The 222,030-nt window shown below is 63.6% G+C and carries 212 protein-coding genes and 8 pseudogenes (2 of these 220 cut by a window edge); 116 read left to right on the forward strand and 104 right to left on the reverse strand.

Annotated features, from left to right (window positions below):
* Nucleotides 1-466, reverse strand: the 5' portion of a protein-coding gene (locus SA190iCDA_RS16730; RefSeq protein WP_070886490.1) for a class I SAM-dependent DNA methyltransferase. 278 nt of this gene lie to the left of the window's left edge; 466 of the gene's 744 nt are visible here — the first part of the coding sequence; it begins with the start codon at nt 464-466; its stop codon lies beyond the left edge, outside the window.
* Nucleotides 467-716: 250 nt separating this feature from the next.
* On the opposite strand from SA190iCDA_RS16730, the gene SA190iCDA_RS16735 reads away from it, so the two are divergent.
* Nucleotides 717-1,385: an ion channel gene (locus tag SA190iCDA_RS16735; RefSeq protein ID WP_070886491.1), complete on the forward strand. Its 669-nt coding sequence runs from the start codon at nt 717-719 to the stop codon at nt 1,383-1,385.
* Nucleotides 1,386-1,643: 258 nt separating this feature from the next.
* Nucleotides 1,644-2,006: pseudogene (locus SA190iCDA_RS16740) on the forward strand (GGDEF domain-containing protein); the annotation flags it as partial.
* Nucleotides 2,007-2,034: 28 nt separating this feature from the next.
* Here the strand turns inward: SA190iCDA_RS16740 and SA190iCDA_RS16745 are convergent.
* The gene (locus SA190iCDA_RS16745) at nt 2,035-2,703 is read right to left on the reverse strand and encodes a DUF2076 domain-containing protein (RefSeq protein ID WP_070886493.1); all 669 of its coding nucleotides are present in this window, start codon (nt 2,701-2,703) and stop codon (nt 2,035-2,037) included.
* A 257-nt stretch (nt 2,704-2,960) separates the two neighbouring features.
* Between SA190iCDA_RS16745 and SA190iCDA_RS16750 the strand changes: the two genes are divergently transcribed.
* The 4 genes from SA190iCDA_RS16750 (at nt 2,961) to SA190iCDA_RS16765 (ending at nt 6,667) form a co-directional block, all read left to right on the forward strand.
* Complete coding sequence (locus SA190iCDA_RS16750) at nt 2,961-3,818, forward strand: DMT family transporter (protein WP_070886494.1); 858 nt, start codon at nt 2,961-2,963, stop codon at nt 3,816-3,818.
* 125 nt (nt 3,819-3,943) lie between these two features.
* Nucleotides 3,944-4,291, forward strand: a complete 348-nt coding sequence (locus SA190iCDA_RS16755) for a cupin domain-containing protein (RefSeq protein ID WP_070886495.1) — start codon at nt 3,944-3,946, stop codon at nt 4,289-4,291.
* 236 nt (nt 4,292-4,527) lie between these two features.
* Entirely contained in the window at nt 4,528-5,616 is a 1,089-nt protein-coding gene (locus SA190iCDA_RS16760) for an SMP-30/gluconolactonase/LRE family protein (protein WP_070886496.1), read from the forward strand.
* Nucleotides 5,617-5,845: 229 nt separating this feature from the next.
* Nucleotides 5,846-6,667, forward strand: coding sequence for an HDOD domain-containing protein (locus SA190iCDA_RS16765; protein WP_070886497.1), 822 nt, complete (start codon nt 5,846-5,848; stop codon nt 6,665-6,667).
* 225 nt (nt 6,668-6,892) lie between these two features.
* Here SA190iCDA_RS16765 and SA190iCDA_RS16770 read toward each other — a convergent pair whose 3' ends face one another.
* Nucleotides 6,893-7,300, reverse strand: coding sequence for a transcriptional regulator (locus SA190iCDA_RS16770; protein WP_070886498.1), 408 nt, complete (start codon nt 7,298-7,300; stop codon nt 6,893-6,895).
* 113 nt (nt 7,301-7,413) lie between these two features.
* Here SA190iCDA_RS16770 and SA190iCDA_RS16775 point away from each other — a divergent pair, with 113 nt between their 5' ends.
* On the forward strand, nt 7,414-7,872 hold the full coding sequence (locus SA190iCDA_RS16775; RefSeq protein ID WP_070886499.1) for a Bro-N domain-containing protein: 459 nt from the start codon (nt 7,414-7,416) through the stop codon (nt 7,870-7,872).
* A 9-nt stretch (nt 7,873-7,881) separates the two neighbouring features.
* On the opposite strand, the gene SA190iCDA_RS16780 is transcribed toward SA190iCDA_RS16775, so the two are convergent.
* On the reverse strand, nt 7,882-8,526 hold the full coding sequence (locus tag SA190iCDA_RS16780; protein WP_070886500.1) for a UPF0149 family protein: 645 nt from the start codon (nt 8,524-8,526) through the stop codon (nt 7,882-7,884).
* A 184-nt stretch (nt 8,527-8,710) separates the two neighbouring features.
* Here SA190iCDA_RS16780 and SA190iCDA_RS16785 point away from each other — a divergent pair, with 184 nt between their 5' ends.
* Nucleotides 8,711-10,714, forward strand: coding sequence for a peptidase U32 family protein (locus SA190iCDA_RS16785; RefSeq protein WP_070886501.1), 2,004 nt, complete (start codon nt 8,711-8,713; stop codon nt 10,712-10,714).
* A 96-nt stretch (nt 10,715-10,810) separates the two neighbouring features.
* Nucleotides 10,811-11,869 carry a hypothetical protein gene (locus SA190iCDA_RS16790; RefSeq protein ID WP_236100874.1) on the forward strand — a complete coding sequence of 353 codons (1,059 nt, stop codon included), beginning with the start codon at nt 10,811-10,813 and terminating at the stop codon, nt 11,867-11,869.
* On the opposite strand, the gene SA190iCDA_RS16795 is transcribed toward SA190iCDA_RS16790, so the two are convergent.
* A complete protein-coding gene (locus SA190iCDA_RS16795) occupies nt 11,853-12,764 on the reverse strand; it encodes a DMT family transporter (RefSeq protein WP_070886503.1) in 912 nt (303 codons plus the stop codon). The genes SA190iCDA_RS16790 and SA190iCDA_RS16795 overlap by 17 nt on opposite strands.
* A 130-nt stretch (nt 12,765-12,894) precedes the next feature.
* Here SA190iCDA_RS16795 and SA190iCDA_RS16800 point away from each other — a divergent pair, with 130 nt between their 5' ends.
* Entirely contained in the window at nt 12,895-13,332 is a 438-nt protein-coding gene (locus tag SA190iCDA_RS16800; RefSeq protein WP_070886504.1) for an Lrp/AsnC family transcriptional regulator, read from the forward strand.
* Between the two features lie 34 nt (nt 13,333-13,366).
* On the opposite strand, the gene SA190iCDA_RS23525 is transcribed toward SA190iCDA_RS16800, so the two are convergent.
* Both SA190iCDA_RS23525 and SA190iCDA_RS23530 read right to left on the reverse strand, forming a co-directional pair.
* Nucleotides 13,367-13,972 (reverse strand): methyl-accepting chemotaxis protein, encoded by a 606-nt coding sequence (locus SA190iCDA_RS23525; RefSeq protein ID WP_419203949.1) that lies wholly within the window; start codon nt 13,970-13,972, stop codon nt 13,367-13,369.
* Nucleotides 13,955-14,716, reverse strand: a pseudogene (locus SA190iCDA_RS23530) (PAS domain-containing protein); the annotation flags it as partial. The gene SA190iCDA_RS23525 and the pseudogene SA190iCDA_RS23530, both read right to left, overlap by 18 nt.
* Nucleotides 14,717-15,031: 315 nt before the next feature.
* Between SA190iCDA_RS23530 and SA190iCDA_RS16810 the strand changes: the two are divergent.
* Together SA190iCDA_RS16810 and SA190iCDA_RS16815 are read left to right on the forward strand one after the other, a co-directional pair.
* Complete coding sequence (locus SA190iCDA_RS16810; RefSeq protein WP_070886506.1) at nt 15,032-15,457, forward strand: thiol-disulfide oxidoreductase DCC family protein; 426 nt, start codon at nt 15,032-15,034, stop codon at nt 15,455-15,457.
* Nucleotides 15,450-15,818 carry a DoxX-like family protein gene (locus SA190iCDA_RS16815; RefSeq protein WP_070886507.1) on the forward strand — a complete coding sequence of 123 codons (369 nt, stop codon included), beginning with the start codon at nt 15,450-15,452 and terminating at the stop codon, nt 15,816-15,818. The genes SA190iCDA_RS16810 and SA190iCDA_RS16815 overlap by 8 nt, the downstream gene beginning before the upstream one ends.
* Here the strand turns inward: SA190iCDA_RS16815 and SA190iCDA_RS16820 are convergent.
* The gene (locus tag SA190iCDA_RS16820) at nt 15,815-16,399 is read right to left on the reverse strand and encodes a DUF4157 domain-containing protein (protein ID WP_070886508.1); all 585 of its coding nucleotides are present in this window, start codon (nt 16,397-16,399) and stop codon (nt 15,815-15,817) included. The genes SA190iCDA_RS16815 and SA190iCDA_RS16820 overlap by 4 nt on opposite strands.
* An 84-nt stretch (nt 16,400-16,483) precedes the next feature.
* Entirely contained in the window at nt 16,484-16,789 is a 306-nt protein-coding gene (locus SA190iCDA_RS16825; protein WP_070886509.1) for a putative quinol monooxygenase, read from the reverse strand.
* Between the two features lie 152 nt (nt 16,790-16,941).
* On the opposite strand from SA190iCDA_RS16825, the gene SA190iCDA_RS16830 reads away from it, so the two are divergent.
* Complete coding sequence (locus SA190iCDA_RS16830; protein WP_070886510.1) at nt 16,942-17,529, forward strand: NAD(P)H-dependent oxidoreductase; 588 nt, start codon at nt 16,942-16,944, stop codon at nt 17,527-17,529.
* Between the two features lie 66 nt (nt 17,530-17,595).
* Nucleotides 17,596-18,141 (forward strand): GNAT family N-acetyltransferase, encoded by a 546-nt coding sequence (locus SA190iCDA_RS16835; protein WP_070886511.1) that lies wholly within the window; start codon nt 17,596-17,598, stop codon nt 18,139-18,141.
* An 18-nt stretch (nt 18,142-18,159) separates the two neighbouring features.
* On the opposite strand, the gene SA190iCDA_RS16840 is transcribed toward SA190iCDA_RS16835, so the two are convergent.
* On the reverse strand, nt 18,160-19,350 hold the full coding sequence (locus SA190iCDA_RS16840; RefSeq protein WP_070886512.1) for a sugar transporter: 1,191 nt from the start codon (nt 19,348-19,350) through the stop codon (nt 18,160-18,162).
* 462 nt (nt 19,351-19,812) lie between these two features.
* Complete coding sequence (locus SA190iCDA_RS16845) at nt 19,813-20,529, reverse strand: UTRA domain-containing protein (RefSeq protein ID WP_070886513.1); 717 nt, start codon at nt 20,527-20,529, stop codon at nt 19,813-19,815.
* A gap of 292 nt (nt 20,530-20,821) precedes the next feature.
* On the opposite strand from SA190iCDA_RS16845, the gene SA190iCDA_RS16850 reads away from it, so the two are divergent.
* From SA190iCDA_RS16850 to SA190iCDA_RS16875, 6 genes are all read left to right on the forward strand, one after another.
* Complete coding sequence (locus tag SA190iCDA_RS16850; RefSeq protein ID WP_070886514.1) at nt 20,822-21,880, forward strand: ABC transporter substrate-binding protein; 1,059 nt, start codon at nt 20,822-20,824, stop codon at nt 21,878-21,880.
* 138 nt (nt 21,881-22,018) lie between these two features.
* On the forward strand, nt 22,019-22,825 hold the full coding sequence (locus SA190iCDA_RS16855; RefSeq protein WP_070886515.1) for an alkaline phosphatase family protein: 807 nt from the start codon (nt 22,019-22,021) through the stop codon (nt 22,823-22,825).
* Entirely contained in the window at nt 22,822-23,670 is an 849-nt protein-coding gene (locus SA190iCDA_RS16860) for an ABC transporter permease (protein WP_070886516.1), read from the forward strand. Before SA190iCDA_RS16855 ends, SA190iCDA_RS16860 begins: the two co-directional genes overlap by 4 nt.
* A complete protein-coding gene (locus SA190iCDA_RS16865) occupies nt 23,657-24,454 on the forward strand; it encodes an ABC transporter permease (RefSeq protein ID WP_070886517.1) in 798 nt (265 codons plus the stop codon). Before SA190iCDA_RS16860 ends, SA190iCDA_RS16865 begins: the two co-directional genes overlap by 14 nt.
* Complete coding sequence (locus tag SA190iCDA_RS16870; RefSeq protein ID WP_070886518.1) at nt 24,451-25,437, forward strand: ABC transporter ATP-binding protein; 987 nt, start codon at nt 24,451-24,453, stop codon at nt 25,435-25,437. The genes SA190iCDA_RS16865 and SA190iCDA_RS16870 overlap by 4 nt, the downstream gene beginning before the upstream one ends.
* A complete protein-coding gene (locus SA190iCDA_RS16875; protein ID WP_070886519.1) occupies nt 25,437-26,090 on the forward strand; it encodes an HAD family hydrolase in 654 nt (217 codons plus the stop codon). The genes SA190iCDA_RS16870 and SA190iCDA_RS16875 overlap by 1 nt, the downstream gene beginning before the upstream one ends.
* A 306-nt stretch (nt 26,091-26,396) precedes the next feature.
* Here the strand turns inward: SA190iCDA_RS16875 and rbsD are convergent, their stop codons facing one another.
* Genes rbsD through SA190iCDA_RS16905 form a run of 6 tightly spaced genes read right to left on the reverse strand, consistent with a single transcriptional unit; the run spans nt 26,397 to nt 32,259 of the window.
* Entirely contained in the window at nt 26,397-26,801 is a 405-nt protein-coding gene (gene rbsD, locus SA190iCDA_RS16880) for a D-ribose pyranase (protein WP_070886520.1), read from the reverse strand.
* Nucleotides 26,798-27,706: a ribokinase gene (gene rbsK, locus SA190iCDA_RS16885; RefSeq protein ID WP_070886521.1), complete on the reverse strand. Its 909-nt coding sequence runs from the start codon at nt 27,704-27,706 to the stop codon at nt 26,798-26,800. The genes rbsD and rbsK overlap by 4 nt, the downstream gene beginning before the upstream one ends.
* A gap of 49 nt (nt 27,707-27,755) precedes the next feature.
* The gene (locus SA190iCDA_RS16890) at nt 27,756-28,754 is read right to left on the reverse strand and encodes a LacI family DNA-binding transcriptional regulator (RefSeq protein WP_070886522.1); all 999 of its coding nucleotides are present in this window, start codon (nt 28,752-28,754) and stop codon (nt 27,756-27,758) included.
* 6 nt (nt 28,755-28,760) lie between these two features.
* Nucleotides 28,761-29,741, reverse strand: coding sequence for an ABC transporter permease (locus SA190iCDA_RS16895; protein WP_070886523.1), 981 nt, complete (start codon nt 29,739-29,741; stop codon nt 28,761-28,763).
* Complete coding sequence (locus tag SA190iCDA_RS16900; RefSeq protein ID WP_170833960.1) at nt 29,738-31,291, reverse strand: sugar ABC transporter ATP-binding protein; 1,554 nt, start codon at nt 31,289-31,291, stop codon at nt 29,738-29,740. The genes SA190iCDA_RS16895 and SA190iCDA_RS16900 overlap by 4 nt, the downstream gene beginning before the upstream one ends.
* An 11-nt stretch (nt 31,292-31,302) precedes the next feature.
* The gene (locus tag SA190iCDA_RS16905) at nt 31,303-32,259 is read right to left on the reverse strand and encodes a sugar ABC transporter substrate-binding protein (RefSeq protein ID WP_070886525.1); all 957 of its coding nucleotides are present in this window, start codon (nt 32,257-32,259) and stop codon (nt 31,303-31,305) included.
* A 258-nt stretch (nt 32,260-32,517) separates the two neighbouring features.
* Between SA190iCDA_RS16905 and SA190iCDA_RS16910 the strand changes: the two genes are divergently transcribed.
* Nucleotides 32,518-32,928: a hypothetical protein gene (locus SA190iCDA_RS16910; protein WP_070886526.1), complete on the forward strand. Its 411-nt coding sequence runs from the start codon at nt 32,518-32,520 to the stop codon at nt 32,926-32,928.
* Between the two features lie 59 nt (nt 32,929-32,987).
* Nucleotides 32,988-33,242 (forward strand): hypothetical protein, encoded by a 255-nt coding sequence (locus SA190iCDA_RS16915; protein ID WP_070886527.1) that lies wholly within the window; start codon nt 32,988-32,990, stop codon nt 33,240-33,242.
* 16 nt (nt 33,243-33,258) lie between these two features.
* On the opposite strand, the gene SA190iCDA_RS16920 is transcribed toward SA190iCDA_RS16915, so the two are convergent.
* Both SA190iCDA_RS16920 and pdxY read right to left on the reverse strand, forming a co-directional pair.
* Entirely contained in the window at nt 33,259-33,660 is a 402-nt protein-coding gene (locus tag SA190iCDA_RS16920; RefSeq protein WP_070886528.1) for a hypothetical protein, read from the reverse strand.
* On the reverse strand, nt 33,657-34,535 hold the full coding sequence (gene pdxY, locus SA190iCDA_RS16925) for a pyridoxal kinase PdxY (protein WP_070886529.1): 879 nt from the start codon (nt 34,533-34,535) through the stop codon (nt 33,657-33,659). The genes SA190iCDA_RS16920 and pdxY overlap by 4 nt, the downstream gene beginning before the upstream one ends.
* A 116-nt stretch (nt 34,536-34,651) precedes the next feature.
* Here pdxY and SA190iCDA_RS16930 point away from each other — a divergent pair, with 116 nt between their 5' ends.
* Nucleotides 34,652-35,170: an O-acetyl-ADP-ribose deacetylase gene (locus SA190iCDA_RS16930; protein ID WP_070886530.1), complete on the forward strand. Its 519-nt coding sequence runs from the start codon at nt 34,652-34,654 to the stop codon at nt 35,168-35,170.
* A gap of 1 nt (nt 35,171) precedes the next feature.
* On the opposite strand, the gene SA190iCDA_RS16935 is transcribed toward SA190iCDA_RS16930, so the two are convergent.
* The 4 genes from SA190iCDA_RS16935 to SA190iCDA_RS16950 all read right to left on the reverse strand — a co-directional run bounded on the left by SA190iCDA_RS16935 (nt 35,172) and on the right by SA190iCDA_RS16950 (nt 38,806).
* Nucleotides 35,172-36,143 (reverse strand): aldo/keto reductase, encoded by a 972-nt coding sequence (locus SA190iCDA_RS16935; RefSeq protein WP_070886531.1) that lies wholly within the window; start codon nt 36,141-36,143, stop codon nt 35,172-35,174.
* Nucleotides 36,144-36,277: 134 nt separating this feature from the next.
* On the reverse strand, nt 36,278-37,063 hold the full coding sequence (locus tag SA190iCDA_RS16940) for a sulfite exporter TauE/SafE family protein (RefSeq protein WP_070886532.1): 786 nt from the start codon (nt 37,061-37,063) through the stop codon (nt 36,278-36,280).
* A gap of 203 nt (nt 37,064-37,266) precedes the next feature.
* Entirely contained in the window at nt 37,267-37,680 is a 414-nt protein-coding gene (locus SA190iCDA_RS16945; protein WP_070886533.1) for a RidA family protein, read from the reverse strand.
* Nucleotides 37,670-38,806, reverse strand: a complete 1,137-nt coding sequence (locus SA190iCDA_RS16950; protein WP_070886534.1) for a DSD1 family PLP-dependent enzyme — start codon at nt 38,804-38,806, stop codon at nt 37,670-37,672. The genes SA190iCDA_RS16945 and SA190iCDA_RS16950 overlap by 11 nt, the downstream gene beginning before the upstream one ends.
* A 95-nt stretch (nt 38,807-38,901) precedes the next feature.
* On the opposite strand from SA190iCDA_RS16950, the gene SA190iCDA_RS16955 reads away from it, so the two are divergent.
* The gene (locus SA190iCDA_RS16955) at nt 38,902-39,816 is read left to right on the forward strand and encodes a LysR family transcriptional regulator (protein WP_083329819.1); all 915 of its coding nucleotides are present in this window, start codon (nt 38,902-38,904) and stop codon (nt 39,814-39,816) included.
* Here the strand turns inward: SA190iCDA_RS16955 and SA190iCDA_RS16960 are convergent.
* Nucleotides 39,744-40,691 (reverse strand): LysR family transcriptional regulator, encoded by a 948-nt coding sequence (locus SA190iCDA_RS16960; RefSeq protein WP_070886536.1) that lies wholly within the window; start codon nt 40,689-40,691, stop codon nt 39,744-39,746. The genes SA190iCDA_RS16955 and SA190iCDA_RS16960 overlap by 73 nt on opposite strands.
* A 101-nt stretch (nt 40,692-40,792) precedes the next feature.
* Here SA190iCDA_RS16960 and SA190iCDA_RS16965 point away from each other — a divergent pair, with 101 nt between their 5' ends.
* The 4 genes from SA190iCDA_RS16965 (at nt 40,793) to SA190iCDA_RS16980 (ending at nt 43,253) form a co-directional block, all read left to right on the forward strand.
* Nucleotides 40,793-41,266 (forward strand): GFA family protein, encoded by a 474-nt coding sequence (locus tag SA190iCDA_RS16965; RefSeq protein ID WP_083329820.1) that lies wholly within the window; start codon nt 40,793-40,795, stop codon nt 41,264-41,266.
* A gap of 86 nt (nt 41,267-41,352) precedes the next feature.
* Entirely contained in the window at nt 41,353-41,811 is a 459-nt protein-coding gene (locus SA190iCDA_RS16970) for a nuclear transport factor 2 family protein (RefSeq protein ID WP_070886537.1), read from the forward strand.
* On the forward strand, nt 41,804-42,235 hold the full coding sequence (locus tag SA190iCDA_RS16975; RefSeq protein ID WP_070886538.1) for a PaaI family thioesterase: 432 nt from the start codon (nt 41,804-41,806) through the stop codon (nt 42,233-42,235). The genes SA190iCDA_RS16970 and SA190iCDA_RS16975 overlap by 8 nt, the downstream gene beginning before the upstream one ends.
* A 4-nt stretch (nt 42,236-42,239) precedes the next feature.
* Nucleotides 42,240-43,253 (forward strand): zinc-dependent alcohol dehydrogenase, encoded by a 1,014-nt coding sequence (locus tag SA190iCDA_RS16980; RefSeq protein ID WP_070886539.1) that lies wholly within the window; start codon nt 42,240-42,242, stop codon nt 43,251-43,253.
* 5 nt (nt 43,254-43,258) lie between these two features.
* On the opposite strand, the gene SA190iCDA_RS16985 is transcribed toward SA190iCDA_RS16980, so the two are convergent.
* Complete coding sequence (locus tag SA190iCDA_RS16985; RefSeq protein ID WP_070886540.1) at nt 43,259-43,726, reverse strand: MarR family winged helix-turn-helix transcriptional regulator; 468 nt, start codon at nt 43,724-43,726, stop codon at nt 43,259-43,261.
* Between the two features lie 86 nt (nt 43,727-43,812).
* Between SA190iCDA_RS16985 and SA190iCDA_RS16990 the strand changes: the two genes are divergently transcribed.
* The gene (locus tag SA190iCDA_RS16990) at nt 43,813-44,421 is read left to right on the forward strand and encodes a glutathione S-transferase N-terminal domain-containing protein (RefSeq protein ID WP_070886541.1); all 609 of its coding nucleotides are present in this window, start codon (nt 43,813-43,815) and stop codon (nt 44,419-44,421) included.
* A gap of 102 nt (nt 44,422-44,523) precedes the next feature.
* Here SA190iCDA_RS16990 and SA190iCDA_RS16995 read toward each other — a convergent pair whose 3' ends face one another.
* The gene (locus tag SA190iCDA_RS16995) at nt 44,524-45,051 is read right to left on the reverse strand and encodes an MFS transporter (protein ID WP_070886542.1); all 528 of its coding nucleotides are present in this window, start codon (nt 45,049-45,051) and stop codon (nt 44,524-44,526) included.
* Nucleotides 45,011-45,280, reverse strand: coding sequence for a hypothetical protein (locus SA190iCDA_RS17000; RefSeq protein WP_170833954.1), 270 nt, complete (start codon nt 45,278-45,280; stop codon nt 45,011-45,013). The genes SA190iCDA_RS16995 and SA190iCDA_RS17000 overlap by 41 nt, the downstream gene beginning before the upstream one ends.
* A gap of 79 nt (nt 45,281-45,359) precedes the next feature.
* On the opposite strand from SA190iCDA_RS17000, the gene SA190iCDA_RS17005 reads away from it, so the two are divergent.
* The 3 genes from SA190iCDA_RS17005 to zapE are packed head-to-tail and all read left to right on the forward strand — an operon-like array spanning nt 45,360 to nt 47,043.
* Nucleotides 45,360-45,737 carry a hypothetical protein gene (locus SA190iCDA_RS17005; protein WP_070886543.1) on the forward strand — a complete coding sequence of 126 codons (378 nt, stop codon included), beginning with the start codon at nt 45,360-45,362 and terminating at the stop codon, nt 45,735-45,737.
* Nucleotides 45,734-45,931: a helix-turn-helix transcriptional regulator gene (locus tag SA190iCDA_RS17010; protein WP_070886544.1), complete on the forward strand. Its 198-nt coding sequence runs from the start codon at nt 45,734-45,736 to the stop codon at nt 45,929-45,931. The genes SA190iCDA_RS17005 and SA190iCDA_RS17010 overlap by 4 nt, the downstream gene beginning before the upstream one ends.
* Nucleotides 45,928-47,043, forward strand: coding sequence for a cell division protein ZapE (gene zapE / locus SA190iCDA_RS17015; RefSeq protein WP_070886545.1), 1,116 nt, complete (start codon nt 45,928-45,930; stop codon nt 47,041-47,043). Before SA190iCDA_RS17010 ends, zapE begins: the two co-directional genes overlap by 4 nt.
* 21 nt (nt 47,044-47,064) lie before the next feature.
* On the opposite strand, the gene SA190iCDA_RS17020 is transcribed toward zapE, so the two are convergent.
* The 3 genes from SA190iCDA_RS17020 to SA190iCDA_RS17030 form a co-directional block, all read right to left on the reverse strand.
* Nucleotides 47,065-48,249 carry a patatin-like phospholipase family protein gene (locus tag SA190iCDA_RS17020; protein ID WP_070886546.1) on the reverse strand — a complete coding sequence of 395 codons (1,185 nt, stop codon included), beginning with the start codon at nt 48,247-48,249 and terminating at the stop codon, nt 47,065-47,067.
* Between the two features lie 22 nt (nt 48,250-48,271).
* Nucleotides 48,272-49,192 carry a lipid A biosynthesis lauroyl acyltransferase gene (locus SA190iCDA_RS17025; RefSeq protein WP_070886547.1) on the reverse strand — a complete coding sequence of 307 codons (921 nt, stop codon included), beginning with the start codon at nt 49,190-49,192 and terminating at the stop codon, nt 48,272-48,274.
* 78 nt (nt 49,193-49,270) lie between these two features.
* Nucleotides 49,271-49,552: a DUF2218 domain-containing protein gene (locus tag SA190iCDA_RS17030; protein ID WP_070886548.1), complete on the reverse strand. Its 282-nt coding sequence runs from the start codon at nt 49,550-49,552 to the stop codon at nt 49,271-49,273.
* A 174-nt stretch (nt 49,553-49,726) separates the two neighbouring features.
* Between SA190iCDA_RS17030 and SA190iCDA_RS17035 the strand changes: the two genes are divergently transcribed.
* A complete protein-coding gene (locus tag SA190iCDA_RS17035) occupies nt 49,727-50,908 on the forward strand; it encodes an acetyl-CoA C-acetyltransferase (protein WP_070886549.1) in 1,182 nt (393 codons plus the stop codon).
* A gap of 71 nt (nt 50,909-50,979) precedes the next feature.
* A complete protein-coding gene (locus SA190iCDA_RS17040; RefSeq protein ID WP_236100875.1) occupies nt 50,980-51,267 on the forward strand; it encodes a hypothetical protein in 288 nt (95 codons plus the stop codon).
* Between the two features lie 36 nt (nt 51,268-51,303).
* Here the strand turns inward: SA190iCDA_RS17040 and SA190iCDA_RS17045 are convergent, their stop codons facing one another.
* The 15 genes and pseudogenes from SA190iCDA_RS17045 to SA190iCDA_RS17115 form a co-directional block, all read right to left on the reverse strand.
* Nucleotides 51,304-51,735 (reverse strand): YkvA family protein, encoded by a 432-nt coding sequence (locus tag SA190iCDA_RS17045; RefSeq protein ID WP_070886551.1) that lies wholly within the window; start codon nt 51,733-51,735, stop codon nt 51,304-51,306.
* Nucleotides 51,736-52,077: 342 nt separating this feature from the next.
* Complete coding sequence (locus SA190iCDA_RS17050) at nt 52,078-52,815, reverse strand: FKBP-type peptidyl-prolyl cis-trans isomerase (RefSeq protein WP_070886552.1); 738 nt, start codon at nt 52,813-52,815, stop codon at nt 52,078-52,080.
* A gap of 250 nt (nt 52,816-53,065) precedes the next feature.
* Nucleotides 53,066-53,967, reverse strand: a pseudogene (locus tag SA190iCDA_RS17055) (hydroxymethylglutaryl-CoA lyase).
* The gene (locus SA190iCDA_RS17060; protein WP_070886554.1) at nt 53,964-55,862 is read right to left on the reverse strand and encodes an acetyl/propionyl/methylcrotonyl-CoA carboxylase subunit alpha; all 1,899 of its coding nucleotides are present in this window, start codon (nt 55,860-55,862) and stop codon (nt 53,964-53,966) included. The pseudogene SA190iCDA_RS17055 and the gene SA190iCDA_RS17060 overlap by 4 nt, the downstream one beginning before the upstream one ends.
* Nucleotides 55,859-56,656: a gamma-carboxygeranoyl-CoA hydratase gene (locus tag SA190iCDA_RS17065; RefSeq protein WP_070886555.1), complete on the reverse strand. Its 798-nt coding sequence runs from the start codon at nt 56,654-56,656 to the stop codon at nt 55,859-55,861. Before SA190iCDA_RS17065 ends, SA190iCDA_RS17060 begins: the two co-directional genes overlap by 4 nt.
* 13 nt (nt 56,657-56,669) lie before the next feature.
* Nucleotides 56,670-58,277 carry a carboxyl transferase domain-containing protein gene (locus tag SA190iCDA_RS17070; RefSeq protein ID WP_070886556.1) on the reverse strand — a complete coding sequence of 536 codons (1,608 nt, stop codon included), beginning with the start codon at nt 58,275-58,277 and terminating at the stop codon, nt 56,670-56,672.
* An 83-nt stretch (nt 58,278-58,360) separates the two neighbouring features.
* The gene (locus SA190iCDA_RS17075; RefSeq protein ID WP_070886557.1) at nt 58,361-59,542 is read right to left on the reverse strand and encodes an isovaleryl-CoA dehydrogenase; all 1,182 of its coding nucleotides are present in this window, start codon (nt 59,540-59,542) and stop codon (nt 58,361-58,363) included.
* A gap of 58 nt (nt 59,543-59,600) precedes the next feature.
* Entirely contained in the window at nt 59,601-59,987 is a 387-nt protein-coding gene (locus tag SA190iCDA_RS17080; protein WP_070886558.1) for a MerR family transcriptional regulator, read from the reverse strand.
* Nucleotides 59,988-60,117: 130 nt separating this feature from the next.
* Nucleotides 60,118-60,555: a phosphotransferase system, HPr-related protein gene (locus SA190iCDA_RS17085; protein WP_070886559.1), complete on the reverse strand. Its 438-nt coding sequence runs from the start codon at nt 60,553-60,555 to the stop codon at nt 60,118-60,120.
* A gap of 70 nt (nt 60,556-60,625) precedes the next feature.
* Complete coding sequence (locus SA190iCDA_RS17090; RefSeq protein WP_070886560.1) at nt 60,626-60,952, reverse strand: thioredoxin family protein; 327 nt, start codon at nt 60,950-60,952, stop codon at nt 60,626-60,628.
* A gap of 69 nt (nt 60,953-61,021) precedes the next feature.
* Nucleotides 61,022-61,333, reverse strand: a complete 312-nt coding sequence (locus SA190iCDA_RS17095) for a YgaP-like transmembrane domain (RefSeq protein ID WP_070886561.1) — start codon at nt 61,331-61,333, stop codon at nt 61,022-61,024.
* Between the two features lie 157 nt (nt 61,334-61,490).
* Nucleotides 61,491-62,795, reverse strand: a complete 1,305-nt coding sequence (locus SA190iCDA_RS17100) for a CitMHS family transporter (protein ID WP_070886562.1) — start codon at nt 62,793-62,795, stop codon at nt 61,491-61,493.
* Nucleotides 62,796-62,878: 83 nt separating this feature from the next.
* Nucleotides 62,879-64,195 (reverse strand): dicarboxylate/amino acid:cation symporter, encoded by a 1,317-nt coding sequence (locus SA190iCDA_RS17105; RefSeq protein ID WP_070886563.1) that lies wholly within the window; start codon nt 64,193-64,195, stop codon nt 62,879-62,881.
* 60 nt (nt 64,196-64,255) lie between these two features.
* Nucleotides 64,256-65,329: a 4-oxalomesaconate tautomerase gene (locus tag SA190iCDA_RS17110; protein WP_083329821.1), complete on the reverse strand. Its 1,074-nt coding sequence runs from the start codon at nt 65,327-65,329 to the stop codon at nt 64,256-64,258.
* Between the two features lie 391 nt (nt 65,330-65,720).
* A complete protein-coding gene (locus SA190iCDA_RS17115; protein ID WP_070886564.1) occupies nt 65,721-66,641 on the reverse strand; it encodes a LysR family transcriptional regulator in 921 nt (306 codons plus the stop codon).
* A gap of 212 nt (nt 66,642-66,853) precedes the next feature.
* On the opposite strand from SA190iCDA_RS17115, the gene SA190iCDA_RS17120 reads away from it, so the two are divergent.
* The 10 genes from SA190iCDA_RS17120 (at nt 66,854) to rfbC (ending at nt 77,412) form a co-directional block, all read left to right on the forward strand.
* Nucleotides 66,854-67,939 carry a 4-oxalomesaconate tautomerase gene (locus SA190iCDA_RS17120; protein ID WP_070886565.1) on the forward strand — a complete coding sequence of 362 codons (1,086 nt, stop codon included), beginning with the start codon at nt 66,854-66,856 and terminating at the stop codon, nt 67,937-67,939.
* 36 nt (nt 67,940-67,975) lie between these two features.
* Nucleotides 67,976-69,238 carry an OprD family porin gene (locus SA190iCDA_RS17125; RefSeq protein WP_070886566.1) on the forward strand — a complete coding sequence of 421 codons (1,263 nt, stop codon included), beginning with the start codon at nt 67,976-67,978 and terminating at the stop codon, nt 69,236-69,238.
* 44 nt (nt 69,239-69,282) lie between these two features.
* Complete coding sequence (locus tag SA190iCDA_RS17130) at nt 69,283-70,263, forward strand: Bug family tripartite tricarboxylate transporter substrate binding protein (RefSeq protein WP_070886567.1); 981 nt, start codon at nt 69,283-69,285, stop codon at nt 70,261-70,263.
* Nucleotides 70,264-70,308: 45 nt separating this feature from the next.
* Nucleotides 70,309-70,764, forward strand: a complete 456-nt coding sequence (locus SA190iCDA_RS17135; RefSeq protein WP_070886568.1) for a tripartite tricarboxylate transporter TctB family protein — start codon at nt 70,309-70,311, stop codon at nt 70,762-70,764.
* Between the two features lie 3 nt (nt 70,765-70,767).
* Complete coding sequence (locus tag SA190iCDA_RS17140) at nt 70,768-72,279, forward strand: tripartite tricarboxylate transporter permease (RefSeq protein WP_236100876.1); 1,512 nt, start codon at nt 70,768-70,770, stop codon at nt 72,277-72,279.
* Nucleotides 72,280-72,331: 52 nt separating this feature from the next.
* Entirely contained in the window at nt 72,332-73,306 is a 975-nt protein-coding gene (locus SA190iCDA_RS17145) for a D-2-hydroxyacid dehydrogenase family protein (RefSeq protein WP_070885274.1), read from the forward strand.
* A gap of 289 nt (nt 73,307-73,595) precedes the next feature.
* Nucleotides 73,596-74,642: an NAD-dependent epimerase/dehydratase family protein gene (locus SA190iCDA_RS17150; RefSeq protein WP_070885276.1), complete on the forward strand. Its 1,047-nt coding sequence runs from the start codon at nt 73,596-73,598 to the stop codon at nt 74,640-74,642.
* 73 nt (nt 74,643-74,715) lie between these two features.
* The gene (gene rfbF, locus SA190iCDA_RS17155; protein WP_070885277.1) at nt 74,716-75,492 is read left to right on the forward strand and encodes a glucose-1-phosphate cytidylyltransferase; all 777 of its coding nucleotides are present in this window, start codon (nt 74,716-74,718) and stop codon (nt 75,490-75,492) included.
* 13 nt (nt 75,493-75,505) lie between these two features.
* Nucleotides 75,506-76,867 carry an NAD(P)H-dependent oxidoreductase gene (locus tag SA190iCDA_RS17160; protein WP_070885278.1) on the forward strand — a complete coding sequence of 454 codons (1,362 nt, stop codon included), beginning with the start codon at nt 75,506-75,508 and terminating at the stop codon, nt 76,865-76,867.
* Nucleotides 76,864-77,412: a dTDP-4-dehydrorhamnose 3,5-epimerase gene (gene rfbC / locus SA190iCDA_RS17165; RefSeq protein ID WP_070885279.1), complete on the forward strand. Its 549-nt coding sequence runs from the start codon at nt 76,864-76,866 to the stop codon at nt 77,410-77,412. Before SA190iCDA_RS17160 ends, rfbC begins: the two co-directional genes overlap by 4 nt.
* Here rfbC and SA190iCDA_RS17170 read toward each other — a convergent pair.
* Entirely contained in the window at nt 77,404-78,447 is a 1,044-nt protein-coding gene (locus tag SA190iCDA_RS17170) for a glycosyltransferase family 2 protein (protein ID WP_070885280.1), read from the reverse strand. The genes rfbC and SA190iCDA_RS17170 overlap by 9 nt on opposite strands.
* Nucleotides 78,448-79,588: 1,141 nt before the next feature.
* On the opposite strand from SA190iCDA_RS17170, the gene SA190iCDA_RS17175 reads away from it, so the two are divergent.
* From SA190iCDA_RS17175 to SA190iCDA_RS17255, 17 genes are all read left to right on the forward strand, one after another.
* Nucleotides 79,589-80,749 carry an outer membrane beta-barrel protein gene (locus tag SA190iCDA_RS17175; RefSeq protein WP_070885281.1) on the forward strand — a complete coding sequence of 387 codons (1,161 nt, stop codon included), beginning with the start codon at nt 79,589-79,591 and terminating at the stop codon, nt 80,747-80,749.
* Between the two features lie 132 nt (nt 80,750-80,881).
* Complete coding sequence (locus SA190iCDA_RS17180) at nt 80,882-81,421, forward strand: polysaccharide biosynthesis/export family protein (protein WP_070885282.1); 540 nt, start codon at nt 80,882-80,884, stop codon at nt 81,419-81,421.
* A gap of 101 nt (nt 81,422-81,522) precedes the next feature.
* On the forward strand, nt 81,523-83,655 hold the full coding sequence (locus tag SA190iCDA_RS17185) for a GumC family protein (RefSeq protein WP_236100877.1): 2,133 nt from the start codon (nt 81,523-81,525) through the stop codon (nt 83,653-83,655).
* 43 nt (nt 83,656-83,698) lie between these two features.
* Nucleotides 83,699-84,424 (forward strand): tyrosine-protein phosphatase, encoded by a 726-nt coding sequence (locus SA190iCDA_RS17190; RefSeq protein ID WP_070885284.1) that lies wholly within the window; start codon nt 83,699-83,701, stop codon nt 84,422-84,424.
* Nucleotides 84,425-84,494: 70 nt separating this feature from the next.
* Complete coding sequence (locus tag SA190iCDA_RS17195) at nt 84,495-84,662, forward strand: hypothetical protein (RefSeq protein WP_170833931.1); 168 nt, start codon at nt 84,495-84,497, stop codon at nt 84,660-84,662.
* Nucleotides 84,659-86,050, forward strand: coding sequence for an undecaprenyl-phosphate glucose phosphotransferase (locus tag SA190iCDA_RS17200; protein ID WP_070885285.1), 1,392 nt, complete (start codon nt 84,659-84,661; stop codon nt 86,048-86,050). Before SA190iCDA_RS17195 ends, SA190iCDA_RS17200 begins: the two co-directional genes overlap by 4 nt.
* A gap of 54 nt (nt 86,051-86,104) precedes the next feature.
* On the forward strand, nt 86,105-87,451 hold the full coding sequence (locus SA190iCDA_RS17205; RefSeq protein ID WP_070885286.1) for a UDP-glucose dehydrogenase family protein: 1,347 nt from the start codon (nt 86,105-86,107) through the stop codon (nt 87,449-87,451).
* Between the two features lie 22 nt (nt 87,452-87,473).
* On the forward strand, nt 87,474-88,844 hold the full coding sequence (locus SA190iCDA_RS17210) for a lipopolysaccharide biosynthesis protein (protein ID WP_070885287.1): 1,371 nt from the start codon (nt 87,474-87,476) through the stop codon (nt 88,842-88,844).
* A 21-nt stretch (nt 88,845-88,865) separates the two neighbouring features.
* A complete protein-coding gene (locus SA190iCDA_RS17215) occupies nt 88,866-90,014 on the forward strand; it encodes a glycosyltransferase (RefSeq protein ID WP_070885288.1) in 1,149 nt (382 codons plus the stop codon).
* A gap of 65 nt (nt 90,015-90,079) precedes the next feature.
* Nucleotides 90,080-91,204, forward strand: coding sequence for a GDP-mannose 4,6-dehydratase (gmd, locus tag SA190iCDA_RS17220; protein WP_070885289.1), 1,125 nt, complete (start codon nt 90,080-90,082; stop codon nt 91,202-91,204).
* Between the two features lie 2 nt (nt 91,205-91,206).
* Nucleotides 91,207-92,181: a GDP-L-fucose synthase gene (gene fcl, locus SA190iCDA_RS17225; RefSeq protein WP_070885290.1), complete on the forward strand. Its 975-nt coding sequence runs from the start codon at nt 91,207-91,209 to the stop codon at nt 92,179-92,181.
* 1 nt (nt 92,182) lies between these two features.
* The gene (locus SA190iCDA_RS17230) at nt 92,183-92,644 is read left to right on the forward strand and encodes a GDP-mannose mannosyl hydrolase (protein ID WP_070885291.1); all 462 of its coding nucleotides are present in this window, start codon (nt 92,183-92,185) and stop codon (nt 92,642-92,644) included.
* Between the two features lie 69 nt (nt 92,645-92,713).
* Nucleotides 92,714-93,997: a hypothetical protein gene (locus SA190iCDA_RS17235; RefSeq protein WP_070885292.1), complete on the forward strand. Its 1,284-nt coding sequence runs from the start codon at nt 92,714-92,716 to the stop codon at nt 93,995-93,997.
* Nucleotides 93,960-94,724, forward strand: a complete 765-nt coding sequence (locus SA190iCDA_RS17240; protein WP_070885293.1) for a glycosyltransferase — start codon at nt 93,960-93,962, stop codon at nt 94,722-94,724. Before SA190iCDA_RS17235 ends, SA190iCDA_RS17240 begins: the two co-directional genes overlap by 38 nt.
* Nucleotides 94,725-94,786: 62 nt before the next feature.
* Nucleotides 94,787-95,539: a WecB/TagA/CpsF family glycosyltransferase gene (locus SA190iCDA_RS17245; RefSeq protein WP_070885294.1), complete on the forward strand. Its 753-nt coding sequence runs from the start codon at nt 94,787-94,789 to the stop codon at nt 95,537-95,539.
* Nucleotides 95,536-96,966 (forward strand): mannose-1-phosphate guanylyltransferase/mannose-6-phosphate isomerase, encoded by a 1,431-nt coding sequence (locus SA190iCDA_RS17250; RefSeq protein WP_070885295.1) that lies wholly within the window; start codon nt 95,536-95,538, stop codon nt 96,964-96,966. Before SA190iCDA_RS17245 ends, SA190iCDA_RS17250 begins: the two co-directional genes overlap by 4 nt.
* A gap of 228 nt (nt 96,967-97,194) precedes the next feature.
* Nucleotides 97,195-97,989, forward strand: a complete 795-nt coding sequence (locus SA190iCDA_RS17255; protein WP_070885297.1) for a WecB/TagA/CpsF family glycosyltransferase — start codon at nt 97,195-97,197, stop codon at nt 97,987-97,989.
* A gap of 974 nt (nt 97,990-98,963) precedes the next feature.
* On the opposite strand, the gene SA190iCDA_RS17260 is transcribed toward SA190iCDA_RS17255, so the two are convergent.
* The 6 genes from SA190iCDA_RS17260 to SA190iCDA_RS17285 all read right to left on the reverse strand — a co-directional run bounded on the left by SA190iCDA_RS17260 (nt 98,964) and on the right by SA190iCDA_RS17285 (nt 106,515).
* Nucleotides 98,964-100,157, reverse strand: a complete 1,194-nt coding sequence (locus SA190iCDA_RS17260) for a polysaccharide pyruvyl transferase family protein (protein WP_070885298.1) — start codon at nt 100,155-100,157, stop codon at nt 98,964-98,966.
* A gap of 1 nt (nt 100,158) precedes the next feature.
* Entirely contained in the window at nt 100,159-101,448 is a 1,290-nt protein-coding gene (locus tag SA190iCDA_RS17265; RefSeq protein ID WP_170833932.1) for a flippase, read from the reverse strand.
* Between the two features lie 23 nt (nt 101,449-101,471).
* Complete coding sequence (locus SA190iCDA_RS17270) at nt 101,472-102,581, reverse strand: nitroreductase family protein (protein WP_083329754.1); 1,110 nt, start codon at nt 102,579-102,581, stop codon at nt 101,472-101,474.
* An 829-nt stretch (nt 102,582-103,410) separates the two neighbouring features.
* Nucleotides 103,411-103,773: a response regulator gene (locus SA190iCDA_RS17275; protein ID WP_070885300.1), complete on the reverse strand. Its 363-nt coding sequence runs from the start codon at nt 103,771-103,773 to the stop codon at nt 103,411-103,413.
* Nucleotides 103,774-103,803: 30 nt separating this feature from the next.
* The gene (locus SA190iCDA_RS17280) at nt 103,804-105,249 is read right to left on the reverse strand and encodes an ATPase domain-containing protein (protein ID WP_083329788.1); all 1,446 of its coding nucleotides are present in this window, start codon (nt 105,247-105,249) and stop codon (nt 103,804-103,806) included.
* A 105-nt stretch (nt 105,250-105,354) separates the two neighbouring features.
* A complete protein-coding gene (locus tag SA190iCDA_RS17285; RefSeq protein ID WP_070885302.1) occupies nt 105,355-106,515 on the reverse strand; it encodes a two-component system sensor histidine kinase NtrB in 1,161 nt (386 codons plus the stop codon).
* Between the two features lie 150 nt (nt 106,516-106,665).
* Between SA190iCDA_RS17285 and SA190iCDA_RS17290 the strand changes: the two genes are divergently transcribed.
* The 3 genes from SA190iCDA_RS17290 to SA190iCDA_RS17300 all read left to right on the forward strand — a co-directional run bounded on the left by SA190iCDA_RS17290 (nt 106,666) and on the right by SA190iCDA_RS17300 (nt 111,365).
* Entirely contained in the window at nt 106,666-108,306 is a 1,641-nt protein-coding gene (locus SA190iCDA_RS17290) for a VRR-NUC domain-containing protein (RefSeq protein WP_070885303.1), read from the forward strand.
* Nucleotides 108,303-110,681: an ATP-dependent DNA helicase gene (locus tag SA190iCDA_RS17295; protein WP_070885304.1), complete on the forward strand. Its 2,379-nt coding sequence runs from the start codon at nt 108,303-108,305 to the stop codon at nt 110,679-110,681. Before SA190iCDA_RS17290 ends, SA190iCDA_RS17295 begins: the two co-directional genes overlap by 4 nt.
* Before the next feature lie 153 nt (nt 110,682-110,834).
* Nucleotides 110,835-111,365, forward strand: a complete 531-nt coding sequence (locus SA190iCDA_RS17300) for a hypothetical protein (RefSeq protein ID WP_070885305.1) — start codon at nt 110,835-110,837, stop codon at nt 111,363-111,365.
* On the opposite strand, the gene SA190iCDA_RS17305 is transcribed toward SA190iCDA_RS17300, so the two are convergent.
* The gene (locus SA190iCDA_RS17305; RefSeq protein WP_070885306.1) at nt 111,366-112,496 is read right to left on the reverse strand and encodes a M14 family metallopeptidase; all 1,131 of its coding nucleotides are present in this window, start codon (nt 112,494-112,496) and stop codon (nt 111,366-111,368) included.
* 138 nt (nt 112,497-112,634) lie between these two features.
* Between SA190iCDA_RS17305 and SA190iCDA_RS17310 the strand changes: the two genes are divergently transcribed.
* The gene (locus SA190iCDA_RS17310) at nt 112,635-113,030 is read left to right on the forward strand and encodes a hypothetical protein (RefSeq protein WP_083329755.1); all 396 of its coding nucleotides are present in this window, start codon (nt 112,635-112,637) and stop codon (nt 113,028-113,030) included.
* An 847-nt stretch (nt 113,031-113,877) separates the two neighbouring features.
* Here the strand turns inward: SA190iCDA_RS17310 and ahpF are convergent.
* Both ahpF and ahpC read right to left on the reverse strand, forming a co-directional pair.
* Entirely contained in the window at nt 113,878-115,431 is a 1,554-nt protein-coding gene (gene ahpF / locus SA190iCDA_RS17315) for an alkyl hydroperoxide reductase subunit F (protein WP_070885308.1), read from the reverse strand.
* 185 nt (nt 115,432-115,616) lie between these two features.
* Nucleotides 115,617-116,180 (reverse strand): alkyl hydroperoxide reductase subunit C, encoded by a 564-nt coding sequence (gene ahpC / locus SA190iCDA_RS17320; protein ID WP_070885309.1) that lies wholly within the window; start codon nt 116,178-116,180, stop codon nt 115,617-115,619.
* A gap of 191 nt (nt 116,181-116,371) precedes the next feature.
* Here ahpC and SA190iCDA_RS17325 point away from each other — a divergent pair, with 191 nt between their 5' ends.
* Both SA190iCDA_RS17325 and SA190iCDA_RS17330 read left to right on the forward strand, forming a co-directional pair.
* The gene (locus SA190iCDA_RS17325; protein WP_083329756.1) at nt 116,372-117,160 is read left to right on the forward strand and encodes a substrate-binding periplasmic protein; all 789 of its coding nucleotides are present in this window, start codon (nt 116,372-116,374) and stop codon (nt 117,158-117,160) included.
* 86 nt (nt 117,161-117,246) lie between these two features.
* Nucleotides 117,247-118,443: an MFS transporter gene (locus tag SA190iCDA_RS17330; RefSeq protein ID WP_070885310.1), complete on the forward strand. Its 1,197-nt coding sequence runs from the start codon at nt 117,247-117,249 to the stop codon at nt 118,441-118,443.
* Here the strand turns inward: SA190iCDA_RS17330 and SA190iCDA_RS17335 are convergent.
* On the reverse strand, nt 118,440-119,741 hold the full coding sequence (locus tag SA190iCDA_RS17335; protein ID WP_070885311.1) for an FAD-dependent oxidoreductase: 1,302 nt from the start codon (nt 119,739-119,741) through the stop codon (nt 118,440-118,442). The two genes, SA190iCDA_RS17330 and SA190iCDA_RS17335, sit on opposite strands and share 4 nt — an antisense overlap.
* Nucleotides 119,742-119,775: 34 nt before the next feature.
* Nucleotides 119,776-120,204, reverse strand: a complete 429-nt coding sequence (locus SA190iCDA_RS17340) for a 3-isopropylmalate dehydratase (RefSeq protein ID WP_070885312.1) — start codon at nt 120,202-120,204, stop codon at nt 119,776-119,778.
* Nucleotides 120,205-120,363: 159 nt separating this feature from the next.
* Here SA190iCDA_RS17340 and SA190iCDA_RS17345 point away from each other — a divergent pair, with 159 nt between their 5' ends.
* Nucleotides 120,364-121,290 (forward strand): DMT family transporter, encoded by a 927-nt coding sequence (locus SA190iCDA_RS17345; protein ID WP_070885313.1) that lies wholly within the window; start codon nt 120,364-120,366, stop codon nt 121,288-121,290.
* 282 nt (nt 121,291-121,572) lie between these two features.
* Here SA190iCDA_RS17345 and SA190iCDA_RS17350 read toward each other — a convergent pair whose 3' ends face one another.
* Nucleotides 121,573-122,013, reverse strand: a complete 441-nt coding sequence (locus SA190iCDA_RS17350) for an HIT family protein (RefSeq protein ID WP_070885314.1) — start codon at nt 122,011-122,013, stop codon at nt 121,573-121,575.
* A gap of 73 nt (nt 122,014-122,086) precedes the next feature.
* Nucleotides 122,087-123,370 (reverse strand): MFS transporter, encoded by a 1,284-nt coding sequence (locus SA190iCDA_RS17355; RefSeq protein WP_070885315.1) that lies wholly within the window; start codon nt 123,368-123,370, stop codon nt 122,087-122,089.
* A 228-nt stretch (nt 123,371-123,598) separates the two neighbouring features.
* On the opposite strand from SA190iCDA_RS17355, the gene SA190iCDA_RS17360 reads away from it, so the two are divergent.
* From SA190iCDA_RS17360 to SA190iCDA_RS23540, 10 genes and pseudogenes are all read left to right on the forward strand, one after another.
* Nucleotides 123,599-124,396, forward strand: a complete 798-nt coding sequence (locus tag SA190iCDA_RS17360) for an undecaprenyl-diphosphate phosphatase (RefSeq protein ID WP_070885316.1) — start codon at nt 123,599-123,601, stop codon at nt 124,394-124,396.
* 209 nt (nt 124,397-124,605) lie between these two features.
* Nucleotides 124,606-125,610: an AraC family transcriptional regulator gene (locus SA190iCDA_RS17365; protein ID WP_070885317.1), complete on the forward strand. Its 1,005-nt coding sequence runs from the start codon at nt 124,606-124,608 to the stop codon at nt 125,608-125,610.
* Between the two features lie 163 nt (nt 125,611-125,773).
* Nucleotides 125,774-126,802, forward strand: coding sequence for a histone deacetylase family protein (locus tag SA190iCDA_RS17370; RefSeq protein WP_070885318.1), 1,029 nt, complete (start codon nt 125,774-125,776; stop codon nt 126,800-126,802).
* Between the two features lie 185 nt (nt 126,803-126,987).
* Nucleotides 126,988-128,088, forward strand: a complete 1,101-nt coding sequence (locus SA190iCDA_RS17375; protein WP_070885319.1) for a polyamine ABC transporter substrate-binding protein — start codon at nt 126,988-126,990, stop codon at nt 128,086-128,088.
* Between the two features lie 282 nt (nt 128,089-128,370).
* The gene (locus SA190iCDA_RS17380) at nt 128,371-129,267 is read left to right on the forward strand and encodes a metal ABC transporter substrate-binding protein (RefSeq protein WP_070885320.1); all 897 of its coding nucleotides are present in this window, start codon (nt 128,371-128,373) and stop codon (nt 129,265-129,267) included.
* Complete coding sequence (locus tag SA190iCDA_RS17385; RefSeq protein WP_070885321.1) at nt 129,267-130,148, forward strand: manganese/iron ABC transporter ATP-binding protein; 882 nt, start codon at nt 129,267-129,269, stop codon at nt 130,146-130,148. The genes SA190iCDA_RS17380 and SA190iCDA_RS17385 overlap by 1 nt, the downstream gene beginning before the upstream one ends.
* Nucleotides 130,148-131,002 (forward strand): metal ABC transporter permease, encoded by an 855-nt coding sequence (locus SA190iCDA_RS17390; protein ID WP_170833933.1) that lies wholly within the window; start codon nt 130,148-130,150, stop codon nt 131,000-131,002. Before SA190iCDA_RS17385 ends, SA190iCDA_RS17390 begins: the two co-directional genes overlap by 1 nt.
* Before the next feature lie 2 nt (nt 131,003-131,004).
* On the forward strand, nt 131,005-131,835 hold the full coding sequence (locus SA190iCDA_RS17395; protein ID WP_329610168.1) for a metal ABC transporter permease: 831 nt from the start codon (nt 131,005-131,007) through the stop codon (nt 131,833-131,835).
* Nucleotides 131,836-132,241: 406 nt separating this feature from the next.
* Nucleotides 132,242-133,123 (forward strand): annotated as a pseudogene (locus tag SA190iCDA_RS23535) (cache domain-containing protein); the annotation flags it as partial.
* A 201-nt stretch (nt 133,124-133,324) separates the two neighbouring features.
* Nucleotides 133,325-134,029, forward strand: a complete 705-nt coding sequence (locus SA190iCDA_RS23540; protein WP_419203951.1) for a methyl-accepting chemotaxis protein — start codon at nt 133,325-133,327, stop codon at nt 134,027-134,029.
* Nucleotides 134,030-134,135: 106 nt separating this feature from the next.
* Here the strand turns inward: SA190iCDA_RS23540 and SA190iCDA_RS17405 are convergent, their stop codons facing one another.
* Nucleotides 134,136-134,513, reverse strand: a complete 378-nt coding sequence (locus SA190iCDA_RS17405; protein WP_070885324.1) for a DUF1090 domain-containing protein — start codon at nt 134,511-134,513, stop codon at nt 134,136-134,138.
* Between the two features lie 204 nt (nt 134,514-134,717).
* Between SA190iCDA_RS17405 and SA190iCDA_RS17410 the strand changes: the two genes are divergently transcribed.
* On the forward strand, nt 134,718-135,824 hold the full coding sequence (locus SA190iCDA_RS17410) for a Gfo/Idh/MocA family protein (protein WP_070885325.1): 1,107 nt from the start codon (nt 134,718-134,720) through the stop codon (nt 135,822-135,824).
* Nucleotides 135,825-135,893: 69 nt separating this feature from the next.
* Here the strand turns inward: SA190iCDA_RS17410 and fabV are convergent, their stop codons facing one another.
* Nucleotides 135,894-137,102, reverse strand: a complete 1,209-nt coding sequence (gene fabV / locus SA190iCDA_RS17415) for an enoyl-ACP reductase FabV (RefSeq protein ID WP_070885326.1) — start codon at nt 137,100-137,102, stop codon at nt 135,894-135,896.
* Nucleotides 137,103-137,423: 321 nt separating this feature from the next.
* Here fabV and SA190iCDA_RS17420 point away from each other — a divergent pair, with 321 nt between their 5' ends.
* Entirely contained in the window at nt 137,424-138,869 is a 1,446-nt protein-coding gene (locus tag SA190iCDA_RS17420) for a SulP family inorganic anion transporter (protein WP_070885327.1), read from the forward strand.
* Nucleotides 138,870-138,896: 27 nt separating this feature from the next.
* Here SA190iCDA_RS17420 and SA190iCDA_RS17425 read toward each other — a convergent pair whose 3' ends face one another.
* A complete protein-coding gene (locus SA190iCDA_RS17425; protein ID WP_070885328.1) occupies nt 138,897-139,793 on the reverse strand; it encodes a thaumatin family protein in 897 nt (298 codons plus the stop codon).
* Between the two features lie 316 nt (nt 139,794-140,109).
* Between SA190iCDA_RS17425 and SA190iCDA_RS17430 the strand changes: the two genes are divergently transcribed.
* Nucleotides 140,110-143,301 (forward strand): hypothetical protein, encoded by a 3,192-nt coding sequence (locus SA190iCDA_RS17430; protein ID WP_070885329.1) that lies wholly within the window; start codon nt 140,110-140,112, stop codon nt 143,299-143,301.
* A gap of 210 nt (nt 143,302-143,511) precedes the next feature.
* Here the strand turns inward: SA190iCDA_RS17430 and SA190iCDA_RS17435 are convergent, their stop codons facing one another.
* Nucleotides 143,512-143,892, reverse strand: coding sequence for a winged helix-turn-helix transcriptional regulator (locus SA190iCDA_RS17435; RefSeq protein WP_070885330.1), 381 nt, complete (start codon nt 143,890-143,892; stop codon nt 143,512-143,514).
* 86 nt (nt 143,893-143,978) lie between these two features.
* Between SA190iCDA_RS17435 and SA190iCDA_RS17440 the strand changes: the two genes are divergently transcribed.
* Nucleotides 143,979-145,040, forward strand: coding sequence for an SDR family oxidoreductase (locus SA190iCDA_RS17440; RefSeq protein WP_070885331.1), 1,062 nt, complete (start codon nt 143,979-143,981; stop codon nt 145,038-145,040).
* A gap of 257 nt (nt 145,041-145,297) precedes the next feature.
* Nucleotides 145,298-146,764: an alanine/glycine:cation symporter family protein gene (locus SA190iCDA_RS17445; RefSeq protein WP_070885332.1), complete on the forward strand. Its 1,467-nt coding sequence runs from the start codon at nt 145,298-145,300 to the stop codon at nt 146,762-146,764.
* 77 nt (nt 146,765-146,841) lie between these two features.
* Here the strand turns inward: SA190iCDA_RS17445 and SA190iCDA_RS23175 are convergent, their stop codons facing one another.
* From SA190iCDA_RS23175 to SA190iCDA_RS17455, 3 genes are all read right to left on the reverse strand, one after another.
* Entirely contained in the window at nt 146,842-147,111 is a 270-nt protein-coding gene (locus tag SA190iCDA_RS23175) for a LysE family translocator (protein ID WP_268963857.1), read from the reverse strand.
* The gene (locus SA190iCDA_RS23180) at nt 147,084-147,473 is read right to left on the reverse strand and encodes a LysE family translocator (RefSeq protein WP_268963858.1); all 390 of its coding nucleotides are present in this window, start codon (nt 147,471-147,473) and stop codon (nt 147,084-147,086) included. Before SA190iCDA_RS23180 ends, SA190iCDA_RS23175 begins: the two co-directional genes overlap by 28 nt.
* 70 nt (nt 147,474-147,543) lie before the next feature.
* Entirely contained in the window at nt 147,544-149,349 is a 1,806-nt protein-coding gene (locus SA190iCDA_RS17455; protein WP_070885333.1) for a sensor domain-containing phosphodiesterase, read from the reverse strand.
* A gap of 240 nt (nt 149,350-149,589) precedes the next feature.
* On the opposite strand from SA190iCDA_RS17455, the gene SA190iCDA_RS17460 reads away from it, so the two are divergent.
* The 3 genes from SA190iCDA_RS17460 to SA190iCDA_RS23545 all read left to right on the forward strand — a co-directional run bounded on the left by SA190iCDA_RS17460 (nt 149,590) and on the right by SA190iCDA_RS23545 (nt 153,041).
* A complete protein-coding gene (locus tag SA190iCDA_RS17460; protein WP_170833934.1) occupies nt 149,590-150,375 on the forward strand; it encodes a substrate-binding periplasmic protein in 786 nt (261 codons plus the stop codon).
* 148 nt (nt 150,376-150,523) lie between these two features.
* On the forward strand, nt 150,524-152,707 hold the full coding sequence (locus SA190iCDA_RS17465) for a PAS domain-containing protein (RefSeq protein WP_419203823.1): 2,184 nt from the start codon (nt 150,524-150,526) through the stop codon (nt 152,705-152,707).
* Nucleotides 152,673-153,041: a response regulator gene (locus tag SA190iCDA_RS23545; RefSeq protein ID WP_236100879.1), complete on the forward strand. Its 369-nt coding sequence runs from the start codon at nt 152,673-152,675 to the stop codon at nt 153,039-153,041. The genes SA190iCDA_RS17465 and SA190iCDA_RS23545 overlap by 35 nt, the downstream gene beginning before the upstream one ends.
* Before the next feature lie 12 nt (nt 153,042-153,053).
* Here SA190iCDA_RS23545 and SA190iCDA_RS17475 read toward each other — a convergent pair whose 3' ends face one another.
* Together SA190iCDA_RS17475 and SA190iCDA_RS17480 are read right to left on the reverse strand one after the other, a co-directional pair.
* Complete coding sequence (locus SA190iCDA_RS17475; protein WP_139159465.1) at nt 153,054-153,308, reverse strand: hypothetical protein; 255 nt, start codon at nt 153,306-153,308, stop codon at nt 153,054-153,056.
* A 45-nt stretch (nt 153,309-153,353) separates the two neighbouring features.
* Entirely contained in the window at nt 153,354-153,617 is a 264-nt protein-coding gene (locus SA190iCDA_RS17480) for a DUF1652 domain-containing protein (protein WP_070885336.1), read from the reverse strand.
* Between the two features lie 352 nt (nt 153,618-153,969).
* Between SA190iCDA_RS17480 and SA190iCDA_RS17485 the strand changes: the two are divergent.
* From SA190iCDA_RS17485 to SA190iCDA_RS17505, 5 genes and pseudogenes are all read left to right on the forward strand, one after another.
* Nucleotides 153,970-154,131 (forward strand): annotated as a pseudogene (locus tag SA190iCDA_RS17485) (general stress protein); the annotation flags it as partial.
* Nucleotides 154,132-154,584: 453 nt separating this feature from the next.
* Complete coding sequence (locus SA190iCDA_RS17490) at nt 154,585-154,992, forward strand: DoxX family protein (protein WP_070885338.1); 408 nt, start codon at nt 154,585-154,587, stop codon at nt 154,990-154,992.
* On the forward strand, nt 154,989-155,363 hold the full coding sequence (locus SA190iCDA_RS23550) for an OprD family outer membrane porin (protein ID WP_083329760.1): 375 nt from the start codon (nt 154,989-154,991) through the stop codon (nt 155,361-155,363). Before SA190iCDA_RS17490 ends, SA190iCDA_RS23550 begins: the two co-directional genes overlap by 4 nt.
* 206 nt (nt 155,364-155,569) lie before the next feature.
* Nucleotides 155,570-155,782 (forward strand): annotated as a pseudogene (locus tag SA190iCDA_RS17500) (OprD family outer membrane porin); the annotation flags it as partial.
* Between the two features lie 200 nt (nt 155,783-155,982).
* Nucleotides 155,983-156,369, forward strand: coding sequence for an NUDIX hydrolase (locus SA190iCDA_RS17505; RefSeq protein WP_070885340.1), 387 nt, complete (start codon nt 155,983-155,985; stop codon nt 156,367-156,369).
* A gap of 17 nt (nt 156,370-156,386) precedes the next feature.
* Here the strand turns inward: SA190iCDA_RS17505 and SA190iCDA_RS17510 are convergent, their stop codons facing one another.
* The 7 genes from SA190iCDA_RS17510 to SA190iCDA_RS17540 form a co-directional block, all read right to left on the reverse strand.
* Nucleotides 156,387-158,849, reverse strand: a complete 2,463-nt coding sequence (locus SA190iCDA_RS17510) for a PAS domain-containing protein (RefSeq protein ID WP_083329789.1) — start codon at nt 158,847-158,849, stop codon at nt 156,387-156,389.
* 275 nt (nt 158,850-159,124) lie between these two features.
* A complete protein-coding gene (locus SA190iCDA_RS17515; RefSeq protein ID WP_070885341.1) occupies nt 159,125-161,059 on the reverse strand; it encodes a response regulator in 1,935 nt (644 codons plus the stop codon).
* Entirely contained in the window at nt 161,049-161,924 is an 876-nt protein-coding gene (locus SA190iCDA_RS17520) for a sensor histidine kinase (RefSeq protein ID WP_070885342.1), read from the reverse strand. The genes SA190iCDA_RS17515 and SA190iCDA_RS17520 overlap by 11 nt, the downstream gene beginning before the upstream one ends.
* On the reverse strand, nt 161,917-162,927 hold the full coding sequence (locus SA190iCDA_RS17525; RefSeq protein ID WP_070885748.1) for an ATP-binding protein: 1,011 nt from the start codon (nt 162,925-162,927) through the stop codon (nt 161,917-161,919). Before SA190iCDA_RS17525 ends, SA190iCDA_RS17520 begins: the two co-directional genes overlap by 8 nt.
* Nucleotides 162,924-163,328: an anti-sigma regulatory factor gene (locus tag SA190iCDA_RS17530; protein WP_070885343.1), complete on the reverse strand. Its 405-nt coding sequence runs from the start codon at nt 163,326-163,328 to the stop codon at nt 162,924-162,926. The genes SA190iCDA_RS17525 and SA190iCDA_RS17530 overlap by 4 nt, the downstream gene beginning before the upstream one ends.
* Nucleotides 163,325-163,687 (reverse strand): STAS domain-containing protein, encoded by a 363-nt coding sequence (locus SA190iCDA_RS17535; RefSeq protein WP_070885344.1) that lies wholly within the window; start codon nt 163,685-163,687, stop codon nt 163,325-163,327. Before SA190iCDA_RS17535 ends, SA190iCDA_RS17530 begins: the two co-directional genes overlap by 4 nt.
* Before the next feature lie 4 nt (nt 163,688-163,691).
* A complete protein-coding gene (locus SA190iCDA_RS17540; RefSeq protein ID WP_070885345.1) occupies nt 163,692-164,543 on the reverse strand; it encodes an STAS domain-containing protein in 852 nt (283 codons plus the stop codon).
* A gap of 341 nt (nt 164,544-164,884) precedes the next feature.
* On the opposite strand from SA190iCDA_RS17540, the pseudogene SA190iCDA_RS23555 reads away from it, so the two are divergent.
* Nucleotides 164,885-165,628: pseudogene (locus tag SA190iCDA_RS23555) on the forward strand (MCP four helix bundle domain-containing protein); the annotation flags it as partial.
* A gap of 306 nt (nt 165,629-165,934) precedes the next feature.
* Nucleotides 165,935-166,531 (forward strand): annotated as a pseudogene (locus SA190iCDA_RS23560) (methyl-accepting chemotaxis protein); the annotation flags it as partial.
* Nucleotides 166,532-166,573: 42 nt separating this feature from the next.
* On the opposite strand, the gene SA190iCDA_RS17550 reads toward SA190iCDA_RS23560, so the two are convergent.
* The 6 genes from SA190iCDA_RS17550 to SA190iCDA_RS17575 form a co-directional block, all read right to left on the reverse strand.
* On the reverse strand, nt 166,574-167,206 hold the full coding sequence (locus tag SA190iCDA_RS17550; RefSeq protein WP_236100880.1) for a cytochrome c oxidase assembly protein: 633 nt from the start codon (nt 167,204-167,206) through the stop codon (nt 166,574-166,576).
* Nucleotides 167,207-167,228: 22 nt separating this feature from the next.
* A complete protein-coding gene (locus tag SA190iCDA_RS17555; protein ID WP_070885749.1) occupies nt 167,229-167,837 on the reverse strand; it encodes an SCO family protein in 609 nt (202 codons plus the stop codon).
* Nucleotides 167,838-167,957: 120 nt separating this feature from the next.
* Nucleotides 167,958-168,506 (reverse strand): hypothetical protein, encoded by a 549-nt coding sequence (locus SA190iCDA_RS17560; protein WP_070885348.1) that lies wholly within the window; start codon nt 168,504-168,506, stop codon nt 167,958-167,960.
* A gap of 75 nt (nt 168,507-168,581) precedes the next feature.
* Nucleotides 168,582-169,091 carry a ferritin-like domain-containing protein gene (locus tag SA190iCDA_RS17565; RefSeq protein WP_070885349.1) on the reverse strand — a complete coding sequence of 170 codons (510 nt, stop codon included), beginning with the start codon at nt 169,089-169,091 and terminating at the stop codon, nt 168,582-168,584.
* A 301-nt stretch (nt 169,092-169,392) separates the two neighbouring features.
* Nucleotides 169,393-169,746 carry a DUF3509 domain-containing protein gene (locus SA190iCDA_RS17570; RefSeq protein ID WP_070885350.1) on the reverse strand — a complete coding sequence of 118 codons (354 nt, stop codon included), beginning with the start codon at nt 169,744-169,746 and terminating at the stop codon, nt 169,393-169,395.
* A gap of 335 nt (nt 169,747-170,081) precedes the next feature.
* Nucleotides 170,082-171,248, reverse strand: a complete 1,167-nt coding sequence (locus SA190iCDA_RS17575; protein WP_070885351.1) for a zinc-dependent alcohol dehydrogenase — start codon at nt 171,246-171,248, stop codon at nt 170,082-170,084.
* A 214-nt stretch (nt 171,249-171,462) separates the two neighbouring features.
* Here SA190iCDA_RS17575 and SA190iCDA_RS17580 point away from each other — a divergent pair, with 214 nt between their 5' ends.
* The 3 genes from SA190iCDA_RS17580 to SA190iCDA_RS17590 all read left to right on the forward strand — a co-directional run bounded on the left by SA190iCDA_RS17580 (nt 171,463) and on the right by SA190iCDA_RS17590 (nt 176,000).
* A complete protein-coding gene (locus SA190iCDA_RS17580; RefSeq protein WP_070885352.1) occupies nt 171,463-172,500 on the forward strand; it encodes a LacI family DNA-binding transcriptional regulator in 1,038 nt (345 codons plus the stop codon).
* Nucleotides 172,501-172,782: 282 nt separating this feature from the next.
* Nucleotides 172,783-173,943 carry an L-talarate/galactarate dehydratase gene (locus SA190iCDA_RS17585; RefSeq protein WP_070885353.1) on the forward strand — a complete coding sequence of 387 codons (1,161 nt, stop codon included), beginning with the start codon at nt 172,783-172,785 and terminating at the stop codon, nt 173,941-173,943.
* A gap of 257 nt (nt 173,944-174,200) precedes the next feature.
* Nucleotides 174,201-176,000, forward strand: coding sequence for a methyl-accepting chemotaxis protein (locus tag SA190iCDA_RS17590; protein WP_070885354.1), 1,800 nt, complete (start codon nt 174,201-174,203; stop codon nt 175,998-176,000).
* Between the two features lie 211 nt (nt 176,001-176,211).
* Here SA190iCDA_RS17590 and SA190iCDA_RS17595 read toward each other — a convergent pair whose 3' ends face one another.
* Nucleotides 176,212-176,553: a hypothetical protein gene (locus SA190iCDA_RS17595; protein WP_070885355.1), complete on the reverse strand. Its 342-nt coding sequence runs from the start codon at nt 176,551-176,553 to the stop codon at nt 176,212-176,214.
* A gap of 414 nt (nt 176,554-176,967) precedes the next feature.
* Here SA190iCDA_RS17595 and SA190iCDA_RS17600 point away from each other — a divergent pair, with 414 nt between their 5' ends.
* Nucleotides 176,968-177,192 (forward strand): PLD nuclease N-terminal domain-containing protein, encoded by a 225-nt coding sequence (locus SA190iCDA_RS17600; protein WP_070885356.1) that lies wholly within the window; start codon nt 176,968-176,970, stop codon nt 177,190-177,192.
* A gap of 82 nt (nt 177,193-177,274) precedes the next feature.
* Nucleotides 177,275-177,550, forward strand: a complete 276-nt coding sequence (locus tag SA190iCDA_RS17605) for a DUF1652 domain-containing protein (RefSeq protein ID WP_070885357.1) — start codon at nt 177,275-177,277, stop codon at nt 177,548-177,550.
* Between the two features lie 3 nt (nt 177,551-177,553).
* Here SA190iCDA_RS17605 and SA190iCDA_RS17610 read toward each other — a convergent pair whose 3' ends face one another.
* Complete coding sequence (locus SA190iCDA_RS17610; protein ID WP_070885358.1) at nt 177,554-177,991, reverse strand: hypothetical protein; 438 nt, start codon at nt 177,989-177,991, stop codon at nt 177,554-177,556.
* A 217-nt stretch (nt 177,992-178,208) separates the two neighbouring features.
* Between SA190iCDA_RS17610 and SA190iCDA_RS17615 the strand changes: the two genes are divergently transcribed.
* Nucleotides 178,209-178,427, forward strand: coding sequence for a hypothetical protein (locus SA190iCDA_RS17615; RefSeq protein ID WP_070885359.1), 219 nt, complete (start codon nt 178,209-178,211; stop codon nt 178,425-178,427).
* 131 nt (nt 178,428-178,558) lie between these two features.
* On the opposite strand, the gene SA190iCDA_RS17620 is transcribed toward SA190iCDA_RS17615, so the two are convergent.
* The 4 genes from SA190iCDA_RS17620 to ycaC form a co-directional block, all read right to left on the reverse strand.
* On the reverse strand, nt 178,559-179,110 hold the full coding sequence (locus SA190iCDA_RS17620) for an ATP-dependent Clp protease proteolytic subunit (RefSeq protein ID WP_070885360.1): 552 nt from the start codon (nt 179,108-179,110) through the stop codon (nt 178,559-178,561).
* Between the two features lie 75 nt (nt 179,111-179,185).
* Nucleotides 179,186-180,091, reverse strand: coding sequence for an SDR family oxidoreductase (locus SA190iCDA_RS17625; RefSeq protein ID WP_070885361.1), 906 nt, complete (start codon nt 180,089-180,091; stop codon nt 179,186-179,188).
* Between the two features lie 199 nt (nt 180,092-180,290).
* Nucleotides 180,291-182,639 carry an FdhF/YdeP family oxidoreductase gene (locus tag SA190iCDA_RS17630; protein ID WP_070885362.1) on the reverse strand — a complete coding sequence of 783 codons (2,349 nt, stop codon included), beginning with the start codon at nt 182,637-182,639 and terminating at the stop codon, nt 180,291-180,293.
* 194 nt (nt 182,640-182,833) lie between these two features.
* Complete coding sequence (gene ycaC, locus SA190iCDA_RS17635; RefSeq protein ID WP_070885750.1) at nt 182,834-183,466, reverse strand: isochorismate family cysteine hydrolase YcaC; 633 nt, start codon at nt 183,464-183,466, stop codon at nt 182,834-182,836.
* A 159-nt stretch (nt 183,467-183,625) separates the two neighbouring features.
* Here ycaC and SA190iCDA_RS17640 point away from each other — a divergent pair, with 159 nt between their 5' ends.
* Together SA190iCDA_RS17640 and SA190iCDA_RS17645 are read left to right on the forward strand one after the other, a co-directional pair.
* Nucleotides 183,626-184,531, forward strand: coding sequence for a LysR substrate-binding domain-containing protein (locus SA190iCDA_RS17640; RefSeq protein WP_070885363.1), 906 nt, complete (start codon nt 183,626-183,628; stop codon nt 184,529-184,531).
* A gap of 31 nt (nt 184,532-184,562) precedes the next feature.
* Complete coding sequence (locus SA190iCDA_RS17645) at nt 184,563-185,117, forward strand: nucleotidyltransferase family protein (protein WP_070885364.1); 555 nt, start codon at nt 184,563-184,565, stop codon at nt 185,115-185,117.
* Nucleotides 185,118-185,494: 377 nt separating this feature from the next.
* Here SA190iCDA_RS17645 and hrpA read toward each other — a convergent pair whose 3' ends face one another.
* Nucleotides 185,495-189,562, reverse strand: coding sequence for an ATP-dependent RNA helicase HrpA (hrpA, locus tag SA190iCDA_RS17650; protein WP_070885365.1), 4,068 nt, complete (start codon nt 189,560-189,562; stop codon nt 185,495-185,497).
* Between the two features lie 261 nt (nt 189,563-189,823).
* On the opposite strand from hrpA, the gene SA190iCDA_RS17655 reads away from it, so the two are divergent.
* Nucleotides 189,824-191,578 (forward strand): restriction endonuclease, encoded by a 1,755-nt coding sequence (locus tag SA190iCDA_RS17655; protein ID WP_083329763.1) that lies wholly within the window; start codon nt 189,824-189,826, stop codon nt 191,576-191,578.
* Nucleotides 191,579-191,956: 378 nt separating this feature from the next.
* Here SA190iCDA_RS17655 and SA190iCDA_RS17660 read toward each other — a convergent pair whose 3' ends face one another.
* Nucleotides 191,957-193,219, reverse strand: a complete 1,263-nt coding sequence (locus SA190iCDA_RS17660; RefSeq protein WP_070885751.1) for an APC family permease — start codon at nt 193,217-193,219, stop codon at nt 191,957-191,959.
* Nucleotides 193,220-193,647: 428 nt separating this feature from the next.
* Nucleotides 193,648-194,463 (reverse strand): carbon-nitrogen hydrolase family protein, encoded by an 816-nt coding sequence (locus SA190iCDA_RS17665; protein WP_070885366.1) that lies wholly within the window; start codon nt 194,461-194,463, stop codon nt 193,648-193,650.
* A 139-nt stretch (nt 194,464-194,602) separates the two neighbouring features.
* Between SA190iCDA_RS17665 and SA190iCDA_RS17670 the strand changes: the two genes are divergently transcribed.
* Nucleotides 194,603-195,385: a response regulator transcription factor gene (locus SA190iCDA_RS17670; RefSeq protein ID WP_070885367.1), complete on the forward strand. Its 783-nt coding sequence runs from the start codon at nt 194,603-194,605 to the stop codon at nt 195,383-195,385.
* Nucleotides 195,386-195,409: 24 nt separating this feature from the next.
* Here the strand turns inward: SA190iCDA_RS17670 and SA190iCDA_RS17675 are convergent, their stop codons facing one another.
* Nucleotides 195,410-195,628 carry a hypothetical protein gene (locus SA190iCDA_RS17675; protein WP_070885368.1) on the reverse strand — a complete coding sequence of 73 codons (219 nt, stop codon included), beginning with the start codon at nt 195,626-195,628 and terminating at the stop codon, nt 195,410-195,412.
* Between the two features lie 195 nt (nt 195,629-195,823).
* Here SA190iCDA_RS17675 and SA190iCDA_RS17680 point away from each other — a divergent pair, with 195 nt between their 5' ends.
* Nucleotides 195,824-196,045: a hypothetical protein gene (locus tag SA190iCDA_RS17680; protein ID WP_070885369.1), complete on the forward strand. Its 222-nt coding sequence runs from the start codon at nt 195,824-195,826 to the stop codon at nt 196,043-196,045.
* Here the strand turns inward: SA190iCDA_RS17680 and SA190iCDA_RS17685 are convergent.
* From SA190iCDA_RS17685 to SA190iCDA_RS17695, 3 genes are all read right to left on the reverse strand, one after another.
* On the reverse strand, nt 196,042-196,326 hold the full coding sequence (locus tag SA190iCDA_RS17685) for a hypothetical protein (protein ID WP_236100885.1): 285 nt from the start codon (nt 196,324-196,326) through the stop codon (nt 196,042-196,044). The genes SA190iCDA_RS17680 and SA190iCDA_RS17685 overlap by 4 nt on opposite strands.
* A gap of 3 nt (nt 196,327-196,329) precedes the next feature.
* Nucleotides 196,330-196,497 carry a hypothetical protein gene (locus tag SA190iCDA_RS17690; RefSeq protein ID WP_236100888.1) on the reverse strand — a complete coding sequence of 56 codons (168 nt, stop codon included), beginning with the start codon at nt 196,495-196,497 and terminating at the stop codon, nt 196,330-196,332.
* A gap of 124 nt (nt 196,498-196,621) precedes the next feature.
* Nucleotides 196,622-197,110: a ProQ/FinO family protein gene (locus SA190iCDA_RS17695; protein WP_070885370.1), complete on the reverse strand. Its 489-nt coding sequence runs from the start codon at nt 197,108-197,110 to the stop codon at nt 196,622-196,624.
* Between the two features lie 657 nt (nt 197,111-197,767).
* Here SA190iCDA_RS17695 and SA190iCDA_RS17700 point away from each other — a divergent pair.
* Nucleotides 197,768-198,184: a VOC family protein gene (locus tag SA190iCDA_RS17700; RefSeq protein WP_070885372.1), complete on the forward strand. Its 417-nt coding sequence runs from the start codon at nt 197,768-197,770 to the stop codon at nt 198,182-198,184.
* 5 nt (nt 198,185-198,189) lie between these two features.
* Here SA190iCDA_RS17700 and SA190iCDA_RS17705 read toward each other — a convergent pair whose 3' ends face one another.
* Nucleotides 198,190-198,387 (reverse strand): methyl-accepting chemotaxis protein, encoded by a 198-nt coding sequence (locus SA190iCDA_RS17705; protein ID WP_083329766.1) that lies wholly within the window; start codon nt 198,385-198,387, stop codon nt 198,190-198,192.
* Here SA190iCDA_RS17705 and SA190iCDA_RS23565 point away from each other — a divergent pair.
* Entirely contained in the window at nt 198,356-198,529 is a 174-nt protein-coding gene (locus SA190iCDA_RS23565) for a hypothetical protein (protein WP_170833935.1), read from the forward strand. The genes SA190iCDA_RS17705 and SA190iCDA_RS23565 overlap by 32 nt on opposite strands.
* Here SA190iCDA_RS23565 and SA190iCDA_RS17710 read toward each other — a convergent pair.
* A complete protein-coding gene (locus tag SA190iCDA_RS17710; protein WP_083329767.1) occupies nt 198,505-200,424 on the reverse strand; it encodes an ATP-binding protein in 1,920 nt (639 codons plus the stop codon). The two genes, SA190iCDA_RS23565 and SA190iCDA_RS17710, sit on opposite strands and share 25 nt — an antisense overlap.
* 260 nt (nt 200,425-200,684) lie before the next feature.
* Here SA190iCDA_RS17710 and SA190iCDA_RS17715 point away from each other — a divergent pair, with 260 nt between their 5' ends.
* From SA190iCDA_RS17715 to SA190iCDA_RS17735, 4 genes are all read left to right on the forward strand, one after another.
* The gene (locus SA190iCDA_RS17715; protein WP_070885374.1) at nt 200,685-202,475 is read left to right on the forward strand and encodes a GGDEF and EAL domain-containing protein; all 1,791 of its coding nucleotides are present in this window, start codon (nt 200,685-200,687) and stop codon (nt 202,473-202,475) included.
* 262 nt (nt 202,476-202,737) lie between these two features.
* Complete coding sequence (locus SA190iCDA_RS23255) at nt 202,738-204,057, forward strand: methyl-accepting chemotaxis protein (RefSeq protein ID WP_070885375.1); 1,320 nt, start codon at nt 202,738-202,740, stop codon at nt 204,055-204,057.
* 43 nt (nt 204,058-204,100) lie between these two features.
* Entirely contained in the window at nt 204,101-204,406 is a 306-nt protein-coding gene (gene soxR / locus SA190iCDA_RS17730) for a redox-sensitive transcriptional activator SoxR (protein WP_170833936.1), read from the forward strand.
* Between the two features lie 228 nt (nt 204,407-204,634).
* Entirely contained in the window at nt 204,635-206,749 is a 2,115-nt protein-coding gene (locus SA190iCDA_RS17735) for a TonB-dependent siderophore receptor (RefSeq protein ID WP_070885377.1), read from the forward strand.
* 401 nt (nt 206,750-207,150) lie between these two features.
* Here the strand turns inward: SA190iCDA_RS17735 and SA190iCDA_RS17740 are convergent, their stop codons facing one another.
* The gene (locus SA190iCDA_RS17740) at nt 207,151-208,185 is read right to left on the reverse strand and encodes an NAD(P)/FAD-dependent oxidoreductase (RefSeq protein ID WP_329610169.1); all 1,035 of its coding nucleotides are present in this window, start codon (nt 208,183-208,185) and stop codon (nt 207,151-207,153) included.
* 870 nt (nt 208,186-209,055) lie between these two features.
* Here SA190iCDA_RS17740 and SA190iCDA_RS17745 point away from each other — a divergent pair.
* The 3 genes from SA190iCDA_RS17745 (at nt 209,056) to SA190iCDA_RS17755 (ending at nt 210,747) form a co-directional block, all read left to right on the forward strand.
* Entirely contained in the window at nt 209,056-209,298 is a 243-nt protein-coding gene (locus tag SA190iCDA_RS17745; protein WP_070885378.1) for a hypothetical protein, read from the forward strand.
* Nucleotides 209,291-209,593 carry a LasR-specific antiactivator QslA gene (locus SA190iCDA_RS17750; RefSeq protein WP_070885379.1) on the forward strand — a complete coding sequence of 101 codons (303 nt, stop codon included), beginning with the start codon at nt 209,291-209,293 and terminating at the stop codon, nt 209,591-209,593. The genes SA190iCDA_RS17745 and SA190iCDA_RS17750 overlap by 8 nt, the downstream gene beginning before the upstream one ends.
* Before the next feature lie 185 nt (nt 209,594-209,778).
* On the forward strand, nt 209,779-210,747 hold the full coding sequence (locus SA190iCDA_RS17755) for an alpha/beta fold hydrolase (protein ID WP_236100890.1): 969 nt from the start codon (nt 209,779-209,781) through the stop codon (nt 210,745-210,747).
* Nucleotides 210,748-211,087: 340 nt separating this feature from the next.
* Here SA190iCDA_RS17755 and SA190iCDA_RS17760 read toward each other — a convergent pair whose 3' ends face one another.
* Nucleotides 211,088-212,302: an aldose 1-epimerase family protein gene (locus SA190iCDA_RS17760; RefSeq protein ID WP_070885381.1), complete on the reverse strand. Its 1,215-nt coding sequence runs from the start codon at nt 212,300-212,302 to the stop codon at nt 211,088-211,090.
* 287 nt (nt 212,303-212,589) lie between these two features.
* On the reverse strand, nt 212,590-213,993 hold the full coding sequence (locus SA190iCDA_RS17765; RefSeq protein ID WP_070885382.1) for an MFS transporter: 1,404 nt from the start codon (nt 213,991-213,993) through the stop codon (nt 212,590-212,592).
* 67 nt (nt 213,994-214,060) lie between these two features.
* Between SA190iCDA_RS17765 and SA190iCDA_RS17770 the strand changes: the two genes are divergently transcribed.
* On the forward strand, nt 214,061-214,501 hold the full coding sequence (locus SA190iCDA_RS17770) for a helix-turn-helix domain-containing protein (protein WP_070885383.1): 441 nt from the start codon (nt 214,061-214,063) through the stop codon (nt 214,499-214,501).
* 121 nt (nt 214,502-214,622) lie between these two features.
* On the opposite strand, the gene SA190iCDA_RS17775 is transcribed toward SA190iCDA_RS17770, so the two are convergent.
* From SA190iCDA_RS17775 to SA190iCDA_RS17790, 4 genes are all read right to left on the reverse strand, one after another.
* Nucleotides 214,623-214,973 (reverse strand): antibiotic biosynthesis monooxygenase family protein, encoded by a 351-nt coding sequence (locus SA190iCDA_RS17775; RefSeq protein WP_070885384.1) that lies wholly within the window; start codon nt 214,971-214,973, stop codon nt 214,623-214,625.
* Nucleotides 214,974-214,984: 11 nt separating this feature from the next.
* Entirely contained in the window at nt 214,985-215,989 is a 1,005-nt protein-coding gene (locus tag SA190iCDA_RS17780; protein ID WP_070885385.1) for a zinc-dependent alcohol dehydrogenase family protein, read from the reverse strand.
* Nucleotides 215,990-216,145: 156 nt separating this feature from the next.
* Nucleotides 216,146-216,448, reverse strand: a complete 303-nt coding sequence (locus tag SA190iCDA_RS17785; RefSeq protein WP_070885386.1) for an ArsR/SmtB family transcription factor — start codon at nt 216,446-216,448, stop codon at nt 216,146-216,148.
* Between the two features lie 262 nt (nt 216,449-216,710).
* A complete protein-coding gene (locus tag SA190iCDA_RS17790; protein ID WP_070885387.1) occupies nt 216,711-217,880 on the reverse strand; it encodes an MFS transporter in 1,170 nt (389 codons plus the stop codon).
* Between the two features lie 94 nt (nt 217,881-217,974).
* On the opposite strand from SA190iCDA_RS17790, the gene SA190iCDA_RS17795 reads away from it, so the two are divergent.
* Together SA190iCDA_RS17795 and SA190iCDA_RS17800 are read left to right on the forward strand one after the other, a co-directional pair.
* The gene (locus SA190iCDA_RS17795) at nt 217,975-218,868 is read left to right on the forward strand and encodes a LysR family transcriptional regulator (RefSeq protein ID WP_070885388.1); all 894 of its coding nucleotides are present in this window, start codon (nt 217,975-217,977) and stop codon (nt 218,866-218,868) included.
* Between the two features lie 435 nt (nt 218,869-219,303).
* On the forward strand, nt 219,304-221,823 hold the full coding sequence (locus SA190iCDA_RS17800; RefSeq protein WP_170833937.1) for an EAL domain-containing protein: 2,520 nt from the start codon (nt 219,304-219,306) through the stop codon (nt 221,821-221,823).
* Between the two features lie 94 nt (nt 221,824-221,917).
* Here SA190iCDA_RS17800 and SA190iCDA_RS17805 read toward each other — a convergent pair whose 3' ends face one another.
* Nucleotides 221,918-222,030 carry the 3' portion of a hypothetical protein gene (locus SA190iCDA_RS17805; RefSeq protein WP_139159466.1) on the reverse strand. It continues 157 nt past the right edge of the window, so the window shows 113 of its 270 coding nt (coding positions 158-270); its start codon lies beyond the right edge, outside the window — the gene reads right to left on this strand; its stop codon occupies nt 221,918-221,920.

The raw sequence follows: 222,030 nt of genomic DNA on the forward strand, positions 1-222,030 counted from the left end.
TATGGGCGGCGAACAAGCGATTGTCGATTCGGGTTCTGTCGACCGCGTTGAAGCAGAACAGGCCGCCGGGCTGCAACGCACGGTGAACATCGGCGAGGCAGGCCGCCAGCCGCGCGGTGGTCGCGCTGTAGTGCAGCGAGTAGAGAAAACAGGTGATCAGGTCGACCGGCTCGGCGACGCTGAACGCGCACATGTCCTGCACGGCGAAGTTTGCCTCGGGGCAGCGGATGGCGGCCTTGTCGAGCATCGGCTGGTTGATGTCCAGCCCGCTGCTCCGAAAGCCCGTATCGAGAAAATGCCGGACGTGGGGCCCGGTGCCACAGGCCAGGTCCAGGTGCCGTGTGCCGCCGTTGCCGAACAACTGGTGCAGGCGTTGCACCGCCTGGCTTTGCGCCCGGTAGTCGATATCGGCGCACATCAGGTCGTAGTAGTCGGACAGGTCCGTATAGAGGGCGTTGACGGGCATCGGAACCTGACCATGGCGGGGTGTTTTCGAGGGTGGCGGATCATAGCCGAAATCCCGCGCGGCGCCGCGACTATTCGCTGCCGGCGAGCGCCCGCCTCCCCTGCAGATGAAGCCGGGTAATGGCCGCCCTAGGTGCAACATCCTGCCGGGTGCCCGGCGGCGAACGGCAGCTTACGCGGCGCTGGCGATCCATTAGACTGCCCGGCAAAATGCAGCCCCGCTGCATACCTCCCTCGCCCGGTCGACTCCGATGCCCAAGGCTCATACCTACCTGCTCCGCTACCCCTCCGCCAGCCTGCTGTTCGTGCAGTTGCTGGGCATCGTGCTCTACCCCTTCATGGAGCAGCTGTCCGAGGGGCGGGCCATCGTCGGCGCCTTTGGCATCGTGGTGCTGGCGATGTCGCTGCGCATGGTGCGCAGCAGCCCGACCATCCAGTGGATCGCCTTCACCCAGGCGGCGTGCATCCTGGCACTGACCGTGGCCGTGGAGTTCGAGAGCAACACCACACTGTCGATCCTGCTGGCGGCGCTGGAGTCGAGCTTCTATTTCTATGCCGCTGGCAGCCTGATCGCCTACATGATGGAAGACGAGCGCGCGAGTACCGACGAGCTGTTCGCGGTCGGCGCCACCTTTACCCTGCTGGCCTGGGCTTTCGCCCATGCCTTTTCGGTGTGCCAGCTGGTCAGCCCTGGCAGCTTCACCGCGGCGATCAATCCCGAGGCGCAGCGCACCTGGGTGGAGTTGCTGTACCTGAGCTTTACCGTCCTGTCGGGCGTCGGGCTGAGCGATATCATGCCGCTTCGGCCTTTCGCGCGTGCACTGGTGATGCTCGAACAGTTCGCCGGGGTGATGTATATCGGCCTGGTGGTCACGCGCATGATCAGCCTGACGGTCAGGCCGAAACACAGCGGCCCGTGAGGCACGCGGCGGGCATTGACGAACCGGCGCCAGCACCTGCACGTTCATAAAACCTGGCAATGCTCGAAGCCATAGCCGATTCGCTGCCGGCAAATCGGCAGCTCACATCTTCGACCCGTAAAGAAAGGCCGATTACCCCGTGGCGCTCGATCCCCTGATCCTGCTGACGATGACCATCGCCCTGGCGTTGGCGGCCTCTCTCTACCTGGCCATCGAATGGCCTGCTGGTGACCTCGCACTGGCTGTTCTTCGTCGGAGTCGGGTGACCAGTTGCCGGTCGCCCTGGGCGAGATGACCCGCCGCAGCTTGCCGGAGGGCTCCTTGGGGGCGCGGCTGGACGGCGACGAGTTCGTGATGCTGCTCAGGGATGCTTCCCCGGAGCGCATCGCCGGCGTGGGCGACCTGCTGCGCCAGCAGTTTCAGAGCACCGCCGCCCAGGCGCTCGCCACGCCTGACGCCGTGACCCTGAGCATCGGTGCCAGCCTGTTCGACCAGCCCCCGGCCAGCCTGGCGGCGCTGATCGAACAGGGTGACGCGGCGCTGTACCAGTCCAAGCGCGGCGGGCGTGACAGCCTGCGCCTGGTGGACCGCACCGCCAACGCCGCAGCGCTGACGGGCTAACCGCCCGGCGCTACCCAGGTCAACGGCCTCAACTGAACATGCTGTCGTCGTCGAAGAAGTCCGAACTGTCGAAGGCATCGGTGTCGATATCGTTGCTCATGTCGCTGCTGCCCGCGTAAGGGGTATCGTCCAGGCCACTGCCGAAACTGTCCTGCAGGGGCGCGTCCTCGCGAATGACTTCGACGATCTCCTGGGGCTGGTTGTGATGGAACATGCTGGTCAGCAGATCCGCCACCATCACCCCGCCGGCCACACCGGCTGCCGTCTGCAACGCGCCGCGCATGAAGCCGCCGCCCTGGGCAGCTGGTGCGGCGCCCGACATGCCGGCCGGTGCCACGGGTGCGGCATTGGCGTGCTGGGAAAAGCGCGTTTCGCCCCAGCCGGCCGGGCGCTGGCTCGGTGCATTGGCCGGCTGCCCGCCCCCGAACAACCCGGAAAGAAAGCCGCCACCACCTGAGCGCTGGCGCTGCGCATCCGCCGCCTGGGCTTCCAGTCCCCGCACGCGCTGGTCCAGACGCTTGATGGCGGCCTCCTGGATCAACAGCGCCTGGGCCATGTAATAGGGCGCGGCGGGCTGGCGGGCCAGGTGGTTTCTGATCTGCGCCTCGGCTTCGGTATCGCGCAGCCCACCCTCGTGCTCGGCTTCTTGCAGGCGGGTGAACAGGCCATCGATCAGGGTTTGCTCTTCGGAATTCATGGGTGCCTCGCTTGGGAGAAATGCACGTCCCTGTTCACGATGCCGCGCGGCGCCCGGCGCCGCTCGATCGTATATTGGAGTGAGCGACAAAATTACAAGTTCCGGGCTGGCCTGCTAAACCCAGCGGCGCGGTTATGCAGGCCGTGCCGGCCAGTGGCCAGGTCGCGAACGCCTCTCCCGGCGGCGTATCTGGGCAGGCCGACGCACCAAGATGGAGCGATGATCGGGCAGTACCCCATAACGACAAGGAAAGCCCCATGAAAGACTCGGCGCGCGGCCTGCTGCTGGTCACCAGCGGCATCGTGCTGCTCAGCTTCGATGGGCTGCTGGTGCGCCTGGTAGAGGCGGACGGCTGGAGCATCGTGTTCTGGCGCGGCTTGCTGATGTTCATCGCCCTGGGCGCCTTTTCGCTGTCGGCCAGCAGCCGCGCGAGCCTGCGCGCCAAGCCGCTGTCGGGGGCCGCGTCGGCGGTGCTGCTGGCGCTGATCTCGATCTTCTTCGTGCTGGCGATCGTGCACACCACGGTGGCCAATGTGGTGGTCATCCTCAGTACCGCGCCGCTGTTCGCCGCGCTGTTCACACGCTTGTTCCTGAACGAGGCGGTGGCACTGCGCACCTGGCTGGCGATCGGCGTGGCGACGCTGGGCATCGTGCTGGTGTTCGCCGGCTCCTTTGCCGCCAGCGACCTGCTGGGCAACGGCTATGCGCTGCTGTCTTCGGCGGCGTTGGGCGCCAACCTCACCTTGCTGCGCCGCCATTCCAGCCTGGCCCGCATGCCGCTGATCGCCCTCGGCGGGCTGGTCGCCGCGCTGATCGCCCTGCCCAAGGCGCAGCCCTTCGGCCTGGATTCGGCCAGCTATCTGGCGCTGGGCATCATGGGGCTGGTGCAGATGCCGGTGGCCACCTTGCTGATCAACAGCGCCACGCGCTACCTGCCATCCGCCGAGGTGGCGCTGTTCTACCTGCTGGAAAGCGTGCTGGGCACCCTGTGGGTCTGGTACGTCCTGCACGAGGTGCCGGCACACGCCACGCTATACGGCGGTGCGCTGGTGATCGCCACGCTGGTGGTGCATGCCGGCATCACCCTGCGCGCCCGCCCCGCCCTGCCGGCCTAGGGCGGCCGTGCGTGAAACGGCAGCAGACCCTAAGCGCAAATACGCACGCCCATGTCGACCCCAGACAACCGGAGGGTGTACGCGAGCCCTAAGGTGAACCACCTTCATCCCACCAGGAGCCCTTCATGGCCAACAAACCGATTACCGTACTGCGCGACACCCAGCCGATGCCCGTCGTCGACGCCTGCAAATGGGAGCGCATCGAGGGCGAGCCGCACACGGTCAACCTCAACGCCTATACCAGCGACGATGGCAGCAAGATCATGGGCACCTGGATCTGCACGCCAGGTAAATGGCGGGTCGAGTACGTGAAGTGGGAGTACTGCCACTTCCAGGAAGGCTACTGCATCATCACCCCGGACGGCATGGCGCCGATCCACCTCAAGGCCGGCGATATCTTCGTCGTCGAGCCGGGCATGAAAGGCACCTGGGAAGTGGTCGAGACGGTGCGCAAGTACTTCGTGTTCGCCTGACCCTTGCGGCTGCAAGGCCACCGCCAACGCGGTGGCCGATCAGCCTGTCATCGGATGACTCCTCCCAATACCCGCGTACCATTTCCAGCCAATGAATCCTTTTTATATCAATCAAATAGCAACCATAGCGAGCAGCGCTGTGATTCCGGCACGATAAGAGCTTTCATGGTTGTCGTACATCTTGTAGGTTGTTAACGCCGTTTCGGCCCGATGATAACGACAAGAAGGGACATGACATGAACGACATCCAGCCACCCGGCAGCTCGCGCCGCCGCTTCCTCAAGCAATCGCTGATCTGCTCCGCCGCTGCCGCCAGCGCCGGCTCGTTGCTGCCGCAACTGACCAGTGCCGCCCAGCCCCTCGGCCTGCGCTACCCCGACAGCGCCGTGCAGGTGCTCGATGACAGCTTCCTGCAGCTGCGCCTGTTCAACGCCAGCGTGGAGAAGCTCGCCGATGGCCTACGCTGGGCGGAAGGCCCGGTGTGGTTCGGCGACGGCCGCTACCTGCTGGTCAGCGATATTCCCAACAACCGCATCATGCGCTGGGACGAGATCAGCCAGACCCTGGGCGTCTACCGCCAACCCTCGAACTATGCCAACGGCCTGGTGCGCGACACCCAGGGCCGGCTGATCGCCTGTGAAGGCTCCACCACCCAGGAGCTGGGCCGGCGCATCACCCGCACCGAACACGACGGGCGCATCACCGTGCTGGCCGATCGATTCGACGGCAAGCGCTTCAACTCGCCGAACGACGTGGTGGCCAAGCGCGACGGCTCGGTGTGGTTCACCGATCCGCCCTTCCAGACCGGCAATTTCTACGAGGGCTACAAGATCGAGCCGGAGTTGCCTCACGGCGTCTACCGCATCGACGGCGAAACCGGGCAGGTCACTCGTGTGGCCGACGACCTGGGCGGCCCCAATGGCCTATGCTTCTCGCCGGACGAGAAGATCCTGTACATCGTCGAAGGGCGCGCCAAACCCAACCGCCTGGTCTGGGCCTACCCGGTGAACGACGACGGCACCCTCGGCCAGCGCCGCAAGCACATCGAGGCCACCGACACCGGCGCCCTGGACGGCATCAAATGCGATGAATTCGGCAACCTGTGGTGCGGCTGGGGCAGCAACGGCTCGCCGGAGAGCGAGCCGGAGAAACTCGACGGCGTACGGGTGTTCAACAGCGAAGGCCAGGCCATCGGCCATATAGCACTGCCGGAGCGCTGCGCCAACCTGTGCTTTGGCGGCGAGAAAGGCAACCGCCTGTTCATGGCCAGCAGCCATGCGCTCTATTCGATCTTCGTGAACGCGCGGGGCGCGACCCTGGTATGAACGCCGACAAACGTACCCAAGCGGCCAAGCGCGCGGGCCGCAACCGGATGGTCGACGACGAGGCGGCGGCCCTCGGCTGACCGTAGGTGGGCATTGAAAAGCCGGGCATTTTTGGGTTGGCAAGACTGCCCGGCGCCGCGAAAAACCCAGTTCGAGGCCTGGCACGCGCCATCAGCGCGGCTATGCTGAAACTCCATATAGTCCGCCGGATTTTCCCCAGGAGCCTCATATGGATATCGCCAGCCTCTTCGCCGAACTGCATACCCTGCCCAGCGTGCCCAAGGTCGCCCAGGACCTGATCCAGCAATTCGACAACCCCTCCACCAACCTGGAAAGCGTGGCACGCAATATCGAGCGCGACCCGGTGATCGCCGCCAAGGTGCTGCGCCTGGCCAACTCGGCGCGCTTTCGCGGCTCGCGCGACGCCAGCAGCGTCGAGGATGCCGCCATGCGCCTGGGTTTCAACACCCTGCGCACCCTGGTGCTGGCCTCGGCCATGACCGGCGCCTTCAAGGTCGACACCGGCTTCGACCTCAAGGGCTTCTGGCTGCGCAGCTTCCGCGTGGCAAGCATTTCCCGCGCCCTGGCCAAGCAACTCAAGCTGGACGCGGACGCCGCCTTCACCTGCGGGATGATGCACAACATCGGCGAGCTGCTGATCCAGAGTGGCGCCCCGGACTTCGCCCGCCGCCTGAACCGTCACCCGCACCGTGAAGCCGCGGCCCAGGCCGCCGAGGAAACCCTGCAGCTGGGCTTCGGCTACCCGGAGGTGGGCGCCGAGCTGGCGCGCCGCTGGCAGCTGCCGAAGCTGATCCAGAACGCCATCGCCTACCAGGGCAAACCTGCCCAGGCGCCCGATGGCGGGCAGTACGCGCGCCTGGTGGCCCAGGCCATCCACGTCGAGGAAAGCCTCGAGGCCCACGGCCTGAGCGATGAAGGCAAACAGCACCTGGACGGCCCGTTGTTCGAGGAAGTCGACCTGGCCAAGCTGTTCGAGGCACTGCCCGCCGTGCTGGAGGCGGACAAGGCATTTGGCGAGCTGTTGAACTAGGCCGGCGGGAGGCGGCTGGACTCCGGCAAATGATCAGCGGGCCGTGGTGATGACGCCAGCGGCCCGTTTCCAACCCAGGCACCGCGCCATCCCCTGGTGCTGCCTGTCCAGCGATGGCGGCATCGTTGCCGCCAGTGGGCGCTACGCCCTTGCCCCTAATGTTCGGCTGACTGGCGTGCCCACTGCACGGGCCGCAGGCATTTCACGTTGCAGACCACATGATCCCTACTCGGACGCATTCGGCTGCTTGGCTGTCTGCGCGAAGGTCATGATCACATCGCGCACCACCTTGCGCTGCGCGGCAGGCAGGGCCAGAAAGGCTTCGATGGCCTCTCGCTCCGGGTAGAACTGGGGGTCTTCCCAGCGACCACGCTGCTCGCGCACCGCCATGGCCGCGCGCTCGCCGAAACGCAGCGCCTGGGGTTCGATGCGCAGCCAGTCGGCCAGCACCTGCAACTTGTCCTGGGAGGGAATGGCCTGGCCGCGCAGCCATCGCGACACGGCCTGGAACGTCACCGAACGCCCCCAGTAGCGGGAGTTGAATTCCCGCTCCAGCACGGCGGGACGATCAGGGTAGCCGGCGGCGAGCATGGCGTCGCGCAGGCGCTGGGCAAATTCGGTTTTCTCGGTCATGGGCGGACGTTAAATTCCGCTTCCATGCTAGATTGAACATACGGTTGAATTATAAATGAAATTCATGATTTCATGACAGCTAGCACGATGCAGATAATGCACAGGGAGGCGTCATGAACAAGGTGTGGTCATTCCAATTCGAAGGACAGCATGTTGCCGTTCGCAACGGTGCCGATGGGCGCCTCTGGTTTTCCGCCGATACCATCTGTTCAGCCCTGCAGTATTCGGACAGCCAGGCCGCGCTGCTTTACCACTGCAACCCGGGTGGTATTCTGTTCGGCAATGAGCAGTCGCCGCGGGCGATGATCGACTTGCGCAACGTTCTGCAACTGAGTCATAACAGCCCTCCGAGCCGTGCCGAACGACTGTATGACTGGCTGTGCAGGATCGTTTTAACATCGCAGCTCGATCATTCAGCGAAACCACAGCGCCACCAGCTCGCCACCAAAGACCATCACCTGCAACTGCTGCACTGGCAGGACGACTGGTGGTTGTCGATGCAGGACGCGGTAAAGCTGTTCGGTAATGGTGAAGACCCCATAAAGGTCGCGCAACGCAAGACTTCCTCGTAATCCGCTCCGTCAGTGACCGCAGCACTGCTTGTACTTCTTGCCGCTGCCGCAGGGGCACGGGTCGTTACGGCCGACCTTGGCCTCGTCGCGGCGTATCGGCAGCACCGGCTCCAGGTGCTGCTGCCAATACTGATAGAGTTCCACAGCGGCAGGTTCCACCATGGCGACCGACACGTCGTACTCCGCATCGGACATCGCGTTGAGCATATCAACCCCATCCTCGCTACCGTGCACGAGGATGCTCGCCAGCGCGGCCTCAAGCTCATCGGGCAGCTCGGCGTCGATCCAGCCCGCCACCTGGGCGCCGCGCAGGTAACCCGCGCACCACTGCGACACGATCAGCTTCTCACCCTTGCCATTGTCGTCGGCCAGGAAGATGGCCTCGTAGTCGTCCGGCTCCTCGCCGAGCATGTAGGCGGCTTCGCTCATCAGCTCCACGGCCAGCTTGGTGAAGCGCTCGCCTTCCTTCTCGTTCGCCCACTTGGGCAGTTGCTCGGCCCAGATGTGCGGATACCAGGTGCCGGGGTCGATCTGCCGAGGCCCGGACACGATGGCCGCGAAATAGCCGTCCAGTTCGCTGGCGGAAAGAATCGAGTCGTCGTTGCCGTACTCGAGCAACAACTGATCGAGCTTCTCGAGCCCTCTGTTATCCATCGCAAACGCCCCTCTGAAAAAAGGCCGCTACTTTCCCACAGATGGCCGGCCGCCGACAGCCTCGCCAGCCGTCCGGCACATCGCGGGTGCCGAGGCGGCGATGGCCCGCTACAATGCGCGCCTAACCGTGCCCCAGAGGGCCGCTGCAGCGCCTGTAGCCCCTCGCTGCCTATAAAGAAAAACCATGTCCTTGCCCAAGAACCACCTGGAACTGCTCAGCCCTGCCCGCGATGTCGAGATCGCCCGCGAGGCCATCCTGCATGGCGCCGACGCCGTCTACATCGGCGGCCCGAGCTTCGGTGCCCGGCACAACGCCTGCAACGAGGTGAGCGATATCGCCAGGCTGGTGGAGTTCGCCCACCGCTACCACGCACGCATCTTCACCACCATCAACACCATCCTGCATGACGACGAGCTGGAGCCGGCGCGCGCGCTGATCCACCAGCTCTACGACGCGGGCGTGGACGCGCTGATCGTGCAGGACCTGGGCGTGCTGGACCTGGACATCCCGCCCATCGAACTGCATGCCAGCACCCAGACCGACATCCGCACCCTGGGCCGCGCCAGGTTTCTCGACCAGGCCGGCTTCTCCCAGCTGGTGCTGGCCCGCGAGCTGAACCTGAAGGAAATCCGCGCCATCGCCGATGAAACCGATGCCGCCATCGAGTTCTTCATCCACGGCGCGCTGTGCGTAGCCTTCTCCGGCCAGTGCAACATCTCCCACGCGCAGACCGGGCGCAGCGCCAACCGCGGCGACTGCTCGCAGGCCTGCCGCCTGCCCTACACCCTCAAGGATGAGAAAGGCGGCGTGATCGCCTACGAGAAACACCTGCTGTCGATGAAGGACAACAACCAGAGCGCCAACCTGCGCGCGCTGGTCGAGGCCGGCGTGCGCTCGTTCAAGATCGAGGGCCGCTACAAGGACGTGGCCTACGTGAAGAACATCACCGCCCATTACCGCCGCGAGCTCGATGCCATCCTCGAAGACCGCCCGGACCTGGCCCGCGCCTCCAGCGGCCGTACCGCGCACTTCTTCGTGCCCGACCCGGACAAGACCTTCCACCGCGGCAGCACCGACTACTTCGTCACCGAGCGCAAGGTGGATATCGGCGCCTTCGACTCGCCGACCTTCACCGGGCTTTCTGTGGGTCACGTCGAGAAGGTGAACAAGCGCGACCTGATCGCCGTCACCCATGAGCCGCTGTCCAACGGCGACGGCCTCAACGTGCTGGTCAAGCGCGAGGTGGTCGGTTTCCGCGCCAACGTCGCGGAACTTAAAGGTGAGTTCGAGGAAGACGGTGAGAAGCGCTACCGCTACCGCGTCGAGCCCAACGAAATGCCGGCCGGCATGTTCCGCCTGCGCCCCAACCACCCACTGAGCCGCAACCTGGATCACAATTGGCAGCAGGCGCTGCAGAAGACCTCGGCGGAGCGGCGCATCGGCATCCAGTGGCAAGTCGAGCTGCGCGAAGAGCGCCTGAAGCTGACCGCCACCAGCGAGGAAGGCATCAGCACCAGCGTCAGCCTGGCCGGCCCCTTCGGCCCCGCCAACAAGCCGGAACAGGCCCTCGACGGCCTGCGCGACCTGCTCACTCAACTGGGCACCACCATCTACCACGCCCAGGGCGTGCAGCTGGACGCGCCCCAGGCGTTCTTCGTGCCCAACTCGCAGCTGAAAAGCCTGCGCCGCGAAGCCATCGAGGCACTGACCGAAGCCCGCGTCGCCGCCCACCCGCGTGGCGGGCGCAAGGCCGAGAGCAACCCGCCGCCGGTGTACCCCGAGTCGCACCTGTCGTTCCTGGCCAACGTGTACAACCACAAGGCCCGCGAGTTCTACCACCGCCATGGCGTGCAACTGATCGACGCCGCCTACGAGGCCCACGAAGAAGAAGGCGAGGTGCCGGTGATGATCACCAAGCACTGCCTGCGCTTCTCCTTCAACCTGTGCCCCAAGCAGGCCAAGGGCGTCACCGGCGTGAAGACCAAGGTGGCGCCGATGCAGCTGGTGCATGGCGACGAGGTGCTGACCCTGAAGTTCGACTGCAAACCCTGCGAGATGCACGTGATCGGCAAGATGAAAGGCCATATCCTCGACCTGCCCCAGCCGGGCAGCGCCGCCACCCAGGTGGTCGGCCATATCAGCCCGGAAGACCTGCTGAAAACGGCGCGCCGGCAGGCGCCGCACTGACCCTCGGCCACGCCACCCTCAGCGCTTCAGCCAAGAACCGCAGCATAGGGGCCCACTGACGGGCCCCAGTCCCCTCGCCTACAAGGAAGTAGCCGCATGACACGTTGGCTGGATAAACCCTCGATGGACAGCGACGAGCTGATCGATCTGGTCATCGATCGTTCGCAGCGTTTTCTCAGCCGCTACGCTTCCCCCGTTGCCAAGTTCTGCCCGCCATTGTTCGGCTTCGCGATATTCCTGCTCTACTTCAATCGGCACGGTTTCTACCCGACCTTCGACCTGTTCCAGTTCTCCTCACTGCTGCTGGCCGCCGCGGTACTTGGTTTCGTGCTGATAGGCACTTATGTACTTCTGCTAGTAGTGCCAGGCGCCTGGCTCCATTACGGGTTCGTCAACTCGCCACCGATCAAGGAGGACCTGCGCTATGTAAGACCAGCCAACGGCAAGCAGAGCTTCCGGTTCATTAGCATTCTGCTGGGTCTTATATATGTCGCCCCCTTTGCGTTCAGCGCGCTATGTGCAATGTATGTGGCGTTCTCGTACACCTCGCTCTTCCAACCAGCCATATTTCTGATTCCTGCACTGATGACCCTACTTGCAGGTTTGCTGCTTCAAAAGCTGCTGGAGCTGCGCAGCTACAGCTTCCTGCGCTACATGTGGTCGGCTTACCTTCCAACCGTAATCGTTGCATTCCTGAGCGTTCGCATCATTCTCGATGCGTCGGCCGGCATTGACGGTATCGACAACAGCCTGCTTCAAGCTTGTGTCGTCTATGGCACGCCACTGTTGATCAGTTTGATTGCAGGTCTCTGTGCCACCGGCTTCATCGCCGGCTGGAGCTTCACCCTGCATTTCGCCACCTTCTTCGCCCTGCTGATCGCCTTCTACAGCGGCCTTCTCACCACTCTGCCAGACAAAACCGTGCGCGCCATCGGCCTGGGCAACTACCAGGCCGAGCGCATCATTCTGGATAGCAGCTATTGCGACAGCGATGCGCAAAAGGCCCTGGCCTTCGATAACCAGTGTTCCCTGACAGACGTCCATGTGGTCTGGCTGATGGGCGACAGCCTGCTGTTCAAGCTCGACAAGGAAGGCAAGCAATTGATCCAGGTGCCGTCGCGCTTTATCAAGATGGTGGTCAAGGCTTCGGATTGAGCCGGCGTGCAGTACTCCAGCGCACACGCAAGCTCCACCCCTGCTGCATCCCCGCAGCCGCCAACAGGATGGCCGCCACGCCCAGCCACTGCAGCGCACCGAGCTGGTGATCGAAGGCGACCCAGTCCACCGCAATCGCCGCGATCGGGTAGATGAACGACAGCGCGCCGGTCAGCGCCGTGGGCAGCTTCTGGATGGCGCCGTACAGCAGCACGTACATGCCGCCGGTATGCACCACACCGAGGGTGAGCAGGATCGCCCAGGTCTGCTGGCCCTGGGGCAGCGTGGTGAAATCGGCCAGCGGCGCCAGCATCAGCACGCCAACGCTGACCTGGATCAGCGCGATCAGATGCGGTGGCACGCCCTTGAGCTTCTTGATGAGCAGGGCGGCCACGGCGTACAGAAAGGCGGCGCCCAGGGCGAAGGCGATGCCCACCAGGTAGTCACCACCGCCCTGCCCCGCACTGCCGTGGGCGCTGACGATGGCCAGCATGCCGAGAAACGAGATCGACAACCAGGCGAGCTTCTGCAGGGTCAGTTTTTCGCCGAGAAACAGCGCCGCCAGGATCACCAGCATGAACGGCTGCACGTTGTAGACCGCGGTGCCGATGGCGATCGAGGCGCGGGAATAGGACGCGAACAGCAGCAACCAGTTGCCGACGATGGCCACTCCACTGACCACCGCCAGCATTGCGGTATAGCGGCTGAGCAGGCCCGGGCGCAGAAAGCCCAGCATGGCGCAGACCACCAGCAAAGTCAGGGCGCCGAACACGCAGCGCCAGAACACCACCTCCAGAACCGGCAAGCCGGACAGCAGAACGAACCAGCCGATGGTGCCGGAAATCAGCATGGCGGCGACCATTTCCAGCGTGCCTCTGTGAATCTGCTTGTCCATCATCGTGCTCCTTCAGTGAGGCACGAATTATGGCAAGCGGCGCGATGGCGCTCCATGGCGAAAGAGAGGCGGAAAGGGCATTCCGCCTTTACTATCAAGGCAGAAAACCGGAATCACCTTTGGAGCCAATATGATCGATGAAATCGACCAGCAGCTGATCGCGGCCCTGACCGAAGACTCGCGCCGCTCGCTCAAGGCCCTGGCACACATCAGCGGCCTGTCCTCGCCGAGCGTGGCGGAGCGGCTGCGCAAGCTTGAGGAAAAAGGGGTACTGAAAGGCTATGGCGTAGAGGTCGACCCGCGCGCATTCGGCTACCAGCTGCAGGCCATCGTGCGCATTCGCCCGCTACCCGGCCAGCTGCATGAGGTGGAACGGCAGATCCAGGCCACGCCGCAGTTCACCGAGTGCGACAAGGTCACCGGCGAGGACTGCTTTATCGCCCGGCTGCATGTGCGCTCGATGGAACAGCTGGACGAAATACTCGACCATATCAACGTCTATGCCCTGACCAATACGGCCATCGTCAAGAAGACCACGGTGAAGCGACGGCTGCCGCCCATGGCGTGATGACGAGACGCACGACTCGCCATCACGGCCGGCTTTATTTCAACTGGCTGGCAAAGCGCTCCACGGCGCCGAGCACCTGCTTGGCGCCCTGACGAATCTCGACGATCACGTCGCCGGCCTGGTTGGCCAGCTCCAGGCCCGCCTCGGCCTGCTGGCGGCTGCTGGCCATGTCGCGCACCGCAGCATCGACCAGCTTCTGGTTTTCCTGCACCACGCCGACGATCTCCTCGGTGGCCTTGCTGGTGCGGCTGGCCAACTGCCGGACCTCGTCGGCGACCACCGCGAAACCGCGCCCCTGCTCACCGGCACGGGCGGCCTCGATGGCAGCGTTGAGCGCCAGCAGGTTGGTCTGCTGGGCGATGCTGCCGATGGTCTGCACCATGGTGCTGATCAAAACCGACTGCTTGCCCAGGGCCTCGATGCCCTCGGAGGCCGAGCCCATCTGTTCGGAGATGCGCTGCATGGTCTGCACGGTATCGGTGACCACCTGGGCACCGCGCTGGGCGGTGGTGTCGGTCTGCTGGGAAATGCCGTAGGCGATTCCCGCTGCCTCGTTGACCTCGTCTTCGCGGTTGACCTGGTCGGTGATCACGGTGGCGAACTTCACCACCTTGTAGAGTTTGTCCTGGGTATCGTGCACCGGGTTGTAGGTCGCTTCCAGCCATACCACGCGGCCGTGGCTGTCGACGCGCTTGAAGCGCCCGGCCACGAACTCGCCACGGTTCAGGCGTTCCCAGAAGTGCTTGTAGTCGACCGAGTGGGCTTCCTGCGGGTCGCAGAACATGCCGTGGTGCTTGCCCTTGATGCGCTCCAGGCTGTAGCCCATCGCATGCAGGAACTGATCATTGGCGGTCAGCACATGGCCACTGAGATCGAACTCGATCACCGCGGTGGAGCGCAGCAAGGCGTTGATGAAATCCTCGTTCTCACGGGCGCGGTTCATGGTTTCGGTGATCTCGCTACCAATGCACTGAATGCGATGGACCGCACCGCGCTCATCGACCACCGGCTGCCAGCACGCCTGCAGCCACACCAGTGCGCCGTCGGCGCGCAGGAATCGGTAACGATCGCGCACCGAGTGCCCGGTGCGAATGGCCTCGCTCAAATTCTTGAAACACGGCAGGTTCTTTACGTACGCCGGCACGATGTCGCTCATCGGCCGATTGACCAGCTGCTCGGGCCCATAGCCCACGAACCGTGAGAAGTTGGCGTTGGAATCGATGATCCGGCGATCAGCATCGATGGTCAGCATGATCATCTCGGTCTCGATGCCCTGATACAGCTGTCGGAGCAACGACAGTTCGGCATCCTTGGCCTGCAATTCTTTTTTCCACTGGTTACCGAACATGCTCTCTCTCCAGAAGGCAATCACGTTGAAAGTCATCGGCTGCCCTGGCGATTTATTGAGGGCCGTCCAGCCGCAAGATTGCACACCACTCTGCCATCAAGCATAGAGGTAGGTAACGGGTCACGGGGGTTTGCAGGCAAAAATATGCCGCTCGCAAGACCGGGCGGATCCGAAGGCAAATTGGCAGTGCCGCTCAGGTGAAGTGCAGGCTTTACGGCGAGGCTGCCGGTGCTCGGGTTCCCCGGCCTAGCCCTGATCACGCAGCGCCTGCAGCGTGGCACGTCGGCAAAATACCGGCTCTAAGGACTCGGTTGCGTTACTCTGGCGCGATCATCCGCGTGGAGAAAATCCATGGCTTACCCACCCCACCTGCAGGCCGGTGATCGCGTCGTGCTGTTCGATGGCGTGTGCAAGCTGTGCAACGGCTGGAGCCGCTTTCTGATTCGTTATGACCGCGCCGGCAAGCTCAAGCTGTGCAGCGTGCAGTCGCCCCAGGGCCAGGCGATTCTGGCGTGGTTCGGCATGCCGCTGGATCACTTCGACACCCTTCTTTATGTCGAGGGCGACCGGGCCCTGCAGCGCAGCGACGCCATTCTGGCCATCCTCGGCCAGTTGCCGGCACCCTGGCGCTGGGCGACGGTGGCGCGCGTCATACCACGCCGCCTGCTCGACTGGGCCTACGACCCCATCGCCCGCAATCGCTACCGCCTGTTCGGCCGCCACGACCACTGCCCGGTGCCGCGCCCGGAAGACCGCGAGCGTTTCCTGCATGACTGACGCCCGGCTGGCGCGCCTGGCGTTGGCGGCGATCTTCATCTACCACGGGCTGGTGCCCAAGCTGCTGCTGCGGGACGCCACCGAACTGCAGCTGCTCGACGCCCATGGCTTGCCCCATGGCCTGCTTGCGTTGGCGGGTGCGGGCGAGGTGCTGCTGGGGCTGCTCATCATGCTGCTGCGCCAGCAGCGCTGGCCGCTCTACGTGGCGCAGGTGGCGTTGCTGGTGCTGCTGGTGGATGTGGCGGTCTTCGCGCCCGCATTGCTGACCCAGGCGTTCAACCCGCTGACGTTGAACCTGGCCGGCCTGGTGCTCGGCGTGATCGCCCTGCGCGGACACCCGGCGCAGCCGATGCCGCGTTAACGGCCTTCCTGCTCGCGCAGGAGCCGCGCGATTTCGGCCTGACGCCGATAGGCCGGCGCCTCGACGGCATTGAAGTCGCGGCTGTATCGCGCCGCAAAGCCCGCCGTGCCCCATTCCCGGTACTGCTGCACGTGCAGCAGTTCGTGGGCCCACAGCGCGGCATCCTGCTCGGCCATCCGCGCATCGCGAAACACGATGATGTCGATCAGGGTGACCGCCTGGATATCCGGGTTCTGCATCACGTTGCGGGCGGCGCTCAGCTCGTCCAGGTCGCCGACCTTGTAACGCACCGCATCGAGCAGTTCGGCGGCGTAGAACGGCAGCAGCTGTTGGCGGATCTGCGGCGGAATCGGCAGGATACCCTGGCGCGCCGCCGATTCGCGCGAACGCAGGATCCAGCCTTCCAGCGCGGCGGCGGTGATGGTGCCGGCGCGCTCCTGCATCGGGCCAAGCACGCCGTTGGGGTCCGGCACGCAGATGCAGCCGCCCAGGCACACCCGGGTTTCACCCGGCGCGCAGGCCAAGGCGGCAGGCAGCGGAAAAACCGTCAGCAACACGTACAGCAGAACCCGTCTGGACATCTAACGCTCTCGATCAGACAAAGACGCGACCATGGCGCCAGCCGCTGCGGTTGTCCAGCCCTGCCGCCGGGTAAAGCCAATTGCCTACGCGCCAGACGATGACGGGCTGAGCATCTCGATTTCACGAATCTCGAAATCGCGACTCAGGTACGCCATGCACCGCTCATGAAAATCGCGCATATGGGGCAGCGCCGTGTGCACCGCCAAGTGCTCTCTGGACTGCCAGACCTCGAAGAAGATGAACAGCGTCGGATCGCTGGCATCGCGCAGCATGTGGTACTCGATGCAGCCAGGCTCGGCGCGGCTGGGCTCGACATAGGCGCGAAACAGCTGCTCGAACGCATCGGCCTGCTCCGGGCGGGTATGGGCGTGAAGAATGAAACCGTACATGGGCGTCTCCTGGGTGGGTACTGCCGCACCGTACCGCAGGCAAACGCATTACATTCATGCATTTCAGTCAAAAGTAATTTGCCCCTGCCGGTATTTTTCACCTGCGCGCGAAGCCGTAACCTGAGCCCATTCAATCAGTTACCGAGACCTCCATGAAAAACATCCTGCTCCTCAACGGCGGCAAGCAATTCGCCCACTCCGATGGCCGCCTCAACCGCACCCTGCACGACACCGCCGCCGCGTTTCTCGATCAGGCCGGTATCGCGTTCAAGACCACCGAAATCGACGCCGGCTACGACGTCGCCGAGGAAGTGCAGAAATTCCTCTGGGCCGACGTGGTGATCTACCAGATGCCGGGCTGGTGGATGGGCGCGCCGTGGATCGTCAAGAAGTACATCGATGAAGTCTTCACCGAAGGCCACGGCAGCCTGTACGCCAGCGATGGTCGCACCCGCTCCGATGCCTCGCAGAAGTATGGCAGCGGTGGCCTGATCCATGGCAAGCAGTACATGCTGTCGCTGACCTGGAACGCCCCGCAGCAGGCCTTCGACGACCCCAGCGATTTCTTCGAGGGCAAGGGCGTGGATGCGGTCTACTTCCCCTTCCACAAGTCCCAGCAGTTCCTGGGCATGAGCGCCCTGCCGACCTTCCTGTGCGTGGACGTGATGAAGCGCCCGGATGTCGAGCGTGACGTGCAGCGCTACCGCGAGCACCTGGCGCGCGTCCTGCAGAGCGCCTGATCCGGCATGACAAACGGGGCGGCGACCGGCACTATCGGCCGCTCCGCCTCGCCATGGATTGCCCCTATGCCCATCCCCAGCCTCCATACCCCGCGCCTGCTGTTGCAGCCCCTGCAACTGGCAGACGCCGAGCAGATCCAGCCGCTGTTCGGCCAATGGGAGGTGGTGCGCTACCTCAATGCCCAGGTGCCCTGGCCCTACCCGGCCGATGGGGCGCTCGTCTATCTGCGCGATGTCGCCCTGCCCGCCATGGCTGCCGGCCGGGAATGGCACTGGACGCTGCGGCCCGGCGCCGAGCCCGCGCGGGTGATCGGCGTGATCAGCCTGATGGATACGCCCGGCAACAATCGCGGCTTCTGGATAGCGCCAGCCTGGCAACGGCAGGGCCTGATGAGCGAGGCCTGCGTGGCGGTCAATCGCTACTGGTTCGAGGTGCTGCAACGCCCGCTGATGCAGGTGCCCAAGGCGGTGGCCAACACGGCGTCGCAGCGCATCTCCGAGCGTGAGGGCATGCGGTTGATAGAGACCGGCGAAAGCCATTACGTCAGCGGCCGGCTACCGTCCCAAACCTGGGCGCTCAGCCGGGATGAATGGCTAAACCAGCAGACCTGAAATCTGCTGGCCTGCGCCTTACAGCGGCTGCACCTTGAGCGGGCGGGAAAAGCGGTAGGTGGTCACGCAGCACAGCAGCAGGCCACCGATACCCAGCAGGCCGCCGACGATGCCGACATTGGCCACGCCCAGCTGGCTGCTCACCACGCTGCCGAGCAAGGCGCCACCGCCGATGCCGATATTGAAGATGCCGGAGAACAGCGCCATGGCCACATCGGTGGCGTCCGAGGCGAGGTTCAGCACCTTGGCCTGCAGTGCCAGGCCGAAGCACATCATGGCAATACCCCACACCACGCTCAGGGTCGCCAGGTAGGCGTGCTCGCGGGCCACGGGCAACAGAAGCAGCATGCACAGGCTCAGCACGGTTATCGCGGCGATCACGAAACCACGCGGAAAGCGGCCGCTGTAGCGGCTGAACAGGATGGAGCCGATGATCCCGGCGCAACCGAACAGCAGCAGCAATACGGTGACCATGTCGGCGGCGATGCCTGCAACTTCCAGCGCAAACGGCTCGATGTAGGTATACGCAGTGAAGTGCGCTGTGATCACCAGCGCAGTCAGCACGTACACGGTGACCAGCGCCGGGCGCTTGAACAGTACCGGCAGGCTGCGCAGCGAACCGGAGTTCTGGCTCGGCAGCAGGGGCAGGTTCTTCATCAGGCACAGCACCACGACGCCCGCTACCACGGCGATCACCGTAAAGGTGGTGCGCCAGCCCAGCACCTCGCCGATCACCCGGCCCAGGGGAATGCCCAGCACCATGGCCAGCGCACTGCCGGTGGCCAGCAGGCCAAGGGCCTGCGCCTGCTTGCCTTCAGGTGCTACGCGCACCGCCAGGGAGGCGGTGATCGCCCAGAACAGCGCGTGGGCCAGGGCGATGCCGATGCGGCTGACCACCAGCACGGTAAAGTTCCAGGCGACGCCGGACAGCACATGGCTGGCGATGAACAGCACGAACACGAAGGCCAGCAGCTTGCGTCGCTCGATATTACGGGTCAGCAGCATCAGCGGCAGCGACGCCAGCGCCACCACCCAGGCATAGATGGTCAGCATCAGGCCAACACTGGCGGTGGTCATCTCGAAGCTATAGCCGATCTGGCTCAGCAAGCCCACCGGCACGAATTCAGTGGTATTGAAGATGAAGGCGCCGAGCGCCAAGGCGATCACGCTCAGCCAGCTGCCGCTGTGCGCTCTTTCCGGTGTGTTCATTCCGCTGATATCCACCTTTGGGGAACGCTGACTACAACGGCCAGTCGCCCGAAGCCGGATGGCAGCGAGCGCGGTAGGAAGCGAACGGGAAAAATGTAAGACCCATACCTGACGAACACGCACCCGGCAGCTCGCGCTCCCGAAGCGGCGGACGCTGGGAGTTGCGATGCGGGGTGCGGAAAATTATAGGTATGGGATGACCTGCGGCGGCGATTCTACGCACGGCCTGGCGGCTGAACAATACGCTCGGGAAGGTGCTGATTGGATGGGCGACGGCCGGTCTTCAGAACGATCATCGGTTGCTGTCTATGAGCGTGGGAAGTGGCAGCTTCAAGGCAGAAGCGGACATTGAGCTTCAAGCCGCAGGCCTCAAGCTGCAAGAACAAGAGAGAGCAATGCGGACTGCTTTTAACCTGTAGCTTGGAGCTTGCAGCTTGCGGCTGCTTCCGCCACTTACCAGCCCTAATCCGGCACCTCCACGCTGATATGAATCGCATCGTGGCGCCAGTATTCGAGGTCGCAGTCGATCAGCCGGCCGTGCTGGTCGCGGTTGACCCGGGTGATACGCAGCGCCGGGCTGCCGGCGGCGACCTTGAGCGCGGCAGCAGCGTCGGCGTGCAGGGCCGTGGGCACCATGTCGAAGCGCACGCGGCCGTAGCGTATGTCGTACTGGCTGGCGTACAACTCGGTGAGCGAGCGGGTCAGGTCATAGTCGAGAATGCCGGGAAAGTAGCTCGGGTTGAGGTAATGCTCGACATACAGCACCAGCCGCCCATCGATGCGCCGCGCGCGGCGGATCTGGTAGACGCTCGACAGCCCCGACAGGCCCAGCACCTGGCAGATCTGCGCGTTGGCGGGCATCAGCCGGGCGCTCAGCACCTCGGTGGCCGGCACCCGCCCCTGCTCGGCGACCATGGCGTGGAAGTGGGTGCGTACCGACGGGTTGTAGGCCACCCGCGCCGGCGACACGAACCAGCCGCGGCGCTCCTCGCGGTACACCAGCCCCTGGGCCTCCAGCTGCCCCAGTGCCTCGCGTAGGGTGATCCGGGTGGTGTCGAACAGATCGCTCAGGCGGCGCTCGGCCGGCAGTTTGCAGCCGGCGGGCAGTAGGCCGTGTTCGATCTGTTCCTGCAGCGCGCGGCAGATGGTGGTAACGGCCCGCGGCGTGTCATCGCGCATCACCCTGATTCCTTTTGGACTAGACCAGCCCCATCACGGGGCATGTTGCGGCCATCTCTACGCCGCACCTCTTGCCGCCCAGGCTAGGCAAGCACCATGACCGGCAGATGACAGCCAGGCTGCAAGCAGGGGCCATGCCAGGCAATTCAATGCCTTGGGCTGGTCTACGCTCTCTAGCGCAACGCCAGTGATGGGTATCCGACCCCGTCGACACAAAACTGTCATTGGCAGCGCCTACATTGGCTTGGCTCTTGCTGATCTAGACCAACCTCGCATCGCAAAGGAGTTTCCAATGAAACAACTGCTACTGGCATCGCTGATGGGCAGCGCCATCGCTCTGGCTTCCCACGCCATGGCCGCCGACACGGACTTGACTGCACTGGAACAGGCCGCACGCAAAGAAGGCGCCGTGAACAGCGTCGGCATGCCGGACAGTTGGGCCAACTGGAAGGACACCTGGCAGGACCTGAGCGACAAGTACGGCCTCAAGCACATGGACACCGACATGAGCTCGGCCCAGGAAATCGCCAAGTTCGCCGCCGAGAAGGACAACGCCAGCGCCGACATCGGTGACGTGGGTGCCGCCTTCGGTCCCATCGCCGTGCAGCAGGGCGTGACCCAGCCCTACAAGCCCAGTACCTGGGAGCAGATTCCCGAGTGGGCCAAGGACAAGGACGGCCACTGGGCGCTCGCCTACACCGGCTCGATTGCCTTTATCGTCAACAAGCAGCTGGTCAAGGACGTGCCGAAAAGCTGGGCCGACCTGAAGACCGGCAAGTACCGCGTGGCCATCGGCGACGTCAGCGCGGCCGCCCAGGCGGTCAACGGCGTTCTGGCCGCCGCCATCGCCAACGGCGGCGACGAGAAGAACATCCAGCCGGGCCTGGATTTCTTCGCCGAGATTGCCGAGCAGGGTCGCCTGTCGCTCGCCAACCCGACCATCCAGACCCTGGAAAAAGGTGAGGTGGAAGTTGGCATCGTCTGGGACTTCAACGGCCTCTCCTACCGCGACCAGATCGACCCGAACCGCTTCGAGGTGCTGATCCCGTCCGATGGCTCGGTGATCTCCGGCTACACCACCATCATCAACAAATACGCCAAGCATCCCAACGCCGCCAAGCTGACCCGCGAGTACATCTTCAGCGATGCCGGGCAGATCAACCTGGCCAAGGGCAACGCCCGTCCGATCCGCGCCGAGCACCTGACCCTGCCGGCCGAGGTGCAAGCCAAGCTGCTGCCTAACGAGCAGTACGCCAAGGTCAAGCCGATCAAGGATGCCGCCGCCTGGGAAGCGACCTCCAAGGCACTGCCGCAGCAGTGGCAGGAAAACGTGATCATCAATATGGAGTGATTCGGGACACCGCATCCATCCGCTACGTGGCATGTAGGGTGGATGGCGTTTTTTCATCCACCATTGCGCTCGTGAAATGGTGGACGGATGAAGCGTCGTCCACCCTACGCTTACGATCTTCTCAACCCAGGATTACCCATGCCGTCCAAGGTCATCCTCGTCATTCTCGACGGCCTCAATTTCGAGGTCGCTCGGCATGCGCTCGGCCACCTGCAGGCGTATCGCGCCGCTGGCCGTGCTGCGCTGTACAAACTCGAGTGCGAACTACCATCGCTGTCACGGCCGCTCTACGAGTGCATTCTCACTGGCGTGACGCCCATCGACAGCGGCGTCGTGCACAACAACGTGGTGCGCCTGAGCAGCGAGCGCAGCGTGTTCCACTACGCTCGCGCCGCCGGGCTGAGCACCGCAGCCGCGGCCTACCACTGGATAAGTGAGCTGTATAACCGCGCGCCCTTCGTGGCGGCCCGCGATCGGCATACCAGCGATGCCGAGCTGCCGATCCAGCACGGGCATTTCTATTACCTTGACCACTACCCGGGCTCGCACCTGTTCGACGATGCCGAGAGCCTACGCCTGGCCCATGCGCCGGACTTTCTGCTGGTGCACCCGATGAACATCGACGACGCCGGCCACAAGCACGGCCTGAACAGCAGCGGGTACCGCAATGCTGCGCGGGTCGCCGACATCCTGCTGGCCAATTACCTGCAAGGCTGGCTGGACGCCGGTTATCAGGTGCTGGTGACCGCCGACCACGGCATGAACGACGACCGCTCCCACAATGGCTTGCTGCCCGAAGAACGCGAAGTGCCGCTGTTCGTGCTCGGCGATGCCTTCAGCCTCAGCGAAGCCGCCGCGCCGAAACAGCTGGAGCTGTGCGGCACCATCTGCGAGCTGCTCGGCGTGGCCCATGACAAACCTCTGTGCCGGGAGCTGCTGCGATGAGCGCCACCCACAAGCCGCGCGGCAAATGGCTGGCCCTGCTGTGCCTGCTGCCCTTCGCGGTGTTCTTTATCGCCTTCCAGATCGCGCCCTTGGTGTGGGTCGCGCTCAACAGCCTGAACACTCCGGATGGCTGGGGGTTGGGCAATTTCGAGAAGGCCTTCGCCTCGAAGTTCTACATGCAGGCGGTCAAGCACAGCCTGCAGATCGCCTTCTGGTCAAGCGTGTTCGGCATGCTGATCGCCATCATCGGCAGCTACTCGCTGCGCCAGGTGGATTCGAAGCTGCGCGACTTCGTGATCGCCTTTTCCAACATGACCAGCAACTTCGCCGGCGTGCCCCTGGCATTCGCGTTCATCATCCTGCTCGGCTTCAACGGCGCGCTGACCCTGCTGCTGATCCAGGCCGGGCTGATCGACAGCTTCAACCTGTACTCCAAGAACGGCCTGATCGTGCTCTACACCTACTTCCAGATTCCCCTCGGCGTGCTGCTGCTCTACCCGGCCTTCGACGCCCTGCGCCAGGACTGGCGCGAGTCGGCTGCCTTGCTCGGCGCCGGCACCTGGGACTTCTGGCGGCACATCGGCCTGCCGGTACTGACCCCGGCGCTGCTCGGCACCTTCGTGATCCTGCTGGCCAATGCCCTGGGCGCCTACGCCACGGTGTACTACCTGACCACGGGCAACTTCAACGTGCTGCCGATCCGTATCGCCGCGATGATTTCCGGGGACATCTCCCTCGACCCGCACATGGCCAGCGCCCTGGCGATGATCCTGGTCGGTCTGATGGCGGCGATCACCCTCATCCATCAATTGCTGCTGAGGAGGAGCTACCATGTCCCGCGCTGATGCCCCGGGGGCCGGTCTCTACCACCGCGTGGTGGTCTGGCTGCTGTTTCTGATCCTGCTGCTGCCCCTGGCCGGCACCCTGCTCTACTCCCTGGCCACCAGTTGGTCGGCGACCATCCTGCCGGACGGGCTGACCTTCAAGTGGTACCTCGAGCTATGGGGCGAGCCGCGCTTTCTCAAGGCCTTCGCCCAGTCGCTGCTGGTCTGCTTCGGCGCCCTGGCACTGTCGGTGGTGCTGATCCTGCCGCTGCTGTTCGTGGTGCATTACCACTTCCCGAAACTCGATGCGGTGATGAACGTGCTGATCCTCTTGCCGTTCGCCGTGCCGCCGGTGGTGTCCGCCGTCGGCCTCTTGCAGCTCTACGGCTCCGGTCCGCTGGCCATGGTCGGCACGCCGTGGATCCTGATCGGCTGCTACTTCACCATCGCCCTGCCGTTCATGTACCGAGCCATCACCAACAACCTGCAGGCCATCAACCTGCGCGACCTGATGGACGCCGCCCACCTGCTCGGCGCCAGCACCTGGAAGGCCGCCTTTCTGGTGGTGCTGCCCAACCTGCGCAAGGGCCTGATGGTGTCGCTGTTCCTGTCCTTCAGCTTCCTGTTCGGCGAATTCGTGTTCGCCAACCTCTTGGTCGGCACGCGCTACGAGACCCTGCAGGTGTACCTCAACAACATGAAGAACAGCAGCGGCCACTTCAACAGCGCCCTGGTGATCTCCTACTTCTTTTTCGTCCTGGTGTTCACCTGGGCGGCCAATCGACTGAACAGGGACAAGGCATGAGCTTCCTGAGCATCCAGAACCTGCACAAGAATTACGGCGGCACCGCGATCTTCAGCGACATCAACGCCGAGATCGAACAGGGCGAGTTCGTCACCCTCCTCGGCCCGTCCGGCTGCGGCAAATCCACCCTGCTGCGCTGCATCGCCGGCCTTACCGAGGTCAACGGCGGCAAGATCCTGCTCGGTGGCGAAGACCTGGTGCCGCTCGCGCCACAGAAGCGCGGCATCGGCATGGTGTTCCAGAGCTACGCGCTGTTCCCTAACATGACTGCCGCCCAGAACGTCGCCTTCGGCCTGCGCATGCAGAAGGTCGGCAAGGAACAATCCGCCGCCCGTGTGCAGGAAGCCTTGGCGATGGTCGAGCTGGGCGACTTCGCCGGCCGCTACCCGCATCAGCTGTCCGGCGGCCAGTGCCAGCGCGTCGCCCTGGCCCGCTCGCTGGTCACCCGCCCGCGCCTGCTGCTGCTCGACGAACCGCTGTCGGCCCTCGATGCGCGCATCCGCAAGCACCTGCGCGAGCAGATCCGCAGCATCCAGCAGGAGCTTGGCCTGACGACGATTTTCGTTACCCACGATCAGGAAGAGGCATTGGTCATGAGCGACCGCATCTTCCTGATGAACGCCGGGCGCATCGTCCAGAGCGGCGACGCGGAAACCCTCTACACCGCGCCGGCCGACGCCTTCGCCGCCGGTTTCATCGGCAACTACAACCTGCTCGACGCGCCCACCGCCAGCCGCCTGCTCGGCCGCCTGGTGAGCAGCCAGGTGGCGATTCGCCCGGAAGCCATCGTGCTCGGCAAGGGCCCGATCAGCGCCACCATTCGCAGCCACGCCCTGCTCGGTAATATCATCCGCTACCGGGTGGACGCCGGCGGCGTGGAACTATTGGTCGACGTGCTCAACCGTAGCGCCGACGACCTGCACGCCAACGGCCAGCCCATCTCACTGGATATCGCGGCGAATGCCGTGCGAGAGGTAGCTTGATGGCCCTGGCAATTTTCGATCTCGACGAAACCCTGATCAACGGCGACTGCGCCAGCCTGTGGAGCGAACACATGGCCACCCTGGGCTGGGTCGACGGCGAGAGTTTCATCGCCAAGGATCACCAACTGATGGCGGCGTACGCCGAAGGCAAACTGGCCATGGAGGACTACATGACCTTCAGCCTGTCGCCGCTGGTGGGGCGCACGCCCGAAGAAGTCGCCTTCGTGGTCGAGCCCTTCGTGGAAGACGTGATCGAGCCGATCTTCTTCAGCGACGCCACCCGCTGCCTGGCCAACCATCGCGAGGCCGGCGACCGCATCCTGATCATCTCCGCCTCGGCGCATTTTCTGGTCAGCGCCATTGCCGAACGCCTGAAGGTCAACGAGGTACTGGCCATCGACCTGCACGAGGAATACGGCCATTACAGCGGCAAGACCACGGGCGTGCTGACCTACCGCGAGGGCAAGGTCACCCGCCTGCATGCCTGGCTCGAAGAAAACGGCGAAAGCCTGGACGGCGCCCACTTCTACTCCGACTCACGCAACGACCTGCCGCTGCTGCAGCGGGTCGACAACCCCCACGCGGTGAACCCCGACCCGGTGCTGCGCGAGCATGCCGAACGGGAGGGCTGGCCGATTCTGAGCTGGAGTTGAGGCAGAGGTCGATAACAGCAATGTGGCGGTAGCGGCCGTTCGCCCCGTAGGGTGGATGGCGCTTTTTTTCATCCACCGTTGCGATTGCAGAGCGGTGGACGGGTCGGGCCGCGTAGGTGAAGCCTCGTCCACCCTACGAACTGAGCCCTATGGAATGGTTTATCTGTGGGAGCGGGCCATGCCCGCGAAAAAAGCCACGGGCATGGACTAGGCGCCCCCACCCGTTCCCACAGGTAAAGCAAGGATGTCCGCTGCTGCCTTGATGCTACCCAAGTGGCGCCGTTAAAGAAGATCGTAAACCGCCTCTTAGAACGTCACACCCGCAATCAACGCGATATTGCTGTAAGGCCGGCACTCCCCGGTACGAATCTGCACACGAGCCTTGGCACAGGCGACCTTGAGCTCGTCATGGCTGACCAGTTGGCGCTCGCCCAGCTCGCCTTCTGCGCTCAGTTTCTCGATGGCTCCGAGCGCCAGTGGCGCCACCTCCAGGGTTTCCCTCGCCAGCAGATGGCCTTGCACCTGCATCTCGCTGAGCACCACCTGCAAGGTGGTGACGAAGTCCGGTACACCGGCGGTCAGCGCCAGGTCGATGCATGGCGTACCTGCGGGTACCGGCATGCCGGCGTCGCCAATGACGATGATGTCGCCATGGCCCAGGCGAGCGATGGCGGCGGAGAGTTCGGCGTTGAGCAGTGGCGTCTTCTTCATGCGGGCAACTCGTGGCGATGAGGGATGGAGGGCTGTGCGCCCGGCCGGGTGACGGCCAGGGCGGCAGCTTGCTGGCCGAGGCGGATAGCGCTTTCCAGCGGCATGCCTTCGGCCAGCCCGGCAGCGAACCCACCGACAAAGGTGTCACCGGCGGCGGTGGTGTCGACCGCCACCACAGGCTCGACCGGCAGGTGCAGATGGCGCTCGCCATCGGCGTAGAAAACGCCCTGGCTGCCGAGGGTGATCAGTACGCGGCGGGCGCCACTGGCCAACAGTGTTTCCGCGGCCTGCAGCGCGCTGCGCGGCGAGTCGACAGCGATACCGGTCAGCAGCGCGGCTTCGCTCTCGTTGGGAATCAGGTAGTCGATCAGGCTGTACCAGCTTTCCGGCAATGGCCCAACGGCGGGTGCCGGGTTGAGGATCACCGTGCGGCCCAGCGCGTGAGCGCGGGCCAAGGTGGCCTCGACCGTGGCCATGGGCACTTCCAGCTGGGCAATGACGATATCGGCTTTCTCCAGCAACCCATCATGGTCGGCCAGGCGCTCGGCGGTCATTTCGCCGTTGCCGCCCGCCGCGATGACGATGGCGTTCTGGCCGGCGTCGTCGACCAGAATCGTCGCGATGCCGGTGGCCACACCGGGCACCGTCGCCACGCCGCTGCAGTCGATGCCTTCGGCAAGCAGGCCGGCGCGCAGCTCGGCACCATTGGCGTCGTCGCCCACGCAGCCGACCATCGCCACCTTGGCGCCGAGGCGCGCCGCGGCCACGGCCTGGTTGGCGCCCTTGCCGCCGGCGGCAGTGGCAAAGCCGTGGCCGGACAGCGTTTCGCCGCCAACCGGGAAACGCGGCGTGCGGACGATCAGGTCCATGTTCAAGCTGCCCACCACAACTACTTTCGCGTGCATTACCGGTGTTCCTCTCAATCCGCCAAAGCGCGCACGCGCTCAGGCCGGCTCAAACAAGGGGCGCCGCGCTGGATTCGCGCAGCACGAGGGTGGGTTCGATGAGTCGCTGTTCGGCGCTCAGGCTAGGGGTGCGGATACGCGCCAGCAGCCGCGCAGCCGCGGTCTCGCCAAGTTGGCCGATGGATTGGCCGACGGTGGTCAATGCCGGGTGCAGGTAGCGACTGACTTCGATGTCATCGAAGCCCACCACCGAGAGCTGCCGCGGCACGTTCATCTTACGTTCGGCAGCGGCGCGCAGCACGCCCAGGGCGATCATGTCGTTGCCGGCGAAAATCGCCGTTGGCGCGTCATCGCCGCCCAGCAGTACTTGGGCCGCCGCGTGCCCGGCCGGGCTGGTAAAGGCGCAGTCGGCCACCGGCAGCGCCCTGACGTTGGCTTCGGCCAGGGCCCGTCGGTAGCCCGCCGCGCGCAGCTGGACCACCTGGGTGCTGGCCGGCCCACCGATACAGGCGATATGCCGATGGCCGAGTTCGAGCAGGTGTCGTGTCGCCAGGTAGGCGCCGCGCTCGTGATCCACCTGCACGCGATCGGCCGTCACGCCATCGAGGGAACGGTCGACCAGCATCAGCGGCACCTTCAAGCCCGCCAGCGCCTGGGCGAATGCCGCATCGCTGGCCACGGTGGCGACGATCAGCCCGTCGATGCGCCGCTCCAGCAGCACGCGCAGGTAGCGCAGCTGCTTGTCGATGTCATCGTCGGAATTGCACAGGATCACGCTGTAGCCGTTGCGTTCGGCATGGTCCTCGATGCCGCGGGCCAGCTCGGCGAAGTACGGGTTGCTGGCGTTCGGCACCAGCAAACCGATGGTGCCGGTGGCGCGGGCTCGCAGCGAGCGGGCCACGCCGCTGGGCACATAGCCCAGCTCGGCGATGGCCGCCTCGACCTTGCTGCGCACCGGATCGCTGACCGGCCGGGTTCCGTTCACCACGTGTGACACCGTGGTGTAGGAAATACCGGCCCGGGCGGCGACGTCCTTGATGGTGGCCACGACGAATCAGGCCCGGCGCTTGGCGCGGTAGCTGCGGTAGGTGTCGAGGATCACCGCGATGACGATCACCGCACCGGTGATGATGCGCTTGGTCGGCTCGCTGGCGCCGATCTGCGCCAGGCCTGCGGCCAGCACGGAAATGATCAGCACGCCAAAGAAGGTGCTGATCACCGAGCCACGGCCACCCATCAGGCTGGTGCCGCCGATCACCACCGCGGCGATCACCTGCAATTCCAGGCCAGAACCGGCATTCGGGTCGGCGGCTTCCAGGCGGGAAATCTGGAACAGTGCCGCCAGGCCGGCGAGCAGGCCCATCAGCGCGAACACCGAAATCTTGTAGGGCTTGGGGTTGATGCCGGCCAGACGTACCGCTTCCTCGTTGGTGCCGATGGCCACCAGGTAACGGCCGAACACGGTACGGGTCAGCAGCAGGTGCGCGGCAGCGATCACCAGCAAGGCGATCACGAAAGACGGCGAGATACCGGCTGCGAACGGCGTCGACAGCCAGGCGTAGGCATCGCCGATATAGGCGGTGCGCGAGTCGGTGAGCTGGTAGGCCAGGCCGCGGGCCATCTCCAGTACGCCGAGGGACACGATGAACGACGGAATGCCCCAGGCCACGGTGATGATCCCGGTGACGCTGCCAGCCAACGCCGCGCAGGCCATCCCCAGCAGCGCCGCGGGCAGGATGCCCCAGCCGAAGCCGAGGGTCGCCACGCTGACCACGGCAGCGGCCAGGGCCAGCACCGAACCGACGGACAGGTCGATGCCGCCAATGATCAGGATCAGTGTCATGCCCACCGCCAGCACCATCAGATCGGGGATCTGGTTGGCCAGGGTGGTGAAGGTCGAGTAGGACAGGAAATGGCTGCTCAGCGATGAGAACAGCACGATCATCGCCAGCAACGCGCCAGCCAGGCCGAGGTAGGTGCCCAGGCCCTGGTGCGTGCCACTGCGCTTGGTGGGCGTGGCGGACAGAGTGGTCATTGGCAAAGCTCCTGTAACGGGGGTGCGACATCGCCGATCAGGGCTTCGCGGCTGCGGTAGCCGGCAAAAGCGGCAGCCAGCAGACGATCCTGGCTCCAGTCGTCGCGGTCGAATGTTTCGATAAGGCGGCCAGCAGACAGCACGCCGATACGGTCGCAGATCAGCATCAGCTCACGCAGGTCACTGGACACCACCACGAGCGCCTTGCCCTGGCGGGCCAGCTCACCGAGCAGGCCGTAGATTTCGAACTTGGCGCCAACATCGATGCCGCGGGTCGGCTCGTCGAACAGCAGCACTTGGCAGTCGCGCTCCAGCCAGCGGCCGATGACCACCTTCTGCTGGTTGCCGCCGGACAATTCGGCAACCGCCTGGTGAGCGCCGTTGCAGCGAATGCGCATGGCGTCGATCTGCCGCTGCGCCAGTGCCTGCTCCGCTGCCGGGCGCATCACGCCATGCCTGGAAACGGCCGGCATATTGCCCAGCGCCAGGTTGGCGGCAATCGGCTGGCCGAGCAGCAGGCCTTCGCCCTTGCGGTCTTCGGTGATCAGGGCGATACCGTGGCCCACCGCTTCAGCCGGTGAACGCACGCGCACCGGCGCAGGCGGATTGCCGATGGCCACCTGGCCGCTGTCAGCCGGGTCGGCGCCATAGATCAGCCGCAACAATTCGGTACGGCCTGCGCCGATCAACCCGGAAATGCCATAGATCTCCCCTGCCCGCACGCTGAACGAAACATCGTCGACCTTGCCGCGGCGGCACAGATTGCTGACCTGCAGCAGCGGCGCACCCATCTGCCGTTCGCCCAGGTCGATGGCTTCACCGACCTCGCGGCCGACCATCAGGGTGACCAGCTCGTCGCTGCTGTAACGGTCGATGGGCTCCACGGCGACCAGTTGGCCGTCACGCAGCACGGCGACGCGCTGCGCCACCTTGGCCAGCTCTTCCAGGCGGTGGGAGATGTACACGATGGCCACACCGGCGTCGCGCAGGCGCTGGATCTGCTCGAACAGCAAACCGACTTCACGGGCAGTAAGCATCGCCGTGGGTTCGTCGAGCACCAGTACGCGGCAGTCACCAATCAGGTTTCGGGCAATCTCGACCATCTGCTGATGGCCAACGCCCAGCGCTGCCACCGGGGTATCCGGGTCGATGGCCTCCAGGCCGACCCGCGCCATGGCCTCGCGCGCCATCTCGCGCAGGCGGCCACGGGAAATCCAGCCGCCTCGGCTGGGCAGGTTGTCGAGAAACAGGTTCTCGGCCACGGTCAGCGTCGGCAGCAGGTTGAGCTCCTGCAACACCATGCGCACGCCGAGGCGCTCGGCCTCGCGGCGGCTGGCCGGGGCATAGGGCTGGCCGAGAAAGCTCAGGGAGCCGGTAGTCGGTTGTTCCAGCCCACAGAAAATCTTCGACAGGGTACTTTTACCGGCGCCGTTCTCGCCGGTCAGCGCCAGCACTTCACCGGCGCGCAGCTCCAGCTCGACCCCGCCCAGCACGGGCTGGACATAGGTCTTGCCGATATTGCGGGCGGCGAGAACGGTCTCGCCGGCCACTACCGCATGGGTCACGGCTTGGTCACGAGTTCGACCGGGGTTTCGATCACGCCGTCTTTGGCGCCGGTGGGCTCGCCCTTGACCAGCTTGAGCGCCGCTTCGATGCCGAACACCGCCTGGCGAGCGGCGAACTGGTCGGCGGTGGCGAGCACGCGACCGTCCTTGAGCATCGGCTTGATGGCGTTGATGTTGTCGTAACCGACAACCTGCACCTGGTCCTTCTTGCCGGCCGCGCGCACGGCAGAGACCGCGCCGAGGGCCATGCTGTCGTTGCCAGCCAGCAGCGCTTTCAGATCCGGGTACTCGTTGAGCATGGCCGAGGCCACCGCGTTGCCACGGTCGATTTCCCAGTTGCCCGACTGCACGCCGACGATCTTCATGCCGGCCGCCTCCATGGCGTCCTTGAAGCCCGCGGTGCGCTGCTGCGCGTTGGTGGTGGTGGAAACGCCCTCGATGATGCCGACTTCGTCACCAGCCTTGAGCTTGTTCTGGGCCAGGTATTCACCGACCAGGCGCGCGCCCTTGCGGTTGTCCGGGCCTACGAACGGCACGTCCAGGCCTTTGCTCTTCACCACGTCGGGGTCGAGACGGTTGTCGATATTGACGACCTTGATGCCGGCATCGCTGGCTTTCTTGATCACCGGCACCAGGGCCTTGGAGTCAGCCGGGGCGATCACCAGGGCATCGACCTTGGCAACGATCATCTGCTCGACGATACGGATCTGCGCCGAGGTGTCGGTCTCGTCCTTGATGCCGTTGGCGATCAATTCGAACTGGGCAGGGTTTTCTTTCTGGTAGGCCTTGGCGCCATCTTCCATGGTGCGGAAGAACTCGTTGGCGAGGGACTTCATCACCAGCGCAACGCGAGGCGTATCGCCTTCGGCGGCATGGGCACTGGAGAAACTGACAAGGGCAGCGGCGCCAAGGGCAATGGCGGCGCAGAGACGGGCAGGACGGAAACCGGACATGGGCGAACTCCGTAGTTATTGTCGTTGTTATAAATGCGCAAACGTTTGCGTGGGAATAAAATTATGAAATGGTTGGCGAATTGTCAAATGTTCGAGCATCGCAGCCCTGCTCCGCTGTAAGGCCCGAAATGCTCTACCGCGCTGGTTTGCTCAGCAAACTTTTCGCTACCATGGTCGGCGACTCATGCCGCCATGGTGGCGTGGAGTTGGGGCGCCGCGTCGCCCTCCATGGACATGTCTCGATCAAGGAATATCATCATGCTCAAACCCCTTCTGCTGGGCGTCGGCCTCGCCGCCCTGCTCGCTGGCTGCTCCAGCCACCCCACCCAACCACTGGACCAGCGCCTGCTTGGCGATTGGCAAGGCATGCGCGACAAGAATGGTCGGTGCCAATTCTTTGCCTGGAATTCGAGCTTCGGTGCCGACGGCCGCTTCAAGATCAGCTTCTTTGCCGATGAGCAGAGAACGCGCCCGATCCAGACCGAACAGGGCACCTGGACGGCCCACGGCGGCAAGAACCACCTGACCACCGATGGTGTTAAAACCACCGAGGTGTACGACTATCGCTTCGTCGATGCGAACACCGTCGAGTACGTCAACCTCAACGCCGACCCGACCGCCGATTGTCAGGCCGACTACCGCTTTACCGAGCACCGCGTCGGTCGCTGAAAGGCCGGGCGCTACCAGCCCATGTCGGCAGCGCCCACCGCGCCGCAAGGATGAAAGCCATGAAACACCTGATCGCATTGCTCGGTGCCGTCGCTCTGCTCGGCGGCTGCATGACACTCTCCGGCACCTACCAGCTTTCGCTGCAGGATGCTGACGGCCAGCCACTGGCCCGCAACATGACCATGGTCGCCGAAGGCAGTGGTATCTACACCGTGCGCAATGCGATGTGCTCGGCCCACCCTGGGGCCACGGTGATCATCCGTGATCTCAAAAGCGGCGAAGAGCTGAAGAGCGAAAGCCCGGACAAGTGCTGACGGGCAACGCGGTGGGTCATTCGATACCGATGCGGTATTCGACGGCCCGCCGCTCTTTCCCACCATGGGAAGAGGAAAACACTACCGAGTCCTCCCCCGCCTTGTCGCCCGCCAGATAGACGAAGCGGTCCAGCTTGGCAATATCCCCGTCGACCTTGTACTCACGCTTCCAGCGGCCCAGCCTGGGCGTGCTGCTACCCATTTTCTCCACTGGCACCCATAGGTTGATGCGCGTCTTGCGACCCTCTTCGCTGAGGTGATCGAGGATCACGCAGCGCTCGCCGGGTTTGACCCGCACCGGGATGACGAAATTGCCATGGGTCTGGTCGCGAACCGCCGCCGCCGTATCCACCTCGCAAGCCATGCTCTGCAGGCTGATCGACAGCAGCGCCGCTGCGCAGCATGCAGAGCGCTTCATGGGCTCACCACTTCGCTGGCTGCATAGCGCTGCGCCGGCTCGACGATCTGCTCCTGGGCGCTCACCAGCGGCAGATCCCGGGAGCCTTCGGCGGTGGCTCCTACCAGGGCGTACAGCGTAGCGGTGGCCAGCTCCAGGGCCTGGGGCAAGGCATGGCCGGACAGCAGCCGCGCCAGCAGGGTGGCCGAGAACACGTCGCCCATGCCGTTGGGCAGCGGATGCAGCGCAAGCCGCGGTGTGTTGACCAGCCAGGCGCCCTCGCCATTGACCGCCAGGGTGCACAGCTGATCGCCTGGAATGTCCGGGGTGGCCAGGCTGGTGATCACCACCACGTCCGGGCCGCGACCGCGCAGCTGACGCGCCACCCGCACCGCCTCGTCGACGCTGCCCAGCTTGCTGCCGGTCAGCAGCTCGAACTCGAACTGGTTGGGGGTGATGATATTGGCGCAGGGAATCGCCAGGTTGCGCAGGAAATCCGGGATCGCCGCATTGACGAACACGCCACGGCCGACATCGCCCATCACCGGGTCGCACAGGTAGCGCACGCCCGGGTTGTCACGGCGGATCTCGTCCACCGCCTCGAGAATCACCGCGCCGATGGCCGCATCGCCCAGGTAGCCGGACAGCACTGCCGAGACCCGGGACAGCGCACCGCGATCACGCAAGCCGGCGAGCACTTCACGGATATGCTCGGCATCGAATACCTGGCCGCGGAACTGGCCATAGCCGGTGTGGTTGGAAAACTGCACCGTATGCACCGGCAACACTTCGAAGCCCAGGCGCTGCAGCGGGAACACAGCAGCGTCGTTGCCGACATGGCCGAGGGCGACGTGGGACTGGATGGACAGCACCAGAGGTGGGGTGGTAGCGCTCATGGGAAGGCGGGATCCTGTCATGGACGGCGCGAGGCCAGTACCGGCATTATTCGCCAATCCCCCGGAGATTCCACGGCAAACGGGGTGCCCATGCGACACGTCGAGGAGTGCTCCCAATGACCGCCGATATACACGCCATCCAGGCCGATATCACCAGGCTGCAGGTCGATGCCATCGTCAATGCCGCCAACTCCTCGCTGCTTGGCGGCGGCGGCGTGGACGGCGCCATTCACCGCGCCGCGGGCGGTGAACTGCTGCACGAATGCCGGCTGCTCGGTGGCTGCCAGACTGGCGAGGCCAAGCGTACGGGGGGCTACCGATTGCCGGCCGCGTCCATCATTCATACCGTGGGGCCGGTCTGGCGTGGCGGCGATCAGGGTGAAGCCGCCCTGCTCGACGCCTGCTACCGCAACTCGCTGCGCGTAGCCGAGCAAAGCGGCGCCCGCTCCATCGCCTTTCCCAGCATCAGCACCGGCATCTATGGCTACCCCATCGAAGCGGCTGCGCGCCTGGCGGTGGCCACCGTTCGTGAAGCACTGGCTGAGCATCCGGGGATCGACAGCGTGCTGTTCTGCTGCTTCTCGGCCAGCGACCTGGCGGTTTACCAACAAGCCCTGGCCGAACAGCCGCGCTGAGTCAGCGCGGCAGCGGCGCCTCCTCCGGCACGATGCCCTGCTCACGCAGCGCCTGCCAGAAGTCTGCCGCAATGCTGGCCTGGAGCTGAGCCACGTACTGCGCGGGGCGAGCCGGTGTGGCGCTGCCGGGAATGACCGACTGCACCACCGGATGGGCCAGGCAGAATTGCAGCGCCGCCGCGCGGATATCGACCCCGAATCGTTCGCCCAGCAGGCGCAGTCGCTCGGTCTTGCGGCGCACCTCGTCAGGAATGCGGTCATATTCGAAGTGGTCACCGCCGGCCAGCACCCCCGAGTTGAACGGCCCGCCGACCACGATGCCGACGTCACGCGCGGCGCATTCGGGGAACAGCGTTTCCAGCGCCTCGCGATGGTCGAGCAGCGTATAGCGGCCTGCCAGCAGGAACAGGTCCGGGTCGGACTGTTCCAGGGCCAGGCGGCAGGGCTCGACCAGGTTCACGCCCAGCCCCCAGCCACCGATCATGCCCTCCTCGCGCATGCGCGTGAGCGCCACCGCGGCGCCCTGCATGGCCTCGGCGAAGTAGTCGCGCCACTTGGGGCCATGCTGGTCTTCGGAAACGTCGTGGATGAATACCACATCGAGCCGGTCCACGCCGAGGCGTTCCAGGCTGCTCTCGATCGAGCGTCGGGCACCGTCTGCCGAGTAATCGATCACCCGGCGGTTGGGCAACTCATGGGTGAAGGGCTTGGCGTTCTCGGGCTGCTCGGCTGGCTGCAACAGCCGGCCGACCTTGCTGCTCAGTACGAATTCGTCGCGCGACTTGCCGCTGAGGAATGCTCCGAAGCGTTGTTCCGATAACCCCGCGCCGTAATGGGGAGAGGTATCGTAATAGCGAATACCGGCCTGCCAGGCGGCGTCCAGGGTGGCCTGGGCCTGCTCGTCGGGCACCGCCTTGAACATGTTGCCGAGCGGCGCGCCACCGAAGCCGAGGGTTGGGAGCTGGATACGCATGCTGCCTCCTGATCGTGGGTGTGTCTGTTGGGGACAGACACCCACGGCCATTCGTTCGGCCTTTCCGCCCGGCAGCGGGCTCGACATGCAAGCGGTGCACTTGCCGAAAGGCCGCTCACGCCCTGTTCAGCGGCTCAGAACGCCAGCTTGTAGCCGATCACCATCAGCATGATCGCCAGGAACGGGCGCAGCAGGTTGTCGGACACACGCCCGGACAGGTGGCTGCCGAAGAAGATGCCCGGCAACGAGCCCAGCAGCAGGTAACCCAGCACCCCCCAGTCCAGGTTGCCGAGCCCGGCATGGCCCAGGCCGGCCACCAGGGTCAGGGGCACGGCGTGGGCGATCTCGGTGCCCACCAGGCGGCGCGTGACCATCAGCGGATAGAGCAGGAACAGCGCCACGGTACCGAGGGCGCCGGCACCGATGGAGGTCAGGGTGACCATGAAACCCAGCACCAGGCCGACCACCACGGTCAGCGCATTGAGGCGCCCGGGGCTGAAGTGGAAACCGTCCCCGGCATGGCGGCTGGCGAAGGCGAACAGCTGTTTCTTGAACAGGATCGCCGTGGCGGTGAGCAGCAGCACGATGCCCAGCGAATGTTTGATCAGCGCATTGGTGGCGTGCTGATCGCCTGGCAGCAGGGTCAGCGCCAGCAGGGTCAGCAAGGCGGCCGGCACGCTGCCGGCGGCCAGCCAGGCGGTCACCGACCAGTCGATATTGCGGTTGCGCTGGTGGACGAACACCCCGCCAGCCTTGGTGATCGCCGCGTACAGCAGGTCGGTGCCCACCGCCGCCGCAGGGCTGATGCCGAACCACAGCAGGATGGGCGTCATCAGCGAACCGCCGCCCACGCCCGTCATGCCCACGATAAAGCCAACCACCAGCCCCGCGACAACGAAGCCCAAACCGCCAAAATCCATACCTGCCCCAATTGCCGTTGTCGGCTCATTTTCGCCAGCCGCGCAGGATAACCACTTGAAGGGAAAGGACTTATACCGAATGTGCATTTGCTTATAACGCACACCGCCCTGGCCGGCCCGCATCCAACCGCCGCGGGCGAGAATCAACCTTCCCACGACCGGCGATGGCCGAAAGCAGACACTTACGCCTGGCTGTTTTCGACCTAGCTACATGACCTCGGATGCCGAGCGATCGCGTCAATCTCAATAAGGTAGCCGTGATGCAGTGCGGGGACCGGCACCACGGCACGAGCTGGGCGATGCTCACCCAGGCAGCGGGCATACCGCTTGTCCAGTTCCGGCCAATGTTCGATGCCAACGATGTACACGGTCACCTTCAACAGGTCACCCGGTTGACAGTTAGCCTGTGCCAGGATCGCCAATAAGTTATCGAGAGCAATCGAGGCCTGAACATCAAAACTCTGGTCGGCGCTATGGCTGCCATCCGCACGTACCGGCAGTTGCCCGGATATAAAGAGCATGCCTTGATAGCCAACTGCCTGAGCGTAATGACCGCCAGGAGCGGCTGCGGCGCAGGTGTGTATACGCTCCATGAGCATCGCATCCTCACCAGCCATTGAGGCGGCTCCAGGTGCGTACCTGGCCGCTGGTATCGCAGGCATGGTAATGGGGGAACTGAGCGCCAGTTGCGCAGGCATGGTTGGGAAGGATGCGCAGGCGACTGCCAATCGGAAACAGGGCAGCCAGATCCAGCCCGAGCTCGGGTTCGAAGGTGATAATCCCGTGCTCCTGATTTACACCGCCGAGCAGTGCTCCCTGAATACAATCACCCTCGATGGTGCAAACCTGGCCGTAGGCAAAGTCCCGGTTTTGCTTCTGTGTGCCGCGGTCACGGCTCATGGCCATCCAACCTGAATCCGTAATGACCCAGCCTTTCTCAACCTGATGGCCGATTATCGTGGTCAACACGCTCAGCGCCATTTCTTCGGGCTGACACACACCAATGTTGTGCATCACCAGATCGAAGAAAACGTACACCCCGGCACGCACTTCGGTGACTCCTTCCAAGTTGAGTGCCGACAGCGCCGTCGGAGTCGAGCCAACGCTAACCTGAGGGCACGGCAGGCCGGCTGCTCGAATTGCCTGCGCAGCGGCAACACAGGTGAATCTTTCCTGTTCGGCCAAGGCCTGCAAGGCTTGCAAGCTATGCATTTCATAGCTGGATCCTGCGTGGGTCATTACCCCGACCAGTTGCATACCACCGCCATACAGCACCTGGGCGACTTGCAGTAAGGCCGGATCATTGACCTTTAGCCCGGAGCGATGGCCGTCGCTGTCAATTTCAATCCATACTTCGAAGTGCTCATCGTGCTTTTGGCCGAAGTCGACGATGGCCTGCGCTCCCGACACGCTATCGGTAATGATCCCCAGCCGGCATCCTTGCCGTTTGAGCGCTAGGGCTTGGGGCAATTTTCCCGGCGCCATGGCCACGGCATAAAGCACATCGGCGATGCCATTCGCGAAGCAGTATTCGGCCTCCTTCAGTGTAGAAACCGTCACCCCCAAAGCACCGGCGGCCATCTGCGCTTCAATCACCTGCAGGCACTTACTGGTTTTTATATGCGGGCGCAGGCGTACGCCCAAGGTATCCATTCGCCCCTGCATGCGAAGGATATTGCGCTGCATGCGAGCCTCATCGAGGATCGCTGCGGGTGTTTCCAGGGTTTCAAGAGTGGCGAACATGGTCCGTAATCCAACGGTGGCTGTGGGGCCGACTCTACGCTGCACTCGTAAACCTGTGATTCAATAAAATGTCATTTATCTTTAAGTGAATCTGAATGATCGCTATTGAGGATTTGCGTCTAGCAGTAACCCTAGCCCGCTCTGAATCGCTGAGTGCCGCTGCCAGAGCGCTGAATGTGTCGCCGCCTGCTTTGTCCATGCGCCTGCGTAAACTCGAAGCGCAGCTCGGCGTTACTTTGGCTAATCGCGATTCCCGCCGCTTGAGCTTGACTGTCGAAGGCGAGCGCTTTGCACGGGAAGGAGCGTTGTTGCTGGAGCGACTGGAAGCGCTGCCAGAATCGTTCAAACAGTCCGACGACCAACTGGTAGGCGCCCTGCGCCTGGCAGCTCCCTTCGGTTATGGGCGACAGCGCTTGGCACCGCTGCTTGCGCGCTTCGCCAAATTGCATCCGCAGCTGCGCCTGCACCTGGACCTGCGCGAAACGCCCTGGCCGGATCGCCACGACAGTGATGCGGTGATCCATATCGGCCAGGTCAATGACAGCTCATGGGTTGCTCTGCCGCTGGCCCAGAACGAGCGTTGGTTATGTGCCAGCCCGGACTATTTGAGCCGCTACGGCACGCCGAAAGCACCGGATGAATTGACGAAGCATCGCTGCATCTGCATTCGGGAGAACGAGGAAGACGTCACTTTGTGGCACCTGCGCAAGCGCTCGGCGCGGCACACTATGCGCATCGAGCCGGAGCTGCAGACTAACGATGGGAGTGTTGCTCGACGCTGGGCAGAACTCGGCCTGGGTTTGGTACTACGCTCGCAATGGGATGTAACGGATGCGATTGCTCGGGGCACCTTGATAAGGGTGTTGGAGGACTGGAAGTTCGACATCGCACCCATCACTTTGCTGGTGCCCTCGCGAAAGAATCGCAGCCCCCGTATTCAGGCATTGATTAGTTTCTTGGAAGCATCACTGAAGGGGGCAGCTGGCGACGAAACACGCTTAGCCAGATAAGTCTCTAGCGCCATGGCCAACGCGTCGAAAGCCTGCCGGATACGGGGTAGGCGCCGTAAATCTCGGTGAGCGGCTATCCATACATCTACGTCAAAACCAAGAGCCTCTGGCAAAACGGGGATCAGCCGGTCACGCATTGCTATCTGGCTCGCACATACGCCTATACCAATACCCGCGCGCAGCACGGCTTGCTGCGCTAGATGATTGTCACTTCGCAATTGAAATCGCTGCTGCTCAAAGGGAAAACCCTGCGCGCTAAGCGTCTGGATGTCGGCGAGATTGCGGTCGGGGCCGATCATTGGCAGGCGAGCCAAATCATGCACGCAGGTGGGCATGCCATACCTGGCAATCAACTCGGGGGCGGCATACAACCCGATCTGAAGAGCACCCACGCGTCGTGTTATGACGTCTGATTCTGTTGGGCGCTGAGTGCGGACAGCGATGTCCGCTTCCTGTTGGGCAAGGGCTTCGAGGCGGTTGCTGACACTCAATTCGAAGGTCAGCTTCGGATGGGCAAGGCCGATAGGTTGTAGCAACGGTGGCAGAACCTCTATGCCCAGCAAATCGCTGCTGGTGATACGCACTGTACCGCCACCGTTTAGCGCTTCAGCTGAAGCTGCTCGGTTAAAGGCCTCGGCTGATAACGCCATGCTCTCCACGTGTGCTACCAGCTCGCGGGCTGTCTCGGTGGGGACCAAGCCAGCCGGAGATCGAGTGAACAAGTTGACACCCACCTGGCCTTCTAACAACTCGATACGGCGACGCGCGGTAGCCTGTGTTATTCCCAGTACTCGTGCGGCGCCGGACAAACTACCGGTGCGCAGGACTGCAAGGAATGCGCGCTGATTTTCCCAGTTCAAAGTCAGTGGGCTCATACATTCTCTACCTGTGGTTCAGCAAGTTTTGAGAGTTGGCTTCACCCCAGCGCAGCGTCATGCTCCGGGCATACCGGTCGACTCGTATAAAGGGGTGTTGCATGAAAATTACAGGCGGATGCCATTGTGGTGCGGTGCGCTATGAGGTCGCTATGGACGAGCTGCCGCTGACATACGCTTGTCATTGCCTCGATTGCCAGACAGCGAGTAGCAGCGCGTTTGGCCTGCATGCGCTAATGCCCGAGGAAACGTTGCAGATCAGTGGAAGGTTAACTAGCTATCGCTACGGAAATGCTGGTGTGGCTAGTAATCATCGGCTTTGTGCCGAATGCCATACACGTATTTACAACACCACCAATGCTGCTCCCGGCATGGTCGTATTACGTGCAGGTACTCTAGATGCAAGCAGCATGATCGAACCTTGCGCGCATATCTGGGTCAAGCGCAAGCAGCCGTGGCTGCAGCTTCCAATCGATATGCCTCAATGGCCAGAAAGCCCAACACCAGAAGCTTTCGCGCAAGCGTTAGCCCGCTCCCCTGTAACGGGTAGAGCGGCAAGAATGCCATGCAATTAGTCACATCAACAACGTTGACCTGAGAATGAGCCACGTATAGGTTAGCGGCATTCGAGCTTATCTAGTCGCTGCGCCACGAGGTTCACATGTCGGATCGCCAATACTTGAGCGAGGTTGTGGAGGCCGCTTATGCCGCCTTCTCCTCCCGCAATCCCCAGGGCCTACTTAAGTTGTGCACTAGTGACTGTCACTGGCAGGCGCCCGGACTTTCCGATCTCATGCCATGGGTCGGCGAGCACAGAGGCCATGCCGGCGTACTCGAGTTCGTACAGCTTTTAGACCAGCACTTGGACTTCATCACTTTCGCGGCCCAGTCTCTCATCGTCGATGAGGTGCAGGACCAAATAGTCGCAATCGGCGTTGCACGTTGCAGGGTCAAATCAACTGGACGCATTTACGTCAATCATTGGGCCCATCTCTTCACCTTCCGCGATGGGTTGATCAAGGGTTTCCGCGAGTACCCCGACACCGCTGCGCAGCTGGTTGCAATTCATCCCGCCCTTTCGGTTCTGGCCACTGCCCCAGAGGGAATTCATCATGACTGACTCGGTTACCTCGGGCCTTCTCGCGCTACGCGCGTTGATTCGCGGCGAGATCGCGCCATCCTCCATCGCCCAGACCATGGGGCTGACCGCGGTCGATGTTGAACCAGGTCGTATCGTCCTGGAGGCTCGCCCGGATGAGCGCCACCTCAATCCAGCGGGCGCGGTTCATGGCGGCTTCGCAGCGACCTGTCTGGACGGCGCGGCGGCGCTGGCGTTGTTTTCCACCCTGGAAGTCACGGCGGCTCACTCGACCGTCGACCTCAATGTCAAATACGTACGGCCCTTGAATGCGGGTGAAACCTATCACGTGCAGGGATGGGTGGTGGAGCGCACTCGTAGCCTGGCCATATGCGATGCACTACTGCTGAATTCGGCCGGCAAGCTGTGCGCCAAAGCCACAACGACATTCGTCATAAGGGGATAGCACGATGAAAGAGTTGATCGTGCGTGGTCCCGGTCGGCTGGTCTGGGAGGAAGCGCCTGCGCCCGGACTCGGGAGCGGTACCAGCGCACTGGTGAGGCCAATCGCGTCCGCGTCCTGCGACCTCGATCGCCGACTGATCGCAGGCATCACTCCTTTCAAGCCACCATTTGCGCTGGGCCATGAATGCGTAGCCGAGGTGCTGGAGGTAGGCGAAGAAGTCACTACGTTAACGCGTGGCGATCTGGTGTCCGTACCCTGGAAAATAGCCTGCGGCCAGTGTGCTCAATGTCTTGCGGGGCGGGCCACCGCGTGCACCACGGTGCCCCGTCACGCAGCATACGGTGTACCCGCCGGGGGACATTGGGGCGGGTTGTTCTCGGAAGTAGTCCACGTGCCCTTTGCGGATGCGATGCTCGTGAAGCTGCCGCCGGGATTGAATCCACTCGCCGTGGCCAGCGCGAGCGACAATCTGACGGATGCCTGGGTAGCAGCGAGTCGACCTATCGCAACACGCGACAAGGCTAGGGTTCTCGTCGTCGGAGGCACGGAAAGCCTCGGTGTATTGGCGGTGCAGATGGCGGTCGCGGCAGGTGCCGCTAGCGTTGACTACCTGGACGACAACGTTTACCGCCGCGACCTTGCTCTGCGCAGCGGGGCCAACGTAGAGCTAGATCCGGTTCTCGATGAGCATTATGACGTCGTCGTTTCCGCTACGCGTGATCATCGGGCATTGCATCGCGGTCTGTTGGCGCTGGCGCCGGGTGGGCATTGCTCATGTATTGGGATCATATTCGACGACCCCAAGATACCGCTCTTTGAGATGTACCTACGCGACGTCACACTTTCGGTAGGCGCCTGCAATGTTCGCCCCCACATTCCGAAGGTTTTTGATTTGGTACGCGGTGGGCATTGTGATCCGCTGTTGGTAAGCCCAACCGTAGTGACCTGCGAGGAGGCGACCGAAGCCTTGGTCCAACCGCTGGCAAAGTGCATCGTGGTTCGTGATCGCATTACTTGACGAGGTCAGTTGAGACGCTCGGCCAGTGACATCATTACCTTCCTCCAGGCGTCCTGGCCATCGGAGTCAACGCCTGCAAAAGCCTCCCGCAGGGCACGCCGCTCCAGTTCAGTGGCTTCCTGTTCCAGTGCCTGGCCGTGTTGGGTCAGCGACAGCAGTTTGTAGCGGTGACGATCCGGCTGACGGTTGTAGCAAACCAGATCGCGTTCGAATAGGTGTGCGAGAGGACGATGTGCCGCCTGCTTGCTAACCCCCAGTGTGGCGGCTAGATCGCCCACATTGATTTCATCGGCACGTGCGATGACATACAGCACTCGATGATGGACCCGGGAGAGGCCTTGCGCTTCTAGAAACCGATCAGCATCCACTGTCAGACCACGAAAACCGAAATGCAACAGCTCAAGAGAGTGATCGAGTGGATCCAGCGACTTCATATGAACAGAGGCCGAATTGATCTTTTTCTCTATGACCATGGAGCCTGCTCCCAATCTGAACTGCGGCGCAGCCTAAGTGCTTCGCCACCCTAGAACAACCCGAACAATCCCATAGCGAGTCAGATATGCGCCTTATACACGCAGCAGCATCACCCTTCGCCCGAAAAGTTCGCGTGCTGGCAGCCGAAGCCGGCCTCACGCCGCAGATACAACTTATTGATACGGCCGTTCTACCGATAGCTCTCAACGAGCGGGTCAATGCCCTAAATCCGCTCGGCAAAGTTCCGGTGCTAGAGATCGACAAGGGTGAAGTGCTGTTCGATAGCCGGGTTATATGTGAGTACCTAGACAGCCTACACGACCAGCCTCGACTTATCCCCTCCGAGCCCGCCGCCCGCTGGCGTGCGCTGCGAATAGCCGCACTGGCGGACGGTTTGATGGACGCCGCGCTTTTGGTTCGATATGAGCGAGCGGTTCGCCCGGCAGAATATCAATGGAGCGAGTGGGTGGAAGGCCAGATGAGTAAAGTTTACCGAGCGCTGGCGGCCCTCGAATCGAACGCAGACGAGCTAAGTAAAATGCCAAGCATCGCCCACATATCCGTAGCCTGCGCACTTGGGTATCTCGATTTTCGCTTTTCTGAGATCGGGTGGAGAGATAACCACCCTGAGTTGGCGAGGTTTCAAGAGTCCTTCGCGGCGCGCGAATCGATGCGAGCGACTATCCCCGGGTGAACCGGGGACGGTACGTGGGCTATCCCATACCAGGTCAGACTATGTAGCAGGGCCAACTCTGCTAGCTGTGATACTGCCAAGCTTGTGGGCGGCTTTTGGGTATCAGGCAAAGCCGTAGCGACATGCACGATAAACCACGCCGAAGGTAATCAGCACCAGCCCGGCCGCCGCCCAGGGCAGCCCCTGCGCGCCGACGCCATCGAGCAGCAAACCGCCACCGATTCCGCCACCGGCGATGCCCAGGTTCCAGGCCGTCACGCACACCGACTGCGCCACGTCGGCCTCCTCACCGGCAGCGCGCATCGATGCCGTTTGAAACAACGCCGGCACACCGCCGAACGCCAGTCCCCAGGCCGCCACGCCGGCATACACCAGCCAGGCCGAGGTATTGCAGAGCCCGAGCAACAGACAGGCAGCGGCCAGCAGCGCGGTGCTGAACAGGCTGAGCGAACGTAGCCGGCGATCTATCAAAAGACTGGTCAGCCAGATACCCGCCAGTGCGGCCAGGCCGAATACCAGCAGTACCCGGTCCACCTGTGCAGCCAAACCCGATGGCGCGAGATAGGCGGCGATGTAGGTGTAGAACAGGTTATGGGCCAGTACGTACAGCAGAATGGCAAGGGCCGTCATGCTCAATCACATACACCGCCCAGCCATTGTACTCAGCCTTCTCCAGGGCGCGGGCGATCACCGCCTTGGGCGGCGCGCAGGGCCGGGTGGAGAACAGCCCCTCGGCCGCCACTGCACTGAACAGGGCGTGGAAGCCATCGAGGTCGCCCGGGCGTATTCTGCGCGACTGCATAGTGATCTCTGCTGCTGGAAACAGGTGCATGCTAGAGGAAAGGACGAAGCGGCGCATCACTCCCATGTAAAGCAAGCTTGACTAAGGACGACGAATACGCCAATGTAAAGCACGCTTTCCATATCGAGCCATGACCATGACCAGTACGCGCCCCTTTCTCGTTCAATTTGCCGTGGCGATGATCGCCTACACTGCCGCCGTGGCTGTCAGCAGCGTGCTGCTCGCCAGCCTTCCCCAAGGTTCGCTGCGTACCCTCTGCGCACTGATTCCCGTCGTGCCGATGATCCTCGTGGCAATCACGGTGATTCGCCAGGTGCGCCAGCTGGACGAACTGGCCCGCACCATCCACCTGGAAGCCTTGGCCATCGCCTTCGTCGGTACGGCACTGCTCACCTTCAGCTACGGTTTTCTGGAAACCGCCGGCTTTCCGCGCCTGTCGATGTTCTTCGTCTGGCCGGTGCTGGGCACCTTGTGGGGCTTGGGATCCTGGTTCAGCTGGAGGCGCTACCGGTGATCAACCAGGTGCGCGAGTTGCGCAGCCAGCGCGGCTGGTCCCAGGCCGAGCTGGGCGAGCGCCTGGGCGTCTCCCGGCAAACGGTGAATGCCATCGAAACCGGCCGCTACGACCCCAGCCTGCCCCTGGCCTTCAAGATCGCCCGGCTGTTCGAACGCTCTATCGAAGCCATCTTCCAGGCGCCGGACGCATGAATACCCACACTTCCACGCCGCTCGAGGCGTACCGCCTGGCCGTCGAACAACAGGGTTTCGTCAGCGACGCCGCGCAACAGGCCGCGGCCGAACACCTGCAGCGCTGTTATGAGGCCCTGCATCGCGGTGGCGTGCCCCAGGGCGTCTATCTCTGGGGCCCGGTGGGACGCGGCAAGACCTGGCTGATGGACAGCTTCCACGCGGCGTTGCAGGTGCCCGCCCGGCGCCAGCATTTCCATCACTTCATGGGCTGGGTGCACCGCCGCCTGTTCGAGTTGACCGGCACCGCCGCGCCCCTGCAGGTACTGGCCCGGGAGCTGGCCACCGAGATCCGCGTGCTGTGCTTCGACGAGCTGTTCGTCAGCGATATCGGCGACGCGATGCTGCTGGGACGCCTGTTCCGCTCGCTGTTCGACGAGGGTGTGGTGCTGGTCGCCACCTCCAACCAGCCGCCGGAACAGTTGTACGCCGGCGGCCATAACCGTGAGCGCTTCCTGCCCGCCATCGACGCCCTGCTGCAGCACATGCAGGTGGTGGCGGTGGACGGCAGCCAGGATCATCGCCAGCACCCCGGCCAACGGCGCCAGCGCTACTGGCTGCGCCAGGCCGGCCAGCCGAGTGCCCTGCCCGGGCTGCTGGAAGCACTGCGCCAGGGTGAGCCCGTCAGCCACCAGCCACTGCTGGTCGGCCACCGCCAGATTGGCGTGCACAGCCACAGCGAAGGGGTACTGCATTGCAGCTTCGCACAGCTCTGCGAGCAACCGCTGGCGACCGGGGAGTTCATCCTGCTCTGTGATCGCTTCAAGGCCATCGTGCTGGGCGACGTGCCGGCCCTCAGCGCGCAGCAGCGCCCGGCCAGGATCGCCCGCGGCACCGAAGACGCCGCCGAGCGGGTGGTTGCCGGCGACCGCCAGCTGCCGGCGCTGTCGATTCACGACAATGCCGTACGGCGCTTTATCGCCCTGGTGGACGAGTGCTATGACCGCCGCGTGCCGCTGTATCTGGAAGCCGCCGTGCCCCTGGACGAGCTGTACACCGAAGGCTACCTGGCCTTCGCCTTCCGTCGCACCCTGAGCCGCCTGCAGGAAATGCAGCTGGAGCGGTTTGGCTGAAGACGCCTTGGCCGGGCCGACTCAAGCCGAAGCCTGTGGCACCAGCCCGAGAAACGCCTGGATCTGCGCCTTCTTGGCGATGGCGTCCTGGTAGCCCAGCTCGATCAGCTCGCTGCAATAACCCGGCTCGAACAACAGGTAGCTGAGCACCCCGCCGCCGCCGTCGCGGGTCGCGCCGGGGCCGCGCAGGAACAGACGCAGCGCCGCCGGCATCTCCCGGCGATGGCGCGCGGCGATCACGTCCAGCGGCTGGCTCGGCGAGATCACCAGCACCTCCACCGGGGTGAGCCCATAGGTGCGGCTGCGCTGTTCGGCGGGCACCAGGCGGCCCAACTGGTTGAGACGCTCGAGCAGCTCGATGTCGCTTTCCACGTTGTCGATAAAGGTGCTGTTGAGCATGTGCCCGGCGATCTGCGCCAGGCTCGGCTGCACACCGCCGGGCACCGGCACGGGCGCCCCGCCAGCCTGGTTGCCGACCGGGTTGCCGCTGACCCCCACCACCAGCACCTTGGTCGCCCCCAGGTGCAGTGCCGGGCTGATCGGCGCCATCTGCCGTACCGCGCCGTCGCCAAAGTACTCGCGGTTGATCTTTACCGGCTCGAAAATCAGCGGAATCGCCGTGCTGGCCAGCAGGTGCGGCAGCGCCAGGCGCGTCGGCACGCCGACCCGGCGATGGCGGAACCAGGGGTCGATGGCGGCGCGGCCCTGGTAGAAGGTCACCGCCTGGGCCGACTCGTAGCCGAACGCGGTCACCGCCACGGCGCGCAACTGGCGGTGGCGAACCGCGGCGGCGATGCCGGAAAAATCCAGTTCGCGCTCGAGCAACGCTGCCAGCGGCGAGCTGTCGAGCAGCGCCACCGGCACCTGCTTGCCGAGGCCGAGCATACTGTGGCCGATGAAGCGACTGGCCTGGCGCAGCACGCCGGGCCAGTCGCTGCGGTACACCTGGTGGGTATGGAAGCTGCGCCACACGCTGCTCAGGCGCTTGACCGCCTCCCGAAAGTGCAGCGCCCCACAGGCCAGGCTGACGGCGTTGATAGCCCCGGCCGAGGTGCCGACGATGACCGGAAAGGGATTGTGCGCCCCATCCTCGGGCAGCAGCTCGGCGATCGCCGAGAGCACACCGACCTGATACGCGGCCCGTGCGCCACCGCCGGAAAGGATGAGCCCGGTGGTGGCCGGGTTGCCGCTAGCGTCCTGCTTCATTCGTCGATTCCGCTTCGGAGGGTCAGTAGAGTTTAGGCTCGCCTGGTGGCCGAGTCTTAAAGCGCCGGTGCGCCCACAGATACTGCTCGGGGCAGGTGACGATGGCCTGTTCGACCCACTGGTTGACCCGCAGGCAATCGGCCTCTTCGTTTTCGCCGGGGAAATCCGTGAGCGGCGGGTGGATGGTCAAACGGTAGCCGCCACCATCGGGCAGGCGCATCTGGGTGAACGGCAGCACGATGGCTCGCCCCAGGCGCGCGAACTTGGTGGTGGCCGTGACGGTCGCCGCCTGGATGCCGAACAAGGGCGCGAACAGGCTCTGCTTGCGACCGTAGTCCTGGTCCGGCGCGTACCAGATCGCCCGGCCGGCGCGCAGCACCTTGATCATCGCCCGTACGTCCTCGCGCTCGATGGCGGTGGCGTCCAGGTTATGGCGCTCACGCCCGCGGCGCTGCACGAAGTCGAACACCGGGTTGCCATGCTCGCGGTACATGCCGTCGATGGTGTGCACCTGGCCGAGCAAGGCGGCGCCGATCTCCAGGGTGGTGAAGTGCACGGCCATGAGAATCACCCCCTGCCCCCGTGCCTGGGCCTGCTGCAGGTGCTCGATGCCCTCGATATGGGCCAGGCGCGCCAGCTTGTGGCGCGGCCACCACCAGCTCATGGCCATCTCGAAGAAGGCGGTGCCGGTGGAGGCGAAATTCTCCTTCAACAGACGCTCGCGCTTGTCTGCCGGCATGTGCGGGAAGCACAGTTCCAGGTTGCGCCTGGCGATGCGCCGACGCGAGCCGGCCAGGTGATACATCAGCCAGCCCAGGCCACGGCCCAGGCGCAGCAGCGCGCCGTAGGGCAACTGCACGGTCAGCCACAGCAGGCCGAGGCCGGCCCACAGCGGCCAGAACCGCGGGTGAAGAAAGGTGCGGCGAAAGACGGGACGATCCATTGACGATCCGGGATGGCGTTCAAAGCCGCCTAGTCTACCAGCAGGTTCGCCGCTCTCGGGAGTGAGGCGTCGGGACGCTCAGCGTTGCCAGTCGATCTGCAGGGTTTGGTCGGCCACCATGCGCTGCATGTGGTCGGCCACCACCGGTTCGAGGCGATCGAGCGTGGCGGCGTCCGGCGCCTCGATGACCGCCGTCAGGCCACCTTCGAAACGGGTCAGGGTAAGGCGCGCCGGGTCGAAGACGATCTCGCCGCGCTGCTCGTCGAAGCTTACCTGGAATTTGTGGCTCCAGTGCCGGCACAGGCGGGTCAGGCAGCGCTGCCCCTGTTCGGTGGTGACCGTTGCACGGGATTCAGGCATGACAGTGCTCCTGAGGGATTGGCGATGCCGGAAATCTAGCACGCCGCTTCGCTACCCCGCATTCGCCATTATTGATGTAATCGATCGAAAAGCCTGGACTTGCATGGCGGCCGGGGCGGCGTCAGGATCGTACCCCAGCCAACAACAATAGCCCCTCACGGCCAGGAGAATGCCATGCAAGAAGTCGTCATCGTCGCCGCCACCCGTACCGCCATCGGCAGCTTTCAGGGGGCGCTGGCGGACGTGCCGGCCACCGACCTGGGCGCCGCGGTGATCCGCCGCCTGCTCGAGCAGACCGGCCTGGACGGCGCGCAGGTCGACGAGGTGATTCTCGGCCACGTGCTGACCGCCGGCGTCGGCCAGAACAGCGCCCGCCAGGCGGCGATCAAGGCCGGCCTGCCCCATGGGGTGCCGGCGCTGACCCTCAACAAGGTCTGCGGCTCGGGCCTCAAGGCCCTGCACCTGGGCGCCCAGGCGATCCGCTGTGGCGACGCCGAGGTGATCATCGCCGGCGGCATGGAGAACATGAGCCTGGCGCCCTACGTGCTGCCCAAGGCGCGCACAGGGCTGCGCATGGGCCACGGGCAACTGGTCGATACGATGATCAGCGACGGCCTGTGGGACGCCTTCAACGACTACCACATGGGCATCACCGCCGAAAACCTGGTGGACAAGTACGCCATCAGCCGCGAAGACCAGGACGCCTTTGCCGCCGCCTCCCAACAGAAGGCCACGGCCGCCATCGAAACCGGCCGTTTCGCCGACGAAATCACCCCGATCCTGATCGCCCAGCGCAAGGGCGAGCCCGTCGCCTTCGCCACCGACGAGCAGCCCCGCGCCGGCACCACGGCCGACACCCTGGGCAAGCTCAAGCCGGCGTTCAGGAAGGATGGCAGCGTGACGGCCGGCAACGCCTCGAGCCTCAACGACGGCGCCGCTGCGGTGTTGCTGATGAGCGCAGGCAAGGCCCAGGCGCTGGGCCTGCCGGTGCTGGCGCGTATCAAGGCCTATGCCAATGCCGGCGTCGACCCGGCGATCATGGGCATCGGCCCGGTATCGGCCACCCGCCGCAGCCTGGAGAAGGCCGGCTGGACGCTGGATGAGCTGGACCTGATCGAAGCCAACGAAGCCTTTGCCGCCCAGGCGCTGTCGGTGGGCAAGGAGCTGGGCTGGGATGCCAGCAAGGTCAACGTCAATGGCGGCGCCATCGCCCTTGGCCACCCGATTGGCGCCTCGGGCTGCCGGGTGCTGGTCACCCTGCTCCACGAGATGCTCAAGCGTGATGCCAAAAAGGGCCTGGCGACCCTGTGCATCGGTGGTGGTCAGGGCGTGGCGCTGCTGCTCGAACGCAGCTGAAAACGGTGCGGCCCAGCCAGCTGCTGGGCCTGATCCGCGATACGACAAGCCTTCTTGCGATGAGACCGCCAATGAGCGACCGCCTGCGCTACCTGTTCGCCGAATGCCGCAAACCCTGTGCGCAGCGCCCGGAGGTCACGGCCATCGTGCTGTTCGCGCTGCTCTGCGAGGACGACGACGTGGTGTACCTGGAAATCCGCTACATCGACTACGCCAGCGGCCTGGCGGAAGGCGATCACCTGTGGCTGTCGCTCGAAGAAGCCAAGCAAGACCTGCTCGACGACCACGGCATTACCGAGCAAGACTGGCGCCCATTGTCAGCACGGGAAATCGCCCGCATAGACCGCACCATCGAATAAGGGCGGGCTCAGCGCCGCTGATCTGCGCAACGTTGTTCAGGTAACCCGTTCGGCCACCGGCAGCTTGGCGATGGCCTCGCGGGTTTCCCGATCCTGGGCGTCGCGCCAGGTGCGGAACGCGTCCAGCTCGCCGCCCCAGGTCTTCATCACCCAGGCCAGTACCGCCAGGTCATCGACCAGGCCAAGGCCGGGAATGAAGTCGGGAAGCGCATCGAGCGGCGACACGAAATAGATCAGGCCGGCGACGATCGCCACCAGGGCCTGCGGGTTGACCGCCCGGTAGCTGCCCCGCCACCAGGCCACGCAGAGTTCCTGCAACAGAACCAGGTCGCCTCTCAACGACGACAGGCTGCGCGCGCCACCGCCGCTTTTGCGGGTCACGGCCAGCAGCAGTGCTGGCAGACGGCCGCGCTTGAGGAAGCGCTGCGCGATGGGCAGGTAACGGGCAAAATTCCACGGTGCTTTCATGACCACTCCTCGTCAGCCCGCACGGCTGCTGGGCTGTCTGTGGTTATCCACCATAGCTGTGGATAACCTTGTGAACAGTTATGGGATTAGCTTACCAAAGCCCCCTGTGATGCGGCCTCGCCACAGATCGGACATTTTTTATCCAGCGAATAAAACCTTGCTAAATCAATCATTTAAAAAAATCAAAAGATTTCGTAAAAAAACTGACCAACTGAATAAGAAGCTTTGTCGCAGTGTGCATAACCGCCCTGTCAAGGCTTGTAATTCGAGCTTTTTGCGATTAGGAACCTCCACAAACGACAACGCCCCGACAGGCGGGGCGTTGTTCCAGGCAGCTGAGGCTTACTTGGCCGGAGCGGCCTCGGGAGCTGCTTGCTCGGCAGCGTTCTGGTCCTTGATGCCCAGCAGTTCGAGGTCGAACACCAGTACCGAGTTGGCCGGAATGGCCGGGCTCGGGCTCTGGGCGCCGTAGGCCAGTTCGGCCGGGATGTACAGCTTGACCTTCTCGCCCACGTGCATCAGTTGCAGGCCTTCGACCCAACCCGGGATCACGCCACCAACCGGCAGGTCGATCGGGGTGCCGCGCTCGATGGAGCTGTCGAATACGGTGCCGTCGGTGAGCTTGCCTTCGTAGTGCACGGTGACCACGTCGTCAGCCTTGGGCTGCGGGCCGTCGGCCTTCTTGACCACTTCGTACTGCAGGCCCGAAGCGGTGGTGGTGACGCCGTCACGCTTGCCGTTCTCTTCGAGGAATTTCTTGCCGGCGGTAGCGGCTTCTTCGTTCATCTTGGTCATGCGCTCTTCGGCACGCTTCTGCAGAGAGGCGAAAGCCTCGATCAGCTCTTCGTCCTTCAGGCGCTGCTCTTTCTTACCGATGGCGTCTTCGATGCCCTGGGCAACGGCATTCGGGTCCAGATCATCCATGCCTTCCTGAGCCAGGCTCTTGCCCATGTTCAGACCGATACCGTAGGACGCCTTCTGCGCCGGAGTTTCCAGTTTTACGTCGCTGGTTTGCGAATCACAACCGGCGAGCACCAGGCCCACCAGGGCGATCGCTGCTGCCAAACGATGCTGTTTCATGCTGATTCCTTGTCCGCTGCGCCCTAGGGGCTATCGAGTGAAGGCGCGAGCTTAGGGTGTGTGAGTGTATCAACGCAAGCCGCGGTGCTTGGAATTACCCAGGCAGATCACGGGTACTCTGCGAGAAATGGCGAGCGGTGGCAAAAAGCCGACCGAAACGTCCAGCACGTGCCGACACAGCGACGTAACTGACTAGCCGGTATGAGTTTTCCCAGGCTGAGAAGTTCAGTGGTGGCCGGCGAAACCGGGCTCACCCGAGCGCTGACCGCGCTCGCGCCACCCGTGAGGCGGACTCGCGCCCGAGCACCCGGCTGATGCGCTGCCCTGCTCCGATCAGCCGGGCCAGATCGACCCCGGTCTCGATGCCCAGGCCCTGCAGCAGATAGAGCACATCCTCACTGGCCACGTTACCGGTCGCGCCCTTGGCATAGGGACAGCCGCCAAGGCCGGCGACCGAGGCGTCGAACACCGCGATGCCCTCCAGCAGACTGGCATGGATGTTGGCCAGCGCCTGCCCGTAGGTGTCGTGAAAGTGCCCGGCCAGGCGGTCGCGCGGCACTTGCCGGCCCACCACCTCGAACAGCCGGCGCACCGCGCCCGCGGTACCCACGCCGATGGTGTCGCCCAGGGACACCTCGTAGCAGCCCATGGCCCGCAACTCGCCGGCAACGGCCGCCACCTGCTCGGCCGTCACCTCGCCCTCGTAGGGGCAACCGAGCACGCAGGACACATAGCCACGCACCCGCACACCGTGCTGCCAAGCCGCGTCCAGCACCGGCTCGAAGCGCTTCAGGCTCTCGGCGATCGAGCAATTGATATTGCGTTGCGAGAAGGCTTCGGAGGCCGCGGCGAACACCGCCACCTCACGTACACCCGCCTGCAACGCCGCCTGCAGGCCCTGCAGGTTGGGGGTCAGCGCCGCGTAGGTGACGCCGGGGCGCCGATCGATGCCGGCAAACACCTCGGTGCTGCCGGCCATCTGCGGCACCCATTTGGGCGACACGAAACTGCCGACTTCTATATAGGCGAGCCCGGCGGCGCTCAGGTCATCGACCAGGCGCACCTTGTCGGCCACGCCGATCGGCTGCTTCTCGTTCTGCAGGCCGTCACGGGGCCGACTTCCACCAGGCGCACATGGCTGGGCAGGCTCATGGCTGCCCCTCCAGTTCGACCAGCACGGCGCCTTCGCCGATCAGCTCGCCTTCGGCGCAGTAAATGGCTTTGATGGTGCCCGCCTGGGGCGCGCGAATGCTGTGCTCCATCTTCATGGCTTCCAGCACCACCAGGGCAGCGCCCGCCTCGACCTGCTGCCCCGGTGCGACCAGCACCCGCACGATGCTGCCGTTCATGGGCGCGGTAAGCCCCCCGCCGTGGGCATTGCTCGCGTTGGCGGCGCCAAGTGGATCGAAACGGCGCACGGCCAGCCACTCCACACCCCAGCGCAGATACAGGGTGTCGCCTTCACGCACCGCAGTTTTCGGCGCGGCGGTATCCGGCTCGAGCTGCACGCGGCGCGTGGTTTCACCACAGGTCAGCGTCGTTGGCAGAGCGGCAGAAGCGGCGCTGCGCCAGGCGCGACGCGCCGCCCAGGGCGAATGCGGATCGTCCGCTCGCTGGCGGTCGATGTCGGTTGCCAGCAAGGCCGCGCCAGCCTGCTGCCAGAAGGCATCCGGCAATTGCTGCGCTGGCGGCAACAACTGCGCCTGGTGCCGTTCGATAAAGCCGGTGTCCAGTTCCGCGGCGGCGAACGCCGGGTGGGCGAGGATGCGCTGCAGAAACGCCAGGTTGGTCTTGAAGCCACCGACCAGGGTCTCGGCCAGCATGGCCAGCAGCCGTTGCCGGGCTTCCTCGCGGTTCTCGCCCCAGGCGATCAGCTTGGCCAGCATCGGGTCGTAGAAGGGCGATACCTCATCGCCCTGCTCCACGCCGCTGTCGACCCGTCGCCCCGGTCCGCCTGCCGGCTCACGGTACAGATCCAAATGCCCGCTGGCCGGCAGAAAGCCGCCTTCCGGGTCTTCGGCATACAGGCGCACTTCGATCGCATGGCCATTGAGCGGCACCTGCTCCTGGCGGATCGGCAGCGGCTCGCCACGGGCCACGCGGATCTGCCAGGCGACCAGGTCGAGGCCGGTGATCGCCTCGGTCACCGGGTGCTCGACCTGCAGGCGGGTGTTCATTTCCATAAAGAAGAAGTCGCCGCGGACATCGAGCAGAAACTCCACGGTGCCGGCGCCCACATAGCCGATGGCCTGGGCGGCACGCACCGCGGCCTCGCCCATGGCCCGGCGCAGTTCGGCAGACAGGCCTGGCGCGGGTGCCTCTTCGACCACCTTCTGGTGGCGGCGCTGAATCGAGCAATCGCGCTCGTTGAGGTACAGGCAGTTACCATGCTGATCAGCGAATACCTGGATCTCCACGTGGCGTGGTTGCAGCACGTATCTCTCCACCAGCATGCGTGCGTCACCGAAGGCCGACTGCGCTTCGCGTTGCGCCGAGGCCAGGGCGTCGGCCAGATCCGCCTCGCGCTCGACGATCTTCATGCCCTTGCCGCCGCCACCGGCCGTGGCCTTGAGCAACACCGGGTAGCCGATCCGCTGCGCGGCACTGCGGAAGGTTTCCAGGTCCTGAGCCTCACCGTGGTAACCGGGCACCAGCGGCACGCCGGCCTCCTCCATCAGCGCCTTGGCCGCCGACTTGCTGCCCATGGCATCGATGGCGCTGGCCGGCGGGCCGAGAAAGATCAGCCCGGCGGCTTCGAGCTTGCGGGCGAAGGTGGCGTTCTCGGACAGGAAGCCGTAGCCGGGGTGGATGGCTTCGGCGCAGCTGGCCCGGGCGGCCTCGATGATCCTGTCCATCAGCAGGTAGCTGTCGGCCGGTTTGGCGCCGCCCAGGTCGATGGCCAGGTCCGCCTCGCGTACATGCCGGGCGCTGCGGTCGATGGCGCTATGCACCGCCACGGTGGTAAGCCCCAGGGCCTTGGCGGTACGCATGACCCGGCAGGCGATTTCGCCACGGTTGGCGATCAGCAGTGTGGTGATGGTTTTCATGACTGGGTCTGCCAGGCGGGTGTGCGTTTTCCCAGAAAGGCGCCGAGGCCCTCCTGCCCTTCTTCACTGATGCGGATGCCGGCGATCACGCTTTCGGTACGCTGGCGCAGGGCGTCGCTGAGCACGCCACTGCCGACGCCATGCAACAGCGCCTTGGTCTCGCGCATGGCCTGGGGGCTGTTGAGCAACAGCGTGGCGATCCACTGTTCCAGCTCGCTCTCCAGCTCGGCTGGCGGATAGCACTCGGCCAACAGGCCCAGTTCCCGCGCCCGCTCGCCAGTGAAGCGCTCGGCGCTCAGGGCATAACGGCGCGCCGCCCGCTCGCCGATGGCCTGCACCACGTAGGGGCTGATCACCGCGGGCGCCAGGCCGATGCGCACTTCGGAGAGGCTGAACAGTGCATCACTGGCGCCAATGGCGATATCGCAACAGGCGGTCAGCCCCACCGCACCGCCGAACGCCGCGCCCTGCACCACGGCGAGGGTCGGGCACGGCAGGTGGTAGAGCTGGCTCATCAACTCGCCCAGCTCGTGGGCATCCTGCAGGTTGGCGGCGTAATCCAGCCTGGCCGAGGCCTGCATCCAGGCCAGATCCGCGCCAGCGCTGAAGTGCTTGCCGCGCCCACGCAGGACTAGAAAACGCGTGCTGTCATCGGCCGCCAGCTGGCGTAGCGCCTGGATCAGCTCCCGGATCATCTCGGCATTGAAGGCGTTGTGCTTGTCCGCGCGGTTCAGCCACAGGGTGGCGACGCCGCGCGGATCAAGCTGCAGTTCGAGGGTGGTGAAGTCGGTCATCGGTCTGTCCTCGCTACATGCGGAACACGCCGAAGCGTGTCGGCGCGATGGGCGCATTGAGGCTGGCGGAAATCGCCAGGGCCAGTACGTCGCGGGTCTGCGCCGGGTCGATCACCCCGTCATCCCACAGCCGGGCGCTGGAGTAGAAGGCATGGGCCTGGCGCTCGTACTGCTCGACGATGGGCTGTTTGAGGCGCTGTTCGTCTTCGGCGGAAAATACCTGGCCGGCGCGCTGCGCCTGCTCGTGCTTGACCTGCACCAGCACGCCGGCGGCTTGCTGCGCGCCCATCACGCCGATCCGCGCGTTGGGCCACATCCACAGAAAACGCGGATCAAAGGCACGCCCGCACATGCCGTAGTTGCCGGCGCCAAAGCTGCCACCGATGATCACCGTGAACTTCGGCACCCGGGCACAGGCCACCGCGGTGACCAGCTTGGCGCCGTGCTTGGCGATACCGCCCTCCTCGTATTTCTTGCCGACCATAAAGCCGGTGATGTTCTGCAGGAACAGCAACGGGATGCCACGCTGGCAGGCCAGCTCGATAAAGTGCGCGCCCTTCTGCGCGGCCTCGGCGAAGAGGATGCCGTTGTTGGCCAGGATGGCGATCGGGTAGCCGTGCAGATGGGCAAAGCCGCACACCAGGGTGGTACCGAACAGCGCCTTGAATTCATCGAACTGCGAGTCGTCGACGATCCGGGCGATCACCTCGCGCACGTCGAACGGCTGCTTGGCGTCGGCGGGAATAACCCCATACAACTCATCGGCCGCATAACGTGGCATCACCGGCGCTTGCGCCTGCAGCTGGCCGAGCTTGCGCCAGTTGAGGTTGGCCACGCAGCGCCGGGCCAGGGCCAGGGCGTGCTCGTCGTTCTCGGCATAGTGGTCGGCCACGCCGCTGGTCCTGCAGTGCACATCGGCGCCGCCCAGTTCCTCGGCGCTGACCACCTCGCCGGTGGCGGCCTTGACCAGTGGCGGGCCGGCAAGAAAGATGGTGGCCTGCTCACGCACCATGATGGTCTCGTCGCTCATCGCCGGCACGTAGGCGCCGCCAGCGGTGCACGAGCCCATCACCACGGCGATCTGCGCGATGCCCTGGGCGCTCATGTTGGCCTGGTTGAAGAAGATCCGCCCGAAGTGCTCGCGATCAGGGAACACCTCGTCCTGACGCGGCAGGTTGGCGCCACCGGAATCCACCAGGTAGAGGCACGGCAGGCGGTTTTCGCAGGCGATGGCCTGGGCACGCAGGTGCTTCTTGACGGTCAGCGGGTAATAGCTGCCGCCCTTTACCGTGGCGTCGTTGGCGATGACCATGCACTCGACGCCCTCGATGCGGCCGATACCGGCGATCACCCCGGCGGCGGCGACCTCTTCGTCATACACCTGGTAGGCGGCCAGCGCGCCGATCTCCAGAAACGGCGAGCCGGGATCGAGCAGCCGGTCGATGCGCTCGCGCGGCAGCAGCTTGCCCTTGCCGGTATGTCGCTCCTGGGCCTTGGCGCCGCCGCCTTCGCGGGTGCGGGCCAGCAAGGCGCGTAGCTCTTCGACCTGGACGAGCATCGCGTCGCGGTTGGCGGCATATTCGCTAGAACGGGTGTTGAGTTGGCTAAGCAGAGTTGCCATGACGCGGCTCCGACTGACGGACACTTCTAAAAGCTATCTGCGTTTTTAAAGGTGTCCGGTAACAGGAAAACGAGGGGCTCTGATCAAGCCGTTTCGTTGAACAGCTCGCGGCCGATCAGCATGCGGCGGATCTCGCTGGTGCCGGCGCCGATCTCGTAGAGCTTGGCGTCGCGCCACAGGCGGCCGACCGGGAATTCGTTGATATAGCCGTTGCCGCCGAGGATCTGGATCGCCTCGCCGGCCAGCCAGGTGGCCTTTTCCGCAGCGTAGAGAATGACCCCGGCGCAGTCCTTGCGCACCTGGCGCACGTGCTCGCGGCCCAGCGCGTCGAGCTGCTTGCCGACCGCATAGAGGTAGGCACGGCAGGCCTGCTGGGTGGTGTACATGTCGGCCAGCTTGCCCTGGATCAGCTGGAACTCGCCGATGCTCTGGCCGAACTGCTTGCGGTCGTGGATATAGGGCACCACCACATCCATCGCCGCCTGCATCAGGCCCAGCGGGCCGCCAGAGAGCACGGCGCGTTCGTAATCCAGGCCGCTCATCAGCACCCGCGCGCCTTCACCGACACCGCCGAGGATGTTTTCTGCGGGTACTTCGACATCCTGAAACACCAGCTCGCCGGTGTGCGAGCCGCGCATGCCGAGCTTGTCGAGTTTCTGGGCCACGGAGAAGCCCTGGCTGCCCTTCTCCACAATGAAGGCGGTCATGCCCTTGGCGCCAGCTGCCGGATCGGTCTTGGCGTAGACCACCAGCACGTCGCAGTCCGGGCCGTTGGTGATCCACATCTTGCTGCCGTTGAGCAGGTAATGGTCGCCCTTGCGGTCGGCGCGCAGCTTCATCGACACCACGTCGGAGCCAGCGTTGGGCTCGCTCATGGCCAGGGCGCCGATATGCTCGCCGCTGATCAGCCCGGGCAGGAAGCGGCGCTTCTGTTCGTCGCTGCCGTTGCGGTTGATCTGGTTCACGCATAGGTTGGAATGGGCGCCGTAGGACAGGCCGATGCCACCGGCGGCACGGGAAATTTCTTCCATCGCCACCATGTGCGCCAGGTACCCCATGCCGGCACCGCCGTATTCCTCGCTGACGGTCAGGCCGAGCAGGCCCATGTCGCCGAACTTGCGCCACAGGTCCATGGGGAACTGGTCGGTGCGGTCGGCCTCGGCGGCGCGCGGGGCGATTTCCTTGGCGGCGAAGCCGGCGACCGCATCGCGCAGCATGTCGATTTCCTCGCCGAGGAAGAAATTCAGACCTGGCAGGGTACTCATGTAACGACTCTCCTTTGTTGTAGTTGTAGGAAGCGTCAAACGGTCGGTGATCGGTGGTTCAGGCGGTTGCGGGAATGTCCTTCAGGGCGCTCAGGCAGCGCTGCTCGGCGGTGTCGAGTTCGCGCTGCATCTGCTGGATATCGAGCAGTTGGCGAGCGAGGTGCTCGCGGCGCTCGGCGATCTTGTCCAGAAAGTGGTCGAGCTGCTTGCGGTTGCCGCCGGCCGGGTCATAGAGATCGATCAGCTCCTTGCACTCGGCCAGGGAAAAGCCGATGCGCTTGCCGCGCAGGATCAGCGTCAAGGTCACCCGGTCGCGAGCGCTGTAGATGCGCTCTTGGCCACGCCGCTCGGGCGCAAGCATGCCCTGCTCCTCGTAGAAGCGAATGGTGCGGGTGGTGACGCCCAGCTCCTGGGCCAGATCGGAAATGCTGTGAGAAACGCTCATGTTGCGGCTGCGCCTCTAAGTTACCTTTTACGTAAACGTAAGCCCGCAATCGCAGGGCTGTCAAATCGTTCGGTAACTGCCTGGCCAAAACGAAGAACGCACGGCCCTGGAGGCCGTGCCTTTCATCGACTCATGGCTGCGGCTTGCCGTCCCACGGCACGCCATCGAGGGGGCGGCGGCGCGCCATCTCTTCTTCATCGAGCCCTTCCCCGGCGCCGATGTCGCCTTCGCCCACCACGCTAAGATCGCGGTCGGCCGGCATGTCATCGCCACGCTCACGGGGGGAGCGCGCGCCGGTGTCGTCGATCAGGGTTTCAGGGCTCAGGTCGTCCAGGCTCACGCCATCTTCGTGACGGCCTTCCTTGAGGGTTTCGCCACCACTCTGTCCCGCTTCGCGCACACGCTCGTCGGGGTACTCGTGCTGCACTTCGTCGTCGGGGCGACGATCGCCAATACGCCCTTCGCGATCATCCTGGCGGTCGCTGAAGTCGAGCTGTTCGATCGACCCCATGCGATCCTCCATGTCGTCGATCTCCTGGGGCGTGGCAGATTGCTTGGATGTGCTCATGATCATCTCCGCTGTGGGTCTATCTGGTGGACTCGCCCTGCAGCGGGAAAATTCAGGGAAAGTGACGACCTCACCCTTCGCCGACCAGTTGCTCCATCGCCTCCTCGATCACGCTGCTGCCGGTCGGCCGCACCAAGCGGGTGACCTCGACGCCATCGCGCAGCAGCACCAGGGTCGGCCATAGTTTGACCCGGAACGAACGCCCCAGCGGGCGGCCACTGCCGTCCTCGATTTTCAGGTGCCGGACTTCGGGGTAATCCGGCAACACCTTGGCCAGCAGCGGCTGGGCGGCCTGGCAGTGCCCGCACCAGTCGGTGCCGAATTCGAGCAGGGTCATGCCGGGCATCGCCTGCACCTCGGCGGGCGTCGGGGCGGTGGCGCTATAGGAATTGCTCATGGGATCTCCTTGCCGATGGCACAACCGAAACCGCCCCGTTAAGGCGGGGCGGTCGGGGATTGCAGCGTATCAGACGCCGTCGCTGAGCTTCTTGGCGACGGGTTTGACGCGCTCGGCGATTTCGCCTTCGATGCGCGTCACGGTGTCGGCGATGCGGTCCACGTCGGGGCGCATCGAGCGAGCGTCCTCCATGATGCTCTTCAGGCGGCAATGGCCGCTCAGGCCGCGGGCCACCAGCATGCCGCCAAACGCTGCGCGCACCAGGCCGAGCACGCCGCCACGCTTGAGGCCGCCACGGGCCATGGCGATACCGCTGCCGATGGAAAGCGCACGCTCCCAACCCTGGACGTTACTGCTGCCGTGTTTATCAGATATGGACATTGCGTTCGCTCCGGTCGCTGATTGATATCCAACCGACTGACCACAGCGGCCCGGCGTTCGACCCTGCCGACAGGCGGAAGAGCGCCGTGGCGCCAACAGAAACGGCTGCCCTGAAAAGCCGTCGCGTACGCAGCCGACCGATCAGGCGCAGCCCGAATCAGACCAGAAAGGAAATGGCGCCGGTGATCACCGCCACGAAGGTAACGGCCAGCGACAGCAGCACGGCCCACTTCACCGTGGCCTTCTGAAAATCGCCGATGTCCTTGTCGACCATGCCCACCAACAACAGTGTGGAGGCCACCAGCGGGCTCATCAGGTGCACCGGCTGACCCAGGATCGACGCCCGGGCGATTTCCAGCGGGCTGATGCCGTAGGCCGCCGCGGCCTTGGCCAGGATCGGCACCACGCCGAAGTAGTAGGCGTCGTTGGACAGCACGAAGGTCAGCGGCATGCTGGTGATCGCCACCACCAGCGGGAACAGGTGCCCCCAGGACGGTGGAATCATGTCGACGATGCTTTGCGCCAGCGCGTCGACCATCTTGGTGCCCGAGAAGATGCCCGCGAACACGCCGGCGGCGAACACCAGCAGCACCACGGTCATGGCGTTGCCGGCATGGGACAGGATGCGCTCCTTCTGGATGTCGAGTTGCGGGTAGTTGACCATCAGGGCGATCACGAAACCGATCAGAAACAGCACCGCGGCATGGGCCAGGCCCATCACCAGCGCCGTCATCACCGCGACCACCAGCAGCAGGTTGATCCACACGAAGCGCGGACGCTTGTAGGGCTGGTCGCCAAGGATCTGCTTGATGTAGCAATCGCCACCGCCAGCCTGCAGTTCGGTGTTGCCAATGCGCGTGCGCTCCTTGCGGCCCAGGATATAGGCGATCAGCACCACGCAGGCGGCGCCAGCGACCATGGTCGGCAACAGCGGGACGAAGTAGTCGGAGGCATCCAGGCCCAGGGCGGCGATGGCCCGGGTGGCCGGGCCGCCCCAGGGGGTCATGCCGCTCATGATGCTCAGCGACAGCATCGACACCGTGGCGAGCACCATGGGGTTCATGCCGATGCGCCGGTACAGCGGCAACATCGCCGCGCAGGTGATCATGTAGGTGGTGGTGCCGTCGCCGTCCAGAGCGACGGTCAGCGACAGCAAGGCGGTGCCGACCGCGATCTTCACCGGGTCGCCATTGACCTTGCGCAGGATCACCCGAATCAGTGGGTCGAACAGACCGGTATCGATCATCAGGCCAAAGAACAGAATCGCGAACAGCAGCAACGCCGCCGACGGCGCGACCATCTTCAGGCCGTCGAGAATCATCTTGCCGGTGGAGTCGCCGAAACCGCCGGCGACGGCGAACATGATCGGAATGAAGGTAAGTGCCACGATGGGCGACATGCGCTTGGACATGATCATGTAGGTGAACACGACCACCATCGCCAACCCGAGTAGAGCGAGCATCTGAATTCTCTCTTGTTTTGTTATTGAGACGAGCATTCGCTACCGCACCGGCACAGCCGCTGCGGCAGAGGTTCACACGATGTTTATTTCAACGGCGACTGGGGCTGGGCAGCCCCTTGCCAGGCGGGCGGCGTCTGGCTGCCAGGTGGCGCGAGCCGCTCGTCGAGCACCGCGTGCAGGGTCCTGCGGTCGCAGGCGCCTTCGGAAAGCGACACCACCACGGTAGCCACCGCGTTGCTGGCCAGGCTGGTGAGCGCCCGCGCCTCGGACATGAAGCGGTCGATGCCGATCAGCAGCGCCAGGCCGGCCAGCGGCAGGTCGTGCATCACCGACAGGGTCGACGCCAGGGCGACGAAGCCGCTGCCGGTGACACCGGCGGCGCCCTTCGAGGACAGCAACATGACCGCGAGCATGGTGACGATCTGGGTGAGTGAAAGGTCGATGTTGCAGGCCTGGGCGATGAACACCGCCGCCAGGGACAGGTAGATCGCCGTGCCGTCGAGGTTGAACGAATAGCCGGTTGGCAGCACCAGGCCGACCACCGATTTGCGGCAACCGAGGGCCTGGAGTTTTTCCAGCATGCGCGGCAGCACCGGCTCGGTCGACGAGGTACCCAGTACCACCAGAAACTCTTCACGCAAGTAACGCAACAGCTTCCACAGGCTGAAGCCGTACAGGCGGCACAGGCTGCCGAGCACCACGAAGACGAAGAACGCGCAGGCGATGTACAGCGTCAGGATCAGCTTGGCCAGCGAGCCCAGGGAGGTGATGCCGTACTGGCCGACGGTAAAGGCGATGGCGCCGAAGGCGCCGATCGGTGCGAAGCGCATCAGGTAGGAGAAGATCTTGAAAACCATCTTCGACGCAGCTTCGAGCACGTCGAGTACCGGCTTGCCCGATTCACCGATCGACGACAGGGCAAAGCCCGACAGCACGGCGATGAACAGCACCGGCAGCACCTCGCCCTCGGCGAAGGCGCCCATGAAGGTAGTGGGGATGATGTGCATGAAGAACTCGACCAGACCGAGCTTGGCGGCCGAGTCGGTGTACTGGGACAACCCCGCGGTGCTCAGCTTGCTGGGGTCGACGTTCATGCCCACCCCCGGCTGGAACAGATAGACCGCGCAGAGGCCGATCATCAGGCTGATCACCGTGAGGCCGAGGAACAACCCCAGGGTCTTGCCCATCAGGCGACCCAACGCGCTTTTCTCGGTCATGCCGGCAATACCGGTGACGATGGTGCAGAACACCACGGGCGCGATCATCATCTTCACCAGCTTGATGAACGCATCGCCCAGTGGTTTGAGGGCAGTGGCTTGCTGCGCCCAGAAGTGCCCGACCAGCACGCCCAGCAACACGGCGCAGAGGATCTGGAAATATAACGATCTGACGACTTTCATCAGGCATCACCCATTTATAGAAATTGTTCGGATGCGCAAATTTTCGTGCCGGCCGGCGGTTCAGCCGGCCAGACGTTGCCCTTCCGGGGCGTGTACCTCTCCGGTAAACAGCCGCCGAGCGGTGCGCACCACGGAGGCGCGAATTGTCTGGCCGCTGTACGCCAAGGCGACTTCGATAGACCCGCTCGGGTGCTCGATGCGTACGTGATCCAGGCGCTCTGCGTTGTCATCAAGCCCGAGCATGTCGGCCGCCACGGTGTGCGGGCTGACGCAGGCAGTCGCCAGGCCGATCGAACCGGTGATTGCCAGTGCACGGTGACAGGCGTGAGGCATGAAATACCGTACCTGGATGGTGCCGCCCGAGGAGGCAGGCGCCAGCAGGACCGGCTTGGGAATGACTTTTTCGCTGACGTCGCCCAGGCCCATGGCCAGGCCCGCCTGCAGGCGGATCGACTCGAGGCGGGCGAGAAACGCCTTGTCGGCATCCAGTTCGGCGGGCGACTCGCGACCGCTCTTGCCAAGACTTGCCGCGTCGATCAGCACCATCGGCATGGCCATGTCGATGCAGGTGGTTTGCACGCCGTCGAACCGGTCGCGGGTGTTGCCTGTAGGGAACAGCTTGCCGGTCTTGCTGCCGGCAGCATCCAGAAAGGTCAGCTCGATGGGCGCGGCAACACCTGGCACACCATCGATACGGGTATTGCCCGCATAGGTAACCACGCCGCCAGGGGTCTGCACTTTCGAGCAGACGAAGGTGCCGGTGTTGAGGTTGCGAATACGCACTTCGGTGGTCGCGGGGCCGGCCTTGACCAGCCCCTGCTCGATGGCGAAGGGGCCAACGGCACACAGCATGTTGCCGCAGTTCGGCGCAGTATCCACGCGACGCTGGGAAACCATGACCTGCACGAAGAGGTAATCGACATCCGCATCCGGGTGGCTGGACGCACTGACGATGGCGACCTTGCTGGTCTGCGGGCTACCACCCCCGATACCGTCGATTTCGAGCTCGTGCCCTGCCCCCATGACCGACAGCAGCACTTCGTTTCGCTCGTCAATCGAATCAGGCAAATCGCTGGCCAGGAAAACCGGCCCTTTGGAGGTACCTCCGCGCATGAGCACACAGGGAATACGCATGACTTCTTCTCTTTCACTGATCAATCAGACCGATTGATGCCTTGAGCAAAAGAGTCACACGCACTGACAATTCCATCAAATGCAAATATTTCAGAATTTAATGCATAAAACGCATTAAATAAATTTCGGTCGCGTACACTACTCGCGGGCATTGGCTAACCGATCGAGTGGTCATAAGCAGCGAATGGTACTCAACAAAGTGTCATATACGCCCAATTCTGATGAGTAATCGTATAGGGAGAAGGTGCACAATTGCGCGCCGGCAGCCTGAAGCTTGCTTGCACTCTCCAGCGGAGTTTCGCGATGAATCGGCGAAATTCCGCTTGGAGCAAGGCCGTCATTAGCTGGGCAAATGTTAGAAACGGGTGCGCAGATCTGTAGCTATTCCACCCTACGCCTGCTTGTCCGTCCCCAGGGCGGTATAGCCGGGCCACTGCTTGAGCAGGGTCTCGACGAACTGTTCGGCGGCAGGCGACAGCGACGAGCCATGACGCCGCACCAGACCCAGGGTACGGCTGATAACAGGATCGACCAGCGGGCGCTGCACCAGTATCGGGTGATCCTCGGCCGGCATCGCCAGGCTCGGCATGGCAGCAATCCCCAGGCCCGCCTCGACCATGCCCAATGATGTGGACAGGTGCTGCACCTCGTAGAACCAGCTGGGCCGCCAATCGAGGTGCGCCAAGCCGTGGTCGAGCAGCACCCGGTTGCCGCTCAGCCGGCCAACGCCGATCAACCGGTAATCGCTCAACTCACGCCAGGCCACCTGGGGCTGCTCGGCCAGTGGATGGTCACGTCGGCAGGCCAGCACAAAGGGCTCGTTGACCAGCGGCGTGAAGTCGATCTCGGCGTGCTGCCCGCTGAGCATGTTGATGCCGAAATCCGCCTCGCCGCGCAGCACCGCTTCCAGCCCCTCGTGGGCGCTAAGGTCAAGAATGCGGATACGGATCTTCGGGTACTGACGATTGAAATCGCGAATCACCGTCGGCAGGAAATAGAACGCTGCGGTGGGAATGCACGCCAGCGTCACCTGCCCGGACTGGCGCTCGGCCAGCTCGCGAATGCCAAGGATGGAGCGCTCGAAATCATCGAGCAGGCGCCGCGCCTTGGGCAGGAAATCGCGACCGACAGCGGTAAGGCTGACCCGCCGGGTGGTGCGGTCCAGCAGTTGGGTGCCCAAGCCCTCCTCCAGCTTCTGCATGCGTCGGGTAAGGGCCGGTTGCGAGAGATGAATGGCGTTGGCGGCTTCGTGAAAATTGCCGAACTCGGCGATCTTGACGAAGGCGCGCAGGTCCTGAAGCTCGTAATTCATGCAAAAAACCTATCAATCGATATTTTTATTTTCCAGCGCAGATTAGTGCATTAAACCGCATCTGGCGATCTACGCCCAACTCGAAACCTGCCCGCACGCATTAATGCACAAAATACATTAATAACCAAAATATATGCAATTTACAAAACAAACGTGGCTAACCACCATTCAAACAAGGCAACAATAAGAAAATTTATTGCACTGGAGACATCATGCAAGCCATTCCCTGCGTGTTGATGCGCGGCGGCACCTCTCGCGGCCCGTTCTTTCTGGCCAATCACCTGCCCGCCGATGTCGCCCTGCGCGACGAGTTGCTCCTCAACCTGATGGGTTCCGGTCATGAATTGGAAATCGACGGTATCGGTGGCGGCAGCCCCCAGACCAGCAAGGTGGCGATCGTCAGCACCTCCGATCACCCCGATGCCGATGTCGACTACCTGTTCGTGCAGGTCATGGTCAACCAGCGGCGCGTCGACACGGCGCCCAATTGCGGCAACATGCTCTGCGCGGTGGGCCCTTTCGCCATCGAGCATGGCCTGGTCAAGGTCAGCACGCCGGTTACCCGGGTGCGTATCCGCAACCTCAACACCAACACCCTGGTCGACTCGGAAGTGCAGACGCCCAAGGGCAAGGTGCGCTACGAAGGTGACACCTGCATCGACGGCGTACCTGGCAGCGCCGCGCCGATCAAGCTGACGTTTCTCGATGCCGCCGGTGCCAAGACCGGCCAGTTGCTGCCCACCGGCACGGTGCGCGACCATTTTGACGGCGTAGACGCGACCTGCATCGACATGGCCATGCCCATGGTGCTGGTGCAGGCCGAAGCGCTGGGCAAGACCGGCTACGAAACCCCGGCCGAGCTAGATGCCGACACGGCTCTGCTCGAACGCCTGGAGCGCATTCGCCTGCAGGCTGGCGCCGCCATGGGCCTGGGCGATGTCAGCCAGATGGTCATCCCCAAGCCGGTGCTGCTCGCCCCGCCGCGTGAGGGCGGCACGTTGTCGACCCGTTACTTCATGCCGCACACCTGTCATCGCTCGATCGCTGCCACCGGCGCCATCGGCCTGGCCAGCGCCTGCGCCCTGCCCGGCAGCGTGGCGTTCGACATCGCCCCCATCACCGGCGCGGCACTGGTACGCCTGGAACATCCGGGGGGCGAGATCGAAGTGTCCCTGGCACCCGGTGAAGACGCCCAACCACACAGCATGCAGGCCTCACTGATTCGCACCGCACGCCGCCTGTTCGCCGGCGACGTGTACGTGCCGCAGGCCTTGAGAGGCACGCCCCGCAAGAACTGACGCCAACCGACACTGCACCCCCACGAGTAAATAATAATGACAAGAAAGCACCTGTTTCATGCCTCCGTTGCCCCTGCTGCGGTACTGGCCGGCCTGCCGCTGGCCGTCGGCACCGCGCTGGCCGACGGCTTCATCGAAGACAGCAAGGCCAGCCTGGAGCTGCGTAACTTCTACCTCAACCGTGACTTTCGTGACGGCCCCGGGCAGAACAAGCGCGAAGAATGGGCCCAGGGCTTCATTTTCAACATGGAGTCCGGCTACACCACCGGCACGGTCGGTTTCGGTATCGACGCGCTAGCCATGCTCGGCGTCAAACTCGACTCATCGCCGGACCGCTCCGGTACCGCACTGCTGCCGCGCGACAGCAAACAGCGCCCCGAAGACGACTACAGCAAGCTTGGCCTGACTGCCAAGGTGCGCTTCAGCGAAAGCGTGCTGAAGGCTGGCACCCTGCTGCCGAAGATGCCAACCCTGCAGTTCAGCAACAGCCGCCTGCTGCCCCAGACCTTCGAGGGCTGGCAGCTGCAGAGCAAGGACATCGAGCGCCTGACCGCTTCCATCGGGCAGATTTCCCGCGTGGTACAGCGCGATGTGTCGGGCTCCGAGAAGCTGGCCCTGAACAACAAGAACGGCCGCTTCGGCGGCAGCCCCAGCAGCGACCACCTGCGTTTCGGCAGCCTCGATTACGCCCTGGCCCCCAACACCCAGCTCAGTTACCACCACGGCGAGCTCACCGATATCTATCGCCAGCACTTCCTCGGCCTGCAGCACACCCTGCCCCTCGGCCCGGGCAAGTTGAAAAGCGACCTGCGCTATTTCAACAACAGCGAAAGCGGCCAGGCCCGAGCCGGCAATATCGACAACCAGGTGTACAACGCCATGTTCACCTACAGCCTGGCGGGCCATGCACTGGGCCTGGCCTACCAGCAAATGCGCGGTGACGAAGGCTTCACCTATGTCGACGGCGCCACGCCGTACCTGACCAACTTCCTGCAGATCAACGACTTCGCTGGGCCGGACGAACGCTCCTGGCAGCTGCGCTACGACTACGACTTCAGCAAGGTGGGCATCCCCGGCCTGACCTTCATGACCCGTTACGTGCGCGGCAGCGGTATCGACCTGGCCAACGGCGCCACCGGCGCCGAGTGGGAACGCAATACCGACCTGGCCTACGCATTCAGCCAGGGTCCGTTGAAGAACCTTACGGTTACTTGGCGCAATGCGGCCTACAGCGCCAACTTCACCCGTGGGGTCGATGAGAACCGCCTGATTCTGAGCTACGCCCTGCCGATCTGGTGATACGGCGAACCACCTGCAAATAACTCCAATACAGGTAAACAGCGATGAAAAATCTCAAGCACCGCCTTCTTCTGCCCCTTGCCGGCGCCCTGCTGATGACCAGCCTGCAGACCAACGCAGCGCAGCCCAATCGCCCCGAGTGCATCGCCCCGAGCAAACCAGGTGGCGGCTTCGACCTGACCTGCAAGCTGGCCCAGGCCGGTTTGAAGGACAACGACATTCTCAAGTCGCCGATGCGCGTGACCTACATGCCAGGCGGCATCGGCGCCGTGGCCTACAACGCAATCGTCGCCAACCGCCGCAATGATCCCGGCACCCTGGTGGCCTTCTCCGGCGCCTCGCTGCTGAACCTGGCACTCGGCAAATACGGCCGCTTCGACGAGAACGAAGTGCAGTGGCTGACCACCATCGGTACTGACTATGGCACCCTGGCGGTGCGCGATGACTCGCCATACAAAACCCTCGACGATGTCGTCAAAGCACTGAAGAAAGATCCGAAAAGCGTGGTCGTCGGTGGCGGCGGCAGCATCGGTGGCCAGGGCTGGATGAAGATCGCCCTGCTCGCCAAGGCAGCGGGCATCGACCCGAGCGAACTGCGCTACGCCGCATTCGAAGGTGGCTCCGAGCACTACATGGCACTGATGGGCAAGCACGTCGACCTGGTCACCGGCAGCGCCAGCGAAATCGCTTCGCAGCAAGGCAACAACATCCGCACCCTGGCGGTATTCAGCGAAGAGCGCCTGCCGGGCGACCTGGCCTCCATCCCCACCGCTCGCGAGCAGGGATACGAGATCCAGTGGCCGCTGATCCGTGGCTACTTCCTCGGCCCGGATGTACCCGAGGAGCAGGTGCAGTGGTGGCGCGAGGCGTTTACCAAGCTGGAATCCTCGCCAGAGTTCGAGCGCTACATGGTCGACCGTGACGTATTGCCGCTGTACGTAAGCGGGCCGCAATTGCAGGCGCTGGTGAAAAAGCAGGTCGCCGAGTACCGCGAACTGGGCCGCGAGTTCGGTCTGGTCGAATAAATCCCTTCCGGGAGAGCCGCTCGGCTCTCCTCACGGAGCACTCCCATGCAAGACCGTATTTTTGCGGGCGTCAGCCTGCTGCTTTGTCTCGGCCTGTCGATGGCGGCCTGGAGCTACCATGCGCCGTTCTCGTACGAGCCTGTAGGGCCGCGGGCCTTTCCCCTGCTGCTGTTGCTGATGATCGCCCTGGGCGCCATCTACCTGCTGTTCAAACCGTCACGGGCCAGTATCGAGGGTGCCGAGCCCGCGCTGGATCGCCACGTGATTCGCAAGATCGTGCTGTGCATCGTCGCCCTGCTGATCTACTCCGCGCTATTCGAACTGGCCGGCTTCATCATCGCCAGCACCCTTTTCGCCATCGCCATGGCGCGCCTGTACGAAGGCACCTGGAAAGCCAGCCTGACCTCCGGCGTGCTGCTTGCGGTGGGCCTGTACCTGCTGTTCGACAAGATCCTCGACGTCCCGCTGCCGCTCGGCATTCTTTCCAGCCTGGAGATCTGATCCGTGGATACTTTTAGCTACCTGGGCCAGGGCTTCGGCGTCGCCCTGAGCCCCTACAACCTGTTCACCGCCCTGTGCGGCACCCTGATCGGCACCGTCGTCGGCCTGCTGCCGGGCCTGGGCCCGATCAATGGCGTGGCGCTGCTGATTCCAATCGCCTTCGCCCTCGGCCTGCCACCGGAAACCGCGCTGATCCTGCTCGCGGCGGTCTACCTGGGCTGCGAATACGGCGGTCGTATTTCCTCGATCCTGCTGAACATCCCAGGCGAGGCCTCGGCGGTGATGACTACCCTGGACGGCTATCCGCTGGCCCGCCAGGGCAAGGCTGGCGTGGCGCTGTCGATCTCCGCCTGGAGCTCGTTCGTCGGTGGCCTGATGGCGACCTGTGGCGTGGTGATCTTCGCCCCGCTGCTCGCCAAGTGGGCAGTGGCCTTCGGCCCGGCCGAATACTTCGTGCTGATGGTCTTCGCCATCGTCTGCCTGGCGGGCATGGCCGGCAACAAACCCATGAAGACCGCCATCGCGGCCTGTATCGGCTTGTTCCTGTCGTGCGTCGGTATCGACTCCAACAGCGGCGTGTACCGCTTCACCTTCGGCAGCCTGGGCCTGGCCGACGGCATTCAGTTCGTGGTGCTGGTGCTGGGTCTGTTTTCGGTCAGCGAGATCCTCGTGCTGCTCGAGCGCACCCACCATGGTCAGAAGGCCATCGACGCCAGTGGCCGCATGCTGTTCAACGTCAAGGAAGGCATGTCGGTACTCGCCACCAACCTGCGCAGCGGTGCCACCGGCTTCTTTATGGGTGTTCTGCCAGGCGCCGGCGCAACCCTGGCCAGCGCCGTGTCGTACATGGCCGAGAAACGCCTGGCGGTGAAGGACAACAAGTTCGGTGACGGCGACCTGCGCGGCCTGGCGGCGCCGGAAACGGCGAACAGCGCCGCGGCCTGCGGCTCGATGGTACCGATGCTGACCCTCGGCGTTCCCGGCTCGGGCACCACCGCGGTGATGCTCGGCGCCCTGACGCTGTACAACATTACCCCGGGCCCGCTGCTGTTCCGCGACCAACCGGATATCGTCTGGGGTCTGATCGCCTCGCTGTTCGTGGCCAACATCATGTTGATCATCATCAACGTGCCGATGATCAAGGTGTTCACCAAGATCCTGGCCGTGCCGTATTGGGCCCTGGTGCCGGCCATTGCCATCATCACCTCGATAGGCGTCTATGCGGTGCATGCCACCGCGTTCGACCTGTACCTGATGATCGGCATCGGCGTCGCAGGCTACATCCTGCGCAAGATGGACTTTCCGCTGTCGGCGGTGCTGCTGGGATTCATTCTCGGCGGCATGATGGAGCAGAACCTGCGCCGCGCCCTGTCCATCTCCAACGGCGACCTGAGTATCCTGTGGAGCAGCTCGATCAGCCTGGCCGTATGGGCGCTGGTGGCTATGATGATAGCCTTGCCCATCTGGCGTATCTGGCGCGCTCGCCATAAGGCAGCGGCACCAAGCGCCAGCTGATACTTCACCCAATCAGGCTCCCCAGGGAGCCTGACGCGTTTTCGGAGCCGCCATGCATATCGTCGTTCCCGATGACTACCAAGACGTCATTCGCAGCCTCGCCTGCTTCGCCACCCTGGCCGGTCATCAGGTCAGCCTCCATCACGACGCCGTGGACGATGTCGAGGTGCTCGCCGAGCGCTTTGCCGACGCGGACGCTCTGGTGTTGACCCGCGAACGCACCCGTATAGATGAAGCGCTGCTGGCCCGCCTGCCGAACCTCAAGCTGATCAGCCAGACCGGCAAGGTGTCCAGCCACCTGGATGTCGAGGCCTGTACTCGTCATGGCGTGGCGGTGATGGAGGGCCGTGGCTCGCCGATTGCGCCAGCCGAACTGACCTGGGCGCTGATTCTCAATGCCCGCCGTCAGCTGTTCCCGGCCATGCAGGCGATGTACGCCGGGCAGTGGCAGGTCAACCTCGGTCAGCGCCTGGCCGGACAGACACTGGGCATCTGGGGCTACGGCAAGATCGGCCAGCGCCTGGCCCGTTACGCCCAGGCCTTCGAGATGCCGGTGCTGGTATGGGGCAGCGAGGCGTCGCGTCAGGCAGCCATGGCCGACGGCCACCAGGCCGCCGAATCACGAGAAGCGTTCTTTTCCCAGGCCGACGTGGTCAGTCTGCATCTGCGTCTCGCCGAAAGCACCCGCCACTTGGTGACCGTCAAAGATCTGACACAGATGAAACCCTCGGCCCTGCTGGTCAATACCAGCCGCGCCGAGTTGATTGCCCCGGGCGCCTTGCTCGACGCCCTCAACAAGGGCAGGCCGGGCTTCGCAGCGCTTGATGTATTCGAACAAGAGCCGCTGGTCGACCCCCATCACGCCCTCTTGCAGCACCCAGCCGTGCTCTGTACGCCCCACCTTGGCTATGTGGAGCGGGAGGGGTACGAGCTGTATTTCGGTGATGCCTTCGCCAACGTGCGGTCCTTTTTCAACGGTGACCCCTGCGTACTGGCCAATCCCGAGGTGCGTCCAACGCTCCCATAGCGCTTAAATGTAAATTCTGTGAAGGCCCGCACAAAGCCCCTCCGCAGCCTCTGAACCCTTGAAGCCCAGCCTTTTCAAGGGCTCCAGGGCTTCTATCCAGCCCATGGCGCCGCTGACGGATATAGACGAAAATCCAATAAAATCAAAAGAATACGTAAATACTATAATAATCAACAGGTTAAGATCACTAAACCATTCATCAGATAAATTAAGCATTTTTCTGTCGCGGTAATACTATCTGGCCATCTATTGAACGCCGGCCCACTCCTGGACGGCGCGAGGATGGCATATGAAGATTCTCGTTCTGGGCAACATGGGCTATGTCGGCCCTGCAGTAATTCGCGAGCTAACCGCTCGCCACCCCTCTGCGAACGTGCACGGCTTTGACAACGCCTACTTCGCACATTGCCTCACCAACGCCCATACCCTGCCGGAACAGCGGCTGACGCAGCAGTTCTTTGGTGACGTGCGCGACCTCACGGAGCAGGCATTGGACGGCTACGACGCCGTGGTGCAACTGGCAGCGGTGTCCAATGATCCCATGGGCGACCGCTTCGCCGGGGTGACCGCGGCAATCAACCAGGACGCCACCATCCGCATTGCCCGGGCTGCCGCGCGCGCCGGTGTGCGCAATTTCGTCTTCGCTTCCAGCTGCAGTGTTTATGGTGTTGCCGAAGGCGGGCCGCGCACGGAAAACGATCCGGTGGCGCCGATGACTGCCTACGCGCGCTCGAAGATCGGCAGCGAGGATGCCCTCGCGGACATCGACGGCGACATGGTGATTACCAGCCTGCGCTTCGCCACGGCCTGCGGGATGTCCGACCGCCTGCGCCTGGATCTGGTGCTCAACGACTTTGTTGCTGGCGCGCTCAGCGAAGGCCGCATCACGGTGCTCAGCGACGGTTCGCCCTGGCGGCCGCTAATCGATGTCGCGGACATGGCCCGCGCCATCGACTGGGCCATCCAGCGCAGCGCCGACAATGGAGGGCGCATCCTGCGCGTGAACACCGGCAGCAACGAGCGCAACCATCAGGTCCGCGACCTGGCCGCTGCGGTGGCCGCCGCCCTGCCTGGCACCGAGGTGAGCATCAACACGGCCGCACCGGTGGACAGCCGCTCCTACCAGGTCGACTTCAGTCTGTTCGCCCGTCTCGCCCCAGAGCACCAACCGCAAATGACCCTGACCAAGTCGATCAGTCAACTGATCGCTGGACTCAAGGGCATGAATTTCGCCGATAGCCAGTTTCGCGCCTCGCCCCTGATGCGGCTTCGTGTGCTGCAAAGCCATATCGACAGCGGCCGCCTATCCGAGGATCTGCGCTGGTATTCCCATTAGGGAGCACACCGTATTGGGGGTCCTTCGGACCCATCGCGATTTCAGCGCCAATCATCGAGAGAGCAATGACATCATGAAAGTAGCGATCTTTGCAGGTGGCTTCGGCACCCGGCTGAGCGAGGAAACAACGGTGCGCCCCAAGCCGATGGTTGAGATTGGTGGACGGCCGATCATCTGGCACATCATGAAGATGTACGCTCACCACGGCTTCAACGATTTCGTGGTACTGGGCGGCTACAAGGTCGACTACATCCGCGACTACTTCCTCAACTACCGCGCCCAACGAACCGACTACACCATCGATCTGAAGACCGGCAGCATCGACTGGCTGGAGAGCGTCAGCGAGGACTGGCGCGTCACCGTGCTCGACACCGGTGCCGACTCGATGACCGGCGGGCGTCTCAAGCGCGCGATGCGCCTGCTCAGTGATGGCCCCTTTTGCCTGACCTACGGCGACGGTGTCAGCGACGTCAACATCCGCCAACTGGTCGAGGTGCACCAGGCCTCGAAACGTTGGTGCACCCTGACCGCCGTCACTCAGCCGGGGCGCTACGGCGCGTTGCGGCTCAACGAAGACCTCAGTCGGGTAGAGGCCTTTCGCGAGAAAGGCGCGGCCGATGGCGGCCTGATCAATGGCGGCTTCTTCGTGTGCCAGCCGGAGGTTTTCGAGCTGATCGACGGCGACCAGACCACCTGGGAAAACGAACCCATGGATCGCCTGGTCGAACTCGACATGCTCGGCAGCTATCACCATGACGGCTATTGGCAGAGCATGGATTCGCTGCGCGACAAGATCACCCTGGAAAGCGCCTGGGCCAGCGGCGCACCATGGAAACAGTGGAAAGACTGAAGGAGCCGCACCGATGATCATCGTTGACAGCGCCCTGGCCAAACGCGAGGCCGAGGGCCGCCCCATTCGTGTGGGTATGATTGGCGCAGGCTTCCAGGGTAGCGGCATTGCCCTGCAGATACTCACCGCCACCCCCGGCATGCGCCTGTGCGCCGTGGCCAATCGCAACATCGGTAGCGCCGTGGGGGTGTATGACCAGGCCGGCATCGAGCCGCTGCGCTGCGACACCCAGGCCGAACTGGAACATGCCATCGCCAGGGGCACGCCGGCAGTCACCGAAAATGCCCAGGCTCTGGCGCGCGCCGAGGGCCTGGATGCGATCATCGAAGTGACCGGCTCCATCGAGTACGCCGCCCATGCCGTGTTGGCCGCCCTGCAAGCCGGCAAGCACGTGGTGCAGATGAATGCCGAGCTCGATGGCACCATCGGCCCGATCCTCAAGCACAAGGCCGATCAAGCCGGGGTCATCTACACCTTCTCGGATGGCGATCAGCCGGGCGTGCAGATGAACCTCTACCGGTTTGTCGCGGGGCTGGGCGTAAAACCCGTGCTGTGCGGCAACATCAAGGGTTTGCATGACCCCTATCGCAACCCGACCACACAGCAGGAGTTCGCCCGCCGCTGGGGCCAGAAGCCGGCAATGGTCGCCTCGTTCGCCGATGGCACCAAGATTTCCTTCGAGCAGGCCATCGTCGCCAACGCCACCGGCATGCGTGTCGCTCGCCGCGGCATGCTCGGCCCGGACTTTTCCGGCGGCAACCCGGGAGCGCCGCTGGTACCCATCGAGGACACCCTGGCAGCATTCGAGCCGCACCTCGATGCCCATGAGCCGGGCTTGGTCGACTACGTGGTAGGCGCCCGCCCCGGTCCCGGGGTGTTCGTCATCGGCACGTTGCAGAACCCGAGACAGCGCCATTATCTGGAGCTTTACAAGCTCGGCAAGGGGCCCTATTACAGCTTCTACACGCCCTATCACCTGTGCCACTTCGAAGTGCCCAACTCGGTGGCGCGTGCCGTGCTGTTCGGCGACCCCGTGCTGACACCCAGTGGGGCCCCGAGCGTAGGCGTGATCGCAGTGGCCAAGAAAGACCTGGCCCCGGGCGATAGCATCGCGGATTTTGGCGGTTACGAAGCCTATGGTGTTGCCGAGAACATGACGGCCATCCGTGCCGAGAACCTGCTGCCCATCGGACTGGCGCTCGGCTGCAGGCTCAAACGTGCGGTGGCCAAGGACACGGCGCTGACTTTCGATGATGTGCAGTTCCCAGCAGGGCGCCTTGTCGATCAACTCTACGCGGAGCAGGAAAGCCTGTTCGCTGGCGATTCCGCCAGTACGCCGCGCGTTCCCACGACCATCGACCAGGAGCACCCATGATTTTCCACCCTACCACGCTCAACGACGCCTGGCTGATCGAGCTCGAACTGCGCGGTGACGAACGCGGTTACTTCGCGCGCACCTTCTGCGCCGAAGAATTTGAACGCCATGGCCTGATCAACCGGTTCGTGCAGCAGAACACCTCCCGCTCGCAGCGCCGCGGCACGCTGCGCGGTCTGCACTACCAGATGCAACCTTATGGTGAAGCCAAGCTGGTGCGCTGCACCCGTGGCGCCATCCTCGACGTGATCGTGGATTTGCGCGAAGACTCCTCCACCTACCTGCAGCACCAGGCGTTCGAGTTGACGGCCGATAATCATCGCCAACTGTATGTGCCGCCGGGTTTTGCGCACTCCTTCCAGACCCTGAGCGACGATGTGGAGGTCAGCTATCTGGTGTCCACGCCCTATACACCGAGCGCAGAGCGCGGCCTGCGCTACAACGACGCACGTCTGGGGATCGACTGGCCGCTCGCCGTGACGACATTGTCGGAAAAGGATGCGGCCTGGCCTCTGATAACCGACCGCACCGGGAAGCTATATTGAGCGGACCATCATTTCCGGCTGCAACAAGCTGGAAACCGGCTGCAAATCCTCGGCGGGTGCAGGTGCGGTCAGCTCGAAGCCAGGTTGCACCGCCTGCCGTACCTGCACGCGAAGCGTTTCCAGTGGCGCATCTGCCGGTTCAACCCGTGGCGCGAACGCCAGTGCTTCCAACAACCCGGCAAGAATCACGCGGGCTTTGTAGAACTCGCCTGCAAACAGCAGCTTGCCTATGCCCCACAGGCGATATGCGAGGATTTTCAGTAACCGACGGCGGCTCGCGTATCGGCGGGTGATGAACAACTCGTTGCGGACGAAGTGCCGGTGATAGCGGATCCTGGCCGGGCTCTTTTCGGTACGGATATTGATTGCCCCCCCGCCCTCCTGGCGCAAGTGCAGCACCTTGCTGGCGCCTACCAGGTAGCCAGGGGCATCACGAGTTACCCGCAGCGTAAACTCGGTGTCCTCGCCCCAGATGAACATCGAGCTAATCGGCACGCCATGCTCGGTCAATGTCACCCTCGGCACCAGGATGGACACGAAGGTCGCGCGTGATACCGGCATCACCCCGAGTTCCACAGTGGCTGGCCAGCACTCATAGTCGATGCGGTTGCGCCGCTGGTCCAGGGCGGGTGAGTTGTTGACCAATCCATCCTGGGTATAGGCGCCGGACAGCAGGAAGCTGCGTTTGATGTCGCGTGCCGCAAGCAGTTCGTCGGCCTCGACCAATCGTTGCAGCGCATCCGGACTGGGAATCACGTCGTCGTCCATCATCCAGATGAAATCGGCGCCGCGTTGATAGGCAATGCGAAACCCCGCGTTGAACCCGCCTGAAGCTCCGACGTTCTGCGAAAGCACATAGAGCTCGAGATGGGGCAAGGCCAGATCCAGCACCATCTGTTCGCTGCCGTCGGAACTGGCGTTATCAATAACGATGATGCCGTCGCAGGGTCTGGTTTGGGTAGACACCGCCTCCAGGCATCGCTTGAGCAGATCCTTGCGGTTATAGGTCAGAACCACTGCATATATATGCGACATGACAGGTCATCCTAATCACAATTGATATCTCTTAGCCACCACGGCCCTTCTTTTTTAGCGCTAGATTGCCTAAAGAAGATATGCCATCGCCTAATCGGTTCAAACGAACCGATTACATGCCCGACAAACCGCCGCCTCTACAAAAAACAGGCGCCATAAAAATGCTTACAATTCAGCGGGGAACTTTCCGAGCTCACTCAACGGGGTTTACTATGCATGTTCCCGGTAGATAAAAAACAACTGCCCGCACAAGTCTATCAACCGTCTATCGGATTCAACCTCTGTCTGCCGGCAGGGCTGCACAACTCGCTGAGGCGCGGCGATCAAGGCGCACTATTGTGCAGCGCGAGCAAGGTGCCGCGTACCTGATCGGTGCAAAACATGACAGGATGCGCATAAACCAGAGCCGCCACCAGTAAGGGCTCGAGCTGCCCTCGACGGCGAAATTCCGGCTCCAGGGCACCGGGGATATATAGTTAGAAATCAGTTATTTCGGTGCACTTCACAATATTAAAAAACTCGCCCGAAATGAAGCGGGGACCCAACATATAAATGGCGCCATTTTTTCGCTACTTTACAAGCCAGGCCACCCCTTCACTAGCCAGAACCATGGCGGGCCTATTTATAGTCTGGCACCAGAGCAAACCCTAATATAGCTGCCGGGGCAACTACTGTGCGCTGTGCATGAGCGACAAACATTGGTAGCTCCTGAAGACCTCTTTCTTGCGGCGCACCCTCCTACAGGCACAGATATTGCCTTTCGTTAACAATCCTGTAACCCGTCTTCGCCACCATGCAAACTCGCACTTAATATGACGGCGTCCTGAATTTCATCTTTTTATAAGCTGGCACCGTCACCATGAGGGTTGAGGGCAGGCGCGAGCCGAGAAGCCTTAATGGTGCACATCGCCGCCACGGTCGATCCCATGGCATTTAAGTTCCATATTTTTTTATCGCTTCGGCTGTGACCAGTTTCTCTGCCACCAGGGAACTTCTATCAAGAGGCGACAACCAATGACTCATGAAAAATGGCCGCAAGTCAATGCGATAGGTAACTGACATCCCCATGCCAGCCCCTCTCGTCGCAATGCCGAGCGGCTCTCCACACCAAGCGATAGACCCCGGGAAGGGATTTGGCACCATGAAACTCACCAAGATACTGACGGCTTCATTAGCAGGTACGCTGTCTACAGCCAGCTGGGCAACCGACCCACAACACATCGACCTGGCTGGGTTCGAGTTCACGCCAACCCTGGACGTCGGCGAAAGCTACGACGACAACTACCGCGGCCTGCGCGACGGGGCCCGCTCCTCGTGGATCACCAGCATCAACCCCAAATTCCTGCTCAGCGCCGAAACCCGCAACACCGGTTACCAGCTCGAGTACGAGTTCGACGACCAGAACTACCACTCAGATGATCGCGCCAGCCATACTGATCATCACCTGCGCTTTCGCAGCGTCATGGAGTTCAACTCGCGCAACCGCCTGCGCTGGAACCTGGGCTACCACCGCGTCGAGGAAACCACCGACCTGGCCGACCCCGACGACAACGAGAACGACAAGTACGACCGCGCCGTGGCCGGCGCCGTCTACACCTACGGCACCCAGACCGGGCTCAACCAGCTGGACTTCGGTACCAACTATGAGTCCATCCGCTATCGCAACGGCGGCGGCCTGAACGCCGACGAGGAACGCGACAGCACCACTTTCAATACCGTCTGGTACCACCGTCTTGGCGGCAGCACCCGCTCGCTGGTCGAGCTGCGCCATACCAACCACGACTATGTGCGCCGCGACAGCGACCGTGACAGCACCAACGATGCGCTGTTGTTCGGTGCCACCTGGGACGCCACCGCCAGGACTTCCGGCACCCTGCGCCTGGGTGCCGAGCGCAAGAACTTCGACAGCAGCAGCCGCGAGGACTACACCAGCCCGATGTGGGAAGTGGGTGTAGCCTGGGAACCGCGTACTTACTCCGTCGTCAAACTCAACACCCGCCGCGCCTTCGACGAAGGCGACGACGGGGCGAGCACGGTACAGGACACCACCACGCGCCTGAGCTGGGAGCATGAATGGTCGGCCTTCATCAGTTCGGAGCTGTTCTACCGCTACTCCGAGCGCGATTACAAGGCGATCGAGCGCCAGGATGACCGCACCGGCTATGGCCTGGAGCTGACCTACTCGCCGCTGCGCTGGGCTGATGTATCACTGGGTTACCGCCACACCGAAAACGATTCGAGCGTGCGGGAGAAATCCTATGACCGGAACATCTATCAGCTGTCGTTGAGCTTGAGCCTCTAACACCCGGGCTCCTCAACAGGGTGACGCAGGCGTCACCACCCTTATCAACCCTTTTCCGTTTGCCCTTGCAGGCGAGCGGCGGGCGCCCTTTTCCCGGCGCCTGATGATCAAGCAACTACAAGGAGTATGCGGATGTCAGTCCACCATCTGTTCAAAGCCTTCTCGCTGCTGCTGATGCTCGCATTCGCAGCCGGCGCACAGGCCAACCCGCAGTATCGACTGAGCTCTGGCGACGTGATCAAGATCAGTGTCTTCGGCGAGCCCGATCTGTCCTTCGAGGAGATCCGCCTCAACGATGCCGGCACCTTCTCCTACCCGTTCCTGGGGGCGATCGAGGCCAGCGACAAGACCGCAGCCGACATCGAACGCATCCTTACCGAACGCCTGAAGGCCGACGGCTACCTGGTCGACCCGCGGGTCTCGGTCGCCGTCACCACCTACCGCGAGTTCTATATCAGCGGTGAGGTGAAAGCCCCCGGTGGCTACCCCTATCAGCCCGGCCTGACCCTGGACCGAGCCATTGCACTGGCTGGCGGCCTGACCGAACGCGCTTCGACCAAACGCATCACCATCGCACGCGGCACGGGCGAATCCCGCGCCTCGGAAAAAGCCACGCTCGACACCCTCGTCAAGCCGGGTGACACCATCACCATCGATCAAGGGTTCTTCTGAATATGAACAGTCCTGCACGAACGATCCGACAGTGGCAGCCCTCGCCCTCGGAAGCAGATAGCGATTACATCGACCTGCGGCGCATCTGGAATGCCGTATGGATGCGCAAGTGGGCCATCGCCCTGTTCGTCGTGGTGGTCACCCTGATCACCGCGGTTGCCGTCTCCCGCATGACGCCGATCTACCGCGCCGTCGCCACGGTGATGATCGAGACCAAGGGCACCCAGCTGGTGTCCTTCCAGCAGGTCACCGACACCACCGGTGCGGTCAACGAATACCTGCAGACCCAGCTCGGCCTGATCAAGAGCCGCGTGGTGGCCGAGAAGGTGGTGCGTGAGCTCAACCTTACCGAGCACCCGGACTTCGACCCCCGTCAGCAGCCCCAGCCGCTAATCAATTTCGGCGGCATCGCCCGCGGCCTGCAGAGCGCCCTGTCGATCACCGGCCTGGTGGACGAGCCCGAGCCGGCCAAGCCGATGACCGAAGCCGAGCTGCTCGACATCGTCACCAAGATCCTCATGGATCGCACCAACATCTGGGTCGAAGGCAAGAGCCAGCTGGTCAATATCTCCGTCGACCTGCCGGACCGACTGACCGCCGCGGCCATCGCCAACTCCCTGGCCAGCAACTACATCGACAGCCAGCTCGAAGCACAGATGGAAATGTCACTGTCGGCCACCACCTGGATGAACACCCGCCTGACCGAGCTGCGCAGCTCGCTGCAGGAAGCCGAGAACCGCCTGCAGGCCTACCGCGAGGCCGAAGGCCTGGTGGACGTCAACGGCGTGGCCACCATCAGCAACAACGAACTGTCGCTGACCGGCGATCGCATGATCGACGCCCGTCGCCAGCGCGCCGAGGCCGAAAGCCAGTACCGTCAGGTGCAGTCCATGGGCAGTGGCGACTGGCGCCGCCTGGCCAGCGTGCCGGCCGTGCTCGGCAACCCGCTGATCCAGCAGTTCAAGTCCGAGGAAGCCCGTGCCCGTGCCAAGGTCGAGGAGCTGTCGCGTCGCTACGGTGATCGTCACCCGGCGATGCTCGCGGCGAAGTCCGACCTCAGTGCTGCCTCGGCCAGCCTGCGTGCCCAGGTCGAGCAGGTGGTCGCCAGCATCGAGCGCAACTACCAGCTGGCCGTGGCCAACGAGAACTCGCTGAACGCCTCGTTCGACAAGAACAAGGAGCAGATCCAGGACATCTCGCGCAAGGAATTCAAGGTGCGTGAGCTGACCCGCGACGTGGAAAGCAACCGCTCGCTGTACGAGACCTTCATGACCCGCCTGCGCGAAACCGCAGCCACCCAGGACGTCAACTCCAGCAACGCACGCATCATCGACCAGGCCATCGCCCCGCTGCAGCCGGCCGCGCCGAACCAGAAGCTGCTGATCGTCCTGGCCGCCGGTCTCGCCCTGGTATTCGCCATGGCCCTGGCCATCGTCCGCGATTTCCTCAACAACACCTTCAAGAGCGCCGACGACGTGGAGACCAAGCTGAACCTGCCGGTACTGGGCATCGTTCCGCTGATCGCCAACAACGCCAAATACACCGCCGCGCACCTGTTCGAGCATGGCGAGGATCCGCGCTTCTGCGAGTCGATCCGTACCATTCGCACCAGCCTGATGCTGGCCGATACCAACCGCTCGCAGAAGGTTCTGGTGGTCACCTCCTCGTCACCGGGCGAAGGCAAGAGCACCCTGGTGGCCAACATGGCATTCGCCCTCAGCCAGCTGCAACGGGTGCTGCTGATCGACGCCGACCTGCGCCGCCCGACCCTGGCCAAGAGCTTCGACTTCCCGGTCGGCACCCCGGGCCTGGCCAACCTGATCACCGGCAGCGCCAAGGTCGAGGAGTGCATTCACAACATGGGCACCAACCTGGACATGCTGCCGGCCGGCGCGGTACCGCCGAACCCACTGGAACTGCTGGCCTCGCCGCGCTTCGCCAAGTTCCTGGACATGATCAAGGAGCGTTACGACCACATCATCATCGATTCGCCACCCAGCCAGGCCGTGAGCGATGCCGTGCTGCTGTCCACCTTCGCCGATGCGGTGATCTACGTGGTCAAAGCCGACGGCACTTCCATTCCCCTGGCCCAGCGTGGCGTCGGCCACCTGTTGCAGAGCGGTGCTTCGGTGATGGGTGTGGTGCTCAACCAGGTAGACGTGCAAAAGGCGGCGCGCTCCGGCGACTACTCCGGCTACTACGACCATTACGGCTACAGCGACCGCAAGGCCTGATAACCGCCATGACCCACCAGTGCATGACAGCAGGAGGTGTTTGATGATCGATCTGCATAACCACCTGCTGCCGGGCATCGACGACGGCCCGGCAGACCTGCCGACCGCGCTGGACATGGCCCGCCTGGCAGTGGACAACGGCATCAGCCATGTGGTCTGCACGCCGCACATCCATATCGGCCGCTATGACAACGACAGCCGTACCATCGCCGAGGCCTGCAGCCGCTTCAACACCGCGCTGCAGGAGGCGGGCATCGACCTGAAGGTCGCTGCCGCCGCCGAGGTGCGCTTCTCCGGCGAGCTGATGACACGTGTGCTGGACGGCAGCATTCCGTTTCTCGGCCAATGGGAAGGCAAGAAGGTACTGCTGCTGGAGTTTCCCCACGGGGAAATGCCCTTTGGCGCCGAACGTCTGACCCAATGGCTGCTGGACAGGGGCGTGGTGCCGATCATCGCGCATCCGGAGCGCAACAAGGCGCTGATGAACAACCCGAGCAAGCTCAAACCGTTCATCGAACAGGGCTGCCTGCTGCAGGTAACGGCCGGCTCTGCCGCTGGTCGTTTTGGCGAACGGGCAATGCACCTGGCTCACGAACTGCTGAGCAATCGCGTGGTCAGCATTATGGCGACTGATGCCCACAACCTGGATCACCGCCCTCCCCTATTACAAGAAGGTCTCCTGCAAGCCGCCCGGATCCTGGGCGAGAGAGAGGCCGAACGTCTGGTCATCGACACGCCCTGGCGCATCGCACACCAGCATTTCGCTTAGTTGACTGCCTGATAACGCGTGCCTGTCGGTTCAGGCCGCAGGATTCGTATTTGTTGGAGGTTGGAAAACCATGCGTCGAGAGTTCAGTTTCAGGGCGCAACCCTTTCAGCAGGCGCTGATGCGCTGCACGACCCTGGGCACGCCCGCCACCGCTTCAACCAAGGACATGTCGCCTCTCGTGCGTTCTCCGGAGGCCACTCACTTCATCGAAGATTTGCACGAGGATCGCCGCAAATGATTTCCAAACGGATCAATCCTGCCGAGAACCGCAGGGGACTCACGTTCTGGGGTCAATGGACCTGCGCCATTACTCTGGTCAGCATGCTGCTCTGCTACCTGGTCGTTCAGCGCTACGGTGACGTGCCCACCGAGTACCGCCTGCTGATCGTCCTCACGGTGCTGGGCTCGGTACCAGCCTATGGCATGCTGCGCGTCTATCACAAGCGCTTCGGCTACCTGACCGGCCTGGCTCACCTGTTGGCCGGCTGGCTGACGCTACTGGCCGGCCTGCTGTTCATCGCCTACTTCAGCCAGAGCCTGGATCGCTTCTCCTTCGAGATCATGCGCGAGTGGGCGCTGCTGGGCTTCCTGGCCCAGGCCATCGCCTTCATCCCGCTGCGCTACTTCGCCCGCCTGCACTCGGAGAAGCTTCGCAACGAGCGTGTCTCGCTGATCATCGGCTCGGGCGAGAAGGCCCATGAACTGGCCGAGCGCCTGACCACCAACAACCGCGTGCCCCTGGTCGGCCTGATCGCCTCCAGCGACGACGCCCAGACCCAGGACGGCCGTTTCCCGATCCTCGGCAAGCTGCAGGAACTGCGTGACGTCACCGAGCAGCATGGCGTGCGCCGCGTGTACATCGCCCTGACCCTGGACGAGATCTCGCACATCGAGAAGCTGTACATCGACCTGCTGGACATGAGCGTCGACGTGGTCTGGGTGCCCGACTTCGGCAGCATGCCGCTGCTCAACCAGTCGATCTCGCAGATCGAGCAGCTGCCGGCCATCTACCTCAACGAAAGCCCGATCAGCTCGCATCCGGCTGCGGTGTTCAGCAAGGAACTGATGGACCGCACCCTGGCCTTCCTGGCGCTGGTGGCCCTGAGCCCGGTGTTCCTCGTCGCGGCCATGGCCGTGAAGCTCTCCTCGCCCGGCCCGGTGTTCTTCCTGCAGCCGCGTCATGGCTGGAACGGCGGGGTGATCCTGGTGTGGAAATTCCGCTCGATGCGCATGCATGACGACAAGGTCGTCAAGCAGGCGACCCGTGAAGACCCGCGCATCACTCCAGTCGGCCGCTTCCTGCGCCGCACCTCGATCGACGAGTTGCCGCAGCTGATCAACGTGCTGCGCGGCGAGATGTCCCTGGTTGGTCCGCGCCCGCACGCCGTGGCCCACAACAACTACTACAGCGACAAGATCCTCGCCTACATGGCCCGTCACCGCCTCAAGCCCGGCATCACCGGCCTCGCCCAGGTGACCGGTCACCGTGGTGAAACCGAAACCCTGGAAAAAATGCAGCAGCGCGTGGAGAAGGACCTGGCCTACATCAACAACTGGTCCCTCTGGCTGGACATCAAGATCCTGGTGAAGACGCCCTTCACCCTGTTCTCGCGCGATATTTACTGAACGCGCCCCTTTGGCGCACGTAACGATTAACGCTCACTCAAGGAAAGTTTATCCATGAATATCACTGTCGTTGGAACCGGCTACGTCGGCCTCGTCACCGGCGCCTGCATCGCCGAGATGGGCAACACGGTTGTCTGCGTGGATGTCGATCCGAAAAAGATCGAGAAACTCAAGAAAGGCATCCTGCCGATTTACGAGCCGGGTCTGGAAACCGTGGTGGAAGAGAACTTCGAGGCCGGTCGCCTGCTGTTCACCACCGCACTGCCGGAAGCGATGGAGCAATCGGACATCATCTTCATCGCCGTCGGCACGCCGCCCGGTGAAGACGGCTCGGCCGACCTGCGCTACGTGCTGGAAGTGGCGCGCCAGATCGGCAGCCTGATGACCCGCCACACCACCGTGATCAACAAGTCCACCGTGCCGGTGGGCACCGCCGACCTGGTACGCGCCGAGATCCTCGAACAGCTCGAGCTGCGCGGCAAGAACATCAGCTTCGATGTGGTCTCCAACCCTGAATTCCTCAAGGAAGGCGCCGCGGTCGACGACTTCATGCACCCGGACCGCATCATCATCGGTACCGACAGCGAGCGCGCCCGCCAGGTGATGAGCGAGCTGTACGCCCCCTTCATCCGCAACAATCCGCGCATCAAGTTCATGGGCGTGCGCGATGCGGAAATGACCAAGTACGCGGCCAACGCCATGCTGGCCACCAAGATCTCCTTCATGAACGAGATCGCCAGCCTCTGCGACCGCCTCGACGTGGACATCGAGAACGTGCGCCTGGGCATCGGCTCCGACCAGCGCATCGGCTACCACTTCATTTATGCCGGCTGCGGCTACGGCGGCTCGTGCTTCCCGAAGGACGTCAAGGCGCTGATCAGCATCGCTCACCAGAACGACTTCGAGCCCAAGCTGCTGCAGGCTGTCGAGGCCCGCAACGACCAGCAGAAGCAGTCGCTGTTCAACAAGCTGGCCGCCCACTTCGACGGCGACCTCAAGGGCCGCACCTTCGCGGTCTGGGGCCTGGCGTTCAAGCCCGGCACCGACGACATGCGTGAAGCACCCAGCGTGGTGCTGATCAACAGCCTGATCAACGCCGGTGCCAAGGTCAAAGCCTTCGACCCGATCGCCCGCGAAACCGCCGCGCGCGAGTTCCCGGAGCACTGGTTCAGCGAAGGTCGCCTGCAGATCGTCGACGGCCAGTACGAGGCCGCCATCGACGCCGACGCCCTGGTGCTGGTCACCGAGTGGAAGCCGTTCCGTCGCCCTGACTTCAAGGCGCTGAAGAAGCTGCTCAAACAGCCGGTGATCATCGACGGGCGCAACCAGTACGACCTCGGCCAGGTGAACCGCGAAGGCTTCGATTATTACGGCATCGGCCGTAAGCAAGTGAACGGCTGAGATCCCTACGACAGTGGACGTCATGGAACCTGAAGTCACCGCCCCCGCCGCCCTTCGGACGCGCTTCTGCGCAGCCGCCAGGGCGATGTTGCGCAGCCCCGTGTTGCGCAACATCGCGACCGTGGCGTCCGGAACCGCTGGGGCACAGGTGATCACCCTGCTACTGATACCGGTGATCACCCGTCTCTACGGACCACAGGCGTATGGCATGCTGGGAGTGTTCATGAGCCTGGCGTTCATGGTCATTCCGATTGCCGCCCTCACCTATCCCATTGCCATCGTGCTGCCCAAGCGCGATGCCGATGCCCGTGGTCTGATTCATCTGTCTCTGTTGGTGGCCGTCGGCTTCGCCGTAGTCGCGGCCGGCTTGATTGCCCTGTTTGGCGAAGCGCTTGCCATACAGGCAGAAGTGACTCAGATCACCCCTTTTCTGATGCTGCTGCCGCTGGTACTGGTGGCCAGTGCCGCACTCGAAGTGACTCAGCAATGGCTGATTCGCAAACAGTGCTACCGCCTCACTGCCGGCGTCGCGGTGCAGCATGCCGTTGCCTACAACGGGCTGCGCATCGGTGCCGGCCTGTTGCATGCCAGCCCTGCGGTGCTGTTGCTGAGCACTGCCTGCGGGCCGCTGCTGCATACCCTGATGCTCAACTGGAGGCTGCGTCGCAGCCCGCTCGCGCAGGCTACCGATGCGACCGTCGAGCCGCCGCACAGCCTGCGCGAGCTTGCAGCGCGCTATCACGACTTTCCGCAGTACCGCGCACCGCAGATGCTCATCAATGCGGTGTCGCAGAACTTGCCGACACTGGTGCTTGCAGTATTTTTCGGGCCCGTGGCCGCAGGCTTCTTTGCCCTGTGCAAGCAGGCGTTGAACGTGCCGACGCAACTGCTCGGCAAATCGGTGGCTGATGTCTATTACCCGCGCATCAGCGCGGCTGTGCATGAGCGCCAGCCGGTAGCCGCCATGCTGGCCAAGGCCACGGCAGCGCTGGCCCTGGTGGGCCTGTTGCCCTTTGCCCTGGTGTTCTGCTTCGGTCCCCAGCTATTTGCACTGGCGTTCGGCGAGCAATGGGCAGCGGCGGGCGAGTACGCGCGCTGGCTGGCCCTGGCCGAGTACATGATCTTCGTCAGCCGCCCCTGCGCGGTGGCCGTGCCCGCCCTCGCCCTGCAGGGCCAGTTTCTCGCCTTTGAACTGCTCAGCACCGTGCTGCGCATTGCCGCCTTGATGGCCGGCGCGCTGTTGCTGCAACAGGCTGGTCAGACGGTCATGGCATTCGCCGCGGCCAGCATCCTGATCTACCTGAGCCTGATCGCCAGCGTGCTGTTCGCCGCACGCCGTCGGTACGGCACGGCGCGGCGCATCGGCAGCCCACGAACCGCTCCTAACTCTTAATCACAGACTGGCTTCGATCCTATGACCGAACAACTACCCACCATCGTCGTCATCGGCTACAACCGCCCCAAGAGCCTCCGGCGCCTGTTGGGCTCCCTGATTCAGGCGCAGTACCCCGAAGGCAACGTGCGCCTGGTGATCAGCCTCGACAACTCCGGCAACCCGGAGCCGCGCCAGGTCGCCGAAGCGTTCGACTGGCCCCATGGGGAAAAGCGCATCATCGCCCACCCGCAGCGCCTCGGCCTGCGCCAGCACGTGCTGAGCTGTGGCGACCTGACCGAGCAGTACGGCGACGTGATCATCCTGGAAGACGACCTGTTCGTTTCACCATTCTTCTACGACTACACCCACAAGGCCCTGCAGGCCTATGCCGATGATGCCGGCGTGGCCGGTATCAGCCTGTACAGCGTGCAGTTCAGCCAGACCGTCGACCTGCCCTTCATGCCGGTCGACGACGGCGACGCCCACGTGCACTTCATTCAGATGGCCGCCTCCTGGGGCCAGGCCTGGTCGCGCCGGCACTGGCAGGGCTTTCGCCAGTGGCTGGAAAGCAACGGTACCGACATCAGCCATATCGACGGAATTCCGGCGGACATCCGCGGCTGGCCGGAGTCCTCGTGGCTCAAGCTGTACACCGCCTACATCATTTCCCGGGCTCTGTACTTCGTGTACCCGTTCCGCTCGCTGACCACCAACTTCGGTGATCCGGGCCAGCACTTCAACATCGCCTCGTCGCGGTTCCAGGTGCCCATCCAGCAGAAGGCGGTGGACTACAGGTTTCCTCGCCGCGAGGACAGCCTGTCGGTCTACGACGCCTATTGCGAGTTGCTGCCGGCATGCATCAAGCGCCGCAATCCGCTGCTCGCCGATTACGATTTCACCGTCAATCTGTACGGCAGCAAGACCTGCGAAGGCCTGCAATTGACCCGTACCCACGCCCGTGGACTGCACAATTTCGCCCTTTCCATGAAGCCCATGGAACTGAGCATCCTGCACAACATCGAAGGTGAGGGCCTAGCCCTGATCGACTCCGCCGACCTCAGCAGCGACAGCAAGATGCGGCAGAAGGCGGAGTACGACATCTACCGTTTCTTTTACAAGTTTCCGTCGGTACGGATCATTTTTCTCGGCGTCATGGAACGTCTGCAAATGCTGCTCAAGCGCGCCTGATCCTCCGACCGCGCGCAGCAATGTGGCTACAGCTCTCTAATCAATTGAACATGGCAGGTATTGCAATGGAACAGAAAAAAGCACTCATCACCGGTATCACAGGTCAGGACGGTTCCTACCTCGCCGAGTTCCTGCTGGAAAAGGGTTACCAGGTGCATGGCATCAAACGCCGCGCGTCGTCCTTCAACACCCAGCGTGTGGACCACATCTACCAGGATCCGCATGTCGACAACCAGAACTTCATCCTGCATTACGGCGACCTCAACGACTCGTCCAACCTGACCCGCATCATCCAGGAAGTGCAGCCTGACGAGGTCTACAACCTCGGCGCGCAGTCCCACGTGGCAGTCAGCTTCGAAGCGCCGGAATACACCGCCGACGTCGATGCCATGGGTACCCTGCGTATCCTCGAGGCCATCCGCCTGCTGGGCCTGGAAAAGAAAACCCGTTTCTACCAGGCCTCCACCTCCGAGCTGTACGGCCTGGTGCAGGAAATCCCGCAGAAGGAAACCACCCCCTTCTACCCGCGCTCGCCCTACGCGGTCGCCAAGCTGTACGCCTACTGGATCACCGTCAACTACCGCGAAGCCTATGGCATGTACGCATGCAACGGCATCCTCTTCAACCACGAGTCGCCGCGCCGTGGCGAGACCTTCGTGACCCGCAAGATCACCCGTGGCCTGGCCAACATCGCCCAGGGCCTGGAGCCTTGCCTGTACATGGGCAACATCGACTCGCTGCGTGACTGGGGCCATGCCAAGGACTACGTGCGCATGCAGTGGATGATGCTGCAGCAGGAGCAACCGGACGACTTCGTGATCGCCACCGGCGTGCAGTACTCGGTGCGTGAGTTCATCACCTGGTCGGCGGCCGAGCTGGGCGTGCACCTGCGCTTCGAAGGCAGCGGCGTGGACGAGCAAGGCATCGTCGAGCGTATCGACGGCGACAAGGCCCCGGCGCTGAAAGTCGGTGACGTGATCGTGCGCATCGACCCGCGCTACTTCCGCCCTGCGGAAGTGGAAACCCTGCTCGGCGACCCGACCAAGGCCAAGACCAAACTGGGCTGGACGCCGGAAATCACCGTGCAGCAGATGTGCGCCGAGATGGTTCGCGAAGACCTCAAGGTCGCCCAGCGCCATGCCCTGCTCAAGGAGCACGGCCACGAACTGCCAGTCTCCGTGGAGAACTGAGCATGAGCGCGCGTCTTGATCAGCGCGTCTTCGTCGCCGGCCATCGCGGGATGGTCGGTTCGGCGATCGTGCGCCACCTGCAGAACCTGGGCTACCAGAGCATCGTCACGGCACCACGCGAAAGCGTGGACCTGGTCGATGCGGCCAGCGTGAAACGCTTCTTCGCCGAGCAGCGCATCGACCAGGTCTACCTGGCCGCGGCCAAGGTCGGCGGCATCCACGCCAACAACCAGTACCCGGCCGACTTCATCTACCAGAACCTGATGATCGAGGCCAACGTCATCAACGCCGCCCACGAAGCCGGCGTGCAGAAGCTGCTGTCGCTGGGCAGCTCGTGCATCTACCCCAAGCATGCCGAGCAGCCGATGCGTGAAGAAGCGCTGCTGACCGGCGTGCTGGAGCCGACCAACGAGCCCTACGCGATCGCCAAGATCGCCGGGATCAAGCTGTGCGAGAGCTACAACCGCCAGCATGGTCGCGACTACCGCAGCGTGATGCCGACCAACCTGTACGGCCCGCACGACAACTACCACCCGGAAAACAGCCACGTCATCCCCGCCCTGCTGCGTCGCTTCCATGAAGCGACCCTGCGAGGCGACGATGAGGTGGTGATCTGGGGCAGCGGCACGCCGATGCGCGAGTTCCTGCACGTCGACGACATGGCCGCGGCCAGCGTCCACGTGATGAACCTGGATGAAGCCACGTACCAGGCGCACACCCAGCCGATGCTCTCGCACATCAACGTGGGCACCGGCCAGGACTGCACCATTCGCGAGTTGGCCGAAACCATCGCGCGGGTCACCGAGTTCCAGGGCCGCCTGAGCTTCGACAGCAGCAAGCCCGACGGCACGCCGCGCAAGCTGATGGACGTCTCGCGCCTGGCCAAGCTCGGCTGGACGGCGAGCATCGACCTGGAAACCGGCCTGCGTGATGCCTACCGCTGGTTCGTCGACAACATCGACGACGTACGGGGCTGACATGTTCCTGCCGGCCGATACCTTCAAGACCGTGGTCGCCAGCACGCCGCTGGTATCCATCGACCTGCTGGTACGCAACCTGCAGGGCGAACTGCTGCTGGGCGAGCGGCTCAACCGCCCTGCCCAGGGCAGCTGGTTCGCCCCGGGCGGGCGGATCCTGAAGAACGAAACCCTGGACGCAGCGTTCGCGCGCCTGACCCAGGAAGAACTGGGCCAGGCGTTCAGCCGTGACCAGGCCAGGCTGCTCGGCGTGTACGAGCACTTCTATGACGACAGCGTGTTCGGCGAGTCGCCGGATACCCACTACGTGGTCATCGCCTACGCCCTGGAACTGGGCGCGCAGCAGAACCTGCAGCCGCCCAGTGTGCAACACGGTCGCTACCGCTGGTGGCCGATCGAGCAGATGCGCGACGAAGCGCGCATCCACAGCAATACCCGCGACTATTTGCAGGCGCTGTACTAGATACCTCGCAAGCCACGCCTACGCGGCGGCGCCTGCGAGCCAAGACAATTACGATATGGGAAGGCGAGCTTGTTCAAGCAACTCCTGGCATACCGCAATCTGCTGCTGATCTTGTTTGTCCTGAACTCGGCCTGTTTCTTTCTGACCGACGACAAGAAGGCTGGCATCCCCTACCTGCGCGAGCTGTGGCTGCTCGGCATTCTCGGGTGCTCGGCGGCGCTGTTTCTGGTCTGGAAGCGCATCTACCAGTCCAAGACCAGCCTGTTGATCATCTTCATGGGCGTGGTGCTGCCCGTGGTCTCGGCGATCATGGCCGAGCTGAATTTCGATCAGCCATTCATCTACGGCCTGCTCGAAGAGCGCCGCAGCTTCGCCTACCTGGTGTTCTTCCCGGCGCTGTTCCTGATGATCAAGACCGCGCCTACCCAGAAGCACCTGGAGACCTTCTTTCTCTACTCGGGCCTGGCCTGCGCCTTCGTCGGCTACTGCTACTACTTCGGGATCATCCCGGAAAACACCAACGTGTCCTTTACCGTGGATGCCAAGGACGCCGGCGACGTGCTGCTGCGCCCCAATCGTTTCCGCATCGGCTCGAGCTACGTGACCATCTGCGCCTTCATGCTGATGTACAGCATGAAGGATCGTATCTCGCTGCCCAAGGTCTTCACCCTGCTGTTCTTCGCGTCCTACCTGTGGCTGGTACTGCAGACCCGCCAGACCATGATCATCTGGTGCCTGGCCGGCCTGTGGATCTTCCGCGACCGCATCGACTCGCTGCTCAAGCTGGGCCTGCTGGCCGCCACCATCCTGGTGACCTCGTTCTTCATCTTCCCGGACTTCTACTACGCCCAGTTCGACAAGTTCCAGGCGCTGCTCGACGAAGCCACCACCGGCCCGGGCGTACGCGATACCACCACGGCGATCATCCTCGGCGCGGTGGCCGACAACATGTACATCGGCATGGGCTCGCTGTCGCTGCAGTGGAAGGGCGGTTTCAGCACGCTCTACAACCCGCACTTCTACCTATCGGACGTGGGCATCTTCGGCGTGTACTACCGCTACGGTTTCCTCACCCCGCTGATCGCGCTGATCTTCTACGTCGGCTATCTGCGCATCATGAAGCGCTGCCCGAACAAGGGCCCGCTGCTCAGCGCCTTCCAGCTGGTGTTCTGGTTCCAGATGCTCAACATGTTCCTGTCCAACTCCCTGATGTACGGCGGCGATGTCCTGGGCATCGGCGCCGCCTGCTTCCTGTACTACTCCCGCGCCTATGCCGCGCAAGCATCCCCGACTCGTGAGATCAGAGGCACACGCCATGACCCAATTCAGTATCGTAACCATCAACTGGAATAACCTGGCGGGTCTCAAGCAGACCTACCAGAGTGTGGCTGCCCAGACCTACCGCAACTTCCGCTGGATCGTCGTCGACGGCGCCTCCACGGACGGCGGCGCCGAGTGGCTGGCGACCATTGACGAGCCCTACGCCGAAATCACCTCCGAGCGCGACAAGGGGCTCTACGACGCCATGAACAAGGGCCTGATCAAGGGCTCGGCGACCGAGGGCTACACCCTGTTCCTCAACAGCGGCGACTTCTTCTACGACGAGAACGTGCTGCAGAAGGTCGCCGATGCCATCGAACGGGCACCGGGCAAACCGCGCTACGTGTACGGCGACTATTACCTGCAGGACGCCGTTGGTCGCCTGACAGCAGCCAAGGCGAAGAAGATCGAGCACCTGGTGCTGGGCATGCCGTCCAGCCACCAGGCCATGTACTTCGAGAACGAGCGGCTGCGCAACGTGCGCTTTCGCGAGGATTTCAAGCTCTCGGCCGACTATTGCATGATCGTCGAATTCCTGCAGGGCCAGGATCACCAGCTCGATGTGCTGAAGATCGAGTCGCCGCTGTGCATTTTCGACACCACCGGAGTCTCCACCAGCCGTCGTTTCGACGCGCTGAAGGAAGACATGCGCATTCGTCGGGAGGTCATGAAACTATCGCCGTTGCACAGTATCTCTTTGTATGTCCTGCACTACGTGCATACCCACAGCAAACTGCTGAAAGCGGCCTTGGGCAAATGAATCGCGAGCAACAACAACCGTTGCCCGTCCGTGACACGCGCCAGTGGCGCAGAGAGGTGTTGATGAAGGCCTTTGACATCGAGTTCTACGCTGGCACCAAGCATCGCCTGATCGAGGACTTGGTTGAGCACAGCACCAGCAAGTACAGCTATATCGTGACGCCCAACGTCAATCACGTGGTGCAGCTGGAAACCGACCGCGACCTCAAGCGCGCCTACGCCGTGGCCCGTCACCGCATCTGCGACAGCCGCGTGCTATTGCCACTGCTGCGCATGCTCAAGGTGCCGGTCGAGGACGCCATCCCCGGCAGCACCCTGACCGCCGAGCTGATCGGCATCGCCGAGGAGCGCGCCTGGGACGTGACCATCATCGGCTGCGAGGACGATGACATCGCGCGGCTGCGTGAACGCTTTCCAAGCATCAACTTCCACCACCACAACCCGCCGATGGGTTTCATCGACAGTGAAGAAGCGATCCAGGCCTGCCTGTCCTTCGTCGTCGAGCACCCCTCCCACCTGGTGGTGCTGTCGGTGGGCTGCCCACGTCAGGAAATTCTCGCGCACAAGATCTTCGAGAGCGACCAGGCCGTCGGCATCGGCCTGTGCGTGGGCGCCTCGATCAACTTTCTGTCCGGCAAGCTGCGCCGCGCTCCGCTGTGGATGCAGCGCTGTTCGCTGGAATGGCTGCACCGCGCCTATACCGAACCACGCCGTCTGGTGGGCCGCTATGTTCGCGACGCGTTCCTGATCCTGCCGATCCTGCTCAGGGAATTCAAACTTCGGCAATCACTCTTCATGGGAGGAGCTCCACGATGATTCCTGTCATTCTTTCCGGCGGCAATGGCTCGCGCCTGTGGCCGCTTTCGCGCCAACTCAACCCCAAGCAGTTCCTGCCGATCGCCGATGACTCGCTGTCCATGCTGCAGGCGACCATTCGCCGCCTGGACGGCCTGAAGGTCAGCCAGCCGTGCCTGATCTGCAACGAGGAGCACCGTTTCCTCGCCGCCGAACAGCTGCGCACCTTGGGAATCGACAACGCCAGCATCCTGCTCGAGCCGGTAGGCCGTAACACCGCCCCCGCGGTTGCCCTGGCCGCGATCAAGGCGCTGGAAAAAGAACACGACCCGGTGCTGCTGGTTCTCGCCGCCGACCACCTGATCAAGGACGTGGACGCCTTCCACCGCGCCGTAGAAACTGCCCTGCCCTTCGCCCAAGCCGGCAAACTGGTGACCTTCGGCATCGTGCCGACCCATGCCGAAACCGGCTACGGCTACCTGCAGAAAGGCGCCGCTGCCGGCGAAGGCGGCTTCGCCGTGAAGCAGTTCGTCGAGAAGCCCGACAGCGAAACCGCCGAGCGCTACCTGGCCTCCGGCGAACACTTCTGGAACAGCGGCATGTTCATGTTCCGCGCCAGCCGCTACCTCGAAGAGCTGCAGCGCTGGCAGCCGGAGATTCTCGACGCCTGCCGCCGCGCCACCGCCCAGAGCGAAGAAGACATGCACTTCGTGCGTATCGGCAAGGAGGCCTTTGCCGCCTGCCCTGAAGACTCCATCGACTACGCAGTGATGGAAAAGACCGAGGACGCGGTGATGGTGCCCCTGGATGCCGGCTGGAGCGACATCGGCTCCTGGTCCGCGCTGTGGGACGTCAGCGACAAGGACGCACAGGGCAACGTGCACAAGGGCGACGTGCTCAGCCACGACAGCCAGAACAATTATGTGCATGCCGACTACCGTCTGGTGACCACCGTTGGCGTCGAGGACCTGATCATCGTCGAGACCAAGGACACCGTCATGGTCGCCCACAAGGACAAGGCCCAGGAGGTCAAGCGCATCGTCGAGCAGCTCAAGCGCGAGGAGCGTTGCGAGTACCTCAACAACCGCGAGGTGTACCGTCCGTGGGGCATGTACGACTCCATCGACAATGGTGCGCGTTACCAGGTCAAGCGCATCACCGTGAAGCCGGGCGCCAAGCTGTCGGTGCAGATGCACCACCACCGCGCCGAGCACTGGATCGTGGTCAGCGGCACCGCCCAGGTGACCAATGGCGACGAGACCTACATGGTCACCGAAAACCAGTCGACCTACATTCCGATCGGCCAGATCCATGCCCTGGAAAACCCGGGCATGATTCCGCTCGAGCTGATCGAAGTGCAATCCGGGACCTACCTGGGCGAGGACGATATCATCCGCTTCTCAGACAACTATGGCCGCGTCAAGGAACTCAAGGTTTCTGCGGCCTGAGCCCGGGGCAGTGCTGATTGCGCCGGCGCCCATCACCGGGGCCCTCCAGGGCCCCTTCGCCGGGTGGTTGGCTACCGTTCCCATGGCTCTGCCAGTTCACACCCGATGGGGCAAGGAATGCCTTCCATTTCGCTATCAAACGGACTTCCTACAAGAACAAGCAAAGCGCGAAGCCCCCGTGAACGCCCTCCGGATAACTCTCCTACTTTCCGACAACGAGGCTCGCCCGTGAAAACTTCCAAACTCCTGTACGACCCCGTTATTCACAAACTGAAGTTGCTGGAAGAACATGATGTGACGCCGTTGCTCGAAGACTTGAGCACTCCGAAGAAACCGACCATCGTTGGCTTTCTCAACCAGCATGGCTACAACCTGATCCAGCAGGACAAGCGCGCACGCCGCCACTTCCTGCAGATCAACCATCTGCTGCGCGACGGCATCGGCATCAAGCTGGCCTGCCAATTGAACGGCCTGGCGCCCGGGGCCAACCTCAACGGTACCGATTTCATTCCGGCGCTGATCGAGCACGCCCTGCAGGGCGAGCGCAGCGACCGGTACCAGTTGTTCGCCATGGGTACCTGCGAGCCATGGACCGAGGAAGGCGCCAACGCCCTGTTCCGCGGTCGTGACTATCACGCCATCGACGGCTTCCAGCCCGTGGAGCGCTACCTGGAATTCGTTCTGGAGCACCTGCAGCCGGGCAAGATTCCGTTGATCGTCATGGGCATGGGCATGCCGCGCCAGGAAGAGGTGGCCGTCACCCTGCAGCGCAACCTCAACCGCCCTGCCCTGATGATCTGCGGTGGCGCGATCCTGGATTTCGCCGCCCAGCGCTTCAACCGGGCGCCCGAACTGGTTCGCAAGGTCGGCATGGAATGGGCCTATCGCCTGCTGATGGAACCGCGCCGGCTGTTCGCCCGCTACGTGATCGGCATTCCGCGGTTCTTCTACTACATCGTGCGCAATGGCCGTGACAGCAATGTCCCAGTCAGCGAACAAAGCGCCTACGACCGCAAATCCTGAGTCGACTGCAGGTACTGAAACGCCCGGACGAGTGATCGTCCGGGCGTTTTTTGTTCATCGCGGTCTCTCAGAAAAATCAGTCTTGGCACCGGACTGGCAAGTTTGTGTGCGTATCACTTACTGACTTGGCACTATCCGTTACCGCGTCTGCTGAACCTTTGTCTTGCGCCCCTTACGGGCGCCACACCTTGATTCGCTGCGCTCACCCTTCGGGCCAGCCTGCGGCTGTTACTGCGCTTCGCTACGTCTCTTTGCTTGCCCAAGAAAGGTGTGCCAAAGAAGGGCACCCCGACATCCGGGTTTCGCTGCGCGAAACTTGATTCGCTTTGCTCACCCTGCGGGCCAGCCTTCGGCTGTTACTCCGCTTCGCTGCGTTTCCTCGCTCCGGTGCCGCTCCGGGGGCCGGCTTACATGGGCCATCCCTGGCCCATTAAGCCTCTCGCCGCATCCATGCGGCTCGCTCCCCTACGCAACACCTCCACTCGGCCTCCTGAAGGGGACTTGGGCGTCGTCTGTGAGATCGCGCTTCAAGAGCAAAAGCCAAACGCTACCGACTTTGATCTTGCGCAGATGTCGCAAGCTCGCGACATGGTCCCCTTCAGGAGGCCGAGTGGAATCGCCATGTAAGGGGTTGAGCGACATGGATGTCGCGAGAGCTGCGATGGGCCAGGGATGGCCCTTCGCAGCGTGCCCCTGGAGTGGTGATGGAGCGAGGGAACCCCGGCGCAGCCGGGGCCGGATGTAGGGGTGTGTTTCTTTGCTTACTTTCTTTGCACAAGCAAAGAAAGTGAGTCGCCCGTAAGGGGCGAAACCCACCCGGCCAGGCGGCGTGCTAATGGAGAGTGCCAAGCCATCGGCAACGCACACAAACTTGCCAGTCCGGCATCAACCAGGCGCTCCCCTAAAGAGCGAAGAACCTTGGTCTGGCACGCTGGAAAAGGCGATGCCGCCGATGCGGCATCGCCCTCGTCCGTTTAACGCCCAGTTGCCACGGCAACCGGCTTCTCGCTGCGTACGTTGTGGCCCTGCTCGATCAACGCGAACACCTCGTTCCACATGGCCTGGGTGCGGGTCTTGAGCTCCGCGGAATGGGCGTTCAGGCGCGCGGAAAGCGCCTGCATCTGCACCGGGTCCGTGAGGTTGTCGAGGGCGCGATCGAGTTCCTCGTCGCTCAGGTTGATGTCCAGCACGCCCTCGGAGAAGCCATAGTCGGCGAACAGCATCTGGTACTTGTGGCTCCAGCCGGTGGCCAGGGACGGCACGCCCTGGGACAGCGCGCTGACCAGGCCGTGGAAGCGGCTACCGAGGGTGCCACGGCAGGCGCCGAGGATGCCCTTGATGGCCAGCGGGTCGGTCTCGCGCAGGATCGGCAGGCCGCCGACCGCCTGGGACACCTGCTCGGCCAGGCGCGCATCGCCCTCGCCTTCGTGGATCAGCAGGAACGGCTTGGCGCCGCGCTCCACCAGTGCCTTGGCGGCACGCTCGAGGAACGGTGCATAGCCCTTGGCGATGCTGTCATTGGTCTTGTCGAGCATGCGGCAGTTGGGCACCAGGCAGACCTGGTGGATGGCAGGATCGAAGTAGTCCGGCACCGGCCCGCTGATCAGGTTGGTGAAGTCCGGGGCGATCTTGATGTTGTCGCGCTCGCCGACGATCTCGGTCAGATAGTCGTAGGAGATCTGCTCGCGGGCGAAGATCAGATCGCAGTTGTCGACGAACGCCTTCACCGCCTCGCGGCTGCGCGGGTCGCGGAACGGCCCGAAGGCCTGGGGCAGCAGGATCACCTTGGAGCCCTGCTTCTTCCAGCGCTTGCTGGAACGGGCCAGCTCCTCGGACAGATCCGGGCCCCACTGGTCGCTGTAGGCGAAGCCGGCGGCGTCCAGTACCACGTTGATGTCCTTGTCCAGCACGATGCCGTACTGCTCGCGGATACCGGCCGGCACCAGGGCGGCCAGGTCACCGAACGGGATGCCTTTGCGCCACAGCCAGGCCTTCTGGTAAAGCCCCAGGGACGCGCGATTGACATAAGGATAGGGGCTATTGGCCCGGCCGGGCTCCATCACCACCTTGGCAGCTGGCAAGTTCTTGCGCACCTGCTGCAGGGCGGCGTGCAGCATCAGTGCCGCCCCCTTGTTGACGAAACCGGCCTTGCGAATCTCGACGTACATATCACCTTCTCCTGAATTCACGAATCAACTGGGGCACGCTTATGAACACGTGCAGGCAAATACTCTTGGTCATCATGATGAACAGCGGCCGTGTCTTGCGTGACAGCAGCAAGCTCACGTAGCCGGCGATGGAATAGGAAATCAGCGTCGCCCAGGCCGAGCCGACCACGCCGTGGCTCTGGATGAGGTAGTAATTGAGCACGATGTTGCTCAGCGCGCCGAGGCCCTGGGTGACCAGGGAAAAGACGAAGGCTTCCTCGATGATGATCCACTTGCTGAACAGCGCGCGCATGAACACGAAGGTCGCGGCGAAGATATGGATCGCCAGCACCGGGCCGGCGTCGACGTACTGGGCGCCGTACAGCAGGTGCACGATCCAGTCGGAGAGCAAGAACACCACCACGGCCAGGGCGAAGGCCATGAAGAACAACACATCCAGCGCCACCTGCATGAAGCGGTTGTAGCCGGCGGTGTCGCTCTTGTGCAGGTCGATCATCTTCGGGAACACCGAAGCCATGAGAATGGTCGGGATCAGGTACCAGGCCTCGGACAACCGCGACGCCGCCGAATACACCCCCACGGCGTACTCGCCGAGCATGTACTGCAGCATGATCTGGTCGACCTTGAGGTAGATCACCGCCGACAGCGAACCCAGGAAGATGAGAAAGCTCTTCTTGAGCAGCGCCTTGCCCAGGGGCCAGGAAAAGTCGAAACGGAAATCGCGCTTGAGCATCACCGCGTAGCAGACCAGGATCGCCGAAGTGACCATCACCACCACCACGTGGGCCAGGGCGATATACACCAGGCCGGCACCGGCGATGGCCAGGATCATCTTCAGGCCGTTGCCGCCCAGCTGGCCGACGAAGCCGGCCACCGCCGCGTACTTGGCCTGCACCCGCGCCTGGAACCAGTCTATGAGCATCTCGAACGGGGTGAAGAACAGCGCCAGGGCGGTGAACAGCAGCACCAGGAAGTTCTGGTCGTTGCCGAACAGGTAGGTGCTCATCATGATCGCGAAGGCGATCACCGAGCAGCCCACCTTGATCACGAATACCGTGGAGAGAATCTGGTCTTCATTGTCGGGGTTGCTGCGCAGCTCCTTGACCACCAGGCCGGTGAGCCCCAGGTGCACGACGATGCTGAGCAAGCCCAGCAGCGCCAGCGCGTAGTTGAGGTAACCGAAATCCTCGGGCCCCAGGTAGCGCGCCAGCACCACCGTGGTGGCCAGGCCAATGGCCAGCATCAGAAACTTCTCGGCCAGCATCCAGCCGGAATTGCGGAGGTACTTCATACCCTCCTGGACACGCGAGGCACTCATCGAGCGGGCGTCTCCAGGCGCATATAGCTGCGGGCTTCCTCCAGCGAGAGCTTCTGCGAATACGGCACCAGGCCGGTGTCGGCGGCGTAGCCAAGGGAAATGAACATCACGATGCGCTCGTCCGGGTCGAGCTTGAGCAGCCTGGCCGCGGCCTCTTCACGCTCGGGAATGTCCGGCCAGTTGATCGAGCAGGACGATACGCCCTGGGTCTCCAGCGCGAACATGAAGGACATTGCCGCCAGGGCGCCGTCGATGTAGATCACGTGGCGGTCGCGCACGTGGGGGTAGGCGCGCAAGCGGCCGACCACGGCGACGATGGCCGGGAAATTGTGATCGAAGCCGGCCACCCCCATGGGCAGGCGCGACGCCTGGGCCACCGAGGCGGGGTCATCGAACACCACGAAGCGATAGGGCTGGCGGTTACAGGCACTCGGCGACTGCACGGCGACTTCCACGGCCTTGTCGATCACTTCCCGCGGCACCGGACGGCCCTGCTGGTACCAGCGCACCGAACGGCGCTTCATCGCCAGCTGACGCATGGCGGTGAAATCGACGCTCGGCGTGCTCAGGTCGACTGCGAACGGCACACGCTCGGCGTCCGGATGGCGCAGGGTTTCGGGCGAGCCGCTGGGGCGCTCGAAACGGGCGAACTTCTCGCGGGCGCGGTTGAGCACCGGATGGTCGCCGGTGACGGCAAAGTATTCGGCGAGCACATCGTGGGCCCAGCTGACCTCGTCGCGATCGACGTTGCCGTTGAGCGAGGCGATGTAGCTGTCGACCGTATCGTTGATGTAGTCGAGCGCGAACACCTGACGCCGCGGCTGCATGATCAGCCCCTTCTCGATGCGATGCACGGCGCGACGCAGGAAATAGTTCACCGGCTCGGCACCGGACAGGTTCTGCTCATGCTGCAGGTGGCCGACGACCACCGCATAGGCTTCGCGGTCAAAGGCCGAGGAGAAGAACGAATAATGGAAACGGCGCAACATGGCCGAGCGCGACAACGCCCGGATCCAGCCCATGGCGAGTCTCTTCTGCAAGGTCTTGAGGTTATCGATACTGTCCCGCGGCAAGACCTTCTTGAGGGATTCCTTCAACATTTTCATAGGCTGTGATTACCGTTCAATGGTTAATATCTCCCCCACAATCGCCGTAACGGTACGGCGACACTCGATTGATGGACGCTGGCAGTTCTAAGCCGAACCACAGGCATCTGCACGCCCGCCAATGCGTGTCGAGGCGGTGCAGGCTGCAGCATCCCTTCCCTTGGCAACCACCCGTCTGGCATCTGCCTACTCGGGTAGAGGGCAGCGCGAAAAACGGCGTCTGGTGCTGCAACGGTTCGACATCCAACCCGGTGTTTCGAGGGTGTTGGAGGCGGCGCGCTGGGGTGCCGCTATTCGTTGTCAGGGTTTAGGACTACGGAGCAACGCTTTGATTCCGCATCCGCATGCTTTGCGTGAAAAAAGTTGCCGAAAGGCCGTGGCAGGGGCTGCGAGCGGCCAGGATCGCCCTGGCAGAGGCTCGTCGAGGGCCTCGCCCAACTCGCTATGGAGAATGGTTTGGCGATGCTTTTCAGCGCAGGCGCCACAGCCAGCTGACCGCTATCCGACGCCGCGGCTCGAGGCCGGTGAGCAGCGGCAAGAGCTCATGGGATTCGTCGCTGCAGATCAGGATGCGCGAGGACAGTCCTTCGCGTGCGCGGCGCCCGGATAGTCCCGCCCGCTCGGTTGCGAACCCGACACCGCAACGGGCAACCTGGCGTCTACCGATGCCCGCCCCACCTTTTCACCCATGAATTCAGCACGACGGTTTCGGGCACATGGACACGCGCCTGGGCGTGCGCAGCGTTCGATCACCACAGCCATGAGGCGTTCCGCTTGTGAACCAGAGGGCGCAAGGGTTGCCGTGCCGTCACCAGCACGATGGTTGCGATCAACTCGGGCCGATCAGCTCCCTGACCTTGGCGATGACCTGATTGATATCGAACGGCTTGTCGAACACCGCGGCGAACAGTTCGGGGCTGGCGCGCCCGACGCTAGCCTGGGCGCCACTCATGAGAATGATCGGCAGATCCGCCGACCCTGGCCGGGCGCGAATGGCCCGGGCGAATTCGAGACCGTCCATGACCGGCATCATGAAATCCGTAATCACCAGTTCGGGGCGCTCACGGTCGAGCACCTCGAGGCCGCGACGGCCATTGCTGGCCTTGACCACCATGTAGCCTTCGTCTTCCATGGCATAGCCGAGAATATCCGCAATCAGGTATTCATCGTCGACTATCAAGATGGTTGTCATAGTTTATTGGCTCGGTCAGGCACACATGGCTCAGGCGTCCTGCGCAGGGACGGCATTGCCCGACAGCGCACCCGCGGCATGTCTAAAGGCCTTGCTGAGTTCAATACCATGATCACTGATGACCACTTCCAAAAGCGAGGGATCGTAACACCTGTCCCTCATCTTAAGGATGGACAGGAGCCGCTTTAGTTCAGCGTCTTTTTCCACGAAACGCATGAGGATCAGGTTGTCGACGATACTCGACAGCTCCGGAGCCGGGGCGTTGATCTCGGCGGTGAACAGGTCGCGCATCTCCCAGGTGGCGAATACCGTGACGCCCATGGCCCGCAGCTGGTTCATCAGCGCGCTGAAGAACTCGATCAGACGTGCGTTGCCTGTCGCCAGGCGGGCCAGGCCGCCGAGGCTGTCGATATGCAGACGCTTGATACCCCTCGCGCGTACCGCCTCGATGACCTTGGCACCCAGGCCATCGAGCAGCCCCTCGGTAGTCGGCTGCCACAGGATATGCAGCGCGCCGCTGGCCTCCAGGGCACCGAAGTCGATGCCCAGCGCCTCGGCCTTCAGGCGCAGGCGTTGCGGCGTTTCATAGAAACCAAAGTGCAGGCCCGGCGCCTCGACGGTGGATTGCGCCAGGAAGTTGAGCCCCAGGGTGGTCTTGCCGACGCCCGATGGCCCCATGATCAAGGTGACCGAGGACGCCGCCAGCCCACCGCCGATCAGCTCATCAAGACTCGATATACCACTGGAAATCTGCCCCAGGGTTTCGCTGTCTGGTTGGCTTGGCTGGCTGTACAGGCTTTCCAGACGCGGGTGAATCACCAATCCGTCGTCGGTGATTTCGCACTCGTGCAGGCCGGACAAGGCGCCGCTGCCGCGGGTCTTGCGCAGGTGGATGCGGCGCACCGAGCGGGCACCGAACAGTTCTTCGCCCAGTTCGACTACACCATCGACCATGGTGTGCTCGGGGCTGCCGTCGTCCAGCCGCGAGCTGGTCAGGAACAGCACCGTGCACCCGGCGAAGGCCGCATGGCCCTGCAGCTCGGAGATGAATTTCTTGGTGTCGATCTGGTTCTCCGCCTTGGAGCGGGCATTGAGCAGACCGTCGACGATCAGCAGCGTGGCCTTCTGGCGGCTGATCTCGCGGCGCAGCAGCTTGACGACTTCGTCGAGCCCCTCGTTTTCCAGGGTGTCGAAGGCGCTGACGAATTGAATCTCCGCACCGACCTTGCTGGGGTCGAAGAAACTCATCGTGGAAAGGAATTGAAAGAGCCTTTCATGGGACTCAGCCAACAGGGTGGCCACCAGAACACGGCCACCGTCGCGCACATGGTTGAACGCGACCTGGTTGGCGAGAATCGTCTTGCCAGAGCCGGGGCGCCCCTGAACGATATAGGATGCACCGGCCACCAGACCGCCCTTCAACAGAGCGTCAAGTCCCTCGATCCCACTTTGAAGGCGTTGTAGCTTTTCCAAGATCTGGCTTGCCTCAGTCGAAATTACGCAAATATGGCCTGGGTTGACACATGGGTCACCCAAACCCCGCCGCGCTGGCTGAAAAAGTGATTGGCGATACTATCATGTTCAGGCCTGCGCATCTGCCGACTGACCGGAGGATGCCGGCAGGTACAGACTCATGGTCGTTCCGTGGCCGGTGACGCTCTCGACCTGCACGGTACCGCCAGCCTGACGGGCAAAACCATAGACTTGGCAAAGACCCAGTCCGGTTCCCTTGCCGGTGTCCTTGGTGGTGAAGAAGGGCTCGAACAGGCGCGGACGAATCGCCGGGTCGATGCCGCAGCCCTGGTCGGCAACGGCGATCACCACGAACGCGCCGTGCAGGCCGTCCACCTCCCCCGCCAACTGCCGATTGCCCGCCTGCAATTGCACCGTGCCGAGACCACCCATGGCATCGCGGGCGTTGAGAATCAGGTTGAGCAGGGCCATTTCCAGTTCGCTGGGGTCCAGTTGCACGGTATGCAATCCATCTCCAACCTGCATCTGCAGGGTCATGGTCCTGGGCAGCGCCTGGCTGATGAAGGTGGAGGCCGCATCCAGCAACTGGTTGAGGTCGACCAGGCGACTGGGCTTGGGCTCGCAGCGGGCGAAGGTCAGCAGATTACGGGTCATCTGCGCGCCGCGCTCGCCAGCGGTCTGAATGTTGTCCAGCAGGCTGGCCAGACGCGCGGGATCATCGGTACGGCTGGCCAGCTTGGCGGCGCTGAGGATGATGGTCAGCAGGTTGTTGAAGTCGTGGGCCATGCCGCCGCTCAGTTGCCCGAGGGCTTCCAGCTTCTGGGCCTGGAACAGCTGGGCGCGCAAGGCGTCGTAGCGGCCTTCGGCTTCGTGGCGGTCGGTGATGTCGCGGGTGATCTTGGCCAGGCCGATGATATCGCCCTGCTCGTTGCGAATCGCATCGATGACCACCAGGGCCCAGAAACGCGTACCGTCCTTGCGCACCCGCCAGCCTTCGTCCTGGGCGCGGCCTTCACGCAACGCCCGGTCGAGCAGGTAGCCGGGCTTGCCGGCGCGGCGGTCTTCAGCGGTATAGAAAATGGACAGATGCTGACCGATCGCCTCGACGGCGTCGTAGCCCTTGATGCGCGCCGCCCCGGCGTTCCAGGAGACCACGACCCCCGCCGGGTCGAGCATGAAGATGGCGTAGTCGACCACCGCCTGGACCAGCATCTCGTAGTGTCGCTCGGTCAGGTTGCCTGGTGAGAGAGGCGCAAACTGGCTGTGCATGGTGGCCCGTTCCAGGCGGCAATGGAAGTGCAGTGTAATCCGCGACCGATGCCGAGTGACAGTATGTTGTAGCATCCGCCCATCCCATGGCCATTGCCAGATGACGGGCGGCCTGATATCTGTATAAAAAAACAGTACCCTGCCTGCCCCATGTCTTCAAGCATTGATCCGCGTTTCTATTACCTGCACAACTTTCGCAAGGCCCTGGCCTGGATCGGTGATCGCCATGCCGACCTGCTCGATGCCCGCGAACAGGCCTTCCTGCAGGCCTTCGATGCGCTCGACTGGGCGGCCCAGGCCCTGCTGGTACGCATGATCATGCGCAAGGGCGTGCACTTTCGGGCCAGCAAGCTGAACTACGAGGAAATCGGTTGCTGCCGGCAGGCCGCCGCAGCGCTGATCGCCAATGGCTGGGTGCTTGACGATGCACCGCTGCCACTCGATGTGCTGCTGGCCCTGCTGCGCAAGGACGAGATCGTCGCCAGCTTTGCCGCCCGGCTCAGCGACCGGCGCGCCCGCAAGGATGACCTGGCCCAGCAGCTTGCCGCCCAGTTCGCGGCCAGCCAGTCGTTCGCCGCCTGGTGCCCGGCTCTCGACGACGTGCTCTACAGCCTGACCATCGACGACCTGAGCGAGCGCCTGCGCCTGATGTTCTTTGGCAACCTGCGCCAGGAATGGTCGGAATTCGTGCTCGCCGACCTGGGTATCTTTCGTTACGAGCGGGTCGACTTTCCGGCGGACTCGCGGGCCCTGCGCTGTCGCGAGGACGTCGACGACTACCTGCACCTGCAGCGCTGCCGCGAAGCCTTCGAAGCCGGCGAGGTCAGCGACGAGCTGCTCGCCCGCATCGACGCCCGTCGCTACGACAATCCCTATATCGCCGAGCGCCGCGCCAAGCTGCTGTTTCGCATCGGCCAGCACCTGGAGCGCGGCGCCGACTTCGACCTGGCGCTGCAGGTGTACGCCAGCAGTGGCTATGGCGCGGCGCGGCAGCGCTGCATCCGGGTGCTGGAACGCACCCTGCAGCACCGCGAAGCCTTCGAGCTGGCCAGCCAGGCCGTGGCCGAACCGCTCAGCGATGGCGAATTGCAGCTGGCCGAACGGGCACTGGTGCGCCTGGCTCGTCATCTGGGCTTGCCAGGGCAGAAACGCAGCAAGGTGCAAGCACCCGCGCGCCTGGATCTGCACCTGCCGAAAACGTCCATGCTGGCAGTCGAGCGGCTGGTGCAACAGCACCTGCATTGCAGCGATGCGCCGGTGCATTACGTCGAGAACACGCTGATCTGCAGCCTGTTCGGCCTGCTCTGCTGGCCAGCGATCTTCGCCGCGATTCCGGGCGCGTTCTTTCATCCGTTCCAGCATGGCCCGGCGGATCTGCTGAGCGCGGAATTCTACCCGCGCCGGCGCACGCTGTTCGCCGAATACCTGGCGCAGCTGGACGATCATCGCTACCGCGACAGCATTCGCCAGACCTACCATGACAAGTTCGGCATCCAGTCGCCGTTCGTGCACTGGGGGGTGCTCAGCGAAACCCTGCTCGAACAGGCCCTTGACTGCCTGCCGGCGGCCCACCTGCAGGCCTGGTTTCGCCGCCTGTTGGGGGATGTCCAGGCGAACCGCTCGGGCATGCCGGATCTGATCCAGTTCTGGCCCGAGGAAAAGCGCTACCGGATGATCGAGGTCAAAGGCCCCGGCGATCGCCTGCAGGACAACCAGCGCCGCTGGCTGGCGTTCTGCGCCGAGCACGGCATGCCGGTAGACGTCTGCTACGTGCAGTGGGCCGACGCATGAGTTACCGCGTGGCGGTGCGCGCCCTGTGCGAGTTCACTGCCAAGTGTGGCGATCTCGACCTGCGCTTCACACCCTCGCCCACCGCCCAGGAGGGCATGGCCGGGCATGCCACGGTGGTCGCCCGGCGCGGCGACGGTTATGAATCCGAGGTACCGCTGGCCGGGGAATTCGCCTCGCTGCAGGTACGCGGCCGGGCCGACGGCTTCGACCCGCAGCGCAACCTGCTCGAGGAAATCAAGACCCACCGCGGCGACATCAACCGCATACCGGAAAACCACCGCCAGCTGCACTGGGCCCAGGCGCGGGTGTACGGCTGGCTGCTCTGCCAGAGCCGCGGCCTGGCGCAGATCGACCTCGCCGTGGTGTACTTCAACGTGCTCACCCAGAAGGAAAGCCTGTTTCGCGAAAGCCGCACGGCCGCCGAGCTGCAGGGTTTCTTCGAGACACTATGCCAGCGCTTCATCGCCTGGGCCGAACAAGAACAGGCGCATCGCCTCAGCCGTGATGCCGCGCTGGCCGAGCTGCGCTTTCCCCACGCCGGCTTTCGCCTTGGCCAGCGGCAACTGGCCGAGGCCGTTTACCGTGCGGCGCGCGATGGCCATTGCCTGATGGCCCAGGCCACCACCGGCATCGGCAAGACCCTGGGCACGCTGTTTCCGCAGCTCAAGGCGTTCCCGGAGAACAACCTGGATCGGCTGTTCTTCCTGACCGCCAAGACCCCGGGCCGCCAGCTGGCGCTACATGCCCTGCAGATTCTGCGCGGTGAGACCCTGCCCCTGCGGGTGCTCGAACACGTGGCGCGGGACAAGGCCTGCGAGCACCCGGACAAGGCCTGCCATGGCGAGTCCTGCCCGCTGGCCCGCGGTTTCTACGATCGCCTGCCGGCCGCGCGCCAGGCGGCGGTCGAGCGCGTCTGGCTGGATCAGTCCGCGGTGCGCGAGATCGCCCTGCAGCACGAAGTCTGCCCCTACTACCTGAGCCAGGAACTGACCCGCTGGGCCGACGTGGTGGTGTGCGATTACAACTATTACTTCGACCTCGGCGCCCTGCTCTACAGCCTGACCCTGATCAACGAATGGCGGGTAACGCTGCTGGTCGACGAGGCCCACAACCTGATCGAACGCGCCCGGCGCATGTACAGCGCCGAACTCGACCAGGCGCGTTTCGAGGCCATGCGCGGCAACGCGCCCAAGGGCCTGAATGCGGTGCTGTCGCGCATCAGCCGGCACTGGAAGCAGCTGCACAAGGAGCAGAGCAAGGACTACCAGACCTACCCGCAGCCGCCAGATCTGCTGCTCCTGTCCCTGCAGAAAGCGGTCAGTGCCCTAACCGATCACCTGACCGACCAGCCCACCGGCAACGATGGCGAGTTGCTGCAGTTCTACCTCGACGCCATGGCCTTCTGCCGCCTGGCTGAGGCCTTCGGCCCCCACTCGCTGTTCGATATCAGCCGCCAGGCGGATGGCCGTGGCCGTAGCCACTCGGTGCTGTGCCTGCGCAACGTGGTGCCGGCGCCCTTTCTGGCGCCGCGCTTCGAGGACAGTCACAGCACCACGCTGTTTTCCGCCACCCTGAGCCCGGCCCGCTATTACGCCGACCTGCTCGGTTTGCCCGAGGCAACGCCCTGGGTGGATGTCGAATCGCCCTTTCAGGCGCAGCAACTGCAAGTTCAGGCGGTCAGCAACCTGTCGACCCGCTACCAGCACCGCGAGCGCTCGCTGGCGCCCATCGTCGCGCTGATGGCCAGGCAGTTCGCCGAGCGCCCGGGCAACTACCTGGCGTTCTTCAGCAGTTACGCCTACCTGCAGCAGGTACTGGAGCTGTTCGACCGCGAGCATCCGCAGCTCACCCGCTGGGTGCAGGCCCGGCAGATGGACGAGGCCGAGCGTCAGCAATTTCTCGAGCGCTTCAGACCCGGCGGCCAGGGAATCGGCTTCGCGGTACTCGGCGGGGTGTTCGGCGAAGGCATCGACCTGCCGGGGGACCGGCTGATCGGCGCGTTCATCGCCACCCTGGGGCTGCCGCAGATCAACCCGATCAACGAGCAGATCAAGCTGCGCATGGCCGAGATGTTCGGCAGCGGCTACGACTACACCTATCTGTATCCCGGCCTGCAAAAGGTCGTGCAGGCCGCCGGGCGGGTGATCCGCACGCCGCAGGACAACGGTGTGGTGCACCTGATGGACGACCGCTTCACCCTGCCCGAAGTACGTGCCCTGCTGCCTGGCTGGTGGCAGGTGCAGCGCAGTCGCGTGCCGCAAACGCCAGTGCTGCCGCCCATGGCTCGGCGGCCGGCACAACCTGTACAGCAGCCGACCTCGAGCGAACACCTGCCCGCCCTTGCCCAACGTGGTCTTTTCGAGCCACCTGGCTGAAAACCAATCGGCAGCGGCTTGCCGCCAGTGGCATACGGCTGCCTGCCGGGCGTCGTCGCGAAAAAAATACCTAATCATATCAGTCAGTTATCACCAAACAACAGGGTGGCGCGGGCCTTGCACAGTCAGAAGCTCACGACAAGGAGGCCCGCCATGAGCATCATCGGTTCGCTCAATCCCTACGCAATGTCCACGGCCCTGCAGCGCACCCGCGCCGAGGAGCTGGATTACAGGAAAAGCAGCGATGCCGCGCTGCTCGTCGAGCCCGGCAAGCCCCGGGAGAACGAGCGGATCGCCCCAGCGTTCGAAAGCGACGAGGCGAACGTCCACCAGCAGGCCTATGACGAAGCCTTCGCGCGAATGCTCGTCACCCTCAACAGCACGACCCATCAGGTGAGCGAAGACGGCCTGCAGGACACCGGCACTCTGTCCGCCAGCGACAAGCAGGAGGCCCCGACCAAGCCGAGCGCCAGGGATGAGTTCATGGCCTATATGGCCATGACACCTGCGGAGAAGATGCGCGACAAGATCCTCAAGGAAGTCGGCATCACCGAGGAAGGCCTGGAGAACATGCTGCCTGAACAGCGCGCCGCCGCCGAGCGGGAAATTGCCGAGAAGATGAAGATTCTTCAGGAGTTGCAGGCCACCCAGGATGAACCTGGCAGCCTGCACGAGCATGCCTGATCAGCGCAGGCGGTCGACCATCTGGCCGATCACGCCAAGCATGTCAGCGGCCAGCTTCATTGATCGCTCACCATTCCAGCCGGTCCTTGGGTTCGGCATATCGTCATGGTCCTTGAAGGGCATTTCCAGGGTGAACGACAGGCAGTCGAATTCCTGCCCCACCGAATTGCAGGCCAGCGCCAGATTGGCTTTGCCAGGGGCGCTGCGCGGGTAACCGAAGCGGGTCTGAAACTCGGCGCCGCTGTCCACCAGGCGCTGGCGAAACTCGCTTTCCAGCGCCTCAAGGCGCGGCGTGAAGCCAGGGTTGCCCTCGCATCCGGCGGTGAACACGTGGGGAATTTCCTCGTCGCCGTGGATATCCAGAAACAGGTCCACGCCGATCTCGCGCATCGCCTGCTGGACGAACAGCACCTCCGGGCTGCGCTCGGCGCTTGCCGATTGCCAGGCGCGGTTGAGGTCCTGCCCCGCCGCGTTGGTACGCAGGTGGCCACGGAAGGCGCCATCGGGGTTCATGTTCGGGACCAGATACAGATCGGCCTGCTGCAGCAGTGCATCCAGCTCGCTGTCACCAGCGTCGCCCAGGCGCCTGACGATGCCTTCCATAAACCATTCGGCCATGTGCTCGCCAGGATGCTGCTGGGCGATGATCCATACCTTGCGGATCGCGCTCCCATGGCGGTGCACGCGCAGCAACTCGATATCGCGGCCCTCGAGGCTGCGCCCGCTGGCCTGCAACTCGACACCTGGCAATGCCAGCGCCTGTTTGATCAGCGCGGCGTGGCGCTCACGGCTGTAGGGCTCGAAGTAGGCGAACCAGATCTGCTCGCGCTCGGGCTCCAGGCCAAAGCTCAGCGCGCCATTCTCGAAGCGGCTGGGCACGCGGAACCAGGTCTGCTGATCGTAGGAGGCGGCCGCGTTGTAACCCGTCCAGGCGTGGCTGTAGGCGGACTGACCGGCGTTGGTGATGCTGAAGTCGTGGCGCGCGCCGGGCGTCAGACCATCGACATGGAAATGAAACCACTGGAAGTGATCGCTGTTGAGATCCTTGCGCATGGCCAGCAGCACCTTGTGCGGGTCGCTGGCGTCCTGCACGAGGATGTTGCCGCTGTCGAAATCCGAGCTGATCTTCATGGCTTGTTCTCGTTGCTGTGTTCACGGTGGCCGCAGCATCGCAGTTTCCGGCCGCCGAGGAAATGCGCAGGAACGATTGCAGCTCGCAGTGCCGCAGCTCACACTGACGCCTCACTTTTGCTGATAGCCGGAGCCGCCGTGTCCCTAGTCGATGATCAACAACGCCAGCGCGTACTGGACGCCGCCGAGTCACTGGACTGCACGGTGTACCGCCCCGATGAAGACGATCTGGATGCCGAAGAACAGGACATGGGCGATGCCAAGGTGCTGTTCACCGGCCTGTTCGAGGCCCCGCAAGACTGGGACGCCGCCGAGTGCGATGACTATTTCGACGGCATCGACCCGGCACTGTTCTTCACGGCGCTGATCGCCTGCGAAGCCAAACCCGGCTCCAAGGCCTTCTTCACCCCCCAGGCCGGCGACCTGCTGGCCGCCATGAATGCCGGTAAGGTGGAGATGTACTTCGTCTGCGAGCGCCTGGATGACGAACACGGCAGCAGCTTCGTGCTGATTCGTGACGAAAACACCGACTGAGCCGCGCGTATGGCAGGAAAAGGTTCTTCGTAGAATCTCGGGGGCGTCAGTCTCGGCACCGGACTGGCAAATCAGTGTGTCGTCTCCTTAGGTGTTGGGACGCCGCAGCGGTGTGTGCAGAAATTCCTTGTTTCGCCCCCTCGGGCGACTCACTTTTCTTTGAAGTGCGCAAAGAAAAGTAAGCAAAAGAAAGCGCACCCCATCATCCGGCCCCGGCGTAGCCGGGGTTCGTTCGCTCCATCGTCGCTCCGAGGGTCGGCTTACAAGGGCCATCCCTGGCCCTTTAAGCCTCTCGCGGCATCCATGCCGCTCGCCCCTCTACGCAACGATTCCACTCACCCTCCTCAAGGGGACATTCGCGCGCCTGCACGAACGGGCATGCTTTTTGGGATGCGGGATAGCATCTAGGTCAGCCCAGGGCTGACCCCATGTTCAAGCACCCAAAGCTCCGTGAATTGCCTCCGGTTTAGGGGGGCGTGCAGAGCCCGTCCAGGAGGGCGAATGGAATCGTCGTGGAAGAGGTTGAGCGGCATGGATGCCGCGAGAGCCGCGATGGGCCATGGATGGCCCTTCGCGGCGGGCCTCTGGAACGGCGATGGAATGAGCGAACCCCGGCGTAGCCGGGGCCGGATGATCGGGCGGAGGGTTTTGGTTACTTTTGCCCGCAAAAGTGACTCGCCCGGAGGGCGAAACCGGAGATGTCAGTAAGACGTAGATAAGCAGCTTGAGCGCGGAAAACACCCGCGCACTCACACAAACTTGCCAGCCCGGTATCAAGACTGCTTTCCCTAGATTCCGCGAAAAAAAAACGGGCCCCGAAGGGCCCGTTTTCATGTGCAGCAGTGGATCAGCTACGGATCAGGTGATCGAACGCGCTCAGCGAAGCCTTGGCGCCCTCGCCCACGGCGATGACGATCTGCTTGTACGGCACGGTAGTCACGTCGCCGGCGGCGAAGATGCCGGGCAGCGAGGTTTCACCACGGGCGTCGACGATGATCTCGCCGCGGTCCGACAGCTCCACCGAGCCCTTGAGCCACTCGGAGTTGGGCAGCAGGCCGATCTGCACGAAGATGCCTTCCAGCTCTACGGGGATGAACGCATCGGAGTTGCGATCCTTGTAGACCAGGCCGGTGACCTTTTGGCCGTCGCCTTTCACTTCACTGGTCAGGGCGCTGGTGATCACCTTGACGTTGGGCAGGCTGTAGAGCTTCTTCTGCAGCACGGCGTCGGCGCGCAGCTTGCTGTCGTACTCGAGCAGAGTCACTTCGGCGACGATACCGGCCAGGTCGATGGCCGCTTCCACGCCGGAGTTGCCACCGCCGACCACCGCCACGCGCTTGCCCTTGAACAGCGGGCCGTCGCAGTGCGGGCAATAGGCCACGCCCTTGTTGCGGTATTCCTTCTCGCCCGGCACGTTCATCTCTCTCCAGCGTGCGCCGGTGGACAGAATCACGGTCTTGGCTTTCAGGCTCGCGCCGCTCTCGAACTTCACTTCGTGCAGGCCACCTTCGCTGGAGGCCGGGATCAGCGCGCTGGCGCGCTGCAGGTTCATGACGTCGACTTCGTACTGTTTGACGTGCTCTTCCAGGGCGCGGGCCAGTTTCGGGCCTTCGGTTTCCTGCACCGAGATGAAGTTCTCGATGGCCATGGTGTCGAGCACCTGGCCGCCGAAACGCTCGGCGGCAACGCCGGTGCGGATGCCTTTACGGGCGGCGTAGATGGCCGCTGCAGCACCGGCCGGGCCGCCACCGATGACCAGCACGTCGAAGGCTTGCTTGGCGTTGAGCTTCTCGGCATCGCGGGCCGAAGCGCCGGTGTCGATCTTGGCGAGGATCTGCTCGGCGTCCATACGGCCCTGGCCGAACAGTTCGCCGTTCAGGTAGATGCTCGGTACCGACATGATCTGGCGGGACTCGACTTCATCCTGGAACAGCGCGCCGTCGATGGCCACGTGGCGGATATTCGGGTTGAGCACGGCCATCAGGTTCAGCGCCTGGACCACGTCCGGGCAGTTCTGGCAGGACAGCGAGAAGTAGGTCTCGAAGTTGAATTCGCCTTCCAGGTTCTGGATCTGCTCGATCACTTCGGCGGCGAGCTTCGACGGGTGGCCACCGACTTGCAGTAGGGCCAGCACCAGCGACGTGAATTCGTGGCCCATCGGCAGACCGGCGAAACGCAGGCTGATGTTGCCATTCGGGCGATTCAGGGCGAACGACGGCACGCGGGCGTCGGTGCCGTCGGTCTTCAGGGTGATCTTGTCGGTCAGGCTGACGATATCGTCGAGCAGGCCTTTGAGCTCCTGAGATTTGTCGCTGTCATCGAGGGACGCGACGATCTCGAACGGCTGGCTGACCTTCTCCAGGTACGCCTTCAACTGGGATTTAAGGGTTGCGTCCAACATATACGAGTCCTCAATGACGAAATTCGGGCAATAAAACGCCCGGACGGGTTACGCCCGGGCGTTCGGGCACCTTTAAAGCCTGTTGGCTTGTAGGTGGAAAATGGGATGTAGCGCGTCGCGAGCGACGGCAGTGCGAGCCTGATTTCAACGAAGCAATGCCTAGCGCAGTAGCGCTACGCCCATTTTTAGATCTTGCCGACCAGGTCCAGGGAAGGAGCCAGGGTCTGAGCGCCTTCTTTCCACTTGGCTGGGCACACTTCGCCCGGGTGGGCAGCGGTGTACTGAGCGGCCTGCAGCTTGCGCAGGGTCTCGGCCACGTCACGAGCGATCTCGTTGGAGTGGATTTCGACGGTCTTGATCTGGCCTTCCGGGTTGATCACGAAGGTGCCGCGCAGTGCCAGGCCTTCTTCAGCGATGTGCACGCCGAATGCATTGGTCAGCTGGTGAGTCGGGTCGCCGATCAACGGGAAACGAGCCTTGCCAACGGCTGGCGAAGTTTCGTGCCATACCTTGTGGGAGAAGTGGGTGTCGGTGGTAACGATGTACACTTCAGCACCGGCCTTCTGGAAGGCTTCGTAGTTGTTGGCGGCGTCTTCGATCTCGGTCGGGCAGTTGAAAGTGAAGGCTGCCGGCATGAAGATCAGTACCGACCACTTGCCTTTCAGGCTTTGTTCGGTGACTTCGATGAATTTGCCATTGTGGAAGGCATTGACCTTGAACGGCTGAACTTGAGTGTTAATCAAAGACATCTGTGAACTCCTTTGAGGGTTGAAAAATTTACAGGAGGGATAGTAGCCCCATATGGACCAAAGAGCCCATTGATTGAAAGCATCAAACCAATAAGCCGAGTCAATCGAACCACATAAAAAGCCTTTTAAAACAGTAATCTGAAAATTTCGTGCTCTGCAATGGGCGAACGTTCAGCATACGCGAGCGACCGATGACCAGATTTCAGACCACCTTTCCGTGCGACATCACCTTTTCCCGCCTGGTTCGCTGCAATCTGGCGTTTTGGCTGACGATGACGCTTGCCCTGATGAGCGGTACCGCCCTGGCCGAAAAAGACCCGTTGCGTTTTTCCATCATCGAAAGCGGTGTCATGCCGATGGTGCAGATCCGCGAGGGCCAGGCAGTCGACGGCATACTTCGTGATCTCTCCCTGAGCCTGGCCGACAAGGTCGGTCGCCAGGCCGAGTTGTTGGTGCTGCCGCGCATGCGCGTGCACCGCGCGTTACTGAACCGGGAGATCGACGTGCGCTGCTACGTCAATCCGGACTGGTTGACCGATACCTATTCCGGTTACCTGTGGAGCGCTCCGTTCATGGTGCAGCGCGACCTGCTGGTCAGCCGCTCCGCGCAACCGGTCAACCCGGAGAGCCTTGACGGCCAGTCCGTCGGCACCGTCCTGGGCTTCAACTACCCGACCCTCAACACCCTGTTCGACAATGGCCAGTTGCGGCGCAACGATGCGCGAACCCAGGGCCTGGTTCTACGCAAGCTGGCAGCCGGACGTTACGATTATGCGATCAGCAACGAACTGGCACTGTTGTGGTTCAACCGAGGCCGCAGCGACGCCGACAAGCTTCACGAAGTCCACGAGCTGACGCGCGACGAGGTGGCGTGCCTGGTGCGCGACGCGCCCGACCTACCGACCCAGGCGCTGCTCGAGGCGATGCGGCGAATGCAGGAAAACGGCGAGTTCACTGCCATCCTGCAGCGCTACCGCTGAATGTCGGGCAGGCCGACGAGGTTTTCTCGGCCTGCCAATGTGTGAATAATGCCCCGCCTGATCCGCCGCCCCCGATGAGGTAAACCATGAGTGGCTCCGCCCACGCCGCCCCGCGCCTGAGCGCAGGGGCGATTCTGCTGATCGAACTGGCCCTGGCACTGGGCGGCTTCGCCATTGGCACCAGCGAATTCTCCATCATGGGCCTGATGCCCAACGTGGCCCAGGATCTGGGCGTCAGCGAACCCCAGGTCGGCCATGTGATCAGCAGCTACGCCCTGGGTGTGGTGGTCGGCGCGCCGATCCTCGCACTGCTGGGCTCGCGCCTGCTGCGCAAGCACCTGCTGTTGCTGCTGATGAGCGTGTTCGCCGTGGGCAACCTGGCCAGCGCCCTGGCGCCCGATTACCTGTCGCTGCTGGTGTTTCGCTTCTTTGCCGGCCTGCCCCACGGCGCCTATTTCGGTATCGCCATGCTGGTCGCTGCCTCCATGGCGCCGCCCCACAAGCGCGCCAAGGCGGTCAGTCGGGTTCTGATGGGCCTGAGCGTGGCAATTCTGGTCGGCAACCCCCTGGCCACCTGGCTGGGCCAGAGCGCCAGCTGGCGCTTCGCCTTCGCCCTGGTCAGCGTAATCGCCCTGGCCACCGTGGCGATGATTGCCCTGCTCCTGCCGCTGGACCGCAGCGAGGTGCGCAGCAGCCCGATCAACGAACTGCGTGCCTTCAATCGCGCACCTATCTGGCTGGCACTGGGCATCGGCTCGATCGGCTTTGCCGGCATGTTCTGCGTGTTCAGCTACATGGCGCCAACCCTGCTGGAAGTCACCCGGGTCAGCCCGGGGATGATTCCGGTGGCCATGGCGATATTCGGTGTCGGCTGCATTCTCGGCAACATGGCCGGCGGCTGGCTGTTCGACCGCCTGCGCTTCAAGTCGGTGGCCTGGATCCTGCTGTGGAGCGCGCTGGTACTGCTGGTGCTGCCGACCGCCACCCACTCGCTGTGGACGGTGCTGCCGGCGATTCTCGCCCTGGGCACCATCGCGGCCCTGTCACCCGCCTTGCAGACCCACCTGATGGACGTGGCCACCGGCGCCCAGACGCTCGCCGCGGCGTCCAACCATGCTGCCTTCAACATCGCCAATGCCCTGGGCCCGTGGCTCGGCGGCCTGGCGATCAGCGCCGGTTTCGGCTGGACCTCGACAGGCTATATCGGCGCGGCGACGGCGGTCGCCGGCCTGCTGGTGTTCGCCTGGGCATGGAAGGTGCAGAAGGCCCAAACCTCGGCCTAGACCGAGCTCACTTCGAGCACCGGCTGCGCAGGAGAAGGCTTGCACCAGGCATGCAGCGGCGCCGCCCCCTTGCCCGACAACAGCCAGCCGGTACGCGCCCCGACCAGGGTGGTCACGGCATGCTGGCGGCCCAGGGGCAGATGCCGCGCTACGAACAGCGCGCTGTCGCGCAGCACCGCCAGCCAGGCGCTGTGGGACTGGAACAACGGCGTCAATAAACGGCTGGCCTGGCGGTAGTAACGCAGGTGAGCGCCCCGCACCGCGCCGTAGACGGCAAAACAGGCCGCAGGATCGGCAGCTTGGCCGGGGCCGCAAGCGCCCAGGGCGTCGGCCAGCGCCACGGCGTCGACCAGGGCCATGTTGGCGCCCTGCCCCAGCTGCGGGCTCATGGCATGGGCGCAGTCACCGATGGCCAGCACCCGGCGGTCATTCCATTGGTGCATGCGCACGTCGGCGTAGCTCGCCAGCATCAGCCGCTCCGGCGTATCGATGGCGTGCAGAAAGGCGTCGGCCGGCTCGCCTGCCAGCTTTCGCACCGAATCCTTCCAGGCCTCCAGGCCCGCCTGCTGCCAGGCAGCGTGGCTGGCCACCGGCAGGCTCCAGAACAGGCTGCTCAGCTTGGTTTGCCGCTGGCTGTGGGTCACGCCGGTCGGCATGATGCCGAACATCTGCAAGCAGCCGCGGTACCACTGACGCAGGTCCGTGGAATCGGCGCCATCCGGGGTCGGCACGATGCTCCACAACGCGCCCCAGGGGTAGGCCTTGACTGTCTGGCGCACCTGCATCTGGGCACGCAGCTGCGAGCGGGTGCCGTCGGCCAGGATCAGCGCTCCGTGTTCGCCCAGCACCGACTCGTTGCCCTGGCCATCGTCGGTGAGCAGACGCACATGGGTGGGCGCCTGCACGAAGCGTGAAATCGATACGCCGGTACGGATGGTCACCCCGGCTGCCCGTGCCGCGCCGAGCAAGGCGGTCATCAACACCCCGCGGTGAATGCCGAGGCCAAAGGAATCGGCCTGCCAGTGAGCGTAGCGGGTGTCGAGAATCACCCGCCGCGCGCAGGCCGAGGTGCCGAACAGGCGGCTGACCGGCGCGCCAAGCGCGGTGCATTCATCGAGCAGACCGAGGTGGCGCAAGGCCGCGAGCCCCGAGGGCTGCAGCAGAATGCCGGCACCTACCGGCTGCAGGTCGGCAACGCGTTCGTAGAGGGTGACCGACCAGCCCTGGCGGGCCAGCAGGATGGCGCTGGCCAATCCTGCGGTGCCGGCGCCGACGATCGCAATGGGTAAATCCTTCACGGGCACATCCTGTGCGGTATCGAGAAGGGCGATTCTACCTCGCCGGCTCGGGAAGAATGTCGAAGCCGCCACGGTTCTGGCTGACGATGCGCAGATTGGCCACGCCACCGGCCTCGATCTTCACCGCCACCTCGCGGTTGAGGCGCCCCTTGCCGCACAGGGTCTGGTCTTCGCTGTCGGCGGCGATGCCGACGATGCGATTGCCCGCCGGCACCTGGAAGCGGCCCCGTTCACCGACGGCGATACGCGCCGCCAGCTTGCGGTCGACCAACACGGCCACGTAGCAGCCGCCGCCCATGAGCCCCAGATCACGGGTGACCAGCACTTCGCCGCCGCCCTGTACCGGTTCCTGATAGGCACGCAGGCGCTCGCTCGGGATGTCGGTGATCTTTTCAGGATCGGCCTGGTAGGACGAGCAACCGGCCAGGAGCAGCAGGGGCAGTACGGCATAGATCAGACGCATGGGGTCTCTCCGGAGAATCGCGAGGGTGGCGAGCAACAGGCTCTGCTCACAGACAAGCACATTGCCATAAGCGTGCAATAAATCCATCGCCATGGACGCGCTGGCTTGCACGAGTCGGCAGCACCATAATGGCGCCTCACACCTCAACGAGCGACCCTCATGGACACGCGCAAGAACATCGATGGCCTGGCCGGCGGCCTGATGGTTGGCCTGTGCATGATCTGGGGCATGCAGCAGGTGGTACTCAAGGCCGCCGCCGACGACGTGGCACCGGTGCTGATGCTGGCTCTGCGCTCGGGCATCGCCGCGCTGCTGGTGGCCATGCTGATGCTATGGCGACGTGACGGGCTCGGGGTGAGCGCCGGCAACTGGCGGCCCGGGCTGGTGGTCGGTTTCCTGTTCGCCCTGGAGTTCATGCTGGTTGGCGAGGGGCTGCGCCACACCAGCGCTTCGCACATGGTGATCTTTCTCTACACGGCGCCGATCTTCGCGGCGCTGGGGCTGCACTGGCGGTTGCCTGCCGAACGCCTGCGGCCCCTGCAGTGGCTGGGTATCGGCATCGCTTTCATGGGCATCCTGGTGTCGTTCGCCGGGCGTTCCGGCGGTGTGGAAACGACGGATGCAGGCCGCCAGCTGTATGGCGACGTCCTCGGCCTGCTCGGTGCCATGGCCTGGGGCGCGACCACCGTGGTGGTGCGCGCTTCGCGGCTGTCCAACGCGCCGGTCACCCAGACGCTGTTCTACCAGTTGCTGGGCGGCTTCGTGCTGCTGATCCTGGCCTGCGCGGTGACCGACCAGCTGCGTTTCAATCCCACGCCTATAGCGGTGGGCGGGCTGATCTTCCAGGCGTTGCTGGTGTCGTTCGCCAGTTTCCTGGCCTGGTTCTGGCTGCTGCGCAACTACCTGGCGTCACGCCTGGGGGTGTTGTCGTTCATGACCCCGATGTTCGGCATCCTGTTCGGCGTGGTGCTGCTGGGCGAGCCGCTGGAGGTCAACTTCATCCTCGGTGCCCTGCTGGTGCTGTGCGGCATCCTGCTGGTCAGCGGCTATGAATGGCTGAGCCAATGGCTCAAGCGGCGCGCGTGATAGCGGGGAGTGAATACAGCCTTAGCTGCTGATCAGGAGCGATGGATGTCGTCGCTAAGCGCCTTGACCATCCGAAAAGCGCTCAGCCACCGGTCTGTGGTGAGCAGGTGGGAACGCCTATTTATGCCCAAGATTTTTCGCGCGCATGGCGCGCGCCCACATAACCTGGGGCCAGTAGGCATTTTGCGTCAGCAGGTTCAGCGTAGAGATGAATACGCGTGGGAGCGGGCCATGCCCGCCATTTTTCGCGCGCATGGTGCGCTCCCACTAATGTCGCTTCGATCAGGCGCTCTGAAAACGCTTGACCAGCCTGGCCTGCAGCTTTTCCAGCTCGGCGGGGTCGGCCTTGCCGCTGGCATGGGCGTGCAGCCCCTGCTCGCTGAAGCGCGGAATCACGTGCATATGGATATGGAACACCGTCTGCCCGGCAGGCGCACCGTTGAACTGGGCGATCTGCACGCCATCGGGCTGTAACTCGTCGGCCAGCAAGCGGGCGACCTTCTGCACCGCCAGGGTCAGCTTGGTCAGGTTGTCCGCGTCGATCTCCAGCAGGTTGCGGGCTTCGGCGCGCTTGGGGATCACCAGGGTATGGCCAAACGACTGCGGGAACAGATCCAGGAACACCAGCACGTCGTCGTCTTCGTACAGCTTGTAGCAAGGCATCTCGCCGCGAATGATCTTGGCGAAGATGTTCTGCGAATCGTAATCGCCGTAAAGGCTCATGGGCTTCTCCATCGCGTTGTGAACGTGCTCGCACCATACCGGCTCGGCCGGCTGGTGCGAAGCAGTCAGCTACTCAACGCTCCTTGCGCAGTAACGTCAGGCCGATGATCACGCCCACGCCGCACAGGGCGATCAGGTAGTACGCCGGGCCCAGCGGGCTCCACTTGACCAGCAGCGACACGGCCACCGGGGTCAGGCCGCCGAACACCGCATAGGACATGTTGTAGGAGAACGACAGGCCGCTGAAGCGCACCGGCGCCGGGAAGGCATGCACCATCACGAAGGGCACCGCGCCGATGGTGCCGACGAACAGGCCGACCAGCGCATACAGCGGGAACAGCCGTTGCGGATTGGCGTGCAGGCCGCTGTAGAACAGCCAGGCACAGACCGCCAGCGCCGTGCAGCCGACCACCAGCACCCGGCCGGCGCCGATACGGTCGCACAGGGCGCCGCTGATGATGCAGCCGATACTGAGCATGACGATGGCCAGGCTGTTGGCCTTCAGCGAGGTGACTGCATCGAAGCCGTATAGGGTCTGCAGGAAGGTCGGCGTCATCAGGATCGCCACCACGATGCCGGCCGACAGCAGCCAGGTCAGCAGTGCGGAAATCGCCACGCTGCCGCGATGGTCGCGCACCACGGTTTTCAGCGGCAGTTCCGCGGCCAGGGCCTTGCGTTGCTGCATTTCGGTGAACACCGGGGTTTCGTGCAGCCACTGGCGCAGGTACATGGCGAACAGGCCGAACACGCCGCCGATCAGGAACGGCACGCGCCAGGCCCAGTCCAGCACCTGCTCGGCGGTGAACACGCTGTTGATCAGCGTGGCCATCAGCGAGCCGAGCAGGATGCCGGTGGTCAGACCGCAGGTCAGCGTGCCGCAGGCGTAGCCGATATGCCGCGCCGGCACGTGCTCGGAGACGAACACCCAGGCGCCCGGCACTTCGCCGCCGATCGCCGCACCCTGGATGATGCGCATCAGCAGCAGCATCAACGGCGCGAGGATGCCGATCTGCGCGTAGGTCGGCAGCAGGCCCATGATCAGCGTGGGCACCGCCATCATCAGGATGCTCAGGGTGAACATGCGCTTGCGGCCGATCAGGTCGCCGAAGTGCGCCATGATGATGCCGCCCAGGGGGCGTGCCAGGTAGCCGGCGGCGAAGATGCCGAAGGTCTGCAGCATGCGCAGCCAGTCGGGCATGTCCGGCGGGAAGAACAGCTTGCCGACGATGGTGGCGAAGAACACGTAAATGATGAAATCGTAGAATTCCAGGGCGCCGCCGAGTGCGGACAGGGACAAGGTCTTGTAATCGCTACGAGTCAGGGGCCGGCCGGGTGCCGACGAGGCTGCAGATTGCATGGAGGGAATTCTCGGAGGTCTACGGAGCCGCGGTGCGCTTGGCCCGCGGGGCGCTCACGATAGCAAATTCGTGGCCCGAGGGCAGCGCTGCGACGCAGCCGAATCGGGCTCGGCAAGTAAATTGTGTGCGTGCATGTCAGCTTACCGACAGGTTGCGAGGGAGAAAATGCGCCCTCGCCGGGTCATACCCGCAGTCCGCATCCGTTAGCTCCCTCATTAAGGAACCCCATGGACTGGCTACATCTGCTCGTTCTTTCGCTCATCCAGGGCGTTACCGAATTCATCCCCGTCTCCTCCTCCGCGCATTTGATCCTGCCCTCGCAATTGCTCGGCTGGCCGGACCAGGGCCAGGCCTTCGACGTCGCCGTGCATGTCGGCACCCTGACGGCCGTGGTGCTCGCCTTCCGCCAGCAGATCGCCGCCATCGTCAGCGGCTGGCTGGGCCATGTGTTGTACCGCCGCGCCAGCCCGGAAAGCCGCATGGGCTGGATGATCATCCTGGCCACCATTCCAGCTGCGGTGGCCGGGCTGGTATTCGAATCGCTGATCGAGCAGTACACCCGCTCCATGCTGGTGATCGGCACCACCACCATCGTCTTCGGTCTGGTGCTCTGGTGGGCCGACATGAACGGCAGCCGCGACGCCGACATGAGCCGTATGACCTGGCGCCACGCCCTGCTGATCGGCCTGGCGCAGATGATCGCGCTGATTCCCGGCACTTCGCGCTCGGGCATCACCATGACCGCGGCGCTGATGCTCGGCTTCGACCGCAAGAGCGCCGCGAGTTTTTCCTTCCTGATGTCGATCCCGCTGATTCTCGCCGCCGGCAGCCTCAAGGCCCTGCACCTGATCGAACAGGACGATGGCGCCCATTGGGGCGACATGGCGTGGGGCATCGGCCTGTCGTTCATCTCGGCGTTCCTGTGCATCAAGCTGTTCCTGGCCGCGCTCGATCGCATCGGCATGCTGCCCTACGTGATCTACCGCCTGATCCTCGGCACCTTCCTGCTGTTTGTGGCGCTATAGGATTCTGGTCGCGCAGGTCGAGCGCCGCGACACCCGGCAAGCGTGCCCTGGGTATCGCTGCGCTCGATACCAGGCTACCGGCGGGCCAGGCGTTACCTTCTCCTACACCCCGACGCTGCGCTGCCCAGCGAAGCACCAGAGCGGGCGACGCCGGCTACGGGCATGCTTATTGCCTGACTCTCGAACCCGTTACGAGAAGGCGTGCCCCCATGCAGCACTCCCACCTGACCACCCTCCATGCCGTCGTGCTGGCCCTGGATACGCTCTGCCAGGACGGCACCTGCATCGATGAACTGCTGGCCGGCAGCGGCATCGCCGCTGCCGACCTGCAGCGCCCCGAGATGCGCATCAGCATCGCCCAGGAACGCCAGGTATTTCGCAACGCCACGGACCGCTGCCAGGATCTCGGCCTGCTGCTGGGCCGGCGCATGCATGTGTCGTCCTACGGGCTGCTGGGTTTCAGCCTGCTGTCGGCGGCGAGCCTGGGTGAGGCGCTGGAGGTGGCGTTCAGCTTTCCCGCATTGCTGGGCACCCTGTTCACGCTGCAGCTACGCCGCGACGGTGCGCAGGCGTGGATCGAAGCCCGCGATTACCGCGACGCCGCGGAACTGTCCACCTTCAACACCGAGTTCTGCCTGGCCTCCCTGAAGCTGATCTGCGACGACCTGCTCGGCCGCCCACTGCCACTGACGAGCGCTCGCTTCACCCATAAGGCGCCCCGCTACCAGCGCCAGTACACGCGCGATTTCGCCTGCCCGGTGCAGTTCAATGGCGCCGACAACGCGATCGTCTTCGCCAGCCAGTGGCTAGACCGCCGCCTGCCCCTGGCCGACCCGGTGACGCACCGCGACACCCTGCAACGCTGCCACCAGTTGAACCGCGAATTTCTTTCCCACCAGGCGCTGATCAACCGCGTGCGCCAGCTGCTCGCCAGTCAATTGCCCGAGTCGCCGGGGCTCGATGGCCTGGCGCGCCAGCTGCGCTGTTCCTCACGCACCCTGCGCCGTCAGTTGCAGGAAGTGGGCACCAGCTACCAAAGCCTGCTCGACGAGCTGCGCTTCGAGCAGGCCCGCCGCCTGCTCGGGGAGCAACGCCTATCCATCGCGCGCGTCGCCGAAGCCCTGGGCTACAGCGAGACGGCCAGCTTTCGCCACGCCTTCCAGCGCTGGAGCGGCACCTCGCCGAGCCGCTATCGGCGCCCTGCCCTGGCTTGACTGCGGCTCTCGAAGTCGCCGTCAGCGTGCCGACCAGGCGCACCGATGCGGTTCAGCGATGCACGATCGGGTGGCCACATCTATCCCTTTTTGGCCGCTCCGCTCATTTCCCTGCCGCCCGAGAGCGACCAAGAATGCAGCTACCACAAGCGGAGGGCCAAGCATGCGCACGATCTATAGCGATGACCATCACCTGCACCACGGTCGCTGCGAAATCATCGACGGGGAGCTCAAACCCTGTTTCGAGATGCCGTCGCGGGCCGACCATGTGCTGGCGCGCGTGCGCCAACAAGGCCTCGGCGAGGTGCTCGCGCCGCACGACTTCGGCCGCGCGCCGATCGAACGCATCCATGATGCCGACTACCTGCGCTTCTTCGAGGGGGCCTGGGGGCGCTGGACGGACATGGGCCGTGACGGCGACATCCTGCCCTTCACCTGGCCGGCGCGCACCTTGCGCAGCGTGCTGCCGGATACCCTGCTCGGCCAACTGGGTTACTACAGCTTCGACGGCGGCGCGCCGATCACCGCCGGCACCTGGCAGGCGGCCTGGAGCTCTGCCCAGGTCGCCCTCACCGGCCAGGCGCTGATCAGCGGCGGTGCCACCAGCGCCTTCGCCCTGTGCCGCCCGCCAGGTCATCACGCCGCCGGCGACCTGATGGGCGGCTACTGCTACCTGAACAACGCGGCCATTGCCACCCAGGCGTTTCTCGACGGCGGCTGCAAGCGGGTGGCGATTCTCGACGTGGACTACCACCACGGCAACGGCACCCAGTCGATCTTCTACGGGCGCAACGATGTGCTGGTGGCCTCGATCCATGGCGACCCGTCCTTCGAGTTTCCGTTCTTCCTCGGTTACCACGACGAGGTCGGCGAAGGCGCCGGCCATGGCTTCAACCTCAACCTGCCGCTGGCCGCCGGCAGTGGCTGGGAGCGCTGGAGCGCGGCCCTGGAAGAGGCCTGCGCGCGCATCGCCGAGTACGCACCCGAGGTGATCGTGGTGTCGTTGGGCGTGGACACCTTCAAGGAAGACCCGATTTCCCAGTTCAAGCTCGACAGCCCCGACTACCTGCGCATGGGCGAACGCATCGCCCGCCTCGGCAAACCCACCCTGTTCGTGATGGAAGGTGGTTATGCGGTGGAGGAGATCGGCGTCAACGCGGTGAACGTACTGGAAGGTTTCGAAGGCGCCTGAGCCTGCTGCCACTAACAGGCCGTTGAAAGACGTAGGCGAGGCAGCCGACGCGAAGCAAAAATAGCCGAAAAAGCGGAGTGTACGAGTTGTACATGAGCATTTTGAGGCTGTTTTCAACGACGCGGCGGCAACGTAGGTAGTTTTTCAACAGCCTGCTAACTGACGTTTCAAGGGAGTACACGACGATGAAAACCTTCCAAACCCTGGTCGGCAGCGCCCTGTGTGGTGCCGCCCTGCTGGCCGGCAGCGCCATGGCCGAGGCACGCGAATTGCGGGTCTACAACTGGGCCGACTACATCCTGCCGCAAACCCTCAAGGACTTTCAGCAGCAGAGCGGCATCAAGCTGACCTGGGACACCTTCGAGACCAACGAGGCGCTGGAAGCCAAGCTGCTCACCGGCAACTCGGGCTACGACCTGGTGGTGCCGTCCAACATGTTCCTCGACACCCAGATCAAGGCCGGCGTGTTCCAGCAGCTCGACAAGAGCAAGCTGCCCAACTGGCGGCACCTCGACCCGGCGCTGCTCAAGCTGCTGGAGACCAACGACCCCGGCAACCAGTACGGCATGCCCTACATGTACGGCACCGTGCTGATCGGCTACAACCCGGACAAGGTCAAGGCCGCGCTCGGCGAGAACGCGCCCGTGAACAGCTGGGACCTGGTGTTCAAACCGGAGCACATGGAAAAGCTCAAGCAGTGCGGCGTGACCATGCTCGATGCGCCCAACGAGATTCTGCCCATCGCCCTGCATTACCTGGGCCTGCCGCCGAACAGCACCAACCCGGAGGACTACGAGAAGGCCACCGAGCTGTTGATGAAGGTGCGCCCCTACGTGACCTACTTCCATTCGGCCAAGTACATGACCGACATCGCCAACGGCGACATCTGCGTGGCCATCGGCTATTCGGGCAGCTTCTACCAGTTCGCCAACCGCGCCAAGGAAGCCGGCAACGGGGTCAAGGTCGAATGGCGCCTGCCCAAGGAAGGCGCGCCGATCTGGTTCGATACCTTCGCCATCCCCAAGAGCGCCAGGAACGTCGACGAAGCCCACGAATTCCTCAACAACCTGCTCGACCCGAAAGTCATCGCACCGATCAGCGATTTCCTCGGCTACCCCAACCCGAACAAGGATTCCACGTCACTGGTGGACAAGGCGATCAGCGAGAACCCCGACCTGACGCCGACACCCGAAGCGCAAGAGACGCTGTACAGCGTCGAGCCGCTGCCACAGAAGATCGAGCGGATACGCACCCGCGCCTGGACCAGGATCAAGAGCGGCAGCTGAGCCTCCGTCCCTACCCGACGACCCCGCGCCTGACGCGGGGTCTGCATTCATGGCCACCGCTGCGACCCGTTTGTCTGAACCTGCCAGGCGCGTGGCTGCTCACATGCACTGATTCACCCCGCTACGCTGAAGAGCGCCACTGACTCAGCCGGCACCTGTGGGCAACACAAATAAATCTCTAATGACAATAGTTTTCATTAGCGTCGTTTTGTCGCTAGAGTGGCAACCCTGCCCGGGCCGCCGTCCCGGTGATATGACTGGTCAAGCCATACGAGGATAGAGATGTTCGATCGGATCCGCTTGCGCACCCTGCTCGTCGCCCTTCTGGTAATCCTGCTGCCGCAACTGGCCGCCGCCGAAGGCAAATTCAAGGTGGTGACCACCTTCACCGTACTCGCCGACATGGCCCGCCAGGTGGCGGGTGACGCCGCCGAGGTGGAATCGATTACCAAGCCCGGCGCCGAGATCCACAACTACCAGCCCACCCCGGGCGACATCCTCAAGGCTCGCGACGCGCAGCTGATCCTGCGTAACGGCATGAACCTGGAGCTGTGGTTCGAGCGCTTTCTACAGCGCCTGCAGGGCGTACCCGCGGTGACCCTCAGTGACGGTGTCGAGCCGATCGGCATCGCCGAGGGCCCCTATAGCGGCAAACCCAACCCCCATGCCTGGATGTCGCCGGATGCGGCGATGATCTACATCGATAATATCCGCGATGCGCTGGTCAAGCACGACGCCGCCAATGCCGCGACCTACAAGGCCAACGCCGAGGCCTACAAGGCGTTGATCAAGTCCACCGTCGGGCCGATCCGCGAGCGCCTGCAGAAGGTGCCCGAAGAACGCCGCTGGCTGGTGTCCAGTGAAGGCGCTTTCAGCTACCTGGCCCGCGACTTTGCTTTGAAGGAGCTGTACCTGTGGCCGATCAACGCCGATCAGCAGGGCACGCCCCAGCAGGTGCGCAAGGTGATCGACGCGGTGCGCGCCAACCGGATTCCCGCGGTGTTCAGCGAAAGCACCATCTCCGCCTCGCCGGCCCGGCAGGTGGCCCGGGAAACCGGTGCCAAGTATGGCGGTGTGCTGTATGTCGATTCGCTCAGCGAGCCGGATGGCCCGGTGCCGACCTATCTCGACCTGCTGCGCGTCACCTCGCAGACCATCGCTGACGGGCTGGCCGACTGATGCCAAATGCCCTGCACGAAGAGGACAGCCTGAACGGCATCCGTGTCGACGGCATCAGCGTCACCTACCGCAACGGCCATACGGCCCTGCGCGACGCCAGTTTCGGCAGTCCAGGCGGCAGCATCACCGCCCTGGTGGGCGTCAACGGCAGCGGCAAGTCGACCCTGTTCAAGGCCATCATGGGCTTCGTCAAGCTGGCCCAGGGCGAGATCAGCGTGCTGGGCATGCCGGTACGCGAGGCGCTGAAACGCAACCTGATCGCCTACGTGCCGCAGAGCGAGGACGTCGACTGGAACTTCCCGGTGCTGGTCGAGGACGTGGTGATGATGGGCCGTTACGGCCACATGGGCCTGCTGCGCCGGCCCAAGGCTGCCGACCGCGAGGCGGTCGATGCCGCCCTGGCCAGGGTCGGCATGGGCGAGCTGCGCACACGGCAGATCGGCGAATTGTCCGGCGGCCAGAAGAAGCGTGTGTTCCTGGCCCGCGCCCTGGCCCAGGATTCGCGGGTGATCCTGCTCGACGAGCCGTTCACTGGCGTCGACGTGAAGACCGAAGACGCCATCGTGCGGCTGCTTGGCGAGCTGCGCGACGAAGGCCGGGTGATGCTGGTGTCCACCCACAACCTGGGCAGCGTACCGGAATTCTGCGACCGTACCGTGCTGCTGGCGCGCACCGTGCTCGCCTACGGGCCGACCCAGTTGGTGTTCACCCGCGAAAACCTGGAGCGCACCTTCGGCGGTGTACTTCGCCACTTCGAGCTGCCCGGCGAAGGCCAGCGCAGCTCGCCGCTGATCGGCATCATCACCGACGACGAACGCCCGCTGGTGCTCTACGACGGCAAGTCGACCATCCGCGGCCGCGTCGACGACAAGGATTCATAGTGTCCAGCCTGCTCGAACCCTTTTCCTACGGCTACATGGTCAACGCCATGTGGGTCTCGACCCTGGTCGGCGTGGTCTGCGCGCTACTCTCGGTGTACCTGATGCTCAAGGGCTGGTCGCTGATCGGCGACGCCCTGGCCCACTCCATCGTACCCGGCGTCGCCGGCGCCTACATGCTCGGCCTGCCGTTCGCCCTCGGCGCATTCGGCGCCGGCACCCTGGCCGCCGGCGCCATGCTGTTTCTCAACCAGCGCAGCAAGCTCAAGGAAGACGTGATCATCGGCCTGATCTTCTCGTCGTTCTTCGGCCTCGGGCTGTTCATGGTCTCGCTGTCGCCCACCTCGGTGAACATCCAGACCATAGTGCTCGGCAACATCCTGGCCATCACCCCGGGCGATACCCTGCAACTGTTGCTGATCGCCGGCATCACCCTGGCCGTGCTGGCGCTGCGCTGGAAGGACCTGATGGTGGTGTTCTTCGATGAGCACCACGCGCGCTCCATCGGCCTGAGCCCGACGCGCCTGAAGGCGATCTTCTTCATCCTGCTGTCGGCCTGCACCGTGGCGGCCATGCAGACGGTCGGCGCCTTCCTGGTCATTGCCATGGTGGTCACCCCCGGTGCCACCGCCTACCTGCTCAGCGACCGCTTCGAACGCCTGCTGCTGATCGCCGCCTGCATCGGCGGCCTTTCCAGCTTTTTCGGCGCCTACGCCAGCTACTTTGTCGATGGCGCCACCGGGGCGATCATCATCGTGCTGCAGACCGGTGTGTTCCTGCTGGCCTTCTGCTTCGCGCCCAGACACGGCCTGCTGGCGGCCCGCCGCCGCGCCGCCCAAGCCCGCCTGGAGACATGAGCATGGAGATGCTGCTGCAGCCGCTGCAAATCGACTTCATGCAATACGCCCTGCTGATCGCCGTGCTGGTGGCGATTCCCGCCGCCCTGCTGTCGTGCTTTCTGGTGCTCAAGGGCTGGGCGCTGATGGGCGACGCCACCGCCCACGCCGTGTTTCCCGGTGTGGTGATCGCCTACATGGTCGGCCTGCCCTACTCCCTCGGCGCCTTCGTGGCCGGCATGCTGTGCGCCATCGCCGCGGGGTATCTCAAGGAAAATAGCCGGATCAAGCAGGACACCCTCATGGGCGTGGTGTTCTCCGGCATGTTCGGCCTGGGCCTGCTGCTCTACACGCAGATCCACAGTGACGTGCACCTGGACCATATCCTGTTCGGCGACATGCTTGGCATCGCCTGGGCCGATCTGCTGGAGAGCGGCCTGATCGCCCTGGCGGTCAGCGCCTTCATCGGCCTGAAATGGCGCGACCTGCTCCTGCACGCCTTCGACCCGGTGCAGGCGCGCACCGTCGGCCTGCCGGTGGGCCTGCTGCACTACGGCCTGCTGGCGGTGATGTCACTGACCATCGTCGGTGCCCTCAAGGCCATCGGCATCGTGCTCACCGTGGCCCTGCTGATCGCCCCCGGCGCCATCGCCTTCCTGCTCACCCGCACCATGGGTGCCATGCTTCTCACCGCGGTGGCCATCGCCGTCGGCGCGGCGCTGAGCGGCGTGTACCTGAGCTTCTTTATCGACAGCGCACCAGGGCCAACCATCGTGGTGCTGCTCAGCGTCCTGTTCGTGGCGGTGTTCGTCTACGCCAACGGACGTGAGCGCAGGAGCGCCGCGCAGCTGTAGGAGCTGCCGCGTCGCCAATCCTGGACGCAGAGCCTCTAGCCGAGGATCGGAGTCAATCTCGCTTGGCCTCCGTATCCCCGCCACCAACGCCCGCCGTCACGTGAAAAACGTGATGGGCGGGTGCTCAAGTTTGTTTCCGCCACGCCGATTCAGTGTTCACAACCACTACAAATTAGCCGACGACCCTTTCTGCCTGCTTCTAAGCTGTAAAAACCCAACAAAAACGCTTTACGACCCTGCAGGAACCACCGTGAACATCAAACAGAAACTCACCTGGGCCTTCGCGGCCATTGCCTGTGTGCCCGTCGTACTGGTCGCCGTCGTGGTGGTGGTCAACCTGCGCGACCAGGCGCGGGACGACTTCCTGGACAGTAGCAGCCGCGAGATCAGGCAGATCGAAAACGCCATGAACCAGTTCTTCGACGCCATCGCCCAGAACGTCGAATACCTGGCCAAGCACCCGGCCGTGCGTAACGCTGGCGAGCTGAAGAACTACTCGGGTGCCGATGCGGCGACCATCCCGTTGACCGAGCAAGGCAAGGCGTTTCTGGAGATGTTCGGCCAGTTCGCCGCCAGCCACCCGAGCACCGCCTACCTGTCGCTCGGCAAGGCCGACGGCGGCTACGCCTCCTGGCCGGATGATGCCAAGCTGAGCGGCTATGACCCGCGTGTACGGCCCTGGTACAAGGCCGCCATGGCCGCACCCGGCAAGACCGTGCGCACCGCCGCCTATTACTGGGCGCAGGATGACGTGGTGCTGATGGGCACCGTGCGCACCGTCGATGATCAGCAGGGCCAACCGACCGCTGTGGTGGGCCTGGACGTGTCGCTCAAGCAGCTCACCGAACTGGTCAAGCAGATCAAGCTCGGCGAAAGCGGCTACCTCATGCTGCTGGAAAGCAACGGCAACGTGCTGGTCGACCCGCGCATCCCGGAACATAACTTCAAACTGATCAGCGAACTGGGCGATGGCTACGCTGAGCTGGCTGGGGTCGACAACGGCCTGGTCGAGGTCGAGCTTGACGGCGTGCCCTACATGGCCAACGTCTGGTCGTCGAAAAGCCTCGGCTGGCGCTTTATCGGCCTGATCGAGCGCAGTGAGGTGATGGCCAAGGCCACCAGCCTGACCTGGCAGATAGCGGTGATCGCCGCGGTGCTCGCCGTGCTGTTCGCCGTCGTCGGCGCCAGCTTCGCCGGCCTGATCGTCAAGCCGATCCGCAGCGTGGCCGGCGGCCTGGAAGGCATCGCCCAGGGCGAAGGCGACCTGACCCGCAGCCTCGACGTGCGCGGCAACGACGAAACCGCCCTGCTGGCGCGCTGGTTCAACCAGTTCCTGGGGGCCATCCGTACCCTGGTGCAACGCATCGGCAGCGCCTCGGCGGACCTGCAGACCGCCTCGGACGCCAGCACCCGTGTGGCCCGCGACATGAACGATGCCGCCGGCCGTCAGCGTGAAGCGGTGGAACTGGTGTCCACCGCCTTCAACGAGATGGTCGCCACCGCCAACGAGGTGGCCCGCTCCTGCAGCAACGCCGCTTCGTCCGCGGACGCCGGTCAGCGCCAGGTCCATGATGGCCAGTTGCAGATCGACGACGCCACCGGCAGCGTCACCCAGCTCAGCGAGAACCTGCAGAAGTCCGCCCAGGCCATGCAGGTGCTCGAGCAGGACAGCAAGAACATCAACGCCATCCTCGACACCATCCGTTCGATCGCCGAGCAGACCAACCTGCTGGCCCTCAACGCCGCCATCGAGGCGGCGCGCGCTGGCGAACAGGGCCGCGGCTTCGCGGTGGTCGCCGACGAAGTCCGTGCGCTGGCCAAACGTACCGCCGACTCCACCGGTGAAATCGATGGCCTGCTCGGTGGCCTGGCTCGCCGTACCCAGGACGTGACCAAGCAGATGCAGAGCAGCCTGAGCATGTCGCTGCAAAGCGTGGAACGCATCCAGCAGGCCCGCGACAGCTTCGAGCAGATCCGCGCCTCGGTGGACGAGATTCGCGACCAGAACAACCAGATCGCCACCGCCGCCGAGGAGCAGCACCACGTGGCCGAAGACATCAACCGGCATATCGCGCAGATCCACACCGATGCCCAACTGGTCGAGGAGCTGGCCCACTCGGCGCGCAGCGACTCGCAGCGCCTGGAAAGCCTGTCCGGCGAACTCAACGGCCTGGTGGGCCGCTTCAGAACCTGACCCGCCCCCACGAGGCGCAAGCGTCCTGCTTGCGTCTCGCTCCAGCCACGCTCCGAGTGGTCAAAAGCCCTGCAACTGGCAGGGCTTTTTCTTTGCAGCAGTCGCCTTAGCGACTGAACTCGGCCTCGGCGGCCTTCAACTCTTCGAGGGCTTCGTCGAGCTTGGCCTGGCGTTTGGCAATCTTTTTGGGGTCACCCGCCAGTTCGGCTTCACGCAGGTCGGCCTCACGCTCGCGGATCTCTTTGCGGGCCTCGTTGACCTTGCCTTCCAGTTCGCGCATCAGCTTCTGGTCAGAGCAGTTGTCGCGCACGCCTTGCAGGGCGGCACTGAGCCCCTTGGCTTTTTCCGTATGGCCTTCGGCCCAGGCGGCCTGGAGCTGTTTCTCGATGTTCGCCGCCTTCGCTTCGCACCGTGGGTTGGCAGCCGAGTCAGCCAGTGCCGGCAGGGCGGCAGCTAGCAACAAGGTGGAAATCAGGGCTTTCATCGCAACACTCCATTAACCGCAGAACAGCAACGCCAGATGGCGTGCCGGCATACAGACAGCGGATTGTCCCGATGATTTCATGGGCCTGGCAAAGGTCGCGGGCGGGTAGACCGGCAGGCGCTTTGCGTGAACTTCATGTCGCCGCGCCTGCCGATTGAATACAGGCCGGACAATGCGGTTCGGCGTTGCAGAGGAGTTGATGAAATGCCTGATGCTCAACGCAAGGTTCGTTACGCGGTGGTCGGCGGCGGCTGGATTTCCCAGGGTGCGTTCATGCCCGGCGTGGGCCAGACCGACAATTCGGTGATCACCGCGCTGGTCACCGGCGACCCCATCAAGGCCGACAAGCTGGCAAAGCTCTACGACATCAAGAGCTACCGCTACGAGGAATTCCCCGCCCTGCTCGCCTCGGGCGAGATCGACGCCATCTACCTGGCCACCCCCAACTTCCGTCACCGTGAATTCGCCGAGCCGGCGCTGGATGCCGGTATTCACGTGCTGCTGGAAAAGCCCATGGCCACCAGCGAGGAAGACTGCAAGGCCATCACCGCTGCCGCCGAACGCTCCGGCGCCAAGCTGATGATCGCCTACCGCCTGCATTTCGAACCCGGCACCGTGGAGATGATCCACCGTATCCGCGCCGGCGATATCGGCGACCCGCGCCTGTTCACCGCCACCTTCACCCAGACCGTCGACCCGGCCAACCACCGCATGCAGAGCGGCTACTGGGCCGGCCCGGTGACCGACATGGGCCCCTACCCGATCAACGCCGTGCGCAACCTGTTCGATGACGAGCCCCTGGAAGTGCGCGCCGTGGCCGTGCAGACCCCCGGCCGCGAGATCAACACACCGGACACCGTGACCGTGACCATGCGCTTTGCCGAGGAGCGCATGGCGGTGTTCACCGTGAGCTACAGCCTGCCCAGCACCGAACGCCTGCAGGTAATCGGCAGCAAGGGAGAGTTCGAGGCCTCGCCCAGCTTCGGCTTTGGCGAAGGCACGGCGATCAGCTACCGCGCCACCATCGACGGTGAAACCACCGAGCACGAGCATCCGGTGGTCGACCAGTTCGCCGGCGAAACCCAGTATTTCTCCGACTGCATCATCCAGAACCGCGAGCCGGAGCCCGATGGCGACGAAGGCTGGCGCGACGTGCGCGTGCTCGAAGCCATCGAGCGCGCCCTGGAAAGCGGCCAGCCGCAGCGCCTCGACCCGCTGCCCAAGCGCCCTGGCGTAAGCGTCGAACAGGCGCGCCGCCTGCCGCTGGCCAAGGTGCCGGAGTACGTCAACACCAGCGAGCCGGTGAGCTGAGGCGTATCGCGCAGGCAACAAAAAGGGACGCCGAGGCGTCCCTGTTTACATGCCGTGGAAACGACCTGATTACAGCTGCACCACGTCGAACTGCACGTCGGTGGCCACGTCCGCGTCGTAGTCGACGTCGCTACGCTCGAAGCCGAACAGGTTGAGGAACTGCTTCTTGTAACCGGCATAATCGGTCAGGTCGAACAGGTTCTCGGTGGTCACCTGTGGCCACATGACCTTGCAGGCGTCCTGCACGTCGTCGCGCAGTTCCCAGTCGTCCAGGCGCAGGCGGGCTTTCTCGTCGACCTCGGCCGGGGCGCCGTCGGCGCGGTACAGGCGGTCACGGAACATGCGGTCGAGCTGGTCCTGGGTGCCCTCATGGACGCCCTTTTCCTGCATGATCTTGAAGACCATCGACAGGTACAGCGGCATCACCGGGATGGCCGAGCTGGCCTGGGTGACCACCGACTTGAGCACCGCCACGTTGGCGCCGCCTTTGACTTCAGCGGCCAGTTTCCGGTCCAGGCGCAGGGCGGTTTCGTCCAGATCCTGCTTGGCCTTGCCCAGGGCGCCGTGCCAGTAGATCGGCCAGGTGATTTCCGTGCCGATGTAGCTGAAGGCCACGGTACGCACGCCTTCGGCCAGCACGTCGGCGCCTGCCAGGGCATCGATCCACAGCTGCCAGTCCTGGCCGCCCATCACGGTCACGGTGTCGGTGATTTCCTGCTCGCTGGCCGGCTCGATGGACGCCTCGATGATCACGTCCTTGTTGGTGTCGATGGCGGTGGACCTGTACGGCTGGCCGATGGGCTTGAGCGCCGAACGGACCACTTCGCCGCTCTGCGGCAGCTTGCGCACCGGCGAGGCCAGGGAGTAGATGATCAGGTCGACCTTGCCGCCCATTTCGTTCTTGATCAGCTCGATGACCTTGGCACGGGCCTCGTCGGAGAAGGCGTCGCCGTTGATCGACTTGCTGTACAGGCCTTCGGCCTTGGCGAACTTGTCGAACGCTGCCGAGTTGTACCAGCCCGCGGTGCCGGCCTTGGTTTCGGTGCCCGGCTTCTCGAAGAACACGCCCAGGGTATCGGCACCAAAGCCGAAGGCGGCGGTGATGCGCGCCGCCAGGCCATAGCCGCTGGAGGCGCCGATCACCAGCACCTTCTTCGGACCGTCGTTACGCACGCCCAGTTTGCGCGTCGCCTCGATCTGCTCGGCCACGTTGCGCTCGCAACCCAGCGGGTGGGTGGTGGTACAGATGAAGCCACGAACTTTAGGGTGAATAATCAACGCGTTTACCTCGTCATCGTGTGTTGGGCAGGCGACAGTCTACTGCCGATTTTGCGCCTGAGAAAAAGGCTAATTAGACCTATTGGTCGCTCCAAAAGCCAGCCAGGCCACATTTACCGGCTGCGTTGCGTGGTCGCAGTGCCATTCGCTAGCGGGCCGGGCGCCGTGAAACCCCGCCATGCTGCAGCGGTCAGGTTGCCGACACTGGCCTTCGCGACGGCGATTCCTTACCATCGCAAGCCTTCCAATTCCAAGGCCGCACAGGCCGTACCCACGCCCCGCCCTCTGTCGGGCGTCCGTCTTGCTCGATTCAGGTAACCCATGAAAATCGCCCGTCTGCGCGCCGATATCCTGGCCGGTCTCACGTCCTCGTTCGCGCTGGTGCCCGAGTGCATCGCCTTCGCCCTGGTCGCCCAGGTCAACCCGCTGATGGGCCTGTACGGGGCCTTCTTCATCTGCCTGATCACCGCGCTGTTCGGCGGCCGCCCGGGGATGATCTCCGGCGCCGCCGGCTCCATGGCGGTGGTCATCGTCGCCCTGGTGGTGCAGCACGGCGTCGAGTATTTGCTGGCCACCGTGCTGCTCGGCGGCGTTATCATGACCGCCTTCGGCCTGTTGCGCCTGGGCAAGCTGGTGCGCATGGTGCCCTACCCGGTGATGCTCGGCTTCGTCAACGGCCTGGCCATCGTCATCGCCACCGCGCAGCTGGAACACTTCCAGCGCGGCGGCCAGTGGATCGCCGGCAACGAGCTGTACCTGATGCTCGGCCTGGTGGCACTGACCATGGCCATCGTCTATATCCTGCCGCGCCTGACCAAGGCCATTCCGCCGGCGTTGGCGGCGATTCTCACCGTAGGCCTGCTCACCTACTTCCTGCACCTGCCCACCCATACCCTGGGCGACATGGCGAAGATCGCCGGCAATATGCCGGTGCCGGCGCTGCCGCAGATTCCCTGGACCCTGGAAACCCTGAAGATCATTCTGCCCTACGCGGTATTGATGGCCATGGTCGGCCTGCTGGAAACCCTGCTGACCCTCAACCTCACCGACGAGATCACCGAAAGCCGTGGCCACCCGGACCGCGAATGCGTGGCCCTGGGTGCGGCCAATATTGCCTCGGGCATGTGTGGCGGCATGGGCGGCTGCGCGATGATCGGCCAGACCATGATCAACCTCAGCTCCGGTGGTCGCGGGCGGCTATCCGGTATCGTCGCCGGGGTGATGATCCTGCTCTACATCCTGTTCCTGTCGCCGCTGATCGAGCTGATCCCGCTGGCTGCCCTGGTCGGCGTGATGTTCGTGGTCGCCCAGCAGACCTTCGCCTGGGCGTCGCTGCGGGTGCTCGGCAAGGTGCCGCTCAACGACGTGCTGGTGATCGTCGCCGTGACCATCATCACCGTGCTTACCGACCTGGCGGTGGCGGTATCCTGCGGCATCGTCATCGCCGCCCTGAATTTCGCCTGGCAGCACGCCCGCGAACTGCACGCCGAGATCCGCCTGGAAGGCGACGGCAGCAAACTCTACCTGCCCCGCGGCACGCTGTTCTTCGCCTCTACCACGCAGTTTCTCAACCAGTTCGACACCGCCAACGACCCCGAGCAGGTCACCGTGGACTGCCGCCACCTGAGCTTCGTCGACTATTCGGCCATCGCCGCCCTGATGACCCTGCGCGAGCGCTACACCAAGGCCGGCAAGCACCTGCGCGTGGTACACCTGTCCGAGCGCTGCAAGCAGCTGCTCAAGCGGGCGGGCATGCAGCCGGTCTGAGCCCCAGGCATTCGATCTGGCGCAGGCTCAGGCCACCCGCACGGTCAGGCTGTTGGAGCTGGTGCCAAGGGTGCTGATGTCATCCTTGGGCACGACGTACCCTTCACCCTCGCCTACCGCTGCCCGGTAATAGTCGATCACCGGGTCGTCGAAGACTTCCGAGGTGGTGGTCTTCTTGATGCCGTAGACATTGCCATGCTCGTCCCGCGCCTTGATGGCATCCGGTGCGTCGCTGACGATATCCTCCAGCGTGCCGGAGGTCGCACCGCCCTCGCTCGGTTCGATGGTCATGCGGGCGTTGTTGCCCTCGATATAGCTGACGTCGTAGAACGTCTGGTTGCCGTCCGCGCCGCCATTGAACGCCACCTCGCCCAGTGTCACGTGGGCGCCGTCGCCGGCCGTGCTGCGGAAGTTGCCGGACCAGCCCGCGGGGAAGCCCTGCGCCAGGGTTTCGCCAGGCTGCAGGGTGATGGCGGGTATGCCGGCCTGCCCCGCATTGGCAGTGAATTCGATGGTCAACGGCGTATCGCCTTCGTGGACGAAGGTCAGGCTGTTGCCCTCGGGGATCACGGCGTCGTGCGCGATATTATCGGTGGCCGTGACGGGCGGCGAGTGCTGGTCGACCACGGGCGCATGGTCGACCAGCGCCTGCTGTTGCGGCGGCAATTCCGTCAGGTTGGCGGGCGTCGTCGGCGGCGGTACCTCGCCCGGCATGATCCCCGGCATCATCAACTGCAGCACATCCAGCTCGTTCTGGTAATGCTGCGCCAGGGCCTCGTCACCGGCGGCCTTTGCCTGGTCGCGGGCCTGTTCGCGGCGGGTCCACTCGCCCTGCCAGGCGCCGGCCAGCGCGGCATCGAATTCAGGGCCCGGATCACCCTGCCCCGGCACCGTGTTCAATTGCCCGACATTCTCGACGCTCATGCTGGCTCCTCCGCTCAAGCCCTGTTGTGGAAGAAACACTAGCGACAAGCCGAGCCGGTGCGCTGTGAAAAACTGTTAAACACGACGAGCTCCATTCACCCGCCGATTTCGCTTCTGGCCGCAGCCACGCTGGCTATCGCTGCAGCGCCTTCACACCCACGTATTTTGCCCCGCCGCGATTGCAATCAATCTGTCATCCGCGCCTCGCACAGTCCCGTTTGCCGCGGCGCAACCGCGGCCATCGTGCTTGTAGCGGCTCCATGCTGGAGTCGTGGTTGTCAGGCAACCCTCATACTCTGGTCGAATGGAGCCCACCATGAGCAGCATCCCGCGTCTGGCGAAAACGCCACCGTCCTCCTCCGAGAAAACCTTCGATGCCAACCTGGCCCTTGCCCAGACCAAGCCGCGCCAGGACTACCAGCCTGCTGCGCCAGATGCCAAGGCGCCGGCCCTCGGCGACTACAAGCACATCGGCCCGGCCAATGAGGTGGCCAACGACACCATCCGCTTCGAGACCCAAAGCGGCGACCGGATCATCGTGCTGCGTTCCACCTCCCCGGCGCTGTTCGAGCAGGTGAAAAAGGATTTCGAGACCCTCAAGGCGCTCAACCAGGCCACCGCCGATGGTGATCGCCGCGCCGGCAAGGACGACAAGGCGCCGGACAGCGTGCGCGACTACCAGGCCATCGAAAGCCTTTCCCCCGAGGTGATCCGCTACCGCAACAGGGACGGTGAAGGCGTGGTGCTCGCCAGGGCCGACAACCCGGACATGTTCGACAAGCTCAGCAGCCTCAAGGAGCCCCTCGACGGCATCAAGGCCAGCGAGGAGGACGGCTACCGCCGAGCCAGCGACAACGAGACCTGGCCGCCCTACAGCGGCCTGGGCATCGGCAAGGTCGACGAGATGGGCCCCGGGGTTATCCGCTATCACAACGGCGACGACAAGGTGGTGCTGCACAAGGACGACAACCCGGGCCTGTTCGACTACCTGAGCAAGATGGAAAAGCTCATCAGCAACGACGATTCCCGCGGTGCCATGGATCGTGCCCAGAACGACGGTTACAGTCTGCTCGAGCGCGATGGCGAGGCGCCGCCCTACCCTGACTACAAGGCCATTCGCTGGGAAGGCAACGTCGGCGACAACGGCCTCATCACCTACGAAACCTGGGACGGCGACAAGGTCGCGGTGTCGGCCGCCGTCAGCCCCGAGCTGTTTGCCCAGCTGAAGAAGAATGCCGAGATCATGCTCAAGGCCAACGAGCAGGAGAAGGAAGGCTACGCCATGCTGCACCCGGACGATTACCTGACCAGCGAGGAGATCGCCGGCGCCACCATCGGCCCCGAAGGCGAAGTCGGCGACGGTTACGTACGCGCTGAAATCTTCGACGGCGACAAGAGCCGCAAGGTCATCGTCTCCCGCGAACTCAGTCCCACCCTGTACGACCGCCTGGTCGCCGAAGACCAGGGCCGCCGCAACAACCTCGAGATGGTCGATGATGCCCGTGGCGACAGCGAGCTGCCGAGCACCGGCGAGCTGGATATCGGCAGCATGGCAACCAGCGAGAAAGATCCCAAGGACAGCAAACGCTCGCTCACCGTTAGCGAGCTGACCTGGCAAAAGGTCATCGACGGCTGGAAGAAAGGCATCGAAGACGGCTCCATCAAGGAGGACGACGACCGCGCCAAGATGTACCGCGCCTTGCGCGCCCAGGGGACGCTGGAGGGCGGCCTGGACATGGTCACCCTGGACATCAGCAAGGGCCAGAGCACCAGCGGTACCAAGGGCGAGGACTTCGAAACCATCATCGACGGCCGCAAGGTCGACGAGCAGCTCACCACGCTGTTCTCCAGCGAAGCCGTGCAGAAGGACTTCCTCGATGCGCAGAAAAGCGCCCTTGATGCTCTGCCCAACAAGGACGAGGTGACCAAGGAACTCGAAGACATGGCCTTCAGCGAGGACTACGTCAAGCACATCCGCGACCTGCAGGCCGACGGAAAAAACGACCTGGCCGCCGCCGACATCCGCGAAACCTACGCGCAACTGGCCATCGCCAACCCGGAAAAAGCCGCCGAGTTCGCCCAGAAGCTGCAGCTTGACGCCACCATCGTCGACCTCGACAAGCTCATGGCCAATCCCGAGCTGATCAACGACGACAACCTCGCCCTGGCCACCAAGGACGTCGTGACGACGGTGCTCACCGCCCTCAAGAAGGCGGGTGTCGATCTGCCGCGGCGTACCGCCGAGAGCCTCGACAAATTCGTCAACGAATTCCTCGGCGACAAGCAGACCGCCAAGGATTTCGGCAAGGCGCTGCAAGAGCTGGGCGACCGCTTCATCAAGAACGGCGAAGTCACCCAGAGCGACATCGACGACCTGATGAAGAAGGACGTCTACAAGGCGCTCAACGAAAAGACCGATGGCGGCATGCTGTCCGCCGTCAGCGTGCTGAACAGCAACGGCGCCCTGGGCTCGACCGGCGGCCTGATATCCCTGGCTTCGGGCATCTACCAGATGGCCGGCGGCAAGCTCGGCGGCACCCCCGAGGAGCGCCTGGCCATCGCCAAGGAAATGGTCGCCTTCTTTGGCGCCAGCCAGCACTTCGTCAACCTGGGCACCAACATCATCGACAAGGTCAATGGCAGCCACCTCAACGCCATGCTTGGCCTGGACAAATCCCTGCCGGAGATCTTCGGCAAGGGCCTGCCGGAGAACCGGCCGTTCACCTCGGAAATCGGCGCGCGCTTCCAGACCAACCTCGATGAGCTGCTGGCCAGCGCGCCACTGGCCGACGACGCCAAGATGGCTGACAAGCTCGACCTCTCGCAATCCGACTACAAGGAGGTCATCAAGGGCATGAAGGAGGGCTTCAGCGGCACGCCGGTACTGGCCGATTCCAATGCCTTCAGCCGCGGCGCCGGTGCTTTCCTGCGCGTGCTGGACGCGGGCGCCAATACCTTCGTCGGTGTGGCCGATGCGGTGCTTGGCGGCCTGATGATCAAGAAAGGCGCAGATACCGGCGACAAGGCGATGATCGCCCAGGGCGCCATCACGGTGGCGGCCGGTGCCTTCGGCGTGGGCGGCGGCGCCGCTTCGGCCGGCGCCCTGGCCAAGCTGAGCTTCGCCCGCGCCGCCGTCGGGCCGATGTTCTGGATATCCGCCGCGCTGACCATCGCCACCCTGCCCTTCAGCATCATCGAGGACATCAAGTACAACAACAAACTCGACGACTACCGCGACAGCCTCAAGGACCTGTTCACCGACCTGGAAGGCGACGACCTGCTCACCGACGACGGCCTGCAGCGCTTCGAATTCCTCGACGAATACATGCACAGCTACGGCCAGCGCGACGCGCCGGACGACAAGAGCATCTTCGAGTACCGCAGCGACGAGTGGGACTACTTCGTCGACAAGGGCCACACCTACTGGGATGGCCAGCACGAAGACTACGAGGGCGACGGCGATAACCTGGATACCGTCATGGATCGGGGGTCAACCGTCGGTTCCTGAGCCAAGCCCGGATTGCCATGAGCGAGGCGCTACACGCGTTCCCATGCCCCCGTGGGAGCGCTTGCGCAGCTGGCGCTACACACGCATTGGCTGTGGAGGGTGGACCGGGACGCGCAGTCAAGGCGAAGCTTGTCCACCACGTCTAGCTTGGCGAGATCAGGATGGACGTCTCCAGGTGGGAGCGCCTGCAAGGCCAGCCGGGCGCCCCCCTCAACGCCTGCGCGACGTCTGCCGTGGCTGCAGTGCATCGAGCGCCGGGGCATTGTCACGCGCCCAGCCGTAGATCATCTCGATGGGTTCGACCAGTCGCTGGCCGAGTTCGGTCAGCGAGTAGTCGACGGTGGGCGGCACGCTGTCATGCACCTGGCGGTCGATCAGGCCGCTGGCTTCCAGCTCGCGCAGGGTCTGCACCAGCATCTTCTTGGAGATACCGGGCAGGCTGCGCTGCAGCACGCCGGTGCGGGCGGTGCCGCCGTGACGGGCATGCAGCGTGTGCAGGAGCATGCTCGTCCACTTGGTGGCGAACAGTTCCAGTACACGTCGCGGCGCGCAGTCTTCGCGCCATTGTTCATCGGGAGTGCCGGGTTGCATCGGGGTGGTTACCTTTTGGTGCCGTCTTGGTTTGAGTCTGCAGCGTCGTTATGGTGCCAAGACTCGTTCTTGTGAGGAATAGATTCATGGCACATCACGCACTGGTCGTCGGCGCCAGCGGTATCGTCGGCAGCGCTACATCGCGGCTGTTGGCCGAACAGGGCTGGCAGGTCACCGGCCTGGCTCGTAACCCGAACACCGCCGAAAACGTCACCCCGCTGGCCGCGGACCTGCTCGACCCCGCCTCGCTGGCCACGGCCCTCGAAGGCCTCAAGCCCACCCACGTGTACCTGGCCACCTGGGCGCGCCAGGCCACCGAGGCAGAAAACATCCGCGTCAATTCGGCGATGATCCGCAACCTGCTGGATGCCTTGCGCCCGGCCGGCAGCGTCAAGCACGTCGCCCTGGTCACCGGCCTCAAGCACTACCTCGGCCCGTTCGAGGCCTACGGCAAGGGCACCCTGCCGCAGACGCCGTTTCGCGAAGAACAGGGCCGCCTGGACGTGGAGAACTTCTATTACGCCCAGGAAGACGAAGTGTTCGCCGCCGCCAAACGCGACGGCTTCACCTGGAGCGTGCACCGCCCACACACCGTTACCGGCATGGCGGTCGGCAATGCCATGAACATGGCGACCACCCTTGCCGTCTATGCCTCGATCTGCCGGGAAACCGGCCGCCCGTTCCGCTTCCCGGGCTCGGCCGTGCAGTGGAACAGCCTCACCGACATGACCGATGCCCGCCAGTTGGCCAAACAGCTGCGCTGGGCCTCGACCACCCCGGCGGCCGCCAACCAGGCGTTCAATATCGTCAATGGCGACGTGTTTCGCTGGAAGTGGATGTGGCAACGCATCGCCGAGTGGTTCGGCATCCAGGCCGCGCCCTTCGAAGGCGAGCCTGCACCGCTTGAGCAGCAGATGGCCAACGACGCGGAGATCTGGCACACCCTCGCCGCCAAGCACGGCCTGGCCGAAGCCGAGATCGAGCGCCTGGTCTCGCCCTGGCACACCGATGCCGACCTTGGCCGCCCCATCGAAGTGGTCACCGACATGTCGAAAAGCCGCAAGCTGGGCTTTCTCGACTACCAGGCCAGTGACGAAGCCTTTTTCGCGGTATTCGGGCAGTTGCGTACGGCCAAGCTGATTCCCTGAGCAACATTTGGCAGGATCTGGAGCCCGCAACGGGCTTCCAGTTGCAAGGCTGGGCCCAGACAGCTCATCACCTGCAGAGCCCGCTCCCCCCTTCGTCAACCTGAACCAACCCGCCCGTTCCCGCCCTAAGCAGAACCGCTGCTAGGACAGGAAATCGGGCTGACGTGGCCGGCTGGCAGCGTAATCGGGTTTGGGAATTCGGGCGTAGTGCCCTATCCTCGCGCCCCTTCGAATAAGACCACCAAAGGAAGACGCCCGTGTCTGCGTTGCTCGATGCCTTCTCCGGCCTGCTCTGGACCTACCTTGCCATCCCCATGCTGCTGCTCAGCGGCGCGTACCTGACGTGGGTCTGCCGCGGCGTACAGGTGCGCATGATCCCGGAAATGTTCCGGGTGATCACCGAGCGCAACCATGGCGATCAGAAGGCCATCTCGTCCTTCAAGGCGTTCACCATTTCCGCCGCGTCGCGGGTGGGTACCGGCAATATCGCCGGCGTGGCCACGGCCATCGCACTGGGTGGCCCGGGTGCGGTGTTCTGGATGTGGATGGTGGCCCTGCTGGGCGGCGCCACCGCCTTCGTGGAGTCGACCCTGGGCCAGCTGTACAAGTCCGACAAGCATTACCGCTACCACGGCGGGCCGGCCTATTACATTCAGCGCGCCCTGGGCTGGCGCTGGCTGGCGATCATCTTTGCGGTGATGATCAGCATCACCTATGGCCTGGTGTTCAACTCGGTACAGGCCAACTCGATCATCGACGTGATGCAGACCTCCTTCGGCGGCGAAGACGGCAACCCGCACCTGAACTGGATACTGGGCGGCGTGCTGACGGTGCTGACCGGCGCGATCATCTTTGGCGGCGTGCAGATCATCTCCAAGGTCTCGGTGACCGTGGTGCCGGTGATGGCGGTGATGTACCTGTCGCTCGGCACCCTGGTCATCGTGCTGAACATCGGCCAGGTACCGGCGATGATCGGCGAGATCTTCGCCCATGCCTTCGGCTTTCGCGAGATTGCCAGTGGCGGCGTCGGCGCGGCGATCATGATGGGCATGCGGCGTGGCCTGTTCTCCAACGAAGCCGGCATGGGCTCGGTGCCCAACGCCAGCGCCACGGCGTCGGTGTCGCACCCGGTCAAGCAGGGGCTGGTGCAGAGCCTGGGCGTGTATTTCGACACCATGGTGATCTGCACCATGACGGCGATCATCGTGCTGCTGGCCGATCCCAGCCATGCCTACGGCGACAGCACCATGGGCGCAGGCCTGACCCAGTGGGCCCTGGCCGAACAACTGGGCAACTGGGCGCTGCATTTCCTGACCCTGGCCATCCTGCTGTTCGCCTTCACCTCGGTGATCGGCAACTACTATTACGGCGAATCCAACATTCAGTACATGTTCGGCAGCAAGCTTTTGCTCAACCTGTTTCGGGTCGCGGTGATGGCCTTCGTGATGATCGGCTCGGTGGTGCAGATGTCCGTGGTCTGGTCCATGGCGGATGTGTTCATGCCGCTGCTGGCCCTCACCAACCTGATCGCCATCGTGCCGCTGGCCGGTATCGTCGCCAGGCTGCTCAAGCATTACCGCGAGCAGCGTCAGCGTGGTGTGGAGCCGGTGTTCCACCGCGATGACATGCCGGACCTGAAGAACATCGAATGCTGGGACGGCAGCGACCACACCACCTGCGCGCAGACTTACGGCGATTCGGCCGGCAGCACAGCGAAACGCTAGCCAGCCCTACGACGCCTCTGTATGAACGCCGCCCCCACGAGGGTCGGCGTTCTGCTATCCAGCATTCGCGAAATGCATTACACCGCTCGGACAGTGAGTAGGCGCAGGCCCGGCCCGATAAACAGCGCGCCGGTCAGGCGTTTGAGAGTCGCCACCCAGCCCATGGCCTCGAGCCGTTTGCCGAAGCGAAACGCCGTAAAGCAGTACAGCGAATGCACCACCTCCACGATGGCGGCGATGGTCAGGTACATGACCGTGAACTGCAGCGTCACGGAGCGCTCGGGCTGCAGAAACCGCGGCAGGAATGCGCACAGGAAGATCATCGTCTTGGGGTTGCTGGCCGACACAGAAACGCCGCGCCAGTGATACGCCAGTTCGCCACCCGACTGACGGCCGGTTCCGTCACGCTCGTACCGGCAGCTGACCGGCGACCCAGCAGCTGGCCAATCCCCAGGTAGATCAGGTAGCCAGCGCTAATGATCTTCAGTGCCACAAAGGCGGTTGGCATGGCGATCAGCAGTGCTCCGACGCCCAGCGCGACGCCCGTGGTGACCACCAGCTGCGCCGTGGGGTTGCCTAGCAGCGTGGCGCCGATGGCCGCCGGCCCGTGGCGCAAGGCATTGCGCACCACCAGCAGCACGTTCGGCCCAGGCGTCAGGGTGGTGGCCAGATAGGCCAGAAAGAAGGTGAACCACAGATGCAGGGCCATGGCGGCGGCTCGTGCAGGCTGAAGTGCAGGATCCTAGCAGTAACCGGGTATTTCAGGCAGCGCTGGGGACTTACGCCAGCTCCGAACTGCTTATGGCGGCGGCCGTGCGCTGGTCCAGCCAGGCCAGCAGGTCACCGGCTTCCAGCGGACGGGAAATGTAGAAGCCCTGGGCCTCCTGGCAGCCCCACTCGCGAATCACCTCGAGGGTGTGCTTGGTTTCGATGCCTTCGGCGACCACCCGCTGACCCAGTTCCCTGGCCAGGCTGATCAGTGCGCGGACGATGTTCCAGTCCTTGTTGCCCGGTTGCAGGTCATCCATGAACGAGCGGTCGAGCTTCACCGTATTGGCCGGAATGTCGCGCAAGTGGGACCAGTTGCTGTAGCCGCTGCCGAAGTCGTCGATGGCAATTTCCACGCCCATGGCCTGGAGCCGCTCGATCTGGGTGATCACCACCGAGAAGTCGCCGACCAGCGCGCTCTCGGTGAACTCCACTTCCAGGCACGAGCCATCGAGCTCGTGGCGCGCCAGCAGGCGGACGATCTCGTCGGTCAGGTGATCGTTGTTCAGGTCCTCGGCCGATACGTTGATGGCCACCTTGAGATCCGTGCCCTCACGGCGCCACGCATCGATCTGGCTGATTGCCCGGTTGATCACCCAGAAGCTGACCGCGTGGATCAGGGGCGTCTTCTCGGCCAGGGGAATGAATTCGGCAGGGCCGACCTCGCCCAGGGTCGGGTGCGTCCAGCGCAGCAGCGCCTCGACCGATAGACAGGCGCCGGTGTTCAGGTCGACGCGCGGCTGGAACACCAGGCGCAGCTGGTCATCGGCACGCACCGCGTCGGCCAAGTCGTTGAGCAGGCGGTTGGCGCGCTGCTGCACGGCGTCCATCTGTTCGTCGTAATAGGCCCAGCCCTGCCCCGAGGTGCGCGCTTCATCGGCGGCGCAGACGATCAGGCGCATCCAGCCCTCGGGCACCGCGCCGGGCTCCAGGCGCAGCACGCCGATACCGATCTGCGGCAGCACCGGCAGTTCCTGGCAATGAATGGGCTTGCCGAACGCTTCGAGCAGCGTGGCGAACACCGCCTGGGCCTGCTCCAGCTGATTGCCGGGCGCCACGCAGGCGAAGCGCAGGGCGCTGATCTTGTAAAGCTCCCAGCTGGCCGGCAGCAGGCGGCGCAGGAGGTTCTTCACGGACAGGGTGAAGTCGATCAGGAACTGGAAGCCGAGCGACTTGAGCATATCGTTGAGCTGCGCCGGGGACACCAGCTCGATGGCCACCGCCAATGGGCTTTCCCCCCGCTCGATCGCGTCGCCGATGTCCTCGTCCAGCTTGGCGTGGTTGTACAGCCCGGTGGCGCCATCGATAAAGGCCGCAGTGCGCATCTCGTCGAGGCGGGTGACGGCCAGGCGGCCGATCTGCTCCAGCATCGCCTTGTCGGCGGCAGACATCAGGGCGCGCGGCTGGGTATCGATCACGCACAGGTTGCCGAGCACCAACCCGCCTTCGAGCACCAGCGGCACACCGGCGTAATAGCGGATGCCCGGCTTACCCGTGACCAGCGGGTTGCAGCGAAAGCGCTCGTCCTGCTGGGCATCGCAGACCTCGACGCTGTCGCCGATGGCCACGCTGTAGGCGCAAAACGAGTCGGCGCGCGGGGTTTCCTGCAGCTCGGTACCCACCCGGGCGCGGAACCATTGCCGTTTACGGTCGAGGATGGTGATCAGGCAGATCGGCGTAGTGAAGTACAGCGCGGCAATCTTCACCACTTCGTCGAGGAAGGCGTCGCTGTCGGCGTCGACGAGGCACGGGTGCGCGTCGATCAGGCGCTGCCGCCTCAGCTCGTTCATCGGTAGGGGTGGGTACGGAGCCAGCATCGTTCTTCTCTCGGTTGACGCGCGCGAATCGGGTGCCGGAATCCCCGTCGCAGACCTTCGGATGGATGATAACCAAATGACATCATGGCCCATAGAGTGTTGCACAGATCTTTACAACCGTTCGGCCGATGAGAACCTTGTGCGGTGGCGCACCTGCAGATATCAGACACCTGTCAACGTATGGAGTGCGATCGGCTCGTACACTGCCGCCCTCTCGACATGGACGTTCACGAGGTTCGCATGACAGCTTGTCGCCTGCTGTACGGCTGTGCAGTGATGGCCGCCCTGTGGTGCAGCGCCGGCCTGGCGCAGAGTCTGACGGGCGGCGCCGCGCAGTGGCCGCCCTACAGTTATCAGGATGGCGAGGGCCGGGCGACCGGGATCGCCGTGGATGTCATCCGTCGGGTCATGGCGCAGAGCGGCAACCGGCTGGAGTTGGTGTTCCACCCGGCCAGGCGCCTCAACCTCCTGCTGGACGAAGGTCGCCTGGATCTCAATTATGCCGACTCGCCGGCCTGGAACGCCGACAACGCCACGCAACGCTTCGTCTACTCGCAGCCTTACCTGCAGGTGCGCGAGTATCTGTACTTCCTGAGCGACCACCCGTCCCGGCACCTGCCCATCGAGCACTTGCGCGGGCTGCGTATCGGCATGGTGCGCGGTTACGCCTACCGCAGCCTGGACAGCGCCCTGGGCAGCGGCCGGCTGGAAAAGCTGGAAACCTCGCGGGATCACGCGCTGGTCGAGTTGCTGGTGCGCCGGCGGGTCGACGCCGTCGCCATGGTGGACGAGGTGTTCATCGATCAGCTCGCCGCCCGCAAACTTGCGCCAGAGGGCTTTACCCGCGGCGCCCAGCTCAGCGATGCGCCGCTGGTGATCAAGCTGCAACGCCGGCACGCCGATCAGTTGCCGCAGCTCAATGCTGCGCTGCAGGCGCTGGTGCGCAGCGGCGAGGTCGAGCGCATCCGCCGCAGCTACCTGCGCGCCGAGCCCGTAACGCCCGGCAGCGCCACCGCGAAACGCTGAACAGGATGGCAACAGGCCAGGCGTGCGTGCACAGCCCGTATAAAACAGCAAAATAGGGCGGAACGCGGCGCCGCTTCGACCTCTCTTAGCTAACAGACAAGATCGTCATGCCTCCGATTAATGCGCTCGCCTCGATGATATGGATCAGTTGACCAAGCCAGCCCCCAGCGAAACCGTTGCCGAGCGCCTGAGCTTCACCGCCAATGGCGGCAAGGTCGGCGAACTGTTGCGCAATCTCGATGGCAGCGCCTCGCCATTGGGCGCGCCCGGCGACTGGTCAGTGGCCCTGAAAACCCTGATGGCCACCATACTGCCGGTAAAGGCGCAGATCGTGCTGTTCTGGGGCCCGCAGTACATCGCGCTGTACAACGACGCGTACGCGCCGAGCATTGGCAACAAGCACCCACGCGCCCTCGGGCGACCGGCAGTGGAAAACTGGTCCGAGCTATGGGACGACCTCGAGCCGCTGCTGCGCGGCGTGCGCGAAACCGGCGAAACCTTCGCCGCCAAGGACCGCCCCTTCTACATCGAACGTCATGGCCGCGGCGAAGCGGTGTACTTCGATGTGTCCTATTCGGCGGTGCGTGAGGCAGATGGTTCGGTAGGTGGCGTACTGTGCGTGGTCAATGAAACCACCCAGCGCGTGCAGTTCGAACGCCGCCAGGCCTTTCTGCTGGAACTGGGCCAGGCGCTGCCATCGGTCACCGAGCCGGATCAGGTCGAGGCCCTGGTGTTGCGCCGGCTCGCCGAGGAACTGAACGCCTCGCAGATATTCTTTGCCGAAAACCTCGATGCCGAGGCGGCGTTTAGCCGCCAGAACGTTTTCACACCGACGGCGACCGGGCAACCGCTGCAGCGCTACAGTGCCGAGCAGAACGGGGTGCTGCTCATGGGTCGGCCGCTGATTCAGGAGGGAACCGACGGCGCGCCCGCTGCCTTACACGTGCCGGTGGTGCGCCACGGCGAGCTCGATGCGGTACTGGTCATCGAGCATCACAGCGGTCACCTATTCTCCGATTTCGAAGCCCACCTGGCCGAGGAAACCGCCAAGCTGGCCTGGGCGTGGATCACCCACGCCCGCGCCGAAGTGGCGCTGCGGCTGAGCTCCACCCAGCTGTCGGCGATGTTCGACCAGGCCGCTACCGGTATCGCCGTGTGTGACGCGGGCATGAACCTGGTGCGGGTGAACGACCACTACTGTCGGATCGTCGGGCGGCGCCGCGAACAACTGCTTGGCCAGAGCCTGTACGAGCTGGCCGAGTCGGGTGAAAGCGCCTCGGTTGCTTCGACGTTCGAATACAGCCTGCGCCACGGCCGGTCCTTCGACAACACCCGCTGCTACAGCCGGCCCGATGGCAGCATGGTGTGGGTGCAGAATCACGTCTCGCCGCTGCTCGATGAGCAGCACAAGGTCGCCGGCACCATCTGCGTGAGCGTCGACATCAGCGAGCGGGTGCGAGCCGAAGCCGAGCTGCGCGAACTCAACGAGTCCCTCGAAGATCGCGTCGCCACCATGGTGGCGCAACGCGAGGCCGCCGTCGCGCAGTTGCACGAAGCGCACAAGATGGAGATGGTCGGCCAATTGACGGGGGGCATCGCCCACGACTTCAACAACCTGCTGACGCCCATCATGGCCTCGCTGGAGCTGATTCGCCGGCGCCTGCCGGACGAGCGCTGCGCAAAACTGGCCGATGGTGCGCTGCAGGCGGCCGACCGCGCGCGCATCCTGGTCGGGCGGTTGCTGACCTTCGCCCGCCGCCAGACCCTCGAGCCGCAGCCCGTGGCGCTGTGCACCCTGATCCGCAACATGCGCGACCTGATCCAGCGTTCTCTGGGGCCGATGGTCGAGTTGCGCATCGATATCCCCGAGCGTATGCCCACGGTGTTCATCGACCCGCATCAGCTGGAGCTGGCGGTGCTCAACCTGGCCGTCAACGCCCGGGATGCCATGCACGACGATGGCCGGCTGAGCATCACTGCCGAGCTGAACGAGGTACATGCCGAGAACGGCGCCGGGTTGAGCACTGGGCAGTATGCCCGCCTGGTAGTGAGCGATTCGGGCTGTGGCATGGACGAAGAAACCCTGCGCCGCTGCGCCGAGCCGTTCTACTCCACCAAGGGTGTGGGCAAGGGCACCGGCCTGGGGCTGTCCATGGTCCAGGGCCTGCTGGTGCAGTCCGGCGGCGGCTTCGCCATCGATTCCACGCCCGGGCAGGGTACCCGGGTCAGCCTATGGCTGCCGACCACGGATGCGCCGGTCGCCTGCGAGAAGCTCGAGCGCGATAGAGAGGTATCCCATGCCGCGGCCGACTCATATTCTGTTGGTCGATGACGAAACACTGGTACGCGATACCACAAGCCTGCAGTTGCAAGACCTGGGCTATCAGGTGACCGAAGTGAATTGCGCCGCCGCGGCCGTCAAGCTGATCGACGAGGGTCTGCGCCCCGATGCGCTGGTGACCGATCACATCATGGAAAACAAGACCGGGGCGCAACTCGCCCAGGAACTGCGCCAGTGGATACCGGGCCTGCCAGTGCTGATCATCACCGGCTATGCCAATCTGACGCCGACCCAGATCAGCAGTTTCGAAGTCCTGGCCAAACCTTTCCGCCGCCGCGATCTGGCTGATCGCCTGATGCAACTGCTGGCCACCGACTCGCGCTGAGTGGTTGCCTATTCAAGCCCCTTCCAAGCCCTGGTTGAACGGCAGCGGCGGTAACCTGACGACGCTGCCGCCGAGCTTCTCGACCAGCGCCGGCGGCGCTTCATCGGAAAGCTCCACGATGTGGCCAGCCAGCGGCCCTTCACTTTCGGTATCGGGATAGTCCTCGATCACCCACTGCTCGACCTCTTCTCGGCTGATGCCCAGGGCCTGGGCCAGCACGCTGCTGCGCTGTTCGGCCCACAGGGTATCCATTGGTTCGCTACTCATGGGTCACCTCTTCTCGGCTGGTGATGGTGAAGATGCGGCGACCACTCAAGCCAGGGAACCCACCTGGCGGGCCGAGTTCTGCGACTCATGAGTCGCCAGCTGCTGACGCAGACGCAGCACCAGTTGGGAAATGGAGCGGGAACTGGACAGCTCGCTGCGCTGGATACCACTCACGCTGAGCAACAGGTGATCGTCTTCGGGCGCACGAATTTCCAGGGTCATGGTGTCATCGGCTTCGATGGTGCAACGGCAGTTGAGCGGCAGAAAGGCGGATTCCATGATCTGCCGTTGTTCCAGGATGGACATCATCACAACTCACCTCGAACGCTGAGCGCGTATTTATAGGTATGGAAAAACAAATGCCTGGGGACAGCCCGATAGGCTTGCGGTTAAAAAAACCGTGCATCAACGGTGCCAAAAAGTTTTCCAATAAAATCAGCGGTGTTCAAAATATTCATCATGCACAATGCAATAACCCTCTCCTGCAATCCGGCATTTTGCACGCTCGGATAACCATACTTCCAACACGCCATTCTGAAAGTTGCCGTTCATCCTGTGACCCGCTATTCATTTCGAACGAAATTTGCAGAATTCAATTCGTATTTCCTGAGGCACCCCTCACCCCTGAACAATAAGGAGATGAAAAATGGCGCATAGCAATCCAGGCAACTTTGCAAATGATCGTACGAAAGCGGCAGAGGCAGGCCGCAAGGGTGGCAAGAACAGTGGCGGCAACTTCGCCAACGACCGTGAAAAAGCTGCAGAAGCAGGCCGCAAGGGTGGCCAGAACAGTCATGGCGGTGGTGGCAAGCGCGCATCCTAACAGCGACAACCCAGGCCCCGTACAAGGGGCCCGGGTTTTTCGGGGAGATAAGCTGATAGCCGCAAAACAATGCATGCATTTGCAACTGTACACGCAACCATCCTGTACAACTTAGCTCGCCATTTCAGGCAGGCGGCCCTTTTAAACTTGTTCGGCAGTGGGTCTTCCAGGAATAAATCTTCTTACGCAATACGGCTTTCTATACAAAAACAGTCGGCGCATAACTTTTCGTTAGTTCGACTCCGCCAACTTGACAACTTCACTCCAGCGATAATTCTCCACACGCCATGGAAAAGGGCTGCATAAGCTTCAGTGATGTATAAAAACTCACTGGCCGCCGATGAAACCCTGTACGACTGGCCGTCCATAAAGCGGTACAGGGAGATCGAGCACAGTCATACAAGATTCCTGCCGAACCGCCGGGCACAGTGAAGCCTTCACACAGGAGGCTTCATGACCACTGCAATCGCACCCCAGGGACACCCCCACGATTGGGCGCTGCTGTTTTTACGCGTGACGGGCAGCCTGTTGCTGCTGGTCGTGCACGGGCTGCCCAAGGCGCTCAACTTCCAGGCCGAGCTCGGCTTGATCGAAGATCCGTTCGGGCTGGGCCCGCACCTGACCCTCAGCCTGGCGATCTTCGCCGAGGTGCTGTGCCCCCTGCTGATCATCGCCGGTGCCTTCGTCCGGCTGGCCACGCTGCCGGTGCTGGCCGTGCTGGTGGTATCGCTGGCCGTCGTGCACCCCGAATGGAGCCTGGGCGAAGGGCAATTCGCCTGGCTGCTGGCGATCATCTTCACCACCTTGCTGATCGCCGGCCCCGGCAGGTTTGCCCTGGGCAAACGGCTGCCGTGGCAATGAGCCGCCTCGCCTGGGTGCTGGCAGTCGGTACGGCAGCGGCTGGCACGCCTGCCTGGGCGAGCGAACAGCCGGGGTGGAGCCTGCTCAGCCGCAACTACTTTCTGCACAGCGATACGCGCAGCGCTTCGACGCGGCGGAGTTATCGCCAGGAGTGGGCCCAGGGTTTCATCAGCGAGTCGCACTCACCCTTCACCCCGGGCCCGTTCGGCCTGGGTGTGGATGCCCAGGGCTCAGAGGGTCTGTTGCCGTTTCACGCACGGTCGCGCCGACGCCCGTTTTGCCGCGAGGCAAGGGCCGCGGCCGCTCCCGGCGGGCTTGCGGCATTTCCCACATCCGTGTGGGGCACACAGATGCGAAGTTTAGCGGGCTAAATGAGCCGGCGAGAAACGCCGCATCGCGACAAAACGGGCCCGGCCCTGCGGGTTGCGCGGGAAATGGCCTCCGCTGTGGTTGCAGGACTTGGCGAGGGACGACGCGGACGGCTAGTCCATTCCCGGCGTCCTGCGCCTAACCGGAGGCCATTCTCGCGGCAACGCGGCTCGCGCTGAAACGGCAACAGACCTTAGCCCCCTATGATGGGCAAAGCGGGCGCTACGTGCCGCAACAGGGTGACGGCGGCAAACACTGGGAGCGTGTTATCGAGCTGCGCTACCGGGTGCCCGGCGGCGCGGCCAAGGACCTGTCGGTCGCCCTCGCCCACGCCGCCCACCGTGCCAACGCCGCGCAAGCCGGGGTTGACATCGATCGCCTGTACCTGGTCGTCGAGTACCCGATCGGTGGTGCCTTCTGACCGAGCCCGGCGTGGGAGCACCGGGCTCGGCCAGGGCAACCCGTGATCGATTCGACACACGGCAGGCGCGGTGACTGAAATCCTCGGCGCCAGCGTCTACAGTCGAAGTGTGGGGCACGGCGGTCATTGGTCAAACAGTCCGAACTTTTCGCCGTTACCGCACCCTGTAGAGAACACCGCAAACGACGTTCGGGAACACCATGATCAAATCCGCCAAACACCGCGCCACCGTGATCTGCCATCAGCAGGGCAAAGTCCTGCTGGTGCGCAAGGCCGACGCGAAATGGACACTGCCAGGCGGCAAGATCGAAGCCAACGAAGGGCCGGCCGAAGCAGCGTTGCGCGAGCTGTGCGAGGAAACCGGGCTGGACAGCCAGGCCCTGGAATTTCTGGCCCTGCACCAATTCGACAGCCGCCCCCACCACGTCTTCCGCCTGGCGGTACCGGAAACCCTGGCAGCACGGCCGCTGAACGAAATCGCCGATTGCCGCTGGTTCTCCACCGTCGACCTGGACACGGCGATCAAGAAGTCCGCACGCAAACTACTGGAACTGTATTTTCCCGGCAACTCGGGTGAGCCCGCCTGAGCGAAGGCAATGCCGGCTCAGGCCTGCAGGTCGCCTTCGATCATCTCGTGAATACGGTTGGCGATCGCCTGCATGGTGAAGGGCTTGGTCAACAGGCGCATGCCCGGCTCCAGATGGCCGTTGCCGATCACCGAGTTCTCCGCGTAGCCGGTAATGAACAGTACCTTCAGTTCGGGGCGCTCCAGGCGAGCCAGGTCGGCCAGCTGGCGGCCGTTCATGCCGCCCGGCAGACCGACATCGGTGACCAGCAGATCGATACGCACATCGGACTGCACGATCTTCAGCCCTGAAGGCCCGTCACCGGCTTCCAGGGTGGTGTAGCCCAGCCCTTCGAGTACCTCCATCACCAGCATGCGGATCGCCGGCTCGTCGTCGACGATCATCACCGTTTCGCGGCTGGCGTTGTGGGCGTCGGTTTCCTGCTCGATCGGCTCGGCATCCGCCTCGTCGCTGCCGTAGAGGCGCGGCAGGTACAGGCACATGGTGGTGCCCTGGCCCAGCTCGGAGTAGATGCACACCTGGCCGCCGGACTGGCGCACGAAGCCGTAGACCATCGACAGCCCGAGGCCGGTGCCCTCGCCTATCGGCTTGGTGGTGAAGAACGGTTCGAAGGCGTGCTCGATCACCTCCTCGCTCATGCCGGTGCCGGTGTCCGTCACGCATAGCGACACGTACTGGCCCGGCGGCACGTTGCGACCACGCGCCGCGTAGTCGTCGATCCATTTGTTGGCGGTCTCGATGGTCAACCGGCCACCCTGGGGCATGGCATCCCGGGCGTTGAGGCACAGGTTGAGCAAGGCGTTTTCCAGCTGCGGGCCGTCGATGAAGCTCGACCACAACCCGGCGGCCAACACCACCTCGGTGGTGATATGCGGGCCGACGCTGCGGCGCACCAGCTCTTCCATCCCGGTGACCAGGCGGTTGACGTTGGTGGGTTTGGGATCCAGGGTCTGGCGGCGTGAAAAAGCCAGCAGCCGGTGGGTCAGCGACGCGGCCCGCCGCGCCGCGCTTTGCGCCGCACTGACATAGCGGTCCAGATCGCCCAGGCGCCCCTGGCCGAGGCGCATCTGCAACAACTCCAGCGAACCGCTGATGCTGGTCAGCAGGTTGTTGAAGTCGTGGGCGATGCCGCCGGTCAGCTGCCCCACCGCCTCCATCTTCTGGGACTGGCGCAGGGCGTCCTCGGCCACCCGCAGACGCTCCTGCTCCTGCAGGCGCTCGGTGATATCGTAGACGAACTGGTAGGCGCCGATCTGCTGGCCATCGCCGTCGTTAAGGCGGCTGAAGTGCATCTCGTAGTGACGCGTCCCCTGCTCGGTCTGCAACGGCACCACCACCTCGAACTCTTCACCGGCCAGCGCACGCTGCCAGGGGCCGAGCACGGCGTCGAGGTGCTCGGGCTGGCCTCTGAGGGCGTCCTTGAGATTCTCGCCGATCTGCGGACAGGCGCCGAACACGCGCTCGTACTCGCGCATGCCTGAGCCGTTGATGGCGATCCAGCGGAAATCGAAACCCATGATGAAGATCAGCGCATCGGCACCGTCCACCACGCCGGCCAGCACCCGCCGTGCCTCGTTGGCGTCACGCACCCGTGCTTCCAGGGTCTCGTTGAGCTGGCGCAGCGACGCCTCGGCCTGCTTGCGCTGAGTGACGTCCTGGAACAGCACCGCCACCTGCTTGCGACTGGCGGGGCCAACACGAAAGGCGCTGATCGCCAGGTGACGGCCGGTGGCGATCAACTCCTGCTCGAAGCGAATCGGCTCACCGCTGTGCAATACGTGGGCGTAGCGCGCGACCCAGCTGTCCGCCTCCTCGCCCACCATCTCACGCAGCTTCTGCCCGACCACGTTGCGGATACCCGCGTGCTCGGCATAAGCCGGGTTGGCCTCGATATGGATGTAATCGCTGAGCGGCCCGTGGGGACCGTCGAAGAATTCGATGACGCAGAATCCTTCATCCATGGTGTTGAACAGGAATTCGTAGCGCTCGCGCTCCTGGGCGAAGGCATGCTCGACACGGCGCTGTTCGGCGACGTCGATTTCCAGGATGAACAGGCCTTCGACCCGCCCCAGGGCATCGAACTGCGGCTGGTAGCTGAAATCCAGCTGATGACCCGGTCGGTCCGGCACCTCGAAATTGCGCGCCCGCACCGCCCGGCCGCACCGATAGGCCTCTTCGAGCAGGTCGATGAAACGTCGCGCCATACGCCCGCTCAGCACCTGCCGGGCCGGTTGGCCGATTACATCGCCCAGGCCCAGCAGGCGTTGGTAGGCCGGGTTGACGTGTTGGAAACGCAGGTCGGCGCCGCGCAACACGGCCATGGCCGCCGGCGCCTGTTCGAAGATCTGCTGGAAATGTTCCTCGCCAGCCGTGACCGGAGAGGTGCCAGTGGCGGCGGCCAGACGAGCCCGCAGATCGGCATTCTCCGCCTCGAGCGCGTGCAACCGCTGCCGAAGCGCTTCAGCGTCATCAGATATCACGATAGGACCCAAGCCGGCAGAGGGAAGAAGCGGAGCGAGGCAGCCATTGAAGCCTGTCTGGCGGTTTTTTGCCACCGAACCGGCAATTTATCTTCAGGGCCGCCAGGACACGGCGCAGCCCCCACGCCGCGCGGTTGCCCGGCGAACCGGCAGGCTTGACGACGGTCACCCATGCCCGTTGAAACGGCTGACCTGTGCATGCAGCAAGCGCACTGGACACCGCCCGTGAAGGAGCTGCAGGCTGCGACCCCAGGTTCGCCGGGGCAGCGCCTGGGTCAGTGCTCGGGGAGCGAGGCCCGGACCTTTTCCAGCAGCTCGTTCATTTTGAACGGCTTGGCCAGCAGTTCCATGCCGCGCCTCAGGAACACCTCGCGATTGATGGCCTTCTCGGCGTAGCCGGTCATGAACAGGATCGGCAGGTCCCGGCGCAGGGTGCGCGCCCGCTCGGCCAGTTCGCGGCCATTCATGCGCGGCAAGCCCACATCGGTAAGTAGCAGGTCGATCCGCCCCTCGCCTTGCAGGTGAACCAGTGCAGTCTCCACATCGCCAGCCTGGACACAGCGGTAGCCCGCCTCTTCGAGCACCTCGGCCACGAACGAGCGTACCGAGGGCACGTCCTCGACGATCAACACGTACTCGCCGGCGCCGCGGTAGTCCGTCTGCTCGGCAGCCGCCTGGATGACCAGCGGTTCGCTGCTGACCGGCAGCATGACGGTCACTTCCGTGCCACGCCCGGGCGCGCTGCGGATGCCCGCATGCCCTCCGGACTGGCGGGCGAAGCCGTAGATGGTCGACAGCCCCAGGCCGGTACCCTGGCCTACCGGCTTGGTGGTGAAGAAGGGGTCGAACACCTTGTCGATCAACGCATGTTCGATGCCGGTGCCGTCATCGCGCACCGACAGGGCGATATAGGCGCCGTCGGTCAGGTTCGGGTCACCACTGGAATGGGCGGTGTAGGTGGTCACCCAGATATGGCCGCCCCGGGGCAACGCGTCGCGGGCGTTAATCACCAGGTTGAGCACCGCGCTTTCCAGCTGGCTGGGGTCGACCAGGGCGATCGACGGCTTGCCGTTGAGCTCCAGGGTCAGGGAAATCTGCTCGCCGATGGTACGCATCAGCATGTCTTCCAGCGAACGAATGCGTTCGTTGACGTCCACGGCCCGGTTGTCCAGGGGCTGCTTGCGGGCGAAGGCCAGCAGGCGATGGGTCAGCGCGGCGGCGCTCATCGCCGAATTGAGGGCCGCATCGGTATACAGCTGCACGCGATCCAGGCGGTGTTCGCTCACCCGCTTCTGGATCAGTTCCAGGCTGGTGATGATGCCGGTGAGCATGTTGTTGAAGTCATGGGCGATGCCACCGGTAAGGTTGCCCAGCGCCTCCATCTTCTGCATCTGCAACAGCTGCGCTTCGGTACGCGCGCGTTCGGCCACCTCGTGGGCCAGCTGGGTGGTGGCATCGTCCAGTTGGGCCTTGTGCAGGCGCTCGCGGCGGCGGTGCTCGGTGACGTCCTCGACGAACACCAGGCTCACCGCCGAATCCCGGTAGGGCGATACCTGCCACTCGGTTTCCCGCGACTCGCCGTGTACCTGCATGGTCAGCGAGCCTCTCCAGCGTTCCCCTGCCGCCAGCCGCCCGCGCAACTCGTCGAGCATGGCTGCCTGGTCATCGGCAAAGCACCGACGCAGGCCCTCCGCGCCACCGATCAGCTGGGCGAAGGCGTGGTTGCACTCATGTACCGCCAGGTCGGCACCCAGCACGGCGATGGGCGCGCTGACGTTGACGAAGATCTCCCGAAAGCGCGCCTCACTGGCGCGCAGGGCATCCTCGGTATCACGCACGCGCATCAGCGTGCGCAGGGTGGCCAGCAGCACGTCCGGGTCGACCGGGTGCACCAGGTAGGCATCGGCCCCGGCCTCCAGACCGGTGACGATGTCGCCGGTCTGGATCGACGCGGCGGACACGTGGATCACCGGCAGCAGCGCGGTGCGCGGTTCGGCCCGCAGGCTGCGGACGATGTCGAAGCCGCTCATGTCCGGCAGGTTGACGTCGAGCACCAGGGCATCGATCGCGTCGCCGCGAATCAGCGCCAGGCCATCGCAGCCGGTGCCAGCCTCCAGCACCTGATAGCCATGGCGCTCCAGGCGTCGGCGCAGGGCGTAGCGGGTGGCGGCGTTGTCATCGACGATCAGGACGCGGCTGTCACTGTTCATTGGCCACCTCTGCAGCAATGGCCAGCGGAATGATCACCGAGAACACCGAGCCGACGCCGGGCTCGCTCTGCACCCCCACCTCGCCGCCGAGCAGCGCTGCGAAGCGCTTGCACAGCGACAGGCCCAGGCCGGTGCCACGCAGGCGTTTCTGCAGGGGCGAGTCGATCTGCGAGAAATCCTCGAACAGGGCGTCGTGCAGCTCGGCGGCGATACCGATGCCGGTGTCGCTGACCGCGAAGCGCACCCGGTCGCTGCCTTCCAGGCGCGCCGACACGCGCACTTCGCCGCGGGCGGTGAACTTCAGCGAGTTGGAAATGAAGTTGCGCAGGATCTGGGCGAGCTTCTTGTCATCGGTGTACAGGCGCGGCAAGCCCACCGGCTCTTCGAAGATCAGGTCCACCGCGCGGGCATCGACGATGGGCCGGAACATGCCGCGCAGCGCCGAGAACAGGTCGAGCATGTCGAACCAGGCCGGGGAAATGCTGATCCGCCCCGCCTCGATCTTGGCCAGGTCGAGCAGGTCGTCGACCATGTCGCTCAGCTCCCGGGCGGCGGTGCTGACGAAAGCGACCTGGCGGTGCTGCTCGGGACTGAGCGGGCCGTCGAGTTCGTCGCTGAGCAGGCTGGTGATGCTCAGGATCGAGCCCAGCGGGGTGCGGAACTCATGGCTCATGTAGGACAGGAAACGGCTTTTCAGATCCGACGCCTGGCGCAACTCCTCGGCCTGGTTGTCGAGCTCGGCGTACAGGGCCAGCACGCCCTGATTGGTTTCCTCGAGCTCTTCGCGCAGGGCGGCGCTCTCGCTGCGCAATTGGGCGATCAGCGCGGCCTGCTCGGCATGGGTGAGGTTTTCGGGTTCAGCCATGGACGGCCTCCAACGCGATGACCACCACCGTGACATCGTCACGGCCGCGGCAGAAATCCCGGTGCAGCACGGCGGCGATCACCGCCGGGTGACGGTAGGCCAGCCCCGGGTAGTCGCCCAGGTTCCAGCGCGACTGCAGGCCATCGCTGTGCATGATCAGCAGTTGGCCGCTCACCTGCTCGAAGTCGAACGGCTGCGCCTTGCGATACTGACCGCCGACGATCCCCGGGTGAGAAGCCAGGCCGCGGGACTTCCCAGTGCCGATCAGGCTGGCGGTAATATTGCCAATGCCGACAAAACGCAGGTTGCCGAGGTCGAGCCGCGCCTGGGCGATGGCCACCGCGCCACCGCGCGAGCCCTGCATGGCGCGGTGTAAGTCATCGATCAGTAGCAGGGGGTCATTGAAGGGCCCGTGGGCAAACGCCTGGGTGCCCGCCAGGGCGGCTTGTTCGGCTTCCTCGCCGTGGCCCAGCCCATCGACCACAAGGGCGCTGATGGCGTTGCCGCTGAGCGCCACGTGCCAGGCATCGCCACAGGCCGGGTCGCCATTGAGTGCATGCTGGCTGACGCCAATGGGCAGATCCGGTTTTTTCACGGTGCGCGGATAGAAGCGCGCGAGCAGCACGGCGCCGCGCCCATCGGCGTAGGCGTCGAAGACATCCGCCTGGCGAGTGATCGCCCCCAGACCGATGCCCTGGGTGCCACCGGTGGAGTAGCCGTCTGCCAGGCAGGCATCGAGGTCGAACCCGGCGGCGCGGTCCACGGCGACGATTTCCACCCCGGCACCATTGCTGCGTGGCAATACCCGCAGGTGCAGCTCGCCACGCCCGGCATGCTTGAGCAGGTTGCTGGCCAGTTCCGTGGCCACCAGCGCCACCCGCCCGGCGTCGGACGCGTCGAACCCCTGCCCTTCGGCCAGCTTCTGGGCGCTGCGTCGGGCATGGCCGACCTGGCTGTCGTCGTCGATGGGCAGCACCTGGGTGACGCTGCCGCTGATGCTCATGTCCATCGGGTGATCGTGATCCTGGTGCCTTTTCCCGGCTCGCTGTCCAGTTCGAATTCGTCGACCAGGCGCTTGGCGCCGGTGAGGCCGAGGCCCAAGCCGTTGCCGGAGGTCCAGCCATCGGTCATGGCCAGCTTGAGGTCGGGGATGCCCGGGCCTTCGTCACGAAAGGTCAGGCGCAGGCCGACCCGCGTGCTGTCGTCCAGCACCTGCCAGTCCATGTCCCCGCCGCCACCGTAGACCATGGTGTTGCGCGCCAGCTCGCTGACCGCAGTGACCAGCTTGGTCAGATCGATCAGCCGCATGCCGCACTCGGTGGCCAGCTTGCGGGTCGTCTGGCGGGCCAGTACCACGTCCTGCTCGATGGCGATCGGCTGGGTACCACTGCTGCGCACGATCATCGCCGCGCCACTCGCTCACGCAGGCGCTGCATGCCACGCTCCACATCCAGCGCGGTGCTCACGCCGGGCAGGGTCATGCCCAGTTCCACCAGGGTGATCGCCACCGCCGGCTGCATGCCGACCAGCATGGTTTCGGCGTCCATGATGCGCGACAAGCCGGAAATGGTGCCGATCATCCGGCCGATGAACGAATCGACCATGTCCAGCGCCGAGATGTCGATCAACACGCCGCGGGCCGAGGTCTTGCTGATCAGTTCGGCGAGGTCGTCCTGCAGGGTCAGGGCGAGTTGGTCGTGCATGTCGACCTGAATGGTCACCAGCAGGAACTCACCCATCCGCAAAATCGGGATGCGTTCCATGGGCTCAACCCGCTTTTGCGAGGTTGACGCCCAGGCGGCTCAGCGCCAGCTTCAGGGCGTCGGCCAGGTTGGCCTTGGTGACTACACCTTGCAGGTCGAGGCCCAGGTGCACGATGGTCTGGGCGATCTGCGGACGCACGCCGCTGATGATGCAATCCGCGCCCATCAGGCGGATGGCGGTCACGGTCTTGAGCAGGTGCTGGGCGACCAGGGTGTCGACGGTCGGCACGCCGGTGATGTCGATGATGGCGATTTCTGCCCCAGTATCGACGATGCGCTGCAACAGCGACTCCATCACCACCTGGGTGCGTTGCGAATCCAGGGTGCCGATCATCGGCAGCGCCAGCACGCCATCCCACAGTTTGACCACCGGGGTGGACAGCTCCAGCAGTTCTTCCTGCTGGCGCTTGATCACCGCCTCGCGGGATTTCTGGAAGGTGCGGATGGTATGCATGCCCAGGTTGTCGAACAGCTCGGAAACATCCAGCACTTGCTGGGCCTGTTGCTCGGGCTGATCGCTGTAGTGGCGCTGCAGCAGGGCGAACAGCGGGCCCTTGAGGGCGAAGATGAAGTTGGCGGTCTGGTGCGAGTCATGACCGAGCAAGGCACGACTGGCCGACAGGCGCTCGAGAAATTGGCGCACAGCCTCCCAGCCGGCGGTGGCGATGTTCGAGCCGCTGTCGCTTTCCAGCGCAGCCAGGGTCAGTTGCAGGAACTCGCTGGTCTGCTGTTGCAGCTCCTGCTCCTTGAGGTTGCGGGTCGAGCCGCTGGCCTCCAGGCCTCTGCTCCATTCACCCAGCAATTGCGCCTGGTTGTTCTTGATCGCCTGGACGGTGCCGGTCTGCAGTGCTGCCATGAGCCAAAACTCCTAAACGGATACAGGCCGACCTTTTGCGATCGACTTGAGAAAGTGACAGTGAGGGGAGGCAATAGTTGGAGCAGGTTTTGGGCGCAAATAGTACGGGTAAATATGTCGCCTACAGAAGCGAAAAACACAGCCAAAGTGACATCATTCGCAACCCGGTGGAACGGCGGCCTGCCCACGCGTTCCAGCACGCCGGGAGAAACTCCTACAGCGCGCCCTGGCGCACAGTTTTTCCAAGGCTGCGTACAAGGCTGCAGAGATCGGAAATGATGGCGCAGTATTTACCGAGTGACCCTATACTGGCGCCACTCCAATGACATGGAAACCCACCCATGCGCCTCGACACGCTGACACTCAAGACCCGTCTGATCATCGCAGTGGCCATCCCCTGCATCGCCCTGATTCTGGTTGCTGTGACCAGCCTCACCAGCATGTCGAACATGCAGAAAGAAGCCAGCGCGCTCTATCTCAATACCTCCGCCCCCATGCGCGCGATGGCCGAAGCCGCCTCGCGCATCCCGCGCATGCGCGTCGGTATCGACATGATGCTGCTGCAGGACACCGCCCTGCGCGACGAGCGCGGGGTCAAGACCCGGGTGCAGGAGGCGCTCAACGAAGATATTCCTGGCATGCGCGAGGCCATGCGCCATGCCGTCGAGGCCCAGGTCAACCCGGAGCGCCGCGCCCAGGCGCAGCGCCTGCTCGACCAGTTCGAGGCCATGGTGAGCGCGGAACTCATGCCGATGCTGCAGGCCCTGGACGGGGGCGACATGGCCCGGGCCCAGCAGATCTACCGCGACCAGTACGCCAAGAGCTACGGGGTGATGCGCCAGGGTGCCGGTGAACTGCTCGACACCCTGCTGCAGCAGGCCGAGCAGCAAAACCAGCGCAGCACCGACAACTATGAACAGGGCCGCCTGCAGCAGCTGACGATCATCGCCCTGGGCCTGCTGGTGTCCTTCGTCACCTCCTGGCTGATCGTCGCCAACCTGCGGCGCCGGGTGTCCACCCTGCAGAGCAGCCTGGGCCATGCCGCCGACAACCTGGCACTCGATTCGCGCATCGAACTCAGTGGCAGCGACGAGCTGAGCGACATCGCCCAGAGTTTCAACCGCTTTCTGGAAAAAGTGCATGGCATCATGCAGCAGCTGGCCGGCAATTCCCGCCAGCTCTCTGCCATGGCCCGCGAGGTGGCCGAACGTGCGCGCCTGACCCAGAGCAACTGCGTGGCCCAGAGCGACCGCACCGTGCAGGTGGCCACCGCCATCCATGAGCTGGGTTCGACGGTCAACGAGATTGCCGGCAATGCCGAGAACGCTGCCAAGGTGGCCCGCGAAGCCACCGAGCATGCCAATGGCGGACGCGAGGTGGTTGACCAGGCCAACCGACAGATCGATTCGCTCAGCGGCGAACTGGAGCAGACCGCCAGCGTGGTCGGCGCCCTGGCCGGGCAGATCGAGGCGATCAGCGCCACCCTGGGCACCATTCGCAGCATTTCCGAGCAGACCAACCTGCTGGCCCTCAACGCCGCCATCGAAGCGGCCCGCGCCGGCGAACAGGGCCGCGGCTTTGCCGTGGTGGCCGATGAGGTGCGCACCCTGGCCAGCCGTTCGGGCGCGTCCACCGAAGAAATCCAGAAGGTCATCGACCGCCTGCAGGCCGAGTCGCGCTCGGCGGTCGAGGCCATGGCCAAGGGCCGCCAGCAGAGCGAACGGGTGGTCGAATACGCGGGCAAGGCCTCCGAGGCGCTGGCACAGATCAATGGCCATATCAGCCAGATCAGCGACCAGAACATCCAGGTCGCCACGGCCACCGAAGAACAGTCCGCCGTGGTCGAGGAGATCAACCGCAACGTCGAGCAGATCAACCAGTTCACCCAGCAAACCACGCAGATCGCCGACCAGTTGAACGACGCCAGCAGCAACCTGCAGAGCCTGTCGCGCCAGCTCGACGAGCTGGTCGGCAACTTCAGGCTGTAGGCCTGCCGCCAGCGCTGGCAAGATGCCGGCGCTGGCGCGCCTCTAACCCTCGCCCCCCCGTGCCGGCGCCAGCAGGCGCGCGCCCAGCACCACCGCCCCGCCTAGGTAAGCCACGGCGCTCCAGGCTGCCATCAGAATGCCGCCGAAGCGCTGGTCATCCAGCTGTTCGAAACCGAATGCGCCCAGGCACAGCTCGGCCGGATAGATCAGCCTGGGCGCCATGATCAGCACCACGCCCAGCATGGTCATGTGCACGAAGGTCAGAAAGAAACCGAACATGGCGGCCGCCAGGCCCCGGCGCGAGTCGCTGGCGAAGCCCAGCAGCCAGACGCCGAGCCCCACGGCGAGAAAGCTGGCTTGCTGGGCGACGAACGCCCAGACGTTGAGCGCCGCTGCTTCATGTAGCGGTGGCGCATGCCAGCCCCATACCACCGCCATTTCCGCGGCGAACACCAGAAACACTGCCGCACTGCTGTGGCGCAGCCCATCCACCCGCAGGCCGGTGCGGGCCAGGCCGATGGCCAGCAGCGGCGCGGCCAGCGCCACCACGCCCAGGTGCAAGAGCATATGGGCGGAAAATGCCGTGCGACTCATCGCCGGCAAGGGGCCCAGCCAGCACGCGGCCAATACCAGAAAACCAAGCGCCAGCGGCCAGTTCCATGCCGCTCTGCGCACCGCGGCGCCCTCCCCGAGCCGCTCAGCCATCCCGTGAGCGTCCCATGGCGGCAGAGATGTCCCGCACCCCATCGGCCGGCGCCCCCTGCAGCGAGATCAGGGTGGCCAGCTCACCGTCCGGGTTCATCAGGTACACCGAGCCGGTATGGTCGAGCATATAGGTATCGCCCATGGGCACCTTACGAACGTACACCCCATAGGCCTCGGCCACCTGTCGGACCTGTTCCGGGCTGCCGGTCAGGCCGAGGATGCGCTCATCGAAAAACGTCGTGTAGGCGGCCAGCACCTCGGGCGTGTCGCGCTCGGGATCGAGGCTGATGAACAGCGGCTGAAGCCGGGCGCTCTGCTCGCCGAGGCCGTCGAGCACCTTGGCGATCTGCATCAGGGTGGTCGGGCAGATATCGGCGCAGCGGGTGAAGCCGAAGAACACCAGCAGCCATTGACCTTCGAAGCTCTGCTCGGTCACGCGGCGGCCATGGGCCCCCTGCAGTTCGAACGGCCCACCGATGGGCGTGCCCGCCTCGACGGCCGCAGCCACCGGCGTGCGCGCCGGCCATAGCTGGTATGACAGCGGCAGTACAGCGAGCAGCAGGACGATGATCACCGTGCTGGCGATCCAGGTGGGTTTCACGTGCGCGGCCTCCTCGCCCATCGCCGGCAGCGCCCCATTGCCTGCCTCGAGTTAATGACCACGGGCGGCCAGCTGCCGTGCGATCTGTTAAAGGTAACCGCAGGTCTCAGACGCGGCAGCTCAGACCTTGGTCGACGAAGACAGCTGCAGCCAGACCGAGAACGCGCCTAGCCCGGCCCAGAAGATGGTGAACATCCAGGGTGAACGCAGCGAGAAGCGCAGGGACTTGAAGTAGCGGTCCTCGCTGGACTCGTGCTCGCTGAACAGCGGCGATTCGTCATAGGCATGGCCGAACTTCGGCTCGCTGCGCAGCAGTTGCTCCTGCTTGAAATGCCAGTGGCCGATGATCGCTGCCGAGGCGCGGATCCCAGGCCAGGCATTCAGCGAGCTGACGATGCCCAGCAGCGCCAGCAAGGTGGGTACCACCAGGGTGAACAGGTCGCCCCAGTCCGGGTTGGCGTTGGCCATCGATGAGGCATAGGCGATAACCAGAAACGACTGCGCCGCCAGGTAGGCGTTGGTGCGGTCGGCCATCAGGTTGGTTTCGTACTGGATTTCCCGCCGGTAGAAATCCAGGCGCTCCTTTGGAGTGCCGAACATCAGCGAGTTGGAGACTTCGCTACTGTCCGCAGAGGGATCGGGATCGCTGGAGGTAATGATTCTGGGCACTTCGAGGGCAACCGATATAACGGAAAGACAGGGCGGCGGCGCCTTGCAGCGGGCTGCGAGGCGCCGCCTGGCCAATTAACGCTTGGCTTCGGTGTCCGGCGCTTCCGAGCGGGTCAGGAAGGCGTCGGTAAGCTCGGGCAGGTGATCCTTGATCCACTCGGCCATTGCTTCCTCCTGGGGCAGGATGGTTTCGCAGACCCGCTGGGTTTCGCGGTCGCCAACTGCCTTGGCCGTCGCGATCAGCACCGTGTAGGAGGCGATTTCGAGGTTCTCGAACACATAGCCGCTCATGGCGCCCTTGATCACTTCGTCGCTCATCACCGAGCCGCCGACCGCCTGGCCGAAGGCCGCGAGCTTGCCGGCCATGTCCTTGAGCATCGAGGGCTTCTCGCCGAGGCGCTCCAGGCAACCTTCCAGCAATTCACGCTGGCCCTGGGTCTCCTCGATATGTTGTTCGATACGGGTCTTGAGCTTGGGATAATGCTCGAGGCGCGATGCCTGTGCTTTCAACATCTGCTCGGCCTGCTGCTCCATCGCATGGGCATCGCGAAGCCAGCTCAACAGATTTTCGGTCTTGGTCGCCATGATCGTTCGCTCCTGGATTTGATTGGGATTCGTTATTGGGAACGAGGCGGCGGCCAATACGTTCGCATTTCAGGACGAGCGGTTAATTCCAAGGCCGCGCAATTACCGAATGACGATTGGCGTCGGCAAAACAATCCGCTCGCATTGCCTACAAATAAACGATGAAGTGCCGCACAAGCCCTGAATAAATTATACAAATATCCGTTTATATAGCTGTTTGTATAGATATAGGGGGTATCACTTCCTGCGACTGGAAATAAAAAGCCCCGCGAAGGTGCGGGGCTCGGCGATCGGCCAGCGCTCAGGCAGTGGGGCGCTGGCGGCGATCCAGATTGCGACGGGTCCACATCATCTTGGCCGCGGTCGGGCTCACCGGCGCACCGGTGAAGGTAGGCAGTTGACGGCGCACCCAGCGAGCACCGGCCCCCTTCCAGGAAATCTCGCCGCTGACCAGCTTTTGGTCACGCTCGAGCTCGTGCGCCAGGGCACGCAACTCGTTCTGATCGACCACGGTATGGCGGTCGACAGCCCTACGCAGTTGAGTCGCGCCACCCTTGGCAACTGTCAGCAGAAATTTTCCGTCCGGGCGCGGCGTCAGAGTGATCTCATGATTGGGCAGCGCAGACGCAAGCACTTCAATGGCAACAGCAGTCATCGGAAAACTCCCTTGGTGAATGACGATTTAACGTCACTCGTTATTGCACACTACATGCCAATCCAGGGAAGTCAGTGAACGCCTGTAAACAGGGCTTTTCAGACCACTTTCACAAACATCGATATTGCAAAGTGCAAGATGCAACTTCAGGGGCGCCGCATTTTGCATGCCATCAAAATACAACTACCGGAGATTATTCAGGCTCATGTATACGATGTCGCCTGCCATTTATTTACAACACTTACAAATTGACAACAGGCTGCCTTTATATGGGCTGTGAAGGCCAGTCCTTACGGCAAGCCCGCCCCCAGGCGGCCCTGCCGTTGGCAACCGGCTCAAGGTCGCAGGATGACCTTGCGGCAATCGTCCTCCTGCTTGTCGAACAGGCGATAACCTTCGGCCGCATCGGACAGATTCATGCGATGGCTGATGATGACCTCCGGTTGCAGCACGCCACTCTGGACGCGTTCCAGCAGATCAGGCAGCAGGCCATGCACATGGGTCTGGCCCATCTTGAAGGTCAGCCCCTTGTCGAAGGCATCGCCGAACAGGAAACCATGGATGAAGCCTGCGTACACGCCGGGCACGCTTACCGTACCGCCACGCCGGACCGCAGCGATGCACTGGCGCAGCGCCTTGCCGCTGCTGCCCTCGAGCTTGAGCTGGGTGAGCAGGGTTTCCGTGGCACTGCCCTTGGCTTCGAAGCCCACGGCATCGATGGCGGCGTCCACACCGCGGTAACCTTCGGTCTGCTCGATGATCGCCTCGGCCGGGTCATCGACCTTGTCGAAGTTGATCGGCACCACGCCATAGGTCGCCCGCGCATACTCGAGGCGGTACGGCTGGTTGTCGACCATGAAGATCTGCCTGGCGCCGAGCATCCGCGCACAGGCGGCGGCCATCAGCCCCACCGGGCCGGCGCCGTAGATGGCCACGCTGCTGCCCTCCTTCACCCCGCCATTGATCACCGCCTGGTAGCCGGTCGGCAGGATGTCGGTGAGAAACAGCACACGCTCGTCGTCGAGCTCATCGGGAATCTTGAACGGGCCGGCGTTGGCCTTGGGCACCCGCACCAGTTCGGCCTGGCCGCCGGGCATGCCGCCATACAAATGGCTGTAGCCGAACAGCGCGGCGCCGGAAGGAATCTGTTTCTTGTTGAGGATGGCGCCGCGGCCGTCGTTGGTGGTTTCACAGGCGGCATGCAGGTTCATGTCACAGAAGAAGCAATCGCCGCAGGCGATCACGAACGGCACGATCACCCGGTCGCCCTTGCTCACCGCGGTGACGGCGCTGCCGACTTCCTCGACGATACCCATGAATTCGTGGCCGAACACGTCGCCGTGTTTCACCTGGGGAATCTTGCCACGGTACAGGTGCAGGTCCGAGCCGCAGATCGCGGTAGCGGTCACCCGCAGAATGATGTCGTCCGGCTCCTGGATGACGGGGTCGGGTACGTTGTCGACGCGAACGTCGTGACTGCCATGGTAGGTCAATGCGCGCATGCTGCTCTCCAGAACGAGGGTTGGGTGCCTGTTCTAAATACCGAGGAAGCGCCGATTCCTTTAGTTCAGCCGCAGGGATGAGTGGCCGCTTGCAGCATGTCGAGCGCATGCAAGCCCCGCTGCCCAGCGCCTGCCCCGCGACCCCAGCCCAGTACGCGCCGCCAGCCGCCGACTTGCTACTATCGCCCGCTACCCACCCCGCGCGAGGACGCCCATGAGCGATGACCGTTCCACCCGCACGCGTTCGAGCCTGACAGTGGGCAAGGCACCGACCCTGGCAGACGTCGCCAAGGTCGCCGGGGTGTCGCCGATCACCGTGTCGCGCACCCTCAACCAGCCAGAGATCGTGCGCGCCGAGCTGCGCGAAAAGGTCTTTCGCGCCGTGCAGCAGACCGGCTACCTGCCGGCGATGCTCACCGCCCCCAGCGCGCAGCGCAGCCGGCTGGTTTCCCTGCTGGTGCCGACCGTGGCCAACTCGATCTTCGCCGACACCGTGCAGGCGCTGATCGGCACCCTCACCGAAGCCGGCCACGAAACCCTGATCGGGCTGACCAACTACAGCGCCGAGCGCGAGGAACAGCTGCTCGACACCATCCTGCGCCGCCGTCCCGACGGCATCGTGCTTACCGGCACGTTGCACACCAAGGCCAGCCGCACGCGCCTGTCGCGCTCGGGCATCGCCATCGTCGAATCCTGGGACCTGGCGCCACGCCCGCTGGACATGCTGGTGGGCTTTTCCCACGAAGCGGTCGGCGCCGCCATCGCCCGCTACCTGACGGCCAAGGGCTACCGGCGTTTCGCCGTGTTGACCCTGGACGACCCCCGTGGCCAGCGGCGCTGCGACAGCCTGGTCGAGGAACTGGCCCGCCAGGGCGTCGCCGATGGGCCCCGGGTGGTGCTGCCACCACCGGCGACGGTCGATCTGGGCCGCGAGGGGCTACGGCGCCTGCTGACCGCCGGCGAGCGCCCCGAGGTGCTGGTGTGCAGCTCCGACACCCTCGCCCATGGCGTGCTGGTGGAAGCCGCCGAGCACGGCATCCGGGTGCCCGACGACCTGGCGGTGATGGGTTTTGGCGACCTGAACATCGCGGCGCACCTGCAGCCGTCGCTTTCCACGGTGCGCGTCAACGGCGCCGAGATCGGCCTGCAGGCGGCGCACGCCCTGCTGCAGCGCCTCGACCATCCCCACGAAGAGCCGGTGAAGGTGCGCATCGATACGGGCTTCAGCATCGTCGAGCGACAGAGCGCTTGAGAGCCGACTCATATTTCCAGCCCGACTTCAGTGCTTGGCTGATTGCGGGCGGGAGCAGCCGCAAGCTGCAAGCTCCATGCTACAAGCAGTCCGCAGTGCTCTAGCTTCTTCTTGCAGCTTGAGGCTTGCGGGTTGAAGCTCAATGCCCGCTCCTGCCTTATTGCAGTCCTGAAGCCCCGCCCAATCGCTTGAATGATTAGCTAATCAGCCTAACGTCCGCCTTCACGCCAGCGCTTGCATCACCTGGCGGCCCCAACAAGAACGTCAAGCGAGGTAATCCACATGAGTGAACACACCCTCCCCCAAGGCAGCGCCGACCAGGATCAGATCGCCTTGGTGCGCATCGCCTCGGTGTTTCTGCCCCTGGCCAACCCGATCAGCGATGCCAAGGTGCTGACCGGCCGGCAGAAGCCGATGACCGAGATCGCCATGCTGTTCGTGGAGATCGAGAGCAAGGACGGCCATCGCGGCCTGGGCTTCAGCTACTCGAAACGCGCCGGCGGGCCCGGCCAGTTCGCCCATGCCCGGGAGATCGCCCCGGCGCTGCTCGGCGAGAACCCCAGCGACATCCAGAAACTCTGGACCAAACTGTGCTGGGCCGGCGCCTCGGTGGGCCGCAGCGGCCTGTCGACCCAGGCCATCGGCGCCTTCGACGTGGCCCTGTGGGACCTGAAAGCCAGGCGCGCCAACCTGTCCCTGGCCCGCCTGCTCGGCGCCCAGCGCGACTCGGTGCGCTGCTACAACACCTCCGGGGGCTTCCTGCACACGCCACTGGATCAGCTGAAGGTCAACACCGACCTGTCTCGGGAGAAAGGCATCGGCGGCATCAAGCTGAAAGTCGGCCAGCCCGACGCGGCTCTCGACCTGCACCGTGTCGCCACCATCCGTCAGCACCTGGGTGACGATTTCCCGCTGATGGTCGACGCCAACCAGCAATGGGATCGCCCCACTGCCCAGCGCATGTGCCGGCGCTTCGAAGAGTTTAACCTGGTATGGATCGAGGAGCCGCTGGACTGCTACGACGCCGAGGGCCACGCCGCCCTGGCCGGCGCATTCGACACCCCGATCGCCACCGGCGAGATGCTCACCAGCGTCGCCGAGCACGCCGAGTTCATCAAAATCCGTGGCGCCGACTACCTGATGCCCGATGCGCCGCGGGTGGGCGGCATCACCCCGTTCCTGAAGATCGCCGCCATGGCCGAACAGGCCGGGCTGATGCTCGCCCCCCACTTCGCCATGGAATTGCACGTGCACCTGGCCGCCACCTACCCCTCCGAGCCTTGGGTGGAGCATTTCGAATGGCTCGAGCCGCTGTTCAATGAGCGCCTGGAAACCCGCGACGGCCGCATGCGGGTGCCGAACCGCCCTGGCCTGGGCCTCTCGCTCAGCGAGCGGGTGGCCGGCTGGACCGCCCAGCAGGCAGAGTTCGGCAGGCGCGCCTGACGCCTTGCCCTTAGGGAAAGCCGCTATCGGCACGGCGTCGGCAGCGGTATTTTAGCAAAGGTGGATTGACGTCATTTTTTTGTATGCTGAGCTCTTTATCCGCAACATGGGAGGCACTACACTGCGCGCCCTCGCGGGGTCTTGTGCGAATCTCGCGCGTAACGTCGGCGAACCAGGCGCTTTTTTAGTTAAAGGTTCCGCCCGGCCGGTCGAAGTAATAAAAATTCCAAGGATTTTTCTCTGCCAGGAGCTGCAGCATGCAGTCGTTGAAGTCGCTGTACGATTCGATCGAGATGCACTTTTTCGATACCCTGACCAAGAAATTATCCAGCCTGTTCCTGCTGGTGCTGGTCAGCGGCCTGCTGGTCTGGGTGGCCCTCAGCCTGCGGGCCGACATCGTGCAACTGCTGCACGGTGCGCAACTCGACCCGGTGCTGCTCAAGCAGGTCGAAGGCAAGCTCGACACCCTCGGCACCGCCCTGGCGCTCAGCGCGATCTTCACCCTGGGCATGGTCAGCTTCATGGTCTGGTATTTCCGCCACCTGATCGTGCGCCCGGTCGACAACATGACCCGCGCCCTGGAAGAAATCGCCAGCGGTGAAGGCGACCTGTCCCGCGACCTGCCCCTGCTCACCCACGATGAAATCCGCACCCTGGCAAGCACCTGCAACCGCTTCCTGGCCAAGCAGCGCGAGATCATCAGCAACGTGCAGGCGCTGACCGTACAAATCGCCGTCGAGTCCGCCCGTTCGCTGAAGAACATCAGCGACTCCAGCGACAGCGCCACCCACCAGGCACGCTTCGCCAACGAAGTGATGAGCGAGAGCAACAGTGCGGTGGGCCGCATCGAAGAGGTGTCGCAGCAGACCCAGGCGATCTCCGGCACCACCGCCCACAACCTGAGCATGGCCCAGGACTCCTACGCCGAACTGCTGGAAGTCACCGGCAACATCAGCGCCATTTCCACCAGCCTCAACGAATTCAGCACCCTGGTCTCGGCGCTCAACGAGCGTTCCTCGAATATCAAGTCGGTGGTCGGCCTGATCCAGCAGATTTCCTCGCAGACCAACCTGCTGGCCCTCAACGCGGCCATCGAAGCGGCCCGTGCCGGGGAAAGCGGCCGCGGCTTCGCGGTTGTCGCCGACGAGGTTCGCACCCTGGCGCAGAACGTCAGCCGCGCCACGGGCGACATCTCGCAGAACATCGACGCCATGCTCAAGGAAGTCAGCACCACCCACGAGCAGACCGCGCGCATCAGCCAGAGCGCCCGGGAAACCCAGGTGGTGGTGGAAAGGGCCACCGGTCACTTCGAGACCATGATCAGCGATTTCGAATCCACCAACGGCAAGCTGGCGGAGATCGCCGAGCACATCCAGCAGGTGGCCGACGCCAATACCGGTATCAATGACCGCGTCACCCAGATCCATGCCGACAGCCAGGCCATCGACCAGCGCATGCAGCGGTCAGCCACGGCCACCCGCGACCTGTCCGCCGTTGCCGAGCGGGTGCAAACGCTGCTGGGCCGCTTCGTGCTCGGCGAGGGCGAACTCGATGCCGCCATCACCCGCGCCACACAGTGCCGCGACGCCCTGCAGGCGCGCCTGGCGACACTGCAGCGCGAAGGCGTCAACCTGTTCGACCAGAACTACAAGCTGATTCCCAATACCGACCCGAAGCAGTACATGACGGGCTACACCGAGCGCTTCGCGCAAATCTGCCAGGAAGAGATCGACCGGCTGACCAAGGGTACCCACGGCGGCATCGTGACCTTTATCGTCGACACCAGGGGCTATTGCCCGGTGAACAACAGCTGGGTGTCGAAAGCGCCGACGGGTGATCGCGCCGTCGACCTGCCGGTGTGCCGCAACAAGCGCATGTTTTCCGACCCGGTGGGCCTGCGCGCGGCGAGCAACACCCAGCGCTTCCTGCTGCAGACCTATCTGCGCGACACCGGCGAGATCATGACCGAGATCGACGTGCCGTTCTTCTTCGAGGGCCGCCACTGGGGCAACATGCGCATGGGCTTCGATGCCTCGCGCCTGCTGGGCAAATCCTAGGTTCGGGCTCGCCTCATCGAGACGGGCCCGCAGCTGCGGAATAAAGCGCTGCAGTTCACAGGGCGGGCTCTGGAGCGAAGCGAACAGTCCACCAACTCCCGACACAACGGCAACGCCGTACTGCTTCGCACATATGCCCTACCGTGCTGGCCAGCACTCATGGCCCAAAAAAAGCCCCGCCGATGCGGGGCTTTCTCGGCGGCCTTTGCACTCAAAGCACGGCGTCCAGATTGCGACGCGACCACATCAGCTTGGCAGCGGTCGGGTTGACCGGGGCGCCGGTGAAGGTCGGCAACTTGCGCGACACCCACTGTGCGCCGGCGCCTTTCCAGTTCACTTCGCCACTGACCAGCTTGCGATCACGAAGGATCTCACGTTCGAGGGCGCGAGCGCCGTCCGCGGTATCCACGGCCATCCTGTCGACCGCCTTGAGGAAAATAGCCTCGCCCTCCTTGCTGATGCTCAGCAGGTACATGCCATCCGGGCGCGGGGTAATGGAAACCGTATGATCCGGCAGTGCGATGCTCAGTTGGTCGAGAGTGGCAGTGTTCATCGGCTGATCCTTTTATTGCATTGCAGGCAGATGTTCAGAGATGCCACTGGACAAGTGCATCACATATGCCAACTTCGCTTTCGGATGAAAATCGCCGGTTTTACTGAGCATCGTGCCGCTTACGCTTGTGCGGTTTTCTTGCACTTTGCATGAAGTGTTTTTATTGCACGGGCATCGTGCACGCTTTAATTAAACACAGTGCCCATACAATTTCAAAAGGCCACTATGGCCGACCATCTTTTCAAGCGAACTTAATCACCCACCCGTATTTCGAAATAAAACAGAGCCCGTGCCCTGTACCGCCTCGGGGCGTTTGGCAACCGATGGCCAAATCGTCAGCGACGCCTCCCCACGTCCTATTTAACTTTTGCGAACTCTAGTTTCAGGGTTCGCCGCAACGACAGGAGATCTGCCATGAGCGATCCTTCCATGCTTTTCTGGCTTGGCGCATTCGTCGTTATCGCCTTCGTTGACCTGGTCACCATCATGAACCTGTGGCGCAGCGAGAAGAGCCAGAACACTCGGCTGCTCTGGGCACTGGTAATCGTGCTGCTGCCGGTAATCGGTTTGATCATCTGGGGTTTTGCAGGCCCGCGTGGCATGCCGAAACCGCCGACTTCACCGGAGCAAAGTAAATAATTAAAACCCTTATTGAATTGACAAGCGCGTCCGGGCCGACACTAATAGCCGCTACAAAGGAGTAATACCGAGAGCAATATCTGTGGCAACGATTAAATTCCTGGACGCCGCTAAGTTGCTGTACAACTATTTCCAACCACTTGTTGTACAGGTGTCATTGGAGTCGCCTAGCCGAATGGTGGTGCGACTGTCGGAAACGGATTCAACCACCTCCTTCGAAGTTCGCGATATCCCATGCAGCACATCGCTGACTCCGATGGAGGTTTTCGCCATCATCGAGCGGATCGAAGCGTACATCCACCGCGAAAGGCCCGAGCTTTACAAACGCCATTGCGTGAACCAGTTGCGCCTGCCTTGAGACTCACGCCTGGGGCTCGCGTTGGCGATCCTGGTAGACGGCATCGAGTAGCACCACCAGTTCGGCTGCCGAGGGCACGGTACGACCGCCCAGCTCGTCCTGCACCGAAGCCTCCACGCTCCTGGTGACCAGCCCAAAGCGGTTCAACGCACCGGTCAGCGCCTGATCATCCAGTCCTTGCTGGTTGAGGACGCGCATCAAGCTGTCCCAGACGTCACGCAGATCGGGCTGGTGGTCACGGCCATCGGGCCAGGGGTGACCTACGCGCGGCTCGGGGCGCATCTCTGCCACGGTCACCTCCCCTTCGTAGGCACGCACCGAGCCGCCCTTCTCGGCCACCCGCGCATCGCGTGAAGCACGGTTCCAGGCGGCCTGTGCCAGCGCTGGCGAGGTGGTCGTGCACTGCAGCTCGTCATCGAGATAAATCCTGAATTCGCCCATGTCGTTCTCCACATGATTAGTGACTGTCGCTGCATTCGATTCGGCCGGCGCTCAGGGATTCAGGTTTTCTAGCGTTCGGAAGCCACCAAACCTGCATGCCTGAAGCATCCGGATACAAGCGTCGATTGTGCGAACTCAACGGCCGGTCGCGGCCTCGTAACTATCAAGGGCTGCCTGATCAGCCCCTCTGACTATCCAGCCAAAAAGGAAAGCGCCCATGAGCCAGACGCCAATCAACCCGACACCACCGAACAGCCCGGCCAAAGATGTGCAAGGCGACAACGTCAACGTGGTGAAAAAGGAAAACCAGCGCCCTGGGGAGAAGACCGAAGCCGTGGATCGGGCGATCACCCCCACCTCGATCAAGACCAAGGAACAGGAAGCGGAAAAGATCAAGCAGGCATCGGAACAGGCCCGCCGCAAGCTCGACGAATAAGCGGGGCAGAAGGGGCTCCCCGCAAGCGTGTGGGAGCCTCCACTCGGCGCGTGGCGCGTGTACCTCGTGCTCGGGGCAACACCGCTATCGATCCCGCCAGGGCGGCGCCTTTCGCGCAAACGCGTGGCGGGCTAGGAGTGCACCACCCACTGCACGGCATCCGCTTGAGCCGTCAGGCAGTCCACCTCGTCGATCAGCCCTGCACCCAGGGCCTGCTCGGCATCGACGATACGCGGCGACGCGGTCAGGCAGGCGACTATGTCCAGCGGCTGGCGCGCGCCTTCGGTGCGCTCTTCGACGATGCGCCGGTACAGGTGCATATCGTAATCGAGGCTCATGGCATATTCGGCCATGCGCGCATGATCCACCGAGCCGTTCAGCGTCCAGTGAAAGGGGTGGAACAGGAACTTGCTGTACGCACAGGCAGTGCGCCGCTGCCCGGCGAGAAAAATGATGTTGCCCATCGACTCGACGGTACCCAGATTATGGGTATGCACCGGCACGGGCAGGGAAATCAGGAAGTTGTACAGGGAAAAACCGTAGCTGCATTCACCACCCATGGTGGCGATCTTCAGGACGATGCGGCTGGCGCCCTGCTGCAGTGCCTTGGTGCAGCTGTCGATCAGCTGTCCGCAAGTGTGGGAATTGATCGGTGCCGTGAAGTGAACGACGTGTAGGGTCATGGCGCGCACCTTTCTTGGAGATGGGCGAAATTGGCGAAACGGGCCCGCGGCGGGCGTACTGCGGACCCCAGGGCATTACGGCAGCGGCTTGCCGCCGGTCACCCCAAAGGTTTCACCGGTGATGTAGCTCGACTCCTGGGACGCCAGCAGCACGTACAGCGGCGCACATTCGGCGGGTTGACCCGGGCGCTTCATCGGCACCTGGGAGCCGAAGGTGGGAATCTTTTCCCGGGGCTGGCCGTCGCTGGGCTGCAGCACGGTCCAGATCGGCCCCGGCGCGACCGCGTTGACGCGGATGCCCTGCTCGATCACCTGGCTGGACAGCGCCTTGGTGAAAGCGACGATGGCCGCCTTGGTGGAGGCGTAGTCGAGCAGCGTGCCGGACGGATCATAGGACTGGATCGACGCCGTGTTGATGATCGCCGCCCCCGGCGGCATATGCGCCACCGCCGCCTTGCACAGCCAGAACATGGCGTAGACGTTGGTCTTGAAGGTGTGGTCGAACTGCTCGGTGGTGATCTCGGAAATATGCTTCTGGGTGATCTGCTTGCCGGCCACGTTGACCAGAATGTCCAGGCCACCCAGCGCCGCCACGGCATCCTTGATCAGCGACACGCAAAAGGCTTCGTCCTTCAGGTCGCCGGGAATGGCCACCGCGCGACGGCCCTCGGCCTCGATCAGCGCTATCACTTCACGGGCGTCCGACTCTTCCTCGGGGAGATAGTTGATCACCACGTCGGCGCCTTCACGGGCATAGGCGATGGCGGCGGCGCGTCCAATACCGGAATCACCTCCGGTGATCAGCGCCTTGCGGCCCGCCAGCCGGCCAAAGCCCACGTAGCTTTCCTCGCCGTGATCCGGCTCGGGCTTCATTTTGCTGTCCAGGCCCGGCTCAGGCTGGTGCTGCGCCGGAAATTCGGGCTGCGGATACTGAGTCAGCGGGTTCTGCATGGCGAACTGGTTGGTGGTATTGCGGGTCATCGGACTCTCCTGCTGGTTGCTGGTGGATTCACGGTTGCCGCCACGTGTGAAGCGCAATCGCCGCAGGCACCATCGCCTGCGTTACAAATTGGGAGAAAAGCCCGCCGCTTGAAGTTCCACCGATCCGAGCAGCGGACACGGACCGCTCCGCTCCCTTGCTGCCGCTTCGCTTGTCCAGTGCCGCGAAGCGGCGAACTGATCAGCGCTGCGCGGCGATCAATACCGGCCGTGCATCACCCGGCGCCGTGGCGGTGCTCAGGCTCAGCGTCACCGGAATCGACTTGGCTGCCGGCACCTTGCTGCGCTCGGCATGATGCCAGAGCGGCACCAGCGGGTTGCACTCCGGGTAATAGGCGGCGCAGCAGCCCTGGGGGATGTCGTAGGCGAGAATCTGCAGCGGCCCGACCTGACGCTCCACCTCTGGCTCCACGGCGGTGGTCACGTCCACCCAGTCGCCGCCAGCCAGGCCAAGGCGCACGATGTCGTCGGCGTTCATGAAGATCACCGAACGGGTGCCATGCACGCCGCGGAAGCGATCGTCGTAACCATAGATGGTGGTATTGAACTGGTCGTTGCTGCGGATCGTCATCAGCTGCAGCACGTCGCGCCGGCCGTAGGGCGCGCTCACGTCGTCGTCGGCGATCAGGCACCGCGGCACCACGAATTGCGCCTTGCCGCTCTCGGTCGCCCATTCGCGCTGCGTCGCCCCCAACGGCCGGTGAAAGCCACCGGGCTCCCACATGCGCTGTTCGAAGTCGTGGAAGATCTCCGGGTACACCTGGCCGATGGCCTGGCGAATCAGCCCGTAATCGCGGCGCCAGGCGTCCCAGTCGATACCGATCTCGGCGCTCAAGGTGGCCCGCGCCAGCCCGGCGATGATGGCCGGCTCCGAGCGCAGCTGCTCGCTGGCCGGTTCGCTCTTGCCGCGCCAGCCGTGGATGCAGCCGGTGCTGTCTTCGGTGCTGTGGCTCTGCTCGACGCCATCCTGGCGGTCGATCTCGATACGCCCCAGGCACGGCAGCAGCCAGGCCTGTTCGCCGGGCAGCAGGTGCGAGTGGTTGAGCTTGGTGGCCACCTGCACATTGAGCGCCAGGCGCTGCCAGGCCGGCTCGATCTGCCCGGTATCCGGCACCGCCCGCAGGAAGTTGCCGCCCAGACTGACGAAGCCACGCACCCGGCCATCGAGCATGGCGGTGCAGGCGTCGACGGTGTTCAAGCCCATGCGCTCGGGCACCTTGAACTTGAAATACTGCTCGATCAGTTCGACCGGCACCTTGGCCGGGTCTTCGGAAATACCCACGGTGCGCTGGCCCTGCACATTGGAGTGCCCGCGTACCGGGCAGATGCCGGCGCCAGGTTTGCCGATATTGCCGCGCAGCAACAGCAGGTTCACCAGCATCTGCACGTTCTGCACACCCTGGCGGTGCTGGGTCAGGCCCATGCCGTAGACGATCATCACCCGCTGCGACTGCGCATAGACCAGCGCCGTGGCTTCCATGGCCGCACGCTTGAGGCCGGTGATGGCTTCGATCTCGGTCCAGTCCTGCCCACGCACGTAGGCGATGAAATCGTCGGCGCCACTGGTGTGCTCGGCGATGAAGGCCATGTCCAACACGCCGGGCTCGCCGCGCTGCAGGGCCGCATCGTGCAGATCGAGCAGCGCCTTGGCGATGCCGACGATGGCCGCGGTATCGCCACCGATGGCCACCTGGTGATACTGGGTGCTGATCTGCGTCGAGTTCGGGCCGAGCATCTCGCCCGGCGACTGTGGGTTGACGAACTCCTGCAGGCCGCGCTCCTTCAAAGGGTTGAAGGTGATGATCGGCACGTCGCGCTGCCGCGCCTCCTGCAATTGATGGAGCATGCGCGGGCTGTTGCTGCCGACGTTCTGGCCGAAGAACAGCAGGCAGTCGGTGTGCTCGAAATCGTTCAGGGTTACCGTGCCGACCGGCACCCCGATGCTTTCCTGCAGGCCCACCGAAGTGCTCTCGTGGCACATGTTGGAGCTGTCCGGCAGGTTGTTGGTGCCATAGGCGCGGGCCAGCAGCTGGTACATGAACGAGGCTTCCAGGGAGGCGCGCCCGGAGGCATAGAACACCACCTCGTCCGGCTGCAGGGCACGCAGGCTGGCGCCGATTTCCTGGTAGGCGGTTTCCCAGCCCGTTTCCTCGTAACGGTCGGTGGCCCGGTTGTAGCGCAGCGGGTGGGTCAGGCGGCCATGCTGCTCCAGGGCGTGGGCCGACCAGCCGCGCAGCTCGCTGACGCTGTGCTCGGCGAAGAACTCAGGGCTGCTGCGCTTGGCGGTCAGCTCCCAGGCCGTGGCCTTGGCGCCGTTCTCGCAGAACTCCATCGGGTGGGTGTCGCCCGGCTTGGCCCAGGCGCAGCTCACGCAGGCAAACCCATCGGGCTTGTTCTGCTTGAGCAGCGCCGCGCCGATCTTCACCACCGCCTGTTCGCGCAGCACGATGCCTGCCACCGACTTGGCCGATCCCCAGCCCCCTGATGCGTCTGTGTATGGCCGATAACGGGTCTTTGGATCAGTCAGCATGTCCCTCTCCTGCGCGTGGTTCGTTCTGGTACGACGAAGCGCTTTGGCGAAAGGTTCGGGCTAACGGCCCTGTGGTCCGGCGGGCCATTGATGAGCAAGTGTGTCAGTCACCGGCAAGCGAAACGGCGGGTTGCCGAGGTGATCGACAACGCAAAAAGGCACCTGCAGGAGGTGCCTTGGCGGATGAATCAGGCTTACTTGCTGGCGGTCAGCGCCGCGTAGCTGGTCATCAGGTTGCGGTAGTCGGGGATATGGTCCGAGCAGATCTTCGCCAGGCCTTCCACGTCGTTGCGCCAGTCGCGGTGCAGCTCGCAGGCCACGGCGAACCAATTCATCAGCTGGGCGCCAGCAGCGGTCATGCGCTGCCAGGCCGAATCACGGCTGATCTGGTTGAAGGTGCCGGAGGCATCGGTGACCACGAACACGTCGAAGCCCTCTTCGATGGCGGCCAGGGCCGGGAACGCCACGCACACTTCGGTCACCACACCGGCGATGATCAGCTGTTTCTTGCCGGTGGCCTTGATCGCCTTGACGAAATCTTCGTTGTCCCAGGCGTTGATCTGGCCAGGGCGGGCGATGTACGGCGCTTCCGGGAACATCTCTTTCAGCTCGGGTACCAGCGGGCCGTTGGGGCCGGTTTCGAAGCTGGTGGTGAGTATGGTCGGCAGGTTGAAGAACTTGGCGAGATCGGCCAGGGCCAGCACGTTGTTCTTGAACTTGTCCGGGTCGATGTCACGTACCAGGGACAGCAGACCGGCCTGGTGGTCGACCAGCAGAACGGCGGCGTTGTCTTTGTCCAGGCGGTTGTAGGCGATGGCGTTGGTCATGGTGCGATCCTCTTTCTTGGTGGGTTGCCGATTCATTCGGCTGATTCGTTTGGGTGGTTTGCAGTTGTCGCTGCATGTGAGAAAGATTAAATTCGGCACCCATCTCGCACCAGACGGCAAAAATCGCCTCTAGCGTTCCATTTTCAGAACGGTAAACCCATGGAAGACCTGAACACGCTCTACTACTTCACCCAGGTGGTGGAGCACGGCGGCTTCGCCCCGGCCGGCCGCGCGCTGGATATTCCCAAGTCCAAACTCAGCCGGCGCATCGCCCTGCTCGAGGAGCGCCTGGGCGTGCGCCTGCTGCAACGTACCAGCCGGCACTGCTCGCTGACCGAGATCGGCCAGGAGTACTACCAGCGTTGCGTGGCCATGCGCGTGGAAGCCGAGGGCGCCGCCGAGGTGATCGAGCGCAACCGCAGCGAGCCCCGCGGCCTGGTGCGCCTGGCCTGCCCGACCACGCTGCTGAATTCCTGGGTCGGGCCGATGCTGACTCGTTTCATGCTGCGCTACCCGGCGGTGGAGCTGTTTATCGAGAGCACCAACCGACGTGTCGACGTGCTCCACGAAGGCTTCGATATCGCCCTGCGCGTGCGCTTCCCGCCCCTGGAAAATACCGACATGGTGATGAAGGTGCTCGGCAACAGCCGCCAGTGCCTGGTGGGCCGTGCGGATTTCCTCAAGCAGCTGCCGAAGGCATTCCAGCCCGCCGACCTGGGCCAGTTGCCGAGCCTTCACTGGGGCGGCTCGCAGCGTGAATACCAGTGGGAACTGTTCGGCCCGGACGACGGCAGGCTGGTCATCCCCCATCGCCCGCGCATGGTCACCGACGACCTGATCGCCCTGCGCCACGGCACCCTGGCCGGCGTCGGCATCGCCCACGTGCCCCGGGTAGCCGTGCGCAAGGATCTGGAGGCCGGCACCCTGGTGGAAATGCTGCCGGGCTGGGAGCCCAAATGCGGCATCGTCCATGCCACCTTCCCGTCACGCCGCGGCCTGCTGCCGTCGGTGCGTACGCTGATCGACTTTCTGGCGGAGGAGTTTCGCGAAAGCGATATGGCGTAAGTAGCCATGTCTCCCACTCGCGGTAATCCACATGAATCCCCTTTCCCATATCCAGGCTCTCATGAGCGCTGACGCACGCCGCTGGGAGATTCTGCAGCACGTGCGTGACTTACGCCTGCCAGACTGCTGGGTGGCCGCGGGCTTTATCCGATGTGCCGTTTGGGATCACCTGCATGGCCACGCCCCATCGCCCCTGCCGACTGATATCGATGTGATCTGGTTCGATCCGGATAATCCACTGCCGGAGCGGGACTTTGAGTTGGAAGCCAGGCTGCTGAACGCGGATAACACGCTGAACTGGTCGGTAAAGAACCAGGCACGCATGCACCTGCGCAATGGTGATCGACCTTACGAGTCGGCAACGGGCGCGATGGCTTATTGGCCCGACACCGCAACGGCAGTGGCCGTGCGGCTGAGCGCGAGTGGCGAAGTGGAAGTCGCCGCGCCATTCGGCTTGGATGATCTTTTCGATCTCGTCGTACGGCCAGCCGGAAGGTTTCGAGACGAGAAAAGGCAGCTATTTCTGAAGCGGCTGTATAGCAAACAGTGGCTGACGAAATGGCCTGGCTTGACCGTGCTCGACTAAGCGCGAGCACGATGCCAAGGTCATAGCACGGCTTGTTGGAACGGAAATTGACAAATGACAGCATCCCTGCACGTTTTTTGTGGGAACGTGCGGGGACGCCCAGTCGTGAAACTGCGCGAGCGGCTGCCGCCAGGACAGTGTAGGGTGGATCACGCTTCACCGATCCACCATGGCGGATGTAAAGAGCGACATCCGCCCTACGGTTCTGCACTGCAGCCGCAGCGGCATAGGAACCTGCCCCCCGTAGTTTCGCGCGCATGGCGCACTCCCACAAAAGCACGAGCAGATCTGCTTCGTAGCCTGGGTTGAGCGCAGCGATACCCAGGGCATCGATCTCCCGGATGTCGCTGCGCTCGACCCGGGCTACAAGAGCACTATCAGCCTTCCACCTGGCTCCACTGCTTGCTCAGGCGCTTGTCAGACACGGCCATCCTGGTACCCAGCTGCTGGGCCCAGAGGGATACGCGGTATTCCTCGAGCATCCAGCGGTAGGTCTGCAGTTCGGGGTCGCGCTTGCCTTCCTGCAGGTGCTTGCTCAGGCGCGCCTGGTATTGCTCCCAGTAGCCGGCCAGCTCGCCGCTCCACACCCGGTCGCGTTGCAGTTGGGCGGCGATCTTGTCGAAGCGTTGCTCGATGGCCTTGAGGTAGCGCGGCAGTTCCTTGAGCCATTCGGCCGGGGTTTCGCGTACGAAGCCGGGATAGACGAGGTTGCCCAGCTGCGCCTTGATGTCGTTGAGCGCCACCGCCTGGGCCAGGTCGATCTTGCCCTTGAAGCGCTTCTGCAGGCCGTGCCACAGCTTGAGGATTTCCAGGGTCAGGCGCGCCAGCTTTTCGGCGTGCTCGGCCCAGGCGCCACGTTTCTTCTCGGCCAGGGCGGCCAGGGCAGCGCCGTCGCGGGGCAACGGCTGCTCACCGTCGAGGATGCAGCTGTCCAGGCTGGCCAGCAGGATGTCTTCGACCAGCGCCTCTACGCGGCCCAGCTCGCGGTGCAACAGGCCCAGTTCGGTCAGGCCCGGCAGCTTGCCGCGCAGGTACTTGGCCGGTTCGGCCAGCTGTTGCAGCAGCAGGCGCTGCAAGGCTCGGCGGTGCTGGAACTCGGCTTCGGCCCGGGTCGGGAAGCGCCCTTCCTTGACCACGCCGCGCTCTCCATCAGAACCGCTCCCGGCAGACTCCACCAGCGCCGGGAACACGGTCATGGACAGCCCGGCCACCTTCTGCTGGGTCTTCTCGGCGACCTGGGCAAAGCCCTTGGCTTCCACCGGCTTCTGCACCTTGTCGGTTCGCGGAATGGCCAGCGCGGCCTGGCTGGCCTCGGCGAAGCGGGCGGTCAGCTCGGCCAGGTCGCGGCCTTCGCCGAGCAGCTTGCCGTGGGTGTCGACCACCTCGATGTTCATCTTCAGGTGATCTTCGAGCTGGCGGGTGGCCTCGATCCAGGCCTCGCTGTCGATCCGTGCACCGGTCATGCGTTGCAGCTCGCGGGCCAGGCTTTCCGGCAGGCTGCCCTGGCCGAAGGTGAGCTTGCTCAGGGCGGCGCCGACGAAGTCCGGCACCGGCACGAAGTTCTTGCGAATGGCCTTGGGCAGGCCGCGCACCAGGTCGATGGCCTTGGCTTCGATCAGCCCCGGCACCAGCCACTCCAGGCGCTCTGCTGGTAATTGCGGCAACAGCGGCGCCGGCACGCGCAGGGTCACGCCGTCGCGCGGGTGATTGGGCTCGAAGTGATAGGTCAGCGGCAATTGCAGCTCGCCGATATGCAGGGTGTCCGGGTACTGCGCAGCGGTGACTTCCAGCGCCTCCCGGGCCAGCACGTCCTCCTCGCGCATCATCAGCAGTTGCGGGTCCTTGGCGCTCTCGCGCTTGTACCAGCTCTCGAAGGTGGCCGCCTGGTTGATGTCCTCCGGGATGCGCGCCTCGTAATAGGCGAACAGGGTTTCCTCGTCGGCGAGGATGTCGCGGCGACGCGCCTTGGCTTCCAGCTCGTCGAGCTTCTCCAGCAGCTCGCGGTTGGCGTTCAGGCACTTGGCGCGGCTGTTGATTTCACCGCGCACCAGGCCTTCGCGGATAAACAGCTCGCGCGAGGCCTGCGGGTCGATGGGCCCGTAATGCACCGGGCGGCGCCCCACCACGATCAGCCCGTACAGGGTGACCTGCTCGTAGGCCACCACCTGGCCACGCTTCTTCTCCCAGTGCGGCTCGAAGTGGTTCTTCTTGATCAGGTGGCCGGCCAGCGGCTCGATCCAGTCCGGCTCGATCTTCGCCACCTGGCGGGCGAACAGCTTGGTGGTCTCGACCAGCTCGGCGGCCATGATCCAGTTGGGTTTCTTGCGGCCGATCACCGACGACGGATGCACCCAGAAGCGCCGCTGGCGGGCACCGAGAAAATCGCCCTCCTCGGCTTTCTGGCCGATCTGGCTGAGCAGGCCGCTGAGAATCGCCTTGTGCACGGCTGCATAACCCTTGGCACGCTGCGCCGCCTCGCTGGCCTCGGCCTGCTCGCGCAGGATCACGTTGACCTTGGTATCTGTGGTGGCCTGCACCGGCTTTGGCGCGGGCTTGCCGCCCTCGGCGGTTTGCGCCGCGGCCCTGGCGGGCGTCAGTTGCAGATCCTTGGCCAGCAGCACCAGCTGGCGATGGGCATCGCGCCATTCGCGCAGGCGCATGTAGTTGAGGAAGTTCTTCTTGCACCAGGTGCGCAGCGGGTTGGAACCCAGCTCCTGGCGTTTTTCCTCGAAGCCGCGCCACAGGTTGATCAGCGCAGCGAAGTCGGAATCCACATCCTTCCACTGCGCGTGGGCCTGATCGGCCGCCTGCTGGCGGTCCATCGGCCGCTCGCGTGGGTCCTGCACCGACAGCGCACTGGCGACGATCAGCAGTTCCGGCAGGCTGCCCAGCTTGGCCGCTTCGAGCACCATGCGGCCCAGTCGCGGGTCGATGGGCAGGCGCGCCAGCTGGCGACCCAGTGGCGTCAGCTGGCCTTCTCGATTGACCGCCGAAAGCTCTTGCAGCAGGTTGAAACCATCGCTGATGGCCTTGCCGTCCGGTGGCTCGATAAAGGGGAAATCCTCGATATTGCCCAGGCGCAGATGGAGCATCTGCAGGATCACCGCCGCCAGGTTGGTACGCAGGATTTCCGGGTCGGTGAAAGTCGGCCGGCCGAGGAAATCCTCCTCGCTGTACAGGCGCACGCAGATGCCCGGCTCGACCCGCCCGCATCGGCCCTTGCGCTGGTTGGCGCTGGCCTGGGAAATCGCCTCGATAGGCAGGCGCTGCACCTTGGCGCGGTAGCTGTAGCGGCTGATGCGCGCGGTGCCGCTGTCGATCACGTAGCGAATGCCCGGCACCGTCAGCGAGGTTTCCGCCACGTTGGTGGCCAGCACGATCTTGCGCCCGGCCATGGGCGCGAAGATCTTCTGCTGCTCGGCCGGCGTCAGCCGCGCATACAGCGGCAGCACTTCGGTGAAGCGCAGGTTGGCCTTGCGCAGCACCTCGGCGGCATCGCGAATCTCACGCTCGCCGGGCAGGAAGATCAGCACATCGCCGGGGCGCTGGCCGACACTTTTCTCGTGGGCGGCAATCTCGTCCAGCGCCGCGAGAATGCCCTGGTCGACGGTCAGGTCGTCGAGCAGGCTTTCACCCTCCTCGTCCACCTCGGCGGCCAGCGGGCGGTACCAGGTTTCCACCGGATAGGTGCGCCCGGAAACCTCGACGATGGGCGCATCCGGCAGCCCGTCCCCACCGAAGTGCTTGGAGAATCGCTCCAGGTCGATGGTCGCCGAGGTGATGATCACCTTGAGGTCGGGCCGGCGCGGCAGCAGGGTTTTCAGATACCCCAGGAGGAAGTCGATATTGAGGCTGCGTTCGTGGGCCTCGTCGACGATGAGGGTGTCGTACTTTTCCAGGTAGCGGTCGTGCTGGGTTTCGGCGAGCAGGATGCCGTCGGTCATCAGCTTGATCAGCGTGCTGTCCTTGCTCTGATCCTCGAAGCGCACCTGGTAGCCGACCAGCTCACCGAGCGGCGTGCCGATCTCTTCCGCCACCCGCGTGGCTACGCTGCGCGCCGCCAGCCGTCGCGGCTGGGTATGGCCGATCAGGCCGTGCTGGCCACGACCGATCTCCAGGCAGATCTTCGGTAGCTGGGTGGTCTTGCCCGAACCGGTTTCGCCGGCGATCACCAGCACTTGATGTTTTTCAAGCGCCGCCTTGATCTCGTCGCGCTTGGCGGCGATCGGCAAGGCGTCGTCATAGCGCATCACCGGCACGCTCAGCCGCCGCGTCTCAACCTTGGCGCACGAGGCCTGAAAACGCTCCAGCCACTGCGCCTGCTTGGTTGCGTCGGGCTTTTTCTGCAGCTCGTGCAACTGCCGCCGCAAACGATGGCGGTCGGCGATCATGGCGTGGTCGAGGTTCTTCTGCAGGGCGGCGATATCGAAGGGGGCGTCGGTCATCAGGCTCGGGGCGGTTCGCGGGAAAGCGGCGATTGTCGCAGATTACGGGCTGAGGCGTGCAGGGTGAGCTGTCGATGGAAGGCGGAGAACGAGGGCGTTGGCGAGCTAAGGCTTTCAATTAAAAGCGATCAGCGGCCCAGTAGAGCTAAACAGCATGCTGGAAAAGATTGTAAAACACGGTATGTTTCCAACACCTACTAGCTGGCTCAATGCCACCAGCACGCCAGTTGGTCAGCAACCAAGATCGCAGGGAGAGATAAGATGATGACCCGATTCGGCCGGATCGAAACCAAATACAGCGCTCGTGGCATCCCCAGCTACCGCCTAGAAATCTGGCATGACGGCCTGAAAAAGCATCGTGTTATCAAGGGTGACTGCGAGTTCATCATCGACTCTAAAGCTAGGATGCAAGCTGAAGAATGGGACCAACGATGGGAGGTAGTCTCAGAACGAGAGCAGCAGAAGGCAGATCGTGCTGCTTGCAAAAGAATGACAGAAGAAAGTAAAGCGCTGGCATCGAAACAAACGCGGGCAGCTCAAGCTGAGCTCGATGCTTTAAGCAACATCCTCAAAGCAACGCTTGAAGTCAATGACGCGATTGAGTGGGAAAGCCTTAAGAACAAGGCCCCCTTCCCCGAAAAAGGTCCAGCCCCTCTAAAGCTTCCACTCGAGCCCCAAAGGGCCGATTTTCCAAGAGACCCCCAAAGAGAGGATCAAAAATACAATCCTAAGCTGGGTCTTCTGGAGTGGCTTATACCCTCCCGAAAAGCCCGCCTTCTAGCAGCAGCCGAAGCTGTTTTTGCTGCCGACAAGATAGCGTGGAAGGAACATTGCGCAGTGGTAGAGAAAGCGCATCAAGCAGCCCTAGAGAACCACGCCAAAATAGTAGACAAATTAAAAAAATCTCATACAGCAGAAATTGCCGCCTGGGAAATCAGGCGAGACGAATACAGAGGAGAAAGAGCGGCAGAACATGCCCAAATAGATAAAAAACGAATGAAATACGAGGCATTTGAACCCGAGGCGATAGTTGAGTATTGCGACCTTGCTTTATCCTCATCAAAGTATCCCGAATTCTTTCCTCAAGAATTTGATCTAGATTATGACCCTGCTTCTAAGACACTGATCTTAGACTACCATCTTCCAGCACCAGATGCTCTACCTCGCTTAAAATCAGTAAAATATGTAGCTAGCCGGGACGACTTCGAAGAAAGTACTATCACCGAAGCCCAAGCTTCAAAACTGTATGACGACGTGCTCTACCAAGTATCTCTCCGCACCTTGCACGAGTTATTTGAAGCAGATGTGATTGATGCGCTTGAAGCAGTGAACTTTAACGGAATTGTAACTGCTGTAAACAGGTCAACAGGCAAAGCGGTGACTTCTTGTGTTCTATCGATCAGAGCTAGCAAAGCCGAATTCACTCAAATCAATCTTGATCAAGTAGATCCCAAGGCTTGCTTCAAGTCTATGAAAGGAGTCGGAAGTTCTAAACTTCACGGGCTAGCTCCCGTAGCGCCAATTATGCAGCTCCGCAAAGATGATACTCGCTTTATATCCTCATATGACGTAGCAAGCACGCTTGACGAGAGCGTCAATCTCGCTGCAATGGGATGGGAAGACTTTGAACACCTGATTCGAGAGCTATTCGAGCAAGAATTTTCGGTGAACGGTGGTGAAGTTAAGGTTACTCAGGCAAGTCGCGATGGCGGTGTTGATGCAGTAGCTTTTGACCCAGATCCTATTCGTGGTGGAAAAATCGTGATCCAAGCCAAGCGGTATACCAACACCGTCGGGGTCGGTGCTGTGCGCGACCTTTATGGAACAGTGCTTAACGAAGGCGCAACCAAAGGAATCTTGGTTACCACATCCGATTACGGTCCAGACTCATATGCTTTCGCAGCTGGAAAGCCACTTGTCCTTCTGAGTGGAGCAAACCTTTTGCATATGCTGCAAAAGCATGGACATAAGGCAAGAATCAACCTCAGAGAGGCAAAACAAATGGCACCTACCTGATGAGAAGGACGCTAGCCCCGCGCACAAATTGATAAAAAGATGATCCGCGCCAAGCGCGTAGGGTGGACTCAGGAGCACAGCGAACAGTCCACCGGCCAGAACAAGGTGTACTGCTTCCGAACCATCGGGGGGACAAACCACGATTTAATGCGACGCTAATCGTGGCCTGTCGCCGACTGTTCGAACCATCTACTGCTGCTCATGCTGGGGATTGCTCATGCCAGTTCACGACCTACGCATTACCCAGCGCGGCTCAGCAGGCACCTTTTGTAGACGCGCAGGGAGCTCTGAAAAGGGGCATTTGGCGCAGATTTGCCCCGATGCAGGCAGGTCGCGCTCTGCGAACCGCCTTCCGGGGCGGCTCGCCCCACCTACGCACTACTCCGCGTCGAACTGCAGCTGCGGCGGTGGGCGGCGCAAGCCGCCGGTCAGCCAGACCAGGTAAAGGCCGCCAAGTACCAGCCAGGCGCAGCCGAGCATGATCGCCAGGCGGTCGAGGCTGGCCATCAGCCATAGCGTCGCCAGCAGGCCGATCAGCGGGCACAGCAGGTGCAGCAGCAGCTGCAGCGGGCCGCGCACCTGGGGTTGGCGGGCGAAGTGGACGATCACCGAGAGGTTGACCAGGCTGAAGGCCAGGAAGGCGCCGAAGTTGATGAACGAGGTCGAGGTGGTCACGTCCAGCTTCAGGGCCAGCAGGGCCACCACGGCGCACACCAGGATGGCGCCCACCGGCGTGCCGAAGCGCGGGCTCAGGGTGCCCAGCAGCGCACGGGGCAGCACGCCATCGCGACCCATGGCGAACATCAGCCGCGAGGCGCTGGCCTGGGCCGCCAGGCCGGAGGTGAACTGGCCGACGATCAGGCCGATAAGGAACACCGACACGAACACATCGCCGCCGATATTGCGGGCGATCTCGTAGGCCGCCGCATCGCTGCTCTGGAACACCAGGGAGGGGTGGGCCAGCTGTACGAAGTAGGCCGTGGTCACGAAGATCAGCCCGCCGATCAGGGTGATCAGCAGGATTGCCCGCGGAATGGTGCGCTCCGGGTCATGGGTTTCCTCGGTCAGGGTGCTGACCGCATCGAAGCCCAGGAACGAGTAACAGGCCACCGCCGCACCGGCCATCACCAGGTGCAGGTTCATGCCCTCGCCGATGAAGGGCTCGAGCGACCACAGCGGCTTGCTGGCATCGCCCAGCACGTAGTGTACGCACAGCGCCACGAACGCCAGCAGCACCAGGAATTGCACCAGCATCAACACGCCGTTGATACCCTTGGCCAGGCGCAGGCCCACCACGTTGATCAGGCTGGTAACCACGATGAAGGTCAGCACCCACAGCGCCTGGGGTAACTGCGGGAACGCCGAGTGCAGGTAGGCCGCGCCGATCAGCCAGATGGCCATGGGCAGGAACAGGTAGTCGAGCAGCACCGCCCAACCGGCGATGAAACCCAGGTGATCACTGATGCTGCGCCGCACGTAGCTGTAGGCCGAACCGGCGACCGAAAACAGCCTGGCCATGCGGGCATAGCTGAGGGCGGTGAAGAACATTGCCAGCGACGCGGCCACGTAGGCGGCCGGGACGGCGCCGCGGGTGATCTCGGCGAGAATGCCGAAGGTGCCGAGCACGATGATCGGCGTCATGTAGGCGATGCCGAACAGCACCACCGCGCCCAGAGACAGGGATCGTTGCAGACGAGCCTTTAGGGTCTGTTGACGTTTCAGCGCGAGCCGCGTTGCCGCGAGAAATCTCGCCAGGCGAGGCGGAGGACGCAGGGAATGGCGTTCCCTTTTCAAGTCCTCCAACGACGCATGGCGAGATTTCCCGCGCAACCCGAAGGGCCGGGCCCGTTTTGTCGCGATGCGGCGTTTCTCGCCGGCTCATTTAGCTAGCTAAACTTCGCGGCTCGTGCCTTGCCTCGCGACAAAACGGGCTCCGGCGCGGCCGTGCGTGAAGCGCCAACAGACCCTAGTTGCTACTCCAGTTTTGTATGTTGTTATGGCAGAGCCGAAGTCGGCAAAAGCACGCGGCAGGGCCGCAGCGGGCGCTTCTATGGCGCCCGGCAGGTCAATCAGGGGATCAGCAGTTCACGCAGGCCATTGGCGTGGTCGACGCGCGTGCCCGACAGCGGCATGCGCCGCTCTTCCAGGTACCGATAGTCACGGCGCGCCTCGGCCAGGCGCTGGAAGTCCAGGGCGACGGTCTGCCGGCACGGCTCGCGACCGGCCTCCAGCAGCAGGCTGCCGTTGGGGTCGGCCACCGCGCTGCCGCCGGCGAACACCAGGCCGCCGTCGCCCTCGCCCACCCGGTTGCTCATCACCGCATAGGCCTGGTTTTCCATGGCCCGCGCCATGATCGCGGTGCGGTGCGTCGGCCCGTAGGGATCCATGTTGCCGTTGGTGACGATCAGCAATTCGGCGCCCAGCTCGCCGAGGGCCCGGGCGCTCTCCGGGAACTCGATGTCGAAGCACACCAGCAGGCCGACCCGCACGCCGTCGAGCAGCGCCGTGGCGTAGCGGTCGCCCGGGGTGAACACACCACGGTCAGACGCCCACAGGTGGGTCTTGCGGTAGCTCAGCAGGAGGTTCTGCCCGTCCAGCAGCACCGTGGTGTTGTAGAAGCTGCCGCCGTCATTCTCGGCAACGCCGATGGCCACCGCCAGCCCACGCGCCGCAGCGGCCCGGCCGATGGCGGTCAGGCTCGGGCCATCCAGGGGCTCGGCCAGCGCGGCGATGTTGCCTGGGGTCGGGAAACCGGTCAGGTAGGTTTCCGGAAACACCAGCAGGCGGGTGCCTGCCTGGCACGAGGCGATGGCGTCCAGGGCCTGGGCGAGGTTGTGGGCCGTATCACCGTCACGACCGGTGAGCTGAGCGAGTTCGACTTGCATGACGGGGCTCCGTTCTTGTTGTTGCATCACGCGGAGGGGGCACACAGAATGCCGACACCGATCCGCCGGGGTTCGAGTATGGAGGCTGAGCCAAACAGGCGAAATCACGCACGCGGGGTAACCCCACAGGGGTAGACAGATGACCATGACCTTGCACGACATCGCCTTCCACCGCAGCGTGGCCGAGCTCATCGAGGCGCTGCACAGCCCGCCGTTCTGGCGCACCCTGGCCCGCACCCTGGCGCAGTACGTGCACCACGACAGCTGGGTGGCGTTGATCTTCAGCGAGGGGCGCCCCCAGGTGCTGGCCGAAAGCCCGGGCGACGATGGTGCGCCGGATCTGCTGTTCCAGGATTACCTGCACGGCCTCTACCTGCTCGACCCCTTCTATATCGGAAGTCGGGAAAGCGGCCGGGAAGGCCTGGTGCGCCTGAGTGACGTCGCCCCGGAATGCTTCGAGCAGACGGACTACTACCAACGCTACTTCAGCCTCAACGTGGTGGCCGACGAGGTGCAGTTCAACGTCGCCCTGCCCGGCGCGCGCACCCTGTGCCTGTCCCTGGGCTCACGGCAACGCTTCCTGCCGGAGCAGATCGCCCTGCTCTCCCTGGTGCAGCCCTGGGTGGCGGCGCTGATGCGCCAGCGCCTGAGCTTCGAGCCCGAACCCAGCGAGCCCGCCGCCGCCCCGCCCTGGCAGGAACGGCTGGAGCAGATGGCGCATCAGGTGGAAACGGCGCTGACCGGCCGTGAGCTGGAAGTGGTGCGCCTGATGCTCGCCGGCCACTCCAGCAAGGAGGTGGCCCGCAAGCTGGCCATTTCGGCGGAGACCGTGAAGGTGCACCGCAAGCACGTCTACAGCAAGCTGAGTATCAAGTCGCAGTCGGAGTTGTTCGCCCTGTTCCTGCAGGCCCAGCGCGGCTAGCCCGGTCGGGCCTGCCAATGGCGATCAAAGATGGCGAAGCGCGCTGTCCGGCTGGCAACTGCCCGGCACCACTACCATCAGGCAAGCAGGCAACTTGCGGCGCAGGCTCGCCGGCGTTTCGATGGCGAAAGCGACCCGCCAGTGGCTGCCCTCGCGGATGGAATCGAGCCGGTAGCTGCCGACCTCCTCTTCAGAGAGGCCCAGATAATCGGCTAGTTGGCGATTGGTAGGTTTGGCGCTCATAGATAACCCTTTCCATGGATTTCGACAGGCACACAAGGACGTAGCGTCGCCACTGTTTCGCGGCGTTAATGCAGAGTGGTTCATGTTTCGATGATATGCAAAATAAAAGCGGAACCATTAGCAACAGACGGCCTCGGACTTAGATCGCGTTCACACTTTTCTGTGCCTGCAGCCACTCTCACGGAAGACCTAACAATGCATCTGAGCGAACACCCCGTCCGAGATCTTTCCGCCGATATTCTCAAGTGGCTGCCCGTCGGCATGGCCCCGCGCCTCGAAGCCCTGGTGGCGGCGCAGAACTCGACCGTTACCGACGAGATCATCCGCGCCATCGATGCGCACCTGTGCAAACAGTCCAAGGCCAACATCCTCGCCATCGCCCGCGAAGCCAACGCACTGAGCCACCGCGAAGCCTAGGGTCTGTCGCTCGGCTCGACCCGTTGCACCACCACCTCCTGCCGGCTGTACAGGTTCGTCAGCAGCACCTCGCCGTCGGTGAAGTCCGGGGTGATCATCACCGAGCGGATCAGCCGCACCTCCTGCCCTTCGCGCGCCTGAATATTCTCGAACGCCACCACGATCGACTGGTTGCGCCAGCGCCCGGCATCGAAGCCACCGGCGGCGATGAACTGGCCGATATCGCGCTGATCGTTGAAGGCCGCCGCCGGCAATACCAGCGGCCGATCCTCGAGGAACACCTCTTAGGCCTGATGGCTGCTCGTCGGGACGTTACGCACGACCACATGCTCGATGCGCCAGTGATACACCGAGTTCTCGTAGACCACCTTGCGCTCCACGGGCTTGCCGGTGCAGGCGGTGAACGACGGCAACAGCATGGCGCCCAGGCACAGGCCGAGTTTAGGCAGCATGACTCGAGGCTCCACGGCAGGCAGCGACGCCACCCTGAGCGCAGGGCCGACGCCCCTAAGCCCCTGGCAGCGGTTCGCTGGTTTGCGCTACTGCGGGCAGGCGTTGCGTCTGCTGACCGGGCTGTCAGGCACCCTCACCTGCCGTGCCGGCCTGCTCCTTGGGCTTTGCCTGAGCCCGCCGCATCTGGCTGCGCTGGCGCCTGGCCTGTTGCTTGGCATGCAGCGCCTGGGCCGCCGTCACGCTGCCAGCTGCCTGGCCGTTCAAGTCCAGGCGCGGGGCATTTTCGACCATGCTTGCCCAGTACCGGCCGCCCCGACACCAGGACGCCAGGCCGAGCTTGAGCTGCTCCTGGGTGATACCGAGTTGCTCCAGGTGCTGTTCGGCATCCTTGAGAATGCCCTCCTTGAGAGGAACCTTCGGCGCCGGGTTAACGGGGAAGGCCAGCGGGAAGTGCTTCTGCAAACGCCAGATCGCCTCCAGGGCAGGATCCTGGTCCTGAGGCTTGCGTGGCGAGGCAGCCGGCCGCTTGCGCTGCTTGGTACTCTCGGTCTTCACCTGCTCTTTTTCAGCCCGCAGGCGGTCACGTAGATCCGCTAATTGCTCAAAACCCATCGTTCAGTTCACAGCTTGGTGGTTGATTAGGGGCGAAGCTTATCCCATGCAGCCTTCGAGGGCAGCCAACGGCGAGATTTACTGCTGTCTTTCGTCGCTCGAGCGCTGTCTTGCACCTGAGAGGTTCGCCGCAAGCAGGCGAACGGCAGCTTCATCGCCTGCCGGGGCGGCTTTTGCAACAGCTACAGTCGCGCGCTTCGAAGTGCAAAGGAGCGACGATTGCGCTTTCGTTCCTGACCGGGTTCGTGTCCCTTGCGACGCGCGTTGTTCAGGAAACCTGATCGACGCCTGACGGACGGTGCCGTGCTCGAGGCCGCCCTACAGCTCTACCACGGCCATTTGCCCCTATGAAGCGCACGTCGCCGTCACTCTGTACTGGACTAATCTTTCCGTTTTTTGCAGACGAATCGAGATGCCCAATGGCGATTGCAAGGATCCAGGCATTCGCAAGCAGATACACGGCTACTCTCATCGAGAACGCTCCGCCAAACGAGGCGGATCTCGCAAGCCAAGGCTTCACGCAAGAAGAGCCTGAAGCTGTCTACCGAATGCTCAATCAGATCCAAAAGAGGCTGCTCGTCGAGGCGCAGGTGATGGAATCACTTTGAGCAATGCGCTCTCGGCATAGCCCTGCCAGAAGACCTGGAGGTACATACCATGCTGAGCTACACCATGATCGGCAGCAACGATTTGATCGCCGCAGAAACGTTCTATAACGCGATCCTGATTCCGCTGGGATACGAGGTGGAGCGTTGGGAAAAGCAGCTGTGCTACTCGATTCCCGGCGTCGAGGATCGAGAAAATGGCCCGGGTGCCTTTCACGTGACCGTTCCATACGACGGGCAACCGGCGACGGTTGGCAACGGCACCATGGTTGCCTTCCGCGCACCGACACATGAAAAGGTGCGAAGCCTGCATGCAGAGGGCCTGGGGCACGGCGGCGTGGACGAGGGCGCCCCCGGTTTTCGCGATGCCTACAGCCCCAGGTTCTTCGTGGGCTATCTGCGCGACCCTGACGGGAACAAGGTAGCGCTCTTCTGCACAAGTGCTTCAGAGCCTACCCGCCCGTGGTGAAGGCCTCAGGTACGCATCATCTTTGCCGCCTGCTCGGTGGCTTGTGTCGTCCGGGTCGCCAGCCTGCGCACCTCATCGGCCACCACCGCAAACCTCCGCCCGCCTCCCCGGCTCGGGCCGCCTCGATCGCCGCGTTCAGCCAGCGGGTTGGTCTGGCTGGCGATGCTCTGGATGGTGCCGACGATCTGGGTGAGCGTGACGATGTTGGCTCAGGGTGCGCTGGTGCGCCGCCTCGGATTCGCCCATGGCGCTCTGCTGATGCTGCAGATTGTCGTCTACCAGTGCACCGGCCACACCCAGCGTCGAGGCGCCGAGCCGGCTCAGCGCAGGGAGAGCAAGCGCTGAACCGTGGCCTTGAGCTCCTTCACGGCGAAGGGCTTCAGCAGCAGTTCGGTCTGGCCGCTTTTCAGCGCGATCGCCGGGACGGCATTTTCCACGAAGCCTGAGATGAACAGGACCTTGAGCGCCGGGCGCCTGTCGAGCGCGATCACTGCCAATTCATCGCCGCTCATCCCGCCTGGCAGGCCGATGTCCGTGATCAGTAGCGCTGTGTCGGATTCGCCTTGCAGCTTCCCAAGAGCTTGTGCAGCGGTCCCGGCCTTGGTGACCCGATAGCCGACCTCCTCCAGCACCTCGGCAACGAGGTCGCGAATGGCTTCCTCATCGTCGACCACGAGTATCCTGGCGTTATCTGCTTGAAAATCCTGTTCCACACTGTCGGACGCCCCGACATCGAGGGGGGCGGCCTGACTGTGGTGCAGTGGCAGGAGAAGGCTTACCGTGGTGCCCTTTCCCATTACCGATTCGATCCGGGCCTCACCCGATGATTGCTGGGCAAAGCCATACACCATGGAAAGACCAAGGCCTGTGCCAGAGCCCAGGGGTTTGGTGGTAAAGAAGGGATCGAACGCACGCTCGAGCACGCTTTGTGGCATCCCCATTCCGGTATCCGTCACCCGGAAAAGCGCGTATTGCCCGGCGTTCAGGGTTGCAGTGCCCTGCCCGGCGTCGATGCGGGTCTGGCTGATTTCGATCTGCAGCCGGCCGCCCTGGGGCATGGCGTCGCGTGCATTGATGCACAGGTTCAGTATCGCGTTTTCCAGCTGGTGGGCATCACAAAAGCACAGCAAGGCTTTTTCCGGTGCGAGTATCTCCAGTTCTATCCGCGGTGTGAGGGTTCTGCTGATCAGCTCTCGCATGTCCTGGGCCAGCACCGCCAGGTCGACGACTGAGCTTGCCAGCGGCTGACGCCGTGCGTAGGCCAGCAGGCGGTGGGTCAGCGAGGCTGCCCGGCCGGAGGCATTGCGGGCAAGCTCGACGTAACGCGGCAGATCCTCCTGGTTTCCCTGGGCGATACGCCGCTCCAGCATGTCCAGGCTGCCGGTGATCACGGTCAGCAGGTTATTGAAGTCGTGGGCCAGGCCTCCCGTCAGCTGGCCCACAGCTTCCATCTTCTGGCTTTGCTGCAATTGCGAGCTGACTTTCTCGAGCGCTTCCTGACGCTCCTTGTTCAAGGTGATATCCCGTGCCACCGCGAAGTAAAGGCCCTGCCGACGGGCAATACGCCAGTTCAGGTGCAGCGGTTTGCCATCGGCGCAGAAGCCCTGGGTATCGAGCTCCGCGATAGCCCCCTTGCCCAGGGTGCGCAGCGCATCGGCCAGTTGCGAGGGGGAGATGAAGCTGAAAAATGCACCGTCCTTGAGTTCCTGGTCGGTATGCCCGGTTTCGGTTCGCCAGGCCGGATTCATCGCCACGATGTCTCCGCCCTCGGACAGCGTACAGATCAGGTCAGGGGATACGTTCCAGATGCCATCGCGCTCCAATGTACGCCGCTCGACTTCATGTTCCAGCCGATCGTTGACATCGGAGAGTGCGTTCAAGGTTCTTCGGAACAGGGCGCAGACAACGGCCATGCCGAAGGTGACCAGGGCGAAACTCGCGCTGCTGATCCAGGCAGTCAGGCCATCGTTGAAGCCGATCTCGCCGATGAAGAAATAGTGCGCGGTGAGCACCGCCAGAACGCAGCCCAACACGGATGGGCCGACCCCGAAGCAGAAACCGATGAACATCAGCCCAGGTATGAAAAACAGGTACGGTAGCGCCGTAAGGGAGAGTTCCAAGCGTAACGCGCCACACAGCGCAATCACCATGACAGCGCCCGCATAGCGAACCGGCGTGCTTGGCTGAATGCGCGCCAGGTGGCGCACCAGCGCAAGGCTACGAGAGGGAATATTGATCAAATGTGGCTCCGTTGGGGCCAGGTCGGAGAGCGCGGATGCGATAGTCGGCAGTCGATACGGCAACGGTTTACCACTGCAGCTGGTTATCGGCAATCACCCCCGCAGTTTTAAGCGATTTACCACCAGGCTCATAGCTTCTGACTAACAGCGTCATGGCTAACCACAATTGTGAAGAGATGGCGAGCTGATAAGCTCAAGGCAGTCACCGAGCACCCAGGCGGGGTGCTCCCGGCCGCCCTATCACCCCAATAGTAGCTAACATGATCACGTGCAATCTTTCGCCCGAAGAAGAACGGGCACGGCTGGTCGACGTAGACCGTTTGACCTCGGACCTGGAAAGCGGCTCGGACCCGGTGCTCAACAGCATCGTGGCGATGGTCTCCAGCTACTTCAAGGTGCCTACCTCGCTGGTCAGCATCATCGAACGGGACTACCAGGTTTTCAAAGCCCGTGTGGGCATGGAGCCTGAACGGACGTCGCGGGAAATGTCCTTCTGCGTGCACGGTCTCGACGAAGGGGCGGTGCTGGAAATATGCGACCCTGTCGGCGACCCGCGTTTTTCGGGCAACCCCCTGGTAACAGGCGCTCCATTTATCCGCTATTACGCAGGTGCTCCGCTGATAATCAAATCAGGGCGGAACCTGGGTAGGCTCTGCGTGATTGACCATAAAGCCCATGGGCCAATGGACGAGCAAGGGCGAACCCTCCTGCGCAACGCGGCCCAGGTCGTGGTGGCGCGATTGGAATCCATACATCGCTCGCACTACATCGACCCGATGACAGGCTTACCCAACCGGCAGCGCTTCGAGGCGGACATCCTGCAGGGGCTCGAGGAACAAGACCGCGTCGCCATCCTCATCGAGCCGCTTTCCGCAACGGGGATGGACAGCCTGGCAAAGTCGCTTGGGGGCGCGTTTTTCGCCAACTTCATGCTGGCGGTCAAAGAGCTGCTCCTGAAGTTGCTGCCCGCCGGGGCGCGTTTGTACCGCTCCGGCACCCTGGGCTTTGTCGCCCTGCTCAGCCACCGGGCACTGTCGCTGTCCAGCCTGGTCGACAGCTTGGTGCATGCCTTCGAACGGCCGCTGTACTGCGCGGAAATCCCGGTTTTCTCCGATGTAGGGATCAGCGTGCTGCAGCTCGGGCGCGAAGCCGGCGCACCGACGGAGGTCCTGCGCCTGATGTCCAGCATCACCGATGCGGCGCGCCGAAGCGAGCGGCGGTGGCTCGATTACGATCCTGCGATCGATTCGAGCCTGCGTCGCAGCACTGCACTGCTCAATGACATCGAGGCGGCACTTGCCGCTGCTGATCAGTTCAGGCTGGTCTACCAGCCTCGCGTCGATCTGGCGGGCAACCGGTGCGTTGCCGTCGAGGCACTGCTACGGTGGTCGCATCCCACGCTCGGTGAGATCAGTCCCGCTGAATTCATCCCGCTGGCCGAAAGCACGGCCTCGATTCGTCATATCACCAGCTGGGTGGTGCGGCGCGTCTGCGAGCAGTTGTCGGCCTGGCGCGCTCAGGGCCTGGAAATGACCGTCTCCTTGAACGTCTCGGCGCTGGATCTGACTGACGGGCATCTGTTCGATCAGCTGGTCGAGGCCCTGCAAGCGTTCAAGGTGGCACCCCGGTTCATCGAGCTGGAATTTACCGAAAGTGTCCTGGTAACCGATTTCCAGGCCGTGCGGGTTCAGCTGCAACGCTTTCGCGATCTGGGCGTGGCCATTGGCATCGATGACTTTGGCAGTGGTTACAGTAACTGGGCCTACCTGCGCCAGATTCCGGCCAACAGCGTCAAGCTCGATCGTTCTCTGCTGGCCGATCTCCAGCCGGGTAACAGCGAATGGCATATCGTCCGAGGCCTGATCAGCCTGGTGCGCGATCTTCGTCTGACCGTCGTGGCGGAAGGGGTTGAAACGGAGCTGCACTACCACCTGCTACGAGGCTGGGGCTGTCAGCAGGGCCAGGGTTATTACTTCGCCAAGCCGTTATCCCCAGCCGCCCTTCTCGCCTGGTTAGACGAGGGTCGCTGGCCGACCGGGCAGCCTGGCTGACCTCCCCTGGCCGATGAGAGTGGAGGAGATTCACGTTCGGAAGGGGTGTCTCATCCTCCCCTATCCTCAAGGATTGAAGCTCGAGCAACGTAACGACACCGAAGGTAGGGCCAATGTGAAGACGCTCTGCAGAGACGGCCAAGGCCTGCTCAGGGACAGCCGGGAGGTGAATTTCATCACTGCTCCCTCGCCTTTGGCGAGCTTCGGACGATAATCAGAAAAGAACAATTCTCCGCCCCTCAGCCATTGCATAGAGGTCATCATGTTCGGCTCTTCACATCTTCGCGATGAATTGCAGGCATACAAAAATCGCTTCGAGAACATCGATCAAAAAATGGCGGCGATACGCAGCAGCATGGCGATGATTGTGTTCACCCCCGCTGGAGAAATCTTGGACGCCAACCAAGCGTTTCTAGACGTGGTGGGTTATCACCTCGAAGAGGTGGTAGGCCAGCACCATCGGCTGTTTTGTCCTGCAAGCCTGGTGAATGGCCCGGAGTATCGTCAGTTCTGGCGCCGGCTCTCGAATGGGGAAAGTTTCAGCAACCGCTTCATGCGGCTCACCAAGGATGGGCGCGAGATCTGGCTCGAGGCGACCTATATGCCCGTGCACGACGGCGCAGGTCAGGTGGTGAGCGTTATCAAGATTGCAGCCGATATTACCAGGCAGATACAAGCCGAAAACAAACAGACCAGCATGCTTAGCGCCATAGACCGTTCAATGGCCGTGATCGAATTCAATCTCAACGGTGAGGTGCTCGAAGCGAACGAAAACTTCCTGGCCACCATGGGCTATCGATTGGACGAAATCCGTGGAAAGCACCATCGCCTGTTTTGCGAGCCCGCCGAGGTTAACAGCGATGGCTATCGGCGTTTCTGGCAGCGCTTGAACCAGGGCGACTATATCCATGAAGTTTTCAAGCGTGTTACCAAACATGGCCGCGTTGTATGGCTTAGAGCCACGTATAACCCGCTCTATGACGCGGCCGGCAAGCTGTATGGCGTCATCAAGTTCGCGAGCGATATCACCGCGCAGATCGAGCGACGCAACGCTGAGTCGGAAGCGGCGCAGCTGGCCTACGACATAGCCCGGCAAACGGATGAGAGCTCGGTGAAGGGGGCTGCCACGGTGGACGAGACGATGCAGGTCGTTCGCGGGATTTCCGAGGAGCTCGATAAGGTCTCCGAGCAAATCCGCGCACTCAGTACCCAATCGGACCGTATAAGCAGCATTGTCCAGGTCATCAGAGGTATCGCCGATCAGACCAATTTGCTCGCCCTCAATGCGGCGATCGAAGCTGCAAGAGCGGGTGAACTTGGCCGCGGCTTTGCCGTGGTGGCGGATGAAGTTCGCAACCTGGCCTCTCGAACCAGCCAGGCAACCGTGGAGATCAACGAAGTCGTTCAACTGAACCAGAACCTGACCCAGAGTGCCGTGGCAAGCATGCTGGGCAGCCAGGACAAGGTGGGGAAAGGTGTTGACCTGGCCGGCCAGGCCGGCGAAGTCATGCTGCAAATCCGCGCAGAGGCACAGCGAGTAGTGAACGCAGTCGGCCAGTTCCGGCAGACCGTGCAAGACTAGGCAGGAACAGAGGCAGCCGTCCATGGCATCACCCAGAGGCGGAGTGAACAACTGGATCGGTGCGCACCGCAGTGCCGGCAATCAGCGTCGGTACCCGAAGGACGTATCGCGCCGGATCGCCATCATCAAGATTGCCCAGCAGACCGGCATGTCAATGACGGAGGTTGGCGAGTGCTTCGCTGCGCTACCCGCAAGCCGTACGCCCACCGCAGCGGATTGGCGCGCGCTTTCGCAGCACTGGCAATCAGAGCTGAATGATCGAATCGAGTCGCTGCTGGTGCCGAGAAACAAGCTGGACTCATGCATCGATTGTGGCCTGTCATTGAACGACTGCCCGCTGCGGGCCTAGCCGATACGGCAGCGCCATCCACGCCCTCTATCCAACGGCAGCGGCCTGCAATCGAGCAGGCGCCTGGTTCCGCTCATCACCGTCGATAGCCAGGCAACAGGCCGATAGCCCTCGCCTCACCCAGGCCGAGCATAGAGCCCCACCCTAGACATAATTTGTTACATTACCCAGATGTTACATAATAACGTTACGATTAATCTCTGCGCCCCTCCCTCTGGCGCCTTATCGATGAACCAGCCTCCCTATCGCCTCCTTGCCTTTACCGCTCTGGCATCCCTGACAACAGAGGCCTGGGCTGAAACCGCAACCCGCACCCTGCCGGCTACCAAGGTTTCCGGCTCCGTCGAAGAACGCACCAGCTACAAGGCCGAAGCGCTGACGGTGGGCACCAAGAGCGCCCTGGCGCCGATCGACATTCCCCAATCGGTCAGCGCCATTACCCGCACGCGCATGGATGACCAGAACCTCACCACCATCGGCGACGTGCTCAACGAAGTGACCGGGGTATCCGTGGCGCCCTGGGACTCCATTACCCAGCAGTACTATTCACGCGGCTACAGCCTGGACATGGCCTACGACGGCGTACCGGTGTATGGCGGCAGCTCGGGAATCCAGGAATACGACATGGCCATCTACGAGCGCGTGGAAGTACTGCGCGGGCCGGCCGCCTTGTTCATGGGCTCCGGCAGCGGTGGTGGGCTGGTCAACATGGTGCGTAAACGCGGGCTGTACGAGCCCGGGGTGTCGCTGACCACCTCGGTCGGCTCCTGGAACAATCGCCGCATCATGGTCGACGCCGGCGCGCCGCTGGATGCCCAAGGCCGCCTGCGCAGCCGCGTGGTCGCCGCCTGGCAGGAACAGGATTACTTCTGGGATGTGAGCCACAAGGACAAGTGGCTCGGCTATGCCACGCTCGACTACCAGCTCACCCCGGACACCGTGGTATCGCTGACCGGCAGCCACCAGGAAGACCATATGGACTCGCCGAGCATGGGCCTGCCGGCCTACACCGACGGCCGCTTTCTCGACGTGCCGCGCTCGACCCACGTATACCCCGAGTGGGCACGCTTCGCCTACGAAACCACGGAAATGGCCCTGGATCTCGAGCACGCCTTCGCCAACGGCTGGCAGCTCAAGAGCAAGCTGATCCAGCGCACCCAGGACAAATTCTGGAAGGATGCCTTTCCTGCACCGGGCGCAGGCGTCGATCCGGACAGCGGCATGATCGCCCGCTACAACCGCCGCAAGAACGATGGCGACACCAAGCGCAACGCCTTCGACCTGTACCTCACCGGCCCCTTCTCCGCACTGGGCCGAAACCACCACGCCACCCTGGGCTACAACCAGGATCGCCAGGCGAACCAGTCGCGCAGCGTCAATGCGGCGCCCTTCTTCGGGGTGCCGATAAACGATCCGGACGTCGTTCCGGAACCCGACTTCGTGTTTACCAACGGTTCCGAGAACGAGACCACCCAGCGGGGTATCTACGGGCAGTTGCGCCTGTCCCTGACCGACCCGTTGACGGTGGTGCTCGGCGGGCGCAGCAGCGACTTCGAATACCGCAGCCGTAGCGTCGCGCCCTCCACCCCCAGCGCCTGGAACGCCTCGCGCAAGGAAACCGGCGAGTTCACGCCCTACGGCGCGGTGATCTACGCCTTCACCGACAACCTCAACGGCTACGTTAGCTACTCGGACCTCTTCATTCCCCAGGCACAGCAAACGGTCGGCGGCACCAGCCTGGAACCGCGAATCGGCGCGCAATGGGAAACCGGTCTGAAGGCCTCGTTTCTCGACGGCGCGGTGGACGCTTCCGTTGCGCTGTTCCGCACCAACGACACGAACCGGGCCATGAGCGACCTGAACAACCCAGGCTTCTTCGTTTCGGCTGGTGAGGTGCAGGTGGAAGGCTGGGAAATGGAAATCAGCGGCAAGCCCAGCGACAGCCTCAACCTCTCCATCGGCTACAGCTACCTGACCAGCCAGTACCTCGAGGACCGCTTCCTGCCCGGCGAGAAGTTCTCGCTCTACGAGCCACGCCACTCCCTGAAAACCTACGCCAAATACCGCCTGTTGGACGGCGGCCTCAAGGGCCTGTTCGTGGGGGGCGGCCTGCATATCAGCAGCGGCACCGATGGCAGCAGCGATACCCCGCTACGCAGCCAGGGCGGTTATGCCCTGGCCAGTGCCCAGGTCGGTTACGAATTCAGTAGCAAGACCTCGGTGGCCCTGATGGGCAATAACCTCTTCGATCGCCATTACTACGCACGGGTCGGCAACCTCAACACCTACAACACCTATGGCGAACCGCGAAGCTTTGCGCTGGTGATGCGTACGGCGTTGTAGGGAGGGCGAGACATCTCGCCTCCTTTGGGAACCGAAACGGCGCAAGCTTTAGCGAACAGAGCGCAGGGTCAATCCAAACCGCGTCCTGCTCCACAGCAGCATCGGCTGCTGTCCCACTGCCTTTTCCGTAATGATTAAGCCAGTCGTGCCTGGCTAAGCTGCCGCTTTGCATGCAGCCTCAGGCTGGGTGCCGGGCAACTCGCCAAACCAACAATTGGCATCGCATACGAAGTTCGATATCACCGTTCGACACACTGCAGTTGCGGTCGATGACGTCTTGGCGACGGCGGAACCGACCGAGGTTTGACAAGCGCATAGCGAGTGAAAGTAGGCCATCGCTAACCGGCCAAAAGCAGCCCCAGGGGCAGGCAACCATCGGGAGTGTACGTTTGAAGCAACCGCTAAATAGAGCTGCTGTAAGGGGACGCAACGGTATGAGAAGAGGCTACCTGGTCGCGCTCGCGATCCCATAGCCGTAACTCTAGGCTGTTATGCACTGCAGTAGCGCAGACAGCAGCCTGACCGGTGGCAACGCTGATTTGCTTTAGCGAGTCCACCACATCCCCGACCGCGTATAGGCCCTTCACCGACGTCGATTGGTGCGCGTCTACCAACAAGGCACCCTCGTCACCGGTTTGAGCAGTCAACTGGGTCGCTAGCTCGGAGCAGATATGCGATCCGAGCGACGGATATACAATGTCAAAGCAATACCGCTCACCCTTGCACGTCATTACCAGAACTTTGCCATCGCTGACTTCGATATGCTCGACCTTGTCGTTGATGACCCGTAACCCGGCGTGCCGGGCCGCCGCAATCGCCTCCTCGCATGCCTGGGTATCATCGTCGACCAGCACCGTCACACGGTCAGTGAAGTTGCGCAGGAAAAGCCCATGATTGATTGCGCAGTGCACCTCGCCATAAACCGCTACGTCATCACCGTTGACCTCATAACCGTCGCATATTGAGCACAGCCGGATTACCGATTGGGCCACCGCATCGTAAGGTTTCTCCATACGCGGCAGCGTGTCGATGATGCCGGTCGCAAGCACTACCCGACGCGCTGTAAGTTCTCGTCCATTGAGTTGCGCGGTGAAACCAGCTGGGTTCTGAAGCAGACTATCCACACGTCCTTGCTCAAGGATCGCTCCATAACGCAGCGCTTGCTCTCGCAATCGATCCAACAGGTCTTCACCGGAAATGCCGGGCGGGAAACCTGGGTAATTATGAGAACGTGGGATAAGGCTTGCGCGGCTGCGCCCACCGTCGGCAACCAATACTCTCCGGTGGAACCGGCTCAGATAGACGGCCGTGGTTAGTCCAGCAGGGCCAGCGCCAATAACCAGGCAGTCAACATGGACAGGCCTGGCGTCGATGGACGCTGAGTCTGGTCCATCAATGAGCGTTCTGTATTCTTCTTGCTTTGCGGGCATCGCCATTCTCGCACTTTTAAGTCACTTGGCTGTGACTAGCGCGAGCCGACTAAGGTTGCTTAGCTCGACAGACGGCCCAGCAGGCTGGAGTCGGGTGGTGCTTTCAAGCTAGGTATGGCGAGGAGGCGCCGAACTGCCCCTAGGTTCTTCGTCCTGTTAGGTCAGGGATGCCATCGTAGGCCACGGCGTGCGGGTGCGGTACCTCGTCGCAGCGGAGCTGGGCCTGATGTATCCAGACCGCCAAAGCCGCCCAGGTTTGCTCTGTAATCTGCACTGGTCGCTAAGTCTTCTGCTGCGTCACGATGGCTCGCGGCGACAGGTGTCGACATCGGCTATGTCAGCACACGAAGCTTGATCCATGCAGCATGAAGGGACGACAGAAGACAAACAATGCAGGGAATTGGCATTTCATTGCTGCAGTGAGTGCAGTAATACATGAGCCTTGATATGACTTAATGACGGCTTTTGGAGGCGAAAGCAGCCATCCACAACGCCTCTGCTACCCAAACTTGCCTCCACTGTTCCCCCACGTTACAGTCCCACCCGTCACGGTAAATCCCGTGACCGGGTGTGGTAGCCCGATTCACACGAAGGCGCGGTAGCGCCATAGCCGAGAGCAGGCGCTTTTTTTGTGCCTGTTGCTTTCTCGTGCAGTTATGGCGGGCCGTGTGAGGCAGGCTTCGGCCTGGCCGGCCTTCCTTCGTGAGTCGGTCTACCACCCTTGCACGGTCCGCCTCCATATCGTGTGGTAGCGAATGGAACGCGGCTCCTTAAACTCACGAAGGAGCATAAGGATTATGCATTTCCCCCCTTTTACCCAAGGGCACCGCCCTGGGCTGCAAGCCGTCTTGTCCGCTTCCATTCTGGAGGTGCCGCATGAGCCGCTTTGAATCCGTCGTTATCCCCTTCCCTACACCGCCAAACCCACTGCTCAGCCATGTGGCCGATGATTATTCGGTGCTCGCCGCCGCCGAGTACCGGGCCGCGCTGCTGGCCAAGTTGCTCAGGCGTATGCCGGAGCAGGAGCTGGCGGATATCAGCAACGCGATGCTCAGCGAGCTGGTGGTGCTGTATCGCCAGGCCATCAACCAGGCGCAAGGGAGGGGCGGGCATGAGTGAACGCCAACAGCACTTCGCCTACCTGCCCGCCCATGACGGGCACGGGGCGGCCACCTTCGGCTTGAGCGAGAACTGCCAGGCGAGCTTCACCCACGGCGCCCAACAGGCCCAGGCCTGGCTGGACGACGGCAACAGCGGCTGGCTATGGACGGGCCTGCTGCTGGAGCGCCAGCAGTTCCCGGCCGGTGCGCAGCGCCATGCCTTCGAGCTGGGCTTTCTCAGCCGTATTCACCAACGCCTGTGCTCACCGTTGGGGGGCGGGCACCTGGCCAGGCGAACGGAGCTGCAGCTGTAAGCCGGCAAGCGGTGGGCCGCGATAGCCCACCGCTTGCCGCTCGCTCGGGTATCAGCGCCGCCATCCAAGCGCTAGAGTGAGGCGGCTCTTTTCCCGAGGTGGATATGCCGCATAACGATCCGGGGCGCCGATGCGCCAGGTGCAAGCCAGGCCACTGCAAAGGGGTACTGCTGGCCCTCGCGCTGTTGGCATCGGCCTTATATGGCGGGCTCTGCAGTGCCAATCCCTATGTGCTGCGCCTGGGCCAGGACGCGCCCTATAGCTTCCTCGCCTACGCCAATGCCCATATGACGAATGCCAGCCAGGCCTCTCGGGCCGTGGTGCTGGTGCATGGTGTGCGGCGCAATGCCGACGACTACTTTGAAACGGGCCTGCAGTTGTTGAGCGAGGCCGGCCTCGATGGCCGCGACAACCTGCTGCTGTCGCTCAACTTCCTCACCGCCGAGGATCGCCGCGCCGGCAAGGACATGCCCCTGTGGGCGCGGGACAAATGGATGCATGGCACGGCCTCGGAGCAAGGCCGGTCGGGCATCGAGGCGTTCGCGGTGCTGGATGATGTGCTGGCGTACCTGGCGGATCGCAAGCGCTTTCCGGCGCTGGAGGAGGTGGTATTGATCGGCCATTCGGCAGGCGGCCAGCTGATGCAGCGTTACGCCGTACTGGGCCAGGGTGATGCACACCTGGCGGGCCAGGGCATTGCGGTGCGTTACGTGATTTCCAGCCCTTCTTCGTATGTGTATCTCGACGGCAACCGCGTGCAGGCGGGCACTGTCGGACCTGCTTCTGCTGCCGACTGCCCGGACTACAACCGCTACCGCTATGGCCTGGAGGTCGCGCCGCCTTACCTGTCGCGCCAACACCTGAGCGCCGAGCAGCTATTTCGCCGATACGTGGCTCGCAACGTGACCTTCGTGGTCGGCGAGCACGACGACAACCCCGAGCACCCTGTGCTTGATCGTTCCTGCGCCGCCGCCCTGCAAGGCCCCAATCGGCTGCAACGCCAGCGCAACTACCTGCGCTACGAGGCCTTTGTCTCGCAACAGTGGGGGGTCGCCATCCATCATCCGCAGATCACCGTCGCTGGTGTGGGCCACGACGCGGCCAGGCTGCTCACGCGGGGTGTCGTCGCCGAGCGGTTGTTTCCCAGGCATTAGCGCGTAGGGCGGATCGGAACGCCGGCCGCTCGTAGCGCCAGCGAACAGTGCGCCTACCAAGGCAACAGGCGTGCTGCTTCGCGAACGGATCGCCGCCCGGTACGCCCCACGCCCATACCTCAGCCGGCAGCTGTCCTGCCCTGTTACAAGCGCGCCGGCCATGGGTTAGCAGCCGCCTCGCCCTTCTGGCCGCCCTGCTCACCGAGCAGTGACCGAATGGCTGCAAGCAGCCCGTCGACTGCTCAAGGTCGCTCGCTGGCGGACCTTGAACAAGGCGACGGGATCAGACGCACACTTGGCCAAGGGGCTGCGATATCGGCTGCCAACGCTCCAGCCCATGTCACTCCTTGGTCAGATCAACCAGCGGCGTTTGCCGCACCTCGGTCTCCCGCCCGCCCTGAATCTTGCTCACCTGCTTCAAGGCCTTGTCCACCGCCGCCTTATCCGCCAACAAGCTGTAGCTGATGCGGAACTGCTTGTGTTCCTTTGGCCCGATTGTCGGTACCAGGTTCAGCGGCCGCTGATAACGGCGGTTGTAGGAAAAACTCGTTCCCGGTTCCAGCCCCGTGACATAGCCCTGGCCTTGGGTATCGGTGTTTTTCCACAGGGAAAACACCGGCAGGGTCTGGGTATTGAAGCCGACCGAAACGCCCAGGCTGCCCGCCTTGTTATGCAATACGGTCAAGGTATCGCCCTTGGCATCGGCATAGGGCACCAGGTTGTAAACGGTTTCGTCGTAGTCCCTGGTCGGTGCGCGATAGGTTTGCCAGTCGGGCAGATCGCCCTTGGCCTTGTCGTTGAACGGCGACACCTGCTTCACCGGCGCCACAAAACGGGCGCCCTGCTCCAGGAACGGGGTGCTGAAGTTGCTGTGATACAGCGCCTGGTATTCCTTGGGATAGTCGCCGTTGTTGGTCAGGGTGTCGTTGAGGGCGAACGCGACGCTGCCGGGTTCGGTGACCAGTTCGGTCGCGACCGAGAAGTCGACCTTCTTGAACGCCTGCTCTTTCAGCTCGCCGCGCAGGGTGATGGCGTAGGGTGGTTTTTCATCGATATGCAGGGTGACTTTGCTCGCCGGAATGTTGGCGGCTCGCCCGTGCAGGGTCAGCAGTTCGCCGTTGTCGACGCCGGGGTGGCCGACCCATTCGTAGCCGCAGCGGGTGACCAGTTCATTGAAGCCTTCCAACCAGCCCAGACCACCGCGGCCATTGAGTTCGATGAAGGCCGGGTTGACCACTTCCTTGACCGGCGAATCCCAGCCCATGCGCACATCACCGACCGAGGCCTGCAAGACGTTCATTCCGCGAGTCGGCACTACCGAGAGTTTCATCGTGCCGTTATCGATGTCGACGATGCTGACGCCCTCCTGCCGACCGCCGTGCAAGGTGCGCAGGGTAACGCTGAAGGGTTTGTCGGTTTTTATGCCGAGTTGCTGGCTGGTGACCTGCCAGTTCCGGGCGGCTTTATCGGTGTCGAGCAGAACGTAATCCCAGGCCATGGCATGGGAGGCAGCGGACAATGCGCTGAGGGCAACAAAGAACTTGAGCGGGGTCATGGGAGCAGCCTTTCTTGAAGTTGTGCCATTTTTATAGACTTGATGAAACGTTTCAGCAAGCTAAAAAGTCGCCCCCTCCGAGGAGGTTGGCAGCGAGCGCAGGACACACGCGATAACCTCGCCGATAGCTCCTGGCTGCCATCCACAACAAGCTCCTATCGGCCAAAGGCAGCGGGTATGCCGGAGGGTGGACCGGAACTCCGGCCGCTCGTAGCGCCAGCGAACAGTCCGCCGACCCAGGCAAAGGCGCTTCACGAACGGCACGCCGCCCGGTACGCTTTGCATTTCTAGATCGGGTGATGGCCGCAAGCTTGTAATCGGCCCCTTGCTGCGAACAACAAGGTGAGGAAACACAGGCCCGCCACACCCAGGAAGGTCATGGAAAAGGCATTGCCGATAACTGTGGCAGAGTTGTCAGCCAGGGTTGTGCCATCCAGTAACGAAGCGAATGCCAGCGGCAGCAGCGCGGCACCCGTCAGCAAACCGAGATTGCGCGACAGGCCAAGCAACCCCGAGAGCACGCCGCGGTTCGCCTCAGCGGCCTGGTTCATTAACGCGGTGTTGTTGGCAGCCAGGAACAGCTGAAAGCCTGGGGTCATCAACAGCATCGCCGTCAGGTAACCCGGCACCCCGATAAGCCCCGGCAATACCGCAAAGCCACACAGCCCCAGGGCAGCCAGCAGCAGGCCCGCAAGCAGCACGCGGTCGGTTCCGAAGCGGTCGGTAAGCCGGCCGGCGGGTGCGCCCGAGAGCGCCGCGGCAACCGGCCCGGCGGCCATTACCAGCCCTGTCCCCGCCTCGCTCAACCCGAGGCCGAACGCCAGGAACAGGGGCCCGACCACGAGCGTGGACATCATGATGCTGGCGACCAGCAGGTTCATACCAAGTGGTGCGACGATGGCGCGCTCGCGAAACAGTGCCACCGGGATCAGCGGGTGTTCCGCGCGCAGCTCGGTGCGGATGAACAGCAAGCCTGCCACCACACCCAGCATCAGCAGTGCCCAAGGTTGAACGGCAATGCCTGCCTGGCTGCCGGTGGTCGCAAGCGCGATGCCCAACAGTGCAGCGCATAGCCAGGCGCAGCCGGCCCAATCGATACGGGCAGAGGCTGCCGAGGGTGCGGTTTTGCCAACACAAGCGCCGGCCAGCACCAGCAGGCCGGCGCCGCACAGCGCCAACAGCACGAACATGGAGCGCCAGCCGCACTGGCCGATCAGCAAGCCGCCGAGCGACGGCCCCAATGCGGTGCCGATAGCCGACATGCTGCCCAGCAGGCCCATCGCGGCGCCCAGGCGCGCCTTGGCGATCAGGCTTTTGGCGATCGACATCGGCAGCGCCATGAGCACGGCCGCCCCCAGCCCCTGCAGCGCACGAGCGGCGACGAGCCACCCCAGGCTCGGCGCGATGGCGCCGCCGACACTGGCCAGGGTGAACAGCGCGATGCCGGCGAGCAATACCCGGCGATTGCCATACAGGTCGCCCAGGCGCCCGGCCACCACGATAGCTACAGTCACGGCGAGCAGGTAGGCCAGCACCACCCATTGCACCCTTGTCACGCCAGCCGAGAACACCGTTGCCAGGTGCGGCAGCGCGACCGTCGCGATGCTGGTGCCCAGCGATGCCAACAGGATGGCGCCCGCCAGTGCCGCGAGCGTGGGCACGTTGGCTGCGGAAGATGCTTGCGGTTTCATGGCTGAAGTGTGCCTGGCGAGGACGGGATGACCTACTATGCAACTTCAAGTCAACTTGAGGTCAAGCATGAAACTCGTCGACATCGGGGCGCTCTCGAAAACCAGCGGGCTGCCCACCTCCACGCTGCGCTATTACGAAGAAGTAGGCCTGATCCAGCCGGTTTGCCGGAACGGATTGCGCCGGCAATACAGTGAGGAGACAATCGTTCAGCTGGCCCTGATCAGCCTGGGCAAGGCTGCGGGATTTTCGCTGGACGACATCGGCGGCATGTTCGACCAGGATCGAAACGCCGACCTGCCGCGGCCCACGCTGCTGCAACGCGCCGACGAGCTCGACCGCCAGATTGTGCGCATGACCACCATGAGCCGCCTGCTCCGGCACGTGGCCGAATGCCCGGCGCCATCGCATATGGATTGCCCGCGCTTTCGCAAGCTGTTACGCGTGGTCTGCCCTTCGCTGCCGGCGGCCAAAGCAAAACCCCGCGCCGCCAGAGCTGCAGAAGCCTAGCGCGGACGTGGCCAGCGCGTAGGGTGGACCGGAACGCCGGCCGCTCGTAGCGCCAGCGAACAGTCCACCTGCCAAGGCAGAAGGCGTACTGCCTCGCTGCCGCCCGGTACGCCCGACGCCCTCACGCCACCGGCCATTCGCTGCCGAAGGGGCCGCCCTGCTCGCCCAATGTTCCACCTGCCAAGGCGGCGCCTTCGATGTGGTACAGGGTCGGCTCTGCCGAGAAGCACGGCTCCAGGGCCTGCATGAACAGCTGGTGGTCGTCACTCACTTCGAAGCGTTGCGTGTGGTCCTCCAGGGACTGCCAGCGCACGATCAGGTTGAAGTGCAGCGGGTTTTCGATGCCTTGGGCGAGCAGGTGGCCGCCGTAGCCCTGGGCCCGGCAGAGCAAGGGCGCCACCTCGGCGAATGCCTGCCTGAAGCGTTCGAGGTGTTGCTCGTGAATGGGCAGCAGCGCGATTTCATAGACCATGGGGCACCTCCTCAGCGTGAGCTCGACGGTTGGATGTTGGTGTCGGGGAGCGCCTCTGGCACCACGGCGATGGCGATCTTGCCGCGCAGGCCGTTGTTGGGCGTTTCCAGCAGCGCATGGGCCAGCGGAATATCGGCCAGCGAGTACACCGCACCGAGGTGTGGCCGCAGTTGGCCGCGCTCGATCAGGGCACTGAGCTCATCGAGCTTGCCGCGGTTCTGCCGGGTGAACACGAAATGGTAGCTGGCGTTCTTGCCCCAGGCCTGCAGGAGGTTCTGCGGCTGGGCGATGTCGACGATCGACACCACGCGGCCGAGTTGGGCGAGCACGTCGGGGCTGCGCGCCAGGGTGTCACCACCGATGGTGTCGAACACCACGTCGACGCCCTGCCCGCCGGTTTCCCGCAGGATGGCCAGGACGTAATCCTCCTGCGCATAGTCGATCACCACATCGGCACCCAGGCTGCAGGCGAATTCGAAGTTGGCTTCACGCACGGTGGTGAACACCTTGGCGCCCATGGCCTTGGCCAACTGGATCGCCACATGGCCGACGCCACCCGCCCCGCCATGAATCAGGATGCGCTCGCCCACCCTGAGCGCCGCGCGCACCACCAGCGCTTCCCATGCGGTGCCGCCGACCAGGGTCAGGCTGGCCGCCTCGAGGTGGCTCAGCGAGGAAGGCTTGCTGCCGACGATGTTTTCGTCAGCCAGGTGATACTCGGCATAGCTGCCGGGGCCATCGAAGATCTGCGGCGTGTACCAGACTTCGTCGCCCGGCGCGAAATTGGTCACACCCGGCCCGACCGCCTCGACGACGCCGGATACGTCGTGCCCGGTGATAGCGGGTAGGGGCACCAGGTCGCGGTAGTCGCCGCGGCGTACCTGGTAATCCAGTGGGTTGATGGAGGTGGCGTGCACCCGCACCAGCACCTGCCCCGCTTGCGGCACGGGCTTGGGCACGTCGGCCAACTGGAATGCTTGCGGGCCGCCAAAGGCGTTGAGTATCTGCGCTTTCATTGTTGATTCCTCGTTTCTGGAAAAAGGGATATCGGGATTTTTCGATATATTGAGGCAAAAAATTTACGCCGCTTTTGCTACGTGCTCAGCCCATGGCAAGCCCTCGCTTCGGAAAAAAGGAATATCGGGATTTACCGATACGCCAGGATAAAAAAACTACAGCTCCTTGCCTATCAGCTCGGCCAGCGCGCTGATGGCCTTCTCGTTGCGCTTGTAATAGGTCCACTGCCCGATGCGCCTGACCTCCACCAGGCCCGCCCGCTGCAGCGTCGCCAGGTAGTCGGACACCGTCGACTGCGACAGCCCCACGCCTTCCTGAATGCTGCTCACGCACACCCCCACCGTGTGAACGTCGCCTTCATCCTGTGGCGGGAAGTTCTTCGCGGGATCCTTCAGGCCCTTGAGAATCTCAAGGCGCGTGCGGTTCGAGAGTGCTTTGAATACGTCGATCAAGTCCATGGCGCGATAATATCGAGATTTACCGATATGTCAATCTGAGGATTCTTCTGGCGACTGCCGTCGGTCTGATGCGCTACACGCCTCGCCACAAACGCAAAGGGCCACGGTTCATCTCGAACCGTGGCCCCTACCCTGTTCACAGCAGCGCCTAGGGTGGATCGGAACGCCGGCCGCTCGTAGCGCCAGCGAACGGTCCGCCTGACAAGACAAAGGCGTACTGCTTCGCTGCCGCCCGGTACGCCCTAGCAGCCTTACACCCAAATCAACGGCATACCGCCGGCGCCACCGCTCTGGCTCGCCAGGCAAACCCCAGCACCATCAGCAGCCCCAGCGCTGCCATCGCCGCGCCGGCCAGGGAGATCGCCGGGTAGCCCAGCCCGGCGCTGATCACCGCGCCGCCCAGGGCCGCGCCAACGGCATTGCCCAGGTTGAAGGCGCCGATGTTCACGGCCGAGGCCAGGTTGGGCGCGTCCTTGGCGGCTTCCATCACGCGCATCTGCAGCGGCGGCACGATGGCGAAGCTGGCGATGCCCCAGATGAGGATGGCCACGGCGGCCGGCAGTGGCCAGCGCATCAGCACGGTAAAGGCCAGCAGCACGAGGATCAGCGCGCCCAGCGAGGCGATCAGAGTGCGGTCGATGGAGCGATCCGCCGCCTTGCCGCCCCACATGTTTCCCAGGGTCAGGCCTACGCCATAGAGCACCAGCATGGCGGTGATAAAGCCGGTGGAGGCATGGGTCTGGGTGCTGAGGATCGGCGCGATATAGGTGAACACGGTGAACATCGCACTGGAGCCGACCACGGTCAGGGCCAGCGCGGCGAGCACCGGGCCACGGCCCAGCACGCGGATCTCGGCGAGCACGCCGTCGCTCTTCGGCAGCTCGACGTTGGGCAAGGCGAACCACAGCGCGAGCATGGTGATCACACCGAGGCCGGCAATGCCCCAGAACGCCGTGCGCCAGCCGAGCAACTCACCGAACCAGGCAGCCAGCGGTACGCCGCCGATGGTCGCCAGGGTCAGGCCCATGAACATCGCGGCGACCGCGCCGGCCCGTTTATCCGGGGCGACCAGGCTGGCGGCGACCACCGAGCCGACGCCGAAAAAGGCGCCATGGTTGAGCGAGGTGACCACGCGGGCGATCAGCAGGCTGGTGTAGTCGGTGGCCAGGGCGGACATCAGGTTGCCCAGGGTGAAGATGGCCATCAGCCCGATCAGCAGATAGCGCCGGGGGATCTTGCCGGTGGTCAGGGTCATCAGCGGCGCGCCGATCAGTACGCCGATGGCATAGGCGCTGACCAGCAGGCCGGCGGCGGGAATCGACACGCCAAGGTCACTGGCGATGCCGGGCAACATGCCCATGGGGGCGAACTCGGTAACGCCGATGCCGAAGGCACCGATGGCGAGTGCGACGAGGGGTGGATTGATACGCATGAGAGGCTCCTTATCTATGCCGCGAATGCTACGATCCCGCTCTCACGGGCGGTAGACCGCTTTTCTGGCAAACACCTTTGCTGCGGAGGCACAAATGGACGTAGGCGGCCGATCAGGCGAGATGGAAGTGCTGGTGCGCGTGGCGCAGGAAGGCAGCCTGTCGGCGGCGGCGCGTACCCTGGGCATGACGCCCTCGGCGGTCAGCCGCATCATCGCCCGCACCGAGCAGCGTCTGGGCACCCGCCTGCTGCTGCGCACCACCCGGGCGATCACCTTCACGGCCGAAGGCGAGGCGTACCTGCGCGGTGCCCGACGCATTCTCGCCGACCTGGCCGAGGTCGAGGATGCCATCGCCGACCAGAGCGTGCCCAAGGGGCGCATCCGTGTCAGTGCCGCGCTCGGTCACGGCCGGCTGGCCATCGTACCGCTGGTGGCGGCCTTCAGCGCGCGCTACCCGAACATCGTCGTCGACCTGACCCTGGGCGATGAGGTGGTGGATATTCTCGGCGGCCAGGCCGACGTGGCGGTGCGTTTCGGCCCGCTGCCGGACAGCCCGCTGACCGCGCGCAAGGTCGGCGAAACCGGCCAGATCGTGGTGGCCTCGCCTGATTACCTGGCGCGCCACGGCACGCCCCAGGCGCCGGAAGACCTGCTGCAGCACAACTGCCTGCGCTTCAACTTCCGCCGCGCCGAGCCCAACTGGCCGTTCATACGCGACGGCGAGGTGTTCTCCCTGAAGGTGTGCGGCAACATCGAATGCAGCAGCGGTGAAGCCCTGGCGCAGCTGGCCCGGGTCGGCGCCGGCATCGCCCGCATTGGCGCCTTTACGGTCAACGAGGATATCGGGCGCGGCGACCTGGTGCAGCTGCTCGAAGCCTACAACCCCGGCGGACGGGAACCGATTCACGCGGTGTTCGTCGGCGGCCCGACGATGCCGGCGCGGGTACGGCTGTTCGTGGATTTTCTGATCGAGCATCATCGGCTCTAGCGGGCTTGCGTAGGGCGGACAACGCTTTGCTTGTCCACCTTTGCAACTTCTCGCGGTGGACGGATAAAGAGCGTCACCCGGCCTACCAAGTGCGTGGAAATACCGTCCCAGGATGCTCGGCGTCCGCCTTTGTGCGAGGGCGCCATGCGCCCGAAATCACCGGCATGGACTGAACGTCTCGGCCCTCTTCCACAATAGCTTCGACCCTAGGGTGGATCACGCTTCTCCGATCCAACCAGGAAGCATCATCCACCCTACCGGATACGCTCTTCGCCAAAGGTCGGCTGGCACGGGCCGGCACGCGCAATGCCGCCAGGCGGTACCGCCGTCCCTTAACGAAAAGCCGCGGGCAGCCGATAAGAAGGAATTGGCGCTACGCCAGAATCAATTGCAATGAGTTGAAGGTAGTCTTTGATGCCAGAGGATGTCGGCGGTATGCGCAGCCATACCGAAATGACGCGAAAGTTCGCAGCCGGGTTTGCGTTGCTGATGGCGAGCCTGCTCGCCATTGCCTGTGCTGCGCTGATTGCCATCGCTTATCAGAAAAACCTCGCCCAGATCGAACATGACGAACTGGCCCTCGCGCAATCAGTGGGATCCATCAGCCGTTCGCTGCGCATCACGGTGATGGACTATGCCTTCTGGGACGACGCCCATGCCAAGGTGGGCGGCGGCCAGGTCGATATCGACTGGGCCTATGGGCGGGACAACATGGGCGAGTCGCTGTTTTCGAGCTTTTCGATCGATGGCGCGTTCATCATCGACCCGGCGCAAGCAACCCGCTACTCGGTGGTCAGGGGCGAGCTAAGCCCCCTGGGTGCCGCGGATTTCATCTCCGCCGACTTCACGCCGCTGATCGAAGCAGCCCGGCAACAGGCTGCCAGTGATCAGGCGGCTTTCGGCTACTACCCGGTCGGTGATGCCGTCGCCGGGGTTTACGCGGCGGCGATCAAATCAGAAGGGATGAGCGACGCGCAATCGCTGTCCGCCACCTCCGTCATGCTGTTCGTGGACATCATGGACATCCAGGCGCTTGGCCTTGCCGCCAACCTGGCTGACCTGCATGCGGTAAGCGACCCGGGCAGCGAAGACCCGTACTTCAAGTTGGGGTCGGCATTCGGCTCGACCTACTTCCTGACGTGGACGCCGGCTCGGCCCGGCGATGCATTTCTGACCGCATTGCTGCCCTTGCTGGTGCTCATCGCCATCGTGTTCGCCCTGGTGATGCGGGCACTGCAGCGCCGCATGCTGAAGGCCTCTGCACTGTTCGATGCCAGCCAGGACGCCCTGCGCGTCAGTGAGGGGCGCTTTCGCTCGGTTGCCGAATCCACCTCCGACTGGATCTGGGAGACCGATAACGAGGGGCGCCTCACCTTCATTTCCGAGCGTTTCACGGCCATGACCGGTCTGCCCGTCAGCGCCTGGCAAGGCCGGTACCTCCATGAGCTACTCGGCATGGCGCCACATACCTTCCTCGCCCATGCCCAGGCCTCCTCGCAAACGAGCCTGCCGCGCCGGCAGATCGAATGTTCCTATGCCGATGCGCAAGGCGTCTCGCGGCACTGCACCCTGTCCATTGGCATCATTGCCGAAGGGGCGAAGCACCTGGGCTACCAGGGCACGGTGACCGACATCACCGAAGAAGTCGAAGCCAAACGCCAGATCAGCCACCTGTCCCACCATGATGCGCTGACCGGCCTGCCCAATCGCCGCTACCTGCAAGCGCATCTGCAGAGCAAACTGGAGAATCCGCAAGGCCGGGTATTCCTATTGAGCCTGGACCTGGACCGTTTCAAGCCGGTGAACGATACCCTCGGCCATTCGATTGGCGACGAAGTGCTCTTCGAGGTGGCCCAGCGGCTCAAGCAATGCGTGCGCGAGGACGATATGGTGGCCCGGCTCGGCGGCGACGAATTCGTGCTGGTGATCGATGACCCGCTGCAACGGGCCGAGCTGGAACCATTATGCGCGCGCATCTGCGACTCCATCGGCAAGGTGATCGTCAGCGGTGAGCACGAGCTGCTGCTGGGCGCCAGCATCGGCGTGGCCATTGCGCCGCAGGACGCCATGCAGGCGAGCGAACTGCTGCGCTACGCCGATATCGCACTCTACGAAGCCAAGGCCGCCGGCAGAAATACCTGGCAGTTCTATGCCAGCGAAATGAACGAGCGCATCGTCAACCGCCGCAAGATCGAAACCGACCTGCGCAACGCACTACGCGGCAGTGAGCTGTTTCTACAGTTCCAGCCTCGTTACACCATCAGCCGGCAGGCGCTATCCGGCGCCGAGGCACTGGTGCGCTGGCAGCACCCGATCAGGGGCTTGCTGATGCCGGACAGCTTCATCGCCATCGCCGAAGAGACCGGCCTGATCATTGCCCTCAGCGACTGGGTTCTGCACAACGCCTGCAAGGCGGCAAGCCAATGGCCCGACAACCTTCAGGTGTCGGTCAACCTGTCGCCGGTCGAATTCCAGCGAGGCGATCTGGTGGCGCGTGTGCGTCAGGCACTGGAATCGACGCAGCTGGCACCTGGCCGCCTGGAACTGGAAATCACCGAAACCGTGATGATCAAGGACTCCGTTACCGCCCTGCAGATCATGCTGGAGCTAAAGCGCCTGGGGGTTCGCTTGTCCATGGATGACTTCGGCACCGGTTATTCGGCGCTCAGCTACCTGCGCACCTACCCCTTCGACGCCATCAAGATAGACCGCAGCTTCATCGCGGACCTGCAGGGCGACACCAAGACCACCGCCATTGCCATCATCGAGTCGATCATCGGCCTGGGCCGTGCCCTGTCGATGACCGTGACGGCAGAAGGCGTGGAGAGCGCCGGCCAATTGAGTGACCTGGCCGGCATTCACTGCGACGAGGCTCAGGGCTATCACCTGGGTCGCCCGCATTCGCTGGAGCATTTCGAGCGTTTGATAGCCCCCGCCTGCCGCGCGCGCTCCTAGCAGCCGAGCGCTGATTGGCGCAGGTGGACATCGCCCGCACCGCACCAGTCAGCGCACTGCCGCGGCATGTCGCCGGCTGCCCTGCGCTACCCGCTCAACGATTCAGGTACAGCACGAACAGCAGATACAGCCCGAACGCCACCACCGGCAGCAGGTGCCAAAGGTTGGACAGCCACGGCGCCGCGCTCAGGTAGCCGATCACCAGCA

This window comes from Pseudomonas argentinensis, assembly GCF_001839655.2.
Lineage (GTDB): Bacteria > Pseudomonadota > Gammaproteobacteria > Pseudomonadales > Pseudomonadaceae > Aquipseudomonas > Aquipseudomonas argentinensis_B.

What these genes read in the sequence shown, in the direction of transcription:
- SA190iCDA_RS17375 (WP_070885319.1), top strand. Translation starts at nt 126,988, where the DNA reads ATGAAAACCTTCCAAACCCTGGTCGGCAGCGCCCTGTGTGGTGCCGCC.
- SA190iCDA_RS17270 (WP_083329754.1), bottom strand. Translation starts at nt 102,581, where the DNA reads ATGAAAATGTTGAAGGAATCCCTCAAGAAGGTCTTGCCGCGGGACAGT.
- SA190iCDA_RS17355 (WP_070885315.1), bottom strand. Translation starts at nt 123,370, where the DNA reads ATGCAATCTGCAGCCTCGTCGGCACCCGGCCGGCCCCTGACTCGTAGC.
- SA190iCDA_RS17715 (WP_070885374.1), top strand. Translation starts at nt 200,685, where the DNA reads ATGATCACGTGCAATCTTTCGCCCGAAGAAGAACGGGCACGGCTGGTC.
- SA190iCDA_RS17615 (WP_070885359.1), top strand. Translation starts at nt 178,209, where the DNA reads ATGAGCCAGACGCCAATCAACCCGACACCACCGAACAGCCCGGCCAAA.
- rfbF (WP_070885277.1), top strand. Translation starts at nt 74,716, where the DNA reads ATGAAAGTAGCGATCTTTGCAGGTGGCTTCGGCACCCGGCTGAGCGAG.
- SA190iCDA_RS17380 (WP_070885320.1), top strand. Translation starts at nt 128,371, where the DNA reads ATGTTCGATCGGATCCGCTTGCGCACCCTGCTCGTCGCCCTTCTGGTA.
- SA190iCDA_RS17250 (WP_070885295.1), top strand. Translation starts at nt 95,536, where the DNA reads ATGATTCCTGTCATTCTTTCCGGCGGCAATGGCTCGCGCCTGTGGCCG.
- rbsK (WP_070886521.1), bottom strand. Translation starts at nt 27,706, where the DNA reads ATGCACGCGAAAGTAGTTGTGGTGGGCAGCTTGAACATGGACCTGATC.
- SA190iCDA_RS17645 (WP_070885364.1), top strand. Translation starts at nt 184,563, where the DNA reads ATGAATCCCCTTTCCCATATCCAGGCTCTCATGAGCGCTGACGCACGC.
- SA190iCDA_RS16950 (WP_070886534.1), bottom strand. Translation starts at nt 38,806, where the DNA reads ATGTTCGCCACTCTTGAAACCCTGGAAACACCCGCAGCGATCCTCGAT.
- SA190iCDA_RS16840 (WP_070886512.1), bottom strand. Translation starts at nt 19,350, where the DNA reads ATGAACACACCGGAAAGAGCGCACAGCGGCAGCTGGCTGAGCGTGATC.
- SA190iCDA_RS17035 (WP_070886549.1), top strand. Translation starts at nt 49,727, where the DNA reads ATGCAAGAAGTCGTCATCGTCGCCGCCACCCGTACCGCCATCGGCAGC.
- SA190iCDA_RS17175 (WP_070885281.1), top strand. Translation starts at nt 79,589, where the DNA reads ATGAAACTCACCAAGATACTGACGGCTTCATTAGCAGGTACGCTGTCT.
- SA190iCDA_RS17430 (WP_070885329.1), top strand. Translation starts at nt 140,110, where the DNA reads ATGAGCAGCATCCCGCGTCTGGCGAAAACGCCACCGTCCTCCTCCGAG.
- SA190iCDA_RS17060 (WP_070886554.1), bottom strand. Translation starts at nt 55,862, where the DNA reads ATGAAAACCATCACCACACTGCTGATCGCCAACCGTGGCGAAATCGCC.
- hrpA (WP_070885365.1), bottom strand. Translation starts at nt 189,562, where the DNA reads ATGACCGACGCCCCCTTCGATATCGCCGCCCTGCAGAAGAACCTCGAC.
- SA190iCDA_RS17105 (WP_070886563.1), bottom strand. Translation starts at nt 64,195, where the DNA reads ATGAAAGTCGTCAGATCGTTATATTTCCAGATCCTCTGCGCCGTGTTG.
- SA190iCDA_RS17050 (WP_070886552.1), bottom strand. Translation starts at nt 52,815, where the DNA reads ATGAAACAGCATCGTTTGGCAGCAGCGATCGCCCTGGTGGGCCTGGTG.
- SA190iCDA_RS16735 (WP_070886491.1), top strand. Translation starts at nt 717, where the DNA reads ATGCCCAAGGCTCATACCTACCTGCTCCGCTACCCCTCCGCCAGCCTG.
- SA190iCDA_RS17490 (WP_070885338.1), top strand. Translation starts at nt 154,585, where the DNA reads ATGACCACTGCAATCGCACCCCAGGGACACCCCCACGATTGGGCGCTG.
- SA190iCDA_RS16905 (WP_070886525.1), bottom strand. Translation starts at nt 32,259, where the DNA reads ATGTCCGGTTTCCGTCCTGCCCGTCTCTGCGCCGCCATTGCCCTTGGC.
- SA190iCDA_RS16780 (WP_070886500.1), bottom strand. Translation starts at nt 8,526, where the DNA reads ATGGATAACAGAGGGCTCGAGAAGCTCGATCAGTTGTTGCTCGAGTAC.
- SA190iCDA_RS16850 (WP_070886514.1), top strand. Translation starts at nt 20,822, where the DNA reads ATGAAACAACTGCTACTGGCATCGCTGATGGGCAGCGCCATCGCTCTG.
- SA190iCDA_RS17475 (WP_139159465.1), bottom strand. Translation starts at nt 153,308, where the DNA reads ATGAGTAGCGAACCAATGGATACCCTGTGGGCCGAACAGCGCAGCAGC.
- SA190iCDA_RS17090 (WP_070886560.1), bottom strand. Translation starts at nt 60,952, where the DNA reads ATGAGCAATTCCTATAGCGCCACCGCCCCGACGCCCGCCGAGGTGCAG.
- fcl (WP_070885290.1), top strand. Translation starts at nt 91,207, where the DNA reads ATGAGCGCGCGTCTTGATCAGCGCGTCTTCGTCGCCGGCCATCGCGGG.
- SA190iCDA_RS17520 (WP_070885342.1), bottom strand. Translation starts at nt 161,924, where the DNA reads ATGGCTGAACCCGAAAACCTCACCCATGCCGAGCAGGCCGCGCTGATC.
- SA190iCDA_RS16815 (WP_070886507.1), top strand. Translation starts at nt 15,450, where the DNA reads ATGACTGACGCCCGGCTGGCGCGCCTGGCGTTGGCGGCGATCTTCATC.
- SA190iCDA_RS16955 (WP_083329819.1), top strand. Translation starts at nt 38,902, where the DNA reads ATGATCGCTATTGAGGATTTGCGTCTAGCAGTAACCCTAGCCCGCTCT.
- SA190iCDA_RS17505 (WP_070885340.1), top strand. Translation starts at nt 155,983, where the DNA reads ATGATCAAATCCGCCAAACACCGCGCCACCGTGATCTGCCATCAGCAG.
- SA190iCDA_RS17100 (WP_070886562.1), bottom strand. Translation starts at nt 62,795, where the DNA reads ATGCTCGCTCTACTCGGGTTGGCGATGGTGGTCGTGTTCACCTACATG.
- SA190iCDA_RS17765 (WP_070885382.1), bottom strand. Translation starts at nt 213,993, where the DNA reads ATGAAACCGCAAGCATCTTCCGCAGCCAACGTGCCCACGCTCGCGGCA.
- ahpF (WP_070885308.1), bottom strand. Translation starts at nt 115,431, where the DNA reads ATGTTGGACGCAACCCTTAAATCCCAGTTGAAGGCGTACCTGGAGAAG.
- SA190iCDA_RS17160 (WP_070885278.1), top strand. Translation starts at nt 75,506, where the DNA reads ATGATCATCGTTGACAGCGCCCTGGCCAAACGCGAGGCCGAGGGCCGC.
- SA190iCDA_RS17205 (WP_070885286.1), top strand. Translation starts at nt 86,105, where the DNA reads ATGAATATCACTGTCGTTGGAACCGGCTACGTCGGCCTCGTCACCGGC.
- SA190iCDA_RS16970 (WP_070886537.1), top strand. Translation starts at nt 41,353, where the DNA reads ATGTCGGATCGCCAATACTTGAGCGAGGTTGTGGAGGCCGCTTATGCC.
- SA190iCDA_RS16980 (WP_070886539.1), top strand. Translation starts at nt 42,240, where the DNA reads ATGAAAGAGTTGATCGTGCGTGGTCCCGGTCGGCTGGTCTGGGAGGAA.
- SA190iCDA_RS16870 (WP_070886518.1), top strand. Translation starts at nt 24,451, where the DNA reads ATGAGCTTCCTGAGCATCCAGAACCTGCACAAGAATTACGGCGGCACC.
- SA190iCDA_RS17780 (WP_070885385.1), bottom strand. Translation starts at nt 215,989, where the DNA reads ATGAAAGCGCAGATACTCAACGCCTTTGGCGGCCCGCAAGCATTCCAG.
- SA190iCDA_RS17455 (WP_070885333.1), bottom strand. Translation starts at nt 149,349, where the DNA reads ATGCTGGCTCCGTACCCACCCCTACCGATGAACGAGCTGAGGCGGCAG.
- SA190iCDA_RS16865 (WP_070886517.1), top strand. Translation starts at nt 23,657, where the DNA reads ATGTCCCGCGCTGATGCCCCGGGGGCCGGTCTCTACCACCGCGTGGTG.
- SA190iCDA_RS17530 (WP_070885343.1), bottom strand. Translation starts at nt 163,328, where the DNA reads ATGATCGTGCGCAGCAGTGGTACCCAGCCGATCGCCATCGAGCAGGAC.
- SA190iCDA_RS16910 (WP_070886526.1), top strand. Translation starts at nt 32,518, where the DNA reads ATGCTCAAACCCCTTCTGCTGGGCGTCGGCCTCGCCGCCCTGCTCGCT.
- SA190iCDA_RS17775 (WP_070885384.1), bottom strand. Translation starts at nt 214,973, where the DNA reads ATGGTCTATGAAATCGCGCTGCTGCCCATTCACGAGCAACACCTCGAA.
- SA190iCDA_RS17245 (WP_070885294.1), top strand. Translation starts at nt 94,787, where the DNA reads ATGAAGGCCTTTGACATCGAGTTCTACGCTGGCACCAAGCATCGCCTG.
- SA190iCDA_RS17345 (WP_070885313.1), top strand. Translation starts at nt 120,364, where the DNA reads ATGGACACGCGCAAGAACATCGATGGCCTGGCCGGCGGCCTGATGGTT.
- SA190iCDA_RS17670 (WP_070885367.1), top strand. Translation starts at nt 194,603, where the DNA reads ATGACCATGACCTTGCACGACATCGCCTTCCACCGCAGCGTGGCCGAG.
- zapE (WP_070886545.1), top strand. Translation starts at nt 45,928, where the DNA reads ATGAATACCCACACTTCCACGCCGCTCGAGGCGTACCGCCTGGCCGTC.
- SA190iCDA_RS16930 (WP_070886530.1), top strand. Translation starts at nt 34,652, where the DNA reads ATGACCGCCGATATACACGCCATCCAGGCCGATATCACCAGGCTGCAG.
- SA190iCDA_RS17575 (WP_070885351.1), bottom strand. Translation starts at nt 171,248, where the DNA reads ATGCGCGCATTGACCTACCATGGCAGTCACGACGTTCGCGTCGACAAC.
- SA190iCDA_RS17800 (WP_170833937.1), top strand. Translation starts at nt 219,304, where the DNA reads ATGCGCAGCCATACCGAAATGACGCGAAAGTTCGCAGCCGGGTTTGCG.
- SA190iCDA_RS17135 (WP_070886568.1), top strand. Translation starts at nt 70,309, where the DNA reads ATGCAAGACCGTATTTTTGCGGGCGTCAGCCTGCTGCTTTGTCTCGGC.
- SA190iCDA_RS16935 (WP_070886531.1), bottom strand. Translation starts at nt 36,143, where the DNA reads ATGCGTATCCAGCTCCCAACCCTCGGCTTCGGTGGCGCGCCGCTCGGC.
- SA190iCDA_RS17145 (WP_070885274.1), top strand. Translation starts at nt 72,332, where the DNA reads ATGCATATCGTCGTTCCCGATGACTACCAAGACGTCATTCGCAGCCTC.
- SA190iCDA_RS17120 (WP_070886565.1), top strand. Translation starts at nt 66,854, where the DNA reads ATGCAAGCCATTCCCTGCGTGTTGATGCGCGGCGGCACCTCTCGCGGC.
- gmd (WP_070885289.1), top strand. Translation starts at nt 90,080, where the DNA reads ATGGAACAGAAAAAAGCACTCATCACCGGTATCACAGGTCAGGACGGT.
- SA190iCDA_RS16800 (WP_070886504.1), top strand. Translation starts at nt 12,895, where the DNA reads ATGATCGATGAAATCGACCAGCAGCTGATCGCGGCCCTGACCGAAGAC.
- SA190iCDA_RS17735 (WP_070885377.1), top strand. Translation starts at nt 204,635, where the DNA reads ATGAACCAGCCTCCCTATCGCCTCCTTGCCTTTACCGCTCTGGCATCC.
- SA190iCDA_RS17585 (WP_070885353.1), top strand. Translation starts at nt 172,783, where the DNA reads ATGAGTGAACACACCCTCCCCCAAGGCAGCGCCGACCAGGATCAGATC.
- SA190iCDA_RS16820 (WP_070886508.1), bottom strand. Translation starts at nt 16,399, where the DNA reads ATGTCCAGACGGGTTCTGCTGTACGTGTTGCTGACGGTTTTTCCGCTG.
- SA190iCDA_RS17265 (WP_170833932.1), bottom strand. Translation starts at nt 101,448, where the DNA reads ATGAAGTACCTCCGCAATTCCGGCTGGATGCTGGCCGAGAAGTTTCTG.
- SA190iCDA_RS17480 (WP_070885336.1), bottom strand. Translation starts at nt 153,617, where the DNA reads ATGATGTCCATCCTGGAACAACGGCAGATCATGGAATCCGCCTTTCTG.
- SA190iCDA_RS17115 (WP_070886564.1), bottom strand. Translation starts at nt 66,641, where the DNA reads ATGAATTACGAGCTTCAGGACCTGCGCGCCTTCGTCAAGATCGCCGAG.
- SA190iCDA_RS17600 (WP_070885356.1), top strand. Translation starts at nt 176,968, where the DNA reads ATGAGCGATCCTTCCATGCTTTTCTGGCTTGGCGCATTCGTCGTTATC.
- SA190iCDA_RS16765 (WP_070886497.1), top strand. Translation starts at nt 5,846, where the DNA reads ATGGATATCGCCAGCCTCTTCGCCGAACTGCATACCCTGCCCAGCGTG.
- rfbC (WP_070885279.1), top strand. Translation starts at nt 76,864, where the DNA reads ATGATTTTCCACCCTACCACGCTCAACGACGCCTGGCTGATCGAGCTC.
- SA190iCDA_RS17515 (WP_070885341.1), bottom strand. Translation starts at nt 161,059, where the DNA reads ATGAACAGTGACAGCCGCGTCCTGATCGTCGATGACAACGCCGCCACC.
- SA190iCDA_RS17790 (WP_070885387.1), bottom strand. Translation starts at nt 217,880, where the DNA reads ATGCGTATCAATCCACCCCTCGTCGCACTCGCCATCGGTGCCTTCGGC.
- SA190iCDA_RS16770 (WP_070886498.1), bottom strand. Translation starts at nt 7,300, where the DNA reads ATGACCGAGAAAACCGAATTTGCCCAGCGCCTGCGCGACGCCATGCTC.
- SA190iCDA_RS17075 (WP_070886557.1), bottom strand. Translation starts at nt 59,542, where the DNA reads ATGAGTACCCTGCCAGGTCTGAATTTCTTCCTCGGCGAGGAAATCGAC.
- SA190iCDA_RS17295 (WP_070885304.1), top strand. Translation starts at nt 108,303, where the DNA reads ATGAGTTACCGCGTGGCGGTGCGCGCCCTGTGCGAGTTCACTGCCAAG.
- SA190iCDA_RS17675 (WP_070885368.1), bottom strand. Translation starts at nt 195,628, where the DNA reads ATGAGCGCCAAACCTACCAATCGCCAACTAGCCGATTATCTGGGCCTC.
- SA190iCDA_RS17070 (WP_070886556.1), bottom strand. Translation starts at nt 58,277, where the DNA reads ATGGCAACTCTGCTTAGCCAACTCAACACCCGTTCTAGCGAATATGCC.
- SA190iCDA_RS16985 (WP_070886540.1), bottom strand. Translation starts at nt 43,726, where the DNA reads ATGGTCATAGAGAAAAAGATCAATTCGGCCTCTGTTCATATGAAGTCG.
- SA190iCDA_RS16895 (WP_070886523.1), bottom strand. Translation starts at nt 29,741, where the DNA reads ATGACCACTCTGTCCGCCACGCCCACCAAGCGCAGTGGCACGCACCAG.
- SA190iCDA_RS17435 (WP_070885330.1), bottom strand. Translation starts at nt 143,892, where the DNA reads ATGCAACCCGGCACTCCCGATGAACAATGGCGCGAAGACTGCGCGCCG.
- SA190iCDA_RS17080 (WP_070886558.1), bottom strand. Translation starts at nt 59,987, where the DNA reads ATGAGCGTTTCTCACAGCATTTCCGATCTGGCCCAGGAGCTGGGCGTC.
- SA190iCDA_RS17150 (WP_070885276.1), top strand. Translation starts at nt 73,596, where the DNA reads ATGAAGATTCTCGTTCTGGGCAACATGGGCTATGTCGGCCCTGCAGTA.
- SA190iCDA_RS17770 (WP_070885383.1), top strand. Translation starts at nt 214,061, where the DNA reads ATGAAACTCGTCGACATCGGGGCGCTCTCGAAAACCAGCGGGCTGCCC.
- SA190iCDA_RS17695 (WP_070885370.1), bottom strand. Translation starts at nt 197,110, where the DNA reads ATGGGTTTTGAGCAATTAGCGGATCTACGTGACCGCCTGCGGGCTGAA.
- SA190iCDA_RS16825 (WP_070886509.1), bottom strand. Translation starts at nt 16,789, where the DNA reads ATGTACGGTTTCATTCTTCACGCCCATACCCGCCCGGAGCAGGCCGAT.
- SA190iCDA_RS17570 (WP_070885350.1), bottom strand. Translation starts at nt 169,746, where the DNA reads ATGACTGCTGTTGCCATTGAAGTGCTTGCGTCTGCGCTGCCCAATCAT.
- SA190iCDA_RS17325 (WP_083329756.1), top strand. Translation starts at nt 116,372, where the DNA reads ATGACCAGATTTCAGACCACCTTTCCGTGCGACATCACCTTTTCCCGC.
- SA190iCDA_RS17000 (WP_170833954.1), bottom strand. Translation starts at nt 45,280, where the DNA reads ATGCGCCGCTTCGTCCTTTCCTCTAGCATGCACCTGTTTCCAGCAGCA.
- SA190iCDA_RS23180 (WP_268963858.1), bottom strand. Translation starts at nt 147,473, where the DNA reads ATGGCCCTGCATCTGTGGTTCACCTTCTTTCTGGCCTATCTGGCCACC.
- SA190iCDA_RS16860 (WP_070886516.1), top strand. Translation starts at nt 22,822, where the DNA reads ATGAGCGCCACCCACAAGCCGCGCGGCAAATGGCTGGCCCTGCTGTGC.
- SA190iCDA_RS17360 (WP_070885316.1), top strand. Translation starts at nt 123,599, where the DNA reads ATGGACTGGCTACATCTGCTCGTTCTTTCGCTCATCCAGGGCGTTACC.
- SA190iCDA_RS17180 (WP_070885282.1), top strand. Translation starts at nt 80,882, where the DNA reads ATGTCAGTCCACCATCTGTTCAAAGCCTTCTCGCTGCTGCTGATGCTC.
- SA190iCDA_RS17215 (WP_070885288.1), top strand. Translation starts at nt 88,866, where the DNA reads ATGACCGAACAACTACCCACCATCGTCGTCATCGGCTACAACCGCCCC.
- SA190iCDA_RS17290 (WP_070885303.1), top strand. Translation starts at nt 106,666, where the DNA reads ATGTCTTCAAGCATTGATCCGCGTTTCTATTACCTGCACAACTTTCGC.
- SA190iCDA_RS16975 (WP_070886538.1), top strand. Translation starts at nt 41,804, where the DNA reads ATGACTGACTCGGTTACCTCGGGCCTTCTCGCGCTACGCGCGTTGATT.
- SA190iCDA_RS16835 (WP_070886511.1), top strand. Translation starts at nt 17,596, where the DNA reads ATGCCCATCCCCAGCCTCCATACCCCGCGCCTGCTGTTGCAGCCCCTG.
- SA190iCDA_RS17350 (WP_070885314.1), bottom strand. Translation starts at nt 122,013, where the DNA reads ATGAGCCTTTACGGCGATTACGATTCGCAGAACATCTTCGCCAAGATC.
- ycaC (WP_070885750.1), bottom strand. Translation starts at nt 183,466, where the DNA reads ATGACCAACGCCATCGCCTACAACCGCCTGGACAAAGACAACGCCGCC.
- SA190iCDA_RS17230 (WP_070885291.1), top strand. Translation starts at nt 92,183, where the DNA reads ATGTTCCTGCCGGCCGATACCTTCAAGACCGTGGTCGCCAGCACGCCG.
- SA190iCDA_RS16790 (WP_236100874.1), top strand. Translation starts at nt 10,811, where the DNA reads ATGACACGTTGGCTGGATAAACCCTCGATGGACAGCGACGAGCTGATC.
- SA190iCDA_RS16940 (WP_070886532.1), bottom strand. Translation starts at nt 37,063, where the DNA reads ATGGATTTTGGCGGTTTGGGCTTCGTTGTCGCGGGGCTGGTGGTTGGC.
- SA190iCDA_RS16755 (WP_070886495.1), top strand. Translation starts at nt 3,944, where the DNA reads ATGGCCAACAAACCGATTACCGTACTGCGCGACACCCAGCCGATGCCC.
- SA190iCDA_RS16810 (WP_070886506.1), top strand. Translation starts at nt 15,032, where the DNA reads ATGGCTTACCCACCCCACCTGCAGGCCGGTGATCGCGTCGTGCTGTTC.
- SA190iCDA_RS17330 (WP_070885310.1), top strand. Translation starts at nt 117,247, where the DNA reads ATGAGTGGCTCCGCCCACGCCGCCCCGCGCCTGAGCGCAGGGGCGATT.
- SA190iCDA_RS17655 (WP_083329763.1), top strand. Translation starts at nt 189,824, where the DNA reads ATGATGACCCGATTCGGCCGGATCGAAACCAAATACAGCGCTCGTGGC.
- SA190iCDA_RS16965 (WP_083329820.1), top strand. Translation starts at nt 40,793, where the DNA reads ATGAAAATTACAGGCGGATGCCATTGTGGTGCGGTGCGCTATGAGGTC.
- SA190iCDA_RS17700 (WP_070885372.1), top strand. Translation starts at nt 197,768, where the DNA reads ATGCTGAGCTACACCATGATCGGCAGCAACGATTTGATCGCCGCAGAA.
- SA190iCDA_RS17590 (WP_070885354.1), top strand. Translation starts at nt 174,201, where the DNA reads ATGCAGTCGTTGAAGTCGCTGTACGATTCGATCGAGATGCACTTTTTC.
- SA190iCDA_RS17395 (WP_329610168.1), top strand. Translation starts at nt 131,005, where the DNA reads ATGGAGATGCTGCTGCAGCCGCTGCAAATCGACTTCATGCAATACGCC.
- SA190iCDA_RS17170 (WP_070885280.1), bottom strand. Translation starts at nt 78,447, where the DNA reads ATGTCGCATATATATGCAGTGGTTCTGACCTATAACCGCAAGGATCTG.
- SA190iCDA_RS16795 (WP_070886503.1), bottom strand. Translation starts at nt 12,764, where the DNA reads ATGGACAAGCAGATTCACAGAGGCACGCTGGAAATGGTCGCCGCCATG.
- SA190iCDA_RS17525 (WP_070885748.1), bottom strand. Translation starts at nt 162,927, where the DNA reads ATGAGCATCAGCGGCAGCGTCACCCAGGTGCTGCCCATCGACGACGAC.
- SA190iCDA_RS16920 (WP_070886528.1), bottom strand. Translation starts at nt 33,660, where the DNA reads ATGAAGCGCTCTGCATGCTGCGCAGCGGCGCTGCTGTCGATCAGCCTG.
- SA190iCDA_RS17005 (WP_070886543.1), top strand. Translation starts at nt 45,360, where the DNA reads ATGACCAGTACGCGCCCCTTTCTCGTTCAATTTGCCGTGGCGATGATC.
- SA190iCDA_RS17440 (WP_070885331.1), top strand. Translation starts at nt 143,979, where the DNA reads ATGGCACATCACGCACTGGTCGTCGGCGCCAGCGGTATCGTCGGCAGC.
- pdxY (WP_070886529.1), bottom strand. Translation starts at nt 34,535, where the DNA reads ATGAGCGCTACCACCCCACCTCTGGTGCTGTCCATCCAGTCCCACGTC.
- SA190iCDA_RS16875 (WP_070886519.1), top strand. Translation starts at nt 25,437, where the DNA reads ATGGCCCTGGCAATTTTCGATCTCGACGAAACCCTGATCAACGGCGAC.
- SA190iCDA_RS17190 (WP_070885284.1), top strand. Translation starts at nt 83,699, where the DNA reads ATGATCGATCTGCATAACCACCTGCTGCCGGGCATCGACGACGGCCCG.
- SA190iCDA_RS16830 (WP_070886510.1), top strand. Translation starts at nt 16,942, where the DNA reads ATGAAAAACATCCTGCTCCTCAACGGCGGCAAGCAATTCGCCCACTCC.
- ahpC (WP_070885309.1), bottom strand. Translation starts at nt 116,180, where the DNA reads ATGTCTTTGATTAACACTCAAGTTCAGCCGTTCAAGGTCAATGCCTTC.
- SA190iCDA_RS17745 (WP_070885378.1), top strand. Translation starts at nt 209,056, where the DNA reads ATGAGCCGCTTTGAATCCGTCGTTATCCCCTTCCCTACACCGCCAAAC.
- SA190iCDA_RS17535 (WP_070885344.1), bottom strand. Translation starts at nt 163,687, where the DNA reads ATGGAACGCATCCCGATTTTGCGGATGGGTGAGTTCCTGCTGGTGACC.
- SA190iCDA_RS17025 (WP_070886547.1), bottom strand. Translation starts at nt 49,192, where the DNA reads ATGGATCGTCCCGTCTTTCGCCGCACCTTTCTTCACCCGCGGTTCTGG.
- SA190iCDA_RS17630 (WP_070885362.1), bottom strand. Translation starts at nt 182,639, where the DNA reads ATGCTGACTGATCCAAAGACCCGTTATCGGCCATACACAGACGCATCA.
- SA190iCDA_RS17340 (WP_070885312.1), bottom strand. Translation starts at nt 120,204, where the DNA reads ATGCGTCTGATCTATGCCGTACTGCCCCTGCTGCTCCTGGCCGGTTGC.
- SA190iCDA_RS16750 (WP_070886494.1), top strand. Translation starts at nt 2,961, where the DNA reads ATGAAAGACTCGGCGCGCGGCCTGCTGCTGGTCACCAGCGGCATCGTG.
- SA190iCDA_RS17275 (WP_070885300.1), bottom strand. Translation starts at nt 103,773, where the DNA reads ATGACAACCATCTTGATAGTCGACGATGAATACCTGATTGCGGATATT.
- SA190iCDA_RS17185 (WP_236100877.1), top strand. Translation starts at nt 81,523, where the DNA reads ATGCGCAAGTGGGCCATCGCCCTGTTCGTCGTGGTGGTCACCCTGATC.
- SA190iCDA_RS16960 (WP_070886536.1), bottom strand. Translation starts at nt 40,691, where the DNA reads ATGAGCCCACTGACTTTGAACTGGGAAAATCAGCGCGCATTCCTTGCA.
- SA190iCDA_RS16845 (WP_070886513.1), bottom strand. Translation starts at nt 20,529, where the DNA reads ATGCGCGATGACACGCCGCGGGCCGTTACCACCATCTGCCGCGCGCTG.
- SA190iCDA_RS17420 (WP_070885327.1), top strand. Translation starts at nt 137,424, where the DNA reads ATGAAAATCGCCCGTCTGCGCGCCGATATCCTGGCCGGTCTCACGTCC.
- SA190iCDA_RS17620 (WP_070885360.1), bottom strand. Translation starts at nt 179,110, where the DNA reads ATGACCCTACACGTCGTTCACTTCACGGCACCGATCAATTCCCACACT.
- SA190iCDA_RS17030 (WP_070886548.1), bottom strand. Translation starts at nt 49,552, where the DNA reads ATGCCTGAATCCCGTGCAACGGTCACCACCGAACAGGGGCAGCGCTGC.
- SA190iCDA_RS17760 (WP_070885381.1), bottom strand. Translation starts at nt 212,302, where the DNA reads ATGACCCCGCTCAAGTTCTTTGTTGCCCTCAGCGCATTGTCCGCTGCC.
- SA190iCDA_RS16855 (WP_070886515.1), top strand. Translation starts at nt 22,019, where the DNA reads ATGCCGTCCAAGGTCATCCTCGTCATTCTCGACGGCCTCAATTTCGAG.
- SA190iCDA_RS17660 (WP_070885751.1), bottom strand. Translation starts at nt 193,219, where the DNA reads ATGACGCCGATCATCGTGCTCGGCACCTTCGGCATTCTCGCCGAGATC.
- SA190iCDA_RS17795 (WP_070885388.1), top strand. Translation starts at nt 217,975, where the DNA reads ATGGACGTAGGCGGCCGATCAGGCGAGATGGAAGTGCTGGTGCGCGTG.
- SA190iCDA_RS17680 (WP_070885369.1), top strand. Translation starts at nt 195,824, where the DNA reads ATGCATCTGAGCGAACACCCCGTCCGAGATCTTTCCGCCGATATTCTC.
- SA190iCDA_RS17385 (WP_070885321.1), top strand. Translation starts at nt 129,267, where the DNA reads ATGCCAAATGCCCTGCACGAAGAGGACAGCCTGAACGGCATCCGTGTC.
- SA190iCDA_RS17065 (WP_070886555.1), bottom strand. Translation starts at nt 56,656, where the DNA reads ATGACCGACTTCACCACCCTCGAACTGCAGCTTGATCCGCGCGGCGTC.
- SA190iCDA_RS17085 (WP_070886559.1), bottom strand. Translation starts at nt 60,555, where the DNA reads ATGAGCACATCCAAGCAATCTGCCACGCCCCAGGAGATCGACGACATG.
- SA190iCDA_RS17425 (WP_070885328.1), bottom strand. Translation starts at nt 139,793, where the DNA reads ATGAGCGTCGAGAATGTCGGGCAATTGAACACGGTGCCGGGGCAGGGT.
- SA190iCDA_RS16775 (WP_070886499.1), top strand. Translation starts at nt 7,414, where the DNA reads ATGAACAAGGTGTGGTCATTCCAATTCGAAGGACAGCATGTTGCCGTT.
- SA190iCDA_RS17580 (WP_070885352.1), top strand. Translation starts at nt 171,463, where the DNA reads ATGAGCGATGACCGTTCCACCCGCACGCGTTCGAGCCTGACAGTGGGC.
- SA190iCDA_RS17690 (WP_236100888.1), bottom strand. Translation starts at nt 196,497, where the DNA reads ATGCTGCCTAAACTCGGCCTGTGCCTGGGCGCCATGCTGTTGCCGTCG.
- SA190iCDA_RS23540 (WP_419203951.1), top strand. Translation starts at nt 133,325, where the DNA reads ATGGTCGCCACCGCCAACGAGGTGGCCCGCTCCTGCAGCAACGCCGCT.
- SA190iCDA_RS17130 (WP_070886567.1), top strand. Translation starts at nt 69,283, where the DNA reads ATGAAAAATCTCAAGCACCGCCTTCTTCTGCCCCTTGCCGGCGCCCTG.
- SA190iCDA_RS17610 (WP_070885358.1), bottom strand. Translation starts at nt 177,991, where the DNA reads ATGGGCGAATTCAGGATTTATCTCGATGACGAGCTGCAGTGCACGACC.
- SA190iCDA_RS17195 (WP_170833931.1), top strand. Translation starts at nt 84,495, where the DNA reads ATGCGTCGAGAGTTCAGTTTCAGGGCGCAACCCTTTCAGCAGGCGCTG.
- SA190iCDA_RS23565 (WP_170833935.1), top strand. Translation starts at nt 198,356, where the DNA reads ATGGTGCCGACGATCTGGGTGAGCGTGACGATGTTGGCTCAGGGTGCG.
- SA190iCDA_RS17040 (WP_236100875.1), top strand. Translation starts at nt 50,980, where the DNA reads ATGAGCGACCGCCTGCGCTACCTGTTCGCCGAATGCCGCAAACCCTGT.
- SA190iCDA_RS23545 (WP_236100879.1), top strand. Translation starts at nt 152,673, where the DNA reads ATGCCGCGGCCGACTCATATTCTGTTGGTCGATGACGAAACACTGGTA.
- SA190iCDA_RS17200 (WP_070885285.1), top strand. Translation starts at nt 84,659, where the DNA reads ATGATTTCCAAACGGATCAATCCTGCCGAGAACCGCAGGGGACTCACG.
- SA190iCDA_RS17750 (WP_070885379.1), top strand. Translation starts at nt 209,291, where the DNA reads ATGAGTGAACGCCAACAGCACTTCGCCTACCTGCCCGCCCATGACGGG.
- SA190iCDA_RS17370 (WP_070885318.1), top strand. Translation starts at nt 125,774, where the DNA reads ATGCGCACGATCTATAGCGATGACCATCACCTGCACCACGGTCGCTGC.
- SA190iCDA_RS17460 (WP_170833934.1), top strand. Translation starts at nt 149,590, where the DNA reads ATGACAGCTTGTCGCCTGCTGTACGGCTGTGCAGTGATGGCCGCCCTG.
- SA190iCDA_RS17210 (WP_070885287.1), top strand. Translation starts at nt 87,474, where the DNA reads ATGGAACCTGAAGTCACCGCCCCCGCCGCCCTTCGGACGCGCTTCTGC.
- SA190iCDA_RS16915 (WP_070886527.1), top strand. Translation starts at nt 32,988, where the DNA reads ATGAAACACCTGATCGCATTGCTCGGTGCCGTCGCTCTGCTCGGCGGC.
- SA190iCDA_RS17125 (WP_070886566.1), top strand. Translation starts at nt 67,976, where the DNA reads ATGACAAGAAAGCACCTGTTTCATGCCTCCGTTGCCCCTGCTGCGGTA.
- SA190iCDA_RS17305 (WP_070885306.1), bottom strand. Translation starts at nt 112,496, where the DNA reads ATGAAGATCAGCTCGGATTTCGACAGCGGCAACATCCTCGTGCAGGAC.
- SA190iCDA_RS17300 (WP_070885305.1), top strand. Translation starts at nt 110,835, where the DNA reads ATGAGCATCATCGGTTCGCTCAATCCCTACGCAATGTCCACGGCCCTG.
- SA190iCDA_RS17365 (WP_070885317.1), top strand. Translation starts at nt 124,606, where the DNA reads ATGCAGCACTCCCACCTGACCACCCTCCATGCCGTCGTGCTGGCCCTG.
- SA190iCDA_RS23550 (WP_083329760.1), top strand. Translation starts at nt 154,989, where the DNA reads ATGAGCCGCCTCGCCTGGGTGCTGGCAGTCGGTACGGCAGCGGCTGGC.
- SA190iCDA_RS16785 (WP_070886501.1), top strand. Translation starts at nt 8,711, where the DNA reads ATGTCCTTGCCCAAGAACCACCTGGAACTGCTCAGCCCTGCCCGCGAT.
- rbsD (WP_070886520.1), bottom strand. Translation starts at nt 26,801, where the DNA reads ATGAAGAAGACGCCACTGCTCAACGCCGAACTCTCCGCCGCCATCGCT.
- SA190iCDA_RS17285 (WP_070885302.1), bottom strand. Translation starts at nt 106,515, where the DNA reads ATGCACAGCCAGTTTGCGCCTCTCTCACCAGGCAACCTGACCGAGCGA.
- SA190iCDA_RS17665 (WP_070885366.1), bottom strand. Translation starts at nt 194,463, where the DNA reads ATGCAAGTCGAACTCGCTCAGCTCACCGGTCGTGACGGTGATACGGCC.
- SA190iCDA_RS17740 (WP_329610169.1), bottom strand. Translation starts at nt 208,185, where the DNA reads ATGGCGATGCCCGCAAAGCAAGAAGAATACAGAACGCTCATTGATGGA.
- SA190iCDA_RS17565 (WP_070885349.1), bottom strand. Translation starts at nt 169,091, where the DNA reads ATGGCGACCAAGACCGAAAATCTGTTGAGCTGGCTTCGCGATGCCCAT.
- SA190iCDA_RS17410 (WP_070885325.1), top strand. Translation starts at nt 134,718, where the DNA reads ATGCCTGATGCTCAACGCAAGGTTCGTTACGCGGTGGTCGGCGGCGGC.
- SA190iCDA_RS17785 (WP_070885386.1), bottom strand. Translation starts at nt 216,448, where the DNA reads ATGGACTTGATCGACGTATTCAAAGCACTCTCGAACCGCACGCGCCTT.
- SA190iCDA_RS16760 (WP_070886496.1), top strand. Translation starts at nt 4,528, where the DNA reads ATGAACGACATCCAGCCACCCGGCAGCTCGCGCCGCCGCTTCCTCAAG.
- SA190iCDA_RS17540 (WP_070885345.1), bottom strand. Translation starts at nt 164,543, where the DNA reads ATGGCAGCACTGCAGACCGGCACCGTCCAGGCGATCAAGAACAACCAG.
- SA190iCDA_RS17625 (WP_070885361.1), bottom strand. Translation starts at nt 180,091, where the DNA reads ATGACCCGCAATACCACCAACCAGTTCGCCATGCAGAACCCGCTGACT.
- SA190iCDA_RS17595 (WP_070885355.1), bottom strand. Translation starts at nt 176,553, where the DNA reads ATGAACACTGCCACTCTCGACCAACTGAGCATCGCACTGCCGGATCAT.
- SA190iCDA_RS17110 (WP_083329821.1), bottom strand. Translation starts at nt 65,329, where the DNA reads ATGCGTATTCCCTGTGTGCTCATGCGCGGAGGTACCTCCAAAGGGCCG.
- SA190iCDA_RS17640 (WP_070885363.1), top strand. Translation starts at nt 183,626, where the DNA reads ATGGAAGACCTGAACACGCTCTACTACTTCACCCAGGTGGTGGAGCAC.
- SA190iCDA_RS17095 (WP_070886561.1), bottom strand. Translation starts at nt 61,333, where the DNA reads ATGTCCATATCTGATAAACACGGCAGCAGTAACGTCCAGGGTTGGGAG.
- SA190iCDA_RS17240 (WP_070885293.1), top strand. Translation starts at nt 93,960, where the DNA reads ATGACCCAATTCAGTATCGTAACCATCAACTGGAATAACCTGGCGGGT.
- SA190iCDA_RS17405 (WP_070885324.1), bottom strand. Translation starts at nt 134,513, where the DNA reads ATGAAAGCCCTGATTTCCACCTTGTTGCTAGCTGCCGCCCTGCCGGCA.
- SA190iCDA_RS16945 (WP_070886533.1), bottom strand. Translation starts at nt 37,680, where the DNA reads ATGGCTGGTGAGGATGCGATGCTCATGGAGCGTATACACACCTGCGCC.
- SA190iCDA_RS17045 (WP_070886551.1), bottom strand. Translation starts at nt 51,735, where the DNA reads ATGAAAGCACCGTGGAATTTTGCCCGTTACCTGCCCATCGCGCAGCGC.
- SA190iCDA_RS16990 (WP_070886541.1), top strand. Translation starts at nt 43,813, where the DNA reads ATGCGCCTTATACACGCAGCAGCATCACCCTTCGCCCGAAAAGTTCGC.
- SA190iCDA_RS16745 (WP_070886493.1), bottom strand. Translation starts at nt 2,703, where the DNA reads ATGAATTCCGAAGAGCAAACCCTGATCGATGGCCTGTTCACCCGCCTG.
- SA190iCDA_RS17020 (WP_070886546.1), bottom strand. Translation starts at nt 48,249, where the DNA reads ATGAAGCAGGACGCTAGCGGCAACCCGGCCACCACCGGGCTCATCCTT.
- SA190iCDA_RS16995 (WP_070886542.1), bottom strand. Translation starts at nt 45,051, where the DNA reads ATGACGGCCCTTGCCATTCTGCTGTACGTACTGGCCCATAACCTGTTC.
- SA190iCDA_RS23255 (WP_070885375.1), top strand. Translation starts at nt 202,738, where the DNA reads ATGTTCGGCTCTTCACATCTTCGCGATGAATTGCAGGCATACAAAAAT.
- SA190iCDA_RS17260 (WP_070885298.1), bottom strand. Translation starts at nt 100,157, where the DNA reads ATGTACGTCGAGATTCGCAAGGCCGGTTTCGTCAACAAGGGGGCGGCA.